The sequence below is a fragment of the Inquilinus sp. KBS0705 genome, from assembly GCA_005938025.2.
Taxonomy (GTDB): Bacteria; Bacteroidota; Bacteroidia; order Sphingobacteriales; family Sphingobacteriaceae; genus Mucilaginibacter.
Map to the genome: position 1 here is coordinate 1 of VCCI02000003.1, position 230,686 is coordinate 230,686.

The following is a 230,686-nucleotide window of genomic DNA, read 5'->3' on the forward strand; positions in this document are numbered from 1 at the left end:
TAGGCTTATTTAACCGCAAGCCCGCCAGAGCCGATGGTACTGTCCGTTAGCTAACGGTACCTGTCCGCTCACCAGCGGTACCTGTCCGCTCACCAGCGGATGGGAGAGTAGGTCGGTGCCCAATCTTAATCCGTTTAACAACGGACTAATCAGAAACCCTTCATCTAATCGATGAGGGGTTTTCTGCGTTTATAGGGCTTTTTGTCGATAGTTCATGGCAGCTCATCTGCACATCTGTAATCTATCATTTGCACATCTTAACAGGGTCACCCTGAGCCCGTCGAAGGGCGTGCGTAAAGGCCCTCCCCGCTGTGCTTCGACAAGCTCACCATGACAGCGCGAATGTTAGACTTAGGTAAATTTCAATAACAGGTGCTTATATTGGTTATACTTATTTCCATCTTTAAAAAAATAACGTACAACAATATGAGGGAGCAATTATTTGTAAGCATGGCACTGCAAGGCTGGAACACCCAGATAGCCCGCGCCGAAAAGTTTTTTAATGCCCTAAGCGATGAAGACTTTAATAAGCCTATTGCACCGGGTAAAAACAGAATAGTTTATTTATACGGGCACCTAACCGCTTATCACGATATGCTTAAAGAAACCCTAGGACTGGGCGAGCGTACCTACCCGCATTTATTTGATACATTTTTAAAAAATGCCGATAACGCAGATGCCGAAATGCCATCGATAAGTGAATTAATAGCTTACTGGGCCGATGTACACCAACAGCTAAACGCGTTATTTACAAACCTACCCCCTGCCGATTGGTTTAAAAAACACAACGCCATGACGGAGGAAGACTTTGCGAAAGACCCATCGCGCAACAGGTTGAGCGTACTGCTTAGTCGTACCAACCATGTGGCCTACCATTACGGACAATTGATATTGGCCTAAAGAGATCGCAGATCAATTATTTACCAGGCGGTAAACTATCCACTCATCGGTTTCAAACACCTTGCGGAAACTGAGAGAGGGTATGCTTTGGCGTATAGTAGTAATGTATCTGTCGTTTAACTGTGTATAGCCGGCAACGCTGTTTTTGGTGGTGGCAATTACTACATAGTCGGCGTATTTATCAGGCGTTTCCAGCGCGCTTAAAAAGTTAGACTCATAAGGAAGTATAAGCGGCTTAATATCGTGCGAGAAAGCTACTATCGGGTAGGCAATGGCATCATCAACCAATACGTGGGCGTCGCCCGGCAGGCTGCTGATATAGTTGGCCACATCCATATTGCCTACCTGGCCCTCGTCCTCGGTGCGGTTTACCAGCACATTTATAAAGTTTTGTTCTTCAGCGATGGATGAGGTGTTTAGGTAGTACCAGCCCATATATAATTGTACGGCCACCATTATACTTAGCGTAATTTTTAGCGCCTTTTGGTTTTTAATGGTTTGCGCTTTAAATATGAGGCACAAAAACGACAGAATGATAAACATTACATAGTATTGGTATGCAAGGAAAACCTTATCGTACTTAATATGCAAAAACTCGATAAAAGCAAAGGGGGTTAAAAGGGTTAAAACCTGGTATGTACTTTCGCGGAAAAGGTACACCCCTACCAATATCATAGGGCAAAACATTATTATACGCCCCGATAAGAGTAAAGATAACTCCGGTATCTTATAGTTGGTATTGGTGGTTTGTTCTTCAAAACTTATCTTATCTATCAGCACGTTCCAGGTGGCGTATGGGCTTTCGTTAAAATAGTTTAGGTCCATAGCGTGTGTAAGGTTAAGCAGCTTATAACACAATACGGCCGTTAAAGGCAAGGCAAACAATATAATATATAACGATATGGTTTTGTAAATAAGCTTACGCCGTAACGATGGACTATTAAAGCTTAAAAACAAACGGAAGATGGATTCCTGCTCGCCAAGGTTTAGGCTATGCAGGGTAATAGCCAGTATTAGCGGTAAAAAGAAAAGCGTTAACCATATAAACTTGTAATCGCAAAAAATAAGCGTTACCAAACATATACTGGCAATAGATACGTGGAAGGTGGTGTTTGACCGGTAAAACTTAATTAAATTAAGAAAGAACAGGTAAAAGAAGATAAGGATAATATAGATACTCTTACCCGAACACGCCGAATACAAAAGCCCAGGATGGAAAAGGAAGAGTACCAGCAGCAATATTACGTATACATCGTCTTTTAAACGCTTCATAAGGGCGTTGGCCATCATGTAAAATAATACTGCCGTACCAATGGCCGAGGCTAATACAGGCGCCAGCGTATTGCTAACCAATGTAAAAGGGAATATAGCGTAAAAGGGGATCATGGGGGCTGTAAGGCCCATTACTTTAAGGCGGTTGCCTATACCTTCAAAAACTATTTTAGCTTTTTCGATATAAAATAACGACTCGTGGTTGTAGTACCCCAAATCGTTTAGGTAGATGGCGCATACCAGGTAGTATATGGCCAGTATGCCGGCAAGAAACGCTAAGTAATACGATTTATTCAACATTATTTAACAACGTTTGTTTGATTGTTAACCTTACTTAAGCCATGGTTGGTCTTTTCCCAGTAAAATGGTTTTACTACTAACTGGTACAAGCCTTTGTAGGCCGATATAGAGTGCATTAGCCAGTAAATTGGGTTGGCTATGGCAAATAATATCAGCTCGTAATAACGCCTTTTAAATACGGCCATCATATTTACATATATCATCAGGATGTTGCCCACCATCAGGTTAAATATAGACATAAACAGCACCCAATCCGGAAACAAGGAGCGTATCGTCGACAGATCGAATATAATATAGGCGATAAAAAATGCCAGCAATAAGGGGTACACTAAAAAGGTAATAGGCGTTGCACCAATAAAAAAGTTAAAGCCAATAAAGCCCTTCCAGCCAATTTCCTTCCATAGGGCCACAGGGTCGCGCATGTGTACCAGGTAACTTTGCATGTAGCCTTTTATCCATCGGCTGCGCTGGCGTATCCAGTTAAAGGGTTCGTTGTTGGCCTCTTCGTAGGTGGTGGAGTTGATAATGGCTATTTTATGCCCTTTCGCATAAGCGCGAACACCTAAGTCAGCATCTTCCGTTACGTTAAAGGGATCCCACGCGCCAAGGTCAACCAGTTCGGCCAGTTTAAAGTGATTGCTGGTACCCCCCAGTGGTATAGGGATATCAAGTGTATCTAAACCCGGCAGCATATAATCAAACCAGTACGAGTATTCCAGCGTAAACATACGTGTCAAAAAGTTCTCGTTCCTGTTAAAGTAGTTTAAAGCGCTTTGCACGCAAATGTATTCTTCGGGCAATTTACTAAACAGGGTAACTACCTTTTTAAGCTGATCCGTATCGGGTATATCTTCGGCATCGTATATAGTAAGGTATTTGCCGCGGGCAAAGTGCAGGCCATAGTTACAGGCTTTTGGCTTTGTTTTAGGCATGTGAAATGGCACCACGATCACCTCAAATATGGCCGGGAAATCAAGGTTTTTTACTGCATTTAGGGTTTTGTCGTCCTCTTCTTCTATGAGTAGTTTAATGTCTAATTTTTCGCGGGGGTAATCAATAGACTGTAAGTTCCATATCAGTTTTTTTATCAGCTTATCCTCTTTATAAACGGGCAGTAATATGGTGTATATAGGCAGGTCGTCATCTACAACATGCTTTAGGTCGTCTTTGGTAACGGCCTGGTGCAGCTCAAAGCGCGAACCTACAAGCGCCAAAAACAACTTAAAGATAATGGCTATTAAAAAGAACGAGCTAATAATTACATTAATAATGATAGAGGTATTTTTAAAGCTGAGTATAAGCCCAATGCTTACCAATGCAATTAAAACGAATATAAATATCAGCTGCGGGGTGGTAAAGGTAACAATGGCCGATCTGTCCGGGTCGCGTTTTAACAGTTCAAATACGGCCGATTTTACATAAGGGTTACCCAGTAATACATTACTCATCCAGGTAATGTCCAAGTCTGATGCGATGATTATTTCTGGTTCGCGGTCGTAGGTAAACCGTATAAAATCAACAAACAGCTCATCGTCGGGGTTGGCCATTAGGGTTACTACCTTACCGTCCTCTATACGCAATGGCAAAGCCAGGTGGTCATGCGAAAACTTAAGGTCTATCTTTGCCAATACCTCCGGGTCAGACGCCTGATCGCGCGGGGCTATAATTTCATAGCCCGCATTGGTTAACGATCGTTCGTAGTTTTTACGCGATATATACCCCGATGTAAGCGCTACCTTAATGAAAGATATACCGGTTACTGCCGAATGCCTGTCAATTTCTTCGCGGTCGGCACTGGTGATAAAACCATCATTAATCAACAACTCAGGGATCGGCATCTTCATGAAAATAGTTTAGTTAAATGTAATGCACCGTGTGCCTTAATCATTAAACAACTCCTGTGATTTTTGAACCCTTGAACGTATATAAAGGAATGATAGTAATATTAATACCAGTATACCTAATAATATGTACAGGTTATAGCTATCCCAAAAACGGGTAAGCGAGCTTTTCGTATCAATATACTCCAGGTTATCGCTTGATTTATTGATGTTGAACAAGTATTTGTTGGAGTTAATATCAGATACGCAGACGTTACTTGACAGGGTAGACAACTGCTCGGTAATAGATTTTGATGCTGTTAAAAATGCTTCGGCAAGGTGTTTCCCCGTCGCCGTAAGCACCAGTGTGGCATTATTGCTTCGCCCATAAAATATTTGGGCTAAACCGTTGGATGTGGTATCGCCGAGGGAATAGACGACCGTATTATTATCGGTATTATATAGCCTGAAATTACGGTTGAATTTAATTGGCGCATCCGGAAACTCGTTTAACAATTGATCGTCTTTTGTTAACAAAGCTATCAGGTTGTTCTTTTTAAGATCTGATGGTTGCACCTCCGACGAGTACATAAACTCGGGGAAATTGTTAGCGTTAATGTTATTGTTTAACTCGTATATAATTTCGCCCATAGCACCGGCGGCATATTTAGCATACGGCTTTGATACCACAATACGGGTTGTACCACTATTAAATGCTTCAGGGTATTGGTAGAAGCTCAAATCGCTGGTGATGAACGGGTTTTTAGATTCCAGGTACGATTTATCAGCATCAATTTCGGCAAAGAAGTTGGTGAAGCTGTTAGAGCAGTTACCTCCTCTTGGATAAAACCTGAATTCGGCCTCCAGCGTATTGTACTTATGGTGCTGGTACCTGTTAATAGTAACCGATGTGTTTAATTTGCCCGAGGCGTCAAGTTTCTCGCTGCTTATCAGCAAGCCGTTCAAGTAAATGTTAAAGAAACCACGGTCGCCGGATAATAAGCTGCTGTAAATAGCAATAAAGCGTATCTCCACCTCTTTAGGGGTAAAGCTAAAATCGCTGTTTTTAAAGTTGAATGAGCTTTTTAACGCGCCTATACCGGTCATGAATGCGCTGCTGCCGCCAATTTGTTTTAACGATAGTTTTGAGCGGTTCTCATCAATGGTTTTAAAGAAGGTGTTTTGCGCCTTATTAACTAACAGGTAATCGCCAAAGGTAGAGTTAAGCACATTCATGTTACCTAAGGCAGTAATAGTTTTTTCGTAACCGGCATCGTCGCCGCCCGATACAAATAATATTTCGGTAGGGGTTGGGTCGGTAGTAACGGTTTTAACCGGCACAAAAGTACCGTTCATATCTACTATACGTGTAATGGTATCGGTAACTACACTTACAGATTTATGCAGGTAAAATATACCCTGGTTGTTTTGCGGTGTAACCTTTAATAAGGCGCGTTTATCAGCTGTAAGCGAACCCAGTTTACCCACCATAATATAATTACGCACGCTATCGGGCAAGTGGTTGTATTCAAATACATCAATTTTTTTAGATTGCGTTTTTTTCAATCTTGAGTAAGCCCATGCAACGGCCTTTAGATCGTGCAGATTGGGGTTTGCAGGATAAACAATAGCTGTTTTAGAATCGAAGCAGTTGCTAATGTTTATGCCTTTAAAAAAGTCTTTAGTGCTTTTGGTTAACGATAAGTACGAGTAGTTTTTAACCTTTATCCACATGGCCGGGTTATCCAGATCCTTACACTGGTCGTCGGTAATGGTTAAAGCTGTACGTATGGTTATCTTTAAAAAGTTATCGGATGATACATCGGCCCTTGAAATGTTGATAGCAACTTTTTGTATCGAGTCTTTACCAAGGCGGCCGCTATAAACCGGCCTGGCGCCTATCATCAAATTAAAGAAAGATTTTTCCTTTATAAGCGCTTGCGAGGCTTCAAAATAAATAACAACCTTGCTGTTATCGGCATTATACTGCGGCGTAATACGAAAGTAAAATAAGGTAGACCCGCTCATGCCTACAACAGGCTCATCATCGGGATGGCCCAACGCTTTAAATGACAGTATTGACTGTACTTGCGCTATCGAAACGGTAGTTAAAAATATAAAGGCTAATAAGGTAAAAAATCTCTTCATCAGATTATAGCTTAGTTTATTACGTAAAATTCAACTCTAAAATAGTTACCATTGTCGTCGCTGCGGTACAACAGTTCGCCACCCAGTTCGCGGGTCATTAATTTGGCGATAGAAAGGCCCAACCCTAAACGGCTTTCGATAGTGCCCGAAGCATCGTTTAAGGTTTTTAATTTATTAAACATCATATCCAGTTCTTCCTGGCCAATAGCAACACCTTCGTCTACAATTTCAAATACAAATTTTTGGCGTTGTAAACTGGTAATAACTTTAATGTTGTTGTTGGTTTGCGAAAACTTGATAGCATTTGATAGCAGGTTTTGAAAAACCTGGCCTGCAAACACCCTATCCAGCTTAACATTAAGCGGTAACTTAAGTATGTTATCAACTAAGCTTATGTTTTTCATTTGAGCGGTCTCTACCAGGCCCTTAAACACATGCATAACCTCGGCATTAATATCAAATATCTCCATGTTAAACTTCATCTCCGGCGATTCGATCTCTTTTACGTCCATCAATTTGTTTAGCATGTACTGCATCTTCTCGGCCGATTCTGAAATATAGTTCGTAAACTCTTTTTGGTCGGCGCTTAGGCGGTAATCTTCCTCCTTAACCATGTTATTGCTCATTACTATTGAGCCTATCAGGTTTTTCAGATCGTGGCCGGCAATGTTTATAAAGCTGTTCTTTTGGTCGTCCAGCTTGCGTAACTGCTCATATTGCCTGTCTATAATATTGTTTTTCTCGTTAATGTCGCGGTTTTGTTCTTTTAACTGCTCATTAGATTTTTCGATCAATATTTGCGAACGCACATCGCGGCCAATAACCTTGTAACGCGCGTTTGGTATTAAGCACGATATAAAAGCGATGATGAAGAAAAACTGACCGCCATTACTTATCACTAAGTCCAGGGTGCTTTCATTTAACGCGTTATAAAAAATAGCCAGCAGCAAAATGGCCAGCAAGGTTTGTATGATAGAGTTTATGGGCTCCCAAAAAACCTGCAGGTTAAAAAACAGCAATACAGCAGCGTATATTAAATAGTATATGTTTTGCTGCTGCAGGTTAACGATATTACATAATATAGCTGACGTTATAGAAAGCAGAAAGAAGCAGATGTGGAGCAGTGTGCGGTAGTTATACTTACGTGTTTGAAAAAGATTGTATAAACCCAATATAACCAGCACGGTAATAATGCGTACAATTAAAAATTGCAACCATATACTTTCGGCATAAATAAAATCTACGATGCTAAATATGGGGTATAAAAAAATAATAGTCCAAATGATATTATTAGTTTGGTACCATGCTTTTTTTTGTATTTCTTTTTGGTATTCCTCTTTTGAAATTTGAACAAACATTATTTGTTTCCTTAAATTATAAATAAGATCAGTTCCTTCAGTTAACCTGTTTAAGATAGTGAAAAAAATAGTTTATAAAAATACTTTCTCTGGGGTTATCAAAAACACCTGTTGCATAACACTATTATTATTTATGCAGTGTTTTATTGCAAAAAGCAATCCAACGCCACCTGATGCCCGTTCTGTTGTGTTTAACCGTGCAAAGAGCCTTGATAATGGTATAAGCATATCCTGGCTTGAACAAACATGGAATAAAGACATTTTAGGTATAAATCTCATTAAAAGCAATGATTTTGAGTTGTTAAAACAGCTTCATATTAAAAGTATAAGGCTCCCGGTAGCATTTTCTTACTTTGAGGGAGACCCGGTTTCGGTTGAGAAACTATTTACTCATATTGATGATGTTTTGAGACAATGCCATGTATACGGAATTAAGCTCATAATAGATTACCATTACGGCAAATTAAATGATAACAATTACTTAACTGAAACCCCGAAGATAATAGCCTTTTGGCTAACCTTAACCAAAAGGTATATTAAGGAGAGCCCGGATAATTTGTTTTTTGAGTTATATAACGAGCCGCCCCACATGAACCCCACAGTGTGGAAAGATGCAGCATACAATATTGTAAACGCCATTCGCAAACTGGATAAAAAAAGAACGCTGATTGTTGGGGCATCAAATTTTAACAGCATTTACGAATTAAGCCGTATGGAAAGATTGGCGGACGAAAACATTATTTACACCTTTCACTTTTACGAGCCTTTCTTTTTTACCCACCAGGGTGCCGATTGGGTGGGCGACCAGGTGGCTACTACGGGTGTGCCATTCCCTTACAATGCGCAGGCCTATCCGCCTATAAGCCCTAAAGCTAAAGGCACCTGGGGCGAAACCAATTATTACCAATACAAAACAGATGGTAACGAGCGCTCTGTTAGGGATAAATTACAGATCGTAAAAAACTGGTCGGCTAAGTATTATGTGCCCATATTGTGCGGCGAATACGGTGTATATAACAAATATGCCGATGCCGATAGCCGTTGCAGGTATATTAAGGCAGTTAGGCAAAGTTTAAAGAGTTTGGATATACCCGGTATAATGTGGGATTATAACACCAATTTTTCTATATTTAACGGCCAGCCATCAATTAATAACCTAAGCGATTGCATGAAAGATGCGATTGATTACAAGGCCGCAAAACAATTTTAGATATAAATGATTAACTTTGTATACTTATAAGTTTATATGAAATTTTTTGAAGAAAAGCGTAAGGAGGTAATGGGTCATATTGAGAAATTCATGCTCGAAAAGATGAATGAATATCTTAAGCCTATTGATACCATTTGGCAGCCATCGGATTTTTTACCGGATGCTTCAAGAGATACATTTTTTAGTGAAATTAAAGAGATGCAGGAGAGCGCGGCAGGTTTATCATACGACCTGGTAGCCGTGCTCGTAGGCGATACCATTACCGAAGAGGCTTTACCCACTTACGAGTCGTGGTTAACTATGGTTGAAGGCGTATCGCGCAGCGAAGAAGGTGGCTGGATGAAATGGACACGCCATTGGACCGCCGAAGAAAACCGCCACGGCGATCTGCTGAATAAATACTTATACCTATCCGGCCGTGTTAACATGCGCATGATGGAGGTATCGACCCAGTATCTAATTGCTGATGGCTTTGACATTGGTACCGGCCACGACCCATACCGCAACTTTATCTATACATCATTCCAGGAACTGGCTACCAATGTATCGCACCGCAGGGTGGCATCGCAGGCTAAAAAAGATGGCGATACACTGCTATCTAAAATGTGCGGCGTTATAGCCGGCGACGAGGCGCGCCACGCCAAAGCATACAAATACTTTATCGAAAAGATATTTGAGGTAGACCCCAATGAGGCTATGCTGGCTTTTGAAGATATGATGCGCAAAAAAATTGTAATGCCGGCGCATTTTTTACGCGAAATTGGTTTAAAAATAGGCCAAACATTCGGCCACTTTACTGATGCTGCTCAACGCCTGGGTATTTATACCGCTATTGACTATGTTGATATATTAAAGGAGTTGATAGAAGATTGGCATATCGAGAAAATTACCGACCTGGAAGAGAGTGGCGAAAAGGCCCGTGATTATATCATGAACCTGCCAAACCGCCTTTTACGCGTTGCCGAACGCATGCAAAACCCCGGCCTCGAGTACAAATTTAGCTGGATAAACGGGTAATAATTCCCTTACAGATATAGAAAGTCCTGGTGAGAGCCGGGACTTTTTTGTTTTATCCTTCCTGCACTAAGTCGGTGCCCAACCCTTCGCTTAGGTCATCAAACAAACTGTTTAAGATAGATTCAACGGTTATCGAATTTACATCATCCACATAATGCTCGTTACGGGTTATCCATAGCTCATCGTCTTGCACAGCTATGGTAAACAAGGCGCCATCATACAACTCGGGCTGGCTTATTTCAATACCTGCTGGAGTATTGGTAATAGTAAAGCTGATATCGCTTTGCTTTTGTTGGTGAAAAATAGGATTAAGCCTTTCTTGCAGGTGATTAAAAAGCTGGTCAATATTAACCGGCTTGTGCAGCGTGATGATCTTCATAATATCTGTATTTAATATATTTACAATTGGCTAAGGGCTATTGTTTACAAAGCATTTTTATTTGAGCCATTAAAACAGCAGCTTTGCTTAAAGCGTTTCATCATATATAAACTAATTGCAATGAAATATAAATTATTAGGCCGGTCGGGGTTAAAGGTATCAGAACTTTGCCTGGGTACCATGGGTTTTGGCACAGAAGGTGGCTGGGGCGCCGATGCTGCCACCAGCTTTGAAATAATAGACGAGTATGCCAACGCGGGCGGAAACTTCCTGGATACGGCTAATATATACAAACTGGGCACCAGCGAAAAAATAATAGGCGATTATATGGCCAACCACGATAGGGATTATTTTGTGCTGGCTACCAAGTATACGCTAAAGGATAACACCACCAACCCCAACGCAAGCGGCAACAACCGCAAAAATATGATGCGTAGCGTTGAAGAAAGTCTTAAACGCCTGAAAACCGATTTTATTGATGTGTTGTACCTGCACATTTGGGATGATATTACCCCGATAGACGAGGTAATGCGCGGGCTTGACGACTTGATCAAACAAGGCAAGGTTACTTACGCTGCCATTAGCGATACCCCGGCATGGGTTGTAGCCAAAGGCAACACCCTTGCCGAACTAATGGGCTGGAGCCAGTTTATTGCCTTGCAGGTTGAATATAGCCTGCTTGCGCGCACCCCAGAGCGAGATTTGATACCTATGGCTAAACACTTTGGTATGACAGTTACGCCATGGGCGCCGTTGGCCGGCGGCGCGCTTACCGGCAAATACCTTAAAGGCGACAAAGGCCGCATAAAGCCTGATAGCAAACGCCTTGATGAGCGTGCCGAAAAAATAACCCGGGTGATAATGGATATAGCACAAGAGTTGGGCGTATCTGAAAGCCATGTGGCGCTGCAATGGACCATGAGCAAAGGCTTTAGCTGTATACCCATAGTTGGCGCTACTAAGGTAGACCAGTTAAAAGACAACCTAAAAACAGTTGATACTACCCTAAGTGCCACGCAAATTGCCAAACTGGATGAAGTAAGCAAGTTTGAGTTAGGTTTCCCCGGCGATTTCTTTAACGAGGATGCCGTAAAAATGAATTCGTTCGGCGGCTTTTATGATAGGGTGGAGAAAAGGTGATTTCCATACCTCTTTCGCACCGTAATAAAAAGCAAATACCATTTGTAAATTAAACAATTAAGCCTATCTTTGCAGTCCCGTAAATACGGGGTAAAGTATACGTTTAATAAATTTAATTAAAAGCAAGTGAATACGTTAAGTTACAAAACTGTCTCAGCCAACAAGAAAACCGTTAGTAAAGAATGGGTTGTTGTTGATGCAAACAATGAGATTTTGGGGCGCTTGTGTACTAAGATCGCGATGATGATCAGAGGTAAACACAAGCCAGGGTTCACCCCACACGTAGACTGCGGCGATAATGTAATAGTTATTAATGCAGACAAGGTAAAACTGACAGGAAATAAATTCAGCGAAAAGCAGTATGTTTCTTATACCGGTTATCCGGGTGGTCAGCGTTTCATTTCTCCAAAAGAGTTAATGGCAAAGCATCCAGAGCGTGTGATTGAAAAAGCAGTACGTGGTATGTTACCTAAAAATCGTTTAGGTCGTGCTATTTACGGTAACCTGCATGTATATGCAGGAGCAGAGCACCCTCACGCAGCTCAAAATCCAACAACCATTTAATTTAAAAGGAGAAAAAGAAAATGCCAACAACTAACACTTCAGGCAGAAGAAAAACAGCAGTTGCCCGCATCTATTTGAGCGAAGGCAATGGCGCTATTATCGTTAACGGTAAAGATTACAAAGAATACTTCCCTACCCTACCTTTACAATACATCGTTATGCAGTCTACCGAAGTTTCGGGTTCTGCAGGTAAATTCGATGTTAAAGTAAACGTTGCCGGTGGTGGCGTAAAAGGACAGGCAGAGGCCGTTCGTTTAGCAATTGCTAAAGCTATTGTTGAACTGGATCCGGAGAAAAAACCGGCTTTGCGCGCTAAAGGTTTAATGACACGCGATGGCCGTATGGTTGAGCGTAAGAAACCAGGTCGCAAGAAAGCACGTAAGAGATTCCAATTCAGTAAACGTTAAAATTTTAGGAGGACAACAACAATGGCAAGAACAACATATCAGGATTTACTGGATGCAGGTGTACACTTTGGTCACCTTACCCGCAAATGGGATCCAAAAATGTCTCAGTACATTTTTATGGAGCGCAACGGTATCCACATTATCGATTTAAATAAAACCTTATCAAAGGTTGAAGAAGCTGCTGCAGCTATAAAACAAATTGTAAAATCAGGTCGTAAAGTATTATTCGTAGCAACAAAGAAACAAGCGAAAGATATCGTAGCTGAATATGCAAAAGGCGTAAACATGCCTTATATCACCGAGCGTTGGTTGGGTGGTATGTTAACCAACTTTGCTACCGTGCGTAAGTCTATCAAAAAGATGTCTAACATCGATAAATTGACTAAAGACGGTACTTACAGCAACCTTTCTAAAAAAGAAAGATTGATGATACAGCGCGAGCGTATCAAATTAGAGACCTTGTTAGGTGGTATTGCGGATCTTAACCGTTTACCCGCTGCATTGTTTTTAATAGACGTTAAGAAAGAGCACATCGCGGTATCTGAAGCTTTAAAGCTTAACATACCAACATTTGCAATGGTTGATACCAACTCTGATCCGTCGAACATCGATTTCCCTATCCCGGCGAATGACGATGCTACCAAATCAATTTCATTGATTACGGGTATCATCATCAAAGCTATCGAAGAAGGCTTAGATGAGCGCAAACGCGAGAAAGAAGACGAAACTGAAAAAGAAGCAGCAGCTGCTAAAGCAAAAGCTGATGCTCCTGAATTGGCAGAACGTACTGCACCAGAAGGTGGCAAAAGAAAAAGGACCGCAGAAGTAACAGCCGAAGCTGCTGAGACCGAAGCCCCTGCTGCTGATTCAACAGAAGAATAATATTTAGGCTATAAGGGTTGTAGAGGTTGTAAGTGTAAACTTTTATAACCTTTACAGCCCTTATAACTTTTACAACATTTAAAAAACAAACAAAATGTCTACAGTACAAATATCTGCATCTGATGTAAACAAACTGCGCCAGCAAACCGGTGCAGGCATGATGGATTGCAAAAAAGCTTTAACCGAAACTAACGGCGATTTTGAAGCTGCTATTGATTTTTTAAGAAAAAAAGGCGCTAAAGTTGCTGCAAGCCGCCAGGATCGCGAATCTAACGAAGGTGTTGTTATAGCACGTACTTCAGAAGATTTTAAACGTGGTGTGGTTATAGAACTAAACTGCGAAACTGATTTCGTAGCTAAAAATGCTGAGTTTGTTGCTTTTGGTAACGAAATTGCAAACGCTGCCGTTCAAGGCAAACCGGCTACTATCGAAGACCTTTACAACCTTGAAATTGACGTTGAAAATGTACGTGTTAAAATTGGTGATGCTATCATTGATAAAACAGGTAAAATAGGCGAAAAGATAGGTGTATCTAAATACGAAGTTATTGAAGGCGAAAAAGTTGTTGCTTACATACATGGTAACTACCGTTTAGGTGTGCTAGTTGGTTTAAGCAAAAGCGTTGCCGGTGCCGATGAGGCAGGTAAAGACGTAGCAATGCAAATTGCTGCCATGAACCCGGTTGCTATTGATAAAGATGGCGTTGATGCCACCGTTATTGAGCGTGAACTGGAGATTGCTAAAGAGCAAATACGTGCAGAAGGTAAACCGGAAGAAATGGTTGAAAAAATTGCTGCCGGTAAACTGAACAAATTCTACAAAGATTCTACTTTATTAAACCAGGAGTTTGTAAAAGACTCATCTAAAAACGTTAGTCAGTTTTTAGACTCGGTTGATAAAGGCCTAACTGTTACCGCATTTAAGCGGGTAGCTTTAGGAGCTTAATTATATTATCCCTCCCGATTAAATCGGGAGGGATTTTTTTTGTTCTGTCATTCCTTTATCCGCGCGTTATTGCGAGGAACGAAGCAATCTCAGAACTGAGCTAAACGATTTGCTTAACCGATTGTCCTTTGTATAAATTGCTTCGTTCCTCGCAATGACGCAATTGTTATAAATTAAGTATGATAACAGCACTTCATCATCTTCAACTTATCTCTAACGGCACCATCGCCGAAGGCAAAGCCATTTTATTGGAAGGCAGCCAAATAAAAGCTATTATTAATGATAACGCTATCCCTGCCGATGCGAGGAAAGTAGACCTTAATGGTGCTTACCTGGCACCGGGGCTTATAGATCTGCAGATATATGGCAGCGGAGGTAAACTATTTGCCGGCAAGCCCGAAGTATCAGCGCTAAAGAAAATGGAAGACGACCTGCTTGACCAGGGCACAACCGGTTTTTTTGCTACCATAGGCACTAATTCCAATGATATTGTTGAAGCAGGCATTGCGGCGGCAAAAGCGTATCGTGCTACTGCCCGGGGCAATTTTTGGGGAGTGCATTTGGAAGGCCCGTATTTAAACCCGGCCAAAAAAGGTGCCCATCCAGAAAAGTTCATTAAAAAAGCTACCCTTGCCGAAGTAAAAGGTTGGGTAGAGGAAGCGGATGGTGTAATTACCATGATAACCATAGCGCCCGAGTTGCAGGACCAGGAGGTGATAGATTACCTGCATACACAGGGCATCATTATATCATCGGGCCATAGCAATGCTACTTATGCGCAGGGAAAAGCATTTTTAAATAAACCAATACCGGCAGTTACACACCTGTTTAACGCCATGCCGCAAATGCACCATCGCGAGCCTGGTTACATACCTGCTATATTCGAAGAAAAACCCTACACCAGTATTGTTGCTGACGGCAACCATGTTGATTTTGCGATGATACGCCTGGCCAAACGCGAATTGGGTGACAAGCTTTTCCTGATAACAGATGCGGTAACTGCTGCAACCGAAGGTACATATCAGCACCGCTTGCAGGGCGATAAATATGTAATGCCTGATGGTACGCTGTCCGGGTCGAGCCTGACGATGCTTAAAGCTGTACAAAACTGTGTAGAGCATGTGGGTATAGGATTGGCAGAAGCGGTTAATATGGCATCATTGTACCCGGCCGAGTTGGCCTCGAAGACCCAAAAAGGTAAAATAGAGGCCGGTTTTGATGCCGACCTTATTGTATTTAACAGCAAATTTGAAGTGCAGGAAACTATATTGCAGGGCCAACTATTAACAAAGGCATTATAAAATTTTTACAATACCAATTATTATCTATTTTTGATAAATCTTCCTTTTGAATGAAATATAATAGAATCCTCCTAAAGCTTAGCGGCGAGTCGCTTATGGGCGAACGCCAGTACGGCATCGATAACAACCAGGTTTTACAATACGCACGCGATATAAAGGCTGTAAAAGATAAAGGAATAGAGATAGCCATTGTTGTAGGTGGAGGAAATATTTTTAGAGGATTAAGCGCTGAGAAAAGCGGGATGGAACGCGCCCAGGCCGATTATATGGGCATGTTGGCCACAGTAATTAACTGTATGGCCCTGCAAAACGCTTTAGAGAGCATTGGTGTAGAAACTCGTTTGCAATCGGCCATAAAGATGGAGCAGATATGCGAGCCATATATCCGCCGCCGTGCAATGCACCATTTAGAGGATGGTAAAATAGTAATATTTGGCGCCGGTACCGGTAACCCATACTTCACTACCGATACAGCAGCATCTTTACGTGCTATAGAGATAAAGGCCGATGTAGTATTAAAAGGTACACGTGTAGATGGTATTTATACAGCCGACCCGGAGAAAGACCCAAGTGCTACTCGTTATGATGAAATTAGCTTCCAGGAAGTGTATGATAAGGGCCTTAACGTAATGGACATGACAGCCATTACGCTTTGCCAGGAAAACTCGTTACCTATTATTGTATTTGATATGAACAAGCCCGGCAACTTTATGAAGATAGCCGAGGGCGAGGCCATTGGTACTTTGGTGAAATAAAAAAACATATAAACGAAAAGGCCCCATATGTATGGGGCCTTTTCGTTTATATGTTGTCATGCTGAACTTGTTTCAGCACCTCTCAAGCTAATTATTCAACATGCAAATTCGCTCGTCCGCGAGATGCCGAAATAAATTCGGCATTACGATGGGGACACTTACGCATCCACTGTATGCTTTTCGCCAATTTGCTGGCGCCACATAGCATAGTACAGGCCTTTTTGATCAATAAGATCGTGGTGCTTGCCCGACTCGATAATGTTACCTTTTTCCAGAACATAAATGCAATCGGCATGCATAATGGTTGATAGGCGGTGTGCTATCAGTATGGTAATATGGTCGTTCAATACAGATACATCCCGTATGGTATCGGTTATTTCTTCTTCTGTGATGGAATCTAATGAAGAAGTGGCCTCGTCAAACACTAAAATATCCGGCTTGCGTAGCAAAGCACGTGCAATAGATAAGCGTTGCTTTTCGCCACCCGATACTTTTACACCACCTTCGCCAATTACTGTGCTCAGGCCTTTATCCGCCCGTGCAAGTAAAGTTTGGCAAGCGGCACGCTGTAATACATTCATACAATCCTCGTCTGTAGCGTCCGGGCGAACGAACAGCAAATTCTCGCGGATGGTACCCGAAAACAACTGTGTATCCTGGGTTACGAAGCCTATTTTTTCGCGCAGTTCGTCAAGGTCAATTTCTTTACTTACGGTGTTGTTGTACAAAATATCACCCTGTAATGGCTGATACAAACCTACCAGCAGTTTAACCAAAGTGGTTTTACCCGAGCCGGATGGCCCAACAAACGCGATGGTTTCGCCGGTGTTAGTGATAAAACAAATGTTGTTTAATGCGTTGCGGTTAGCGGTTAGGTGCTTAAAGGTAACGTTGCTAAATTCAAGTGCGCGTACTTTTTCTAACAACACAGGTTTATCGGGCTTGGCATCAATCGGGATATTTAATATATTGTTAAAGTTATTTAACGATACCTGGGCCTCGCGCCAGCTTAATATAACATTACCTAACTCCTGCAGGGGGTTAAACAAAAAGAAAGAGTAAAACAAAAAGCTAAAATACTGCCCCGGCGATATGCTGCCTTTAAATATCAACATCAATAAAACAACCACCATAGCGCTACGCACAAAATTTACAGTAGTGCCTTGTACAAAGCTCATGCTGCGTACATATTTTACCTTTTTCAGTTCAAGGTCCAATATTTTATAGGTGGTGTTATTAAGGCGTTTTATTTCCTGCTTAGCCAGGCCAAGGCTTTTTATCAGTTCAATATTTCTTAAACTTTCGGTAGTTGAGCCGGCCAATGCGGTAGTTTCTGATACAATGCTTTTTTGTATGCGCTTTATTTTACGGCTCATGGCCATACTTACAAATGTAATAACCGGTATAGCGGCAAAGTATACCAGTGTAACCTGGTAGCTTACACTAGCCGAATAAACAATTACGAACACCATGCCTATCAAGCTTACAAATAGTATACTGATAAATGAGGTGATAAACTTTTCGCAATCTAACCGTACCTTTTGTAATATGCCGAGTGTTTCGCCGCTGCGCTGGTCTTCAAATACCTGGTAGGGTAGCTCAAGCGAGTGCTTAAGGCCATCGGCATACATTTCGGCACCCACCTTTTGGGTAATAATGTTTGTAAAATAATCCTGGAAGTTTTTTGCTATGCGCGATACCATGGCAACGCCAATAGCCATACCAACCAGTTTTAATACACCATACATGTATTCGTCGTGGCTAAGCACTTTGTATTTTTCGATAAAGTTATCTACTATACGACCGGTAATATACGGATCGAGCAGGGAGAAGCCAATGTTAGTGGCGGCCAAGAACAAAGCGAGTACAACCACCCAACGATGTTTGGAAAGATATGATAATAGTATATTCATGTGAGTGCGGCAAAAATAAAAAAAGGGAATGGCTAATAAGCTCATTCCCTTTAATTTGACAATCAGGTTAATTTTAAACTGTCATAATATCTTTTTCTTTAGCATCTGATAGCTGGTCGACTTTAATGATGTAACCGTCGGTTAACTTTTGCACCTCGGCTTCGCCAACTTTTATCTCATCTTCAGATACGCCTTCAGTTTTTAATTTTTTTATCTTCTCGTTAGCATCTTTACGGATGTTGCGGATAGCTATTTTACCTGTTTCGGCTTCAGCTTTAGCTTTTTTGGCCAATTCGCGTCGACGTTCTTCGGTTAAAGGCGGTACGTTAATGCGGATGATAACACCATCGTTTTGCGGGTTAACACCCAGGTTAGCTTCTTTAATAGCTTTTTCAATGGCGGTTAACAATGTTTTTTCCCATGGCTGTACAACAATAGTGCGTGCATCAGGGGTATTTACACTGCCCACCTGGCTTAAAGGTGTTGGCGAGCCATAGTAATCAACCATTACATCATCCAGCATAGATGGGCTGGCCTTACCTGCACGTATTTTGTTTAACTCGTTATCGGCATGGGCAATTGCTTTATCCATTAAAGCTTTTGCATCACTTACTTGTTTCTTAATGAGTTCGCTCATTGGTTATAATTTTTCACAAAAATAATAAAAAGTATCAAAGCCCGAATTTTTGTTACCTAAACGTAAGCACAACCATTTAATTGTAGCTATGTTTTAACTTATTAGCTTTTGCAGGAATAGAGCAATGGGGATATGAAAAGGGAAGTGATTCGCAATAATTGCAAATAAAAAAGCACGCTAACCTTTTTCCGAGAGCGTGTTTATCATAAAAATATAAAGCAAAACACCGTGTTTAACGGTGCTTTGCTTTATTCAAGACTACCAACGGCTACCGCCGCCGCCGCCTCTGCTATCTTTTGAGTAGCCGCCACCGCCGCCACCTCTGCTGTCTCTTGAGTAGCCACCGCCACCGCCACCGCGGTTGCCGCCACCGTAACCACCACCGCCACCGCTTCTGCGCTCGCCTGGTTTTTTGTCCTCAGCCTGGCTAACTGCAATTGAGCGACCAGCAACTTCAGATCCGTTTAAACCCGAAATTGCTTTTTGAGCTGCTTCATCGTCAGACATTTCAACAAATCCGAAACCTTTGCTTCTGCCGGACTCTCTGTCAATAATAATTTTAACGGTGGTTACTTCACCGTAAGCTTCAAAAAGCTCTTGTAAATCTGCTTCCTGTAATGAGTACGGAAGGCTTCCTACGAATATGTTCATCAAAAAATTAGTTTAGTAATGCTCAGGTTGTTGCCTGTCATTTTTTTGTTTACACCAAATATAGAATAGATATTAATGATTTGTACAATATTTCAACAACAATCTACTTTATTTTTTTAAAGTTTATCAATTTGCAGGCCGTTTTTACAAAATATCAAGTATTTGGTAGGTTTTTCCGTTCAATACAAACTCATCGCCTGATAATGTGCCGGTTAGTTTTATACCTATTGGCGATGCAGACGAAACCGCGAAATAGTTTTGCCCGTTAAGCACTAAGCTGCCGGCACTTATGGCTATATAAAAGTTGCCATTGTTGGTAATTACTACACTGCCGGTGTCGGCTTTTTTTGAATTGTTTTTAGTGCTTATTTGGTTTAGGGCTACCATTAGCTTGTTGGCTTCGTTAAGCTGGGCCAGGTTGCGGTTAGTTTCTTGCTGCGCCATTTCACGCCCGGTTTCGTATTTGTCGCCTGCGCTACTTTTGGTATCATCATTTGCCGATTGCTGTGCACCCGCAATGGCTTGTTCGGCGGCGTGCATACGGTTTTGTACATAACTTACGCATAGTGCATGCAACTCTTCTTTTATGTTATTCATTAAAATATACAGGAATGAAAAAGCGAATATGCTTAAAAGGAGGCACAATTTGCCATTAAAATAAAAGCCCCCGGCACTTGCTGCCAGGGGACTTTCAACCTAAACCTTATCACAATGTAAGTGTTTTGCACCTACACTGATATAAACGAAGTTGAAATTGATTTGGATATGTTAAACAGTTAAAAGTGACATATATATGATAATTGAAACAAAGCCCCCACATGTTGGTTAATGTGTAAACTCAATAACTAATTATATATCATGAACTTAAAACGTACTTTCGGAACCGTACTTACCGTATTAGGAATTGTTGGCTTGATTTACACAGGTGTGCAAATCATTCAGCATGCCGGCCAGACCACTACATTGGTTGTAGTGGGCGTAATTTCAATAATATTTTTCTCTACCGGCATTAGCCTGGTACGTAACACTAAAGACGAAGCTTAATTACCTCTTAAAGGTGTAATAACACCCAAACTTGAAATGCTTAAACCGGGAGCAGTAAAATCGCTGTCGGTTAGCATTTTTATACGTAAAGCAGCGCGGTTGAGTGTATCGCGTAAGGTCCCTTTATCGTGCGTTTGTCTGTATGATATGATCTGCCCGTTTAAAAACTCCCCTTTTTTGTTCAGGGTTATCTTTAATAAAGGGGCAAGGCCGCAAATGCCTAATACGCTTACACCGCTATGTGTGCAAAAGTTGCCAAGGCTATAGGCTATAAGCCTTTTGTTATAAATTTCCATTCCACGCACAACATGTGGGCCATGTCCAAAAATAAAATCGGCACCGGCATCAACGGCAGCATGGGTAAATAACCTTACATTACCACGATACTCGCCATTATAACTTTCATCGCCGGGTGGCACATGCTCAAAAGTAACCCCCTCTGCCCCACCATGAAAAGAAACAACAACAATATCACATTTAGATTTTAGATCACTGATGAGATTTTTAGCCCCTTTTATATCAACCAGCGATGCCGTTTGGCTATTTGGCGAAAAGGCGCAAAAGCCATAGCGGATACCTTTTATAGTAAATATAGCCGCAGGGTGGGTTTTTAAGCCCGCATAACTAATACCCAGGCTATCTAATATTTTAGCGGTGGATTTGCGCCCCGCCGCTGCAAAATCGTTAGTATGGTTATTACCCAAGCTTAAGGCATCAAAGCCGGCATCTTTAAATAATGCGCCATAAGCGGTGGGGATCCTAAACAAGTAAGTTTTATTTTTTGACCGCAGTTTGTAATCAATTGCGGCACCGGTATCTAATAAAACACCCTCAAGGTTGCCAAAGGCAACATCGGCATTACGTAAATAATTTAAAGCATGCTTAAAGCTATTGCGACCGCTATCGGGCGGCAATGTGTTTTTGTTTGGGTACGATGTGCCCGGCATCAGGTCGCCAACGGCTACTATGCTAAGGGTGTCACCAGCAGGGGTACTAACTTTAGTTTGAGGGGTATCCGTTTTTGACCTTCGTTGCTGCTTAATAACCACTTGCTGCTTTGGCGCGCTGTTGCATGCGGCAAGCAAAAGGTAAATACAAAGCAGGGGTAGGGCAAATTTCATCGGGCAAAAAAAATCCTCCCATGAGCATGGAAGGATCTTAAAATTAATTTAGGTTTATATTAATTAGTAGGTTCTTCTGTTGTTGATGAAGATGCCGAAAGCTCATTTTTAAATGACTCCAGCATGCGGCCTCCTTTGTAAAAGTAGCGGCTGTAGTAAGCATCATCAAGGCTGCTGATAGCAACACCACGCGATGATGCATGCGCAAACCTGTTGTTGCCTAAATAAATACCCACATGCGATATGCTACGGCTGTGTATTTTAAAGAAAACTAAGTCGCCTTCTTTCAAATCATCTTTACTAACCGGGTTTACCATGCTAAATATATCGCGTGAACTGCGACGGATAGACATGTTAAAAACATCGCTGTATAATTGTTTGGTAAAAGCAGAGCAATCAATACCTTTTTTTGAGCTTCCGCCAAAACGGTAAGGGGTGCCAATCCAATCGTAAACAAAGTGAAAAAGTTTCATGTTTGAGGTTGCCGACATTGCAACGCCCATAATTTGAGAAAGGTAATCTTTCGCCAGACTTTCCTGATCGTCAGATTCAGGTGCCGGAGTTGGAACAGTTTTTGTTTGAGCTTGTGCAGCTAAAACGCTGAAAAATAGTGCAATAGCAAAAGTAATTTTCTTCATTTAATACCTTTAGTTGTTGAGTTAGATCAACAAATGTTTATTAAAATGGACAGTGTGTCTATTGTTAGCTACAAAACTATAGATTATTTCTAAACCACCAAATTAAAGATGAAATTATTTTCATTAACATTTTGGTTAAATTTTTTAACCGCTGTTAATAAAACTATCGTTTAAAACGGAATGACCGCTAAAAAATTTCTATAAAGGGAATATATTTTCTATTGACGATTTTATCGCTTAGTGTCCAATTTTAAAATGAAGTGTGAGGCAATATGGTGCTGTAACAAATTCAAATTCTCTTCATCTTTAATAATTGGCAACCAAACAACCTGGTAATTCCTAAAAAGGAGTAGTAATTTGGCCGCGTTTCCGTCCAATTATACTACTTATTAATTGGCATTATAAAATTGTTGCATTTTGTATGTTTATTAATGCGAAAAGAATATTGCGCCCTGTGTTTTAACACCCTTATATAAAGGGTGTAATTGAGCTGGTGTCAAAATGTTATTCTGCTATAAGGTACTTATGCATTTGTGGGTTAAGTAAACAAAAAATTGCTGTAAATAAATCTTTCCAACAAATTCGTTGCAGTTTCGGTTATTTGCAGGATATAATTAGATTTGCACTTTCTCAACGATTTTGTTTTTATAAATGAGTTCAATCGAAATAACTAAAGACACCTACCTGATGTGGTATGAGTCTATGCTTTTAATGCGGAAGTTTGAAGAAAAAACTGGCCAGTTATACGGTCAGCAAAAGATCCGTGGATTTTGCCACTTATATATTGGGCAGGAAGCTGTTTTAGCCGGAGCCATGTCTGTAATAAGGCATGAGGACAGCTTAATAACCGCTTACCGCGACCACGCCCACGCATTGGCAAAGGGTACAAGCCCTAAAGCAGTAATGGCCGAAATGTATGGTAAAGCTACAGGTTGCTCAAAAGGCAAAGGCGGATCTATGCACATGTTTGATAAAGAGAACCACTTTTATGGCGGCCACGGAATTGTAGGCGGCCAGGTGCCTATGGGCGCGGGTATAGCCTTTGCCGAACAGTATAAAGGTACTGATAACGTAAACATTGCCTACATGGGCGATGGTGCAGTACGCCAGGGAGCCCTTACCGAAACTTTTAACATGGCTGCGTTATGGAAATTACCTGTAATTTTTGTTTGCGAAAACAATGGTTACGCCATGGGTACTTCGGTAGCGCGTACAACTATACAGCCCGACATTTACAAATTAGGCTTGCCTTATGGCATCCCTTCATCGCCGGTAGATGGTATGGACCCGGTAGCGGTACACAACGCTATGGATGAAGCCGTATCCCGCGCACGCCGCGGCGAAGGTCCAACCTTTTTAGAGATGCGTACCTACCGTTACAAAGGCCATTCGATGAGCGACCCGCAAAAGTACCGCACCAAAGAGGAGCTGGAAAGCTACAAATCAAAAGACCCTATTGAAGTAGTAAAACTAACTATACAAAAAGAAGGTTATGCTGACGACAAATGGTTTGAAGAAATTGATGCTAAAATAAAAGCACAGGTAGAAGAAGCAGTACAGTTTGCTGAAGAATCGCCATGGCCGGAAGCATCTGAATTATATACTGACGTATATGTTCAGGAGGATTATCCGTATATCCGCGACTAATACACTATATTTAAATATTAAAAACTATTCATCAAACAGTATATGGCTGAAGTAGTTAAAATGCCCAAAATGAGCGATACCATGACCGAAGGGGTATTGGCAAAATGGCATAAAAAAGTTGGCGACAAGGTAAAATCGGGCGATGTATTGGCCGAGATTGAAACTGATAAAGCCACTATGGATTTTGAATCGTACCAGGACGGTACCTTACTATACGTAGGTGTAGAAGAAGGTAGCGCCGTACCTGTTGATGCTGTTATAGCTGTTTTGGGTAAAGAGGGTGAAGATTACAAATCTGTTTTAGACGGTGCCGCTGCAGCTCCTGCAAAAACCGAAGAAAAGCCGGCAGCTGAAGAAGCTAAGCCTGCAGTTGCTGAAGATAAAAAACCCGCTGCTGCACCTGCTGCAAAACCTAAAGTTGATCTATCGAGCATACCGGCTGCGGTTATACGCATGCCGTTGTTAAGCGATACCATGACCGAGGGTACTATTGAAAAATGGTACTTTAAAGTTGGTGATAAAGTTAAAGCCGATGATGCTTTAGCCGATGTAGCAACCGATAAAGCTACTATGGAAGTAGTAGGCTACGAAGAAGGCACCCTGTTATACATTGGTGTTAAAGAAGGCGAAGCTGCACAAGTAAATGGTATTATTGCCATTGTAGGTAAAGAAGGTACCGATATAACCCCGTTATTGCAAGATAATGGAGGTGATGAGGAAGTAGCAGCAGAGAGTGGCAGTGGCAGTACTCAAACTGTAGCGCCTGACTCGACTGCAACATCCAACTCGACTGTTACTGCAACTGCTACATCTTCAACAGAAGACGATAGCCGTGTTAAGGCATCACCTTTGGCACGTAAGATTGCTAAAGACAAAGGCATAAACCTTAATGATGTAAAAGGATCTGCCGAAGGCGGCCGAATTATTAAAAAGGATGTTGAAGGGTTTACACCTTCGGCTAAGCCTGCTGACGCACCTGCAGCTCCTGCTCAGGAACAAGCAGCAAGCGCCGCTGCTGCCATACCTGCAAAAGTACCTGTTGTATTGCCAACCTTTACAGGCGAAGAGAAATTTACCGAGCGCAATGTTACGCAAATGCGTAAAGCCATCAGCCGCCGTTTATCCGAAAGCTTATTTACCGCACCGCACTTCTATGTGACCATGTCTATAGATATGGACCAGGCGATTGCTGCACGTGGTAAAATGAATGAGGTAGCACCGGTTAAGATATCATTTAACGATTTTGTGGTTAAAGCTGTAGCAGTTGCCCTAAAAATGCACCCTGCCATTAACTCATCTTTCCTGGGCGATAAGATACGCACCAACGAGCATGTACATATTGGTGTAGCTGTAGCAGTTGACGAAGGTTTGCTGGTACCTGTTATTAAATTTGCCGATGGAAAATCGTTAAGCCATATCTCGCAAGAGGTTAAGGAGTTTGCCGGTAAAGCAAAATCAAAAAAATTACAACCCGCCGAAATGGAAGGCTCAACCTTTACCATATCTAACTTAGGTATGTTTGGTGTAGATGAATTTACCGCAATTATTAACACACCAAATGCCTGTATATTGGCAGTAAGCGGTATACAAGCCGTGCCGGTTGTTAAAAATGGAGCCGTAGTGCCGGGCAACGTAATGAAGGTTACCCTAAGCTGCGACCACCGCGTGGTTGATGGCGCAATGGGTGCAGCATTTTTGCAAACACTAAAATCGTTACTGGAAGAGCCGGTAAGATTACTGATATAAAATTCCGATCTCGGATATCAAATCAAATAGCGATGAGTATAAACTCATCGCTATTTTTGTTTAATACCAATTGCTGCCTCCACGCGCTATAGCTCCTCGCAATGGCGGTTAATTTATTATCTTGCCATCATGCTAATTACTTTTGCTATACTTATCTTCATTTTTATTTTTTTTTCCAAAAGCAATAAAAAGCCCGCAACCAAGTGGGATACACCACAATTGAAGCAGTTGCTTACGCAGCATATTGATTTTTACAGCAACCTGAGTGACGCCGATAAAACCACATTTGAGCAAAGAGTAGAACGGTTTTTGACTGATGTGCGCATAGAAGGGGTGGGACTTGTAATTGATGATGCCGACCGTATTATGGTAGCCGCAAGCGCGGTGATACCCATTTTTGGCTTTAAAGATTGGAGCTATCGCAATGTTACCAATGTGCTTTTATACCCCGATACTTTTGATAAGGATTTTCAGTTTGAGGGTAATGAGGGCGAAGGCCGCAGTATATTAGGTATGGTAGGCAGCGGGTATATGAACGGGCAAATGATATTATCTCGCAACGCGTTGCTAAAAGGTTTTTCTAAAAACTCAGGAAAGGAAAATACCGGTATCCATGAGTTTGTGCACCTATTAGACAAAGCCGACGGTGCTACTGATGGTGTGCCCGAGGGCTTTTTACCTAATGAATTTATTGCACCCTGGATAAAAATGATGCACCACGAAATTCATAAGATAGAAGCCGGGCGATCAGATATTGATGTGTATGCCACAACCAACGAAGCAGAATTTTTGGCCGTAGCAGCCGAATGCTTTTTTGAAAAGCCCGACCAGTTCCAAACCAAACATCCACAGCTTTATGATATGCTGAGTAAGATATTTGGTCAGAACCCGGCCCGGGAGTAAATCAACTGTTATTACGTGTGCTTTAATTACTTATTCCTCGTCCTCTACTTTAGCAATAGCACCATTTTTACTTAACAGTTTGGCGCTTTCGGCCAGGCGGATAAACTCCGACCGGTAGCCTTCGGTATCATCGCCTTTGCCGGCACGGGCCGTGGCAATAGCATGGGCAAAGCTGGCTTTTTGCTTAAACTTAGAATCGCGCAGCAACATACCAACCTCTGCCACAGCCGATGCGAATTTAAAATCGGCCGATGTGCTGTTAAAATCCTTGGGCGTATCCATTACCACTGCCTGGCTCAGTTGGCTCGTAGATGATACCGGTTCTTTATACCTGAATTTAATGGTCATCATTTCGGGCGAGCCACTGGTTACCGGCTTGCTGTCGTTTTTCTGATATTTTAGCGGATCTACACTTATTATATAATCATCTTTTATGCCGGCGGGTATTATTTCGTAAAAAGCGGTAACCGTATGGCCGCTGCCCATATCGCCGGCATCTTTTTTATCGTCGTTAAAGTCTTCTTTATTTAGCAAGCGGTTTTCGTAACCCAGCAGGCGGTAAGCTTGTACCTTGGCAGGGTTAAACTCAATTTGCAGTTTCACGTCCTTTGCCACTGTAAACAGGGTGCTGCCAAATTCGCTTACCAGCGTTTTACGTGCTTCGGTAATATTATCAATGTATGCATAGTTGCCGTTACCTTTATCAGCAAGGGTTTCCATCTTACTATCTTTATAGTTGCCCATGCCGTAACCCAAAACCGATAGCGATATGCCGTTTTCGCGCTCTTTTTCAATCAGCTTTTCCATGTCATCATCGCTGCTGGCACCAACGTTAAAGTCGCCATCGGTGGTTAGTATAATGCGGTTGTTACCTTTTTTAATCAGGTTTTCGGCAGCAATTTTATAAGCCAGCTTAATACCCGCGCCGCCGGCTGTAGAGCCGCCGGCCTCTAAATTATCAATAGCATTTTTAATGGTCTCTTTTTTATCGCCACCTGTTGATGGCAGCACTACACCTGCGGCACCAGCATAAACCACCATGGCTACCTTATCCTGTGGGCGCAATTGATCTACCAGCATTTTTAAGGATGATTTTACCAGCGGCAGTTTATTAGCGCTGTACATCGATCCGGAAACATCTATTAAAAACACCAGGTTACTTGCCGGTAGCTTATCGCTGGCTATGGTTTTTGCTTTAAGCCCTATGCGTAACAGGCGGTGCTTAGGGTTCCACGGTGCCGACGAAAGCTCGGTATGGATGGCAACCGGATCGTTATTAACAGGGCCCGATAAATTATAGTTAAAGTAATTGATCATCTCTTCTATTCGTACGGCATCGGCAGGGGGTAGCTGGCCGTTATTAATAAAACGCCTTACATTGCTATATGATGCTGCATCCACATCGACCGAGAAGGTAGATATCGGCATGTTTTTAGCAGTATTAAAACCATTTTCGGTAATGCCTTTATAACTTTCGTCATTTCCCTCATCAATAGTAGCCCTCCCCCTGATAGCTATTTTTGCTGAAGAACCGGGAGTGCCAACAGTTAAACCGGCAACGCTGCCTTGTAGTGCTGAGTCATATGCACGCTGAGGCGCCATCATCATAACTGATGACACGCTACCCGTTACTTCCTTTCTTCGTTGTGTTCCATATCCCATTACTACCACCTCGTTAAGTGCACTGCGGCTTGGTGTCAGGCTAATATTTAGCTTGTCTTTTTTGCCCACCTTAACTATTTGCGTTTGGTAGCCTATAAAGCTAAACCGCAAAGTAGTTGTGCCGTCGGGTATGGTAATGCTGTACTCGCCCTTTATATTAGTTTGGGTGCCTAAACTGGTGCCCGGTATGCCTACGCTAACGCCGACTATTGGTAAATGATCGTCGGTGCCTGTTACTATACCGCTAATTTGGCGGCTGTTGTTAAGCTTAAACCCGGTTAAGCCTGCAGCCGTTAAAATGATGATGAATAAAAGCTTTCTCATAATTAGTTAGTTTTTATTGCAGGATGCGGGGAAAAGCAAATTTCCATAAGCCATTTAAAAATTTTATTTTGTGCGCTTTAATGAGTTTCTTCAGAAAACCAAATAAACCCGAGGACACCGCAGACGATATACTGGTAAATAGCTACCGCCAAAATGGCGACTTAGCTGTGCTGGGAAAACTGTATGAGCGCTATATGCCGCTGGTTTTTGGCCTGTGCCTAAAGTATCTTAAAGATGAAGAGCTTAGCCGCGATGCTGTAATGGGCATTTTTGAAGAACTGGTAGGTAAGGTAAAACAACACGAAATAAAACAATTCAGGAGTTGGTTATATGTATTGGCACGAAATTATTGCCTGATGCAATTAAGGGCCGATAAAAAATTACCGACTGTAGAACTGGACGATTTTATGGAATTCACCCCGGTTTTGCATCCTGTAGAAGATAATAGGGAAGCGGCACTACAGGCGCTGGAGCGATGTATCGAAAAACTGGTACCTGCACAGCAGCAAAGCGTAAGGTTATTTTACCTGGAAGAAAGGTGTTATAAGGATATCGCGGATACCACCGGCTTCACCATGAATGAGGTGAAAAGCTATATACAAAATGGTAAACGCAACCTTAAAATTTGTTTAGAGAAGAGTAGTGGAAAATAAACGGGCAAACATATCGCAAATACAGCAGTACCTTAATGGAGAACTGGATGCCAAAGCTATGCACCGCATGGAACGCGAGGCACAGGACGATCCGTTTTTAATGGATGCGCTGGAGGGTTATGCCGCCACTGGTGGTAACCAACAGGCTAATCTGGATATGCTATCGCAGCAATTAAACCAACGGGCTGATAAGAAAGAAAGGCGCATTATACCGTGGACCTATATATCTATTGCTGCCACGGTTTTAGGCTTTTTATTTGTGGTTGGCTTGCTGTATAAAAACAATGAACCGGTAAGCAGTAAACTGCAAGCTGCAAGGGTAGAACCATTGCAAAGCACAGACACTACTAAAGATATTACTGCGCCCATATTGGCCGATAAAGAAAAAGAGGTAGCAGCACTAAAGCCAAACGTTAGGCCATTTACCTCGCCTACTACAAAAAGCGTAAATACAGACAAAGGCATAGCCGTTCAAATACCTGCCGCAGGCGCCCCGTTAGGGCAAAACGAGATTGAGGTAGTTAAAGATAGCACTAGTGCCTTAGATGATCGCGTAATGGGCTATGTGGCTAAACAGAACACCGATAGTGCTGATATGCAACAAATGGTGGCCGTTAAAAAGCCGGTATATGTGCAGGTGTTGGCCTCCAAAGTTAAGGGCGTGCAAAAATCAGAGCCGCAAGGTAAAAGAAATGAGGGGTACTATCTTAACGGCGTAAGAATACCTACAGGGCAGTTAGAGGGCGTAGTGCTGAGCCATAACGATGGTGTGCCGCTACCAGGTGTTACGGTTAAGGTTGACGGCAGGGCAAAAGCCACCCAAACCGATGCAAATGGCAAATTTGTGTTGCCCGATGTAACCGCCAAAGATGTAGTATCGTTTGGGTATGTGGGCTACGATTCAAAAAAGCTAAGGGTAAATCCTAATGATAGCTTGCGGGTAGAAATGAATGCGTCTTCATCATCACTTAATGAGGTAGTAGTTACCAACGCAGTAAAGGCTTACCCTAAAAATGGCTGGGATGCCTTTAACGATTATATCAAAAAGAGTGGTATAGTGGCATTAGGCGATAAAACAGGCATCGTACAGGTTAAATTTACCGTCAACCCCAATGGCAACATTACCGGCGTTAAGGTAAGCCAAAGCCTAAATCAGGTAGCTGATGAAAAAGCAATTAAAATTATTCGCAACGGCCCGGCTTGGGTAGGTAGCGCCAAACCCGAGGTGATTACTGTTAATGTGGAATTTGAGAATTAAATAATCGCTAAATAAGAGAGGGCGACAGGTTTAAACCCGTCGCCTTTTTCATATCAATACACTTAGTTATTTCTTGTTCTTATCGTAGTATGCAAATACCTTTTGCAATAATGGCGAGGTGCGCGCCGATAAGTTTTGGCGGATGTTTAACTCCTCTTGGGCTATTTCTACAAATAAACCGCTGATAGCTTTTTGGGTAACATAGTCGCTTATATCCGGGTTAACTTTGGTTACCAATGGTATTTTATTATAGGCTGCGGCGGCATCGCTGTAGTATTTGGTAGCATTTACCTTGTTTAAGCTGGCTTGTACAACCGGTTTAAAGCTGGCGGCTAACTGCATGGTAGTAGTACGTTTAAAATACTGAGTAGCGGCATCCTGGCTGCCTAATAAAATGTTGGTTACATCGGTTAACGTCATTTGTTTAATGGCATTAACAAATATGGGTTTGGCTTTACCTGCAGCATCTTCGGCAGCGCGGTTAAGCGATAGTATCACATTGTCGGCAAGTTTGCCTAAACCAATACTGCGCAGCGTGCTTTCAACCTTTTGTGCCTCAGGCGGGAAAAGTATTTTTACCGCGGCATTGGAAAAAAAACCATCAACAGCCGATAGTTGATCCGAGCTTTTGCCGGTGCCTATCTGCAGGGCCTCTTTAAGGCCGTTGTTTATTTCTAAAGTTGTAGGGTTTCCGTACTGGTTTATAGTGCTTTGTGCTACCTGGTTAAGGGTGTCGCAGCCCGATAAAAGTACAAACAGCAAAGGGATAAGGATAAGGATTTTTTTCATGCGATACCTTGAGCAAAAGTACTGCCAAGATGTGCAATGCTTTTACCAGTGCCTTACCAGCATAAATACCAGCCCGGCAATTAATGCCGATATAGGTATGGTAATTACCCATGCCCAAACAAGGTTAATGGTAACGCCCCAGCGTACCGCCGATACACGCTTAGTTAAACCAACCCCAATGATAGATCCTGTAATGGTGTGTGTTGTAGAGACAGGTATGCCAAAACGTTCGGTTATAAATAAGGTTACCGCACCAGCTGTTTCGGCACTTACGCCCTCAAGCGGGGTTATTTTGGTTATTTTAGATCCCATTGTTTTAACGATCTTCCAACCGCCAGACATGGTACCCAGCGCTATAGCGGTGTAACAAGCCAAAGGTATCCAATCGGGCATTGGGGCCGTGTTGGTTATTATTTTGGCAGCAACAAGTGTTACATATAAAATACCCATTACCTTTTGTGCATCGTTGGTGCCGTGTGCAAAGCTTAATGCCGCGGCCGATACCAGTTGCAGGCGTTTAAACCAACGCTCGGCTTCAACTGGTTTGGCCTTTTTACACAGGTGTAATATAAGTATAGTAATAAAGTAAGCTATTATTAAACCAATAAATGGTGCCAGTACAATGTAGGCTATAATGGTAAGTATGTAGTGTAAATTAACCGCATCAAGACCGTGTGCACCTAATGTAAGCGCGTTGGTAATACCTGCGCCCGCAAAGCCACCTATAAGCGTGTGCGATGAGCTGGATGGTATACCAAACCACCAGGTAGTTAAATTCCAGGTGATGGCGGCGATTAGGCCGGCCAGTATAACGTGCATGGTAATAAATTCTTCGTGCACAATTTTAGCTACGGTGTTAGCTACTTTGTGGTCTTTTATAAAGAAGTACGCGGCAAAGTTAAATACAGCCGCAAGCAATACCGCCTGGAAAGGTGTAAGCACTTTGGTTGATACTACTGTAGCTATAGAGTTGGCAGCATCGTGGAAGCCATTTGTATAATCAAATATCAGCGCAAGGGCAACAACAGCAACTAAGAGGGTGGTAACCATTTAATTAATGATAAGGGTTTGCTTAGGCGTTTTTAACTAATATAGATTCCATTACATTGGCAGCATCTTCGCACATATCTGTAGCGGTTTCTAAAGCGGCTAATATCTCTTTATATTTTATTAGGCGTATAGCGTCTGTTTCGTATAAAAACAAATCGGCAACGGCACGGTCAAACACATAGTCGGCCTGGTTTTCAACGCTGTTAATACGAATGCACGAGTCGGCAATGGCGCGCACATTTCTTAAGTCTTTCAGTTCTCTTACTGCTTTTTCCAGATCGCCGCTGGCTTGCAATATCAGGTCAGATAGTTTACGTATGTGCTCGTTAAAATCGTCGATTTTGTACAGGTTCATGCGGTTTGCAGCACCGTGTATATAATCGGCAACATCGTCAATAGCTGTTGCTAAAGCGTGTATATCTTCGCGATCAAACGGGGTGATGAAGTTTTTACCAAGCTCCAGGTATATCTGGTGAGTAAGCTCGTCGCCTTTGTTTTCCAGTTTATCAATCTGCCTGAACAATTCGTCCTGCGTAGCAGGATTGGTTGAGTTTACGGCCTCTACTAAAATAGTAGCCATAGTAACTACGTTACTTGCTGCCTGCTCAAATAAAGGGAAGAATGTTTTTTTATCCTTTGGGACAAAGTACTGGAATATACTGTTTAGTGACATCGGCGTATTAAATTTTGGTAAAGGTACGCTTGCAATGTTAAGTTAATGTTAACTTTTTAAAACAGGTATATTAGGAAATGGTAAACTTTGCTTCGCTTTTTGCAGCGTAAAACCGAAAGTTGAGCCCATACCTTCGGTGCTGCGCACATTAATGGTTTGCTGGTGGGCCTCCATAATATGCTTTACAATGGCCAAGCCCAGCCCCGATCCGCCAATTTGCCTCGAGCGGCTGGTATCGGTACGGAAAAACCGTTCGAACAAACGTGGCAGGTATTTCTCTTCAATACCTACACCGTCATCAGTAACCTCTACCAGCACCTGTTCGTGCAGCGTAAATATACTTACGGATGTGTTGCCGCCTTCTTTACCATATTTAAAAGAGTTATCTATCAGATTAACCAGCACCTGCCTTATTTTTTCGCGGTCGGCATTTACATAAATACCGTCATCATACTTTTGCTTAAAGGTTAGCTTAATATTGTGCTGCCTGGCTTTCATCTCCAGCGATTCAAAAACCTCTTTTATCAGGTCGTTTATTTTAAACTTGCTGTAATTAATAGGTATCTCGCCCGATTCCAGTTTAGATATTTCGTCAAGGTCTTTGATCAGGTAACTCAGGCGGTCAACGTTTTTGGCGGCTTTATCTAAAAAGTTAGCGGCCATTTCCGGGTCTTCAAAACCATCGTCTTGCAGGGCCTCAATATAACCTTGTATAGCAAAAAGCGGGGTTTTAAACTCGTGCGATATGTTGGATAAAAAATCGCGGCGAAATTTTTCCTGCTTGCGCAACTCATCTATCTCGCTCTTTTTTTGGATGGCCCATTCTTTTACTTCCTGCTCCACATCGTTAATAGGGTCGGCGCTAACATGCTCGCCAAGTGCATCGCGCAGGTCGCGGCCAAGCTTAAGGTTATGTATAAGCTTATATATGAGTTTAATTTTTGAGTAAACGTATTTTTCTATAAGATAATAAAAAACAATATAACTGGTAACAAAGCTTACAAAAAAGGTGATAGCCATATCGTACCACTTGTGCTGAAAGTAGTAGTTTACTGCCGATAGCGTAATAGCAACAGCAGCGGCATTTATAAGAATGAGTACACGCAACTTCATAGCATAAAGTTAGCGTTTTGGCAGATATAATTTGGTAAAACCCGTAGCTAAAAAACAGCCGTATAGGTTATCTTTTTGTTAAGCCAATAAGATGATTATTATTTATCTTTTTAATACAGTAACTATATTCCAAGGCCTTGTCAGGAGGGCCTGTCCGGGCTAATTACTTTGTCACTTCTGCAGTTACAAGAACGGTGGCTTCATCGCCCATGGTAAGGCTGTTACCGCCAATACCAAAATCGGCACGTTTTATTTTAAAGCTGCCTTTAAAGGTGCTCGTATTGCCATTTGGGGTATAGCTAAAAGGCACATCTACTTGTTTGGTTTTGCCTTTTATAGTTAAGTTAAATTGCCCTACGTAATTGCTGCCCTTTTGCTTAAACCCAACCGACGACATAATGATCTTTGGGAATACAGCGGTATTAAAGTAGTCCTCGCCCCGCAGGTGTTCGTCGCGTAGGTTGTTATCAGTATTTATAGTGGTAGCGTCAACAGTAGCATCAATATTACTGGCGGCTAAATTTGCCGGGTCAAACTTAATATTGGCTTGCAGGCCGCCTAATTTGCCCCCGGTTTTTATACCCAGGTTTTTGATCTCGAATGTGATGGCCGATTTGCTTACATTACTTTCTACTTGTGCAAAAGCGGTATTTACTATTATTAATAAGGCTATTGCCAGCAAATATCTTTTCATTCCTGATATGACGTGTTTTTGTGTGGGAGGTTTAACCGCATGCGTTTATTAAAATTCTACATGTGCCCTTAACGAGAAGACGTTAACCGGTCCTCTGTCTTTATTATAAGCCGGATTGGCTATAAACTGGTAATCGGGTGTTAACCAAAGTTTGCCCTGGTAGGCGTTTATCTTGTAATATAACTCGGCAACCAATTCGGTGCTATAATTTAATTTGCCATCGCCAATAATAAAGCCGTAACCACCTGCGGCCAAATATTCCTGATGTGGTTTTGATATACCATTACCTACAAAGGCAAGGCCTAATTCATCATCCTTGCGGCTCCATGATGCGCCCTTAAGGACCGCCCCTAAACTTACCGAGCGGTCAATTTCAGTAAAGGCCCAAGTCTCGGTTTTGCCATCGTTATAGCTTGCTTTGGCAAATACGCCAAAATCCTTGCTAAGGTATTGGTCGGCGCTTATACCAAAACCATATTTGTGGCGGCCATATTGTATATCGGTATTAATATCGGGTGCGGTAGGGTTTTGTGCAATAGCATTTCGGTATATGCCCATTTTGCCATTATTGCGAAAGCCTAATACCCTAATTGTACCCTTTTGGCCGTTAAGCATAAAGCGTTTTTCATACTCCAGTGTTTGGGTGTTGGCTTTACCCAGGCGTTGATCCCAAATAGCACCGTTTGCCTGCGTAGTGGTCATGGTGAAGGCAAAACGCAGCGCCCAGGTTGGCTGACCAAGTTCGGCCATGGCGCCCATTACATAACCGCGGGTATTGGCCGGGTAGTCCCAGGCAGCATTATCCATTAAACTCCAGTTCATAAATTGCGAGCGGGCATCGTGGCTAAATTCGTTGCCGTCAAAAAAATCGGCCATGCCAAATTTACCTACTGTAACATTGAAGTAGCGTTTGCTTTTAAGCCCGGCCAATTGGTTTACGTCATCGGTAAGCGTGTCTTTGTCAGTTCCCCACTCAAAATTTTGGCTAAAGTACAGGCGGGCAATGTATATTTTAGGTTCGGCACCACCTACCCTAAAGGTTTCGCCATTGGGGAAACCGGCTATGCCCAGTGTTTTGCTAAGGCCGGCGCCGCCACTCATTTCGGGGTTAAAGTATGCCGAAGCGCCTTTCCATAAACGTGCACCGCCAAAAAAAGTAGTGGTAAGCGATGTTTGCGTTTCTGATGCTGTTGAAAGGCTGTTTGCCCCGGTATAATCGGCGCTAAACGATGGCTTGTATTGGGTAATAACCGTTTGCTGGAAATGGAAATTAAAGCGTTGGTTTTTAATGGTATCCTGTGCGTTGGCAAACTTTGCAAATAATATTAAAGTGAAAAGCGAAAGTAAAGTTTTATTCATGCTGATGGAACGATAGAATATAGGATTTTAGTTTATTAGTAATGTATTTAATTGTTAGCTTGTTATAGAACTTGTTAAGTAATAAAATAAACTTGTACTTTTATCAGCCAGCATTTACCTTATAGCAGATATTATTATGCCTATTGCCGACAAAAGTATTAAAGTTTTTAGATATGATATTAATGCTTTAAGAGCGCTTGCCATATTGGGCGTTTTGCTATTTCATTATAAAATACCACATTTTGCAGGCGGCTTTGCAGGGGTTGATGTTTTTTTTGTGATATCGGGCTATTTAATGAGCAAGATCATTATTACAGGCGTTAATAATGGATCATTTTCGGTTTTAGACTTTTACGGCAAGCGTGTAAAACGCATCATTCCTGCTTTAGTTTTCGTGATCGGTATAATTACCCTTGCGGGTTTCTTTTTTTATTTCCCGATTGATTATCAGCTTAACGAGTTAAATGCAGCTGCCAGCCTGACATTTTTATCAAACATATTATATTTTAAAACCACTAACTATTTTGCCACTGGTGCAGACGATAATATATTATTGCATACCTGGTCACTATCGGTAGAGTGGCAGTTTTATTTACTTTATCCTTTTTTGATCATCGGGTTAAATAAGCTGATCAAAAACAAAGCAGCATTTTTTGCCCTGTTTACAGCCGTTACCTTAGCCATTTTTTTAGGTGCCATCAAATACACTAAAATTGATGCTACAGGGTCGTTTTATTTGCTACCCAGCCGTAGCTGGGAGATGTTTTTTGGCGGTATAGCTTTTTTAGGCGAAGGTTACTTAAAAGAGTTTAAGTATAAAAAGCTTTTTGCCCTACTGGGTTACGCATTAATAATATTTTGCCTCATGTTTTTTAGGAGTGCCATGCCCTGGCCCGGCAAATACACTTTTGTTCCTGTTTTTGCAACAGCAGTTGTTATACTTTGCAACTATAACAACTTTACTTTTCTAAAGCACGAAAGTATACAGTTTATTGGCCGCATATCGTACTCATTGTACCTATGGCACTGGCCTTTATATGTAAGCGCACAGTATTTAGGGGTGCGTATGGGGCCGTTATCAACTACCGTATTAATATTACTTTCAACAGGTATGGCCTACGTATCTTACCATTTTGTAGAGTCAGTGCCTTTTAAAAGCAATCTACGCGTAATAAGCTGCGCGGCTGCCTGTGCGTTACTTGCTTTTTGCTTTAGTAGTTATAACCTTAATTACATAGCATTTAAACCTAAGGCGGTTGTTTTATCAGGCTACAGGCAGTTGCGCGCAGATGAACGCCGCGAGCAATATAGTACTGATGTATGCTTTATTACCAGTAAAACAGCAAGTAAATTAAATAAAAGCTGCCTTGCTATTGATGCACAAAAGCATAACGTACTACTAATTGGCGACAGCCATGCCGCCCAATATTCGGCATCGCTGCGCGAGGCTTTGGTGTCAAAAAATATTAATTTACTACAGGCCACCGCCAGTGGGTGTTATCCGTTTGTAAGGCCTAATGGTTTAACCCGCTGCAAAAGTATAATGGAGCATATTTACAAAGATTTTATTGTTAATAAACAAAACAAAGTTGACGGGGTGTTCCTGTCTGCCAATTGGATAAACACAGTAACAGGTAAAGATTCATCAGGCCTGATAAAAGACCTGAACAGTACTATCGATTACTTCGAAAAATACCACATCAAGGTAATCATCATAGGGCAAAACGAAACCTATACCATGACTTATCCCTTGTTGGCTGCCCGCGAAACACAATATAATATTAGCATAAGCCGCAAATACCTTAATCAGAATGCTGCTAAGATGGATGCATTTTTAGCTAAACATTTTAAGCCTAACTATATATCCGTTTATAACTATGGGGCAACGCCGCCTTCATCTGCAAACTATAGCCCCTACATGTCTGATAGAAATCATTTTAGCAAATACGGGGCCGATTTGACGGTTAAAAGGATATTGGCTGATACCACTACCGCTAAATTTTTAAGCTACATTAATAGTAATACGGCGGCAGCAAATTAGGCGCCTACTTCGGTATAAAACTGTTGCAGGTAGCTTTCCATAAAATTATGCCTTTGCTGTGCCAGTGCTTTGCCTGTTGCAGTGTTCATTTTATCTTTTAGCAGCAACAGCTTTTCGTAAAAATGGTTAATGGTAGGCGCGGTGGTATTTTTATACTCTTCCTTGCTCATATTTAAATTAGGCCTTAGCTCCGGATTGTATATTTCGCGGCCTTTAAAGCCACCATAAGTAAAGGCACGGGCAATACCAATTGCCCCAATAGCATCCAGGCGGTCGGCATCCTGTACTATGGCTAATTCGGGCGAGTGAAAAGTGACTTTGTCAAAACCGGCTTTGAACGACATATGCCTAATGATCTGCTGTACATGGGTAACGGTCTCTGCTGGCAGGCGTATGCTTTCTAAAAAGCGGCCAGCTGTAGCAGGGCCTATCTCTTCATCTCCATTATGGAATTTGCTGTCGGCAATGTCGTGCAGCAATGCGGCAAGTTGTACCACCAATATATCGCATGTTTCGGTTTGGGCTATGAGCTTAGCATTGGTGCAAACGCGCTGTATGTGCCACCAGTCGTGGCCGCCTTCGGCATCTTTTAGGGTTTGCTGCACAAAGGTTACGGTTTGGTTAATAATGCCGGCGTTATCCATTACTTGCTTTTTTGCAAATATATTACGCCGGCATTATAATCCGTATTTATTTTCCTTAAGCAGCTTCTTTAACGTTTATTAGTTCCATCAGTTCTGTTTCCAGTATATCGGCTATCTGGAAAAGCCGCTCCAACGTTATTTTGGTATAGCCCAGTTCAATTTTACTGTAAGCGTTTTGCGAAATGTGCAGCTTGGCTGCCAGGTACTCCTGTGTGTAGTTCAGCGTTTCGCGCTTATTACGAATGTTGTAGGCAACTTCTTTTACTTTCATATCCCAGGTCTTCATTAATATTATAACTGTATTGGCTATACTAACGAGGTTTTACAACCTGCGGATTTATAATTTTTTAGTTTTTGTGAAATTTTTTTTCGAAAATGATACGACAGGTGAAAATGCCGTAACGGAACCTACAACTTGCTGTAAGGGTTTCCGTAATTATTTGGCATCGTATTTAATCACCACTGCCGGTAACAAAGTTGCCGAATTAAGTGGCATTTGATCTAACGATACAATTGGTTTGCGGTTTTTATAGTATGCGTAGGCTGCATTTTGCACCTCTTCCAGCCCCGTAGCCGGATTACGGAAACTGATAGAAAAAGGCAAAATAAAATCGTGAAACTTCTCTTTATTAGGTATTATCCATTTTTTTGATGATTTCTTAAGTGCCTCAATAGCAGGCAGCGTAAGCAGGTAATCATCGGCGTAGTAAATCACTATTTTTTGTACGTTACCGTTTAAATCGGCAGTAAACTTAATAATTGCCATACCGGTGGCCTTTTTCTTGATGATATCGGGGCTAACGGTTAAGCTATCTTTAAAAAAGCGGTCCATAACACTACCACCACCCTGAAAAGGAAATGCCAGTGCACCTTCCTGCGCTTTACAGTAAACAGTTGATAATAAAAGTAATAACGTGATCAGCTTCTTCATTTAGTCTTCTTTTGGTTCGCGTTTGCTGCCTTCATACAGCTCATATTCAAATAAGCGGCAATCTAATTTGCCATTGTAAAACTCAATTTTGCGGGCCGCCTTTAAACCTATTTTTTTAGCCAGATCGGCGTTGCCCGTAAATACGTAGCCACGGTACCCCAAGCATTTCTTTTTAAGGTAGTCGCCCATTCGCTTATAAGTTATTTCCAGTTTGGTGTGCACGCCTAAACGTTCGCCATACTCGGGGTTAAACATTACAATGCCCGGCTCTTGTGGTACTTCTGTATCTTCAAAATCACAAACGTAAAAGTCTATTAAATGTTCTACACCGGCAGTATTTGCGTTCTTTCGCGATATATCAATGGCATCCTCAGATATATCGGTAGCTATAATTTTAAATCCTAAAGCCTTCTTGGCTTTATCTTTAAGTTTACGACGTTCTACAAAAAACACCTGTTCATCATAGCCCATAATATGCATAAAGCCATAATTCATCCGAAATAGCCCCGGGTGTTTATCGGTTGCCAGCAATGCAGCTTCTATAGCTAAAGTGCCTGAGCCACACATCGGGTTAATAAAAGTGCTGTTTCTGTCCCAATTGGTTGCCATAATGGTTGATGTAGCCAAGGCTTCAAGCATTGGGGCCTTGCCCGGTATTTTACGGTAGCTGTGCTTGGCCAGAGTTTCGCCCGATGTATCAATGTAAATGTCGGCCTTGTCATCCTGCCAATATAGGCTGATAACGGTTTTGTTAGCATCCGCACCCGAGTTGGGGCGTATGCCTTTTTGCGCTTTAATACGATCTACAATAGCATCTTTAACCTTTACATTGGCAAAAAGCGGGGTTAGTATATGCTCGTTGTTCACATTTGATGTTACCGAAAAATAGCCGGTAAAGTCAATTAGTTTTTCCCATTCTATTTGTACTAATTCGTCGTAAAGCTGCTTCGGATCCGCCGCTTCGAAGCTCTTTAGCAGGTAAAGTACCTGGCTTGCACAGCGTAAATTAAGGTTTAAGGCTATTGTATCAGTTACAGTCCCCTGTAATTCAACTCCGGTTTGAAAAACGCGTGTTGGTTTAAAGCCCAATGCTTCAACTTCCTGCTGCAGGTAAGGCGAAAGCCTTTTGTTGCAGGTAATAATGATTTTACTCTCGGTGTGGAAAACTTGCATAATAATTTTGCGAATTTATGAATTAAATACGCCCCATTTTAAATTCATACTATTAACTTTACATTTTAAACATTTTCTGCAATTATGGAAGTTAAAGGTAAAGTACATGAAGTATCGGCAACACAACAGGTTACCGAGTCGTTAAAGAAGAGAGAACTGATACTTGAATACATCGAGAACCCTCAATATCCCGAGTATTTAAAGTTTGAAGCTATACAGGATAGGTGCAATTTATTGGACAATGTTAAGGTTGGCGACGATGTTGAAGTGTTCTTTAACTTAAGGGGCCGCCCCTGGACTGATAAATCGGGCAAAAAATCTTATTTCAACTCGTTGCAGTTGTGGAAGATCAACGCTTTATCAAGCGCGGGCAGTGCTTCGGCACCAGAGTATGCAGCCCCTGCCGATATCAGCTCAAGCCCTGATGACGACGATCTGCCGTTTTAATTAGTTATCAACTTAAAATACAAAGGCCTTTCATTTATTAAATGAAAGGCCTTATTTATTATTGATTTTATTGGGGAAGGTGATACTTAATCTTCTTTAACAATGCGCTTAACGGCAATATCTGCACCTTGCTTAACCTGCAGGTAGTAAATGCCATTCATAGGCAGGTTTACTTTCTTGATAAAATCTCCTGCAACAGCCTTGTCGGTCCACAACACTTTACCATCGCTATCGCTAAGTTTTACGTCCGCATTGGCTTTAAGTGTAAGGTTAAAACTAAAGGTAGTTTTCCCGGTAGAAAATTCAGGCGTAAGGCTCAGGTCGTTTAAGGTTAATGCGGCTTTTTCAACGCCTGTAATGCTTTTTAGTTTTTCCTTCGGCGCATCAGATACCCTAAAGCTGATGTGTGTACTAATGCCATCATTGTCTGTATTTATATAGTTAAAGTTTTGGGTATTGCGGCGGTTAAACTCAAAACGATCATTTAGATCCCTTTTCATCATAATATCGCGGTTAACGTTCATCTTAAGCTGCGGTTGCATTTCAAACTTATAATCAAATGCACCGGCGGGACCATCGGTGTTGTCAGATCTTTTTATATTATAAGTAAAAGTTTTGCGGGTACTATCGTTAACATCCATTTTTGATAGCATTGGTAAATCATCGCCATCACTCATATCGCGCTCTATTACTACTTCACGCGTTTTGCCATCTCCCTTGCTTCTTTTCTTAATAACAACCTGATTATTGCCTTTGTTACCATCGATTTTAATGTAGGTGGGTGGCAGGTTATTTATCTCGGAAAGGGCATCTTTTCGCTCCTGATCTGTAAGTTTTTTTATGTCTTTACCGTTTATGGTAGTGTCGCCATTAATAATTTTTATTTCGTAACTTTTTTGATTTTGGGCCAGCACTAAAGGTGGTAAGCCTAATATGGCTATTATGCTTAACGCAAATATAAATTCGAAGCCGGGTTTTAATAATTGCTTTTTCATTGCTGTACGATTTGAGGTTTAGAGCTCAAAAATAGGAAATGGTTATTAATCAATTTGTTAAATGCTTTTATATAATTTGTTAAAATTTGTTAAAAGGCATCATTGTCCGGGTAATTAAAATAATTTTGTTTTGGATTTAACATGAAAATAAAACGCTTTGGTTTATTGATAGGATTAATGGGCTTTGCCTTGCTGGGCATTGTGGCTATGCAATTGTATTTTTTGCGCCAATCGTACCAGTTACAATCCGAACTTTTTAACAGTAATGTAAACGAAGCCTTAAACAGCGTAGTTAACAAAGTAACCAAGCAAGACGCGCTTAACTTTTTAAATGCACGTTTACAGCACGAACAAAAAAAACTTTTTAGCCAAAACCTACCCGAAAGAAAAACTGAAATAAGTATAAATGGCACCAAAACCACTATAGATGTCATTAAACTAAAAAAGACTCAAAGCAGGCGCGAGCGTAAGTTAGCCATGTTGCGCGATAGCTTAAAGCGTATGATCATGCATAAAAAGATGGATGATGAGCTGGCCGGGCTTGTACAGCAAGGTACCGTAAACCTGCGCATACGTATCGAAGAATTTACTGATGAGTTTGGCGATGTACATGGCCGCTTTATCCCCGAAATTGTTAAAACCCCTGCTCACCCGGTAAAAAAGAAGCTTTATAAGTACGATACCTTACGCTATACCTATGTAGACCCGCAGTTTGGGCCGCAAATTATATCGGTTGCTAACCTTAACCCTTTATGGGTACGCAAGCAGCAACAGTTGCAAAAGGAGAAGCAGTTTGAATTGGTGAAAAAAATGCTGGAGACAGATTCGTTAGAAAATGCACCGCAGGATAGAAAGAACCAAAGTGTGATTGCTAACCTTGCCGAAGAATACCGTAAATCAAACGAACCCCTTACCAATCGAATCAACAACTTTTGGATAGACTCATTGCTTCGTTTTGAATTACATAACAGGGGTATACTTTTGCCATATGATTACGAAGTAACCACCGCCAACAGCGATTCGCTCATATTCTCCAGTGCAATGGATACCCAGGGCAAAAAGCCCGTGTTTACCGATGCAAACACATTTCAGAAAGCTATTTTTAGTAACGAGGTTATAAATGATCCGGGTAAGATAAAAATATTCTTCCCCCAAAAAACCTCATTTATTTTAAGCAACATGACGGCCTCTATAGGTACCACCGGCGGCCTGTTGTTTGTGTTGATATTTTGCTTTGGATATACCATATTCTCTATACTAAGACAAAAGAAAGTGTCGGAAATGAAGATGGATTTCATCAACAACATGACACATGAGTTTAAAACCCCTGTATCAACCATTATGATAGCCAGCGAGGCTTTAAAGGATGATGAGATAGCACAGGATAAAACACGGGTAGCAAGGCTGGCCAATGTTATTTACGAAGAGAATGTAAGGTTGGGAAGCCATATAGAGCGGGTGTTAAATATTGCCCGTATAGAGAAAGACGACTTTAAGCTGGATAAAAAGCCGCTGGATGTTAACGAAATGATAACGGTTGTTATTGATAGCATGCAGCTTAAACTACAAAAGAACAATGCAATAACCAACCTGCATTTAGATGCTGAGAATGCCGTAGTTATTGCCGACGAGCTCCATTTTTCGAACGTATTGTATAACCTGGTTGATAACGCCATAAAATACAGCAACGGCAGCCCCGAGATAGATATTAGCACCGCTAACAAAAACGGCAATATTGTTATCAAAGTAGCCGATAAAGGTATTGGCATGAACCGCGATCAGCAGGCAAAAATATTTGAACAGTTTTACCGTATACCTACAGGCAACTTACACGATGTTAAGGGGTTTGGCCTGGGCCTAAGCTATGTAAATACGATAGTAAAAAGGCTGGAAGGCACTATTAGCGTACGGTCTGAAAAAGAAAAGGGCTCGGAGTTTGAGTTAAGATTCCCTGTTGCTTAAACCATATCATGAAAAAAATATTACTAGTTGAAGACGACCCTAACCTTGGTTTATTGCTACAGGATTACCTGCAGCTAAAAGGTAAGTTTGATGTGGTTTTATGTAAAGATGGGGAAGAAGGCCTGCGTGCTTTTACCAAAAACAGCTATGATTTACTAATATTAGATGTAATGATGCCCAAAAAAGATGGTTTTACATTGGGCAAAGATATACGTAAAATAAATGCCAATGTGCCCATTATTTTTGCGACCGCAAAAGGGATGATAGAAGATAAAACACAGGCATTTAACCTTGGTGGGGATGATTATATAACCAAGCCATTTAGAATAGAAGAATTACTGTTGCGCATTAACGCACTATTAAAGCGTGCAGACAGCCCCGAGAAAAAGGCTGATGAAAACCCTACGCAGTTTAAATTGGGTAGCTACAACTTCGACTATACATCGCAATTGATCACCCGGGGCGAGGCATTTCAAAAGCTATCCACTAAAGAAGCCGAATTGCTGCGCCTGCTTTGCTTGCGCAAAAATGAAGTGCTTACCCGCGAAGAAGCCTTGCTTAATATTTGGCACGACGATAATTACTTTAACGGACGTAGTATGGATGTTTTTTTAAGCAAGATACGTAAGTATCTGAAAGACGACTCCTCGGTAGAGATCATTAATGTGCATGGAAGGGGCTATAAGCTGCTGATCAATTAGTATTTATAATATAGGTGCAGCGTATCAGTACTATACTATAATAGATTTTCCAGATCATCCAAGTCTTTTGACCTGCCTGAGGTTTTTTTTGCTTGGATCAGATTGTTTAAATGTATTGTTCTTATTTCTAATCCATCATCCTTAAAAAAAACGGAATTATCAAAACACTCATTAAAGTTAAGGCCAAGCACACTAACCATTATATCTATAGCCACAGGAGGCCTTCCAAATGTAAAAACATCAATTGCAGTATCTGATAAAAACTTTTCTTCGCTCATGTCAAATACAGGCATTCCAAAATGTAAAAAGGCTAATTGAATTTTCTTATAATTAGCGAGTGTTCTTTCAACCCAAATATCCATATCGCCAGTAGTTCGTGGATAGCCATGCAGTATTACCGAATATCCGCCAACCAGAATATATCTTACTTTATTAATATTTAGAGCATTAATAAAATCCCTGAAATCTTCTTTAAATATATTGCCCATTAGTTATTTCTGGCTCTGCAACTAAATATAGTACGATCCATTTTGGGTGGGTTATCTTCAGGATAGTTAAATGCGATGCTGTTTAAATAATTGGCAATCTTGAGTCTTTCCTGCCATGGCAATAATTTATAGTAAGCCGCATGGTTAGATGCTTCTTTAGCGGTTTGGGCCTTAAAAGCGGTTCTGTCTAAACGATATTCGCTCATAATTCAAATATACTTCAAAAATCATAACCCTTGTAACAACTTTGTTAAAGCCTTGCGAATATTTTATAGCTAAAATTAAATAAGTTTGTTTTGTTGTTTTACTAACTGACTGACTTATATGAAATTAAAATTACTTTATGCCTGCATGACCATAACGGGCATGGCAGGAACCGCATTTGCACAAGAGACCGTTGACCAGGCGGCCGTTGCAAAAATCCGCGAAGAAGGGTTAAACCACTCCAAGGTTATGGAAACCGCTTTTTACATTACAGATGTTGCGGGCCCGCGTTTATCCGGCTCACCGGGTTTAAAACGTGCGCAGGAATGGGCTGTAAATCAATTAAAAACATGGGGTTTAGTTAACGCTAAATTAGAGCCTTGGGGCAAGTTTGGTAAAGGCTGGGAGGTTCAAAAAAATTATGCGGCTATTACCGTTCCGTATTACCATGCTATAATAGCCATCCCTAAAGCCTGGACACCGGGTACTAATGGCGCTATAAAAGGCGAAGTGGTTTTAGTAAAAGCCGATACCATTACCGATCTTGACCAGTACAAAGGGAAACTTGCAGGTAAAATTGTAATGTTTGATACTAAAACTAAAGTAGCCCAATCATTTAAAGCGGATGCATCGCGTTATACTGACGAAGAACTGCAAAAAATGGCTGATGCGAAGCCACAGCCGGCGGGAGCTCCACGCCCGGCGTTTGATCAAAATTCGCCACAGTTTGCTGCCATGCGCCGTATGAGAGCTATGCGCGCTGCTATTGGCGATTTTTTCTTAAATGAAAAAGTTGGTTTGGTATTAAGTATTGCCCGCGGTAGCGATGGAACAGTATTTACAACCAACGGAGCATCATATGCAGATACCGCCAAAGCAGTAGCGCCCGAACTGGAAACCAGCAGCGAGGACTACCTGCGCATTTTGCGCTTAGTTAAGGCAGGCCAAAAGGTTGAATTGGAAGCAGACATAAAAACCCAATTCTTTACCGATGATTTGCAAGGCTATAACGTAATTGCCGAAATACCGGGTACCGATAAAAAATTAAAAGAGCAGGTAGTAATGATAGGCGGCCACTTTGATTCGTGGCATGCGGCTACAGGCGCTACAGATAATGCAGCGGGCAGTGCTGTAATGATGGAAGCTGTGCGTATATTAAAAGCTATTGGCTTTAAACCAAAACGTACTATTCGTATTGCATTGTGGAGCTCAGAAGAGCAAGGTTTATTTGGCTCTCGTGGCTATGTTGCGGCCCATTTTGGCGACCCTAAAACTATGGAATTGAAGCCGGAGCAGGCAAAGCTTGATGCTTATTATAACCTGGATAACGGTACCGGTCAAATACGCGGTATATACTTGCAGGGCGACTCTGCGGCTGGCCCGTTATTCAAAACCTGGTTAGAACCATTTAAAGACCTTGGCGCAGCTACTGTTACTATAGGTAATACCGGCGGTACAGATCACCTTTCGTATAACGCGGTGGGTATACCGGGCTTCCAGTTTATACAGGAGCCTATTGACTACGGTACTCGTACACACCATAGTAACCAGGATACCTACGATCGCCTGATAGAAGACGATTTGAAACAAGCTGCTACCATTATAGCATCGTTTGTATATAATACATCCGAGCGTAAAGATATGGTGCCACGCAAGCCATTACCGGTTGTTACGCCTCCGGCTGCAGCGGCAAAAAATTAAAATAATGCCTTATAACAAAAAAGCGATCGGTGTAACCGATCGCTTTTTTTATGCTGTGCAGGGCCTTTTTTTAAGAAGCTATAGTATGTTTATTCCTTTTAATGCCAAAGCTCCTAACCTGTGCGGCAATGCCATTGGCATCGTAGCCACACTCGGCCCAAAGTTCGGGTTGTTCGCCATGTTCAATCACACGGTCAGGTATGCCTAAGCGTACAACGTTGTTTTTATAGCCTTTATCGGCCATAAACTCTAATATGGCGCTGCCCATGCCGCCTTCAAGGCAGCCATCTTCCACAGTTACTACTTGGTTATATTTGGTAAATACTTCGTGCAGCATATCCTCATCAAGCGGTTTTACAAAGCGCAGGTCGTAATGTGCAGGGTAAAAACCTTCGGTATTTAGGTCGGCAATGGCTTTAGTAGCTTCGTTGCCAATAGCGCCAATGGTTACAATAGCAACTTCTTCGCCATCGCATATTTTGCGGCCCTTGCCAACAGGTATAGCTTTAAAAGGGCGTTGCCAATCAACCATAACACCATTGCCACGGGGGTAGCGTATAACAAATGGGCCCATGTTTTCCTGTTGTGCAGTATACATCAGGTTGCGTAGTTCTTCTTCATTCATAGGTGCCGATACCACCATATTAGGTATGCAGCGCATGTAAGCCAAATCGTAGGCGCCATGGTGTGTCCCGCCATCGGCACCGGCAAAACCGGCCCTGTCAAGGCAAAATACAACATTTAGCTTTTGCAGGGCTACATCATGTATCACCTGGTCATAGGCCCGTTGCATAAAGCTGGAGTATATGTTACAAAAGGGTATAAGCCCCTGTGTAGCCATCCCTGCCGAGAAGGTTACCGCATGCTGCTCGGCAATGCCCACATCAAAGGCACGTGTAGGCATGGCTTTCATCATCAGGTTAAGCGAGCAACCCGAAGGCATGGCAGGCGTAACCCCCATAATTTTAGGGTTTTGTTCGGCCAGCTCAATAATGCTATGCCCAAAAACATCCTGATATTTAGGTGGTTGCGGCTTATCGTATTTGGCTTTTTTTATCTCGCCGGTTATTTTATCAAACAAACCGGGGGCGTGCCATTTGGTCTGGTCCTTTTCGGCCAGTGCGTAGCCTTTGCCCTTTACGGTAATGCAGTGTAATAGCTTTGGCCCGGGTATGTCACGCAGGTCGCGCAGCAGTTTAACCAGGTGTTTTACATCGTGCCCATCAACCGGGCCGAAGTATCTGAACTTAAGCGCCTCAAAGAAGTTGCTCCTTTTAAGTAGTGTCCCTTTTATGCTTTTTTCGAGCTTTTTAGCTATTTTAAAGGCATCAGGGCCTATTGATGATAGCTTGGCCAGTACAGTGGCAATATCGTCCCTGAAGCGGTTATATGGCCTCGAGGTGGTGATATCTGCCAGGTATTCCTTTAAAGCACCCACGTTAGGGTCTATCGACATGTTGTTGTCGTTCAGTATCACCAGCAGGTTGGAGTTTTCGATACCGGCATGGTTAAGTGCCTCAAAGGCAAGGCCCGCGCCCATAGCTCCATCGCCTATTACAGCCACGTGCTGCCTGTCGGTTTCGCCTTTGTATTGCGATGCCACAGCCATGCCCAATGCTGCTGATATAGAGGTAGATGAGTGCCCAACTCCAAAGGTGTCGTATATGCTTTCAGACCGTTTTGGGAAGCCGCTGATGCCGCCATAAACGCGGTTAGTATGAAACTCGTCGCGGCGGCCGGTTAGTATTTTATGGCCATATGCCTGGTGCCCAACATCCCATACTAATTGGTCGTAGGGGGTATTTAATACATATTGCAGGGCTACAGTAAGCTCCACAGTACCCAGGCTTGCCGCAAAGTGGCCGCCGTTTACCGATACAATATCAATGATATATTGCCTCAGGTCGTTACATACCTGTTCAAGCTCATCTTCCTTAAATTCCTTTAAATCAGAGGGATAGTTTATCCGTTTTAAAAAATCACCGGCGGGTACCTGCATCTATGTTCTCCAGACTATTTAACCTACAAAGTAAGCTAATTTATTACTAATTATGCGTATAAGTTATCAGGGTAAATACATTAAAATGATTCTTAATTAGCGTAGCATTTTGTTTATATGGCTTTGCCGACTAAAATGCGCCTTTAAAACGCATTTTGGCTATAACCTTTACACTTTCGGCTATAAATTATTCCATTTTTTTGTTGGTCTTGCGGGAAATTTTCGTTTTTTTTTCGCTGCCCCTGATGTACTAATATAGAATTTAATTGGAGTAAAAAAAATATTTGGCTACAATTATTTTACATTTAAATATTGTTTATAAACAACAATTGTAATTATTTATATTACAAATAAGCTGTATTTTTGAATTATGACCGAAGAGGCTTTCGCAATTAAACTCCCGCAATTTGAAGGACCCTTTGACCTGCTGCTGTTTTTTATAGAACGCGACGAACTGGATATACACGAAATAAAGATAGCCAGCATTACCAACGACTTTTTGGATTACATACACCAGATGACGGTGCTGAACATGGAGGTAGCCAGCGAATTTATTTTTGTTGCAGCTACCCTAATGCGCATAAAAGCCAAAATGCTTTTGCCGCGCCATAACACCGGCGAAGAAGAGAACGAACTGGATACCAAAGAAAGCTTAATACGCAAGCTGATAGAATACAAACGCTTTAAGGTGCTTTGCGATGAGTTAAGGCCTTATGAGGATGAACGTTTTAAACAGGAAAAGCGCGGCAACATTAAGGCCGACCTGGAGCAGGTTGAAAAAGTAGCCGTACCCGGCGAAGAACTTTCAGAAATTAACCTGTATAAACTGATGATGGTTTATAACCGGGTGATGCGCCAATACCTTACCCGCAGCGAAGAAGTGGTGCACACAGTAACGCAATACCCATACACCATCGAAAAACAAAAGGCGGCCATTGCCGATCTGCTGCGCATCAACAAAAAGATGGATTTTAGCAACATAGCGGGTAACTCCGAAAATAAGGTGCATTTTGTATATAATTTTTTAGCCGTATTAGAAATGCTGCAGCAGGAGCTGATAGATATAAAAATAGGCCTGGGCTATAATAATTTTTGGATATCGCCACGATAGATATTGGATTTTGTTTGGTGGTGATTTCTAAATAATTATCAGCGTAAATAAATAGTAAGAACATCTAATATCTAAAATCTAAATTCTAAAATTTACCTACCTTTACGCGCTTTATACACAACAATGAAAAGAGACAAATTAATATTTAAGCTGTTAGATGAAGAGCAGCAACGCCAGGAAGAAGGCATTGAGCTGATAGCATCAGAAAATTTTGTAAGCAAGCAGGTAATGGAAGCCGCAGGATCTGTTGCAACCAACAAATATGCCGAAGGCCTGCCGGGTAAACGCTATTATGGCGGCTGCCAAATTGTTGACGAAATTGAAACTATTGCCATTGAGCGCGCAAAGCAGCTTTTTAATGCCGAGTGGGCAAACGTGCAGCCACATAGTGGCGCGCAGGCCAATGCCGCGGTAATGCTGGCTGTTTTACAACCGGGCGATAAAATATTAGGGTTTGATCTTTCGCATGGCGGGCACTTAACACATGGTTCGCCGGTTAACTTTTCGGGTAGACTATACGAGCCGCATTTTTATGGGGTTAATAAAGAAACCGGCCTGGTTGATTACGACCAGCTGAAAGCCGTAGCTTTAAAAGAGAAACCAAAACTGATCATTTGCGGTGCTTCGGCATACTCGCGCGATTGGGATTACGCGTTCATCCGCAGCGTTGCCGATGAAGTAGGCGCGTTGGTATTGGCAGATATATCGCACCCGGCAGGTTTAATTGCCCGTGGTTTACTAACCGATCCGCTTCCGCATTGCCATATTGTTACTACCACTACCCACAAAACCTTACGCGGCCCGCGTGGCGGCCTTATTTTGTTAGGTAGAGATTTTGAGAACCCATGGGGTTTAAAAACACCAAAGGGCGAAGTAAGGATGATGTCGTCTTTATTAGACATGGCTGTGTTCCCGGGTACACAGGGTGGCCCCTTAGAGCATATTATAGCTGCTAAAGCTATTGCCTTTGGCGAAGCTTTAAGCGATAGCTACATGAAATACATATTACAGGTTAAGTTAAACGGCGCTGCAATGGCCAAGGCTTTAACCGAAAGAGGCTACAACATCATATCGGGCGGTACGGATAACCACCTGATGCTGGTTGACCTGCGCAATAAAAATATTACAGGTAAAGCAGCCGAAAACGCCTTAGTTAACGCCGATATTACGGCCAATAAAAACATGGTTCCGTATGATGACAGGTCGCCTTTTGTAACATCGGGCATCCGCCTGGGTACTGCGGCTATTACTACCCGCGGACTAAAAGAGAAGCACATGGAAACGATTGTTGAGTTAATAGACGCGGTGTTAATTGACCCCGAAAACGAAACTTCGATCAAAAAAATACGTAAAAGGGTACATAAATTGATGGAAGATTTTCCACTGTATAAGGATTAAGGGGTAAAATGGCAGGATGACCGAACAGGGAAATTTTGAAGATATCGAGAGCAGCCGCTTAGCGGCGCTGCACTCCTACGGTATTTTAGATACATTACCTGAAGAGGAATATGATGCTATAACCCGCCTGGCATCCTACATATGCCAGGTGCCTTTGGCCTTTATTACTTTTATAGATGCCGACCGGCAGTGGTTTAAATCAAAGGTAGGGCTTGATATTGATGCCGTACCCCGTAACGAATCTTTTTGCCGGTACACCCTTTCCGAAGATCACCTTGTAGAAGTACCCGATACCACCCTTAACGCCTTGTTTGCCGAATCGGAAATGGTAACGGGTGCTTTTGGTATACGCTTTTATGCCAGCGCGCCATTAATTGACCCCAGCGGGCTGGTAATAGGCACCTTGTGCGTGTTCGACCAAAAGGCCAAGCAGCTATCTGCCGAGCAGCGCGACGCCCTGCAAACCCTGGCCAGCGAAGTAATGTCGCACCTTATACTTCGCAAGCAAAAAAAAGAGCTGGAGCAAAGCCTTATTGCCCACAGGGAATTTTATAACCTTTTCGAGAGCTCGTCAGAGATACACTTTATCGCCAATAAAGAATCGAATATTGAAGTGATAAACGATTCGGTAACCCCTATTTTGGGTTATACGCCAAAACAGGCCATCGGCCGATCGTTATGGGATTTTGTAGCGGGCAAAAACCGCGAGCAATTTGTGCCGCTAATAGAGAAGGCCCTGGCATCAAACCTGCCTTTTGAGCTGGAAACAGAAACCGTTACACGCACGGGCGAAGTTAAATGGCTGAGCTGGACCGCTATATACCGGGGCGAAAAATGGTATGCCAGCGGGCGCGATATTACCTTTCAAAAACGCCTTATCATACAAACCGAACAGCTATCGTTAGTAGCCAGTAAAATAAAGAATGGCGTAGTGATAAGCGATGCTAACGACCGCGTGGTATGGACCAACAACGCGTTTGAAACCATTACAGGCTACAGTATACACGATGTTGAGGATGAGTACCTGGGTAAGGTTTTAAAAGGCCGTACTAAAGACCCGGCTGCAGAGCAGCAGCTTATAGCAGCCATTCGCAACAAGCAATCGTATGAGATTGAACTGCTGATAGACAAAAAGGATGGTACGCCCTTATGGATATCGGTAACCAACTCGGTTATATACGGTGCCGATGACGGGGTAGAAAAATACATCAGAATTATAATTGATATAAGCGCGCGTAAAAGTGCCGAGCAGGACGTAGAGATACTGTCGTTCGCGGCGCGTAAATCGCCAAGCGGTATCATGATACGCGATGCCGGCGGTGCCATTATTTGGATGAACGAGGCCATGGAGCGTATTATTGGCTATACCCTTACCGAGTTAAAGGGCCAAAGCATAGGTACCAAGTTAGTAGGGGCCGAAACCAACCTGGAAGTGTTTGAATTGGCATCAAAAGCGGTTAAAGAAAATAAACCCTACGAGGTAGAAATAAAAATTTACAAAAAGGACGGCAGCACCGCCTGGGTATTTATATCTAACAGCCCCTTGTTTGACGAGGTTGGCAGCGTTGAGCGGCAAATAGGCGTTATGGTAGATATTACCGAGCGCAAGCGGGCAGAGGAGGAACTTACCACACTATCCTTAGTGGCCAGTAAAACCACCAGCGGCGTTGTAATTAACAATAGCGCCGGTAAGGTAGAATGGGTAAACAGCGCTTTTGAGCAAATAACCGGTTTTACGCTTGAAGATGTTCAGCATAAACACTTAGGAGATTCGTTAACCGGCGAACTGACCGATATATCTATCATTCAAAAGGCCCGCGAATTATCCGAAAAGAAACAATCATTTGAGGTAGACCTGCTCATTTACCGCAAAGATGGCCAACCCTTGTGGATATCGGTGATCAATTCGGTAATTACGGATGATAGCGGAAAAGTAGATAAGTACATCGAAGTAATTATAGACATCACCGCCAAAAAGAAAGCCGAGCTGGAATTAATAGCCGCCCGCGAAGAAGCCATACAGCTTAGCCGCGCCAAGGATATGTTTATATCGGTAATGAGCCACGAGATACGCACGCCGTTAAACGCGGTGATAGGTATGTCGCATTTATTGATGGAAGATAACCCGATGGATTCTCAGAAAGAGAACCTGAATGTGCTTAAGTTTTCGGCCGAGAACCTGATGACGCTGATAAACGATGTGCTGGATTTTGCTAAAATTGAAACCGGTAACGTTGAGCTTGAAAAAGCGAACATAGATATACGCGACCTGATACACGGTATTGCCTCATCTATGAAATATAAGGCGCAGGAAAATAATATTTACCTGAAATATGATGTAGATGAGGATGTTCCGGCAATAATAGTTGGTGATAAGGCACGCCTTATGCAAATATTATTGAATTTGGTAAGTAATTCTGTTAAATTTACCAGCCAGGGCGGGGTAGATATCGACCTTAAGGTAATAGAGCAAAATAAAAACACTGTAAGGATACGTTTTGCAGTAACAGATACCGGAATTGGTATTGCCAAGAACAAATTAAACACCATATTTGAGTCGTTTAAACAAGCCGAAGCCGATACTACACGAAATTACGGCGGTACGGGCCTTGGCTTGGCCATTAGCAAACGGTTAATAGAACTGCACGACTCGCGTATAAACGTAGATAGTGTGTTGGGCAAGGGCTCTACATTTTGGTTTACTATTACCTTTGATAAATTAGATGGCCATACGGTTAATAACAATAATACAGTGGAAACAGGATTAAATATTAATGTACTTGTAGTTGACGATAACCAGATAAACAGGCTGCTTATAAATAAAGTGCTTAAAAAATGGGGCGCGACAGCTGACTTTGCCGAAAACGGTGTTGAGGCAATTGACAAGCTGGAAGCCTTTAAAAACTTTGACGTTGTTTTGATGGATATACATATGCCATTAATGGGCGGTTTAGAAGCTACCGGCGTTATACGTGGCAAAAGCGATCCATACTTTCAAAATTTACCTATTATAGCGCTTACGGCATCAATGCTAAGCAACCAAATGGGCCAGATAGAAGCTGCCGGCATGAACGATTATATCTTAAAACCCTTTGACCCCAAAACACTTTTTGATAAACTAAGCAGGTATCAAAAACAGTAAACCGCTTTGTCATTTCGACCGTAGGGAAATCCTGTTCATCATGCAAGCTCGCTACCTGTCAGTCGTATAAGATCCCTCGTCGCTGCGCTCTCTCGGGATGACAACGTTGAAAATTTTGTACAGACACACGCGGCACGCGTGCGCCAGCAATGGGGCTCGGGATGACAATTCCAAAAAAGGATGTCATTTCGACCGAAGGGAGAAATCCTGTTCATCATGCAAGCTCGCTACATGTCAATCGTATAAGATTCCTCGTCACTACGCTCGCTCGGGATGACAACGCTGGAAATTTTGTACAGACACACGCGGCACGCGTGCTCCAGCAATGGGGCTGAATAACTAACCTCTAATTAACTAAACCTTTACTCCGCATAAGCAATAGTAGCAATACTTAGCTTTAAGCCAGGTACTTTTAGTAAGGCTATACCGCAGGCCTCTAAGGTAGACCCGGTGGTTACAATATCATCTACAAGCAGTACATGCTTGTTCATTAAACTTTCGGGGTTTTTAACGGCAAACACTTCCTGCATGTTTTGGAACCTTGCAAACCGCGATTTATGCGTTTGAGTTTTGGTGGCAACCGTTCTTATCAAATTCCCTGTTTCAACCACGGCATCCAGCTCCTGGGCCAGGCCATCGGCAAAGTGCGCGCTTTGGTTATAGCCACGCTCCTTTAATCTTTTTTGATGCAGCGGTACAGGTATTATCAAATCGGCTGTGCTAAATACCGGGCTGCCTTTTAACTGCCTGCCTGCAATATTGCCCAGCAGGTCGCCAATTTGGTGCATGCCATTGTATTTAAACTGGTGCATCATGTTTTGCACCTTACCACCCTTAGTAAAATAATACAGGCTGTAAGCCCCCTCAACAGGCAGCTTGCCCCAAAACTGTTTAGCTACAATATTATCGGGCTGGGTATGAAAATTGGTGTGTGGTAAATTAAAAAGGCAATCGGTGCATAAAATATGCTCGTTGGCCATTAATGCGGTACGGCATGCCGCGCAAAGCTGCGGAAATATCAGCGAAACAAAATCGGCCAGGTAACCGCGCAATAATTTCATGCGGTTAATTTAGCAGATATTATATTTCTACAGAAACTTTATCTTTTTCTTTAATAGCCAGTTGCCCGCAGGCGGCATCAATATCTTTACCGCGGCTGCGGCGCAGGTTGGTGTTTACGCCCTGGCCGCGCAGGTAATCGGCAAAGGCTTCTACCTTATCTTCGCCGGCGTTAATATAACTGGCAAACGATATCGGGTTGTATTCAATAATATTTACTTTGCAGGGCAGGTGTTTGCAAAAACGGGCCAGTTCTATAGCATCTTCAATACCATCGTTTACGCCGTCAAAAATAATATACTCGTAAGTAACCGGGTTTTTGGTTTTGGCGTAATAGTACTTTAAAGCATCGGCCAACGATTTTAACGAGTTTTGCTCGTTTATGGGCATTATCTCGTTGCGCTTTACATCATTTGCCGCGTGTAACGATAATGCAAGGTTAAATTTAACCTGGTCGTCGCCCAGTTTACGTATCATTTTGGCTATGCCCGCGGTAGATACCGTAATACGCTTAGCCGCCATATTTAACCCATCGGGCGAGGTTATCTTCTCTATAGATTTTAAAACATTGGCATAATTAAGCAAAGGTTCGCCCATGCCCATGTACACAATGTTTGATAATGGTATGCCGTAATGCTGTTTAGCTTGCTGGTCTATCAGTACTACCTGGTCGTAAATTTCGTCGGGGTTAAGGTTACGTTTACGCTCCATATAGCCGGTAGCGCAAAATTTGCAGGTAAGGCTGCAACCCACTTGCGATGATACGCAAGCGGTCATTCTATCGTTAGTAGGTATTAATACACCCTCAATTAAATGAGTATCGTGTAATATAAAGGAATTTTTTATAGTTTTATCAGCACTAACCTGTGAAGAATTTATTTTAACGTTATTGATGACGAAGTTCTCATCGAGTTTAGTGCGTAGTTCTTTTGAAATATTGCTCATGTCCTCAAAAGATAAGCATGATTTTTTCCATAGCCACTCATAAACCTGCTTAGCTCTGAAGGCCTTTTCTTCCATACGGATAAAGTGCTCCTGTAAAGCTTCGAGGCTTAAGCTACGGATATCAATTTTAACTTTTTTGGTATTCACAATGCAAAAGTACTTAAATTTAAAAATTCTGTTCTTATTTTAAAGTCATTCTTTTATAACATTAAAAACAATAACTTAAGGTTAATTGTAATTAAGGTTGTAGAAGTTGGTTTAATTTATTTTTCGCGAGATACTAAGTTATAATGAATGAAAAGTTTTAAAGCCGATTACGTATACCCTGTTAGTGCCGATCCAATTAAGAACGGAATTGTTACAGTAGATGATTTGGGTAAGATCATCTCCATATCAGATAAACCAACTGCCGAAAACCAAAACCTTGCCATACAACAAGTACAGGGCGTTATATGCCCCGGCTTTATAAACACCCACTGCCATACCGAGCTTTCGCACCTTAAAGACAAGATAAAGCCCGGCACCGGGCTGGTAAGTTTTATAAAAGAAGTATTGGCCCTGCGCCAAACCGATAAAAGCCAGATCATCGACGGTATTGAAAAAGCCGACCAGGAAATGTACAATAACGGTATTGTTGCTGTTGGCGATATTTCAAACACCAATGCCAGCATTTCCGTTAAGGCTAAAAGCGAGCTTTACTACCATACTTTTGTGGAGGTACTTGGCTTTTTACCCGAAAAAGCCGAAGAAGTATTTAACAACGCTGTAGCTTTAGCACAAGAGTTTAAGCCGCAGCCAAGCTCGATAACCGCGCATGCACCATACTCAGTATCAAAAGAACTTTTTAAGCTGATAAAACGCCACGCCGATAGCGGCAATAACCTGCTTAGCATACATAACCAGGAGTGCGAGGACGAGAATAAGTTTTACCGCTATAAACTGGGCAGCTTTATTGATATGTACCAGCACATGGGCATCAACATAGATTATTTCAGGCCGCAGGCACGTAACTCACTGCAGTCGATGGTGCCTTTATTAACCAACCGCCAAAAAATACTGCTGGTACATAATACCTGTACTAATCTAAAAGATATTTACTTCATTAAACGGTTCGACCGTAAGATAAACTGGTGCTTTTGCCCCAATGCCAATTTATACATCGAAAAAAGGCTACCCAAGGTAGAGCTATTTGTAAACCAGGGACTAAACATTACACTGGGTACCGATAGCCTGGCATCAAACAGTAAGCTTTGTATTTTGAGCGAGATGCGCACGCTGCAACAGCATTTTGCATCGTTAAGTTTGGATACTTTGCTGCAATGGGGTACACAAAACGGTGCTGAATTTTTTGGTATTGACGATACAAAAGGCACTATCGAAGTTGGCAAAACCCCCGGCTTAAACTTAATTACAGGTTTAGACGGCCAGCGCATAACCCCCGAAACAAAAGTTAAAAAGCTGATCTAACATTCAGGTTTGATTAGGTTGATTGCGTTGGATTAAGTTATTTTGTATCCAATTAATAAGTTATGCGGCAATTTAACCTATAACTACTCACTAAGTAATGAAACATTTGGATATTATAGTAAAGGGAAAGGTGCAGGGCGTATCGTTTAGGGCAGGTGCAAAAGCCGTTGCCGACCAGTTAGGCGTAAAGGGCTTTGTAAAGAACGAGCCAAACGGCGATGTATTTATAGCCGCCGAAGCTGACGATATGATGATGGAAATGTTTTTAGAATGGTGCCACGAAGGTGCTGAGCACGCCATTGTAGATGCCGTTGAAACGCATGATGGCGAATTAAAAAACTATCGTAATTTTGAGATAGTTAAAAAGAGTTTATAAATCTGTATTAGCCCCCATTAATTGTCAACTGCTAAAAAATTTGCCGGCCAAACCGCTATATATGGTTTAAGTACCATTGCTGGTAGGGTGCTTACTTTTTTCCTTACGCCAATATACACCCGTACCTATCCCGCCAAAATTTATGGGATATTTGGCAACCTGTATGCCTATGCATCAATGCTTAATGCGCTATTGGCATTTGGTATGGAAACAACCTTTTTCCGTTACCTTAATAAACGGCCCGATGATAAGCAGTTGGTTTATAATAATGCATTCGGGGCCATTTTGGGGGTGTCTGTAATATTTTTTCTGGCCACTTTTCCATTTGCTAATCTTATTACTACCTGGATAAGGATAGATGCATCTACCCCATTGCCGGACTATGTTTTATACATCAAATTTTTTATAGGCACACTTATAGTTGATGCCTTATGCGTAATACCATTTGCCAAACTACGCGCCGATGGGAGGCCCGGGCGTTATGGGCTGCTTAAGTTTTTAAACGTTATTATATTTGTAGGGCTTAACCTAACTTTTATATATGTTTTACCTTTTATAATAAAGCATAATTTGCCGGGCGCAGCATGGTTAAGTACCTGGTTCCATAAAGGCTGGGTTGGCTATGTGTTTTTATCAAACTTTATTGCCAGCGCATCTACTTTTATATTGCTATTGCCCGAATTTTTAAAACTGAGGCCAACTTTTAGCAAAGCGTTATTTGTAGAAATGCTGATGTATAGCTGGCCGGTTTTAATAGCCAATTTTTCGTACCTTATAAATGAGAACCTGGATAAAATATTACTGGGTAAACTGGTGCTTAAGGATAGCTCTACACAGGTAGGTATTTACCTGGCCTGTTCTAAAATATCTGTCTTCCTCAGCATATTTGTTAACGCCTTTAGGCTTGGGGCCGAACCTTTCTTTTTTAGCCATGCTAAAAACAAAAATGCCACCCAAACCTACGCCCGTATTATGGACTATTTTATAATTGCGGTGTGTATGATATTTGTGGCCCTTGTGGCCAATATCGAATTGCTTAAGTATTTTATTAAAGGCAGGGATGCAGCGCAAACCAACCTTTATTGGTCGGGTATAGGGGTAATACCTATACTATTGTTCGGGTATGTAAGCCTGGGTATTTACATGAATTTATCTGTTTGGTATAAACTTACCGATCAGACCAAATACGGCCTGTACATTTCGGGCGTTGGTGCCTTACTTACCATTGTATTAAATTTTATTTTTATTCCATATTTCGGCTTTATCGCATCGGCATGGATTTCGTTAACCGCTTATGCCAGCATGATGCTATTATCGTACTTATGGGGGCAAAAAAACTACCCTATACCATATAATATAAAAAAGAACCTGGCCTATATCATTACCTCGGCTGTGCTCGTTTATATATCATTCACGGTGTTCAATCGTAATATATTTATAGGTAATGGTCTGTTGTTATTATTTGCAGCCGGGGCATTCTACTTCGAACGAAAAGAACTAAAAGCTATATTTAGCAGATGAACATTAAAATTATAAACAGATCGGGCAACGCACTGCCGGCTTACGAAACCTTGCATGCCGCCGGGATGGATCTGCGTGCCGATTTGCAGGCGCCTGTGTTGTTAAAACCGCTTGAACGCACACTTATACCCACAGGCTTGTTTATTGAACTGCCCGAGGGCTACGAGGCACAGATACGCCCGCGCAGCGGCCTGGCATTTAAGCATGGTATAGGCATAGTAAACTCGCCCGGCACCATTGATGCCGATTACCGGGGCGAAATAAAGGTGCTGCTGGTTAACCTGTCTAACGTTGATTTTGAAATAAACACTGGCGACAGGATTGCTCAAATGGTAGTTGCCAGGCACGAGCAGGTAAACTGGCTGGAGGTTGAGGTGTTAAACGAAACATCGCGCGGGGCGGGCGGTTATGGCCACACAGGCGTAGGATAGGTATGAAAAAAGCAGGGGCAATTACAGCATTGGCATCGTTATTAATTTTGGTATTTGCCCAAAATGGCAACGCGCAAAAAAACAGTGCCATTATAATTGCGGGTAAGCCCCTAAGCTATGATGATAGTACAAAGGTGCGGGAGCTGTTTTTTTCGGCCCTGCGCGAAAAAACCATCGAGAATTATAAGCTATCTGCCGAGTTATTTAAAGGCGTTTTGCAAATAGACCCTGCTAACGATGCCACCATGTTTGAGCTGGCCAACCTGCAAAAAATTCAAAACGATGTTGATGGTGCCCGCGTACTTTTAGAACGGGCAGTTACCGTAAACCCCAATAATGAGTGGTACTGGATAGCCCTGGCCGATAGTTACGAAAAAACAAACGACCTGGGTAAATTGGAGTATGTTTTTAACGAGCTTATCAGGATAAATCCCGACAAGCCCGATTACTATTTTGATAAGGCCAATGCTTTATCTATCCAAAAAAGATACGACGAAGCCTTAAAGCTATATGATAAGGTAGAACAAATTACCGGCCCTACAGACGACCTGTTAGCCAACCGCCAAAAAGTGTACCTGCGCCAGGGCAATGTTGATAAAGCCGCTGCTGCCTTGGAGCAGCTAATTGCAGCTAACCCTACACAAATACGCAACTACCTGCTGTTAACCGAATTGTATAATTCAAACGGATTAAATGATAAAGCCATAGCCGTGCTGGATAAGGCCAAAAAGATAGATCCTAAAAATGGCATGCTGCATTTGGCCCTGGCCGATATATACCGGGAGAAAAAGAACTACGAAGCCAGCTTTAACGAATTGGAGATAGCTTTTGCCAACCCCGATGTTGATGTTGAACAAAAGTTAAGGATAGTACTGGGTTACGTGCCAAAATTCCCCGACCCGGATGCTAAGGCAAGCGCGTTGGAATTAAGCAAGGTTTTGATAGATACCCATCCGGATAATGATAAGGCTTATGCCATGTATGGCGATATGCTGCTGCAAAACGAAAAATATAAAGAAGCTACCGCTGCCTACCGCAAATCGGTTGAGCTTAACGGGCAGGCATATAATGTACAGGAACAATTGGTGCGCTTAGATTTAGGCAATAACGATTTTGACACCGCCATAAAAGATGGCGAAAACTCGCTGTCGTTTTTCCCTAACCAGGCCACCATGAACTATTTGGTAGGCGTATCGTGGCAACAAAAAAAGGATTATAATAAAGCCATAGGCTACCTTAAAAATACTTTATCGTTAGAAACTTCGGATAGCGATCTGTTGGGCCAATGTTATTCGGCTTTAGGCGATTGTTATCACTCGGTAAATGATAATAAAAACTCGGATGCGGCTTATGATAAGGCGCTTACCTATACCCCTGATAATGCATTCACGCTGAACAATTATGCGTACTATTTGTCGTTAAGGAATGAGCAATTAGACAAAGCCGCCCAAATGTCAAAGCGTAGTAACGATTTGCAGGCCAATACGGCATCGTTTGAAGATACCTACGCCTGGATATTATTTAAACAGAAAAACTACCAGGAGGCTAAACTTTGGATAGAAAAATCGCTCTTACATGATAAAGGCAACAGCCCGGTAAAAACAGAACACTACGGTGATATTTTATTTTTATTGGGTAATACAGATGCCGCCCTGCAAAACTGGAACAAAGCCAAAACACAGGGAGGTGCATCGCCGGTATTAGAAAGAAAGATAAATGAAAAGAAATACGTTGAATAAAATAGCAGTGATATGCTGCATGGCAATTTTAACATTATCGGCCTGTAAATCAAAAAAGCTGGTGGTAGTAAACCGGCCAACGGTAGATTCGGCAGCAGCTATAAAAGCAAATGATGTGCGCAGCCGTATAGCTGCTATACGGTCAAAACAGGTAACATTCAATACCTTTTCGGGCAAAGCCAAAACCAAACTGGCCTTTAACGGCAACGATAATGATGTTACCCTAAACATCCGCGTTAGCCGCGATCAAAAAATATGGATATCGGTTACTGCAATTGCCGGTATTGAGGTAGCAAGAGCCCTGATAACCCCCGATAGTATACTGGTGCGTAACAATTTCCAGGGTGTGTATTTAAAAAAGCCGTTCAGCTATGTATATACCTATGCCAGCAAGCAGGTAAATTTTAAAACATTGCAATCGCTATTGGTAGGTAATGCCATTCCCGAACTGGTTAACGAGAACGCCACCTATAAGCCCGAAGGCACAAACACAGCCGTAACCGGTACCCTGCAAGATCTGATCTATAAGCTGCTTTTGGGCCCCGATATGAAGGTTACCCAAACTAACTTATCTAACCAGGCGGCGGCACAATCGTTACAGGTAACCAATAAAGTATTTATACAGGCCGATAATAGGGTAATACCATCGCAAATTGATATCGCATCTACAGCTTCGGGCAGAAAAATACAGGTAAACTTGCGTTATACAACAGCCGAATTTGACAAGCCGCTCGAATATCCTTTCAGTATTCCAAAAAGTTACGAAGCTGCTAATTAAAAAATTATATTTTTGGTGAATGAAATTTTTTAGAGCCGCCCTCTTTTTTATTTGTGTATTAGCTACAACCGGCGCGTTTGCGCAAAGCAGTGCCGAACTTAAACGCAGGCGCGACAGGCTATCTGACGAACTCGAGCAACTTAACCGCGAATACCAGGAAACAGCCAGCAATAAAAAGGTATCGTTAAAACAGCTGAATATTTTAAAGGCGCAGATAAATTTACGCGAAGAAAAGATAGTGAATATCAATTCGGAAGTAAGAAATTTAGATAATCAAATCTCTGAGAGCAATAATACCGTACATAGCCTACAAGGCCAGTTAGACCAGCTTAAAAAAGATTATGCCGGCATGGTGCTTTTTGCATACCGTAATAAAAGCGGGTACAACAAGCTGATGTTTATTTTTGCCTCAAAAGACTTTAACCAGGCATATAAGCGTTTGAAATATTTGCAGCAATTTGGGGCCTACCGCGAGCGGCAGGCAGGCTACATACAAGGTACCCAAAAAGAGCTGCATGTTAAGATAAACGAACTGGATAAGGATAAGAAGCAAAAGAACAATTTGCTTACCGAGCAGGAGAAAGAAAAGGATGCCCTTGGCAAAGCCAAGAATAGCCAAGTAAAGGTAATTACCGAGCTATCAAAACACCAGGGCGAACTTAGACAGCAGCAAAGGGCCATGCAAAAGTTAATTGCGCAGGCCAAAAGGCAAATAGATATTGCCATTAGGAAAGAAATTGAAGAAGCAAGGCGCGAGGCCGAAGAAAAAGCAAGGGCCGAAGCCCGTGCAGCGGCGGCAAAAGCCAAGGCAGAGAACCGCGAGGTTGCTGCCCCAACAAAAAAAGTGATAAGCAAATCGTCTACCACCAGCGAGATATTGAACGCTACGCCAGAGGCAGCCAAATTATCAAACGACTTTTTGGGTAACCGTGGCCGTTTACCATGGCCCGTAGCAAATGGCCAGTTGGTACATGGGTTTGGTACTTATACTGATAGCGAGGGTATACGTAACGATAATAACGGTTACGAGATACGCACCAGCAGTGGCGCGGCAATAAGGGCGGTATTTGATGGCGAAGTAATTAAAGTGATGGATGTAGCCGGCGCTTACATGGTAATTATAAGGCATGGCGAGTATTTAACGGCTTATAATAACTTGCGGACTGTAAGTGTGGCTAAGGGACAAAAGGTGAGCACTAAGCAAACTATTGGTAGTGTTGCCACCGACCCAAGCAGCGGAGAGGCCGAAGTATTGTTTTCGTTATATAAAGGGACTACTGCTGTTAACCCTAAGTTGTGGTTAGCAGATAATTAGTTTTAAACTATAGCGTTGTATTTGTTTATATTTGTAACCTTAATAGAGAAGAAAAGATGTTAAGTGCAGTTTTTTTATTTTTAAATATTGGTACCGGCGAAATGGTACTGATTCTTTTTGCGGCTTTAATGCTATTTGGAGGCAATAAATTGCCCGAGCTTGCACGTGGCCTTGGTAAAGGCATACGCGATTTTAAGGATGCATCTGAAGATGTTAAACGCGAGATAAACAACCAGATAAACAACTACGAAGAAAAAAAGGTTGAAACTAAGGTTGAAGAAGTTAAAGAAGAAAACACTTACGAGCCTATTGCCGGTACATTACCTGCATTTGAGGGCCACAGTGCTACCGATGCTATTGAGGAAACTGAATTGAAAAACCCCGAAGCACCGGAAACTTACAACGAAGAGCCTACCGAGTTAAAACACCCGGTAACAGGCCATGCCAACACGACACCTGAGGCGGTAAAACCCGAGGAACCGGTTAAAAAGACCATTGAAGAAGAATATAAATAACACAAAAATATTAACATACATAAAACTTAAAAATCATGGGTGGATTAGGCGCACCAGAAATCATTCTGATCATCGTTGCAATATTAATTATGTTCGGCGGTAAAAAAATTCCTGAACTAATGAAAGGTTTAGGAAAAGGCGTTAAAGAATTTAAAGACGCACAAAACGGCGAAAGCTCTACTACAAACACTACAACATCTACCGAAGATAAAGCGAAAGTTTAATCTTAGGGGCTTATTTGCAGCTGTTAGCTGTTTAAACTTATAACTTATCTGTTGAAATATTTATGCTTCAACAGATAAGTTTTTTATTTTAGGCCCATGTCTAACACTTATTCCTCTTATAATGATGTTAAGAGAGGGTTGCAAAGCGGCAAAATTACTGCCGGGAGCCTTGTAAAGGGTTATTTGCAGCAAATAAAAAATAATACCGGCTTAAATGTATTTAACGAGGTATTTGAGCAGGAAGCCATTGATGCCGCTGCAACTGTTGATGCACGCATAAGCGCCGGTACAGCCGGTAAGCTGGCCGGTATGGTTTTAGCCATTAAGGATAACATATGCTACAAAGGGCATAAGGTAACTGCATCATCAAAAATTCTTGAAAATTTTACTTCTATCTATTCCTCAACCATAGTTGAAAGGCTGTTGGCCGAGGATGCCATTATTATAGGCCGCTGCAATTGCGATGAATTTGCAATGGGTGCCGCTAACGAGAACTCGTACTTTGGCCCCGTAAAAAACTACGCTGATGAAACCCGTGTATCGGGTGGCTCGTCGGGTGGCTCGGCAGTTGCGGTGCAGGCCGGTATGTGCCATGCGGCTATCGGTACCGATACCGGCGGCTCGGTGAGGCAACCTGCTGCCTTTTGCGGTTTGGTTGGCATGAAGCCCACGTATGGCCGTATATCAAGGCATGGTATCATCTCCTACGCTTCGTCGTTTGACCAGGTGGGTACCTTAACCAATAGCGTTGAGGATGCCGAGCTTCTTTTGCAAATTATGGCCGGCCCGGATGAGTTTGACAGTACCCTATCGCATCAACCCGTGCCACAGTTTAGCGAAACGGTAAAGCCGGCAGGCAAAAAAAATATCGCTTATATACAAGAAGCCATATCAAGCCCGGGTGTAGATACCGACGTAAAAAACACGCTCATCAACTATATAGAAAAACTAAGGGCCGACGGGCATACCGTTAAGCCTATATCGTTTGAATTGCTTGATTATCTGGTGCCATCATACTATATATTGGCTATGGCCGAGGCATCGTCAAACCTGGCCCGTTACGATGGAGTGCATTATGGCTACCGCAGCCCCAATGCTACCGACCTGGAATCAACCTACAAACTGTCACGGTCCGAAGGGTTTGGCAAAGAAGTAAAGCGACGTATTATGTTAGGCACATTTGTACTAAGCGCGGGTTACTACGATGCTTATTATGCAAAAGCTCAAAAAGTGCGCAGGCTTATCCAAAACAAAACCAACGATATACTAAAGGATTTTGATTTTATACTTACCCCGACAGCTCCCGAGCCGGCATTTTCGATAGGGAAGAAAGAAAAAGACCCGGTGGTTACTTACCTGCATGATATTTTTACGGTACAGGCATCACTGGCCGGCATGCCCGCCATATCGTTACCGGCAGGCAATAATAGCAAGGGCTTACCGTTAGGTTTACAATTATTAGCCAAAAGTTTTGCTGAGGAGGAACTGTTAAATTTTTCCAAATATTTCTTGAAGCTATAGAAATTTTATATATTAGTAAATATTGTTCGTTTATTAATTACTGAATTTGGCCGCCGCATGAAGCAACTATTTACTTTCATTATTTGCATATTATTGGTGCAGGTAGTTAAAGCAGATCTTTTAAACCCTAATTTACCCGCTGTTACCAGGGCAGATACCAACCTGTTGGTAAACATAGCACCCCCGGTGGTTTCTCCTTTTCAAAATGTTATTTACAAACGCCGGTTAGACTCGATACAAAAAGAGGTGCAGCTGGATTACAACGAATACGTACAAAGCTACATTGATAACTATACCGCCCGCCGCGACGAGATGGGCCGCATGCTTGGCCTTACCCGTTATTATTTCCCTATTTACGAAAAGGCTTTTCGGGATGTGGGCATACCCGACGAGATAAAATACCTTTCAATTGTCGAGTCGGCATTAAACCCCAATGCGATGTCGAGGGTAGGTGCCGCCGGGCCATGGCAGTTTATGAGCGAAACAGCCAAAATATACGGCTTAAAGATGAATGAGTATGTAGATGAGCGCCGAGACCCTGTACAGGCAAGCTACGCCGCCGCCGCTTATTTAAAAGATGCTTACCAGCAATTTGGTGATTGGCTGCTGGCCATTGCATCGTACAATTGCGGTAAAAGTAATGTAGAGCACGCGCTCGAAAAAACCGGCACACATGATTACTGGAGCATACGCGAGCTTTTACCACCCGAAACACGCGGCTACGTACCTGCATTTATCGCGGTAAATTATGTAATGAAGTTTCATAACAGGCATAACATACTGGCGCAAAACGGGGACCTGGCCATTGCGACAGATACCATGCAGGTAAACAAGTTTGTGCCCTTAAGCCGTATAGCTACAGCCTTGGGCATGAGCTTTAAGGATCTTTGTGTTTTAAACCCGGCGTACAGGCAACAAATAGTAAACGGATCTGCCGCGGCACCGCGCATGATCATCATCCCGCAGATTGATAAGCAAAGGGAAGCTGTATTACGTGCCGCCATTGATAATTTGAATGCGCCTATACAGGCAATGGGACCAATACATTATGTACCCCTGCCGCAACCTGTCGAGCTGGCCTTTCCATCTAAACCGGTATACGCACAGGCGAATAGCGCCGCTGGGCAACCTGTTGTAACTGGGCCTGCGCCTGCTTACTACACTACCCAAAAAGGCGATACATTAAGCGATATAGCCGGTAAATACGGTATAAAAATTGCCGATCTGCTACAATGGAATAAAGAATTAGGCAGCAATACTACCCTGAGTTTAATGCCCGGTTTATCGGTTAAATTAGGCAAAGGATAATAAAGAATTTTAATGCCTGGTTTTGATGAATTTGAGAACCGGGCTTTTTTATTAGAAAGTTCAAAGAAAGTAATTGTAATTTTGGGGGCTTGAATTTGAGAAGATGAATAAACCCAATCGTAAACAAGACGCCCTAAATTACCACTCAAAAGGACGCCCCGGAAAAATACAGGTAGTGCCAACCAAGCCTACCAATTCGCAACGAGACCTTACCTTAGCTTATTCGCCCGGCGTTGCCGAGCCATGCCTGCGTATTGCCGAAAATGTTGATGATGTATATAAATATACTGCAAAGGGCAACCTGGTTGCGGTTATAAGTAACGGTACAGCGGTGCTTGGCCTGGGTAATATTGGCCCGGAGGCCAGCAAACCCGTAATGGAGGGTAAGGGTTTATTGTTTAAGATATACGCAGATATTGATGTATTTGACCTGGAGGTAAATGCTAAAACGGTTGATGAGTTTGTAAACATTGTAAAGGCCCTTGAGCCAACATTTGGCGGGGTAAACCTGGAAGATATATCGGCACCAACCTGCTTTGAAATAGAGCGCAGGCTAAAAGCCGAAATGAAGATACCTGTAATGCACGATGACCAGCACGGTACGGCCATTATATCGGGTGCGGCATTGATGAATGCCTGCGAGATACAAGGCAAAAAGCTGGATAAAATAAAACTGGTAGTGAATGGGGCGGGTGCCGCGGCTGTCTCTTGCTCAAAAATGTATCTATCGCTGGGTGTGAAAAAAGAAAACCTGGTGATGTTTGACATCAACGGTGTTTTAAACGCCGACCGTACCGATCTGGACGATATACGCATGGAGTTTGCCACCGATAGAAAGGATGTTAAAACCCTTGCTGATGCCATGAAAGGTGCCGATGTATTTGTTGGCCTGTCGGCAGGTAACGTGGTTACGCCGGCTATGCTGGTAAGTATGGCTAAAAACCCGGTAGTGTTTGCCATGGCCAACCCCGAGCCCGAAATATCGTACGATTTGGCTATTGCAGCCCGTAAAGATATCATTATGGCCACCGGCCGGTCCGATTTCCCTAACCAGGTAAATAACGTATTGGGTTTCCCGTATATTTTTCGTGGCGCGCTTGATGTTAGGGCAACCGCTATAAATGAGGAAATGAAAATTGCCGCGGTTAAAGCAATAGCCGAAATGGCTAAAAAACCGGTGCCCGAGGCCGTTAACCTGGCTTATGGTATTACCGGCCTAAAATTTGGCCGCGATTACATCATTCCCAAACCAATGGACCAGCGGTTAATTACCGAGGTTTCGTCGGCAGTGGCTAAGGCAGCCATCGAATCGGGCGTTGCGCGTAAAACAATAACCGACTGGGATGCTTATAGCGATGAATTACTGTCGCGCCTGGGCAACGATAATAAGCTGCTGCGCGATATCACCAACAAGGCCAAACAAGCACCTAAGCGCGTAGTATTTGCCGAGGCAGATACCTATAAAATATTAAGGGCCGCCCAAATAGTTAAAGACGAAGGGATAGCCATACCTATACTGCTGGGTAATGCCGCCAGGATAAAAGAAATAATGCTGGAGAATGAGCTTGACCTGGGCGATGTTGAAATAATTGATACACGTATTGAGACCGAACGCTCAAAAGAATTTGCCCAATATTTATTTAATAAACGCCAGAGAAGAGGGGTTACTTTATTTGAGGCCAAAAAATTCCTGATAGATCGTAACTACTATGGTGCCTGCATGGTACAGTTTGGCGATGCCGATGCGCTGATATCCGGACTCACTAAAAACTATGTGGATACAATTAAACCCGCCCTGCAAATTATTGGTACCGAAGAAGGCGTGAACCGTGTGGCAGGTATGTACATGATGATAACCCAAAAAGGCCCGGTGTTTTTTGGCGATACTACGGTTAACGTTAACCCTACTGTGCAGGAACTGGTGGATATTACTGTGCTGATGGAACGATCTGTAGCGCGCTTTAATATTAAGCCAAGGGTAGCGGTATTATCTTACTCAAACTTTGGATCTAACGAAGGCGAGGTACCAGAAAAAACAAGAGAGACGGTGAAAATGCTGCACGAAAAATACCCTGATATGGTTGTTGACGGAGAGATGCAGGCCAACTTTGCCTTAAACTCCGAATTGCTGGCAGATAACTTCGAGTTCTCGACCCTAAACGGTAAACCGGCTAATACGCTGATATTCCCTAACCTTGAATCGGGTAACATAGCTTACAAACTATTACAGGAAATTGGCGGTGCCGAAGCGGTTGGTCCAATTTTATTAGGTTTGAAAAAACCGGTGCACGTGCTGCAATTAGGCAGCTCGGTACGCGAGATAGTGAACATGGTTACCATAGCCGTGGTAGATGCCCAGGCAAAAGCCTTAGCGGCAGAAAACGCAAACATTAAAAGCAAAAAAGGTAAATAATTTATGTACGATTATATTGATGGCAAATTAGCTTTTAAAAGCCCTGCCCACGTTGTTATTGATGCCGCGGGAGTTGGTTACCATATCAATATATCGCTAAATACCTACTCGGCCATTGGTGATGCTGAGCGTTGCAAATTGTATACCTGGCTGCATGTAAAAGAAGATGCGCATACCCTTTACGGTTTTGCCGATACCGGCGAGCGCAGGTTATTTTTACACCTGGTATCCATATCGGGTATAGGCCCAAATACCGGCCGCATGATGCTATCGTCTATAACCCCTGCCGAGATACAGGCGGCAATTGTGCAGGGCAATGTATCGCTTATACAACGTATAAAAGGTATAGGCCCAAAATCAGCACAGCGCATTATACTGGAACTGCAGGATAAGCTGCGAAAAGAAGGGCCCGATACGCTTACGATTGTACCGGTAATAAAGACTGTAAAAGACGAAGCGTTATCGGCGTTAGTGATGCTTGGCTTTGCAAAAAATGTGGCCGAGAAGGTGCTGGAGCAGGAAATAAATAAAAATACAGGCGTATTAACTGTAGAACAATTAATTAAATATGCGCTAAAAAGCTTATAATTACCCTATATAACTTATTAAGCCCTTGGTTAAAAAAATTACTTGTAAACTATTTATAGGTACGTATTTTTTTGCTGCTTTATGCAGTATAGGGACAGCCATTGCCCAACAAACCCCTGTACAACAACAGCCGGTTATACAGCGACCAAGCCCTCAGCCACAGCAAGGGGTACCACAACAGCAGCAGCCACAACAACAACAACCGGGGCAACAACCGCAAGGCCAGCAACAACCCGGGCAAATTGGGCAGCAGCAACCAAATCAGCAGCAGGGCCAACAACAAACCACCGCGCGCGATACTACCCCGCCGTTTAAACCCGGCCCGGTAGACCTTAAACAAGCCACAGGCATAAAATTGCGCGAAGGTATATTTTTACCCGACCCGCCAAATTTGGTGCGTACTATAGAGTACGATGCCGAAACAAACCGCTACATATTGTACGAACGTGTGGGTAACCTGTTATACCGCGCCCCGCGATACTTAACTTTTGCCGAATACCTGCAATTGCAGCAACGTGGCGTAAGGCGCGAGTATTTTAAACAACTGGCCGATAACTATGCCTACGAGTCGCAGCAGCCGGGCTTTATACCGCAAATAAAGGTAAGGAGCAAAACGTTTGAGCAGATATTTGGCAGCTCTAATATCAATATCCGGCCGCAGGGCTCGGCAGAGGTGATACTTGCAGGGCAGGTCAATAAAAACCAAAACCCGCTTTTTAACACCCGCCAGCGTAACCAGTTCAACTTTAATTTTGACCAGCGTATACAGCTTAACGTTACCGGCGAAATTGGCGATAAATTAAAAATAAGTACCAACTATAACACCGAGGCCCAGTTTCAATTCGAGAACCAGATAAAGCTGGATTATACCGGCCACCCTGACGAGATCATTCAAAAAATTGAGGCAGGTACGGTAAGCTTGCCATTAAATACCACGCTGATAACCGGTAGCCAGGCCTTATTCGGTATAAAAACCAAGCTTAAATTTGGCAAACTGGATATCACCAGTATATTATCGCAACAGCGTTCGCAATCAAAAAGTATTACCATTACCAATGGGTCGCAGCAAGGTAACATAGCCCTTACCCCGGCTGATTATGAGGCGAACAAGCACTATTTCCTGTCGCAGTATTTCAGAAATAATTACAATAAGGCGCTGGCAAATATCCCTATCATCAGCTCTAACATCAACATCACCAAAATAGAGGTTTGGACAACTAACCGTACTAACGTTACTACCGATTCGCGCGATATATTGGCCTTTATAGATCTGGGCGAAAACAGGCCGTATAATACGGCATTGGTACGCCCCGGCACCAGCGGTTTGCCGGCGGGTTTCAGCGGCCCCGGTTTTCCGCAGCAATCAAATAGTTTATTAAGCGGCTTGCCTGTAAATGCCCGTATTACCAATTCTAATGATGTGGCCAACTATTTTAGGTCGACAGGCGCTACCGACAACTATGCCAAGCTTACCTATGCCCGCAAGCTAACAGATAAAGAGTTTACCTTAAACCCAAGGTTGGGTTATATATCGCTTAATTACCCCTTAAATAATGATGAAGTGCTGGCCGTTGCTTACCAATACTCGTACAATGGTGTCCAGTACCAGGTGGGTGAGTTTTCCAGCGATGTGGCGGTTGATCCTAACACACCGAAGGTATTGTTCACCAAGTTGCTGAAGAATGAGTTACTGAAAACCAACCTTCCAACGTGGGACCTGATGATGAAGAATATTTATTCGTTAGGTGCGTTCCAGATAAGCCCCAACAGTTTTAAGCTTAACATTGCCCGTTTGGATGATAAATCCGGAATAGAAAAAACCATAATGGATGAAGGGCAAAACACAAAGAGTAAGCGCTGGCTGCAAATTACCGGGGTTGATAACCTTGACCAGCAAAACGCCAAGCAGCCCGATGGTTATTTCGACTTTTTAGAAGGCATCACTATCGATTCGCAAAACGGGCGCATCATGTTCCCTGTGTTGGAACCCTTTGGATCCGACCTGGCTAAACAGTTTACCGCCGGCGAGGCCGACCTGGTGAACAGGTATGTTTACCAACCATTGTACGACTCGACAAAGACCATTGCCCAGCAATTCTTCCCCAAGCTTAACCGCTACACTATTAAGGGTACCTATACCTCTACCGGGGGCAGCGAGTACCAGTTGAATGCTGTAAACATTCCGCAGGGGTCAGTTGTGGTTACCGCCGGTACAGTAAAACTAAATGAAGGGACAGATTATACCATTGATTACAGCGCGGGCCGTATCAGGGTGTTAAACCAGGCATTGTTATCATCGGGGCAACCTATAAATGTAAAATTAGAGAATAACGAACTGTTTGGGGTGCAGCAAAAATCGCTATACGGGTCCAGGTTTGATTACCATGTAAGCGATAAGTTTTTGTTAGGGGGTACTATTATGCACCTTACCGAGCAGCCCATCACCCAAAACGAAATTGTTGGCGAGGAATCGATATCTAACACTATTTGGGGTTTTGATGCCAACTATAGCACACAATCGCGCTTTTTAACTCGTTTGGTTGATAAGATACCTTTTATACAAACCAAGGCACCATCTACCATTAACTTTAGCGGCGAATTTGCCAAACTAATGCCGGGGGCACCGGGGGCGTTAAACTTTGCAGGCTCAAAAAACGGCACCTCGTACCTGGATGATTTTGAGAATAGCCGTTCGGTTATCGATATCAAAAGTTCTATAGCCTGGCAAATATCGGGTACGCCGCAAATGTTCCCTGAGGCGCAATTATTTAACGATCTTAGCTACGGCTACAACAGGGCAAGGCTGGCGTTTTATAATATCGACCCTATATTTTATACCAACTCGGGCAATATACCTATATCCCGTACCGAGCTGTCTAACCACTATGTAAGGCAGGTTATTGAGCAGGAGGTGTTCCCGTTCAAGCAATCAACTACCGGGCAGCCACTAAGTCTTTCTACGCTTAATATGGCGTTTTACCCAACCGTGCGCGGGCCGTATAACTATACCACTACAGGTATTAACGCCGATGGTACCTTACAAAACCCTAAAAACAGGTGGGGCGGTATGTTCCGTAAGCTGGAAACTAACGACTTCGAATCGTTAAACGTAGGTTACATTGAATTTTGGATGCTCGATCCGTTTATTTACAAGCCAGCGTCGCAAGGTGGCGACCTGTATTTTAATTTAGGCAGCGTATCTGAAGATATTTTAAAAGACGGTCGGAAAAGCTTAGAGAACGGCCTGCCTATTGATGCCGCCACTGCCAACAATGTTGATGAAACCGTGTGGGGTAGGGTATCAAAACTACAGCCGGTTATCAATGCCTTTGATAATAACCCGGCTTCGCGTAAGTTACAGGATATTGGTTTGGACGGTATAAGCGATGCCGACGAGCAAACCAAATTTGCCCCCGTTGTGCAACAGGTTAAAGCCAAATTAAACCCGCAGGCTGCTACCGCTTTTGCCAATGACCCATCATCAGATGATTACCAGTACTACCAGGGCCCTACGCTTGACCAGGCACGTGCCGGTATATTAGACCGTTACAGCAAGTATAACGGTACAGAGGGTAACTCCAAAACTGCCGAGCAATCGCAGGCGGAACTGGGGCTGCAAACATCAGCTGCAACATCATTGCCGGATGGCGAGGATATTAACCGCGATAATAACATGAGCCAAACCGATGAGTACTTTCAATATAGAGTATCCATCCGCCCGCAGGATATGCTGGTTGGCCAAAACTTTATCAGTGATAAGGTAACCTCGAACGTGAAGCTGCCCGACGGCACCACACAGGCGGTAACCTGGTACCAGTTTAGGATACCTATTAACGAGTACCAGTCTAAAACAGGCAACATCCAGGATTTTAAGGCTATCAGGTTCATGCGGATGTTTATGACCAATTTTGCCGATACATCTATCCTGCGTTTTGCTACCCTGCAATTGGTACGCGGCGAGTGGAGGACCTTTAACGCCGAAAATAATCCAGTTAACATTATTGCCGACCCTGCCATTGCCAACCCTGTAATTGATAATTCATCCTTAGATGTGCAAGCTGTGAATATTGAAGAGAATGGTAACCGCACGCCTATACCTTATGTAGTGCCGCCGGGTATTAACCGCCAGCGTAATTACAACAACCTGCAAACCGATACCAAGCTGAACGAGCAATCGCTATCGTTAAACGTAACCAGCCTGCGCGATGGTTACTCAAGGGCGGCATTCCGCACCTTCTTTAACGATCTGCGGTCGTATAAGCGCATACAGATGTTTATACACGCCGAGGGTACCCAGCTAAAAGATAACGACCTGCATGCCTTTGTACGCTTAGGGGTAGATTACCAGGATAACTACTACGAATACGAAGTGCCCCTGGCAGTAACACAAGCCGGTACCCGCGACCCCGGCGCCATTTGGCCTGCCAGCAACGAACTTAACCTGCAGCTGGATATATTGACCAGCGCCAAGCTGGCCCGTAACAATGCCAAGCTAAATGGCTTGCCATGGCCATTTACCGTACCCTTTACCTATACCGATGGTGCCAATAAAGTAACCATAAAGGGCCAGCCCGACCTGAGCAGATTACGCACAATAATGCTGGGTGTGCGCAACCCTTACAAGCCAACCGGATTAAACGACGACGGCCTTGATAAAACAGGGACAGTTTGGTTTGATGAACTGCGCCTTACTGATTTTGACCAGCGCGGCGGCTGGGCTGCTACAGCAAGGGTTGATGCTACATTGGCCGATTTTGCTAACATCACGGTATCGGGTAGTAAAAGTACCGTGGGCTTTGGTACGCTTGACTCGAGGGTGAGCGACCGTAACCGCAGCGACGATCAGATATATGATGTATCGGGTAGTTTGGAGTTAGGTAAGTTTTTCCCGGCAAAAAGCGGGATACGCATACCTGCGTATCTTAACGTTTCGTCGCAGGTAAGCACCCCGCAGTACGACCCTGCATCGCCGGATGTGGAGCTTAAAAAAACGCTGGCTGCCGCGCCAACCAACAAAGCGCGCGACTCCATTAAAAATGTATCGGTAGATTATACGGTGCGCAAAAGCATCAACTTTACTAATGTGCATAAAGAGCGTACCAACACATCGGCACCGGTGCATGTATGGGATATAGAGAACTTTAACGCTACCTATGCCTACACCGAGTACACCCACCACGATTTTATTGTTGAGAACGATTTTGCCAAAACTTACCGCGTAGCGCTGGCCTATAACTATACTAACCAGCCTAAATACTACTCGCCGCTTGAAAAAGTGATCAAAAGCAATATGCTGGCACTTGCACGCGATTTCAACTTTAGCATACTGCCATCAAGGTTAGGCTTTAGCATCAGTTTTGACAGGTATTATTCAGAAAATACCTTACGTAACAACGACCCTAACAACTTTATACCTATACCAACCAGCTTTAACAAAAACTTTAATATTACCCGCGTATACGGCATAGGCTGGAACCTATCAAAATCGTTAACTATGGATATTGATGCTACCAACCTGTCGGTAGTGGATGAGCCGGCGGGCCGCATAAATGGTTTAAAGCGCGATACCTTGTGGGAGAATTTAAAAAAGCTGGGCCGTACTACTAACTATAACCACACCATCAATTTTAATTATACTACGCCTATTAACAAGATACCAGGGCTTGACTGGACCAGCATGACGGCGCGTTACAGCACCAACTTTAACTGGCAAACCCAACCCGAATTTGCCATTAATGACCCGACTTATGATGTAGGTAACAGCATACAAAACTCGCGCAGCATACAGCTTAACCCTACGCTGAATTTTATAAGCCTGTACAACAAATTTGCCGGCCTGCGCAAAAGCGGCGCTGATGATACAAAAAATGGGGCCGGTAAATTTTTGATGGGTATACTAACCGGTATTAAAAGCATAACCGGTACTTACACCCGCACCGAAGGAACGTTTTTACCGGGCTATTTGCCGCAGTCAAACTTCCTGGGGCAGGATCTGACCTATAACGCGCCGGGCATTGGTTTCTTGCTGGGCAGCCAGGCCGATTTGCGGAGCCGGGCAGTAGCCAATGGCTGGATATCTAAAGATACCCTGCAAAACCAGTTGTATGTAAAATCGTTTAATGAGGATATTAACCTGCGCAGTATCATTGAGCCGGTATCTGACCTAAGGATAGAGCTGATAGCCTTTAGAACGCAGGACCGTAACTATCAAACCAACTTTAAATACCTGGCATCAACCAATAGTATAGAAAATTTAAGCCCGGTAACATCGGGTACTTACAGTGTGTCGTTCCTGTCGCTTGCTACGGCGTTCTCAAAAACAGGGGGCATCAACAATACATCGGCTGTGTTCCAAAAGTTTTTAGATAACCGCGCCATTATATCGCAAAAACTGGGGCAAGCCAATCCAAATTCAGGGGGTGCAGGCACTACCCAAGGTTACGCCGATGGTTATGGCCCTAACTCGCAAAACGTTTTGGTGCCGGCATTTTTGGCGGCATATTCGGGCAAAAGCGCCGGCTCGGCAAGTCTTAACCAGTTTCCTAAAACACCAATACCCAACTGGCAAATAAGTTATGGCGGTTTAAGCAAGCTGCCGTTTTTTAACGAGATGTTTCAATCGCTTGATATTAAGCACGGCTATCGGTCGTCGTACAATATAAACAGCTATACCACGCTGCTGCAATACCAGGAAGCTAACGGCCAGGTAGTGACCCGCGACGCGAATAACGACTTTTTGCCTTTTTACCAGTTTTCGCAAATAACCATATTTGAGCAGTTTGTACCTCTGTTTGGTGCCGACGTACGTTTTAAAAATGATATGACCGCCAATTTTGAATACCGCAGAACACGGTCGTTAAGTTTAAGCCTGCTGAACAGCCAGTTGGCACAGCAAAACGAAAACATTTTGGTATTTGGCTTTGGCTACCGGCCTAAAAACTTCAGGATGCCATTTGGCCTGTTTGGGCGCGGCAACCGTACCGATAACGATGTGAACTTTAAACTTGATGTGGCCTTACGCGATAACAAAACCCTTATATACCGCGCCGATGTGGAAGCGGCCGAAATATCATCGGGCGCGCAAAACATCACGCTAAGGCCATCTATTGATTATGTTATCAACCAGCGGTTCAACTTAAGCCTGTTTTACGATTCGAACATTACGCGCCCTTATACTTCGCAAACCTTTAATACTGCCTTTACCAATTTTGGTATCAACTTAAAGCTGTTGTTGCAGTAGGCTAATTTTTAGTCTGTAATTTCTTGCGTTCCTTAGCGGCTTTTTCCTGTTGTTTCTTTAAGTCTTTGGCGGCTTTCTCCTGTTGCTTTTTTAGCTCTTTAGCAGCTTCCTCTTTTCGTTCCTGGTCCTTTTTCTTCTGTTTCTCCAGGTTCTTTTTATCCTTTTCCAGTACCTCTTTAACAGGAGGCTGCTTACCATCGCCAACGCCCGCGCACTTTTTTATACCGCCAAGTAAGGTAAGCCAGGCCGTTTTAAAAAACGGGTAGTTATAAGGGCGTGTATATATCACATTGGCAACGCGTGCGGGCTTGCCGCCATCGTCGGGGTTATCGTGTTTAATAATAAAGGTGTTAGCTAATGCCGATATCAGGCCACGTTTTTTATATTGTTCGCCAATATCAGTTTTAAGTACCTCTATATTCAAATCGTTATACAACAGGTTAACTGTACCGGTGGCTACTTTTTTGTTGGCGTGTATATCAAAATCGAGGCTTTTTACGTTGCCCGATTTAAGCCGCACCGACGACATGCCCATAGTAGCCTTGTTTAGTGCCGCAAAGTCCATCGGGCCTAAATGGCCTTTATAGCTGTAATGATAGTCGGGGTCGTTAAGGCGAAAGGCAAACTGCACGTTAAACTTGCCCTGCCCCATAAAATAGCTGGTTAATGCCACCTTAAGGGTGTTGTCTTTTATCAGGCTATCGGTAATGTTAGTAATGTTTAAAAAATTACCCCCGGTATTATTAAATGTGATGGTGCCCACCTTGCCCAGGCTTTTACTGTATTGGCTGTAAGCGATATCAATACCTTTTAAAGTAAGCGTATCGATATTTAGCCCGGCCTTTAAATTTTTAAGGCCGTACTGCGGGAAGGTAACTACCCTGTCGTTAAACTTTGGGCCCACCTTATAGTTACTGAACAGGCCCAGTTTAGCAGCGGTTATGGTTACGCGCGAACTATTGATGGTATGATACTGATGGTAACTGTTAAAATCGAAGTTATTTATTCGGATAGTGGGGACATGCACACTAAACCTGTCGCTTTTGCTTTTGTCAAAAAATGCCTGGAAGGGTAGTGTCGGGATAATATCCACCCCGGTTATATCGATGGTTTTTGTGTGGGATGAGAACCTTACCGACTTTACCTTATACATGTAAGTACCGGCTGCGGTGCGGCTGCTGTAGTTATTAAGTTCGGTTACAATATCTGTACAATAAAACAACCTGGAATTATCTGCCTGCGTAGCAGAATCTATCAGCAAACCGGTAGCTGTAAAGTTTATCTTTTTGATTTGAGTGAGTGCCGGGGGGAAGCCTTGCGCATAGTTGGTATAATTTAAGTGCGCATCTGTAAGGTAAACACCGCCTACACTGATAGAGCGGATACTTTTGGATATTTTTTGATAGAGCGTCTTGTCGTTTTTTGGCAGGGTGTCCTTGCCGCCGTGTTCGTGCCAGCTTAAGTCGATATTAGGCTCGTTAAGGGTAATGATGCCGATATTTACTTTTTTGCGAAAGTAAAATTCAAAGGGGTGAATAGCCGATACCACTAAACGCTTTACCGTTATATTGTATAGGTTATTGGGTGCGGTACCCTGCTTCTTTTTCTGTAGATAAACGCCGCTGTCCATCTTTAAAGCTACGTTGTACAAAACCACCTTGCCCTGCAACAGCGATAAATCGGCATCGCTAAAGTTAATGCTGTACAGGCTGTCGCTGCCGGTTGCTACGGCCTCTTTTAGTTTTTTAGACAGGTAAGGTTCGGCCATATAGCTTAGCACTATTGCCGGTATCACTATGAGTACAATAAATACGGCCAAAACAATAAGCAATACCCTTTGCCACCTGTGTTTAAATAATTTTTTTATATCGGCCATATTAATAGTTATAAATTATAAAGCGGTTAAAGCAACAAAAGCGCAGAACAACTGGTTATGTCAACGCTATTAGTTACCGGCTTTTTGTTGTTGTTCGGCTGCTGCCTTATCTGCCTTTTCCTTTTCTTCGGCGGCTTTTTTCTCGGCTTTTTCCCTTTTACGTTCCTCGCGGCGCTTTTTCCTGTCTTCTTTGTATTGTTTAAACTTGTCTAACAGGTTAGTTACTTTATTTACCGCGTTAGTTACCTTGCTCTCGGTTTTTCTGTCGAAACCTACGCTGGGTTTTAAGCCATCAAGCAGTCCCTTATATAAAAAGCTAAAGAACGAGGTCTTAGTGTCGCGTGCCACATCAATAGGCCCCGGGCGAAACACACCTTTGCTGTTTGGGTTATCATCCTCGATGATGAGCGTATTGGCAAGGGTGGATATAAAGCCTTGTTTTTGCAACTCTACCTTGCCCGAATCTTTGCGGAGCAATTCTATATTCAGGTTTTTATAGTAAAATTCCAGTTGGCCTTTGCCTTTGTAATTATTGGCGTTTACGTTAAAATGCAGCCTGTCAATATCCGCCGATTTTACGTGCACCAGTGCCAGCGGCTTCACCAGTTTATCCAGTTTGCGGCCGTCAAATTTGCCCAGGGTGCCGTTGTAGTTAAAGGCGCCATCCTTTGCATTAAGGTTAAATTTAAAATTTACGTTAAGGTTGCCCGCATCCATAAAGCGGGTATCAATATGTGCCAGCATAAAAGGGTTTGTTTTTTTAGCAGCGGCATCGTTGGTTACATTTAATATATAACCATTGGTATGTTTAAAGGCAATCTCGCCGGTAAAGCCCGTGGTGGCATCGGCCTCTAAATACTTAATATCGGTGTTTTTAATGTTAAGCCGCTTTAACTTCATATCAAGCGCCACCTTTTGTAATTCCTGGTGCGGGTCTTTACCTATCTTCGATCTTTTTACCCCTTTATATTTGTTATTGCTATATATCTCTACACTGGCATTAGCAATATCCATGGTACCGGCATAAAGTTTTTGGTCGCGTAAAAAGCGTTGCAGGTCTATATTATTTATAGCAATCTGTTTAAATTTTAACGTGTATATCTCACCGGGTTCGCCGCTTACCTTATAAAACTGCGTTTTGTTATACCGTGGCAGATAGCTAACGCCATCCAGTACAATGTTGCGTTTGGCTGTCGAAAAATATATTTGCTTTAGCGCCACCTTGTACATTTTATTTGGCGTTATAACCGCGTAATCCTTCACCCGCACCTCAACCCCTTTTGTGTAATAAAACCGGCTGCTATCGTTACCTGACAGGGAATCGATAAATACATCAGATATATTAAGGTTAACGTGTTTTAAACTATTGGTTTTAACCACTTTGTTGCTGCGGTTTATATAATTAAGGCTGATGTCGTTCAGCGCTATCGAGTCTATACGCAACTGCTTAAATGTTTTCTTGATGATCTCGTAAGGGCTTTTAGGCTTACCCACCTTAACAGTATCGTTAAAAGCATAGCGCTTATTTACTATGGTAAGGCTGGGTTTATCTATCGATATATTGTTAATGTTCAATATCTTTTCCTGGTAGGCTTTGCGTGCGCCCAGGTTTTTTATGGATAACTTTTTTACTCCTAACGTGAATAAATTGTCAGGCGCTTTTTTGTTAGCTACCATTTTTAGGTAGATGTTGGTATCGGGCACCAGTTTAAAATCGCTTAAGGTTACATCGCCCGATGTTAAGTTAAGGTCAAAGTCCGAGTACTCGATATGATATAAGCTATCGGTAGTTTTTAGTACCAGCGCTTTTAGCTGGGCCTGCAAATAGGGCTTCCAGTGGTCCTGCGCAATGTATTTTTGATAGGCGTAGTAACCGGTACCGCCAAGTGCAAGCAATACAGCTAATAAAATAAAGGGCCATTTGCGTACTGATTTTTTTTCGGCGGGCTGGTTTTCTAAATCGTCCATTGCATAAAATGTTGAGGTATAACAATAAAACTTTGATTTTGTTGCCGCTGACAAACTGTCACTCGATATATAAAAATTATGTATTTTTGCAGCTCAACTATTATATATACGATGGATTTGCTTATTCCGGATAAGGTGCATGACGAAAGCAGGCAAGGCGAGGCTTTACTATTAGAGCCTATTGGTAAAAATGATGGCCGTAAGCTATATATTGAAAGCTATGGCTGTGCTATGAATTTTAGCGACAGTGAAATAGTGGCTTCGATATTGGCAGAGCAGGGCTTTGAAACTACATCAGATTTTAATAATGCCGATGTAGTGTTTATTAACACCTGCTCGATACGCGAGAATGCCGAGGTGCGTGTGCGTAACCGGTTAAAAGAATTTGCCGGCGCTAAATTTAAAAACCCCGGTATGGTGGTTGGCGTGCTGGGCTGTATGGCCGAGCGTTTAAAAGCCAAATTTTTAGAAGAAGAAAAACTGGTAGATGTAGTTGTAGGCCCCGATGCCTACCGCGACCTGCCTAATCTAATAGACCAGGTAGATAGTGGCCAGCGTGCCGTAAACGTTTTATTAAGCCGCGAAGAAACCTACGCCGATATTAGCCCCGTGCGTTTAAATAGCAATGGCATTAACGCCTTTGTATCTATTATGCGCGGCTGCGATAATATGTGTTCGTTTTGCGTGGTACCGTTTACACGTGGCCGCGAGCGCAGCCGCGATGCACAGTCGATAGTTGACGAGTGTACCGACCTGTTTAATAAAGGCTACCGCGAGGTTACTTTATTGGGCCAAAACGTAGACTCGTACAGGTGGAGTGCACCTGTAGCAGAAGGCAGTGGGCAGTTGGCTGTTGGCGATGAAGTTAAAATGGTAAACTTTGCCAACCTTTTAGAGATGGTAGCATTGGTTAGCCCTGATCTGCGTGTGCGTTTTTCAACATCGCACCCTAAAGATATTACCGACGAGGTTTTGTATACCATTGCAAAATACGATAACATTTGTAACTATATACACCTGCCGGTACAAAGCGGGAACAGCCGTATACTGGATATAATGAACCGCACATACGACCGCGAGTGGTATATGAACCGGATTGATGCCATACGCCGTATAATACCCGAGTGTGCCATATCTACTGACGTGATCACTGGTTTTTGTACCGAGACCGAGGAGGAGCACCAGGAGACCGTAAGCATGATGGATTATGTGAAGTACGATTTTGCTTACATGTTTAAATACAGCGAAAGGCCGGGTACTTTAGCCGCCAAACGCTATGCGGATGATATACCTGAAGAGGTTAAGCAAAGCCGCCTGGCACAAATTGTGGCCAAGCAGCAGCAGTATTCGTTTTACCGCATGCAGGCACGCATAGGCCGGGTAGAGAAGGTGCTGATAGAAGGCTACTCAAAAAAATCTGACAAGGATTATTGCGGCCGCAGCGACCAGAATGCCATGGTAATATTCCCGGTAAGCGAAAATTATAAACCCGGCCAGTATGTAAACGTACTGGTTGAAAGAACAACATCGGCAACGCTGATAGGGAAGATAGTTGAATAGAAGCAAGAATTAAGAATCAAGAGACAGGACCAGAAAATTGCATGAGACATAACTTTAAGAACTTAAAAGTGTGGCAGAAAGCAATGGATCTTACAGATATGACATTTGAATTTTGCAAGAATTTGCCTGTAAACGAACGTTATAACCTGATTGATCAAATCAACAGATGTTCGTGTTCGGTTCCTTCTAATATTGCCGAGGGATCGGGTAAAAATACAAATAAGCATTTTGCAGAGTTTTTATCAATTGCTATATCTTCATCATTTGAACTGGAAACACAATTATTAATATGTGAGCGTAGGAAGTACGGGTCTATAGAGAAATTAAGGGATTGTTTGGAAAAGGTGTCCGAAGTGCAAAGAATGATTTTTGCATTTAGAGAACACGTTTTAAAAGCCGAAACATCTCTTGATTCTTGACTCTTATCTCTTGACTCTTTTTTAAATATGGAAGTACAAGAAATAAAACAACGCTTTGGCATCATTGGTAATTCGCCATTGTTAAACAGAGCTATAAATATTGCCAACCAGGTGGCACCTACCGATATATCGGTACTGATAACCGGCGAGAGTGGTAGCGGTAAAGAGGTGTTTTCACACATTATCCATCAAATGAGCCCGCGCAAGCATGGGCCTTTTATAGCGGTAAACTGCGGTGCCATACCCGAGGGCACTATTGATTCGGAACTATTCGGCCACGAAAAGGGAGCCTATACCGGTGCCGTTGGCGAACGTAAAGGATATTTTGAGACCGTTAATGGTGGTACCATATTTTTAGATGAAATTGCCGAGATGCCCCTGGGCACACAGGCACGCTTGCTGCGCGTGCTGGAGTCGGGGCAGTACATCAGGGTTGGTTCGTCAAAGGTCGAGAAAACAAACGTGCGTGTAATAGCGGCTACTAATGTTGATGTTTACGACGCTGTGAAAGCCGGCCGTTTCCGCGAGGACCTGTACTATCGTTTAAATACCGTACCGTTGCGTATACCACCCCTGCGCGACAGGAAAGAAGATATTTTCCTGCTGTTCCGCAAGTTTACATCAGATTTTACCGATAAATACCGCACACCGCCCATTCAACTGGATGACGAAGCGCAGCAGGTATTAATAAATTATACATGGCCGGGTAATGTGCGTCAATTGAAAAATATGGCCGAGCAACTGGCTGTTTTAGAGCGCGACAGGGTTATAACAGCAGCAACCCTGCTTACCTATATACCGCATGAGGCCGGTCGCAGCAATTTGCCCATGCGTTTGGATAATCAGCCTAAAGAGGATTTTTCTGAACGGGATATATTGTACAAAGTGCTGTTTGATATGAAGCGCGATATGGTTGAATTGAAAAAGCTGGTAGCCGATATTATTGAGCATGGTGGTGTAAGTACAAGTTATCCAAACCACTCGCAGGCTATAACGCAGCTATACCGCGATATTGAATTACCGGTTAGCAATAACGAGGCACAATTTACCCTGCAGCAACCCGTTAACAATAACATTGGCGGCAATAGCAATAGCAATAACAACAATACCGATTATAATATAACGCACGAGGCCGAAGAGGTGGAAGAATCGCTGTCGCTGATAGATAAAGAATCGGACCTGATACGGAAGGCGCTAAAAAAGCATAAGGGCAAACGTAAACTGGCCGCAAACGAACTCGGTATTTCAGAAAGAACCTTGTATCGTAAAATAAAGGAGCTAAATTTATAAGCTAAAGATGAGAAGAAGGGACTTTTTAAGTTTGGTTACAGCAGGCACGGGTGGGGCGCTTTTAAGCTCGTGCTCTTATAAACTATCGCAAAGTGGTGCTTCTACCGTAGGGTTAAAAACAATAAATGTGCAGTATTTCGAAAATAACGCGCAGTTAGTGGTAGCCACTCTAAGCCAGTCGTTTACTGAGGCGCTAAAAAATCGTATACGCAGCCAAACAAGTTTAAGTATAGTGCGGGGCGAAGCTGATGCAATTATGGGCGGCAGCATTACCGGTTATACTATAGCCCCGGTATCAATTGAAGCTACCAATCCCAATCAGCCACCTATAGCCGGAGCCAGCCGTTTAACCATTACGGTAAACGTAAAATATACTAACGATAAGGATAAAAAGCTTAGTTTTGATGAGTCGTTTTCAAAATACGCAAACTTTACCGGCGATATAAACGCGCGCGAGCAGGCGTTGATACAAGACATTACTAAGCAATTAACAGACGATATTTTTAACAGAGCGTTTGCCAGTTGGTAAGCAATAACGTATTTTAACCGGGTGGATCAATACTTAGATAACAGGCATAAAGAGATTTTGTGGAATTTGCTGGCAACCCCTGCAGATACGGGCCAGTTGTATGTTCAAAACCTGGAAAGGCTGGTTAACGATTATCCGCAAAGCGGTATTTTGCAGGTGATGCTGGCACGCGCCGGTAACGAGCAGCATATAGGTAAGGCGGCAACCTATTTTAACCCGCGCATACTGCACAAACTGCTGCACAACCCCGAAGACCTGAAAGAAGTTGCCGCGAGTGATATAATAGCGCTAACCGATGATAAACCATATAGTGGTTATTTAAACGCCGCACCTGTTACCGAAAGTGTAACTACAACTATAGAGGAAGAAGAACCAGCAGTTGCTGAAATTATAGAGGCTCCTGTTGAGCATGAAGCAAGCCCTGTTACCGAAACTGAGGATGTGTTGACTGAGGAACAAGAGGCACCTGAAATTGAAGAGGAAACTATTGCAGCACAGGAGTTGGTTACTGATACTGAAGAAGAAGCTACCCTAATCGAAGAACCTATAGCAGACGATGCTGAGGAACAAATAGCAATCGAAGAACCGGAAACAACAACAGAAAATAACGAGTTACCACAGGCGGAAGACACAACACCGGAGCCCGATGAGGAACATAAAGAAGTATTAGCCGACTACGGATATATACCGCACCTGCCACAAGATAGGTTCGACGAAGAGGAAGAACCAATTACAGCGGATGAAGATGCCGGTATAGAGCCGCTTATTGCAGCTGATGAGGCAACAACGGAGCCTGAACAGTTCATTATACCCGAGCCTGATGCCGGGCAGCAGGATACGCAATCCTTTAGCCATATAATTGCAGCGGATAACTACGATAAAGAAGAGGAACATTTTAGGCAGGATATTGAAGACGATATTTACGACGAAATTGTAAGCATTGAAGATATAGGCTTTGAAGCCATAGCCTACGAAACCGGCCATCCAACATTTTCGATACCGGATGCGGAAGTAGTTGAGGACGAGCAACAGGTGTCGCCTATAGTTGAGCATAACGAAGACGATTACGCCTCGTTTGATCAAAAGCTAAACGAACTGCGTAATGCCGAGGCACCTGCACAGGAAGCCGACACTTACCAGGCCGCCGCCATAGAGCAACCCACAGCGCCTGTAGATGAGCCGGCTGCGCAGCCAGTACAAGCCTTTGTTGGCGAAAGCAGCCATGTATCGCGCTATAACGACGATAAGATGCCTTACAGCTTTATGTGGTGGTTAGATAAAACGCGCAAAGAGCACGCCGATAGCTTTAGGCCCTACGCTACAGAAGCACCTGCAAGCACTACGCCCCCGCCCAAAGAAAAGGCAGATACACAGCAGGCATCTGCCCCATTAACAAATAAGCCGGCAGATGAGCTACAGCAGCAGTATTACGAAAATATTTTTAGCCTAACATCAGTAAGTGGTATTGAAAGGGATGCCGAAACGCCCGAAGTAGATTTTGACCATAACAAAAAAGAGGATGTTATTATTGAGCGGTTTATACACACCGACCCGCAAATAAGACCTTTAGCTGCTGATAAACTGGATAACGAAAATAAGGCTAAAAGAAGCTCGGAAGACCAGGACGAACTGGTTACAGAAACACTGGCCCGCATATATACCGATCAAATGCTATATCATAAAGCCATAGCTACTTATAAAAAATTGATATTGAAATTTCCGGAAAAAAAGCTTTACTTTGCAGCCCAGATTGAACAGTTAGAAAAGAAAACCAATTGATATAATAAGAAATGTATTTACTTTTAATCATCATCACCATCATTATATGTGCTCTGTTAGGGCTTATCGTATTAATTCAAAACCCTAAGGGCGGTGGTTTAGCATCAAATTTTTCGGGCTCGTCGCAACTAATGGGCGTGCAAAAAACAGGCGACTTTTTAGAAAAAGGTACCTGGGTATTAGCCATCAGCATTATGGTTTTATCGTTAGCAATTAACGTATCTGTTAAAGGCGGCGCGCAAAAATCTGATGACCCGGCAACTACCGAGCTGATCAAAAAAGTATCTAAACCATCAACCACTGCTCCTGCTGCGGCACCATTAAACCTGCCAACAGCACCGGCACCTGCTCCTAAAAAATAACATTATATAAGGTATAGAAAAAAGGCTTTGGAATTTCCAAAGCCTTTTTTGCTTAAATAGCATACTGACACGATGACACCCGCAGGTTAAATTAATATTTATAACCTATTACCCTACAGACAAAAGGGTGACAATTATACAGTAAATATGCCAATGAACGCAGTATTGACCTGCTTGGCATAATTGATGTGAAAACCATAAGCGAAAACTAAAATTATAAAATCAAAATAGTATTACTATGTCATTAAACATTAAACCCCTTGCGGATAGAGTGGTAGTAGAAGCTGCTGCTGCTGAAACAAAAACTGCTTCTGGTATTTACATCCCCGAAACAGCACAAGAAAAACCACAAAAAGGAACCATTGTAGCTGTTGGCCCGGGTAGGTATGCTGATGCATCAGGCTCGCTTATACCAATGGCCAGCAAAGTTGGTGACGAAGTATTATACGGTAAATATGCCGGTACCGAGATCAACCTTGATGGTAAAGAGTATTTGATCATGCGCGAATCTGATCTGTACGCGGTTATTTAATTTAATCCCCCGAATTTTGAATGACTGAATTATAGAACTCAGTTGTAAACAATAATTCAATAAATCAATAATTCAATAAATAAAAATACTATGTCAAAACAAGTTAAATACAATGTTGAGGCACGCGACGCTTTAAAGCGCGGTGTTGATATTTTAGCTAATGCAGTTAAAGTAACATTAGGCCCAAAAGGTCGTCACGTAATTATCGATAAAAAGTTTGGTTCGCCGGCTGTTACTAAAGATGGTGTAACTGTAGCTAAAGAAATTGAACTGAAAGACCCAATTGAAAACATGGGTGCACAAATGGTTAAAGAAGTTGCCTCAAAAACTGCTGATATTGCAGGTGATGGTACTACTACTGCTACCGTTTTAGCGCAAGCCATTGTTACTGCAGGTATTAAAAACGTTGCAGCCGGTGCAAACCCAATGGATTTAAAACGCGGTATTGATAAAGCAGTTGCCGAAGTTGTTAAAAACCTTAAAGCACAATCGCAAACAGTTGGCGAAGACAATAACAAAATTAAACAAGTAGCTTCTATATCTGCAAATAACGACGAGGTTATCGGTTCGTTAATCGCCGAAGCTATGGGTAAAGTTGGTACATCAGGCGTTATTACTGTTGAAGAAGCAAAAGGTACCGAAACTGAAGTTAAAACTGTAGAAGGTATGCAGTTTGACCGTGGTTACCTGTCGCCATACTTTGTTACCAACTCTGATAAAATGGAAGTGGAATTAGAAAACCCTTACATTTTGATCTACGACAAAAAAATATCTTCAATGAAGGAATTGCTTCCTATTTTGGAGAAACAAGTACAAACAGGCAAACCTTTATTAATTATTGCCGAGGATTTGGACGGCGAAGCATTAGCTACATTGGTAGTTAACAAAATTCGCGGTTCGTTAAAAGTTGCTGCTGTTAAGGCACCGGGCTTTGGCGATCGTCGTAAAGCAATGTTAGAGGATATCGCTGTTTTAACAGGTGGTACTGTAATATCTGAAGAAAGAGGTTACAAATTAGAAAGCGCTGACCTATCTATGTTAGGCCAGGCCGAAAAAATATCTGTTGATAAAGACAACACAACCATTGTAAATGGTAACGGTGATACCGAGCTGATAAAAGGCCGTGTTGGCGAAATACGCGCGCAGATAGAAACTACTACATCTGATTACGATAAAGAAAAACTGCAAGAGCGTTTAGCTAAATTAAGCGGCGGTGTTGCAGTATTGTACATTGGTGCAGCATCTGAAGTAGAGATGAAAGAGAAAAAAGACCGTGTTGACGATGCTTTACATGCAACCCGTGCGGCTGTTGAAGAAGGTATTGTTGCAGGTGGTGGCGTAGCCTTCATCCGTGCGGTAGCTGCCCTGGCAGACCTTAAAGGTGCTAACGAAGATGAGAATACTGGTATCCAGATCATCCGTCGTGCTATCGAAGAGCCTCTTCGTCAAATTTGCGATAACGCAGGTATCGAAGGATCTATCGTAGTGCAAAAAGTTAAAGAAGGCACTGCCGACTTTGGTTACAATGCACGTACCGACAAATACGAAAACTTAATTGGTGCCGGTGTTATCGACCCAACTAAAGTAGGCCGTGTAGCTTTAGAGAACGCAGCTTCTATCGCAGCCATGTTGTTAACAACAGAGTGTGTATTAGCTGACGAGCCTGAAGATGAAAAAGGCGGTATGCCACCAATGGGCGGCGGTGGCATGGGCGGTATGATGTAATAACATTGTATTAGCTTAGCTAATTATATAAAACCCCTGTCTATTTTTATAGACAGGGGTTTGTTGTTATTAGGCATGCTGTATGCGTTTTTTATACCATATGCTTATTTGGTATATAGCTATTGTTAAGCTCTTTAAGCTATTTTAAGCGTTAATGTTATTTTTTTGTAACATAATTACTATTTGAGGCATTAGGCACAGCATTTGAATACTTGCCCCTATGAAACAGATAGTAAATAAAAGGAAGCATATACACAGCCGCATAGTTGAATGGGTGCTGTTTAAAGGCCCCGAACTATTTGTAACCCTTTATAGTTAATAAAAAATCCTAATTTTGGCTCCCGTAATGGAGCTTAAAGAATTTTATCAGCAATTTCATCTTTGGTTAGTACATAAGGGGCCAAGTTATGCCGCCGGGCTGATCATCTTATTTGCCGGTATCTGGTTTATTAAGTTTTTAAGATCGCGGCTGCGCGACAGGCTTTTGCAAAGGCAGGTACACTCGTCATTACAACCCTTCTTTTTAAGTTTAACCATTACCAGCTTATACGTACTGCTCATTATTTTTGTGATGAATATAATAGGCTTCGAGCTTACCATATTCACTACCATTATAGGTGCGTTTAGCGTTGCGGCAGGTCTGGCACTTTCAGGTACGTTTCAAAACTTTGCGGGTGGTGTACTTATACTGCTGCTAAAGCCTTTTGAAATTGACGACAGCATAATTGCCCAGGGGCAGGATGGTAAGGTAACATCAATACAAATATTTTACACCGTATTAATTACCGCCGATAACAAAACCGTTATTATACCAAACGGCAAGTTGTTTAACGAAGTAATAGTAAATGTAACCCGCGAAGGCAAGCGCCGCCTTGATTTTGAAGTAAAGGTAGCCTACGCCAACGATCTGGATAAAATGAAGGGTATTATTAATACCGCCATAAACACAACCCCGGGTATATTAACAGACCCCGCCCCGCGTGTGGGTATCATCTCGATGGAGATAGACTCCATCAGGTTAACGGTAAATGTATGGGTTGAGCCTGCCAACTTTTTAACCGCCAAAATAGCCCTGCAAGAAAATATTTATACGAATTTTGGCGCCAACGGCGTTAATTTCCCTAAAGCGGGATAGTTTATCCCTACCCGTACTATATTTATAAAACCTCTGTTTTATTGTAATACTATCAGTAGTTTTGACCCATGCAGCGCGAACAGATTTCGGTTTTTGATATGTTTAAGATAGGCATTGGCCCGTCAAGCTCGCATACGCTTGGGCCGTGGCGTGCCGCGCAACAATTTGTGCAATTATTAGGCGACAGGGAAGTGTTGCCGCTGGTTGTACAAGTAAAAATATTGCTATATGGCTCGCTGGCAAAAACAGGCAGGGGCCATGGTACCGATATTGCCATACTGCTTGGCCTTAGCGGCGATAACCCGGTAACTTTTGAGGTAGATAAAATAACCGATAAAATAGCCCATATAACCAACAGCCGCCAGCTAACGTTGGGTGGTACCACGCCAATAGCATTTGATGTAGCCAACGACCTGCTATTTTTATTTGCCGAAAGCCTGCCTTACCACCCCAACGCGGTAACCTTTCAGGCGTTTTTGAGTAATGAAACTGCCGTATCGGCCACTTATTATAGCATAGGAGGCGGCTTTGTAGTAATGGATGGCGCGCAAAGCCAGCAAAAGGCCGAGGTTGACCTGCCCTTCCCGATAGATACTGCCGGCGACCTGCTGCACTGGTGCTTAAAAACCGGGCTCAAAATATCAGAAGTGGTGATGGAGAATGAGCTGGCCTGGCGCAGCGAAAAGGAAACCCACGATGGTGTATTAAACATATTTAAGGTGATGCAGGAGTGCATGTACCGTGGTTGCCACACCGGTGGCAGCCTGCCGGGCGGGCTAAATGTTGGCCGCCGCGCATCGGCATTAAACAAAAGACTGGTGGGTGGGCATACTTACAGCAATTATGCAGGTTGGGTGCAGGTAATGCGCCAAACAGGCAATACCTTCCAGAATATATTGGATTGGGTAAGCTGCTTTGCACTGGCCGTTAACGAGGAGAATGCCTCGTTTGGCCGCGTAGTAACCGCGCCAACCAACGGTGCGGCGGGAGTTATACCTGCCGTGCTGCAGTATTTTATTGCTTTTTGCGATGGTTTTAGCGATCAAAAGATCATCCAGTTTTTGCTGACCGCATCAGAGGTGGGTAGCATATTTAAAAAAGGTGCTACCATATCAGCCGCTATGGGCGGCTGCCAGGCCGAAATTGGCGTATCATCGGCAATGGCAGCGGCCGCGCTTACCGAATGTTTGGGCGGCAGTCAACGGCAAGTACTCATGGCCGCCGAAATTGCTATGGAACATCACTTAGGCCTAACCTGCGACCCAATAGGCGGCCTGGTACAAGTGCCGTGTATCGAACGGAATACCATGGGCGCCATAAAGGCTATAACCGCCAGCCAACTGGCGCTGCAAAGCAACCCCGACAAAGCCAAGGTAAGCCTTGATGCCGTAGTAAAAACTATGTGGCAAACCGCGCTGGATATGAACTCTAAATACAAAGAAACATCAGATGGCGGCCTGGCCATCAATATTCCTATTAGTTTGCCTGAGTGTTAAATATCAACTTTCTAAAGTCTTATATTAAGCGTTAGAAGTATTGCCGCCAACACTTAATACGTATCTTGTACGTAAGCATCTAAAACAGCAAAACTTTTTAAGCGGTAACCAAAAAAGTACGCTTTTTACAAATATTCCTCTGGGTATCCTGGTCATAGGGGTGTTGCAATCGCTGCATACCGGCATGCCTTTATTTTTCATTGTGTGGGTTGTATAGGTTGTAATAGCTTTAAGGCAAAGCTTAAGCGGTATTAGCAAGTAATACATATAAACCAAACTATTGGTATAGCAAGGTAAATTAAGCACATGCCAAAGCACATAAAATGTTAATAAACTATAAGGGGCTTTTGGGGTGGGGCTGGTTGTACCAGGCTCAAATACGAATGGCGCAAAAGTGCAGATAAGAGTACTGCTTGTTTACCAGCAGGTATGCCGGCCGTACATAACGTGGCTTTAACGAAGAAAACGCACCAAATACAATTATCAGTAATAATATAAGTGGCACCAATTCTGCAACTTCAGGTAAAAAAGAGCGTTTTTCGTTAGTTGTTACCTTGTCGGTGCGTTTTGTATGGGGTAAAGTGCTTTTGTTGTCAGACGGTTTTCCCTGCTTTAAATTTAAAATGTAGGCGGGTGTATTACGGTCGGCAGTATAATGCGGCAGGTAAAAAATGTGCAACACCGTCATAAACGTATATGCCGATACTAATACCAGCATAAGATATTGGTTCCTGAAGTTGTTGTTAATAGTTATCACCTTGCTTAAATACTTGACTAACAAATCTATAAAAAAAACTGTGTCATTCAAAAATTTGAAAAAATGTTTAAGCTGCTTTTTTATAAGGTGCTGTAAATATTGTATTTAACAGTGCAATTGGTTAAATTCACCTCATCATGAGCCTTAACCACCGCCGCACCTTTATCAAACAAGCCACCGCGCTTGCCGGGGCTTTTAGCGCCGCCAGTTTATTTAATTATGCCCACGCCGAAGAATTTGGCAAGGCACTAAAAAACAAAGCCCATTTAAGCCCTCAGCAACTGGCTGCCGATGAAGATTTTTGGGCGGTGATACAGCGCGGTTATACGGTTAGCCCAACAATTATCAATTTAAATAATGGCGGGGTATCGCCGGCACCAATTGTAGCGCAACAGGCGCTCGACAGGTATAACACGCTGGCGAATGAGGGGCCGTCGTATTTTATGTGGCGCATACTTGACCAGGGCCGCGAACCCCTGCGCGAAAAGCTGGCTAACCTGGCCGGTTGCCTGCCGGATGAAATTGCCATTAACCGCAACTCCACCGAAGCTTTAAACACGGTTATTTACGGCCTTGACCTAAAAGCCGGCGACGAGGTAATAGGCACCAAACAGGATTACCCAAATATGATACAGGCCTGGAAACAGCGGGCCAGCCGCGAGGGGATAGTTTATAAGCAAATAAACTTTAACCTGCCTATAGAGAATGACGAAGAAATAGTAAAAGGCTATGCCAATGCCATTACGCCAAAAACAAAGAGTATTCACATAACGCATATTGTAAACTGGATAGGGCAAATAATGCCGGTACGCAAAATATGCGATATGGCCCATGCCAAAGGTATAGAGGTATTTGTAGATGGCGCACACTCTTTTGGTTTGCTTGATTATAAGATACCCGACCTGCATTGCGATTACTTTGGTACCAGCCTGCATAAATTCCTGTCTGCACCAATAGGCAGCGGCATGTTGTGGATTAAAAAGGAAAAAATTGCCAAAGTATGGCCGCTTACGTGTAACCCAACCCCGCAGGGTACTGATATACGCAAGTTTGAAACATTGGGTACCCGCAGCTTTGCCATAGAACAAGCAATTGGAGAATCTATTAACTTCCATATGGCTATAGGGCCAAAACGCAAGGAGGAGCGCATACGCTACCTTAAAAATTACTGGGCCAAAAAAGCACAGGCTATACCTAAGGTAAAAATACTTACATCGTTAAAGGACGAGTATTCCTGCGCTATTTGCGGCGTAGCGGTTGACGGCCTAACCCCGCAAGACCTGGACACCGCCCTGTGGAACTATAAGATACACACTGTAGGTATTGTATGGGAAAACATTAGCTGCGTACGCATTACCCCGCATGTATACACCACCCTGTACGATCTGGACAAACTGGTGCACGCCCTTACCGAAATTGCCGGCAAAAAGGTATAGCAAATTGTTTATGGCTTAAATTCTTTAGCTACCGCTGCCGATATCTTTTTTACCCACCAACCATACATTTTTGCTGATGGGTGCAGCTTATCGGTAGTTACAGCTTCCGGGTCATCGGCGGCTCCGCGGCTTAGGCCGGTAATATCTATGTAGCTTACCCCTGCGGCGGTACTAATGCTTTTGTTGATGGCATTATATTGGTCAATTTCTGCGGCTATTCTTTCGGGGTTGCGGCCATTGGCAAAAGGGGTAACACCCCAGTCGGGGATGGAGAGCACAAAAACGTGTTTGGGGTTACCTTTTGCAAATTTAACAGCTGTAGTTAGTAACCGGGTAAACTCGGTTTGGTAAACATCCTGGCTTTTGTTTTGAAACTGGTTGTTAACCCCAATAAGCAAGGTTACAAAATCAAACGTTTGGGTAGTATTGCTTTGGGCAATGCGTTTTATCAGTTCATCTGTACGGTAGCCGTTTTGCGCGATGAGCACAGGCGTAGCTACATTTATTTTTTTACTTCTTAACTTGTCTGCGAGTTGGTAGGGGAATGTTTGCAAAGTAGCCACCCCACGGCCAACGGTATACGAGTCGCCAAGGGCAAGGTAGCTCACCGAATCTGTTTGGGCATAGCCATAGGCACACTGTAAAAGAAAGCTAATAATAACGACGGTTAAGCCTTTCATAATGTTTATCTTATTTAGGCTTTACCACTTTTAACAGCTCATTTACCCACATGCTGTACATTTTACCCGAGGCGTGCAATCCATCACCGGCGATCAGTTCGATATCGGTTGTTGCCAGGCGGGATGAGGGGGTAATATCTACATAAGTAACGCCTGCCTTTTCGGTTTCCTGTTTGTTGATGGCATTAAACTGGTCTATTTCTTTACTTATTTGTGCCCTGTCGCGTCCCCCGGCAAAAGGGGTTAAGCCCCAGTCGGGTATAGACAGTACAAAAACCCCTGCCTTGCCACCTTTAGCATGGCTAATGGCGGTATTTAATAAGTCAATAAATTCCTGCCGGTAGTCGTCGGTGCTGTAGCCGCGGTATTGGTTGTTAACGCCTATCAATAAGGTTACTATATCGTACTTTCGGCTGCCCAGGTCGCGGTCTTTAATAGCGCCGATCAAGTCCCCGGTGGTCCATCCGGTAACGGCGATGATATCCGGCGGATTAGTAGCTTTACCTGCTGCATTCAGCCTGGCCGATAACTGGTACGGAAAAGACTGTTCCTGAGGCTCCGATTCGCCAATGGTGTACGAGTCGCCTAAGGCCAGGTAGGTTAGTGCATTTGGGTTATTTGCCACAGGTTTACAGGTATTAAATATGCCTATCGAAAACAGTATCGTTACTAAAAACTTCATCCCAATATCTCGATACCAAAAAGTACGGAAATATGGTGTTTAAGGATTTGTTTCACTTCTTCTATATCCACTTTGCGGCTCAACTCCTGCTCCATAGATGTTACCGCTTTATCGTCAATGCCGCAGGGTACAATGTTTTTAAAATAATCCAGATCGGGGTTTACGTTAAAAGCCAGCCCATGCATGGTAACCCAGCGGCTGCAACGCACGCCCATGGCGCAAATTTTACGTGCACGTTCGTTATCAGCATCAAACCAAACACCGGTATAGCCGGGGTAGCGGCCCGCGGTTAAGCCATAATGGGCCAGGGTAAGTATAACAGCCTCTTCCAGCGTGCGCAGGTACAGGTGTATATCGGTAAAAAAGTTATCCAGGTCAAGTATAGGGTAGCTCACTATTTGGCCCGGCCCGTGGTAGGTAATGTCGCCGCCGCGGTTAATGGCATAGTAAACAGCTTTCTTTTGTTTAAGCCCTTCCTCGTCTAATAGTAAATGCTCGGCCTTGCCGCTTTTGCCTAAAGTGTACACATGCGGGTGCTCACAAAAAACAAGGTAATTGGGGGTAAGTGTTTCTTCGGGTTCGACCTCGCCGGCGGTAACTACCTGCTGGCGGTTGCGTATCTCGGTCTTCAGCTTTACGGTATCGGCAAAAAGCGCTTCTTGCTTATCCCAGGCTTCTTTATAATCTATCAGCCCCCAATCCTGTAAAATAACCTGTTTGTTTTTCATTCGCTTATCCCTTCACGTAACCTACCATGTAATCGTGGTATTGCATATAGCCTACCTGGTAATCTATCTTAACATCGCCTTTTTGCAGGCTGGCATCTACCACACCATGTCCCTCAAAATTAAAAGGCTTTAAGGCAATATTATCCGCAAACGATACCTCCTTTTGGCCGTGGCATTTATAAACCGCCTCTTTAGCGCACCAGCAAACGTATAGCTGGTTTATTTTATCCTTATCGGTAATAAAAGCCATTTCGCCGTCGCTCATAAACTTATGGGCAATGCGTTCAACCTTGTCCTTCACCTGTTCAATATCAATACCTACCGGGCTGCTTTTGCTTATCATAACGGCAGCATAATCAAACGAGTGGCTAAGCGATATATGGTAGGGCAGGCTAACCAGGTAGGGCTTGCCGTGGGCATCAACCTTGCAGCCAATATATTCGTCGGTAAGCAGCATTTTGCGTAGCAGCACCCGTGTGCCCAGCCAGTGTAAATAGCGTTTGCCCTTGCTTAGCTGTTTGGTAAAAGCCTTCTCGGCATCGTCTAACTGTAGTTTTTTGTATAGCTCGTCCGCACTTTCTTCAATACGCCACAATGCAAATTCTGTGTCGTCATCAATCTGTTGTCGGTAAGCTATGGCCATGCTGGTAAAATTGCAAAAAGGTTAACAAACTTGTATCACCAAAATATAATAATTCAAAACTGCTTTTGCGTTGTAACACTGGGGTATAAACCTACGTCATAGTAGTAATAAACAACCGCGTTATCATGAAAAAGATATATATAGCCGTAGCCATTTTAATATGCTTTGCCATAACCGAAAGCTGCCGCAAGCAACAGGTAGAAACCAAAAGCATTGAGCAGGGATATTTATTAGAGTAAACAACTGCATAACAGCACAATATAAGGCTTAAGCCTACGCCCAAAATGTTGGGTAATTGTGCAGAACTTGTATTGCCGCGTACACTAAATAATGATAATTTAGCCGCTCCCAAAAACGGCATATGATATTATCAGATAAACGTATCCTCGAAGAGATAGAAAAAGGGCATATAATTATTGAACCTTTTAAGCGCGAATGCCTGGGAACCAACTCGTACGATGTGCATTTGGGCAAACACCTGGCCACCTATAAAGACCGCGTTTTAGACGCCAAACTACATAACGAAATTATTGGTTTTGAGATACCTAAAGATGGCTTTATACTACAGCCTAATACACTTTACCTGGGTGTAACCTTAGAGTATACCGAAACCCACAAGCATGTGCCTTTTTTAGAAGGGAAATCGAGCACGGGGCGATTGGGTATTGATATACATGCCACCGCAGGTAAAGGCGATGTGGGCTTTTGCAACACCTGGACGCTGGAAATATCCTGCGCGCAACCTGTAAAAATATACGCCGGTATGCCTATTGGGCAATTGATATATTTTGCGGTAGAAGGGGAGATAGAAACCCTTTACAATACCAAAAGCAACGCCAAATACAACAACCCTACCACCCGCCCGGTTGAAAGTATGATGTGGAAAAACAAGTTTTAACATTTTAGGGTTATATATTTGATGCGCAGATAATTAATGTTATCAAATTGCGTATATCTGTATATATAACTATGTTTTTTAAACGGATATTTTTTGGCTTGATAATAGCGGCCTGCGCAGCGACTGCCTTTGGCTTTACGGCCTATGAGGATGTTATTGAAAAAATTACGCGGCAGTTAACCAACTGGGCTACCCAAAAGCCTGTTGAAAAGGTGTATTTACAGCTTGATAAACCCTACTATGCCGCGGGCGATGATATATGGTTTAAAGCCTATGTTACACATGGCAGCAACAACCAACTGGCACCCGATAGCGGCGTTTTAAATGTTGAACTGATAGATGCTAAGGATGCTATTAAACAACGCTTAAAACTGGCAGTAAAAAACGGGGTAGCAAATGGCGATTTTGCCCTGCCGGATACCCTGCAACAAGGCAATTACCGCATACGGGCCTATACCAATTACATGCGTAATGCCGGCAGCGAATACTTTTTTGATAAAACATTAAGCATTATAAACGCCATACGGGGCAATGGTGCCATAGCTAATAATGTTGCCGGCGCGGCAAATGCGGTTAGCGCTGCTCAAAAGGCCGATGTGCAGTTTTTCCCTGAAGGGGGTAGCCTGGTGAATGGCGTGCCTACCAAAATAGCTTTTAAGGCCGTAGCCCCCAACGGGCTTGGGTTGGATTTTACCGGTATTGTTACTGATAGTAAAGGCCTGCAGGTAGCCAGTTTTGCCAGTACGCATTTGGGTATGGGTGTGTTTAACTTTACACCTGTAACCGGCAATACCTATCAAGCCCGTATTACCCTGCCTGATGGCAGCAGCAGCACTGTTGTCTTACCCAATGCCAGCGATAAAGGCTATGTTTTAAACATAAGCACCGATGCCCAAAATATACTGGTAAAAATAGCTGCCGACAGGCTAACTACCAACGAGGACGCCAACAGGCAAGTGGTGCTGGTGGCCCAAAGCGGCGGCAAGATATACTACACTGCCAAAACTAAATTAGGTACGGTAAGTATACCCAAGGCCAAATTCCCGGCTGGTATTATGCAGTTTACCTTGTTTACAGCAGGCGGCAAGCCACTGAACGAACGGTTGGTATTTGCCCGCGATGCGGATGTGCTGAACTTGACCATAACAACCGATCAGCAAACCTATGCGCCGCGCCAAAGGGTTAAGATAGGGCTTGATGCCAAAAGCAATAATGGCAGCGCGGTTGCAGGCAACTTTTCGGTAGCGGTAATTGACGAGACGAAAGTGCCGGTTAACGAGGCAAACGAAAACAACATATTAGCAGGCCTGCTGCTTAGCAGCGACATTAAAGGTTATATTGAGCAGCCTGCCTACTACTTTAATAATGCAAGCGATAAAACCCGCGCCGACCTGGATGTGCTGATGCTGACACAAGGTTATCACCGCTTTGAATGGCGCGATGTACTGAATGATAAGATAGCCGCCGATGCCTACGAGCCCGAAAACGCTTTAACGGTAATGGGCACCGTAAGCACCCCATCAGGTAAACCGGTACCAAACGGCAAGGTTAAGCTTATCAATTTTGATGATATCAACTACTCGTACGAGACGGTGACAGATGCCGACGGTAAGTTTGCATTTGGCAATCTTAGCTTTGCCGATAGTGTGCGCTTTATTGTGCAGGCTACCAACGCTAAAAACAAACGGGATGTGGTCATCAACCTTGATTCGATAGCACCGGCTAATACTGCGGCCAATAAAAACCGGGCCGACTTTGAGATAACTACCGCTGATGCCCCTGCGGAGTACGCGCAAAGCAGCAAGGCACTTTACAGCGAGCAGTTACGATACGGCGTAGGCAACCATGTATTATCCTTACGCGAAGTGATCATCCGCGAGAAGAAGCAGGCGCTTAAATACTCATCTAACCTTAACGGCGCCGGTAATGCCGACCAGGTGCTGCTGGCCCGCGACTTGCGCAACATGGCCTGTATATACCTGAGCGATTGTTTGCAGGGTAGGTTGGTTGGTGTAATATTCAGAAATGGTGTGCCGTACTCCACCCGCTCGTTTAGGCCGATGCAGGTAATTATAGATGGGGTGTATGTAGAAAGCAGCTATTTAAACAACATCAATTTTTACGATGTACAGGCTATTGAGGTATTGCGGGGCATAGGCACCGCTGCCATATACGGGGGCAGGGCATCAAATGGTGTTATAATTGTGACCACTAAACGCGGCGGCGAAAACGAATATGATGGCCCGATAACCGGCCGTGGCATAAAAGCCTATTACCCCAAAGGGTATTTAAAAGCGCGCGCCTTTTATTCGCCGCAGTACGATAAAAGCGGCGTAAATAAACAACTGGCCGACCTGCGTACCACCATTTACTGGAACCCTAACGTAATTACCCGCGACGATGGCAAAGCCAGCTTTGAATATTTTAACGCCGGCAGCCCCGGCACCTACCGCGTAGTGGTTGAAGGTATCGACGCTAACGGCAACCCCGGTCGCAAGGTGTTTAGGTATCAGGTGAGGTAGTTTTTAAGTCGAAAGTCTTTAGTTTTAAGTCTTAACTCGGGAGTTGGTCTGAGTACTTTCTCATCGCCCAATCCACCACGTCATTGCGCGGAGCGATAGCGACAAAGCAATCTCCAGACTATGCTGGCAAAGACGCGGATAGAAAGGGACTAATCACCTACTTAGCCAAATAAAACTTCTCCCAAAAATCTTCTGATTTAAAGATAGCGCTACGGTCGTTGCCGCTGTTGTCGCCGCCACGAGCCATACCGCCGCCGCCACGGCCGCCTCTGCCACCACCGCCCATTCCGCCCCGGCCACCGCCCATACCACCGCCACCCATTCCTCCACGACCTCCACGGCCACCGCCGCCGCCCTGCATATCGCCGCCGCCATCGGCGTTCATGGTGGGTTTTTGTATGCCGTTTATTTTAAAGTTAAAGGCCCATTCGCTTTTTGAAGGATTATCAGCATGAAAGAATTTTAAGGGGATAGCCGCTTCGCACACCAGGTTTCCATCAGCATCATAATTAACAGCCGCCTTAAAGCCATAGGTGTTTGATGTGGTGATCATATCATATTCAATATCTTTAAAGCCTTCTACCTTAATGCTGCGCAGGTTGGTAATACGCTCGCGCATCAACTCGTCACGGTCCTCCTTGGTTACCTCGCCATTATCGCCCTGTTTTGGTGGCGTAAACTCCGGTGTGGTACCCGGGTAGCGCAGGGGGAAGGTCATTTTAAAGGTCTCTTTCTTTTTGCCCTTGGTATCGATGCTTAGGGTAATGCCCGCATTTAAAATGCGCATCTGTTCCGACCGGTCGTTAACACGTATAACGGCATACAGGTTATCGCCATCATTGGCCAGGGTGTAGTTCAGTTTTTTCTCTTCGTTATGGTAGCGCAGGCTGTCGCCCCAATCGTTTAAGTTGCCGTCTATCACCACATTTGGCGGTGGCGGCAGTAAGTTTTGGCTGGTTTTGGTATTTGTGCCTTAATAGTGGCGGTAATAAAGCAAATTAAAACAAGTGACAGAATGGTTGGTTTCATAGCTGTTGGGGTATAAATAGCATGGGTAAATTGTAAAAAGGTCAATTTTGTTCACATCATCAACATCATTTTAACACATTTATTACTGTTTTTGAGTAAATTTGCTGATACACTATGCCAACAGAAATACAGGAACAAACCTTCTCTCTTGAAGAAGTGCTGGCGGGCCTTAAAGAGATGCACCGCCTTATTTTGTGGAACGATGATCATAATACGTTCGAACATGTGATACACTGCATGATGAAGTACCTGGATTATACCGAATCGCAAGCCGAGAAAATTGCCTGGAAAGTACATAACGAAGGTAAATGCGCCGTACTGGAAGGCTCGTTCACCGAGATGGAAGTATACCGCAAAATACTACAGCAGGAAGGCCTTACCGTTAGTGTAGATTAACCTTATTTATTACCTTCTACCAATGGAGAAAAATAAGTTCTTGCTGGCAGGTATTGCCATGGGCGTTGCCATTGGTGCCGCAACCGGCCACCTGGCCATTGGCATTGCTGTTGGGATTGCCTTAGGCCTGGCCATATCTAAACGGGCCGGGAAGGATGGCGGTAGTGCATAAAATTTGGCTTAAGCCTTATCCTCAATGTTTAAATTTATAATTTACGCTCTCACTCTTACTATATTCTATCGTTTTTTCGGCAAATTTTAATGTTCTAAACTTATCAAGGGGTTATTGCGCCGGGGTGTTTTACCTGCTTAATACCGTGTTATATAGCCAACAACTTTTTGTATATTAGTTGTACCTATTAATTATTGCTGATGACCCCTTTTTGCAGGGCGCTGCCGTCAATTTGGCTCAGCGCAATTTTACTGTCTGTTACTCGTATTTACGCGCAGCCCGCAGATAAACCATCCCGGTTTCCGGTTAACTCCGTTTCCTACGCATTTTTTAGCTTTAGGTATCCCCTCATCCCCGCTTCCCAAACGGATAGTGGCTTTATCATATTTGAGCAACACCACGATAGATTTTTTGGTAGAGAATTCACTACTCAATTACCTAAGCCATCATGAAAAGATTATTACTTGTCTTATTTTTAGCAGTCCCGTTTATTTGTTTAGCCGATATAAAAACCGACACTTTAAGCAAGCTGCCCGAAGCAGGGTATTTGTTAAAAAATGACTGGAAATTTCATGCCGGCGACGATGCCGGGTGGGCAGTGTCGACGCTTAAAGATAACAACTGGCAAGCCATTGACCCTACAAAGCTGATACGAAACCTGCCACAGGTTAGCGACGCGCAAATATGCTGGTTAAGGCTAAGATTTCACATTGGTGATGAATTAAAAAATAAAAACGTCGCCCTTGCTATTAAACAGATAGGCGCATCAGAAATTTACCTGAACGGAAAATTGCTTATTAAATATGGTAAGGTAAGTGCAAATTACAAAGACGAGGAAACCTACGATCCCCGCATTCAGCCCCTAACCGTTCAATTGGGCGGTAATTCGGAGCAGGTTTTAGCTGTGCGGTATTCATTTAATAAACAGAATTGGTATGCAGCATATGGCCGATCGGTGCTATCTGTCACCTTAAGTAAGCCCGAGAATGCATGGGATGTTTATGACACACGGTTAAACCGGTATTCGCACCGTTCCTTTGTATTCGGTGTATTCATTATATTAAGCATCCTGCATTTTGCTATATATTTTGCCTATAAAAGCCGTAAGCTTAACCTTTACCTGGCAGGTTTTACATTTTTGCAGGCACTTACTTTTTTAGACGGCCTTACCCCCTCGTGGCGCAGCAATCAAAGTTACGAGTTTTACCGCACCATATTTTATCTGGCTGCCCCTGCCACATTTGTGTATCTGTTGTTTATGGTATATGACCTTTTCCATCTGCCTAAAAACATCTGGATAAAACTGCTCGGATTATTGGCTTTACCAATTACCTGTTGTCAGCTTTTTGCCAGCTTTGGCGATTTTGCCCAAAGCCCGTATGCCATAATTATTTACCTGGAAACTATACGTATAGCAATAAGGGCGTTGAAACAACGCCAAAGTGGCGCTTTGTTGCTTTTAATAGGCCAGATAACCGCGTTGTGTTTTTTCTGCGCTTTTAATTTCTACAAATATTTTTCTCCTGATTTATCCTACAATATCCGCCTGTTATTGGTAGATATGGCGTTTTTGCCACCTGCAGTTGTAATGTCTGTTTTGCTGGCCCGCGAGTTTGCCGACAATAACATTGCTGGAGTTACAGTTAAAGCAGGTAGAAGAACTTTCGCAAAAAAGCCTTGCGCAGGAACAGGAGAAGCAACAAATATTAGCAATGCAAAACGAATTACTTGAGCGGCAGGTAAACGATCGTACGGCTGAATTGAATCAATCCTTAACTAACTTAAAAGCCACCCAAACCCAGCTTATCCAATCCGAAAAAATGGCATCGCTGGGCGAACTTACAGCCGGTATAGCACACGAGATACAAAACCCGCTAAACTTTGTTAATAACTTCTCGGAAGTAAATACCGAGCTTATAGACGAGATGTATGCCGAAATTGAAAAAGGCGATTATGAAGAAGTAAAAGCTATTGCGGGTGATATCAAAGAAAATCAGCGGAAAATAAGTCAGCACGGCAAACGAGCCGATTTTATTGTAAAAGGGATGCTGCAACACAGCCGCAGCAGCACCGGCGAACGGCAGTTAACCAGCATTAACACCCTGGCAGATGAGTTTTTAAAGCTGAGCTACCACGGCCTGCGGGCAAAAGATAAAAGCTTTAATGCCGAACTGTATGGCAATTTTGATGCCGACCTGCCTCAAATAAATATCGTTCAACAAGATATTGGGCGGGTGTTGCTCAACCTGTTCAATAACGCATTTTATGCGGTTAGCGAGCGGAAAAAGACAGCAGGACCGGATTATAAGCCCGAGGTTACTGTATCAACATCAACCGAAGGCAGCCAGGTAATTATTAAAGTAAAAGATAATGGGATAGGTATACCTGATGCCATTAAAGAGAAAATAATGCAGCCGTTTTTTACTACTAAACCTACCGGCGAAGGTACAGGCCTGGGCTTGTCTTTAAGTTATGATATTGTGGTGAAAGGGCATGGTGGCAGTATCGATATAAATAGTAAAGAAGGTGAAGGTTCGATATTCATTATTAAAATACCCGTTAATTAAATCGAATGTCGGTAATTGTTTTTAAGGACGAACAAGTACCTGCCTAATGATAGGTGTAATGAAACAGCGAAGTTGAACACAGTGAACGGTCCAGCACCAAGTGAGGATGGGCTCGTTTTAGGCATGACAATTATGGATGCCTATAAAATGTATAAAACTTGAATGATATCAGAAAAGTTGGATGATTAGTGTATATTTTACACAACTATGGGCCACTATATAGTACAAAAAAATTACTGTGAAGGAAATGTATAAAACTTGTAAAAGATTTATTTTTTAATATAAAGAAATTAATTTAATTAAAACGACTTTTTTCTTATGTGCCACAACTAAGGAGAGTTAAAAGCGAAATTGGCTTAACTATTGGTCTTGCAGGCCAAAATATAAAGTATGGGTACGCATTACGGACAAACAGTTGAATATATAGTAAGGAAAAATGGTTACAGTATTACCGATTTAGCCGAGGGTTTAGGTGTTAACAGACGAACCATTTATAATTACTTTCAGAACAATTACCTGAAGTATGATATAATTCATAAAATTGGAATGTTGGTGCGACATGATTTTTCAAGGGAATTCCCCGGAATTTTCACCAGTGACCAATTTGAACCAAATATCCTTAGCAAAAAAAATCAGGATTATGCTTCCAACACAGCAGCTGACGATGAATACTGGAAAGACAAGTATATTCAGCTGCTGGAGCAATACAATCACCTAATAACTTCTATAGTGCCTATGGAACGAAAAAATCAGATAGAAAATTCTTCGGCATTTATCTTAAAACAATCAGCCTAAAGTGTTATCTCGGTATTGCATTAAATAAGGAAAGTCAATTATATATATGATGAAAAACAGCTAAATTATTTTATTTCTAAGCAATGTTTTTTACTTTCGGTCATCGGTCGCAGTTCTGAAAGTTTAAATGTTTATAAATTTACACTATAGTTTGCTGGTGACAGATAACCAAATAAACGGTTTACGTAAAATACGTTTTTAAAGGCATAAGATCTTCATGATAACCCTTATTAAGGTAAGTCTTTCATCAATTCAGGCTTTATGAGTCCAGATCAGTTTAAGGAATTATATATTTCGTTATTTAATCAAACTGAAACACCTATTTGTGTCGTTAAGGCTGACGCACCGCAATTTACCGTGATTGCTGTAAATAACTCGTTTAAAGCCAGTACATCCACCGATATAACCGGTATGATAGGAAAAGGGGTATTCGACATCTACAGGCCTTACGACGAACAAAGCACTAAGCAATTTGATTTAATAAAGAATGCGCTTGGTAATTGCTTGCAGGAAAAGCGACCCGTTCGGCTACCTGTACTTCACTTCGATGTTATCAATGATGGTTTGGAAGCAACCCAAAGAACATATTGGCAATTCGAGTTAAATCCCGTTTTGGACGGCAGTAATATTGTGGAGTATATAATGTGTGTAACCAGGAATGTAACCGAACAGGAAAATAATAAAAACCTGATAGCACAAGCCGGCCAAAGAGAAGAAGCGCTTCTTATACAGTTAAAGACTGTAAACGAAGAACTTGAATTTGCTAATGCGAAACTAAAGCAGACTGTAACGGAACTTAGCACATCAAAAGATGAACTTCATCAATTAAATAATCAACTGGAAGATCGCGTTTATACCAGAACGCAACAATTGGCTGCCAGTGAAGCTAAATTTAAGTCAATTCTAAATTTCATCCCTCAAATCGCCTGGACGAGTTCGGTAGACGGCAATGTGACGTTTTATAATAACCGCTGGTACGAATACACTGGGTTAAACTTTGAGCAAACGAAATCGTGGGGGTGGAAAGAAGTTATTCACCCCGATGATATTGAATATAATTTATCCGCGTATGCTGCTATATTAAAAAATGATATTGCCGGTGAATTTGAGATACGCGAAAAACGCCATGATGGTGTGTACAAATGGCACCTTGTACGAATAGAGCCTTTGAGAAATGCAGAAGGGAAAATAGAGTTGTGGATAGGAACTGCGACAGATATACAGGAATTAAAAGATGAACAACAAAAGAAGGACGATTTTATTAGCATTGCAAGCCACGAATTAAAAACCCCTTTAACTGCATTAAGCGCCACGCTACAATACCTGAATCAAAAAAAAGATAATTCGCTACATACTTCTACTACCAAGCTTATTTCTCAAGCCAACAAAAGTATGGTTAAGGTAGAGACGCTAATAACTCGCCTTTTGAACGCCAGCCAAATAAACTCAAAAGGTCTGAAGCTCAATAAAACATGGTTCAGCCTTTTGGAATGCGTTCAGGAAAATATTGCCGACCTTGCTGCAATATATAAACGTCAGATCATTATTAATGGCCAGGATGTTACTATTTACGCCGATGAATTCCAAATTGGACAAGTAGTAGTCAACCTTATTTCAAATGCTATTAAATATTCTCCTGCTATCTCAGAAGTTCTGGTAGATGTAAGCACCGAGGAAACAAAAGTAAAGTTATCAGTAACCGACTACGGTACAGGAATTAGTGAAGATCAACAACCACTATTATTTGACCGATATTTCAGGGGCCACGGCAACGAAGTGCAATATTCCGGCATCGGGCTTGGATTATATATCTGCTCGAAGGTAATAGCGGAACATGAAGGAAATATTGGAGTTAACAGCCAACTAGGCAAAGGCAGTACTTTTTGGTTTACTTTGCCTTTATAACAAAAGATTCAATCATTTGAAACCTTGCCACTTTTAAGAATTGGTTTTTGCCATGTTTTATTGTTTAGTTTTCGATGGCGAGATACATTATCACCTTGGGAACTGCCGCTGATATAAAATATAAATACTATTGGGAGTGCAGTTCGCACCAAACTTATCAGGAGTTTGAATGTTCTTAATAATAACTAAAGGGCGGGGTTGTTCTTTAGTCAATAGTTAATTCTTCGGAAAATCAGATTCCGAAGAATTTTTTGTTAATACCAGCAACAAATATAGTGCAGGTTTAACTTATAGTACCGCAACTATTCTCCTATCCCACTCTTTCCAACTAATCTAAACCAAAGCTAATTATTGACGGCTTTTACTAATCCCTTTAAATATAAAAGGCATCCGTATAATACAGATGCCTTTTAATAACAATATTAGTGCAGTTTAATTTTCCTGTACCATTAAAAAGTACTGGCAAAGCGCGCCGGCTGCAAAGCCAGACATATTGCCACCGAGAATTACTGTGCCCGGCGCATAATCTCTTTTGTAGATATTCATTGAAGCAAGCTTGGGGTCACCAGTTCCTATCTGGCCACCAACTTTTGTAAAGCTTTGTAACCAACTGGGTAATGTAGTTGCACGTGGGTCGTATGCTATATAAACGGTAGCGGCCCTGTTTATATTGAAAGATACATAAGAATTCAGCTTACTGGCTTTCTCATCATTAGCCGTCTTTATCAATAATGCATTAGCCAAATAACTTGGTATATCCTTAATTTGATAAGTCCTATCGGTATAGTAAGTACTGCCTGTTGCCAGTGCAGTTGTTTGCGGTTTTGCGATAGAGTATCCTGTAAGCCCTGAAACTAAAGCTACCGCAGGAGATGGTTCTGTAACTGGTACCACTACCGGTACCGTTGGTACATTTGTTACCGTATCTGAAGAAGCATTAGTATGCAATGTTTCGAAAGTTTCGCCTACTAATTTGTTAATCCATTTTATATATGGCGTAGCCCATTTTGCTATGCCGTAATGTTGCTCACCCCCATTTTTATAAGGTTCGTCAAATAACTCATAAACTAACACCGCTTTAACCGTAGGGTTTGCTTTACATTTAGTTATAAAGTTTGTTAAGAAGGTGTTTTGGTCAGCCTCCAGGGTGGCTAAATTGCTGGCTCTAAAATTAGTTTCAGTGATCCATATGGGTTTACCCGGAAATAAGGTGTTCAATTTGATGGTGATATCGCTGATCTTAAGCGATGTGGATCTTGCAATAGCAGCCTCCATATCAGAATACCAGTGGTAAGCAAGGATATCATACTTCAACCCATAGCTTTCGCAAAACTTTATGAAACCCCAATGTAACCAACCGGCAGATATCATCGTTTGCGCATCAGGGTCATTCGCGTGTATCCCTTCACTCATACCGGTCAGATAAGCCGCGGTAACGCGTAGTTTTTTTTGATCGTAATCTTCTGTAATACGGCCATCTTTTCCGGATAAGATCGATCTTACATCAAGGTCGTTACCCAGGTCGTAATAGTTAAACACCGCGGCGTATTTAGCAGCAAAATTCGCTCCTATAGTTTTACCTTTTGTGTATGCGGCATCCTCAGTATCACCGTAGTCAAGGGTTCTGGGGGTCAGCATCGGAAGCAGGGTAACGTTGCCTGCCGCAGCTGCATCTAAAAGTGGTTGCAAAACTTTTGGAACCGTACAAGTGCCGTCGCTGGTAGACAATACATTAATACGGTAAATACCCATTCCCATTTTTTTGATCATATCAATTTGCGCCGCGGCTGGGGTACCCAAATAAGCGAGGTCGCCAAGTGGATGACCGTTTACGCCCAATACAAATGAAGATGATGAGTTTGAACCGGGAATGGAGGTGGATTCCAAAGCAGAAGCAGAAAGCGTTGCTAAGTTACCTGACGCAGCTTTGGGTTCAACAAACGAGTCTTTTTTACAAGATCCAAGTGCGATAGTTATGGCACACACGAGTGCCAATAAACTTTTTGAATAGTTTTTAATCATTAGGGGTATTTTAATTAATCAATAGTTATGGGTTTGTACGGAATGATTAACTAAAAGGTTTATTATTTATGAAAATTTGATAAAAAAATATCGTTATGAATGAGTTTATGCTCGTTTAACGATATATTTCGTAAGAAAAATCATTATTTAAAGAATAAGTGATGTATTTTTTCAATAGTTCAGATATTATTAAAAAAAAGCACGCGCTTCGGAGTTTAACTATGATTGCCGGCTGAAAAAACTATAGCATCTCTATGGAGATTGATGGAATGAAAGCGTAAAAAATTTACGTTTTAAAGGACAACTTGGTGCTTAACCTTGTTAGGTACAGCTTGTAGGTGTTACTTGGCATCAGGCTTGTGATTTTCAAGTTGATATATTGGATTATAAAGCAGCAGTCCTTATTGTTGATATTTTTTAGTTTCATGAATTACATCAAACCTTTACTTAAGACACTGTTTTTCCTGGCGTTGTTGCATACCAGTATGGCGTCGGCTCAAACTATAAGTATAAATTTTCAACCGAGTGGCACATCAACCCCAAGCGGTTATAAGGCAGATGTAGGATTGCCTTATGATGCCACACGCAAATACGGATGGGTGGATCCCTCTACAAAACAGCCGATAGACCTACAGGATAATATGCGGCTACGCAGTGGTTCCGGAGATGTTAAGCAATTGTCGTTAGTGCAAATGCAAGCTACAACCAGTTCTCAGGTGCCGGGAACTTGGGAGTATGCGGTAACAAACGGCCGTTACCGGGTTACGGTAAGTTCTGGCGACGTGGGATATTACGATAGCAATAACCAGATCAATGTGGAAGGATTGCCCACCATCTCAGATTTCACCCCCAGTTCAACAACAAAATACCGGACAGCCACAGCAGTAGTGCAGGTTACCGATGGTAAACTTACAATTGATGCTACGGGCGGGGTAAACACCAAAATGAATTATTTAACCTTTACACCGGCCACAAGCGTAACAGATACCGAAAGCCCCACTGTAAGTGCCCGGTTAACGGGTACGCAAACTTCAGCCGGTGTTTACAGCAACCAGGTTAAGATTTATGTTACTGCAAAAGATAATGGCGCAGCGGGGCTGGCATCATTGCAGTATTCGGTAAACGGTGGATCGTACATTAATTATAAATCGCCTTTAACTATTAATATAGCAGGCACCTATACGCTAAAAGTAAAAGCAATAGACGGAAATAAGAATGAAAAGACCAGCACATCTAGTTTTAAAGTAACAACACCAAAGGTTACCGGTGTGTACATGTCCTTAAAAAATATGGACCTTATTCCTGCCAATGATGTGTTGGTGTTTTCATTAATACAAACCCCCTGGCGGCGTACAAGTCCCACCACAACTCCGTACAATGCTAATCATGATAAAGTAAAGCTTAGAGTATACAACAAGGGGACGGGCAAATTAAACATTACTAATTTAAAGCTCTCTAATACTGTATCGTGGAAGATAGCATCAGTTAACAGTGATACAGCCGTTAGGTTACCGTTTTCGGTAAATTCAAAAGCTTACAGCGATGTGGTTGTGCAGTACACGGCCAAAGATGTTGGCACCAGGGTAAAAGTACTTAATGATACGCTTACCATCACAAGCAACGATAGTATAGCCCCAATAAAAAAAGTAAACCTGCATGGTATATGGCAGTTAGCGGGCGAAAGCACAAATGAGCCCTATGCGCAGCAAATAATCAGTGCTTTTGGCTATACAACCAACACCGGATACGGGCACGACGATGGAGACAATAATGGAACCGCCCGGGTGGCCGGTTCCAGCGAAGTAAACGCGTCGTACTTTGTACAGGCAGATAAAAGTAAACCGGTTACTGTCTATCAAATGGCAGCTTATCACAGTTGCTGCTCGGCGGTAGAATCTGTAAAATATTTTGCTAAAGGTTCGTCGTCAACAACCAATTTGTTTACACATAACAACCTCGATGGACAATCCGTAATACCAAGGCTTGCTAACTCAAGCACGTCCCCTGCTCAGGGAACATTTAATTTTTCCGGATCTTTTGGATTTAAGATCGGTTCGTCCTCTTCCGACAGAACCCAGAATAGTAATGGGCTCATTGGGATAAGGGTTTTGAAAGTGATAGATGCCGAAGGTAATATTGTCCCCAATGCCTACATTTTTGATTGCGATTATTTAGGTACTGAATATACAAATTACGATTATCAGGATAATGTTTACTACATCGATAATATTAAACCAGAGTCCGGTTCGGCCCACTATTCCGATCTGGCCTGCACCACATCATCCGATGTCAAGTTTGCAAGTACTTTAACAGGCAGCACTACATCTGTCAACCTTGCCCTTAAAAATACCGGTAAGCAATACAGTGACGGGACGAGTGATTCTGAAATTAAGCTGGCCAGCGTAGAGGTAGTTGGCCCTAATGCTTCAGAGTTTTCGGTTGGCGCTTTGCAAACTTCAACGCTTGCTGTTCAAGGCACCACGCAAATAACGGCTAAGTTTAAGCCGGCCAGTGTAGGTATAAAAAATGCGGCTATCCTTGTACATTACAACAGCGCATCGTCACCGCTTCGTATCCCGTTGTATGGCAATGCCAATAATAGCACTTCTACAGTAAGTGTGGTAAAACGAATAAAAGGGGGGGCAGATGCTAATGTGACTATTGATAATAAAGTTTTCGAAACGGATAAAAGCTATCGGAGTGGTTCAATTAAACTGGATATGCAGGTGGTTAAATCAGACGTTGCCGCAACCGATGATGACCAGCTGTATCAAACCTACCTGTCTGCAGCTACCGACTTGGCAGAAACAAAGTATGCGATACCTATAACGAACGGGAGTTACTTGGTACGCATGCACTTTGTAGAAAATTATTGGACAACCCCCGGTGCAAGGGTTTTTAGCATATTTATGGAAGAAAAGCAGGTGCTTTCTAACTTTGACATTTACAATGAAGTAGGTTACCGGCAAGCTTTGGTGAAAGACTTTAAAGTGACCATAAGTGATGGCGTAATGAGTGTAAGATTCGTCCCAACGGCAAACAGGGTTGCAATTGCGGGATTAGAAATATATAAAGTCAATAGTACACAAGCTGCTGTGGCCATGGCTGTTGCTCAGCAACCTTTGATAGAAGAACCAAAACCGATTGCCGCTTTAACTGTGTACCCAAATCCTAGTTTGGGGACTTACTTTAATATTAATGCCCGCAGTTTGCCTGGTAATCAGAAGGCTGTATTAAACGTTATTAATTCCTGGGGACGACTGGTACAAACCCAAGCAGTGTTAATTGATGGGGATGGAAATCTTACCATGCAGGTTTCTATGGGCAAAACCTTAGAACGGGGAGTATATATTATTCAACTTGTCTCAGAATCAAAAACTTTATTCTCAAAGTTACTTGTCGAGTAAACAATAACTTATCAATTAGGCAATTGTTAAAATGCGTAGTAAGTCGTCCATTTTATTCCGCATGCACCTGATTTTATTTGTCGTTCCCTTTTGCCTGCGTTTACTTTAGTTAAATGTGTATCTGACCAATTAACACCCAATCCGGGGCTTTGCCTGTAAATCCTTTATGGTTTGTATTGTGTTTTTTGATACGTTCATCTAACTTAGATGTTGATCCAACATAGTATTTATTTAAGGATGAAGAGTAAGGGATGTAAGCAAAAAACATGTAATGAAAAAAGGCATCCAATTGGATGCCTTTTTGTGGGAGTTACTGGGTTCGAACCCTAACTTGTATATCGTTGATTGTTAAAATCTTACAAAGAGCCCCTGCGAGCAGGTAGTCGTTTAGGTATTGCCATATTGACTATTCCTAGTAAAGGTAATAAACCGGTAGTAAATAACAAATTTCAAATGTAAAAATATTTAAATGTATCCAAAGTGTATTAAGTGGCCATCCTGCTAAATTAATTTGTAATAAAGTAAGATAAAAACATCGGTACTACCGAAAAGCTTGTCATTTTGTATGAAATCTTCTGGCCAAATTTGCACTATAATCATCAAATCATGGCAACAGAAATTATAACAAAAGAAGATCTCAACGAATTCAGAGAACTGCTATTAAACGACTTTAAAGCAATTCTTCAGGGCAAGCCTACTGCCGAAAATACTAAATGGCTCAAAAGTTATCAGGTTAAGAATATGCTGAAGATATCTCCGGGCACGCTTCAGAATCTTCGAATTAACGGGACTATTAATTACACAAAAATTGGCGGGATCCTATATTATAAGCACGAAGACATTCAACGTTTACTTGAGGGCAAAAACAAAAGATAGTAAATCGAGGATCGCAATCAACTGCTTTGGCAACGTGATTTTACCGCCGAAACAGTTTAACGCTGATTATCAGCAAATATAAATCTGGCGATTATCCTATATTATCGTCCCGGCCTATTTGGCTTCTGCTCATTAGCTGCAATAGCTTCGGTCAATTCAACTATATCTTTACACCAATCAGGGATTCGTTGCTCCTTAAAAACGATTTTGCCGTTTTTAAGAGTTAATAAAAGCTGTGGCTGTGTCTGAATTGCCGGATTGTTATTGAAGCCTGAAAGAAGCATTATCTGATCAAAATGATTCACTATTTTAAGCAGACTTTGAGGGCCCTGCTCAAAATTAATCTTGATACTGGCCGCATCTACGAAGTGTCCCTTTTGTTTTACACGCAAAGCTACACGGTCCATTGAAGCTGCTATATTTGGCAGGAAGAGGTAGATCAGCCGGGTTTCGTATCCTGCACTTTTAAACAATTCAGCACTCTCTGATAAAAAATCATTTCGCAGATTTGTCTCTACCGTCAGATGTAGGCCCGTACCTAGTGCCTTACTTTTAAAATTGAGGTATACCCTGTTTACCGCTGATTCGAGTGCATCCTCCGCAATGTCAGGGAATTGCTTCTCAATTTTAAATTTTTCAATATCCGGATCGAAAATTAACGTACCAGGCCGAGAAAAAAAAGTAGAAAAAGTGCTCTTACCAGCACCATTCGGACCCGCCACTACAGTAAAAACCGGCATGCGTTATCGCTTTTTTACTATATGTTCCTTGCCGGTTTCCAAGTCATATGCTACAGTTTCCTGTGAACCATCTTTGTACCGGTGGACAAATGTATTTGGCAATCCTGCAGGATAAGAAATATACAATCCATTATCCAGTGCCTTATTCACTAGTTGTTGTGCAGGAAGCTCTAAATATTCAGAGAATTGAGAAGCGTTCAATTCAAAAACATCAGGATGACTTAGGTCATCCATTAGCTTATAAAGTTCGCTGGCTTTATTAATGCCTAATTTAAGTGTTTCCCATTCTTCTAATCGAAGGAAAACGCCGCGTGGACGTTGTCCATTATCAAGTATTACTTCCATAGGAGCGCTTTAGATAATAATCAAATATAATCATATTTAACAAATGTAATGCCTAAGGGTTAACAGGTTCTTGGTAGATTAAGCCGGTTAACTGCTTTTACCCTGATTGAATTTACCTGCATAAACTGATTCGAAAGATTGTTTTAAGAATTCTAATGCTTTCTTTTGCTCCCTCACTTTTCCGACACGTATCGCGTCAACTAAGGCCAGCATATCATAAAGCTTTTCATCAGCCAGTGCTGCTTTCACTTGGTTAGGGTAAAGCGGGGTTATGGCCTGGCCTTTTACCTTTTCTTCAGGACTTGCCCAAACGTAATGATCTTCTGCAATGAAGGAATCTTTGAGAATAGGCGCACTATGTGCGGTGGGCATTCCTCTTACAACAGCGCCAGGTTCGGCAGGAAAAACAAACTTCAAGCCATGCTCAATAAAGTTATATAAAGCTGTTTTAAAAACGACCCGCTTATCAGGGCTGATCAGTTTGGCGATCATGGACCGGTTTAAAGACTCACTGATCTCGGAATTACTAATAAACAAACTTGCGGCGAGGTCTTTATTTAGCCAATCCCTATTGGATGCGATGATTTTCAGAAGCACCACCAGATCATGTGGCCTCATACCATTATGTGCTTTCATATACAAATTTATCATTTATTCTTCAATTCGCAAATCGCGAATTGTACCAATATTTTAATTAGCCTGCATTATCTTCTGTTCGTTCTTGCCTTTCTTTGACGGTGCCTGTTTCTGCCATGGATGGCTTCATCATCAATATCATCGGCTATCTCTATACCTGGGTCGCTTTGTAAATCAGTACCAGTGTAACTATTGCTATCAGTATCAATATAACTATCGCTCTTATTATCTTTAGAGCTACCTGCTGCTTGGTTACTGTCTTCTCTAAATCGGTTATCCGTTGTGCGATTATCTGCTGGTTGTCTTTCATTTCGCGAAGATACTTCGCGCTGGCTGTCGCGTTCAACTGCATTTGCTCTAATATTTGAATGAGCATTGCCTGGTTGTCTTCCTGCTGCGGTTTGTCCTTCAACTGATTTTCCGGCTGTAGTGAGTTCGCCGTACCTTGCTTTTGTAAGATCGTTTGCACGGCTAATCGCCTTGCGGTCTCTGTCTTGCTCATAGTCGATAAATTTGGTTAGCTCCGCCCATTTAAACCGGTTTCCTAATGCCTGGCCCTTTATCTTAAAATCATTAATAAAATAGGTTATGCCACTTATCCTGCCTGTACTGGCCTGGTTAAAAAGAAGATAAATCCCTGCTTGCTCACAAAGTTTAATGAATTCCTGAAGGGATTGATACTTTTGATGTATGATCGGCTCCAGCATGGCTTGTAAAAGGCTTTTATCTGAAGGAATACCAGTACGCACGGCCTTTTCGATTTCGTTCTTGGTCAGAGAGCGCTGGGTTGCGCGGTTACGCGGTTCCATTGTTCTTTCGCGAAAAAGTTCCGCTGTTAGCTCATTACTATGTTCGCCGGCTCTAAGGTTATGTTGATGCTTTGATCGGATGTTATCTTGTGCTAATGGTATGAGGTTATATTGTTCTTCCAGCTTCCTTAACACCGATAAACTTTTCCGGTAATTATTCCTGTCGGATACCACACTACCATCGTAACGGATACGGTTTACTAATAAATGCACATGTGGATGGCCGGCATCATGGTGCCGGACAATCAGGTATTGGTTATCATCATAACCCATGGATTTCATATAGTCGAAAGCAATATCCAATAACTTAGAGTTGGTTAGATTCCATGGCTTTTCGTCGTTTGAGAAATTGAGGCTGGTGTGCCAGACGTATTTCCCGAGTGCAGGTCGCAATTGCCTGATCAATTCAACCTCCTTATTAATGATGCCTGGCGAAAGAGAGGAAAAGCTGGTGGCTAAAACCTCAGCACGTTGTTTGATATCCGGGTGGTGCAGTTTTTTTAAATTGTAACCTAATGCACCCGAGAAGTTTGAACCAAATTTTTCAACTGCGATCATCTAACAAATGTTTAACAATTGCCTGCTGCTGCACTGAGAGCTCGTTTAAAACACGGAGTAAACCTACAGCGAGCTTTCCTGCATTGACTTGCTTTGTGAGTTGGTTTAGATTTACACCTATTCGATTAAGTTCAGCATATAGCTGGACGGTGATCTTTGGTGTCAATGCTTTCGGGTAGTTTCCAGAGAATAGACGCTTCCTGACCAGTACGGAAACATGCTGGCTGCACATGATGCTAAATTGTTCCAGTTGCTTATGCTCGCCTTCGGTTAGACGGATAACCATTACTTTCGATAATTTTTGTTCTTTTTCTTTTTTTGGCCGGGCCATCTTTCTTCTTTTGTAAGAAGCAAAACTGGGGCTTAGCAAAATGCTTATTTGACAAGTATTTCGGTAGTACAGAAACATAATTATGCGGCCGAGGTAAACCTGCTGGCAATTAAATCTTGTTTTTATATGTCTGCGGAACAAAGTGAGGTAGCAATTTGAGCACCGCGCACCCGAAGGCAAGTCGTTTTGGTATTACCAAAACATAACTTGCTTTACTTACTTTATTTGACTTTACTTTAAACTACATTGACAAAGCGTCGACCTGGTTTGAAACTCCTGCCAATTCGAAATTCTTTAAAGCTTTATTGTAACGGGTTTCATTGTTTTCAATGGTCGTTACCTTCCCGCCGGTGTGCTGCATCGCATAGGCCAGCCAAATTGTGGAATGTCCTGTTGAAGTACCAATTTCCAAAGCCGATTTGAAATTGTTTTCAGTAACTAATCTATACAATGCTTCACCATCAGTATATGGAATATTCCAATTCTGCCAGCGATTCCGCTGTAGTTCTAAAAACTGCTTTACTGGATTTTTTAAGGTCGTCATTGACATTGAATTATATACAATGCAAACTTACGACCCGGCAATCTGCCGTTGTTAGGACAAATGTGATAGTTTTCGGTACTTATGTTACCGGTTTTTATAGATTGGTGTATGCAATCGTGAAATCAATGGAATTAAAGATGCTATTAACATTTCAATAACTGAAAATCAAATCCATTGGTTATTTCTAAATTCCAGCGGGGAAAAACCCGTGTTTTTTTTGAAGTATCGTGCAAATAGCTACTGGCTTTGAAATTTAGCAGTTCAGTTATTTCAGAAATTGTCTTGTCTGAAAATTGTAGTAATTGTTTGGCCTCTAAAATAACCCGTTCTTTAATCACGTCACTCGCCGTTTTATTACAGATAGCTTTTACGGTACTATTCAAAAAGTGAGTTGTTATATTAAGTTTATCTGCATACGCAGTTATAGTCGAATGTTTGAAGAAATTTTGCTCAACCAGGTGTTTGAATTTTTTATAAACGACGATTTGATGTTTGATATTCCGGTCGATACTGGCTCCGGAAAATAGCTTTTGAATTTTTTTTAACAATATGAATAAAAGCGCCGGTATTAACTCGGGTGATTTTTCTATCATCAACAGATCTACCAAAGGTTGAAGAATAGCGGAGGCCTCGTCGTTTAACTTCAGATATGGATTTATTTACAAGTTGTCCAGATAGGATAATTCAAAAAGAATATCTTTATTTTGGAAAAGCTGGAGGAAAAAACTTTCGGTGAACATAATGCAATAGCCTTCCACACCTTCCCACTCTTCAAACAAGTGAAGCTGTCCCGGAGAAATAAAAAATAAGCTGTAAGGATCAATTTTATATTCTTTATAATCGATGGTCTGCTTACTGTTACCCTTCGTTATCCAAAGAATTTCATAAAAATCGTGCTTGTGCGGGAACTCTACATTTTCAGGGGTTACCATTTTTTCAAATCTATCCACATTAAACGCGATTGATTTTGTCGGTTCATTCAAAAGGTCACCAATAGAAATAGCTTTTATCATATTATAAATTACGTCAGTTGCGATTAGAGGGATCCGCGTGTTATTTCCTGCAGAATAAAAAAGTCCATCTTTATGAAAATATAATTTATTTTTTTTGACAATATAAACATGAATTTTACAAGGCTAAGATTTTTATATGAAACATAATTTTCGTTCGAAACTATTTTTTGTGCCAGGCATCCTCATGCTTGTTTTACTTATATCTGTTCCATCGAAGGCTCAACAAATGATTCAGATTGATAAATCCAACCTCGGGCGCAAATTTGAAGGTATAGGAGCACTAAGCGCCGGAGGATCATCGCGTTTGCTAATTGATTACCCCGAGCCATACAGATCACTTATACTGGATTATTTATTCAAACCAAAATTCGGAGCGTCATTACAGCAGTTAAAAGTCGAGATCGGTGGAGATATAAATTCTACATGCGGAACCGAGCCCAGCTATCAACATAATAAAGGTGAGCTAAATTTTAATGCAGGTTACGAATGGTGGCTGATGAAAGAGGCTAAAAAGCGTAACTCCAGGATTTATCTTGATGCCTTGGAATGGGGGGCGCCATATTGGATTGGAAATGGAAATTTTTATTCGCAGGATAACGCGGATTATATTGCAAAGTACATCTTAGGGGCAAAAAAAATACATGGCCTTGACATCGATTATGTAGGAATTTGGAATGAAACGCCCTATAATACAGATTGGATCAAAACCTTGCATAGTACGCTGAAACTAAATAAAATAGCAACGAGCATAGTAGGCGCGGAGGAAATACGCGCCTGGAATATCGTTGCCGAAATGAACAAGGATGCCGAACTATTTAAAGCGATAGATGTAATCGGAGTTCATTACCCCCGTGGTCAGGGTGACGGCCTCACGGACACTAAGATTGCGTCCGATGAGGGCGCAAAAAATAACTTGTACGTAACGAAAGAAGCAGTGTCGTTAAAGAAGCCGCTGTGGGCCAGTGAAGACGGCCCGTGGAGGGGTGACTGGAGAGGGGCGAAAGGACTGATCAAATCATACATCAGAAATTATATTGATGTCAAAGTTACAAAGACGATCATCTGGAGTTTGATTACATCTTATTATGATAATATAACCATTTCAAATTCTGGCTTGATGAAAGCGAACCAGCCTTGGAGCGGGCACTTTGATGTTCAACCTGCCATATGGGCAACTGCGCACCTAACCCAGTTTGCGGAGCCCGGTTGGCATTACCTGGAAGGTCAGGGTAATGGTTATTTGAGCGGAAAAGGGAGTTACGCAGCACTTACGTCTCCTGACAATAAAGAATTGAGCATCATCCTGGAAACCGTGGATGCTTTACAACCTCAGAAAGTTAAATTTAAATTGGATTCTGAATTCAATAACAGGATATTTTATTTATGGAAAACTGATTCGTTAAGTCAATTTGTTAAGTTATTGCCTTCAAGAATAAAAAACGCCGAGTTATCCCTGACACTTGATGAGGGCGCTATTTACAGTTTAACAACGACTACAGGCCAGCAAAAAGGTGTTGTAGGAAAGTCAGGCATTCCGAAATCTGCTGGCTTTCGACTGCCTTATCGGGAATCGTATGAATCATATGGACAAAATTCATTGCCTAAATTCAGTTCTGATATCTCCGGGGCTTTTGAAATCGCTGGAGGTAATAAAAATAAATATCTCAAGCAGAAAGTGTTAAAAAAAGGAATTGAATGGACTTCAAGCCTCAACACTGAACCTTTTACAATGATCGGCGATACTGCTTTAACAGATTATTCAATTAAACTCGATGTGCGATTGAATAAGAACAATCAATCGGTATACCTTATCGGCCGAATCCCAAAGGTTGTCCAAAATGACATTCAGCTTCCCGGTTATTGGCTTAAATTTTCTACTGACGGTACTTATAGGTTAGGGAAATCAGGAACGCCTGTATCAGCGGGACATTTTGATCTTCAAAATGATTATATAAAAAATCAACGCTTTTTCATCGACGATACCGCTAATGATATTGTCTTGAACGGGAGTGAAATCCACAGGCTGCCGGATTCTGTTAAAGCTATTTTTGATGGCCTTACCAAGGTACTAGCCGACCCGGCAAATAGCGACATCATACTGATACTTTACAAAAACGGTTCATTTTCAATAACTAAAGAAAATATTTTAGCTTCAGGAAAAATTGATTTTCCCATTAAATCATGGCATTCGGCTAAACTGTTATTTAAGGGAAATACAATAAACGCTTTTTGGGATAATGTGCACCTTTTCAATATCAACGATTCCAGTTTTACAAATGGATATTGCGGTTGGGGCAGCGGATGGCATGAAGCAGAATTTGATAATCTCGTTATTGAATAATAAATCTCATATCAATGGATTTTGAATTAGCGGATTATCAAAATCAATTTTTTGACGATATTCCTTGGGAGAAAGACCCATTGTCCGGGTGAAAAGCCTGGAAAAGTAATAAGGGTCACTAATGCCCACGAGCTGAGCAATCTCATTTACTCTATGGCGCGAGAACTGAAGTAACTGGCAGGCTTTTTGGATCTTTAAATGATTAAAGTATTCTATAGGGGATAAGCCTGTAATTTTAGTGAAAGAACTGCAAAAATGCGCTGTTGACAAATTTGCTACTGCTGCTATTTCTTTAAGGCTCACTGAGCGTTCAATGTTATCTTTTAAAAAACGGATGACCTTATCGAAGTTTTCCTCTTTATTTGGGTTAAGGCCTGTCTCCTGACTATCCGAAAACAGAAAAAGCTTCAGCAAGTGATTTAAGTTTATACTCGTAAAAAACATATTTTCCAGGCTATAACCAAGTTGTAAGCTTGCATATATACTTTTAAATATTCCGATCATTTCGTCCTTACTATACATTTTATTGTTTCCAATAACCATTTTCCTGTACAATACTTCTGTAATGAAATTTGCACCCGCACCTTTTAAATGGAGCCAATAAATAGTCCATGGGCTATCAGCGTCCGCAAAATAAAGGTGCATCTTTCCTGCCGGAACGATAAGATATTCAAATGGGCAAATCTTGAATTTTTTACTGTCAATAACTGCTTCGCCAGACCCTTCGGTGCAATAAATTAAAATATTCTCTTCAGTCCCTGCTTTTCGTTCTCTGTAGTGAAAAGCCGCTTTTGGATAATAACCAATCCAGGTTGTATATAAATTGTTTACATAGGGGTGTTTTTCACATTGTTCCAAAACTTTATTGGGAAGCGCGATAGCTTCCTGACCGTCAAACCCTTCTTTTTTCTTCATTGCAGTTTTTCTTCTTTATTAAGAATAGGCAAACTAGTAATCTCTAATTAAATCATATCCTTTTGATTAGCTGTATGCCTTTAAGTTAAATATAAAGGAAACAAAAAAGATTATTTATTAAACAATTAACGAAAAATTGTCCATTTCTTTAGAAAAATAGTCAATCTTTATTTTTTCCGCATATCTCACCTTTAGAAAACCAAAGCACAACCTTTTTTTAATTATCTGAGTCTGAGAATTAAGCTTCGTTTTTATATTTTATATGAAAGCGAAATAAATTACGAAGTGATATACCAGGATTGAAGATGCTTAGGGTTTTACCAAATTATGTAACTAATTAAACTAACCTAAATAATTAAATATGAACAATTCTTCGACTTCAAAAAAAAGCACTAGAAATCATAGCAGGGGGGAGCGATCATCCTTCATGCTACTGGTTTTATTCTGCTTGTTTTTGGGTTTTTACCCTGGCAAGGTAAGCGCCCAAACCAATTCAAAAAATGTTTCGGGCCGTGTGACCGATTCAAAAGGCCAGCCCCTTGCAGGTGTCTCCGTTTCTTTAAAATCTACTGTTAATGGTACAGTAACTGATGTTAAAGGTAATTTCAGCCTGAGTGTTCCGACCGGGTCCGCTACATTGGTTTTCACCTATGTAGGATTTGCTACACTGGAAGAGCAAGTTAGCGGACGTGATCGTATCAACGTAACCTTATCCGAAAATAACTCACAGTTAAATGAGGTGGTTGTCGTAGGCTATGGAACGAAGCAAAAGGCATCGGTTACGGGTGCAATTTCTCAGGTTGATAACAAAGTCTTTGAAAGCAGGCCATTGACAAATACTTTAAATGCCTTACAGGGTGCTTTGCCAGGTTTAACGGTGGTAAGGGGTAGCGGGAAACCGGGCAGGGAAGCTTACGATTTTCAGGTCAGAGGGTTTTCTTCGGTTAATGGAAACAAGCCTCTGGTACTGATAGACGGTGTGGCGAGCAGCAATTTTACGTCATTAAATGGTGAATCCAACGACCTTGGTGGTTTAAATCCTAACGACATCGCCAGTGTGACGGTATTAAAAGATGCTTCCGCGGCAATTTATGGCGCGCGGGCCGCTGACGGGGTAGTACTGATTACGACAAAGAAAGGGCTGAAAGGCAAACCGGTAATTAATTATACAGGCAACTTCGGTATAAAACAGGCCGATTACCTAAAAAAAATGACTACGACACTGCAGTTAGCAGAAATGGAAAATGAAGCCCTCACCAATGTTGGATTGACCGGGATCTCTGACGACGTGTTTGCTAAAATTAGGGCGAACGCAGAGCCTGATCCTAACGGTGGATGGCTTCCTTACCTGCAGAGTTATCCTGGCTTTTATCAAACAAATGACTGGAACAAAATCCTATATGGCACCGCGACACAGCAAAACCATAACCTTAGTATATCAGGGGGAGGGGAAAACAATAATTATCTGTTCTCTGCCGGCTATGCCAGAGACAATGGGATATTCAAATATGGGAAGGACAATTCGAACCGTTATAATTTGCGAATGAACTATGATTTTAAAATTTCTGACAGAATTCATATTGAAACGCGGAATAGCTATGAAAATGTGATCACTAATGACCCCAGCCAGCTGGACGGCACGCCAAGTAGCGTTGCAAGAAACGTAAGATGGCGATGGAACTTTCTTCCGATCTTTAATCCTCAGGGACAATATTATACCTACCAGGGCTATGATAATCCGATACAAGAGTTATTAGAAGGTGGTGAACGGACAAGCAATCTGAACAAATTTTCATTCAATGCGAAAGCTGATATCAAGATCATTGACGGTTTGACACTTACAGGACAAGCCGGGGTAAACAATTCCAATTACAATGACAATGCCTATTATACAACCTTTAACAGATATAATTATGCGGGCGATGTGGAAAGCATTTTTAATCCGCTGAACTCAGCTTATTATACCAACAATAAAAATCTTTACCAGTCTTATTCAGGCTATCTGCAATATGACAAGGCATTGGGCAAAGATCATAAGATAGGGTTACTGGTAGGAACGTCATTTGAAAAAAACAGGGATTATGGCACTACGGTTAACGGATCAAATTTTACTGGCAATGAATTATTTACCCTAAACCTTGCTGATCAGACTAATGCTGCTTATACACATTTAAATGGCTTCGATACGGATTGGGCGCTTGCTTCGTATTTTAGCCGTTTAAGTTACTCATTCAGAAATAAGTTCTTTTTAGACGCCACAACCCGTATTGACGGAAGTTCAAAATTTTCCAGTGATAAACGCTGGAGTGCTGTATTCCCAGCCATTTCAGCAGCGTACAATTTATCGGAGGAAAACTTCATCAAAAAATTAGGGGTCATTGACAACTTCAAATTTAGGGCGTCGTGGGGAAAAACCGGTAACCAGGATATAAGCACATTTGGGAACTATGACTATATTCCTTTAGTTAACATTGGCGGACAATACCCGCTCGGATCGCCTAATGCAGGTGCTCAGGGCGCGATATCCAGCATTTCGTCGCCAAATCGTACCTGGGAAACTATTGAAACCACGAATTTAGGTTTGGATCTAGGGTTTTTGAGGAATCGCTTAACAGCCAGTATCGATATTTATCGAAAAGAAAACAAGAATATGTTAGTGAATGCACAGGTTCCTGCTACATTAGGCGGTACGCCGCCGAGCCAGAACCTCGGACATTTGGTTACGAAGGGGTTTGATTTATCATTAGGCTGGCGTGATCAGATCGGAAACTTTAAATATAGCATCACCGCTATTGTAAGTGACAGCAAAAATAAACTTGTTGAGCTAAAAGGTAATGATGTTTTATCACAAGGCTTAAATTATGCTCACCAGGGTGCTTCACTTTACAGCTATTATGGTTACGAGGCTACCGGAATTATTCAGAACGCTCAGCAGCTTGAAAATTATAAAAAACTGGGCAATGTGCCTGCTAATCTCGGTGTTGGTGATATGATGTTCAAAGATATCGATGGTGACGGTTCGTTAACTCCATATGGCGACCCGGTAAAAAAATCAAAAGGTGATCTTGTTAACCTTGGAAGTTTGTTGCCCCGGTATACCTATTCTTCGAATATCAATTTGGCCTTCAAGAATTTTGATCTTTCTGTTCTCATACAGGGTGTAGGAAAGCAAGTTGTCATTCGAAACGGAGACTTCAGCATTCCATTAAGCCATGTTTGGTTCCAGCCTCTTCAATATTTTTATGGTAAGGAATGGACGCCCCAAAATACGAATGCAAAATATCCCAGGTTAATCGGTGGTGGAGTTGGTTTCGACAATTTGGTAAATTATAACTGGCAAACATCTTCTTTACTCGTGAATAACCTTGCCTACCTGCGCTTTAAGGTAATTACGCTTGGTTACAATTTACCGGAGTCTTTAACGAAAAAGCTAAAAATTGCCGGTGCGCGAATTTATATAAGCGGGGAAAATCTATTTACAATTTCCAAAGGAACATGGGATAATTCATTTGATCCGGAAGAAGGTTATTCACGTCAGGATGATCGGACATATCCTTTCACTTCTGTAAAATCAATTGGATTAAACATTAAATTTTAACATAATGAAAAATATTTTAAAACTACTTATAGCAACGGTTTTAATAACCAGTTGTAAAAAGGGATTGGAACTTATTCCCAAAGACACGATATCTGACGCAACCTTTTATAAGACAGCTGCTGATTTCAAGCTGGGTGCAAATAACCTGTACAATTCTCTTCCGGGGTTTGACTTCAATGACACACAATCAGATTTGGCCTTTAACACCGTGAATGATGTAAGCGACGGCAATTATTTACCTACGGCAGATAACCCTGACTGGACAAGCGCTTATGTATACATACGTGCAGCGAACAATTTAATCGCAAAAGGTAAGAGTTCGACTGATGCCGGTATAAATAATTATATAGCAGAAGCAAAATTCTTCAGGGCATTTAATTACTGGCAATTGTTTAAATTATACGGTGGCGTACCCCTGATTGATCAGTCACTGGATGTAAGCGACGAGAAACTATACACTCCCCGTTCATCACGCCAGGAAACAGCAGACTTTATTATTAAAGACCTTACAGAGGCTGCGGCCAACCTTCCGCTGAAAAGCGCATTGGGTGGTGCGGACGCCGGGAGAATAGCAAAAGGAACTGCTGATGCACTGCGTGCACGTGTTGCCTTGTTCGAGGGTACTTGGGAAAAGTATCACAATTTACCCGATATGTCGAAATACCTGAACATTGCAATAGAAGCGGCTAACAGTGTGATAAATTCCAATGAATATGAACTTTATAAAGGTAAAGGGGCTGACAGCTACCGCTACTTATTTATCGAAGCAGGAGATGACTCTAAGGAAAGCATTCTTGACAGGCGGTATGAAATAAACGTAGCGGGTCAATCGTACCCTTATCTGATCGACAGAATTTGTTACCTGCCTACTAAAAAACTAGCTGACATGTACCTGTGCAAAGATGGTCTGCCAATTAACAATTCGCCGCTGTTTCAAGGATACAATACAATAAAGTCTGAATTTGAAAATAGAGACCCTCGCATGACTATGACGATGATTGTTCCCGGTACCGCGACACTCAGACCATTCCATCCCACAGTCCCGGTTGTCAACTATCCCACCAATCCGCAAAGAAACGGGAACACCGGTTATATCACTTATAAATACCTGTCTGAAGACAGCTATGGAAACAATGTCGGTGAAACCAACAACAGCCACGGTTTTGATGATCACCTGATACGCTACGCAGAGGTATTGCTCATCAAAGCAGAGGCCTTGTTCGAAAAAAATAATGCTATCTCCGACGGCGATTTGAACACAACGATAAATGTTATACGTAACCGTGTAGGGATGCCACCGATCAGTAATGCATTTGTGAGCGGTAACAGTTTGGATATGCGATCGGAAATCCGCCGTGAGCGTTCGATCGAATTAGCCTTGGAAGGATTCAGATACGATGATTTAAGAAGATGGAAGACAGCGGAAACAGAATTGCCTAAAGAGATAAAAGGTATTAAGATAAAAGGATCAGAGTGGCAAAGCATCGCTCCGTACAACGGGGCAGATTATCAGTCAAGGACGGATGCGAATGGCTTTCTTATTGCACAACCGGCAGCTGATAGGACTTTTGATCCTAATAAACATTATTTACAGCCATTACCAACGAGGGAGATTGCGTTGTATAATGGTCAGTTACAACAGAACCCGGGTTGGTAATTGGTTAATAGTTGGTTAATTTGGGAGTAAGGCTGTAGTGCCAGGCTACAGCCTTTTTAATATTTAATAACATTATTGGTTTGGTTTATAAAACCGCGCCATTTCTTTTAATATTTTAATTTTTCCTTTGTATGAGATTTGGAATTCTTTCCTGCCTGCTGATTTTAGCTTCGTTCATTTGTTCTGCCCAGCCAAATAATGATAACCGATTGCCTTTACCCTCCCAAACACAGCTGGAATGGCAAAACGGTGAATTAACAATGTTTGTACACTTTGGTCCTGCCACCTGGCAGGACAAGGAATATGACGACCTTTCTACTCCGTTAAAAAGAATTAACCCAGTTAAATTGAATACCGACCAGTGGGCTCAGGTAGCTAAATCATATGGGGCGAAAATCATCATATTCGTCGCAAAACATACAGGTGGGTTTTGTTGGTGGCAGACCAATACATCGAATTATTCGGTAAAGGAAGCCGGGTGGCGCGATGGCAGGGGTGATGTAATGAAAGACCTGGAAGCATCCTGCGAAAAGTACGGGTTAAAATTGGGTGTTTATCTGAGTCCGGAAGACAGATATCTAAATATTGGAATGGGAGGCAAAGCACGGAACCCGGCTGAACAATCAAAATATGAAAAAATCTACAGAGAACAGTTAACAGAGCTGTTAACCAGATATGGCTCGATCAAAGAAGTGTGGGTGGATGGAAGCCTGGTTTTTAATGTTGGTGACCTTATAAAGAAATTTGCGCCAAAAGCGGTCATTCTTCAAAGTTCGGCTGCCACTATAAGATGGGTAGGCAATGAATTGGGATATGCCCCTTATCCTGCATGGAATGCTGTCAAGGAAGCTGACGCAAAATCCGGCAATAGTACAGCCAGCAATAGTGACCCTGATGGTGATACATGGTTACCCATAGAAGTTGATGTCAGCCTCCGCAGGCCTAATTGGTTTTGGAAATCGTTTAATGAAAAGGCGATTCTTCCGTTAAATGAATTAATGAAATCGTATTACCTGTCAGTTGGCAGGGGAACAGTGTTTTTAATAAATACAAGCCCTGATACAACAGGTCTGATCCCGGCGCCAGATGTCGCCCGTTTGTCGGAATTTGGAAATGAGATTAAACACAGGTTTGGCAAACCGATAGCTGAAACATGTGGAAGAGGTAAACTAATATCACTGAAACTTCCGTCATTTACGAAGTTAGACCACGTCATAGTGTCAGAAGACATCGCGTTAGGCGAGCGTGTCAGGTCTTTTGTCGCCGAGGCGCATACTAAAAACGGAAAATGGGAAAATTTATTTACAGGATCATCAATAGGTCACAAACTGATCATTCAATTTCCCGAGATTACAGCTGATGTAATACGATTTAGGTTTACAGGATATAAAAAATTACCGGTGATCAAATCTTTATCCGTGTTTTATAATCAAGCCCCTAAAGTAGAAATTCCACTTATAAAGGATAACTGGAATGTTAAAAATGCGGGAGAGTGGCCGGTTACAACTGCAAAAAATGGGCTCATGGAATTTACCGTGGATGTGACCAAATATTGTAAGGACGCACAGCCTTATGAAATTGCCTTTGTTATGAAAAGCAGTAATACAAAACAAGCACAATTTGCATATGATTGGGCGCAAACAGGATTATGGACAGATAATCTGAATAAGGAGGATCGGCTAGCTGTTATCGGGTCACATCTGATTTTTGATGGTGTTGAAGCTGATCAATATTTAATTCACCAAGATAAATTTCCCGACCGCGTTCATTTTAATCTTACCGGCATCGCTCCGAAATTATTGGTGAATGTAAAATTGCGGATACCACAAAAATTTTCATCTGGTTCGGTACAGGCTTTTATCCTGAAAAAATAGTTGTCGCTTATCGCAGTGGTGAATGGCTTTCTGATTAAAATGAACACTGAAGCACAAAATAAAAGTGCTTCAGTGTTCATTTTTAAAGTTAGGATGTTGGCAAGCTCGGCCCCCGTAAACTAAATTAGGCCTGTAATACTTAACAAGCCCCCGGTAAATGGAAACCTTTTCATTAAATTACCATCGACACCTATTCTTGCAGAGGTTACAAAAAGAATATTCTCGTTTGCGCCTTCAAAGGCACACTTTGTAACATTCCAGGCAGGTAGAGGAATTTCCCTTATTATCAGGCCGTCATCGTTAAAACATCTTAAACGATTGCCACCGAATTCTCCAACCCAAAGATTTCCAATCTTGTCTGTTATTAAACCATCCGGAGACGAATTTAAACCTGCCCAATCTATCAGTAATCGTGTATCTGACACGTTACCGCCTTCATCAAGCACACTACGGTACACACCTTTGCGGATCATAGTATTGCCGGAAGTTTCGACCGTATAAAGGATTTTGTTATCGGGACTGATAGCAGGGCCATTAGCAACGACATATCCTTCCAGCACTACTTTACGCGTCATATCGGTATTATAATAATAATACTTTCCAAGATTATGGCGATTGTCCATATCCATCGTGCAAGCCCATACCCCTCCGTTTTTATCAAGACATCCGTCATTAAATCTTACAGAAACACCGTCCTGATCGATACAGTCGATCCTTTCAGCAATTATCTCGTTGTTTTCCAAAAGGGTTAACTTATGCAGGCCCGATTTGTAGCCAGCCAGCATTGATTCTTCCTTCGTAAAAATTACAAATCCTACAAACTCGCCGGTATTCCAAAAATTGAACGTTTTTGTATCGGGTTTCCAACTATAAATCTTTTTCCCTAATATATCCACCCAAAAGAGGGTTTGCATTTTGTAATTCCAAACAGGACCTTCACCTAAAGCAGACTTGGTATCCAGTAAAAAATCAATATTCATGATCCTTTTAAAATTAGGATATAATCTTAGCCTTGGTTAACTCGCCATTAACAAGCCTCAGGATATTTCCAGGGTTGTCATTTCTCAATTCCAAAGGAAGCAAATCGTCCGGAAAATTCTGAAAAGCTACCGGCCTGACAAAACGCAGTATAGCCGCAGAACCCACAGATGTAAATTTACTATCAGAGCTTGAAGGGAAAGGGCCGCCATGTTGCATGGCGTGACAAACCTCAACCCCTGTTGGATAGCCGCCAAAAACGATCCTGCCTGCTTTTTCCGTTACAGCGTCAATAATTGATCGCACGGATGTGTTGTTATCGGCTGCAGATGCATGAATGGTCGCAGTAAGCTGTCCATCCAACGAATCAATTACTTTCAGCAATTGGTTTATATCTTTATTTAAAACGACTAAGGTTGAAGGCCCAAATATTTCCGATTGCAATTGTTCACAAGTTAAAAAACTTTCTGCATCGACGCTGAATGCAATTGGCTTTGCTTGGTTATTGTTTTCATATTTTTCTAATGGTACGGTGCCTAACACTTTTACAGACTCAATTGAAGAAATCGAAGAAATGTTAGCTATGAAATTTTTAAAAATGCCTTTATTCAACATCGTGGCACCATTGGTTTTCCGCAACAAGCATTCGAACTCCAACAGAAATTTTTGTCCGGAAGCATCATCTATTAGCAAAACAAGTCCGGGATTAGTACAAAACTGCCCGGCGCCAAGTGATACAGACGCTATCAATTGTGTAGCTATATCTTTATAATCCTCTTTGAGCGCACCAGGCAATAAAACAACAGGATTTACAGAACTCATTTCGGCATAAACAGGAATTGGAGTTTTGCGTTCGGATGCCACCTTAATGAGAATATTTCCGGCATTGCGTGAACCTGTAAAACCAACAGCTTTGATAACTTGACTCGTAATCAGTTTTTGAGAATCTTCATTTGATAGATAAAGTGCTGAAAATACCCCTTCCGGCAGTCCGCACTTTATTGCTGCTTTTACAATTGCAAGCGAAACTAATGCATGGGTACCTGGGTGAGAGGGGTGTGCTTTGACAATAACCGGGCAACCGGCCGCTAATGCCGATGCAGTGTCCCCACCGGCCGTTGAAAACGCGAGAGGGAAGTTGCTTGCTCCAAACACTGCCACGGGACCAATCGGAACTAAAGTTCTCCGGATATCAGGCTTTGCGATAGGCGCACGATGCTTATCTTCAGTGTCTATCCTCACATCTTTCCAGGAAACCTCCATTAGCAAATTCGCAAAGAATCGAAGTTGCTGACATGTCCGGTGACGCTCAGAAATAATTCGTGATTCCGAAAGACCGGATTCTGCAATAGCTCGTTCAATTAATTCGGAGCCGGTAGTCATTATTTCTTCAGCGATACTAATTAAAAATGAAGACTTTTTTTCGCCGCTTAAATTCCGAAATGTATCAAATGCACCTCCGGCCAAAGATAACGCGTGTTCCATTTCTTCCGAGGTCGCGAAGTGGAACTTTCCAGGTAATTCGGAGTTGTCTGTAGGGTTTACAGCCCGAAAAAATGTTTCGCTATTTGCAGATCTTTCGTAACCGATAAAATTTGCCCCTTTTATGCTCTCGAGTATATGGTTTTGTTTCATGTTAGTTGTATTTGATTACTGCAGGCATGCGATAAAATTTTTGAACATTTATAGTTAGTTACTTAACCAACTGGGCGGAATTTCGGTGGGAGATGAGCCATTTATACTATACCTGAGTTTAAGTTTGTAACCCCCGCCACCTTCAATAAAATCGAGTGAGATCTTATGATGCCCTTTCCTTAAAGCAACCTGACCGCTCTGTTCCTTTTCGGAATGCAGTCCGTCGTTGTTGACGGTTTCACGGCCTGCAATTAGAAGTACCCCCCCGTCATCGCACGTCAAGTAAAAAGTATAAATTCCGTCAACAGGAACCTCGATATTTCCCTTATATTTTAATCCAAAAGAGGGAGCTGATACGGATGCAGGAATATCGACCCGGTCTGCTTTAAAGGAACTATCCGGGAACGTTTTTGGGATTTCGGCTGTTTTCTTAAAGTTTCCTTTATAATAGGCAACAGTAAGCCCTTGGTCTTTTGACGTGGGATCAATTGGATTAGCCAAGTCTTGCTGCTGATACTTAATATTATAAATATCACCAATTCGACCCTTGGGCGTAAAGGCTGCAACCTTTATTAATTGAGTATGATTTACAATGTAGGTTGTTAGCTCGGGCGAAGCATTTGTTGGTGTGGAACCATCAGTGGTAAATCTTACAGGAAATTTTTTTAATGGGCGATCAAAATTCAGCGTGTCGGTGGTGATAAACACCCGGTCGTTTAAAAGCCCCTGAATATCCGGAAGCCTGTAATGTATATTCATCAGGTCTAGCCTGTCATATTGGTTATTGAGCCGGCTGCGATAAGATAGATATCCATCAGGACTGTTTGTCCATAACCGCTCAGCCAACGCAGTCATTCTTGGCATATACATATATTCCGCCCTTTTCTCGCTGGGGATGTACTCTGTCCAGATGTTAGCCTGAGCGCCAATAATATAACCTGATTGTTCTTTATTCAAACCAGGGGGCACCGGATTGAAGTGATAAACATTATAAATTGAGCTGTTATCCGGAAGGTAATCAAAATATAATGGGTTACCTGGTGTCATAATTACCTTATTTCCGTTTTTGGCCGCTTTTACAGGAGCCTCCGGCACCCATGTACGCCAATACATCAATATAGCTGTAGGGCTGATTCCGCCCTCAATAATTTCATCCCATCCGATTATTTTTTTACCGTGCTGATTAAAAAAACGTTCCATGTGATTGATGAAATAATTTTGCAATGCAGGAAGACTCTTAATTTCCTCTTTTGACATGAGGATCTTGCAGCTTTCGCACTGCGCCCAACTGGCGCGGTCGACTTCATCACCGCCAATATGAATGTAAGACGAGGGAAATATGTCCATAACTTCTTTAAATACATTTTCTACAAATTCAATAGTTTTTTGATTGCAGGGGCAAATAGGCTGACTAAAATCCTTTCCCCATTTATTCGTGCTTCCATCGCAGCTGAGGAACGGGTATGCAGATATAGCAGCCATCATATGTCCGGGCATATCAATTTCCGGAATGATTTCTATGTGCTTAGCAGCTGCATATGCTACCAGCTCTTTTAATTGCTGTTGGGTGTAATAGCCTCCATAGAGCGTTTTCCCGTCTTTTTTGATAATGTGCTGGCTGTTTATTTCGAAGTCAGGATTTTCCTTTGCCCGGTCCATACAGATAGAATCCTGATTATTGAACCCTCTCCAGGCACCTTGCTCTGTAAGCTTTGGATATTTCTTTATTTCAATGCGCCAGCCCTGGTCATCGGTTAAATGCAAATGAAACTTATTCATTTTATAGAGGGCCATTACATCGATAAATTTCCGGAGGTATTCTATCGAAAAAAAGTGTCGCGATACATCCAAATGCATGCCGCGCCATGAGTAAGCAGGATAATCAATAATATCAAGGGCTGGCAAGGACAACTTCAACGGATGCTGTTTTCCCGTTTCAATCGACGCAGGCAGGAGTTGTCTCATCGTTTCTACCGCACTGAAAGCGCCGCTGGCACTTTTCGCCGAGATAAGTATCCGCCGGGCATTGATGCTCAATTTGTAACCTTCATTCTGTTTTACCGTAGCATCATATTTAAATATGATGCCCCCTGTATTTTGATTATGGGTTATTTTCAGTGTTTTGCCTAAAGCCGGCGTAAACAGTTTCTTAAGTTCATTGGCCTCATTAGAAAAAGTTTCACTTACCGGTATAACAATTGGCGTTTTAGAATCAACAATAAATTTTCCATTCCCTTTTACTAAACTCACAGGGTATGGGATAATTGGTAAAGTGGAATCTGGCTGCGCGAACAGGTTATTTAATGGTGCTAAAAAAATGAAAAGTGCACTGACAATTTTTAGTAATCGTTGTTCCATGTTTTTGATTTAAAAGGAATATTATTCCTTTTTAAGTAAAAGTTTTGTTTATTACCAGTGCACTATGGTTCCGTCATTTATCTGCGCGGCCTGTATGACACTTAGAGGCTCCTGTTTATAGGGATATTTAGCGGCAAGTTTCTCATTTATTTCTATTCCCAGACCTGGTCGCTCGGGAAGACTGACATATCCGTTATCAGTTGCAGGCTGTCCTTCCACCACATCATAGAACCAGGGTACTGCATCCATTTTTTCCTGAATAATAAAATTAGGGATTGCAAAATCGAAATGTATCGCTGCTACACCGGCGATAGGCCCCAAGGGATTGTGAGGGGCAATTCCTACTCCAGCCACGGCTGAAGCAGAAGCAATATGCAATGCATCAGTAAAGCCACCACAATGACACAGGTCAGGCTGGGCAACGTCAATTGCCCTCGCTGTAAGATAAGGTTCAAACTCCGAAAGTGATATCAACCTCTCGCCGGTGGCCAAAGGGCAATTAATTTTTTCCTTAATGTTTTTCAGGGCAATGACTTCACCAGGCTGAATAACTTCTTCCACAAAGAATGGTTGAAATGGCTCAAGAACTTTAATGAATTGCAATGCCGCACTGGCTGAACCCGGTCTTCCATGGAAATCAACCATAATGTCAACATCTTCTCCAACGGCCTCTCTCAATGTCTGCATCATTTTTTCAACATGCTTAATTTGTTTTATTGACGCCGTGTAGTTAACGTACGGGATAAAAACGACTTTAAGCGCGTCATATCCGCGTTCCATTACCTTCAATGATCTTTCAACGACGTCGCCCGTATCCAGGCTTGAATAAACGGCGCCTGCCTCGCCCAAGCCTAAATGGGTGTATAACCTTACCTTTTCCCTTGTTTTTCCGCCAAGCAATTGCCAAACCGGCACGTTAAGCCATTTACCCTTTATATCCCAAAGTGCTATTTCTATTCCGCTGATAGCAGTTTTACCGATTACGCCGAGTTTCCAGAAACTGTGCTTAAGCATGATTTCCAGTAAACGCGTGATATTTCTAGGGTCTTCGCCAATGAGTAGCGGTTTTAGATCTTCAATGGTACCTACCACCCCCCGGGTTTTCCATTCCAGGGTTGATTCCCCCCAGCCATATAAACCAGGTTCTGAGGTTTCCACTTTAACAAAGATCCAATTACGCATTTCTGCATTAACTACGTGGATTTTTATGTCTGTTATTTTCATAAGTATTTAGATCTAGCTAATCGTACTTAACCGTTTAGATTTCGTTTTCATCGTTACCAGGCTTGAAAAGCATTTTTTCTATTTGTTCTAATGTTTTACCCATCGTTTCAGGAACATAGAACCATATGAAGATAAATCCGCAGATATTGAATATACCGAATATTACAAAGTTCACTACCGCACTAACTTTTAATAAATAAGGTGAAATCAATACCACAATGAAACAGGAGAGCCACAAAACTGCTGACGCCATCGACAGGGCTTTGCCGCGGATATGGTTAGGGAATATTTCAGACAAAACCACCCATGTTACCGGAGCAAGTGTAAAAGCGTAAGTTCCTATAAAACCCATTACGAAAATCACTACAAGAGTGCCGTTAACCGTAGTAGAATTAAAAGATAATGCCAAACAAAAAAGGAAGAACGCCATTAAAAGGGTGCCTATCAGCAATAATTTTTTACGACCGATCCGATCAATTAGTAGGATGGCGAATACAGTGGAAACAAAAAAAACAATACTCACAAAAACAGCATTCAGTAAGCCGTCTTTAATGTCAAGATTTGCCTTTTGAAAAATAACCTGAAGGTAAGCAGTAATGTTGTTTGAGCCGCAGAATTGCTGCAAAATCGCCAATCCAAATCCTATTGCCAATACCGGCAACATTGATTTGCCAAACAGGTCAATATAACGGGCTTTTCTTTGCGGAGCTTCTGTATTTATATTTATGCCTTTTACTTCAATTGCGACATAAATGTCATCCCCTATTTTTCGTAAAACCTTTATAGCCTCTTTTTGAAGCCCCTTTTTCAAAAGCCATCTCGGGCTCTCAGGCACGAATATCAATAAGATCAAAAATATTGCGGAGGGAACAAGGGCAAACCCAAACATATATTTCCAGCTATCTGCATTTTGAGGGTCGCCAAAATAATAAGATATAAATGTAGCGAGCAGAATGCCAAATATGATCATCAATTGGTTAATTGACACTAATGTGCCCCGGATCTGCGCAGGTGATGTTTCTGCTATGTACATCGGAGAAAGGACCGAAGCTGCCCCGACCGCAACTCCCTGTAAAAATCTCCAAATTGCCAGTTCGGATGCGCTATTTGACATGACAATCCCGATGGTTGTTATGATAAAGAATATTGCTGTGGTGACCAGAGCTTTTTTCCTACCAAGCTTTTCGGTCATAAAGGATATAAAAAAAGCTCCGAACATGCATCCCAGCTCGAAAATAGCTACCACCCAGCCTAATTCAAAACCGTAAAGATAAAACTGCTTTTGTATGAAGGGAATGACACCAGTTATGATACCCAAATCAAAACCAAACAGAAGGCCACCCATTGCGGCAACCAAAGTAATAAAGGTGAGATAAACTGTATTATGTTGTCCTGTTTGTTCGACTGTATTGGCATTTTTGATCATTTTTTCAAGTCTTAGTGAAAATGCTTGCTATCATGTTTTGTTAGGAAACCACTAATCTGTTTATTAAAGGCTTGCCCATCACGGCAGATTCAATATGAAATATATCATTAACTTTTGTTTTAAAGTTATCTGTATAACTTAGAACCGAGGTGCCTAAAAAGTGTATATGCAAATCTCCCGGTTGTCTGAATAAATTATATTTAAAATGATGATGCTGAATATTTAATAGGTTATGACTCATGTTATCTTCGCCGGTAGAAAAAGCCTTTTCCCAAACTATCTCATTGTTTCGAATTATTTTACTTTGTCCCATGATGTTTGACGGAAGGTCTGTCAATAGTATTTCAGGTCCATAGGAACAGTAACGCAGTTTAGAATGGGCCAGGTTGAGATAATTCTGCTTTTCCATCTGATGGTCTGAAAATTCATTTCCTAAAACAAATCCGATTCTTTTGGGAATTCCTTTATTGTTTATAATGTAAACTGCGCCAATCTCGGGTTCTTCTCCACCGTCCAGTGCAAATTCGGGCATCGGCAAATCTTTGCCTGGAAGTGAAACGGTTAATCCGTTACCTTTGAAAAACCATTCCGGCTGCTCGCCTGGACGACCGTCAATTAACTTTCCATTTTGAAGACCGGCCTGGAACATCTTAAGTGAATCACTTATGGTGTTGTTTGTATCATCTTCGGGTCCCTGGTGCATTTTGTTCCGGGAATCAGCGCTTCCCATATGCGTTAAGCCGGTTCCGGTTATCCAAGTGTGATATGGATCTTTGTGATCAACAGGCAGCAGAATTTTTCCTTCCATATCTAACCAGTCATAATCCACTGACACATCAGAAAGCAGTGTTTCTACTGAAGAGATAATATCGGAATGATGTGCTTCAGCATAATCAAAGAGATCATAAACCGAAGTGATTTTTTCAAGTACCCTGATGTTTTTTCCTTCGACTTTTCCTGTCTTTTTATTGCCGTCAACATCTAAAAATTGTATCAATCTCATATTTAATATGCTAAGAGTCCATCATAATAGCTGATCGTCCGCCGTCTATTAAAAAGGTTTGACCACCGGCAAAAGCCGCGTAGTCGCTTGCCAAAAACACAAACCACCCGCCAATTTCGTCAGTAGTGCCAAGGCGCTTTAATGGGTAAGCAGCCTCTGTATTCTTACGGGCCTCCTGCGGATCAGAAAATCCATTGAACCATTCTTCAGCTAACCTGGTGTCAATGAAACCGGGTGCAACACCCACTGTCCGGATAGCCGGGCTCCATTCGACTGTTAAAGTTTGAACGAGTGCCCTCAATCCGGATTTCGCGATATTATACGGGAAGGAGCCCGCAGTAGTGTTAAATGCATGACAAGAGGTGTTAATTATAATGACGCCATCCGGGGACTTTTCCAAGAAAGGCTTAGAAAGCCTGGCTATGTTCCAATGGGACTCCAAATTAAGATTCATATTATATAGCCAGTCTTCATGACTGCAATCCTCAGCGCCTTTATATATGTTGGTTCCTGCATTAGATGCAACAATATCAATACCACCGAAATGGTTCGCAGAAGCATTTACAAATTCCTTTAGATCTTCCATATTTGTGACATCTGTTTTGACATAAAATGGTTGTTTTCCGGAATGTTTGAAAACTTCCTGAATGAAATTTTGAACGCCAATATTTTCTTTCGCCTCTAGTGAACATCCGGCAATATTAGCGTTCGCCCTGGCAAACATGCTTGCTATTCCTATTCCAATTCCAGATGAGACGCCAGTGATAAGTACGGTTTTATTTGATAAATCTATATTAAAGGGCATATTAATGGTAATGATTATAGTTCGGTTTGGAGTACAGTGGTTATTTGTACCGTGTAAATGTCATTTAAATTATTTATTGAAAAATTGACTTTTTTTTGGAATGAATGGACGATTTTTCTGTTACTATTCAATCATGATCTTGTTTTTTTGTTAGGCAAATAAATTTCATACTACCTGATTACGGATTTTTGTTCGCTGAAGTATCAGAGATTCCAAGTAGGTTCTCATAAAAAAGGGTTTAAAAGGGGTTGGGTTAACCAGGGAGCAAGGTCAAGTTTGAGTTAATGGGAATGAAATAAAAAGCCTGAGGATCTATTACACCTATTTTTAGTATGCATTCTATTTTGCTCTTTAGCAATTGGCGAACAAAAGATTGTCGGATGATTCTAAAGCTTATTTAAGTATGGCTTGATTTTTTGTAACATAGTTACAGTTATCTTCACTAAGATTATCATGTATTGAATTCGACGAAAAAGAAATTATAGGAAATTCACAGGGCGGCGATAGCGCTCGTATGGCACCATTTAAAAATGTAGAATAAGATCAAGGGTTTTTTAATGCCTTATGTATTGCTCTAATTGCCGCGAAATTTTCATTGAAAATGACTTCAATAGCCTCTGAGTTTTCTGAGTATATAAGCGAAATACCTTAACATTGACTTGCAAAAAATCTTTTGATAGCCGGTATCGAGTCATGTAGCATAACTTTAGGCATCAAACAAACAAAATGCTCGTGACTATTGGTCTTTCGTATAAGCTTTAAGCACTTGTTTTGCCTGGCCAATTCCGTCGATACCTAACTCCACCACATCCCCTGGCTTCAAATATAACGGAGGTTTCATCCCAAGGCCAACACCCGCGGGCGTTCCGGTTGAGATAACATCGCCCGGAAGTAAAGTCATAAACTGACTGATGTACGCTATTAAATTTGGGATGTTGAATATCAGGTTGGAGGTGGTGCCATCCTGAACTGATTTACCGTTTAAAGTTAACCACAGGCGCAGGTTGTGCACATCTTCGATTTCATCCGTTGTTGCCAAAAAAGGCCCCATCGGCGCAAAGGTATTGCAGCCTTTGCCTTTATCCCAAGTTCCGTTTCGTTCCAGTTGAAACTCCCTCTCGGATACATCATTATGCAGGCAATACCCGGCCACATACCCCATAGCATCACACTCCTCAATATAAGATGCTTTTTTTCCTATTACTACCGCCAATTCAACTTCCCAATCCGTTTTCACTGAATTTTTAGGGATGATTATATCATCATTTGGCCCAGCCAGCGCGGTGGTTGACTTGAAGAATAAGATTGGCTCTTTAGGCAAAGGCGCATTGGTTTCTTCGGCATGGTCCTTGTAATTAAGACCGATACAAACGATTTTGGAGGGCCGTGCGATCGGGCTACCCAGACGGTCCTTATCGGATACTTTGGTAAGCTTACCATGGTTTGAGCTTATAAACTCCTGCAGCCTTCTTAGTCCGTCGTTCTCAAAAAAGACTTCGTTGTAATCCTCGAAAAAAGCAGATGTATCATATTTTATATTATTAATAATAACACCGGTTTTTTCTTTACCAGCCGTCCCGTATCGTATTAGTTTCATATTTGTGAGTGGTTGATCAGTTAAGTTTGAGCGGTTAGATGATCTATTTGCGTAGTTAAAATTTCGAACTTTCCATCACCAACTAACCATTCTTTATTTACTTTATTAGTTGTTTAGTTTAATGAAGCCGCCGTCAATATGGTAATCGCAGCCAGTGATGAAGCCTGCCTCATCGCTGCACAAGTAAAGCGCAAGCGCTGCAACCTCTTCGGGTTTGCCCATGCGCCCAATAGGCTGGCTTTTTGATAATTTCTCAAATATCTCATCCTCACGGCCTGGGTAGTTTTTTGAAATAAAGCCATCAACGAACGGTGTATGCACACGTGCCGGGGAAATAGTATTGCAGCGGATATTGTCCGCAAGATAATCGCGCGCTACTGAAAGACTCATGGCTATAATTGCTCCTTTACTCATAGAGTAGGCAAATCTGTCGGTGATACCTACCGTAGCCGCAATGGATGCCATATTAAGTATTACCCCGCCGCCATTGGTCTTCATCGAAGGAACGGCCGCATATAAAGCGTTGTAGGCGCCTTTAACATTCACGTTAAATATGCGGTCAAGATCGGCTTCCGTTGTGCCTTCAAGGCTACCGACGTGCGCTATGCCTGCATTGTTTACCAGTATATCAATTTTACCTATCTGATTAAATACGTTAAGTATTTGATCTTGTTTACTTATATCGACGGTATAGCTGAGGGCAATATTTCCGCCTTTTTTTATTTCATCAATTGTTTCCTTGGCAGCATCGGCATTTAATTCTATAATGTGTACTATGGCGCCTTGCTGAGCAAACAACAACGATATGGCCTTGCCAATTCCGCTGCCGCCGCCTGTTATTACCGCTTGCTTATTTTTTAAACTAAACATATATTTTGAATTTAGCTAATAGCAAAAAGTTAACCTATAGGTGTACCTAACCGGTTGTAAATAAAACTATGTTGACGTCCGATGCTACTTCGGCCGTGGTATTTTACATCGCTGCCAGTTGTTACACATAAATAACGCTAAATTTCCTAACCCTTCGCGGTATCCGGCTGTAAAGCAATCGGCGAAATACCTCCTTTTTTTGCTGCCCCGGCAAATTTCAAATGTTCATAATGGTCGAGCTCAGACTGGATTACTTTGCTCGGTATTGAAATTTTCAGGATAACGGTATTTAACAGTTTGTATATGTTCGCAATACAATACGAGTTCGCCATTATTTTTAAATACTTCATATGCAGCCCGGTATAGACCCATATGTTTATACTTTGGGTGTTTATCTAAGTCTGTTTTAATAGTATAAATGGTATCTCCGATAAATACGGGTTTGATAAATCGGAGCTTGTCGTAACCATAACTGAAAGCATTTATACAATTAGTTGCAACCAAACCTAGACCCGCACTAAATACAAATGCACCGGCCACTAGCCTTTTCCCAAAAATGCCTTCGTTTTTCGCAAACACATCGTCTGCTACATAGGGATGCATGTCTAATACGAGTGTGTTAAATTGCATGCTTTCGCCTTCGCTAATCGTACGGCGAATGGATCTGATACTGGTGTTCATAACAATATCTTCATAAAACCAGTTTTCTGCGTTCCATACAGGGATTTCATTATGTTTTGTTGAATCTGGGTTTGGGTTCATTGCTTTATTGTTTGACGGGTTATATTATTTTAAAAATTATTATCCTGTTAGCCTATACTGCTTAATTTTACAGCGCCTTTTGCATCTGAAATATAAGCGGCTTCAACACAGGCCATTGTATGAATACAATCTTCTACCGAGTTATCAGGATGGGTTATTGTTCCTTCTTTGGCCTTCATCATTTCGGCGATAGAGCCAATAAATGCATGTGGGAACCAACTGCCTTCAATCTCTACCGCTTTCCAATTCGACGCCTTTCCGTTTTCGATAATAACATATTCAAACTTATCTGGTACGCCAGCCGGATAATTCATCAATGTGCCCATTTTTATTTTGATTGCACCCTTTGTGCCTTCAAATTTGATATAGGATTGTTGATTATCTAATCCAAACTGATGGCAATGGTTGGTGAGAATATTGGCGCGAACCATATCGCCATAATCCATGATAATGTTACTGCGTACAGTGGCTAATTCCCGCATCTGAGGATGTTTGACGGTTTTAGCATATATGCCTGAAGGGTTGCCTAAAAAAGAGCGCACCACATCTATATAATGAATACTGTGATAAGGTATTTCCACACGTGGAGCTTTATATAGAAAATCCCATAAATGCCAGGGTGTAAATACATTTACATTTATTTCTATATCACATAAATCGCCTATTGTTCCATTTTTAATCATATCTCTGGCTGCAATAATAAACGGTGCGTATCTTAATTGAAAGTTCACTCCGGCGAGCATATTCTTTTCCCTGGTAAGCTGAAGAATTTTTTTAGCTTGTTTATAGTTTTCGCCTATAGGTTTTTGCATCAGCACCGTGGCATTCGCGGGTAATTTTTGCAACATTTTTATGATGGCATTTCCGGGCAGTGCAATATCAAATATTACATCCGAAGGAGCCGAATCTATCATTTGTGTCACACTTTCGTACACTTTAGATATGGAAAATCTGAGGGCTGTATTTTTCGCCTTCGCCGTGTCGATGTCATATATACCAATTACTTCAAATTCTGCAATTTTATAAGCCGGAAGATGCGCATCATTAACAATTCCACCTGCGCCAATGATTATTATTTGCTGTTTAGTTTTTGGCATTGAGCCCCGTTGTTGTAAAGTCATCTGTTTTTTAGGTTTAAAAATTAAGGCGCATAACACAATGCTATCACAGAGTGCCTAAATAATTGCCATAGGTTAGTACTGACACGGCTACAATGAGCAATGTTATTGCAAATGCCAACATCCCTTTTGTTTGACTTTTAACACCTATCCATTCCCTGAATACAAGGCCGATCACACTACTAAATAGTACCAGCATGATCATATGAATAGCCCAGCTACTGAATTTATAAGTCCCCATTCTATTATGACCAAGGCCATAGAAAAAAAATTGGCCATACCATAATAAACCAGTAATTGATGCCATAACATAATTCAATGTTAATCTTGAGGGACTCTTCCTTTTTTCTGATTTTATAAATTCTTTAAAAGTTTTTTGTTTGATATGTAGATAAATGCAGTAAATAAATGTTGACAGAAAAGCACCTGCATTTGCAAAAATATAAATGACGTTATCTTGAAATTGCCCTGAACCATATTTTACAGCAACATCAGCAATAGGTTGCCCTTGATCAAGTGCAAAGCCATACACTGCTGAAAGAACACCTGCCAATAAACACAACGGTAAACCTTTAGTAAAAGAAAAAGAAGATGTTGAATTTTTGTTGTTTTCTAAATCCTTCTCTTTAAATCGACCGGCGAAACCACAAATGGCAATGCCGAACGCACCTATTACTACTCCGGCAACTATCCACCCTGACCCTGTATTGTTTAATATAGACTCCAATTCACCATGCACTAATGGCGGCAGCAGCGTACCTAGAACACAAGAAATGCCTACTGAAATGGCATAAGTCAATGAAAACCCAACATAGCGAATTGCCAGGCCAAAAGCAGTTCCGCCTATGCCGTAAGCAGCTCCCAACAAAAATGATTTATACATAGCTGCCTTAGGCGCCTCAATTAATACTTCCTTTAGATGCGGTACTGTAATCCAGGCGACGATTATAGGTAATATCAGCCAGCAAACCGCTGCCTGCGCTAACCAATAGGTTTGCCAAGACCATGACCTGGTATTCTTTTGCGGTGTATAACAAAGCGACGCGCTGGAAGCTCCTATAGCATGAAATGATATTCCGGCAATTACGCTCATAATCCTTTATGGTGTTAATTTATAAAAGGAAGCTGCATTATTGTACAGCACTTGCACTTGATCATCCGCGGTCAATTCTTCTGAAAATATTTCCCTGTAAGTCAGCCAGGCTTTTTCATAAGGGCCGGCCAATAAGGCGACGGGCCAGTCGCCACCACAAAAACAACGATTTGTCCCAAACAACTTTAGTACCTGCATGATATAAGGTTTCAAATCATCTTTTGTCCAGTTTTTGCCATTACCGGCAGTTACGCTAAGCCCCGAAATTTTCGCATACAAATTGGGATGTTCTGACGCAATGGTCATTTGGCGTTCCCATTCAACATGCTTTTCTTTCCTTGCAATGGGGGGCTGGTTCAAATGATCAAAAACCATTTTCAGGTTGGGCAATTTTTCCGCTACTGTAATTGCGGTTTTTATATGTTCTATATTGATTCCAACTATATCATAAGTAAGCTGATGTTCAGCCAATATTTCTAAACTTTCAATCACATTTGTTTGCAATAGCCATTTAGGGTTTGGCTCATTATGGATGAGATGGCGACAACCTTTCAGATAATGATTACCACAAAATCTTTCTGTTAACGCTTTTTCTGTTGCTTTCGGGTTTTGCAAAGGCAACCAGCTTACAACGCCCTTTATCCATTCTGTTTCTGCAGCCACCTGCATCATTAAATCCGTATCCTCAAAATTATTGGCAGCTTGTACCAATACTCCATCTGTTACACCTGCCTTTTCAATTTGCGGCGTTAATTGTTCAATTAAATAGGTTTTATTTAAAATGCTTGTGTCCCCTTTCAACCAGGTATATTCAGCCTTTTCCAGATTCCACATATGTATATGTGTATCTATAATACGGTTTGTCATAAAGAAAATGTTCTTTTGTTATAAATTGAATTCTCTATTGATTGATGCAGAATCTTCGCCTAATCCCGGCGCGCCTTTCGTGGATGTTAATAATTGCCCATCTACTCTTATCGGGCACCGGGTTGTTTTCATATAATGATTACCTATGGTAATCATCTGTTCCATTTCAAGAACTTTGTACCCTTCCTGCTTCATTAAAGTATCATAGTCAAAAACTTCTGCACACCATATGTCTGCGGGCTCTAATATAGCTAACCATTGATGAGCGTTTTTAGTCATTAAATGATTCTGTAGGATGGTTTTTATTTCATCTCTTTTGTTAAACCAATCAGCGGGGTTTGTGTAATCTTGCAAGGGGGCACATTGCAACAATGTTCCAATCGTCAAGATATTCCCCATCGCCAAAGCCAAATAGCCTTCATTGGTTTTGTAAACACCATAAGGCGCCGCAATGTAAGCGTGAGCATTATTTACCATACTTCGCTGCGGCAGCTGATGGCCATCATTGTAGAAGCAGGTAAGCACTTCAAACTGGAAATCCAATAGACTTTCCATCATGCTTATTTCTATCAACGCACCTTCATTTGAGGTAAGGCGAGCAAAAATAGCAGCTAATATTCCTTGTGCCAAATGAGTGCCGGTTAGTATATCAGCGACTGCAACCCCCATAGGTGTTGGGTCGTCGTTCCTGTTGCCGCTTAAATAGGTGATACCAGAGACCGCCTGAAGCAGTAAATCCTGCCCCGGCTTATCTTTCCAATCACCGGTATCGCCATAACCGCTGATAGAAGCGTAAATAATTTGAGGATTGAGTTTTTTTACCTCTTCATATGAAAGGCCGATACGTTCCATCACACCCGGACGGAAATTATGCATCATAACATCGGATTTCGCAACAAGCTTTTTTATTTTATTTAAATCGTCTGCATTTTTCAAATCAGCTTCGTAACTTTCTTTGTTACGATTAATGGCATGAAAAATGGTAGATTCTCCCTTGACCATGATATCGCTTACATAAAGCTCCCGGCAAATATCACCAGTTACCGGGCGCTCTATTTTAATAACTCTTGCTCCCATATCGGCCAGCCGCAGGCTAGCCGAAGGGCCGGATAAAAACTGACTAAAATCCAGTATCAATATATCTTCCAGAAGTTTCATTAACTTTTTTTTGCTAGTGATCTTTTTATTGCATTGGTATGTTCACCGAGTCTTGGCGCGGATTTATCCGATAAAAAATATTGTCCGTTAAAACGAATTGGACAACGGGTTGTCTTTATTTCTTTATCACCGGCCATAATTACCTGTTCCATATTCAAGCACTGATAGGTTGATGATTTTAGCAGCTGATTCCAATTTAAAACGGGCATTACCCATAAATCATGGGCCTGCATTTTTTGTAATAAAACATCCGTACTATAAGTTGCGAAATATTGTTCAAGTGTTGACTTTATTTCATCTCTTTTTTTAAATGACTCGTTTTCTTCGAATTTTCTCAAAGGCTCGTACTGAATAACGGCATTTAATTTTTTTATTGGCATCATAGCAACTGCGATATACCCATCGAATGTCTTATAAAGTCCATACGGTGCGCTTAATAAAGGATGACCATTGTTGATTTCAGATCGTTGGTGCGGCTGCCTGGTTTCAAAATAAGTTGTAAAGAATTCAAACTGAAAGTCTAATAAAGTTTCCAGTAAACTCAATTCCAAAAAAGCGCCCTTTCCTGTTTTTTGACGGCGAATAAGCGCCGCAAGTATGCCTTGTACGGCTTGGTTTCCACATAAATAATCGCTCATCGCCAACCCGAACGGAATAGGATTGTCATGTTTATTCCCAGAGGAATAAGCCAGTCCAGATATTACTTGTGCCAGCAGATCTTGTCCGGGCTTTTGTTTCCAGGGGCCCTTTGTGCCGTACCCGGAAATTTCTGCATAAATTATACGCGGATTTATTTTCTGGACATTGATATAGTCTAAACCCAATGCCTCCATTACGCCAGGGCGAAAGTTGTGCGTAATTACATCGGCTTTTTTAATGAGTTGTTTAATAAACTCAATATCATCAGCTTTTTTCAAATCGGCAGTAAAGCTTTCTTTGTTTCGGTTAATGGTATGGAATAGTAAAGAACTTTCGTCTACCCATAAATTGCTTATAGAAAATTGACGCCCGGCATCACCTTTTTCCGGCCGTTCAATTTTGATAATCCTTGCGCCCATATCTGCAAGTCGTAACCCCGCACAAGGGCCCGACAAATATTGGCTGAACTCTAAAACCGTAATTCCTTTCAGTGGTAAATTCATATAGCAATTCAGCTTTTTAGATTCTGTCTACTTTCCCTATACAATTTGTTTATTTCTTCCAATACCTTTTCAGGCCTTACTTTGTGCAGTAAAAATTGTTGCACGGGGATGCCTGCGTAATCCTGAAAATGGAGGTATCCATTATATCTTGGTCTTTGGTAAGCATTGTCTAATGTATCCAGGGTATTTGAAAAAAAGTTATTGCAAAGGCTGTTGGCCATTGGGTCATTCCAGGCAGAACGATGACCCGGCTGCCCGCCATGCTGCACATACAGCGCAGACTGAATTTTTTCGGAAACTACCCAAGCTGTAAAATTGGTGGCCAATTCCTTATTTTGTGTCGTAGCAGACACCGCCAATCCTGTTCCGCCTAAAGTGCTTCTTAGCCGGCGGTTGCCCTCTAATTTCACAAGGTTGCCATAGGTAAGAGGGGAGGAGGCATACCCTTGACGCGAATAGTTGGAATAACCATAAGCAAAAGGACAGTACGAATAGTCATCCGTAGAAGACATCAGCTCTGCAACATTGACAGGATTATAGCTATACATTTTTACATCAACCAGGCTCCATAATTCTTTCATGCTATCTAGTGCCATCATACCGGTCTCCTTATCAATCACTTCATGCTCGTTCAAAAAAGGTTCGGCGCCATGTACTAAACAAAACATATAAAAATTCATTAGCAAATCAATAGGGATACCTGGAACAGCGACTCGTTTTTTTTGGGCCAAGCTCAACAATTCCCGCCAGGTATCAGGAACAGCTATATCATCACGCAATAGTAAATCTGCCCGATAACTTGCAACAGGTGTAGCCGCATCAATGGCCAATGCCCACTGATGACCGCCATAATGATAGCTTAAGTGAGAATTACCCACTGAATTATCCAATTGGTTTTTTAAATACTCTTTTGATAAATATTCTTCCAGTGGCAGCACACATTTTGTTGCCGAAGCGCAACCAATCCAGGGATGATCAATTATGAGTAAATCATATTGTGTGGTTAATTTTTCAATAGGAAAATCGGCAAACTCCTGAAGGGTGCGTTTTTTCCAATTTATCGTCACTTGAGGGTTTAATTCAGAGAATCGTTGCGAAGCGGCTAATAATGGTGTGATGCCTCTGCTGTGCCCCCAAGTTATACCATTTAAAACAATCTCACTCATCTTTTATCTTAGTTCATTTTTTTCTACAAGTAAAATATGCTCACATGTCATTACCAGTTCCTTACTCTGATTGAAAACTTCTATTAATTCTGTCACCCGGCCAAACTGCGGTTTTTTGTAATCCTTTTTTTCTTTAATGGTATTTTTTACTGTAATGGTATCTCCAATGAAAACGGGTTTTAGAAAACGCAAGCGTTCGTAGCCATAAGTCATCGCCATTGGATTAATGGCATTTGCGGTCATCCCTACAGCTATACTGAAAATGAGTGTGCCATGAGCTATACGCCGTTTAAATGACTGCGACTTACACCATTCCGCATCCATGTGATGAGGAAAAAAATCACCGGTCTGTCCCGCATGGATTACAATGTCCGTTTCTGTAATCGTGCGGCCTGTGGTTTGCCGAAGGATGTTTAACTCATAATCTTCAAAAAATATTTTTGCAAACATATTATGTTGATAACAAATTAATCATGATGGAACATTTCTTCCATATCAGCCCACCATTCTCCGTTTTTGCGGGTAGATAATGGCTCCTGACAAGGCATACAGATTTCCCACCATTTCAGGGTTACGGGATCAGCCGCCATTTTATCCATATCTGCTTTAAAGTCATTTCCAGTATATTCAAAATAGCTGAAGAGCAAACCGTCTTTGTGATATATAGTGTAATTCCGGATATGACATTGGGTGATTACTTTTAAAACTTCTGGCCATACCGCAGCATGTAATTGTTTATATTTTTCAAAATTTTCAGGCTTTAACTTTATAACAGAACCATATCGTTTTATCTGTGTCATACTTTATAAAAGGGAATTTCGATTCGCGATTCTCAAAACTAAGGTGAATAGCGGTTGCTTATATGTTCAATTAAATCCTTTTTATACACTTTTTATTCCTATCATTAACAAAACAATGGAGCGGTGAATGACACACCACATCTGTATTTATGAATACTGGCTACTAATCGACTATAATGAAAGGGGAATTAATTATCGATGCTCCTATTATCGATCAAAGGAGGATCTGGATAAAAAAAGTAGAAAAGGCTTATTTAGATCACCCTTTTCACTTTCATCATTTATGCGAGCTAACCTGGATAGAGAAAGGTTATGGCAACCTTATCCTGGGCGATTATGTAGGCTCATTTACTGAAGGGGAATTATTCCTGGAAAATGCGCAATTGCCTCACCTTTTTAAATGTGACGCAGCTTTTTATGATGTGGAACAGAATTTATGCACAAAAGCAACCGCCATATATTTCCCTCATACACTTATTCCAAAAATCACCGATGATACCGAGTGTATTTTACTTTACCAAAACACTTTGGATAAGGCAGAAAGAGGGCTTCGGTTTTATGGACAAACTAAAGAAAAGGCAATTCAACTGATTAAAAAATTATGCGGCACAAACGGGCTGGAACAGTTGGGATACTTTTTACAAATTATCGCCCTTATTAATCGAAGCAAGGAGTTTGAATGTCTTGCAAGTGTTGGTTATAAAAACAGCAATAATGAACAAGATATGGACCGTTTTAACAAGGTATACCAATTCTTGCTACTCAATTTTAACCGCGATATTATGGTAAGCGAAGTTGCTGCTATCTGCCATATGACCCCTAACTCTTTTTGTAGATATTTTAAAACCAAAACGCAAAAAACTTTTACCCGGTTTTTGACTGAACTCAGGGTTGGGCATGCATGCAAATTGCTGCAAAACAACAACGCCTCAGTGTTGAGTGTCTGTTATGAATCAGGCTTTAACAGCCCGGTTAATTTTTTCAAGTTTTTTAAACTTATTACTAATAAAACTCCTAGGGCATACCGCGATTCATGCGTGTCTTAATAGCAATTATTGATAAAACTCTTAAAGCCGGTCATGCATAGTTTTCTACTAGCGAGCTAACAAACTACCATTTCCCATATCCGTAAATCCGTTTGCAAAGCGAGGCTTTTTATTCAACAACAATCTGAAGGACATCTCGCAAATCGAATTTATGAATTTAGTGCCAAACAGGGCAGGAAATATATCGAATTATTTTTTGTGCATCAGGGAAATTGTTGTTTTACCGAGCCGCAAGCTTTTTATCTCCCCAATTACAATAATACAAGGCTCAAGCAATCAAACCACTTTTCACTCGAATATATGCAATTTAAAATGACGAAGCTATTAGCTTTTCCTTCAATGCCAGCATGTCATGACTTATCTTTTTCTCCAATACCTTTGCATAAATCTGGGTTGTTGCAATTTTTGTATGTCCGAGTATTTTACTAACTGTTTCGATTGGAACTCCGTTCGAAAGCGTGACTGTTGTGGCGAATGTATGCCTGGCTAAATGAAAAGAAATTGTCTTGCTTATATTACACAAATCAGCAATCTCTTTTAAATAACTATTGACTTTTTGATTTGAAAGTACTGGAAACGCTTTGCCAGCATTGATTGCGCGAACGTTATTTCGATATTGCGCTAAAATTTCAACGGCTTTCGGCAACAATGGTGTAGTTACAGGCGTATCGGTTTTTTGACGGTTGGTCTTTATCCATAATTCGCCGTCATCGCCAATAACAATATTAAGAGATGTAAGGTTAATCAAATCAATATAAGCAAGTCCTGTGTAGCAGCTAAATACAAATAGATCTCTGACAAGATTTAATCGGTCGACTTTGAAATCTTTCCTTTCTATCGCTGATAATTCCGCTTGTGACAAGCAATCACGACTCACCTTCTGTGTTTTAATTGAATATCTCGCAAACGGATTTTTCTCGACCCACTCCAATTTAACTGCAAGGCCAATCATTTTTTTAATCCTAACCATGTGTTTAACGACACCATTGTTTTGTATCGGCTTTTGATGATCTGCTGGTTTATGATTGAATAAGAATGTTTCGAAATCATTAATGAACCGAAAATTTAATTCGTGAAGAAAGATATCGTCCTTCTTGTATTTCTGCTGAAGAAATTTGACTAAGTACCGCTGTGTTACGAAATAATGCTTAAGCGTTATAGCTTTTATCGTAGCTAATGCCGTTTCGTTGTGGTACTGAAAAAGATCAGAAAGTTTATAGACGGAAATTTCGGTATTGAAATAATTATCCTTTACCGCTTCTGCTGTTATGTACAGGCCTTTTAAGAGCATCTGCTGATAGATATTCCCCAAGGTGCGACGAAGGTTCTCTAAATAAGAGAAAATTGCTCTGGCCTCTTCTTTGCTTCCTTTTGGCAGCCCTTTGCGGTTATCCCAGGTTTTTGAATCGATGCTTTGCTTAACGGCGAAAAAACACTTTTTGCTGTTTACGGTAATACATGCGTAGATTGGCGATTTTCCATCCTTTTCTTTATCGGAACGTACTGTAAAATGGATACCAAATGACTGTGTTGTTTTCATGAACTTAATTATTAGTAATACAATAAACTAAATATGCCCTGTTTTGGGTATTATTTAGGTATTCAAAACGGCATTAAAAAATGCAAAAAACAGTCGGTTTTAAGCTAATTTTAAATGTCGTAAGTAGCTGTAATACAATTAAATAAGCCACTTTCGAATACCTCAAAGGTAAAAACTAAAAACAGGTAGTCGAATAGGTATCCTAAACTTTGAAATTCTTTGGTTTGATTTGGGAGGGCTAAAAACATAAAAGCCTGTAAATCATACGATTTACAGGCTTTTGGAGAACTTTGAATTCCCTTTTGGTGGGAGTTACTGTCCCCGAACCCTATAAAGTTTTAAGCTGATTGACAGCATGTTACTAAATACTCAATTTCGCTGGTACTCACTTTGGTACTCGATCTGAATGACATTCAAATATAATAAATTGTTAAGGAAAAGCCATCTATTAAATAATAAACTGGTTATTTACCTGAGCACAAACATTGCTTAATGAACTATATCAATGTCTACAGTATAGGCGTTTGAGATGACAATTTTAAGACCGTGTTTTCTTATCTAAATGATAAATACGTTTAAGCGCTCTTTCAACTTCTCCTTTATTACGTTTGTTTTCCTTCATGTTCAAGAAAAAATCAAGCACTAAATCAGTTTCTCTACTAGGAAACAGATGATTGGCGTAATTGTCGTCAAATAAATTTAGTATTCGAATATCAATTCTTATTCCGCAAATCAAGTAACTTGCAAGCTGGTTTTTAGCCATTCCCCACCCACAATGACCAAACCAAGCTTTTTGTCGATCTGGCCGTGTGTTCGTCAAATGTTTCGGTTTAATGGCATCATAAGAGAATACAGTATCTAATGGACATCTGAAAAAGAAAATAGTCGATTTTCCAAAATCTATAATTGAAGTAGGATTTGTAATCCCAAGATCATCTATTGGCAAAGTATGGGATGCGAACCATGCTGCTACTTTTAAATTGTCTGTAAGATCAAGTCCTACACTTGGAAGTCCATAATGCTGAGCAAAACCCAATGCTATTGGCGTAAAGTGTGCTGAGTTTTTGATTTTATATTCGTCAATTTTATATTCTTTATACTGACTCTCGTTTAATAAAGACTTTAAATCGACACCAATATCATTTAGTAACATTGCTGTTTGGCTATGCCATAACGCATACATAAAGTACTCGTCAAATTTAGCGCGAAGGAAACTCGGATGGAACGACGGTTCTTTAGGGGTGTTTTCCCCAAACAAAAACATATTTTCATCCTCCTCCCTATGTAACGAATAAACTGTGGTCTGTCCTCGTAATAATACTTGGTAACCAGGCTCATCGTGTTTTAACTTGGTATATAAAGCATCTATTTGAGCAAATTCATTTGCTTCAAAAATGGGAATTTTTCTAAATGGAACTCGGACATAATCCACAACTTTAAATCGATCGTATGTTTTATAATATGGTAGTTTATTGCTGCTGCCATATACGGCTGAATTTTGTGCAGTGATTACTCGGCCATATTGTTCATCGAGCCAAAGCGCCCTATCATCAAATTTCGCAACAGGGTCAATTGTACCCGAAGCACTCCGTTCGTTCATTATAGGATAGATGTTGTAAAATGCCGGATATTCGATCCTTGGGTCATCATAGGTAATCTTTTCCATTAAATATGCAATTTTATATTTAAGCTTTGGCCAACGTATGTTAATATGAACGACGAGAAAGCGGTAGAGGCTTTTGAATTAATAAATAAGTTTTCGGGATGACTTTGTCCACTTTCCGACATAAGCCCGGCCGTTAGATTGTTAAAAATATCGAATTGTGCCGTCAGTTCTGTATGTAACTGAGAAAACGCGCTAATAGTTATATCTACAAATAACTCCGGTGCAATTATTTGAAATTGATAATTTTCAGCATTTAGCTTAATCGTTATTTTTCTTTTGGCCTGCTCTAAATATTCGATATAAATATTAAAAAGAGTACCATCAATGTCTGAAAGATAAATGTCGCGAAGTTGAGATTCTATGATGATGCCTTGAGCAAGCTTGTACAATAATTCAGCATAACGAGAACCTACCAATTGCTTGTAAAGCCTTTCATTATCACAAGGTAGCCAAATTGCGCTAATTGACTCTGGCGTTTTATTTAAGATAGCGACCATTTGACTACTATTATTAATAAAATCACTAGTAGTGATTCTACTATTGAAGTGCCTTGAAAAGGCTTTCAACATTTCAATATCATCAATAATCATAATGAAAAAGGTTATAACCAAAGTACGTGAGACTTTAACCGATTTGCAAATATCTATTTTGCTAAATTATTATATACTAATCCCTGAAAAAGTTATCCCCTTCATCTCAGTATGGGCGGATATATGCTCGACATACTCGCTTGATGACGTAAGTTGCAATTATCAATTTAAACATTAGATTTGATTGTTAAACTTAAGCCATTACTTTTTGTCTATGAAAATTTATAAAGTTATCCAAACACCCGGCCTCTCTATAAAAAATGGACGAAAACCTATACCATTAAGATTGAAATACTTTTCCGAAAGTCTTGGAATAGATACTTCCTGTAATTTAGCTACCGCGATATGAAAAAGGTCGCGTATTTATTAGGAGCAGGAGCCAGTCAGGCTGTTGTGTCTCATATCAATCCGGATAATGGACTGATGACTACCGATATTCGTAACGTTATTCAAAAACAATATTCGAGCGCGCCTTTCGATACCAATATTTGGAATGAAATTCTTACAGAAGAATATGATTTAGAGCAGATAATATCGGTGATGGAATATCAGTATCAATATGCATCATCTACTACTCTAAGACGTTATTATAGAGATGCGATTGTTAAACTTTCTAAGAAAATATCTGCAAATCCTCCAAAATCTAACCTTTATTCTATTCTAATTGATATGCATTTAAATCTGCAAAACAGTTTAGATGAGGAGTTACTTTGCATAATCAGCTTGAACTACGAAGATATTTTAGAAAAGACGATAGATAAACATTTTAAAATACAGGTAGATTATGGAATTAATAAGCTGCCAACAGCAAATGGAATTCAAATATTTAAATTACATGGCTCTTTCAATTGGGAAAACGTTCGACCTATAAAGGTAGCAACTAATATGACTAGCTTGCGGTCGGAGAATACGCTTTGGATTCCTCCCGGTGTTGATAAAAGGAAGGAGAATTACCCTTTTAATCTTTTATGGGGAAAGGCAAACGAAGCCATTATGAACTGTGATGTTATCCGGGTAGTGGGTTGCTCTTTAAGCAGAAACGATTGGGGACTAATTCCAATGTTGTATACAATTCAAAAATTTCATAGTACCGGTCACAAGTTTGCGATCGAAATTATCGACTTCCCTGAGATCGCTGAAAAAATCAAAACGAATTACAAATACCTCGATATAACTTCGATAGATGATATACCTGAATTTTTTGACTTTTACAAAAAGCAATTTCCGTCAGCTTCAGATGATGCCATAAAAACGGAAATCGTAAATTCGCTAAATAATCCTTTACAAAGCTGGTTAGAGGCAAAGATAGAATATCTTATAAAAAGATCTAAGGACATCAACACCCCTAAAAAACTGGTTTACGATTTTTATTATAAAACCGCCTAATGAAGAAGAATAATTTAACTTGGACTGTAAGGGATCTGCAAGAAAAAATAGATCAAATAGAGTTTCCTGAATATCAGCGGGAGCCTTCTGTCTGGAACTTAGATCGTAAACAAAAGTTGATAGATTCTATGCTCAGAGGGTTTGATATATCCAATATCTATCTAAATAAGCGAAACGATGCAGTCTACGAATGTATCGATGGTAGACAACGGATTAACGCCATTCTATCTTTCTTAGGGCTAAATGACGATAAAGAGTCCAATGAACGCAGTGCAAATCGAATGGATAACAACTTCAAGTTTGTAAGTTCGGACGAATTGCTGGGTACGCAAGGTTTACAAGCTTGGAATAACAAACGATTTGAAGATTTTAAAGGCGACGATGAGCTTGCTGATCCTATACTCAATTATCAATTTAACGTTGTAGAAATCTCTTTAGATGACGAAGATAAGGATGAATTGCTAAACCTCATGTTTTTGCGCCTACAACTCGGCGCGCATCTTAATGCAGGAGAAAAGTTGAAAGCTATGCGCGGTGACATGCGCGATTTGATTTTCGGAGAGTTAGGACCTTACGCTTACTTCAGCGAAATTTTACAAATCCCGAATCGCCGATTTGCCATGGAATTAACAGCCTCGCAAATCGCTTTAAATTTTTATTCAAAAGCAAAAAATGATGAATTTCATAGGGCTAGATTCGCTGATTTACAAGATTTTTTTAAAGAGCGTTCCAAATTTACAGATCCTGACCTGGTCTTAGCTATAAAGCTAAAAGAACGTCTTAACGAAATCTATCAATATCTGAATAATCAAAATGTTGAGTTAAGAAACAGAGCAATGGGAATTTCTGTTTTCTTTTTCATGAATGAACTAATCGAATCAAATATGGCAGGTCAAATAATTGAATTCATAAATTTCTTAAAATTGTTTATGGAAACACTAAAAGAGCAAGTCAAAAAAGGTATTGATATAGATCCAAATTATCGAGATCTGCTACGTTTCCAAAATTACATTTCCCAGGCAGCCGTTGAAAAGTATGCGATAGAGAACCGACACAAATTTTTGGAGGATTATTATGAGTACTATCTTTTAAATAACGAAATCAAGACCACTGGAAGCAATTGATTGGTTATTGAGTAGGTGAGAGTTTTGAATTAATGGTGGATGTTTCCTTCATTCAACCTTAAATTGCGGAGCCCCAGTCATTTTCATTATACTTTAAGACTATATTAATCTTAAAGTATAATGAAATAACTCTTGGAAAAAGTCATCTCTAATGTCCGGCTCTTCCAATATTTTAATTATATCATAGAATTTTTCAACTAGTCGGTCGTTTTGAATTCTCTTTTGAAGCTCTGTAGTATAAACCGCAGAAAGAAAAAAATTCTTACACTTGTTACTTTCCTGCAGTGAGTGCTGAAAAGATTTTGTCGCTGCGCCGTATCGTTCAAGAGCGCCAGCAGGATCTATACCACCCTTAATTTCTACTACCGCCAAAAGTTCTTCACCCTTTTCAGTCTCTATAGAAAAAGAGATATCGGGTTCAGAAGAAAATCGCATTATTACGCCGCCGGCGAGTCTGGAAATTTTTGGCAAAGTGTCAGCTAACATAATGTCATCCGACACTGGATCTATAATCAATGATTTTTCTTTTAACCATTCGTAAACCAAAGATCTGACCCTTTCCTCTGCGATAGTACCCACCTTATTCCTCATTACTCCGTCAAGCGTTATCCCTAAGGTTGCAATAATTGTTCTTTTACCATTTTCCAAAGTCCAGTCTGTGGCGCCTTTGATAATCGAACATATAAAGGTGTTGTATACGCGCGCCATTTTTAAAGCTTTCTCCGGAGCAATTACCGCACGATTTTTGCCGGTTTCTAAGCTTTCTATTGACCCAATATATTCTTTAGCTGCTTTTATCGATAAACCTGTTAAGCCTCTATAGTAAAGGCTTGTAATCGGCTTTTCCTTTAATGTGTCGGGGTGACAGAAAACCAGTTTGGGATCATACATTTTTTCTAAAGTCACATATTCCCATGTTTCTTTATCAATCATCAAATTTGAAAATGGCTCCCAGGTCAACGAAATTTCCAAGTCTTTTAAAATGTCAAAGGCCTTTAAATCTGTCCTTTTTTGTAGAGACGTAACAATGAGCAAAGACTTTACTTTCCTCAAATTATCTGAATAGCTATCCATTAATTAATTTTTGTTCCAAACATACACACATTTTCTTATTTCATTTCGTCCGTGAATTCCCATCTGTTGACTACTATTTCCCTTCCCTCTTTCTAGTAACCAAATTACCTCAGTAGTTAAACCGGCTTCCCTAGCAAAATCCGATAAAATCAAATCAACAGGAATTTCACTTCCATTATACTGAACATTATCATTTACCATGATAACTTTACCACCCTTTTTCAGGGTACGGGATAATTCATTTATAACGAAATTCATTTCAAAAAAATAATTGCTTATCATCACTGGAATATTAGTGTTGTTAAGTGAATCTCTACTTGAATTTAAATTTGCTAGAATTTCATTTAATGCTGGATGGGTCCTATGAATTTCAGCAATTCTTTCAAATTCCTTGAGTTTGTTTTTACTCTTATATATTAACTCTAATTCGGAGAACTTACTTTTATTTTCAACGGTTGCTGAAAGTAAAGTTTGTCTTAGGTCTTTAATAGTCTCATTATCAACTCCAGTGAAAGCTAATTCCAATGCGTACGTCCGGGTATAATCGTAACGATTACAGTATGGGGGAGACGTTATAACGAGGTTTACAGAATTGGAGTTAATATCCTGCAATTTATTAAGACAACTTCCAGCAATCAACTGAAACTTATTCTTGTTTTTAAGTTTAGGTTGGTAATCAATATCATCTTTAATTTGTTCTAACTTTTCGAAAAGTTTTTCTCTAAAACCAAAAATAGTTCCCTTTGAAAATTTCGATTTAAGTATTCTTGACGATCGAAAATCCCACCTTAAATATTGGCCATCCTTCCGAGTAAATGAAACATCTTCTAATATCGAAATTGCTACCAAAGACAATAAAGATTTAAGATCATCACTAAGGGATTGATCAAATAAAAATCTTCGAAAATTGGCAATACTCACTTCTGTTTCATCCGAGAATGCACCTTTTGTAATTGTCAAATGCTTGAAAAAAAAACTGCGATCTACCGAGCTGTCGGAAAAATTAACGTTTGTCAACAGTCCAATCAGAGATTCAATATCTGCCTTATTAAGTTTTTTACTTGCTATTCGAGCATTAATTGCCAGTATCGCGTGAGGCAATAATTCAATTCCAATCGCGTCAAATCCTGCATCATTACTTGTTGTTAATGTTGTTCCGATACCTGAAAAAGGGTCTAAAACCACTTGCTTTTCGTTTGGCCTTCCAAATAGGCTCAATACATGCTTTACGAAATTGGTGGAAAATCCTTCTTTATATTTGAACCATCTATAGAAAGGCTCTGCCTTATTAGCTTGAAACGATATCAGCGATCTATTCAGAGTCGTATTCACTTGTAACTTCCCTTTGTAAGCGTGGGTTAACTCATCACATTTACTCAACGATTTTTGATGTATGATTTTAAGATCGGCCTCTAAAATATCTTCTGTTGAATATAACATTATAATCTATTTTTATTATCGTTCTAATTTGAACAAAATTAACCAAAATCCTTCCCAATTTTGTATCGAGTTACTAACAGAATTAGCTAAGCAACTATTTAATCAAAGGCAAGATAGGATAATAATTTCCTTATACGATATCTGCATATCCTCGTTTATTGTGGTTTTAATTACTTAACCCGATTAATTAACATACTTAGCTATTACTGCGCTTAAACAACCGGCAGCAGCAAGCAGGAAAACTGTCAAGGGCGGTGCTGCCTGTAAAAGAAATTAATCTGCACCGTTTATATACCCTTTACGGTTTTCTTGCGATGCTAATTTTGTGATTGCGGTGTAATTTTTATAGGATTGGCATTTGAGAGATATCGTATCCTGTTGTAAGTAACAGCGAACATCAGGTTGCCGTGCGGCAAGGAGGCTGTCGGTGTAATGAAGCCCGGAGCGATAGGGCGTGGTGTATGAAACCGTCTGCCTCCTTGACTGGCTTATTCTTTAATGTTTTTAATTACCTCATTGTAAATTTGTTCAGACGTCTTATAAATCAAACACACTTTATCGGATAACTCTTTAACCAATTTTTGATCGGGGGTAAAATCATCCTTGTACCGTGCAGCTGAATAAGCAGTTTGTAACAGTTCAAAAAGTTGCCCATCTTCAGTCGAGCCGAGATCAAAAACTTCTCTAAGGTCATCCGTAAAAATTAAACTTATACGAAGCATTCTCGCCAGGTTGTGAATAGCGATCCGATAATCAAGATTTACACGAATAATAGCACTTAATGCACTTTCAACTGCCTGATGCATCAGAAAGACCGAAAGACCATAATTTCCCTCATCAATACTGTTTAACGCAGCATCCAGAAAGTTCTTTCCCTGACTACCCCACCGCGCCCAGTTTGCTTCAGCCCTAACTCTAATGACCTCGTTGCCGATATGACGTAAAGCCGGTATCACCAATTCTGCTGAACGATAAGCAATATTAATCCTGCTTAATGCATTAATAAAAAATCGGTTTCCTTCATTTATCGTCCGCAAAAAAGCGTCAGACTTATGCACAATGGCGCAAACATTTATCAAATATTTGCAATTCGTTTCGATCTTATTTACGATCTCATGCTCGGGTGTCTTATCGCCTTCATCGATGATAATGAGCAGGTAAAAAGTAGCAGGAGAAGGATGCGTGCCTAAATAAACAATCAGTTGAACGGACGCAATTTGCGCACAAATGATTTTGACCAGTTCGCTTAAACCATGCTTTTCTGCACTAGTTAGGAGGTTATTAAAAGTGCAGTCCTGTTTGATTAAGGCGATGCCCGCCTTAGTTCCCTGAGAAATTTCCGGCAAGTCTTCTGCTTTATCCGCCTTATTTTTTAGTGTTGGCGTAATTTCCCTCTGCCTGATGATCCATACAGCCTCATAAAGCCTTTGCATGTTCTCATAGAAATAAATAATGTCGCTTACATCTAATGATTCGTCTACGGCATCTTTTGACAAACCTGTTTCCAGCCACTCATATAAAAATTCACGGTACTCCTCGATAGAATACGCCCTAAAGAAATTACTGATGGCGAGATACGGATTAAAGCATTCTAGTGAGGATAAGTATATAGGATAATGGAGCCATGCCCTTTCTTCCTCCTGCAATTGCTCATGAAAGTTGATATGAATAGCGTTAGCAAGGCTTACAGCTTTTTTCGTCTGGCTTAAGATATAAACAGCCTCCAAGAGTCGGGCGTTTAGCTGGTGTGTGTATAATAAGCTGGCCGGACTGTCATTGTGATTTTTAAAATACCCTTCTTCAATGACGTACTTACGCCATTCCACTAATCTTTCCAAGTGCCCCGGCAGCCAATCAGCGGAAAAGAAGTCACTGATAACGGTTAAAGGGTCATTGACCTCTTCCTCGTTAAGATATCTTGGATAAAAGGTTTGTCTGCAGAATTGCCTTGGTCTCATCACTATTTAATTTTAACCGGCCTGTATTAACCGGCAAAACAAAATAATAGCAAAACATCACCGTACCGAACCATGGCAATTTGTATTTTACAATAAAGCCGTTGTTTTGTACATTTACAATTATTGATACATTTACGCCATGGCAGAGACTTTACACATTGGAAGAAAGATTAGCAAAATCCGTGAATTACGCGGAATGAAGCAAGAAGCTTTAGCAGCAGAACTTGGTATAAGTCAACAAGCTATTTCCAAGATTGAACAAAGCGCCGATGTGGAAGATGTTGCTCTAAATAAAATTGCAACTGCATTGGGAATTACTAGTGAAGCTATAAGGAACTTTACCGAGGAATCCATTTTTAATTACTTTAACACCTTCAATGATAACAGTGGTGCAGGTGCTTGGAGCACAAATAGCACTTTCAACTTCAACCCTATAGACAAATTAGTAGAGGTATTTGAAGAAAATAAAAAGCTTTACGAACAGCTATTAGCGAGTGAACGAGAGAAAATTGAGATATTAAAGTATATAAAATAATCCGAAGCCCCTTAAGGGGCTTTGTTGTTTATGGTTCAGACTAGTATTGTTCAAGTATTAGAAATGCTTTGGCATTTCTAAGTTTCTACATTTTTAGAAATGTTCATTTCTAGAAATGTAGAAATCAAGTTTTCTATATCTCCGCATAAGAAGCTAAAGCAGGTGATTGCATTTGCTGGAAACAGAACCAGGCATGACCATTAAGCTACAGATTGAATTTTCGTTTAATTATGGGAGCTATATTAGTTGAAGCGCTTAAACGCTGTAATATTTCTGTGTGTTGTGTATCTGAAATCTCTCCTTTTATTCTTTCTGGCTCATTAGTTAGTATCGTTCTTAACCAATCAACATTAACCGGAGTGATATTTGTGCAATTCATGTGACTATCATATTCCAAAAAATCAAAGTCTGCACAAGGAATTATTACATGATTGTTTCTTGGAGAAGGGTTGGTATTAATGGACACGCAAGCCATCGCTGTATTATCTACCGACGTTGTTATTAATACCATCATCTTATCGTATCCCAAATTAAATTCAGGAATGTTAATAATAACGATCGATTTTGGACTTAATGCCCTGCCAGCATAGTCTGTTCTAAACTCTTGTGGAAATAAATCTCCTAAGCAGGTAGCCATGAAGATAAATTGGCGGTTTCATAATGTTCTTTTATGAAACCTAACATATTTTGATCCGCGCCCTCCTGTATAGCAATACTCTCAATATTCATGTATTGCAGACCACTATCAAAAGCCTCGTGGTAAGCATTATCGTGCGACTTTTCCATTAAAGATTGGAAATCTAATGCAATATTCTCTTCTATGGCATGACTAAGGCATTCTACATCGCTTTCTGATAGATAATCTAAATCGGGAGATGTTAAAGGGTGTATTTTTTTATTGCTTACTAATTGAAATGATTCGCCATATATTAGATTATTTTCTAATATATCATAACTATTTGATGGAACAGGACCATATTTCAAAGCGGCAAATCTATCGTCTGTAATTAGTCTTCCATAAAGCGAAAGATGCCTTTTTTCAGCAAAATATAAAATTTTCAGTGTGGCGTACTTGTCCGCTACACCATTGTTTGCTATTTTATTAGCAATAAATAGCAACGCATTAAGTGACTTTAAAACATCAAACTTATAGGTTATCATACGTGCAAAGTTACTAACAATTTTAGTAAAAGGAGAATTTTAAGGGGCCGCAAAGGTAACATTTTACACAATACTAACAAATTGTTGTTAATAAACAAGCACTTAGCATGCAAATTGTTTTAAACATGTTAACATAGTCTGCTTAAAATCACAATGGCTTGTTGAAGTTAATCATATTGTCCTCCTTAAAAAAGACAGTCTGAATCTATCCTATAATCGTTTGCTAACACAGTCTTTGACCCTTTCTTTTCTTCAGCTTGCGTTTGAATTCATTTAATGCACCTTGATCCATATCACCAGCATGGAGATCAGTGCCGAGCAAACTCCCGATAAGATCGCTATCAGGTAAAGCCTGATAATCCACCTGCTGCCTACCTGATTGTTTGCTTTGTATATCTGTTCCGCGCTGTCCACTATCCTTTGTATCTGAAAAGCCAGATTGGTTGCGGCGCTGTTCATCATTTCCAGCCTTCTGCTGGTACTTTCTATTTTCGTTTCCGATCTTATCCTGTAATTTTCCAGCGCCCTGCTGTACATCCTTTCTATTTCCGGCAGTAACTTTTGAATCTGCGTCAGTTCCGGCTGCTGCTCCTCTTGTGGCTGATTGCCCGGCTCTTGTTGACTGCTGCTCTCTTGTCCTAACATTTGCCTGGTGTATTGCTGTGCGATCTCTTTCTTGTTCATAACTGATAATATTTTTAATGGCCAACCATTTATAGGCATTACCTAAATGGGCACCTTTGAACTGCATACCCTGATACCCATAAGATATGCCGCTTACAAAGCTGGTACTGGCCTGGTTAAACAATACGTTAATACCCTGCGCTTCTAACTGCTGAATGAACTGTTCGGCATCCGGCTTCTGATTTAGCACGTTTTTAATAACAACCTGTAGCTTCATTTTAACGGATGGTTCATCGGTCCGCTTCATCATTTCAAGTTCGTTCTTGGTCATTGCCCTTTCCTGCGCCTGACGGCTGGAAATAACCTCCGTTAACCCATGTTGCTTTTCCAGCTTTCTCAGCACCTGTTCGCTTCGTTGGTAGTCTTTGCTATCGGTTACCACATTGCCATCGTAGCCGATGCGGTTGACGAGTATATGCAGGTGCGGATGGTCCGCATCAAAGTGCCGGAAGATGGCGTACTGATGCTGGTCAAATCCCATGTTGTTCAAATATTCATTTGCAATAATGTTCATTTGTTCATCGCCCAGGTTCTCGCTTGGCGGAAAGTTTAGCGAGGTATGGTAAAAATATTTTTGCAGGTTTGGTCTTAACATTCTGACCAAAGCCACTTCCTGCATGATAGAATCCTCTTTGCCCGATGTAAAAGTCATATCTAGAATTTTAGCAACGCCCTTATCGACCTTTTGCAGGTTGTATCTCAGTGCGCCCCTGAATCCTTTTCCTTTTACCTGATCCGCTGTCATTTTAATAAGCAGTTAAGTATGTCCTTTTGCGTGTTCATCAATGCCGTCAGGATCGTTAGGTAAGCCGGTGAAAGTTTACCTCCATGAACCTGCCTAACCGCCTGGTTCAGGTTTACGCCGATCCTGTGCAACTCACGGTAAAGCGACGCATTAACGGGTGACAGTTTGATGGCAGGGAACCTGCCGGTAAAAGCTTTCTGCCTGATCCAATTAGCCGGTGTCATTGCTGATGCCTCGGCATAGTTGCAAACAATGTCGTTCTCTTCTTTTGTCAGCCGGATATTGACCTGTATGATCCTTTTATCCTCTTCCTGTAAAGCCGGTCTTCCCATGATCTTTGATTTTAAACGAAGTGCAAAATCATGCTTACCTCCGAAGGAGCAAGCCGTTTAAGCGTAGCGAAAACATGGCTTGCTCCTGAAGGCTGAACACATATCTATTTACTGAAACTGATCCGTTTGCTTTTAACTTCCCCCTTCAAGACTTTCATAATATCCTCGTAATTGTAATACAGGATGCCGCCGATCTTGGTGAACGGAATAGTGCCGTTATCCCTGAGCGTTTGCAGGGTATTGTTGGAAATCCTGAGCAGGTTCTTGACCTGGTAACTCTTTAAAAACTTCCTTGGTTCTTCAGTTGAACCACCGCTTATCAGCGCCTTCATTTGACCGAGCAGTCGTTCTCCGAACTCCTGCAAGTCTTCCTTCGTGATGATTTCTGCTGCCATAATTATTGATTTTCTAATGCTAAAATTCAAACCTAATTCGTTATCAGTTGTCCCACAAGTACAACTTAATGTTGTACCCTTCACGCAAAGTTGTACCCTTGAGTTGAATAAAATTCGCAACCTGTACATAACTTAGGTGTTTTTTTGTCCATATAATTTTATTAAATCAAGAGTCGTTTAAGCACAAATGTGCCGACTTGATCTAAATAAAATTCACACCTCATGTACGAGGTAGGTGTTTTTATACAAAAATGAGTTAAGGAAATTGGAAATTACTCCGAGCTAATCCGAGTCGGACCGATAGTAGCGACTTATTTTACAATGTTAAGATAATCATGAAATCGTTTCCTTGATTTTATAATTGCCGGTATTGACATATATCTACTTTAGCATTTACTCCATATAGTTGAAAATTCATAAAATAATTAGTGACAAACTTGCGTCGAGACTTCTGATAAATTTTGCCCGAGAATTACGTTGTTCTTGTCATATAGCGTATACAATCCTTTCTAAGTAAATCCTGAATATTTATTTAATAATATTTACAGCACAAATAATATTTAAATATTAAATTGCTTCAACCTTTCCTTACCACATATGAAACCGAAATTACCTTTTTTTGCTGGTATAGTGTTTATCCTTCTGTTCACCAAGCAAAGCTTCGCACAAGGCGGTCTGGTGTCAGTAAATAATTTTACAGGCACGGCGATCGTCAACATTCCACTGTATAATTTAAACAGGGGAACACTTAGCTTCCCGGTCAATGCGGTATACAGCGGAAGCGGCGTAAAAGTAAAAGATGTGGAAGGCTCTCTGGGCATGGGCTGGCAACTTGTGGCAGGCGGTGCAGTTACCCGAATACTACGGGGCTTCCCAGATGACCGAAAACCGTTTACCGGATCTACTGAGACAGACAAAATAGGGTGGCTATATAATACGAGAGGTGCCAGTATTAACTCATTTACCATTACGAACGACAGTCAGTATAATTCCGGTACGTCCTGCACTAAAGAAGCAGCCGATCTGAGTTATATTAACACCAATATGGGCGGGTTAGGCGATAACGAGCCTGATATTTTTAATGTTAATGCCCCCGGTCTTAATTGCCAGCTGGTAATAGATAAAGACCATAATTTTAAAACGACCACCTACCAGGATATAAAGATTGCCTATACGACAAATACTACAGCATCATCTCAATTATATGGAAGTATTACCGGCTTTACCATTACTAACGATAAGGGGATCACTTATGAATTTAAACAGGGACAGACACAGACGCGAATAGCGACAAGTTCGTCGCCGGCAACTATATTATTTTCCAAATCGGATTATAATTACTATAAAACATCCACACAGTTTTATAATTCCTGGTTACTGACTAAGATGACTGACAGGAAAAACAATGAGATCAACATTAGCTATACAACAGTTCCTACCGATGTCGTATCTGTAACACCGGTGGCCTATTACATTGGCAATACCAAAACAACCCAATACACTATAAAAGATACTTATAAGCAGCAAATGCTGGCGTCAGTCACTGACCAGACGGAGGACGCTTTGTATACTAGAGCCACTTTCACTTTTACTACAAATACTTCTACGGGTTATTCCCAGATCACCTCTATTACCAACAGTAACGGTGTCAATGTTAATTTCAATTACGAATTACGTTATTTCCTAGAAAGCGACGGAACAACCAAATACTACCGCAATTTTTTAGAAAGCATTAACAATGATAATTCATCTATCAGCCCATTAAACCTGCATTTTAAATACTCTGGGAGTACAGGAACCGGGACCGATCTAAAAACCACATTGCCCGATTCCACATCAAAGAATATAGACTATTGGGGCTATTGCATGGTGACCTCAACAGCGCCTACATCCTTAGTACCAACAACCTATATCAACCCCACTTCGACTTACGAAAGGTATAAATTTACAAACCCCGGTTCATTGATATACTATCCGTATTCCATAGCAGGTGTAGACCGGAGTACAAATGAAACTTCGGTTGATTATGGTTCGTTAACAAAAATATATTATGATGGCGACGGATCTTTAACGACAACCGGGTATACACAGCTGGAATATGAATCAAACGACTATATAGATTCCATAGCTAATACTTTGGTTAAAGGAGGCGGCATACGCATAAAAAATATCACCGATTATGACGGGGTAAACAGTGCTAATAATATAGTACGCAACTATACTTATACTTCAGGAGGTGTTTCATCCGGAAAGCCGATCTCACTGCCCGTATTTGCTTTTACTTCTCCAACTACCTATAACCCCAGCGCACCAACTACCTGGGCAAACGAGACCATACGCTCGGAACTCGACCTTTCCGGTGAAGACCATAGCATTATTTACAGCAAGGTTAGGGTAACGATGACGGGCGCAGGATATAGCGAATATGAATATACAACCCCGGGCAACGCCTGGAACAGAACAGCAGTGCCAGACTGGACACCTTTGAAAACGTATATGGGCAGGGCGACCTGTACCGCCTATTATGACCCGGCAACGCTTGCCTACGCCTATCCCTTTGCGCCTGAGATAGATTATAGCTTTGAAAGAGGTTTGTTAACAAGGGTTAGCCATTATGATGTTTCGGGTCAGTTGAAGGGTAAAACCGAGTATACCTATCAGCGTGTTGGAACACCCGGAAAAATTTATGGACTGGAAGCCGAAGTAAATGGCAGCTATGTTACTTCTTATACCAAATACCCCGTTTTTATTGGTGCAGGTAATCAGGTAACGCAAGAAGTTGCCACCGTATATAATTCCGCCAGCCCATATAATGCGCTATCCACCACAACAAACTACACTTACGGAAGTGCTAAACACGAATACCCCACCAAAATAAAAACAACCAACAGCGATGGATCAATACTATTTACCAATTACCGTTATCTGAAAGATTATGTATGCCCTGCCGATATGTCGGCAGCCGATGCCAGTACTAAAGCTATAAAAACGCTGCAAGATGGCAATGTGAACATGCCTGTGGAAGAGTATAAAGTAAAATACCGAAGCCCGGATTCGGCCTTTGTTTCGGCCAGTATTACCGAGTTTGATGTTTTTGCCAATACGTACTCTCCTGACCTTACTTTACCAGAACGAATCTCTGTGATGAACAATACCGACGGCTACAGCAGCTTTTCGCCTTCGTATGTGTCGGGTACGGGCACATTTACAAAAGACAGCCATTATTATATTAAAAGCCGGATGTACGGATATAACATTTGGGGGCAATTGTTAACCACTTATGATAATAGCAGACGCACGGCCTCAAACTTGTATGAGGTGAAAAGTGAAATGCCCATAGCCAGCATAGCCAACGCGAGATATGACGAGGTTGCTTATGCCAATTATGAGGGTGCCAATCCTTATTCATTTAGCTATACAACAGGTAACCGAACTACGCTTAGCCGTACTGGGACGTATGGGTTATCTATCACTTCAGCCTCTGTTTCCAGTATAACGCTTAAGAAGAATGCTTACGCCCAGGCAGCGATATTTTCGATATGGATAAAATCTACGGGAAGCGGGTCACTCACTGTTACCGCAACTAATTCTACCGGATTGTATTCCGTTAATAGCGTTATTAACTATGCTAATACAGGTGGCGTATATAAATATTACGAAACAACATTGCCCACAACAGCCAGTATGACGGCGCCCTTCACCGTAAAGTTTCAAAGTAGCACCTCTTTAGTGGTCGATGATATATTGTTTTATCCTGACATAGCAGAGGTTAAAACGTACTCAAACGATACGGATAAGATGATACGGCTTACGGAGACAGACACCAACGGTATGACTATCTTTTACGAATATGACGGATATAACCGCCTGGTTTTGCTGAAGGATATGGACGGCAATATCCGGTACAGGAAAAAATATGTAAAAGCAGCACTATAAACCTATCCAATAACCTAATCAAACGAAAGATATATGAACGTTAAGTTCTCTTTAGTAACACTGATCGCAGGTATGTTGATGAGTGTTTATACAAATGCACAAACCAGGGCATACGTCCAGGAAGATATATTGCTTAAACCCTATACAGATCCTTCGGTAATAGACACGCTTCCTGTCAGCGGTAAAAGCACCACCATTATGTATATGGATGGCTTAGGCCGGGCATTGCAAAGAGTAGCGGTAAAGGCAAGCCCCTCGCAAAATGACATGATACAGCCTTATGCCTACGATAACCTGGGCAGGCAAACTACCGGTTACCTGCCTTACACCTATAACGGCGGAGGTAACTATCAATCCACCGCTATCAGTACGCAACAGCCTGCTTTTTATGCCAACGGCAGCGGTGATAAAGTGGCAGATGATGCTAAGCCTTATAATCAGCAACTGTTTGAGAACAGCCCGCTACAACGGGTGTTATCCATTGGCAATGTAGGCACTGGCTTCCAACCTATCAGCGGCGACCATTATAAAACCGTCAGCTACCGGACGAACAGTTCAAGCGACGCGGATATTATCCTTTGGAAACCTGACGGCACCCGCACAACCATATATGCCGACTATTCCCTTTCAGTTATGGAAGGCACAGATGAAGGAGGTGCCAAGACCTTGACCTATACAGATAAATTGGGGCAACTGGTATTAAAGAGGCAACTGGTTACCGCCAGCCCCGTAGCTTACCTTGATACCTATTATATTTATAACGAGGGTGGGCAACTGATCTATATTGTGCCCCCACAAGCCACCGCCTTAATTATCGCCAACAACTATGGCAACTTTGGTAATACTGCTGTTAGCAATTTAATATTCCAATTCGGCTATGATTACCGCGGCAGGCTTACCACCAAAAAAGTGCCGGGTGCCGATGCAATGAATGTTATTTACGACCCGCTGGAACGGCCTGTATTGATGCAGAATGCTAAACTAAAGGCAACCAATCAATGGAATTACATCAAGTACGACAGCAAGGGGCGTGCTATTGCGCAGGGCTTGTATACCAATACCACCTACACTACACAGGCAACTATGCAGGCCTATGTTGACGGGCTGGATTATTCCACCTATTGGTTTGAGACCAGAACATCCAGCTCTGGCGCTGGTTACTACAGCAATAACGTATTCCCCAATATCAACATATACGGACTGGCCTATAGCTATTACGATAACTACGACCTTAACCAGGACGGCACCGATGATTACAGCTACATTACGCAAAGCATATCAGGTGAAGGGACGGCGGTAACATTTAACCGTGGCATGCCTACCATCAACAGGAAGCGCACCGTGGGCCAGGGTTTGGCCGATATGTGGCTGATCAGTATTGTTTTTTATGACAAGTATGGCCACGCCATACAACAGCAAAGTAATAACCACTTATACAGTACCGTAAGCGATATTAAAACGATCTCGTATAAGTTTAGCGGTGTGCCCATACAAAGCAAAACCACTAAAGTGGTAGGCACATTTACATCCAATACCACAACCGTACTCATCACATTCAGCTACGACCACCGCGATAGGGTTACCCTGTTGCAGCAAAAGTATAATGGACAGTCGACCTTTAAACTTGCCGGATATACTTATAACGAATTAGGGCAATTGATAGATAAGCAACTGCACACGCCATTTGGGGGCAGTACATGGCTGCAATCGATAGATTATAGGTACACCATTCGGGGGCAGCTCAGTTCAATCAATAACAGCAAGCTAATTGCCGATGCTAATAATGACGACACGAATGATGTGTTCGGTATTAACTTACTGTATAACGAAACGGATAGCAACCTGGGTAATACCGCCGAATATACCGGCATGTTATCAGGCTCTAAATGGATGACGGTAGACGGATCGGGAACGAAGGGCTACGAGCGCAGCTATAAATATAGCTACGACCAAATGAACCGCTACACGGCGGCCAATTATGCCGAACGCAGCACAACAGGTACAGGAGCTTTTAACATCAATGTTAATGGGTTTACCGAGTATAACCTCACTTATAATGAGAATGGCAACCTGCTTACTTTAAGGCGCGATTCATCTATGCAGGGTGGTACGTATAGCAATACCGATTACCTGGGCTACACTTACGATACCAACAACCCTAACCAGCTAAGTAAAGTAACAGATGGTACCACACCGCAGTTCGTCAACTCAGGCTTCCGTAATTTAACAGGTACCACAACAGGGACGTATACCTATGACAGTAGCGGCAATACCACAGGAGACCCTTACAAGGGATTAAGTATAACCTACAACTATCTGAATAAAACGGATAAGATAACATCTACACAGGATGCCGGCAAATACGTTTATTACGCCTACGACGGCGGGGGTACGCTTTTACGCAAGCAGATTTATAGTGCTGGCACTATACAAAGCACAACTGATTATATAGATGGATTTGTATATTCAGGTGCCGGAAACAATACCGCGCATACTATGGGCTACTTTGCCACTCCGGAGGGACGGGTACGCAACAATGCCGGGACATTTATTAATGAGTATGTAATTACCGACCAGCAAGGCAACGCAAGGGTGACGTTTGATAATGGCGGCACAGGTGCCACCGCAAGGGTAATACAGGAAAACAGTTATTACCCCAGTGGACTTATCATGCCAAACAGTACGGTTAGCACACCAACGGTTCCCAACAAAAAGCTCTACAACGACGAAAGCGAATGGCAAAACGACCTGGGCAACAGCCTGCCCGATTATTATCAAACTTTTTATAGGAATTATGATGCTACAATTGGTAGATTTATAGCCGTTGACCCAATGGCGGAGCAGACAGGCGAGCTGTCGCCCTACCAGTATGGCAACAATAACCCAGTGATGTTGAATGACCCAATGGGAGATTATGTTGTCATCCCAAATGCAGTCAGCACTAACGGGGTTAACTTTTTAACAGTAGCTACTACCAATCTTACACAGTTCCGGAATATGTTTAAGCGGGATAGCGAAGCCGAGTTAGGGTCATTAACAATTGATATGCAAAATGAAATTATTGACTATAATGGTCATGGTGGTCCATACATTCTACTTAGTATGAATGAACTTGAAGATGCAGTATATGCTAAGGCCAAGTATGGATCGGATGCTCTAAGGTTTGGTCCGGGATATATTAAAATAGAATATCAAACGGGCTCAAATGTAGGTATGGACCCTACAATTACTTGGCATTCTCAAACCATTAAGGTTGGGCAGGGAGCCAGTGAGGGGGGACAGTATAAAACTATTGATAATTCTTGGGATGCTTTTACACATTATTACAGCGGCAATGGTCAGCCTGTTAGGCTTGGTCCAAATACAGTAGCAGCGTTACTGAATAGCAAGCAGTTTAAAGCTAGTTATAGGAACATTAAGTCAGGCCATGTGAACACAACAAACGGACGTTTCAACGTCAATCTGACAGACGCTATATTTCATGTCGGGCGAACAAACGTTACTTGGTCAATAAGCAACGAAGGCCACAAGTATACAGTTGTTTTCAATTTATTCGTTGATGATGGATTTTGGGATCCTGACTTTATTGATGAGCGATATCTTAAAGGGCCTAAATTTGTTCCTGATGGAAAAGGTCCAAATCTGGAAAGAGGAGGAACTCCATACGATTATATTCCATCAACAGTAATTTTTAAATTTGAAAGGCCTTAATATGAAAAAGTTAATCTTAATTATTATTTCTGCAGTTCTAAGCCTTTTAGTGTGTTTTTTTTATTTAGATTATCAATTATATTATTATGGGCGAAATGACCTCAAATCTTACCATTCCCTTCCGTTTAATATTACTCCTATTTTCTTAAATGACTTTGAAGGCGGATTCTATTTGGCAGACGAGGATGGATTGAGTATAATTAGTAAAGGTGAAAATAATTGGATATCTGGCGAGCATCTGACGATAAACAAATTGATCGGATATGGATTTTCTAAAGACCAAATGGTTGTTAAAGTAAAAGATTCAAGAAATGATTTTAAATATGTAGAAATTAGAAAAGGGTCAGGTTCAAATCAGGCTCTGAGCTTTAGAATCATTAATACTCCACCTTTGATATCTGGAAAATTTAAATTCATTGAGCTGGATGCCAACTACATTTCCAACTTCTACATCGTCAGAAATTATATTGAATTGTTTATTATATTTTTTACTGGGTTCATATTATATATTTTATTTAAAAGAAAAGCATTAAATAAAAACAACCAATGACATTATAAAGTTGGCGAGTAGGTACCTTAAGGATTTACTTCTAAGTACGCTAGACAACTTCGAAACACCATTGCAGCCTTTTTTCCATCGTGCTCAATTCCTGTTATTTTACCATTCCTTTCGTAATGAAATAACTGCCGCTCAGCCAGCCGGGCAATGAAGACCTGTTGTGACCTGGCATCAGCAAAACATTGCTGTACCGCCGTGAATATATGCTCTCGCTGTTCCCTATTCCATTGTGCATAACTAATAGATGTACCCTTGCCATGCGTGGGAAAGCTTTTGCTTATTTCGGGATAGTGCTGTTTATGATAGTGCTGAAATGACTGCTTCAGTTCAAACAATTGCGCCTTAGAAAGCCCAAAAGATTTGCCAGTGCGAAAGTGCAAAGCAGATACGGCGAAGTGGCAATCGCAACCCATTTTATTGCGGTTTGCTATCGCATAAAATGCTCGAGGGAAAAGTCCTCTCGGTGGCTTACAGCGGATTATTTGACGAAACCGAAGTTGCAATATTTCATATTTCCAGAGGGTATCTTTTACAACAAGGTTACGGATAAGTGTCGAACCGCTAGAATTAATTCCCTGTTTGCGTATTTTCGTTGTTTTCAGGAAGTTATTACAAATAAAAAAAGAGATGCTGCGGATATTACTCTCGACTGCATCTCTTTTGCTCCTTTGGTAGCCGAAAGGGGATCGAACTCATTACAACTTGCAAATATTTTAACTATTTAGTGCTAACCCAATTTATTTCGAAGCATGGCCATATCATCGCTTACTTTCTTCTCCAGCACTCGGGCGTAGATTTGTGTTGTTGCAATTTTTGTATGTCCTAACATCTTGCTAACGGTTTCAATAGGAACCCCATTAGAAAGCGTTATGGTGGTCGCAAATGTATGACGAGCAATATGGAAGGTTAAATTCTTTTTAATGCCGCAGACGTCAGCTATTTCCTTTAGGTAGCTATTTACTTTTTGATTGCTGATGATGGGGAATACAGTGCCCTTCACTTTTGCCCTGACATTGTTTTTGTAATTTTTCAAAATCTCCTGTGCCTGTCCGAGCAATGGCGTATTTACAGGAATAGATGTTTTCTGTCGAAAAGTTTTGATCCATAGTTCAGCATCGATGCCTTTTACAATATGTTCCGGTTTTAAGTTCATCACATCCACGTAGGATAAGCCTGTATAACAACAAAACACAAACATATCTCTCACCATTGCGAGGCGCTCTATGTCAAAAGTTTTCTTCTCAATGGAGTCTAACTCCCATTCATTGAGAAAATCCTTTTCAACCTTTTTCTTTTTCATTTTAAAACCTTTAAAAGGATCCTTATCCAGCCAGCTGAGGCTTATTGCAAGATTTACCATTTTTTTAAGCCGGACAAGGTGCTTCAGCACTCCGTTGGTATCCATTGGTTTCTGATGATCGGCTGGTTTGTGATTGTATAAGAAAATTTCGAAGTCAGCAATGAATTTGTAATTGAGGAGAGAAAGAGCAATATCCTCCTTCTTGAATTTTAACTTGTAGAATTTGATAAGGTAACGCTGTGTTACATAATAATGCCTCATCGTACCAATACTTAATAAGGCCATTGCCTGTTCGTTGTGAAAAGCTACCAATTTGGAAAACATGATAGGGCTATCCTCTTGGACGTTCCCGAGAAAAGCATCTTTTAAAGATTCGCATGTAATACGGTTCCCATTTAATTCCAAATCCCGGTAATGACTTTTGATGGTCATCCGGACTTCGTCCAGGTATTCATTGATCGCGCGTCCTTGTTTGGTGTCTTTCCGGCCATATCCCTTGACCCGATCCCAATGTTCCGCATCAGCCTGGAAGTTTTTGAGTGACATATAGCTTTTCTGCCCGTCGACCACAATACCTAAAAAGACCGGCGCAAAGCCGTCTCTCATCCTTTCCGTCCTGATTTTGAAATGGACGTTGAATCTGTTTGTTGCTTTCATAATTAATCTGTTTTAATAGATTTTTAAATGGTTTGATATTTTGGTACTCCCAACCTTTGGAAATACCATGGCAAACAGGCTCAAAACAGGTCATTTTTAATTAAATTTTTCAGGATTAAAAAGCTGAAAAACAATTAATTACGACGTTTTTGAGTACCACAAATGTAGCAATCACATTTTGGTACTCACTTTGGTACCGGAAACATTAAGAAAGTATGCGTCAAATTGAGTGATCTGAAAACAAAAAACCCCGTAAATCATATAATTTACAGGGTTTTGGGAATTAAAGTATCCCTTTTTGTGGGAGTTACTGGGTTCGAACCAGTGACCCTCTGCTTGTAAGGCAGATGCTCTGAACCAGCTGAGCTAAACTCCCTTTGTTTTGGGACTGCAAATATAGAATTTGCAACCGTTACCTCAAAAAATAATTTAATTTATTTATAAGTAGTTAATATGCAGTTTGTTGCAATGCGTTCACATGGCAATATTGTGGCCGGGGCGGGGGTCTTCGGGTAAAATTTCCATCTCGGGGCAGTCAATATAATCGGCATACCACTGTATGGCACCAACAACATCAAGGGCGTCATCGGCGGTAATGTTAATAGTTTCGAAGGCATACAGCTTATTATGGGCATAGCCATATAGCTGAATTTCAGACTCATTGGCGCTAAAACGCTCTTCACTAAGGCAAAACACGCGTATTTTTAAGCTGGTGTCTCTCGAGTGTATCACGTCCCGGCAGGGGTCATGTGGGTCTGTAGCCAATAAATAAACATTGTAGTCCATACTATTGTAACATTGGTGATATAATTAGCATCCAATAACTATATCATAACTAAATACCACCTATTGTGTTTTTGTTATTTTATATAATTATGTACAACGGGAATTTTTTACCCGTTTGCTGTGTACATATTTCTACAACGTAAATAGTTTTAAACAAGCAATATGCCTTTTTAAAGCTATTAGGACCTGTTTTATATAAAGGCACTGCATTTGTAATATAATTAATGCCCTTCCCAAAGGGAGTTTTTCATAGGTAGATGTAGGGCCGAAATACTGCGAGAGTCTTTCGGCCTTTTTTGTGCCTTATGGTTTACTCTTATTAGCTATACCCACTCCTATTTGCTATAAACTACAGTTTTTTAAATCCGTGTTAAAAAGCCGTACGTAAGTGCTTAAACAAAACATTGTAATAAAACACTTTACGCAAATTTTTCTCAACTATGAAAACAGAAATTAATCAAATTACAGGCGGGGCAAATATGGCCAGAAGGTCCTTTTTGCGCTATGCCGGTGCCAGTGCCGCTACCGTGGCTGTACTGGGCGCAGCATCTTGCAAAAAAGATAAAGTAGTTATAGTAGACGGTACTGTAGACCTTGGTAAAGGCGATATAGGTATATTAAACTATGCATATGCGCTTGAGCAGTTAGAAGCCGCCTTTTACCTTGCAGTGGTTGCTAACCCATACAGCGGTATCACTGCTATGGAAACCACCTATTTAACAGACATTCGTGACCACGAGGTATTGCACCGCGACTTTTTTAAGGCAGCTTTAGGCAGCAATGCCATACCTAAATTAGAGTTTGATTTAAGCAGTGTAGACTTAAGCAACCGTACACAGGTATTAGCGACCGCTAAATTATTGGAAGATACAGGCGTTAAGGCCTACGACGGTGCAGGTTACTTAATCGAAAGTGCAGATTATCTTACCATTGCCGGTAAAATTGTATCGGTTGAGGCAAGGCACGCAGCATTAATTGCTAACCTGATAACCCCCGGAAGCTTTGTTGCAAGCGACAATGTGGATGCTAACGGCTTAAATGCTTCTTTATCAATTGCAGAAGTACTTACAGCGGCATCGCCGTTCTTCAAGACAAAGATATCTGCACGTAGTTTTAATTACATACCATAATCACACATCGCCATGAATTTATTTAATATATTAGACGAAATAGAAAAAGTTGATCCGGAAGTATACGAGCGTTTAGACGAGCGTCGTTCGGTAATCAAAAATATAGCAAGCTTTGGTTCAAAAGTGGCCGTTGCAGCTATGCCATTTGCTTTAGGTACAATGTTTAAAAAAGCATATGGCCAAAGCACTTCATCAATTGTTAGCGTGTTGAATTTCGCTTTAACATTGGAGTATCTTGAAGCTGAATACTATAATCAGGGTACAGCAAAAGGTGTTATACCAAGCGCACAGCAATCGTACATTGCACACATCACTGCCGATGAGAACAAACACGTTACGTTTCTTAAAACTGTTATCTCATCATTAGGTTCTACACCGGTTTCTAAACCAAACATAGATCTTTCGGGTGGTAATGGCAGCGGAAATGGTCCGTTTAAAACAGCCCTTACAGATTTCCCTACATTTTTAGCAGTAGCGCAAGCATTTGAAGATACAGGTGTACGTGCCTACAAAGGCCAGGCGCCAAACCTATTGGGTAATAAAGTAGTTTTAACTGCTGCACTATCTATCCATGCTGTTGAGGCACGCCATGCTTCGGCTATCCGTAAACTACGCCACGATTTAGGCCATAGTACTACTACCAGGCCTTACATTGTAAGCTCGGCATCATTAGGTAACGATACCGGTATAGCAGCTGTAAACGGCAACTATGCAGGCGAAGAAAACGTTACGCAGGGTGGTGTTAATTTATCATCATTGGCTGCAACAAGCGTGGTTACCGCCGCGTTTGACGAGCCATTAGCAAAACAAGCGGTATTAGATCTTTTAGTAGGTTCATTCCTGGTTGGATAATTAGTACACCCATAATTAATAAAAAAAAGCGGCACCCAAAAGGTGCCGCTTTTTTTATTTAAGGCGTCTTAAAAGATGTTATTGCCTTGGGCGATGCTGCGGCTGTTGCTGCTGACGGGCTTGCTCTTGCTGTTGTTGACGAGCCTGCTGTTGCTGCTGACGTTGTTGTTCAGCCTGTTGCTGACGAGCCTCTTGCTGCTGCTGGCGGGCTTGCTCTTGTTGTTGTTGACGAGCTTGCTGCTGACGTTGTTGTTCAGCCTGTTGCTGACGAGCCTCTTGCTGCTGCTGGCGGGCTTGCTCTTGTTGCTGTTGACGAGCCTGCTGTTGTTGTACAGCCTGCTGCTGACGGGCTTGCTCTTGTTGTTGCTGACGGCCTTGATCTTGCTGACGAGCCTGTTGCTGACGCCCCTGTTGTTCCTGGCGTTGCACAGCATTTTGATCTGTTTGCCTGCTTTGCTCTATAGCCTGCTGGTGTTGTTGCCGGCGCTGATCAACAGTTTGCTGGTTTTGTTGTGTTCGCTCGTCGCGGGCTTGCTGCCTTTGCAGGTCGCGGGTTTGTTGCTGTTGCTTGTTAGCATCGTTTATAATAGCCGGCCTGTTGTTGCGATCGGCAGGTGTTGGCCTGTTATTATTATTATTGGGCCTTGTTGCCGCCCTGCTATCATCAACAGGTTTAGCCTGGGTATTACGGTTGTCGTTATTTACGCGCACCACCCTGTTGTCGGGGTTGCTTTTACGTGCTTCCTCGGCCAGTTTGTTGGCATTGGCGCGGTTGTACGATGCGCCCTTGCTACGGTCAATTATGCCTATGCGCTCGTTAGGGTTTTGCCTTTTGTATGCAGCGCCATCAATCACCCTTGATGGGCGTGCATCATCTGTACGCCTAACAGCTGGCCTATAAATATTAACCGTGTTATTGTTGTTCACCCTGGTTTCTGACGGGCGGTTTACATTATTTATATTATAAACACGTACCGGGCGTCGGGTGTAACGTTGTATATCATCGCGGCGCGGGCCTGCATAATAAGTGCGGTTATTATACACATAAGTGTTATGTATATAAGTAGTGTTGTTTATAATATAATGTACCCGGTTGTATGGTGCATAGTAATTATAAATATCGGGCGATGTTAAATAGTTTTGCGGTGCAAATACCCAGTAATTATCGGGTATATCGTAACCACCGTTACCTATGTTTACATTAATGCTGATGCCCGGCGATAATGGTGCCCAGCCGTAGTAACCGCCGCCATTGCGCCAGCTAACCCATGCAGGTGCCCACTCGCTTCCGGGTATCCATTCCCAACCGTAGTAATTATCAAAACGCCACCTGCCATAATGGAAAGTTGCCCATCCCCATGGATAGTCGGACACCCATGTATTACCGTAGTCGGTTAATACCCAGTGGCCGCGTGTAGCATAGGGCCTAAAGTCTTCTTCCACGTCCGGCACCCATACGTTGCCGTACTCAGGGTCGCTTACCCAGGTGCCATAAGGCTGTAGTTCGTCATAAAACTCCTGCTCAGATATATATTCGCCTTGCTGCTGCGCTTTACTTTTATTTGGTGCAGTAAGTATGAGTAAGAAAGCTAATAAGCTTATTCCCCATATTTTATTTAATATTCTCATAATCCTGTTATAAATTGAGGTTCTGTGTATATTGACATATTTTATTGGCAAACGTTTAACCATATATAGGTTTATAATGCCAGGTAACCAAACAATTACAAGGCCGTTTTATTATTATCGTACGTGTTTGCCTATTTTGAATAATTTTGACGCTTAATACATCAACTATATGAGTACAGTAAATATCCCCCGCCTTGACCTAAACACCTACATTAATGGTACTGCCGATGAGCGAAAGGCTTTTTCGGAAAGTATTGGAAAAGCCTTTAACGAAACCGGTTTTGTTACCATTACCAACCACGGGTTAAGCAAACAACTGATAGACAATTTATACCAACAAGTAAAGGCGCTTTTTGCTTTACCCGATGGTGTAAAAATGAAATACGAGATACCCGGGCTTGCAGGCCAGCGTGGCTACACCAGCAAAAACAAAGAAACTGCCAAGGGCTTTAAAGTGCCCGATCTGAAAGAGTTTTGGCAAATTGGCCAAACCGTTAGCGACGACTCGCCCCAAAAAGAACTATACCCCGATAATATTGTGGTAGACGAGTTGCCCGAATTTAATACAACCACTTTAGAGGTTTATAAAAAGCTGGAATGGGCAGGTATACATTTGCTGCACGCTATAGCTGTTTACTTGAACCTGCCCGAAAACTATTTTGATGATAAGGTGCAAAACGGGAATTCGATACTGCGCACGCTGCATTACTTCCCGATTGAAGACCCTGATGCGCTGCCTGATGATGCTGTACGCGCCGGTGCCCATGAGGATATTAACCTGATCACGTTATTAATAGGTGCCAGTGCCGATGGTTTGGAATTACTTACCCGCGAAAATAAATGGTTTCCCGTAAAAGCTTACGGCGAAGACCTGGTAGTTAACGTAGGCGATATGCTGCAGCGGTTAACTAATAATAAGCTAAAATCTACAACGCATAGAGTGGTTAACCCACCGCGCGAACAAATGAAATTTTCAAGGTTCTCGGTGCCGTTCTTTCTGCATCCAAAAGCCGATATGGACCTAACCAGCTTGTCATCAACAATTGATGCAGCCCACCCTAAGGTTTATGAAGACATTACCGCAGGCGAATACCTGGATGAACGTTTGAGAGAAATAGGATTGAAGAAATAACAATAAAGCCGGCTCATCGCCGGCTTTATTGTTTGTTTTTATTCCAGTACTACCTTTTCGTGCTGATAGGGTATCTCTACATTGGCAAAGCCTTTTTCTTTTAATTTTTCGGCAAAGTGCTGCTGCACATCGTACTCGCCATGCACAAGGAATAGCTTTTTAACCAACTTAGGGTCCTGGCACGATACAAAATGCAGCAAGTCTTCATAATCACCATGGGCGCTCATGCTTTTTATCGATTCTACGTCGGCATTTACCAGGTACGGTTCGCCAAAAATATGCACTTCCTTTTCGCCGCGGGCAAGGCGGCCGCCAAGCGAATTTGGTTCGGCATAACCTACCATCAGGATGGTGTTTTTTTGGTTGCCAATGTTATTTTTAATGTGATGCTTTACGCGCCCTGCCTCGGCCATGCCAGATGAAGATATAATAACACAAGGCCTTACATCATCGTTAAGGGCTATCGACTCTTGTGTAGTTTGTATAAATTTTAAACCCTTAAAGCCAAACGGATCAGCATCAATTTTTAAAACTTCTTTTACATCCTTATTATAAACCTCGGGATGGTCCTTTACCACTTGCGTTGCTCTTTCAGATAGCGGGCTATCTACATAAAAAGGCACATCGGGCAATACGCCCCTTAACTCTAATGCATTAAGTGCATATAGCAACTCCTGCGTGCGGCCAACACTAAAGGCCGGAATGATAACCTTGCCCTTTTTTACCTCGCAGGTATTTTTTATCACTTCCAGTAAAGCATCCTCAATAGGGCCAATATCTTTATGCAGGCTATCGCCATAGGTCGATTCTAATAAAATGTAATCGGCCTGGGGGAAGGTTTGCGGGCTTTTAAGCAACAGGTCGCCATAGCGGCCAACATCACCGCTAAAAGTAATTTTTGTCTCTCTGGCGTCTTCTAATACGGTTATATGCATAGCTGCGCTGCCTAATACGTGCCCGGCATCGGTAAACATAAATTTAATACGCGGCGTTATGGCATATTCCTGGTGATAGTCTACAATTTTAAACTGGCGCAGTGCGGCAATGGCATCATCTTCGGTATATAAAGCCTCCAGCAGTGGCTGGCCTTTTTTAGCCCGGTGTTTGTTGCTATACTCTACATCCTGCATTTGTATTTTGGCCGAATCCATCATCAGTATCTTAGCCAGGTCCATAGTGGGGGCCGTGCAAAATATCGGTCCTTCAAAACCTTCGGCTACCAGGCGGGGTATCAATCCGCAATGGTCGATATGCGCGTGCGAGAGTATCATGTAATCGAGCTTTTTGGGGTTAAAGCCAAAGTGCTCGTTCATATCTTCGGTTTGCTCGCCCAGGCCCTGAAACATGCCACAATCTAATAGTACGCTTGTCCCGTCCTGTAAGCGAATAAGGTGTTTGCTGCCGGTTACATTACGGGCGGCACCATGAAAGGTTATTTCCATTTATAATTTAGTTGTGATTGAAAACCAAATATGGTGTTAAAAGTTTATTTAAAATAAAACTAAACTTTTAGTTGTTAATTTGTTTTATACTTTATAACTTAGCATTAACCAATTACTAATCATTGTACTTAAATGGAAATTAAAGAGTTAACCCGTGCCGAAGAGCAAATAATGCAGGTGCTGTGGCAGTTGCAAAAGGGGTTTGTTAAGGATGTACTGGATGTATTGCCCGAACCTAAACCGGCATATAACACAGTATCAACTATTATCAGGATTTTGGAGACCAAGGGATTTGTTGGCCACACCGCTTATGGCAAAAGCCACGAATATCACCCGGTAATTAGTAAAGAGCAGTATAAAACATTTGCTGCCGACAAACTTCTGACTGGCTACTTTGATAACTCGGTAAACAGGATGCTTTCGTTTTTTGTGAAGAAAGAAAAAATTAACCTGAAAGAGGCCGATGAGATTATGAAACTGATTGAAAAACTAAAAGACAAATAGTTATGAACTGGTGGCATTATTTATTGCTGGTAAATATTTACCTGACGCTGTTTTACGGCTTTTATGCTTTGTTGCTGCGCCGCGAAACGTTTTTTCAGCTTAACCGTGTGTATTTGGTAGGCGCGGCGTTACTGTCGTTTTTTATACCGCTTATACAAAGCCAGTGGGTGCAGGGCCTGTTTATAACTAAGCAGGTGCAATTTGCTGTATACAATAGCGGCGCGGTTACCATAGCGGCATACGCGCCAATAAAAGATGCACCCTATACCATGGGCGAATTGTTTACCATATTATATATAACAGGTGCTGCTGTATTAACGGTTAAACTGGCCTGGCAATTAATTTTGCTGAATAAAGTGATCAATAAACCTGCGCCATCGGCGGCTTATTCGTTTTTTAAGAAGATAAAGCTGGGTAACGATGTTGCCGACCGCGATGTAATTATGAAACACGAGCAGGTGCACGCCCAGCAATGGCATAGTGCCGATGTGCTTATTATTGAAGCGGTAATGATAGTTAACTGGTTTAACCCTATTGTTTACTTGTACCGCTTTGCTATTAAGCATATACACGAATTTATAGCCGACAGGCAGGCACTGGCCACAGGTGCCAACAAAGCCGACTACGCCTTACTACTGCTTAGCCAAACTTTTGAGGCCCCGGCACACCGTTTAGTTAATCCTTTTTATAACCATAGCTTATTAAAACAACGTATTATGATGTTACAGAAAAATAAATCGCAGCGCATAAAGCTGGCTAAGTATGGCCTGTCGGCGCCATTGTTTATATTGATGCTGGTACTGTCATCAGCTACCATTAACAATAGCAAGGCTATCACGACTATTAATTACAAGGCGGGGCAAATATTTCAAAAACCGGTAACTGATATGTCGTTAAACGAGGTTACGGTGACAAGCATAACTAAACACGCCACGGCAAAACCGGCGAAGCCAAACAACGCAGATATAACGATGTTAAAATCCGAGGATCAGCAAACGGCTACTGCAAATAAAGACACCGTGCCTGTAGTAAAAAGTAAGGTATATACTGCGGTTCAAAACTTACCATCTTTTCCGGGCGGGCAAAGCGCTTTTAGCGAATACTTGTCAAAAGCAGTAAAATACCCTAAAGCAGCGCGCGAAAACAATATACAGGGTAGAGTAATAGCCACCTTTATTGTCGAGAAAAACGGCTCGTTATCAAATATTAGCATTGTACGCAGCGTAAGCCCTGATATTGATAAGGAAGCACTGCGGATATTAGCCGCATCGCCAAAATGGATACCCGGTAAACAAAATGGCTCACCGGTACGCACACAGTACAGCGTGCCTATTAACTTTTCCTTAGTAGCAGATGGCCCCGACGAAAAACTGGGCGACGCTCAACAACAAAATAACAGCCAGGTTTTTATGGCTGTGGAGCAGCAGCCAACTTTCCCTGGCGGACAAATCGCCTTTGAAAAATATATAGCAAAAAATATAAAGTACCCGACCAAGGCGCGTGAAAGCAAAACAGAAGGCAGGGTAATTATAACCTTTGTGGTAGAAAAGGATGGATCGTTAAGTGATTTTAAAGTTGTACGCGGCTTAGGCAATGGCACCGATGAAGAAGCATTGAGGGTATTGCAGCAATCGCCTAACTGGAAACCGGGTGTACAAAATGGCCGCCTGGTAAGGGTGCAATATACTATACCAATTAACTTTAGCCTTACCGGTAAACCAGCCGACACACGGATGGGTAGTATACCTGCCGAAAGCGAAAGTGCAGTGGATAAAATAGCCATAGCTCCATCAAAAGAAATAACGCTGATGGTAGGGTCAGATGGATCAAACTACACCCATAAACCAACAACTCCCGATGCCTTGGTTATAATTGATGGTAAAGAGCGCACTTATGCAGCACTAAAGTCTATTGATCCGCAAAGTATTAAAAGTGTGAGCATATTAAAAGACGCGAGCGCAAAGGCTTTATATGGCACTAAAGGCAATAATGGCGTCATTTTAGTAACAACAAAGGCCGCAAAATTATAATAGTCAGATCAGTAGTTAATTAGCCGGAATTATTTAGCTTTATGTATTCAATTACATAACTAAGTAAAACCGGCTTTTTTATGAACTTAAAACTTATCACACAGCTTTCCATTTTTGGGTTGATCATGGCCTTTGGTACCATATCGCTTATCCCGCAAAATGTCGAACCCGCCTTTTGGCTTTTCATTTTTATTTTTTGTGCTATTGTCATAGCAAGGGTTTGCCCCGGCAAGTATTTTTTACATGGGTTTTTGTTAAGCCTGCTTAACAGCGTTTGGATAACCACCATACATATGTGGTTTTATCCCAGCTATGCGGCTCATCACCCGGATGTTGCAGCCATGAGTAACAATATGGGGGCATATTTAAGCACACACCCAAGGGTGGCTATGCTGGTAATGGCGCCCGTGTTTGGAGTAGTGTTCGGGCTATTGCAGGGTACATTTGCCTTTATAGCATCAAAAATAATTACTAAAAAGGCTGTTTAGCTTTTTGATGCAGCAACCTCGGCTTGTTGCTGTTCGCGCAGGTTACGCATAATTTTGGTAAAGCCACGGTGTTTATGGTCGTCATCAAATAACAGGAACACTAAACCGCTGCCCCAAAAGCGGGAGCCATCTTTACGCATGTGGTAGCGCTCGTCAATAGCACGGCCCTCATTAATAGCGGTTTGCAATTCTTTTGCGGGTATGCCATTGGCCCTGTCTTCGGGTGTAAAAAGTATTTCGGCGCTTGCGCCAATTACCTCTGTTTCTTTATGGCCCAACACATGCTCGGCGCCCAGATTCCAACTATTTATAGTGCCATTTTTATCAGTAGTAAACACGGCGTAATCTTCCAGGCTTTCCAGTACCTGCCTAAAAAAGTCTTCGCTCATCCTAAAATAACTATCGTCAAAAATATCCTGACCGGTAATAGACGGGTTGCTGGTAGCGTAATCTACCTCAATAGTTACTCCATCTACACCACAAGCCATTTGCATGGGTTCGCGGGTTATTTTATAAAAGGTTTCAAAACCGTCAGGCAGCGTATTTAAGTCGGGTTTCTCTCTTACCGGCCTAAGTGTAATGCCGGTGCCGGGCTGGTTGGTACTGGCCAATACATAAGTGTATCCCTTTTCTATCAGGTCGCCAAGTAATTGTGGGGTAAAGGGTATATTCATGCCTGGGGTTAATTAAAAAGGCCCCGATAAGACATCGGAGCCTTTAATGCTTTAAGCGGAAATTTAAACCGCCGTTGGTTTGCGTATAATGCCTAATATAAATGCTATAACAGCAATAACTAATAGTACATGTATTAAACTGCCTGCAGCAGTAAAGAACACCCCAATAGCCCAACCTATAATAAGTATAACGGCTATGATGTAAAGTAGTGAATTCATGGTAGATAGATTTTTTTTTGATTTATGTTTTTCTACCCTTATAATATTAAAGTACTCATAAATGTTTTAAAAATTTCTTAAAAAGAAAAACCCCTCTGTGGATTGTACCAAAGAGGGGTTGCATATTGTATTGTTTCTACCGTTATAGCTTAAGCCATTTTTTACGAACGGCCAGTTGTTGGGCTGTAGCGTTGCCTGCATCGGTAATGCTGTATTTTACCGTAGGATTTCTTAATAAAGTTACCGGCAAGGTAAAGGCCATGCCATCCCGGTTTACAATAACGCTTATTTTGTCGCCTACCTTTTTGCCGTTTAAAATATTGGCAACATCGGTAACCGGTGTGCCATCAACAGATACCAGTTCATCGCCAACGTTTATACCATCAATCCAGGCCGGGCTACCACGTAAAACCATGGTTACGTACACTTTATTGTTATTTTGCCTTGTTGATATGCCTAACGAGGGGTCGTTTTTATCGGCCAGCGCATCAACCAGTTTATAACCGGCATAGCCAAGGTATTTATTATAATCAACAGGGGCTAAGCCATTAATGTATTTGGCATAAAATTCGTCAAGATTTTTACCCGCGAATTTTTCAAAACCCTGTTTAAACTCAGCATCTGTATAGCCGCGTTTTTTACCTTTATAGTAAGTATCGTACATGTATTTCATTACATCATCAAGCGATTGCTTGCCGCCGGTGGCGTTAATTATCTCCAGATCGAGCAGCATGCCTAAAACAGCGCCTTTATCATAATAAGAAATACCTGTGTTATACGAATTTTCGTTAGGGCGGTACGATTTTATCCATGCGTCAAAACTCGACTCTGATAACGGCTGCACTTTGGCGCCCGGCTGATTCTCTACGGTGTTAACGTCGCTAACCGCATTTGTCAAATAGGTTTCGGGCGATGATATATCCGCAAGTCGCAGTATTTTATACTGGTAGTAGGCAGTAAAGCCTTCGGCTATCCAAAGGTTGGTGGTATAGTTTTCGTTATCATAATCAAAGGGGCCTAAGGCAATAGGGCGCAGGCGCTTTACATTCCAAAGGTGAAAATGCTCATGCGCAACCAAACTTAAAAAGCCCTGGTAGGCACCTTCATTTTTGTACGAATCCCTTGAAGCGCCTAATACTGTAGAGCTTAAATGCTCTAAACCACCGCCGTTACGTTGTTTGTTGTGTACAATAAAAGTGTAGTGCTTGTTAGGGTTTTCGGCAAATACAGCGGTTTCGGCCTCAACAACCTTAGCCATATCTACTTTAAGGCGTTCTTTATCGTAATTACCGCCGCCATACATACACACCTCGTATTTAACGCCAGCCGCGTCAAAAGTGAAAATATCCTGGGTGCCAATTTCTAACGGCGAATCGTACAGGATATCAAAGTTTGGCGAGGTGCGGGTAAAAGTGTCGCCGTTAACCATCTCTAAACTGGTAGATACCTTAGACCATTCGCCGTAAGGCTTAATATGGATGGTTGAGGGTTGGGCAAGCATACCTTTTGGGTACAAAAATATCCCTGTGGTTGACAGGAATGCATGCGATGCATCAATAAAGCTGGTACGTACCGATAGTTCGAAGGCATAAACCTTGTATTTAACTGTAACCGTATTTACGCCTGTAGTGTTAATGTGCCAGGTGTTTTTATTTAATTTGGGGGCAGCAACGGCCTTGCCGTTGGCAGTTGCGGTTAAGGTTTCGATATTTTTTGCAAACTCCCTTACCAGGTACGAGCCCGGTGCCCAAACCGGCATTTTAAGATCAAGCGAAGGTTGGTTTAACCCGCTTATGGTCATTTCTACATCAGCATAATGTGCCTGTGCTTCGGGGAAGGTAACCGTATAAGATATTTTAGCAAGGCCGGCTGCGCTGCCTGTAGTAATATTCATAAAAAACAGAGTTAGATAAACCAGTGCAGTTAGTTGAATTTTTTTCATGTGGCAAGATATAAAATTTATGTTTTTTTAAAAACCGGCCAAAATACTTGCGATGTAAAATGGTTGATACATGCAATCAAATTGAGGATTAAGCGGTTAGTTTTGCAGCCTTGCTGTAAACAGCTAAAAACGCTTAGCCTTTTTTTGATGTTTGCGGCATATTTTAAAAGTAGTTAAACATTTTATATTTACATGCTTAAACCAAACCAATACACCACGATAAGCTGATATGAAGACAAAATATATTATTTACACCTTGCTTACGTTGCTTGTCGCGTTTTTAATTTATAATAAGTTTTTTAGTGAGCGTGCCAAAGAACGGGACGCTGCTTTAGCCAGCTCAGGTAAAGGCGGCGGTGCCGGTAAAGATGCTAAAGGCGGCAAGGGCGGTAAAGGGGGCAAACCTGTTAGTGTTAATATAATGATTGTTAAGGATACCGCGGTAAGCAACCAGATAGACATAACCGGTACTATTGATGCTAATGAAAAGGTAAACCTGGTAAGCCAAACCGCGGGTAATATTACCGGTATATATTTTACAGAGGGCACCCGTGTAAAAAAAGGACAGCTGCTGGTAAAGGTTTACAACCAGGATCTGCAGGCATCGTTACAACAAATACAGGCGCAAATGATACTGGCCCGCGATATTGAGAACCGCAATAAAATATTGCTGCAAAAAGAAGCCGTGAGCAAAGAAGAATACGAAACTTCGCTATCATCATTAAACTCGTTAAAAGCACAGGCCGATGTTGTACGTGCGCAAATGGCCCGTACCGAAATACGCGCCCCATTTTCTGGCACTATTGGTTTAAGAAGTGTTAGCCCGGGCGGCTACCTGTCGCCATCTACACCTATTGCTACGCTGGTTAATATCGACCCTGCAAAGCTTACCTTTTCGGTACCTGAGCGGTATTTACCTATTATTGGTAAAGGCAGCAAGGTTACTTTTAATGTAGAAAGCTCCCGCAATACCTTTTCGGCTACGGTGTATGCCATAGAGCCCGCGCTGGATGCTACCTCACGTACAATAACCGTGCGTGCGGAGGCACCTAATCACGACAATTTGCTTACAGCAGGTTCTTTTGCCAAAATAAATTTAACGCTCGACCAAATACCTAAAACCATAATGGTGCCCACTCAAAGTGTAATACCCGACTTAAAAAGCAGCAAGGTATGGTTGTATAAAAACGGCGTAGCGGTAAGTAAGGACGTAAAAACCGACCTGCGTACCGACACCAAGATACAGGTTGTTGAAGGCCTGAAAGCCGGGGATAGCGTTGTTATATCGGGCTTGATACAAATTCGCCCTAAGTCTCCATTAAAGATCCTTAAAGTTATTCAGTAACCCCGTATGAGTTTATCCTCAGTAAGTATAAAACGACCCGTGCTTGCAACAGTAATGTCTGTTGTAATCGTGGTATTTGGTGTAATTGGGTACAAATTTTTAGGTGTACGCGATTTCCCATCTGTCGATCCGCCAATTATTTCGGTATCTACCAGCTATTCGGGTGCCAACTCAGATGTTATTGAATCGCAGATAACCGAGCCGCTTGAAAAAGCCATAAACGGTGTACCGGGTATCCGTAATATATCGTCGACCAGCTCGGTAGGTTCAAGCAACATCACCGTAGAGTTTGACCTGGATGCCGACCTTGAAACTGCCGCCAACGACGTGCGCGATAAGGTGAGCCAGGCCCAGCGCCAGTTGCCGCAGGATATTAATGCCCCGCCGGTAGTAACCAAAGCCGATGCCAGCGCCGACCAGATCATCACTTTAACAGTAAGCAGTAATACACGTAACATAACCCAGGTAGATGATTACGCCGAGAACGTATTGTTAGAGGGCCTGCAAACTATACCGGGTGTAAGTACCATTAACGTACAGGGCCAGCGCCAGTATGCCATGCGCTTATGGATAGACCCCACCAAGCTATCGGCCTTGGGCTTAACCGCCACCGATATTGGCGCGGCATTAACCCGCGAGAACGTAGAGTTGCCTGCGGGTAAAATTGAAGGTAACAATACCGAGATAACCATACGTGCCCTGGGAAAGCTAACAAACGAGAAAGATTTTAACAACCTTATTATCCGTGCGGATAGTAACCGGGTAATAAGGCTGAGTGATATTGGCTACGCGGTATTAGGTTCGGCAAACGAAGAAACATCGTTGAAAGAATCGGGCGTGCCCATGGTGGGCCTGGCCGTAGTGCCGCAGCCCGGCGCCAATTACATACAAATAGCCCAGGATTTTTATAAAAGGCTTGATCAGATAAAAAAAGATCTGCCGCCCGATATTACCGTGAAGGTGGCGCTTGATAACACCAGGTTCATCAACAACTCTATCAGCGAGGTAAAAGAAACGTTGCTGATATCGTTTATACTGGTGGTAATCATTATTTACCTTTTCTTCCGCGATTGGTTAATCGCTTTCCGCCCGCTGATAGATATCCCGGTATCGCTCATAGGCGCGTTCTTTATCATGTATATCTTCGGCTTCTCCATCAACATATTAACCCTGCTTGCCATTGTGTTGGCCACCGGTTTGGTGGTTGATGATGGTATAGTAGTAACCGAGAATATTTATAAAAAGGTAGAGGAGGGGATGGCCATCCGCGAAGCGGCTTTTAAAGGCTCGGCCGAGATATTTTTCGCGGTGGTCTCTACATCTGTAACATTGGCGGCTGTGTTTTTACCTATTGTGTTTTTACAGGGCTTTACTGGCAGGTTGTTCCGCGAGTTTGCGGTCGTCGTCGCCGGGGCGGTGTTAATATCGGCTTTTGTGTCGCTATCGTTAACACCAATGCTTAACGTAAAGCTAATACGCAAGAACCAAAAGAAATCTAAATTTTACGAAAAGACGGAGCCTTTCTTTCAAAACATGACCAGTTCGTATACCGAAACACTGGTTAACTTTATGAAAAAGAAATGGGTATCGTTTGTGATATTGGGTGCTTCGTTGATCATCACCTGGATACTCATTGTAATAACTCCGTCTGAGCTGGCGCCACTGGATGACCGCAGCTTGTTACGCTACTCGGTAACCGGATCGGAAGGTGCTACTTACGAGTATATGACCAGGTACATGGATAAGGTTGCCGACCTGGTGGCCGATTCTATCCCCGAAGCTAATATTAATCTCGAAATTGTTTCGCCATCGTTTGGTGGCGGCGGTTCGGCAAACTCGGGCTTTGGCCGTATTGGTTTGGTACCGCCTGGGGAGCGTACCCGAACCCAGCAGCAACTGGCCGACTGGATGAATAAAAAATTAAGCCAAATGCCCGATGCACGTGCCATTGTGGTGCAGGAGCAAACCATTAGTGGTGGAGGTAGCGGCGCGCGTACATCGTTACCGGTGCAGTTTGTTATACAAAACCAAAACTTTGAGAAGATACGCAAGGTGCTGCCCGATTTTTTTGCCGAAGTAGCAAAAAGCCCGGTTTTTCAGGGAACGGACGTTAACCTTAAATTTACCAAGCCCGAACTAAGGGTAGTTACCGACCGCGACCGTGCCCGCGATTTGGGTGTAGCCGTTGAGGATATTGCCCAAACCTTGCAGCTTTATTACAGTGCAGGCCGATTGGATTACTTCTTGATAAACGGTAAGCAATACCAGGTAATAGCCCAGGTAGACCGCGCCAACCGCGACCAGCCGCTCGACCTTAAATCAGTATATGTGCGCAGTAGCAAGGGCACGCTGGTACAGTTAGATAACGTTGTTAAAGTTACCGAAAGCGCCAGTCCGCCGTCTATTTATCACTTTAACAGGTATAAATCGGCAACTATACAGGCAGGGCTTGCGCCGGGCCAAACCGTAGGCGATGGTATTGCCGAAATGAACCGCATAGCAAAAAGCATGTTAGATGATACCTTTAGCACAGCCCTTAGCGGCCCATCGCGCGATTATGCCGAAGGTTCATCAAATATTGTGTTTGCGTTTGGCTTTGCGCTATTGCTGATATACCTGGTGCTTGCCGCCCAGTTTGAAAGCTTTGTAGACCCGCTGATAGTAATGCTAACCGTGCCGCTGGCCATAGCAGGTGCCTTTATATCACTTTGGCTGTTCGACCAAACGCTTAATATATTTAGCGAGATAGGTATTATTACGCTGGTAGGTTTGGTAACCAAAAACGGTATTTTAATAGTAGAGTTTGCCAACCAGCGCATGGAGCATGGCGTTAGTAAGTACGAGGCCGTGGTTGAGGCGGCTACATCGCGCTTGCGCCCAATATTAATGACCAGTTTGGCTGTTGTGTTAGGTTCGGTACCTATTGCGTTTGCGTTGGGTGCGGGTGCTACAAGCCGTATATCGTTAGGTATTGTAATTATTGGCGGTATGCTGTTTTCGTTGGTGTTAACCTTATACGTTATACCAACCATGTACCTGGTGATGGCCTCAAAAACCCGCCGCGACCCGGATGCAGAAATAATAGACGAGCCTAAGCCAAAAGAAATTAAACTGATAGAAAAACTTTAAGCAATATGAATATCAAAAAAATAATTTGCTTGATTTTTTGCTTTTCAGCATTTGCCGCAGGGTTAAGGGCGCAAAATGCCCCTTTGCTTACGTTGAAGGATGCGATTGATACAGCGCTGAAGAATAACTATAACATACAGCTGTCGCAAAATAATTCAACCATATCAAAAAATAATGTAACGCTGGGTAACGCGGGTATTTTACCGGTAGTAACCGGCGATGCTACATCATCCAACAGTATACAAACCACCAAGCAAACCCGTACCGATGGTACGGTAAATAACATTAGTAATGCCCATAACTCTAACCTTAACTATGGCGTTAACCTTAACTGGACCATTTTTGACGGTTTTGCCATGTTTGCCAATTACGACCAGCTAAAACAACTGGATAAGTTAGGCGCTGTACGCTTGCAGGATACCATACAAAGTACCGTTGCCAACGTTATAAACACCTACTACAACCTGGTTAGCCAAACCGAACAGATTAAGGCCTTGCAAGGCGCTATCGCGATATCGCGCACGCAGCTGCGCTATGCTAACGATAAATTTGAAGTTGGCCGGGTATCAAAACTGGAGGTTTACAACGCACAGGTGAATTTAAATACTGATACCGCTACCCTGGTAACCCAGTTGCAGCAATACAGGCAAACCAAAATACAGCTAAACCAATTATTGGTTCGCAACCTGCAAACCGATTTTGCAGTAACCGATACCATTATAGTAGACGAAAAACTGCTGCTTGGCGATATTATTGCCAGGGCCCAAACCCAAAATGCCAATATACTGGCCGCGCAAATAAATAAACAGCTGGCTAATATCAACCTAAAGCAGGTAAAGGCAACCCGCTACCCGGTGGTGGGGCTAACATCGGGGTATACGTTTACCAATAACCGCACACCGGCTGGTTTTACGTTAAGGCAAAATGCACATGGCTTTAACTACGGGCTGGTAGCATCTATCAATATTTTTGATGGCTTTAACCAATGGCGCCGCGAGCGCAATGCCAAATTGCAGATAGATAACGCCGAACTAAACGATAAACAAACCCGTTTAGATGTAGAGGCACAGATAAGCAATTTTTATGTAGTTTACCTTTCGGGCCTTGATCTGATAAAGCTGGGGCAGTCAAACATCGAGCTGGCGCGTAAGAATTTAGATATCTCCTTAGAGAAATACAGGCTGGGTAACATCACCCCATTAGAGATCCGCGAAGCGCAAAGGAATTATTTGGATGCGGCTTCCCGATTTTTTTCGGCGCAATACCAGGCTAAAATGGCCGAGGTTACGTTAAAACAAATAACCAACAGTATAAATATTCAATAAAATATTTAATATTGCCATAAAAGATTAATTTTGAACACTATGTCTGTTCGCTATAACACTTGCCTGCTCATTGATGACAATTACATTGACAACTTTGTTACGCGCAAAATTTTAGAGAACGGCCACTTTGCCCAAACAATTATTGTTAAACAATCGCCGCACGAAGCATTAGATGCCCTGCGTGACGGCTCGATTAAGCCCGACGTGATTTTTTTAGACATTCGTATGCCACAAATGAGCGGCTTTGAGTTTTTAGATGAATTTGAGCACATCGATATGGGAAAAGAGGTAAAGATATTTATGCTATCCTCATCGCTCGACCCTGCCGATATGCGCCGATCATCTGACAATAAGTACATTGCTCAGTTTGTGCATAAACCGCTAACCCACGAAGCGCTTGAGGAACTTGGTACATGATATTAGTAGCAGATAGCGGATCATCAAAAACAGATTGGCTGCTTTCAACACCTGGTGAGCAGCCCCGGGCCTTTAAATCTTCCGGATTAAACCCATACTTTTTAACAGAAAAAGAAATTGCCAAAATACTGCACGATCAGGTGCCCGATATGCTGGCCCTGGCTAACCAGGTAGATGAGATATACTTTTTTGGCGCGGGCTGCTCCAGTCCCGACAGGCACGAGATCATCTCTAACGCGCTAAGCACCTATTTTACAAAATCGTACATCAGTGTTGATAGCGACCTGCTGGCATCGGCATACGCCACCTGCGGGCACGAGAAAGGCTTTTGCTGCATATTAGGTACTGGCTCAAACATATCGTTTTTTGATGGCGAAGATATACACGACGGCCAGCACGGCCTTGGCTATGTACTGGGCGATGAGGGTGCAGGCACCATTATAGGTAAAACGCTGGTAACCGACTTTTTATATGGAAAAATGCCTGCGGATATCAATGCCAAATTTGACAAAGCCTACCATCTTAATAAGCAAACGGTTATAGAACATGTATACCAGGCACCTGCGGCCAACACCTACCTGGCATCGTTCTCGCGCTTTATAAGCGAGATCAGGGAGACTGAGTACGCGCAAAACCTGCTCAGAAACATCTTCCAGGAGTTTGTAGATACCAACGTAAAATCGTACCCTACCTACGGTAAATTCAAATGCCACTTTGTAGGCTCGATAGCTTTTGTTTTTGCCGACGAGCTTAAAGCCGTTTGTAAAGAGAACGGGGTTCATGTAGGCAAGATCATCCGCCAGCCCATTAATGATCTGCTGGAGTTTATTATTAAGCGGAACGCATAGGGCTAAATGTTAGATATTATGCCGTTTTTGGTTTGTCTCCAACAACATTCAGGACAGGTAACAAATAGATTGTTTGAATGCATGGCGGCTTGTTGATGACAACACCATAGTTGTTCGCAAGACTTTTTAATTCCCTCCTCGGGGAGGGGTGCGGTTAGAAATGAGCGTAAAGGCAGGGAGGGGTTTATATAAACAATGGTTATAATTGGCTTGAACGCCTGTTAACCCCTACCTCCTCCTTCCCCAGGGAAGGAATCGCACATTTCCGGCACTATTTAACCTTCCGAACACCTATGATGACAATATCAACAAGGGCAGAACAAGTTCAGGATGACTTAGCGTCTTTGCGACTTAGCGCCAGAATTTAACTTTTTAAAGCGCATCACCAATAAAAAGCCTATTCCAATAATGGCCAATATACTCCCCAGTTTTGCCAGGTAATCGCCATATTGGGCGTAAAAGGTAACATCGCTGTTTAGGTTTATATCTTGCTTTAGGGCTGTTTTAACCCACCATTTGCTTTGCTGTACGATGTCGCCGCGCTGGTTAATAAAGGCAGATATACCCGTGTTGGCACTGCGGCATACCCAGCGGCGGCTTTCTATAGCGCGCAGCTTGGCATAATCAAGGTGCTGGTCTTTACCCGATGTGTTTTCCCACCAACCGTCGTTAGTAATTATGGCAATAAACTGCGCGCCATCATTGGTAGATTTGGCTACCCACGCCCCCCATATAGAATCGAAACAAATAACAGGCGCCGCGCCTATACCGCTTTGCGAATAAAACACGCTTGGTTTAACTTGTTTGGTGTACATGCCCGTTGCCCCGCCTAAATGCGCGAAAACAGGTTTTAAAAAGAAAAGCGCATTGGCAAAGGGTAAAGCCTCTGCACCAGGTACTAAATGCGATTTATGGTAAAACTGCACTTTAGAGGAGTTTTCGATATTGATAGCCGAACTGTAATTGTCTATAAAACGCCCATCACCTGTAGGGCTGGCAGTTTGGTTGCTTAGCTTATCATACAAATGGTAGCTTTCGCCGCCGGTTAACACATTGCCGTTTTTATATTTATTGATGAATTGCCGTACCTGTAAATAGTAGTTATTGGTATAAACATGTTCTTCATCCATTGCGCCGACAATGGCTGTTTCGGGCCATATAAAATACTCGGTATTGGGCTGGCCCAGCGAATCTGACAACTGTGTTAAGGTTTTTATCTGCTCGTAAACGGGGATGGTACCTTCTTTTTCATAAGGATCGATATTGGGCTGTGCTACTACTATGTTTGAGGGATTAACCTGTTCCTGGTAACTATAGTAACGATACAGCGAGAAGCCAAGCGGTAACACCAATACCAGCGAAAGGGCCATAACCAGCTTTTTACGCAGCGCTTTTGCCTGCGCTTCGTGCAAGCCTATGTAAAGTAAAAACACCAGTATGTTTACCGCCCAAACCCAAATGGTACCGCCATATACGCCCGTGTATTCGTACCATTGTACCCATTGGTGGGTAGTGGCAAAGCCGTTGCCCAGGGTCATCCAAGGGAAGTTAAGGTCCCAGTTTTGATGCAGGTATTCGTAGCCTATCCAAAAGCAAACCAGGCCAATTAGGCTTATACCGCGGTTGCTTAACAGCCTTAACCGGTAATACAGCAAACAGGCCGTAGCCATTAGCAATGGCCCCAGCGCATAAGGTATCAATGATACAGGCAGGGCTATTACCGGTCCGATTATCTTTAAGGAGTTATATACCCAGTAAACACATAATGTGTTCCAAATAAAAAAGCCTAAAAAGGTGGTATTAAATATTTGCTTACCCTTTTTTGCCGAAGCTGAATTAATGATGTTTTCTATAGCCAGCAGCATAGGCACCAGCCCAACAAACAGCAAAATAGTGGTATACGGCGTTGGCGGCCATGCCGTAAACAGCAGCAAGCCCGAGAATATGGATAAGAGTATGTTTTTTTTCATTTGCCTCACCTAAATCCTCTCCAAACGAGAGGACTTTAATATTTTAATTAATGTTATCCGCCACGTCATTGCGAGGAGCGGTAGCGACAAAGCAATCTCAGAACTGTGCATATGCGCCCTGTATGACAGCCATGTCTATCGGGAGATTGCTACTCCGTTAGCCAACGGATCGCAATGACGCTTTGTTATTCGCTACGTCACCGCAACAGCACATATCACTTTTTCATCATTCCTTTATTAAACTCTCCTGTTTTGCCTTTAGGTATAGTTAGCGATCTCCATTGGTCGCCGCTTATCATTTTACCTATAAAAACTATTTGCCCAACGTGGTAGGCGTAATGTGCTACCTGGCGCTCAATGGCATCCATAATGCTATGCCGCTCGTTGCGGATAAACACATCCTGTTGCCAATTAACGTTGTTAACCGTATCAAGCGCTGCAAAAAGGCTATCCCATCCCTCGTTCCACTTGCTTAATAATTCTTCGCGGCTGTTAATGTCATTCTCAAATTCAGCATCGCGCTGCCGCCATTCTTTTTCGCCATCGCTGGTTAAAAAGTCTGTCCATCGCGATAGCATATTGCCCCATAAATGCTTCACTATAATGGCAATGCTGTTGCTTTCATCGTTATAGCACCAAAATAAGGCATCATCGTTTACCTGGGCAAAGGTCTTTTCGCCAAGTGAGCGGTAATATGCAAATTGCTTTTTTACGCTTTGTAGATAGTCATCTATATCTGCCATATCAACAATTTTATCCTGCCGCGCCCGCTATGCACAGCACAAATTCACCTTTTAGCGGATGAGTTTCAAAATAGGCCTTTACTTCAGTAACGGTGCCACGTACCGTTTCTTCGAACATTTTTGTCAGCTCGCGTGATACGGATATTTGCCTGTCGGCACCCCAATAGGTGGCCATTTCATCAAGCGTTTTTAATAAACGGTGCGGCGATTCGTAAAGTATAATGGTACGCTCTTCAGTAGCCAGTTTTTTATAGCGTGTTTGGCGGCCTTTTTTAAGCGGCAAAAAACCTTCAAAGCAAAACTTATCGGTAGGAAAGCCCGAGTTAACCAGTGCTGGCACAAAGGCCGTAGCGCCGGGCAGGCACTCTACCGCAATGTTAAACTTTAAAGCCTCGCGCACCAAAAAAAAGCCGGGGTCGGATATAGCCGGGGTGCCGGCATCAGATATCAGCGCTACGTTTTGGCCCATCAGTAAAAACTTGATGATCTCGTTACTGCTTTGGTGCTCGTTATGTTGGTGGTGTGCAAACACCTTGTTTTGTATATCAAAATGCTTCAGCATAGGCGCGCTGGTACGCGTATCTTCGGCCAGTATCAGGTCGGCCTCCTTTAAAACGCGTATGGCCCTAAAGGTCATATCCTCCAGGTTGCCTATGGGTGTGGGTACTAAGTATAGTTTACCTATTGTGCTCATGGTTTATGGTGGAGGTAGCGGTTGCAGTGGCAGGATAATATTCGCGTTTAAAAAAAACCGCTTCTGCTACTTAAAACTGCTACTTAAAAAATATCTTTGTCGTTTAAAATAATATCAATGCTGCAAGTTAGTTATATCCGCGATAACAGGGAACAGGTTTTAGAACGTTTGGCTGTAAAAAATTTTAAACAGCCCGAATTGGTCGACGAGATCATCAAATTAGACGAGAACAGGCGTCAAACACAAAACCAGTTGGATAATGTTTCATCGCAGGCTAACAGTGCCGCCAAACAAATAGGCGAGCTAATGCGCACAGGTAAAAAAGATGAGGCCGAAGCCATTAAAGCCAATACCGGCAAATGGAAAGAAGAAGGTAAAGCCTTTGGAGAGCAATTAGCCACTATAGAGCAAGAACTGCAGGATAAATTGGTGCTGTTGCCCAACCTGCCGCACTCGTCTGTACCCAAAGGATTAACCCCCGAAGATAACGAGGTGGTGCTTGAAAATGGCGCTATACCCCAACTGCCTGCCAATGCCTTACCGCATTGGGAACTGGCAGCTAAATACAATTTGATAGATTTTGAACTGGGTGTTAAAATAACCGGGGCAGGTTTCCCGGTTTATAAAAATAAAGGTGCCAAGCTGCAACGCGCCCTCATTAACTTTTTTATTGACGAGGCCGAAAAGGCGGGCTACAGCGAAGTAAGCGTGCCGCTGATGGTGAACGAGGCATCGGGTTTTGGCACCAGTCAGCTGCCCGATAAAGAGGGCCAGATGTATTTTGTAGGGATTGATAACCTGTACCTGATACCAACCGCCGAGGTGCCTATTACCAATATGTACCGCGATGTGATATTAAAGGCTGATGAGCTACCGGTGAAGAATTGCGGACATACCCCATGTTTTCGCCGTGAGGCGGGCTCATACGGCGCCCATGTGCGCGGACTGAACCGCTTGCACCAGTTTGACAAGGTGGAGATAGTACAGGTGGCGCATCCGGATAGATCGTACGAGGTGCTGGAAGATATGAGCACCCATGTGCAGGGCTTATTACAAAAGTTGGGCTTGCCTTACCGCGTGCTGCGCCTTTGCGGCGGCGATATGGGTTTTGGTAGCGCCCTAACCTACGATATGGAAACCTGGAGCGCGGCACAGCAGCGCTGGCTGGAGGTATCGTCGGTATCTAACTTTGAGACCTTCCAGGCAAATAGGCTGAAACTACGTTTCCGTAACGCCGAGGGCAAGACGCAACTGGCGCATACCCTAAATGGCAGTGCCCTTGCCCTGCCAAGGATAGTAGCCACATTGCTGGAGAACAACCAAACCGACAAAGGCATTAAAGTGCCGGAGGTATTGGTGCCATACACCAAATTTGAGTGGATAGATTAAACCCCGGAAATTAAAAAACATGATCCGCATATTGTTTATATGCGGATTTTTTTTATCTTAGTTAGGCGAGGCGAACGAAAAAAAACGAAAAATAAAGAATCGCCCACAGCAGGACGAGCAAAAGAGTGGAATTTTTTAGCTTAGGGGTGGAATATGAAATCTCACCTGTTGTCTTTTCTATAATCCTTTATTGATGGCCTGGTAAACTACGTCCTGGATGCGTGGGCGTATGTTTAAACTACCCAATTTACTGCTTGCAGTAGGGTGTACCCTGTTTGACAGGAATATGTAAACCAGGTTGTACTTAGGGTCGACCCATACACATGTACCCGTAAAACCGGTATGCCCGTAGGCCATGTTTGATGCCAGCTTCGATGGGTAATTATGCTCAGGGATAGGGTCCCAGCGGTCAAAACCTATACCCCTGCGGCTAACCTCCGATTGTTTAGATGTCCATAGGTCAACTGTCTCAGGCTTAATGTATTGTACGCCGCCGTAAGTGCCCCGGTTAAGCATCATTTGGTATAGTATTGCCACATCATTAGCGCTGGCAAACAAGCCTGCGTGGCCCGCTACACCGCCCATCAGGGCTGCGGTAGGGTCGTGTACATAGCCTATTAAAAGGGAATGGCGGTCTGTTTTATCATCTTCTGTAGGGATGATCTGGTTAGGGCTAAAGCGGTATAAAGGCAAAAAGCCTGCTGTTTGCATCCCAAGCGGGTTATAAAACTTTTGCTGTACGTAGGTATTAAGTGGCGTGGCGGTAAGGGTTTCTACTATCTGCTGCATAAATAGCAGGCTTACATCACTATACACGTACTGGCCACGGGTTTTAACCGGCGAACGCAGCATATCCGGGAACATCACATCGTTAAAATAACCCTTCCTTAAATAATAACCTTCGTTTACCTTGGTGGTATATAAGGCAGATGAATCTGTGCTGTGGTCGGTTGGTTTAACCTTGTCAAAGGTTTGAATATCAGGGATAAGGCCGGCCTGGTGTTCTAAAACCTCGCGTACAGTCAGGCTGTTTTTATTGGTGTTGCGGGCCATAGGTATATAGGTACCTATAGTCGAATCGAGGTTCAGCTTGCCCTGGTCGTACAATTGCATAGCCTCCATGGTAGTGGCCGATATTTTGGTCATAGATGCCAGGTCGAAAATGTCGTTCAGCTTGTCCAGTTGGGCATTATCATACTGATGGTAGCCGTATGCCTTGTTAAAGATCACCTTACCATCTTTGGCAACCAATACCACACAGCCCGGGGTAGCACGGTTGGCAATGGCTTCACGTGCTATGGCGTCAATCTCGGTAAGGTTATCGGCGTTTATACCGGCATCTTCGGGTACCGAGTATTGTAAACGTATCTTGTTTGTGAGGAAACCACTACCTGTATGGTACTTTGCCGAGATGTTTTTGGTAAGCCTTTGTGTAACAGGCACTCCGCCAAAAATGGCTTGGGAATTATAAAATGCCGATACCACAGACTGCCGCTCGCTCCAAACTATAGGTACGGTAACATCGTTTAACCGGGCAAGTGCCTGGCTGGAGCCTACCAGCGAAATTATGACGTTTTTAAGCTTTTGATTATTGTTAATAAAGCCAAATATCTGCGGATTGTTTAAATCAGCATCGGTTAGGTGGATAATAAGTGTGTTATAAAACTTAGTATCCATGGTTAGGTTATCCAGCGTTTTTGGGCCTAAATAGTCGTTACCATTAACAGATAATACCTGGGTGTATTTGTTTAGCAAACTATCAAAACCCGCAGCATAAGTGCCTGCAAAATGTATGCTGGCTACCTTTATGGCATCAAGATGTTGTAAGGGGATAAGCTGTTTTTCGTTATTTAACAATATGGTTGATTGAGCTACCAGGTTTTGTTCATCCACATAAGCTTTACCCAAAAAAGGAGGGTTTTGCGCACAAGCCGAATTAAACAGAACGAAACCTAACAATACTAATAAACAGGCCCCGCCCTTATTTTTTCTCATAAACCTTAACACCATTTATATACGTTTTTATTACTTTAACATTAGGTAACTCGTTGCCTTTGGCTTTCATGATATCTTTATCCAATATCACAAAATCGGCATATTTACCAACTTCAATACTGCCTTTTTCCTTTTCTTCAAAGTTGGCTTTGGCTGCCCAAATGGTCATGCCCTTTAAAGCTTCGGTACGGTTAAGCGCGTTTTCCATCTGGAAACCACCAGTAGGCGATCCTTTAAGGTCTTTGCGCTCAACTGCTGCATAAAACGTATACATGGGGTTAATGTTTTCAACCGGGAAATCGGTACCTAAAGGTATCCAGCCATTTTGCTGCATAAAGGCCTTATAAGCATAAGCCGATTTTAAGCGCTGTGCGCCTAAGCGCTTTGCCGCCCAAACCATATCAGAGGTAGCATGTGTAGGTTGCACCGATGGTATAATGCTATACTCGCCAAACATTTTAACATCTTCCGGCGCAACAATTTGCGAATGCTCTATCCGCCAGCGTCTATCGTTTTTGCCCTTTAAAACAGCGGCGTAAGCTTTCAATATCACCCTGTTAGCCGAGTCGCCGATAGCATGGGTACACATTTGGAAGCCTTTTTCGTATATTTTTTTAGCTACTTCATCGTAATGCGCTTTAGGGCTTAGCAAAAAGCCGTTCCAATTCTTTTGGTCGGAGTATGGCTTTAACAAACATGCCCCACGCGAGCCCAGGGCACCATCAGCATAAACCTTAAAAGCGCGTACGTTTAAGCCCGGTGTTTTGTATGCGCCGCGTTTAAACAGGTAATCGTAGTTTTCCTGCTTATCGGCCAGCATCAGGTACATGCGCATCTTCAGGTCGCCTTTATGTTGTAGTTGTGCAATTACGTTAATTAGCGTATAAGGCAGGCCGCAATCGTCAACAGTGGTTAAGCCTACGGCTAAACAATTTTTTTGTGCCGATAATAGCGCGCTTTGTACAACCTGCTCGGTTGGCTCGGGTATTTTACGGGTAACTATGCCCACCGCGTTATCAACTAATATACCGGTTAGTTTACCGTTAACAGTTTCTATAGTGCCACCTATAATGGTTTGACCAGGCTTTATGCCTGCAATATTTAAAGCAGCCTGGTTGGCAATGGCAGCGTGCCCGTCAATACGGCTTAGCAGCACCGGGCGCACGGGGAACAACGAATCCAATTTGGCTTTAGAGGGGAACTGCTTGTTTACCCATATGTTTTGATCCCAGCCGTGGCCGGTTATCCATCCCTCTGTATTTTTGCCTGCATAGTTGCTCACGCTATCTACAATAGCATCCCAGCTTTTACTGCCGGTAAGGTCAACCTCCTGCAGGCCCAGGCCGTATTCAAAAAAATGCGCGTGTGCATCAATAAAACCTGGATAAACCGCTTTACCGCCTGCGTCAACCACTTCTTTAGCCAAATATTTCTGTTCTAATGTATCGGCTTTGCCCACAGCTATAATTTTACCGTTACTTACCACAAAGGCATCAGCAGTGGTAAAGGTGCTATCAACCGTGTAAACTACCGCGTTTTTTACAAACAGATCGGCGTTATATTCTTTTTGTTTACAGGCTACAATAAGTAAAAGCAGCGCGGGCCAAAGTTTCTTCATTTTATTGATTTGAACAGGTGGATGTAAATATTAATAATGTAAATAGTATATACAACTTTGTAAAGGTAAAGTTATGCTATCAAATATTTAATTTAGCATCGAAATAGGAGGGATTTTTTTTAATGCCAGATATTATACAGCTTTTACCGGATGCCGTTGCTAACCAGATAGCCGCCGGCGAAGTAGTACAGCGCCCGGCTTCGGCCGTAAAGGAGTTGATAGAGAACGCGATAGATGCAGGCGCCGATAAGATACAGTTAATACTAAAAGATGCTGGCAAAGGATTGATACAGGTGATAGACAACGGTTGCGGCATGAGCCTTACCGACGCCCGTATGTGCTTTGAGCGCCATGCTACATCAAAAATACGCAAGGCCGAAGATCTTTTTGCCATACGCACTATGGGTTTTAGGGGCGAGGCCATGGCATCTATAGCAGCAATTGCACAGGTGGAATTAAAAACGCGCCGTCACGATGACGAATTAGGTACCTGTATTGTTATAGAAGGATCGGAAGTGATAAGCCAGGAAGCCTGCTCTGCTAAGACGGGGACAAGCATATCTATTAAAAACCTTTTTTATAATACACCTGCCCGCCGTAACTTTTTAAAAAGCAACCCGGTGGAAATGCGCCATATTATTGACGAATTTCAGCGTGTGGCACTGGCTAACCCGCAGGTTTTTTTAACCATGCACCATGATGGGCAGGAAGTTTATCACTTGCCGGCTGCAGCGCTAAAACAGCGTATAGTGCATTTATTGGGTAATAACTACAACCAGCGCCTGGTACCTGTAGAAGAGGATACCACCATTATTAATTTGCGGGGCTTTGTAGGCAAGCCGGAGTTTGCCCGTAAAACCCGTGGCGAGCAGTTCTTTTTTGTAAATAACCGTTTTATAAAGGACGCTTATTTAAACCATGCTGTGCTAACGGCTTTTCAGGAGTTATTGCCCGATGAAACTTACCCGCTGTATGTGCTTTTTATAGACATCGATCCTTCAAAAATTGATATCAACGTACATCCCACTAAAACAGAAATAAAGTACCAGGACGAGAAGGCTATTTACGCTATTATCCGCTCGGCGGTAAAACGCTCGTTGGGTAAGTACAATATTACCCCAACGCTTGATTTTGACCAGGAGAACAGCATAGGGCACCTTATAACCCCAAAACCTTTTGAAGATATTATACAACCATCCATTGCCTTTAACCCTGATTTTAACCCTTTTGCGGCCGAAAAGAAGATAGAGCGAGAGATTCCCTTTTTGAGAAACACCAACGATCATTATAGCGCCATACCGCGTAACTGGGACACTTTATACGAGATAGGTAAAAAAGAGGAGACCCTGCAGCACGAGATGCATGCCGAAAAGAGTATCCCTATTGATGAGCAGGATATCAGTAAAACCAGCGAAAAGCAATTCTTTCAGGTACATAACAGGTTCATCCTATCGCAGATAAAATCGGGCTTTATGCTTATTAATCAGCAAGCCGCGCACGAGCGTATTTTGTACGAACGTTTTTTACAGCAATTACAAAACCATTCCGGAGTGAGCCAGCAAAGCTTATTTCCGCAATCGGTTACACTAAACAGCAGCGATTTTGAGTTATTGAAAGAGTTATTACCTGATATTAGGGCATTAGGCTTTGACATACGCGAGTTTGGTAAAAACACAGTGGTGGTTGAAGGTATACCGGCTGATATTACCAACGCTAACGAGCACCAGTTATTAGAACAATTATTAGAAGGCTTTAAAAACAACCTTGCTATATTAAAGTTAGATAAGCGCGACAACCTTGCCCGCTCGCTTGCCCGTAACGCAGCGCTTAAAGCGGGGGTAAAATTATCTATGGAAGAAATGAACCAATTGGTTGACCAGCTTTTTGCCTGCCAAATGCCAAACCTTGCGCTAAATGGCAAGCCTGTAATTAGTACCTTTACATTGAACGAACTGGCCGAGCGATTTGAAAAATAACCTTAACTTATAACAATTACCTGATATAAACATGCAATCACCGTTTGCTAATATTCCACCGGTTGTAAAAAACCTGTTAATTATAAATGTTATCTTTTTTATTGCAACCTATGCATTGGGTCAATTTATTGATCTGAAAAGTATTTTAGCAGCCTATTATCCATTTTCACCATCATTCAGGCCATGGCAAATACTTACTTACATGTTTATGCATGCGGGTTTCCAGCATATATTCTTTAATATGTTTGCCCTGTACATGTTCGGCCCTATGCTGGAATATACTTTAGGTTCAAAAAAATTCTTTAACTATTATTTTATCACCGGTATTGGCGGTTATGTTCTTTACATGGCGGTACAAGCCATACAAATACATGCTATAACAGGTGGATTCACTATACCGCACCCCGAGTTAGAGGCTTCGTATTTTCAGTATGGGAGCCAGGAAAATGCGCAGGCTTTATATGCCTATTTTAATTTTCCAATGTTAGGCGCATCAGGTGCAGTATTTGGTATACTGGCAGGCTTTGGCATGTTGTTTCCAAATTTAGAAATGATGATATTGTTTATACCTGTACCCATTAAAGCTAAGTATGTGGTCATCGGTTATATCGCTATCGAATTATTCTCCGGTATCGGGCAGTTTGCCGGCGATTCGGTAGCACATTTTGCTCACCTTGGCGGGGCATTATTTGGCTTTATTTTGTTAAAAATTTGGGGTACAAAAAGGCCTAACAATTTCTATTAATACTGGTTTACTAATCATATATATTACTGTTTTTTATGAGCACCCTTTGGCAAGATATTCAATACAAGCTGTTAAAGTCGGGCAATAAGTTAACCTTGCTCATAGGTATTAACGTTATTGTTTTCCTGGTTATAAATATATTAGCTGTTGTTGAGCAGCTTTTTAGCGGTTTCGGCAATAGTGTAATACTCAATTTTACTAACGAATACCTGCTTTTACCGGCATCGTTACCTAAATTGCTTTATCGTTTTTGGACACCTCTTACCTATATGTTTATGCATGCAGGTATCTTTCACATCCTGTTTAATATGCTTTGGCTGTATTGGATGGGGCAAATATTTGAGGAGTATCTTGGTAACAAACGCACTATAGGTTTATATCTATTTGGTGGCCTTGCCGGTGGTATATTATTTATAATTTGTTATAACATTATACCTGCCTTTACCAGCGTTAATGCCGCACAAGGAGCGGTGGTGGTAGGGGCTTCGGCAAGTGTTATGGCTATTGTATTTGCCACCGCCACATTACTGCCTGATTATACCGTATCATTAATGTTTATAGGGCCCGTAAAATTAAAGTGGATAGCTTTATTTTATGTAGTGATAGATTTTTTGGGTATAGCAGGTGCTAACGCAGGCGGAGAAATTGCCCACCTTGGCGGCGCTTTATTTGGCTTTATGTACATTAAACAAATGCAGCGCGGCAACGATTGGATATTGGGTATAAGCAAATTATTTACACCCAAGCCAAAAATGAAGGTGGTTAATAACACAGGTAGCGCAGTTAAAACGCCCACAAAACCACGGCAAGAAGATATTGACCGTATTTTAGATAAGATATCAAGTAAAGGTTATGACAGCCTGAGCAAGCAGGAGAAAGAAACACTATTCAGAGCAAGCAACAATAATGAAGGCTAAAAAGCGGGAGTTGCCTTTTTTTGACAAGCTTTTTTTATGGCTTAACGTAATGTTATGCCTTGCATTGCTGTTAAGCTACTTAGCACCTAACACGGACCCCAGAACATTTTGGCCAATTGCTTTTTTTGGCCTTGCCTACCCGCCGTTACTACTGGCTAATGTGCTCATGATGGTTTACTGGATCATCCGTAAAAGTTATTTATCGTTTGTATCGGTAATATGCATATTAGTTGGCTACAAGGTTTTAACAAATAACATCGGTTTCAGGCTGCCGGCAAGCAATGTAAAATCAACCAGCCCACGGGCGGTGCGTTTAATGACTTATAACGTGCATAATTTTAAGCATTATGGCTCAAAAAATGATGTATCGACCAAGCGGGAGATATTGGCGCTGATCACAGAGCAAAAGCCAGATATAATAGGCATACAGGAGTTTTATACCCGCAAAAAAGGCGAGTATGATATGATAGACTCCATCAAAAAAATAATGGGGGCCAAATATTATTATTTCGAGCCTTTTAGTTCTTCAAGCTCCGAATCTATAGGGATGGCCATATTTTCAAAATTCCCTATAAAAAACCATGGCCTTATTATGCTTACGTTTAAGGGAAGTACTAACCAGTGCCTGTATGTTGATGTAGAAAATAATGATGTTAAGTTTAGGATGTACAGCGTACACCTGCAATCCATTAACTTTCAACCGCAGGATTACGAGTATTTGGGTACACTCTCAAAACAAGGGAAAACTAATATGGGGGCTACCAAGCGCCTGGGTAGTAAATTAAAAAGCGCTTTTTTAAAGCGCAGCGACCAGGTAGTGATCATAAAGGATCATGCTAAGACCTGTACTACACCGTATATCATATCAGGCGACTTTAATGATACGCCGGCATCATTCTCGGTAAACCAAATGGCCAAAGGGCTTAAAAACGCGTTTTGCGAAAAGGGATCGGGATTGGGCCGTACCTATAACGGCGATTTCCCGAACTACCAGATAGATTATGTGATGGTTAGTCCGGGTTTTAATGTGGCCGATTACCAGATCATTGAGAAAAAATTGTCAGACCACTATCCTTTACGCACCGACCTGGTATTAAAATAACATCAGCTAAATTAAACTCCACGCCTAAAATTGTAAGTTTGCGCTTATGGAACAAAAATTATTTGTTTACAACACTTTAACACGTAAGAAAGAAGAGTTTATACCGCTTAACGAAGGCCATGTTGGCATGTACGTTTGCGGCCCCACTGTATACAGCGATGTTCATTTAGGCAACTGCCGTACGTTTATATCATTCGATCTTATTTTTCGCTACCTGCTGCACCTGGGCTATAAGGTGCGTTATGTGCGAAATATTACTGATGCCGGCCACCTGGAGGGCGATAGTGATGAGGGCGAGGACAAAGTATCTAAAAAGGCTAAGATAGCACAGTTAGAGCCTATGGAGATCGTTCAAAAGTACACGGTTGATTTTCATGAGGTGATGAAAATATTTAATGCGCTGCCACCAAGTATTGAGCCTACTGCAACCGGGCACATTATTGAGCAGATTGAATTGGTTAAAGAGATATTAGCTAAAGGATATGCTTATGAAGAGAACGGATCAATATACTTTGATGTTGAAAAATACAACCAAACCCAGGATTACGGCATACTAAACGGCCGTAAGCTGGAGGATATGCTGAATAACACCCGAAGTTTAGGTGGCCAGCACGAAAAACATGGCAAGCTTGATTTTGCACTTTGGATAAAGGCTAAACCCGAGCATTTAATGAAATGGCCTTCGCCCTGGGGCGTGGGTTTCCCGGGATGGCATCTTGAATGTTCGGCCATGAGCAGTAAATACTTAGGTCACCAGTTTGATATACATGGCGGTGGGATAGACCTGATGCCTACACATCATACCAACGAGATAGCGCAAAGCGTAGCCTGCTGCGGTAAAAATCCCGCAAATTATTGGCTGCATACTAACATGCTTACCACCAACGGGCAAAAAATGTCAAAATCGTTGGGGAATAGCTTTTTGCCGCACGAATTGTTTTTAGGCACACACCCCTTGCTTAAAAAGGGCTATAGCCCCATGACGGTGCGATTCTTTTTTATGCAGGCCAGCTACCGCAGCACGGTTGATTTTAGTAACGAAGCGATTGAGGCAGCAGAAATTTTTTATAAAAGGCTTGCTGAGGCTGCAAAAAAATTGGTCACGCTTGAACAAAACGCGTTAATAGCTGTTGATGCGGAGGCTGATGCTACGATAAACGAGTTTTGTGATGACTGCTATCATGGCATGAATGACAATTTTAACTCGCCGAAAACGTTAGAAGCACTAAGTAATTTATCTAAATGGATAAATACATTTGCAACTGGAACACGTAATTCGGGAGAAATAGCTGCTAATACATTTGAACGGATGAAGAAAACTTACAATGATTTCTTTTTCGATGTTTTAGGGTTAAAGCAGGATGATAATGAGAATGCCGATACAGATGAGCTGTTGAGCCTGATTGTTAAGCTGCGTAACGAAGCTAAAGCAAACAAGGATTACGCAACATCAGATAAGATACGTGAAGGCCTTAAGCAAATAGGTTTTCAATTAAACGATAACAAACAAGGTACTACCGACTGGATAAAAATATAAAGCAACGTTAGCAAAGGCAGCTAACATCATGCTTAAATTAGTTATAATTGCCTTACTAAATCTATTACCACACTTATGAGAAAATTAATATTAGCGGCTACCATTTTATCAGGTTTAAGCTTTAATGCATTAGCACAAACTGCTCCTACACCTGTTACTGTGCAAAAGGTTGTTACAGCCGAACAAGACTTTAACAAACTGGTTGAGCGCAAGGGTATTAAACAAGGTTTTTTGAGTGTGGCAGATGTTGAAGGCATAGTATTTAAACCTAATCCTGTTAAAATAACTGAGTTTTACAGCACTATAGATAAGCAACCCGGAAAATTGAGCTGGGAGCCTAAATTTGCGCGTATATCTGCCAATGGCGATCTTGGCTTTACTGCCGGCCCATATGTTTATCAAAACGGTAAAACCGAGGATGATAAGCTATATGGCGATTACGTATCCGTATGGCGTTTAGATGCCGATGGCAAATTTAAGCTGTTGATAGATTTAGGCATACAACACCCTGAGGCTGAACAAGCTGCTATTGTTGACTTTAAGGAGCCCGATCTTTCAAAGCAAAAGGCGGCAAGTAAAGATCCTTTTAACGGTAAAAACGTAATATTAGCTACTGACAAAACCCTCAATCACTCGTTAGAAATATCGGCCCTGGCGGCATATAAGGAGTTTTTGAGCCCCGAAGGCCGTTATTACTTCCCTGGCTTTCAGCCAATGACAGGGCCGGATAAGATATTGAAGTTTTTGGATAATGAGGGTATCAGTATCAGTGCCGAAACGTTAAACGCGGGCCGGTCTACCAGTAACGACCTGGCTTACAGTTATGGCCGTGCACGTATAAAAAAGGGCAATATTGTTAATAATTACAACTACGTTAGGATATGGGAAGTGGATGCTACACACAAGTGGAACATGCTGCTTGAAATATTTTCGACTGTAGAAAATTAAGCTACAGGCTTTGCGCACTTAGCTATAAATTTTTCCATTTCTTTGTTGGTTACAGCGGGATTTTTCCACTTTTTTCGCTATCGGGCACTTACTAATATAAAATTTATTTTGAATAAAACAAGTTTTACTTTTAGTCCGATAGAATTGGTGCGGACGGATGCGTCCGAAAAGGCGAAATAATTTTCAGGTGTTTGTTTGCTGCTAACCTTTAGAACAAGGTTTCAATAATATCATTTGCAGTAAGGCCTTCGGCCTCGGCGTGGTAGCTGCGCACAATGCGGTGGCTTAGTATGGGCTTAGCCACTGCCTGCACATCCTCAATATCCGGCGAGTACTTTCCGTTTAATACAGCGTGGCATTTGGCGCCCAGTATCAAAAACTGCGATGCACGCGGCCCGGCGCCCCAGTTTAATAGACGCTTTACCTGAGGTGTGGCAAACTCGCTGTTGGGGCGGGTTTTTGATACCAGCTTTACAGCGTATTCAAGCACATTATCGGTTACGGGTATATTGCGTACCAATTGCTGGAAATAAATGATCTGTGCGGCGTTTAATTGCTTATTAACGCTAACCTTATTGGTGCTGGTAGTGTTTTTAACCACTTGCAGCTCCTCGGCAAATGTTGGATAGTCTAAAGCTACGTTAAACATAAAACGGTCTAACTGGGCTTCGGGCAGGGGGTAGGTGCCTTCCTGCTCAATAGGGTTTTGTGTGGCCAGTACAAAAAACGGCTGTGAAAGCTTGTGGGTAACACCGGCCGCGGTAACGGCTTTTTCTTGCATAGCCTCTAAAAGGGCGGCCTGCGTTTTTGGCGGCGTACGGTTTATCTCGTCGGCCAAAATAATATTTGAAAAAACCGGGCCGGGGATGAATTTAAAGTTCCGGTCCTCGCCCAAAATCTCCGACCCTATAATGTCAGAAGGCATCAGGTCGGGGGTAAACTGGATGCGCTTAAAGTCGAGGTCTAAAACCTGCGATATGGTTTGCACCAGCAATGTTTTTGCCAGGCCGGGTACCCCTACCAACAGGCAATGCCCATTGCTAAAGATAGATATCAATACATACTTAATAACCTCGTCCTGGCCTATAATAACCTTGCCAATTTCTGTACGAATTTGCTGATAAGCATTTTTCAATGCATCGGCAGCCTCTACATCCGAGCGGTATTGCATATAAAATTATGGTTTTGCTTGTGCGGTAACCGGTGTGTTATCCCATCCTTGTACCGATGGACATACCTGGAACTCCGGATCAATTTTTATAAAAGTTTCTTTCCTGCGTTTATCAAACCAGGTAGCTATAGTGCGGTTGAGCTTTTCGGCGTTAGCATCTTCTTTCAACTTGGCAAAATCCTGATCAAGATTAGCCTTGTGCGCATCTGTAACAGATTTTAAGAACAATATCTTATAGCTTTTTTTACCTGTTTGCGCATCAGTGAAAAGCTGTGGTTTTGATATGGTTCCCACTTTCATGGTATCGGTTATCAGCGCTATTTGCGGGTCAAGCTTATCGGTAGGGATGTAGGTTGAACGGGTTTGCACATTCTCCGCATTTAACAGCATACCACCGTTAAACTTGGTGTCTTTATCATCCGAATAAAATGCCGCCGCGCTCGAAAAATCGAACTTCTTAATGGTCATCATAGCATTATAAACGCTATCGGCAGTTACTTTTGCCCTGTCTAAACTGGCTTGTGTAGTAGCCGGTATAATTAGTATATGGCGTACATGCACCTGCTCGCCGCGGCGCTCTATCACCTGTAAAAAGTGAAAGCCATATTCTGTTTCAAAAACCGGCGATATTTCGCCTGCTTTTAATTTAAACGCGTTAGCTGCAAATTCCTTTACGTAAGTTGTACGGTCGGCAAAACCCAGGTCGCCACCTTCAAGTGCCGATTGCGTATCTTGCGAATAAACCCTGGCCAGGGTAGCAAACTCTTCGCCCTTTTTTACCCTTGTGCGCAGGTCTTCGGCCTTTTGCTTGTAGTATTCTTTTTCTTCGCGGTTAAGCTTTGGCGAAAACACGATCTCGCCCACTTCTATCTCTTTATTGTATGACGGAAGGCTATCCTTGCTTATAGATTCGAAGTATTTTTTAACATCCTGCGGGGTGGTATTTACCTTTTCGGTAATTTTTGCCTGCATACGCTGGGCAATAAGGCTTTCTTTAATATCGGGGCGCAACTCATCTTTGTATTGGATAACCGAGCGGCCTAAAAACTGCTCCAGTCTTTCCTGCCCGCCTGCGCGTTGTATAAACGAGCGCATCCTTCGGTCAACTTCGCTATCCACATCTTCGTCTTTTACCTGCACGCTATCAATTACGGCTTGTTGAGCAAGTAATTTTTGTGTAAGCTGCCTTTGTAGTATCAGGCATTTTACGCTTGGGTTTGGCTGCTGGCCGCTTACCAGGTATTGCGCGTATTGTAATTCGATGTCTGATTGTAAAACTATACTGTTACCAACAACAGCTGCTATTTTATCAAGTGTGCGTGTTTGTGCCTTAGCTATGGTAAAAACTAAAAGGATATTTAAAATGGACAGTCCGATTTTTCTCATGAATATGTTGTACTAATACTACGGTTATCAAGCCGTTAAAAATGCAAATTTCGGTAAAATTTATTAATAATAATGTATAATTAAGCCGATGTACGAATATGCCTATAAAGCATCAATAGGATTAGGTACTTTTGGTTAAAAAATGTTAAATATTGTATATGAAGGTTGATAACCCCAATGCATACCGTTTTATATTAGAGGATGAGATTTACTTACTCGAAAAAGATAAAGTAAGCCGGCCCCAACCTGTACCGCAACCAGTTGCCCCAACCCCGGTAATTGAAATAAAAACGCCCGATGTAGTATTTAATTATATGGGTAAAAACAATAAAGCCTTTTTAATACTGGTAAACTACAGCGGAGAGCAATTTATACCTGCCGCGCATTTAACCGCGCTTGAAAACATACTTAAAGGCAAGCAATTGGGCCTTGATGATGTAGCTATATTTAACCTGAACAATTATGCCGATACGGGCATTGACCAGCTTACCCAATATTTTAAACCCGCTAAACTATTGGTATTGGGGCAAAACGCTATGCCAAACGGTATAAGCACCCTTACGCTAAACCAGCCCACACAAATAGGGGGTATTGCGGCGCTATATAGCTTTGGCTTTGATGACATGATGGATAATGTGGCCAATAAAAAGGCTTTTTGGGAACAGATGAAAAAACTTTAACATGAAGCAGTTAGTATTTGCTACCAATAACCAACACAAACTGCAAGAGGTACTGGCCAAAATAACCGGCGATATTAAACTGCTTAGCCTTGATAATATAAACTGCCATGATGATATTGCCGAAACCGGATTGACCTTTAACGAGAATGCATCCTTAAAAAGCCATTACATCTACCAAAAATATCAGCTTAATTGTTTTGGCGATGATAGCGGCCTGGAGATTGATGCGCTGAATAACGAGCCGGGTATTTATTCGGCAAGGTATGCGGGTAAGCATGGCAACCATGAGGCTAATATGGATAAAGTACTTGCGCAGTTAAATGGCGTTACTAACCGTAAGGCCCGTTTCCGTACGGTGATATCGTTAATATGGGACGGCGAGGAACATTTTTTTGATGGCGTAGTAAAGGGCACCATCCGTACCGAACGATGCGGAACAGCAGGGTTTGGCTATGACCCTATATTTGAGCCCGAGGGCTATAACATTACCTTTGCCGAAATGAGCCTGGAAGAGAAAAATAAGATAAGCCACCGCGGCAGGGCTGTAGAGCAGTTGATCGATTTTCTAAACACCCAATAGTATTTAGGGCTTAGTGGCTTTTACAGCCGCGCTATCTTGCTTTGTATTGGCGGGTGGCGCAGTGGTGTCCTGCTTAACTTTAATGGCAGGAGCGGCCTTATTTAGCGTAGTATCGCTGCCTGCTTTTATGGGCTGGCTGTTTATAAGCGAATCGGGCGTGGGGGATTTTGACACCTTGGGTACAAGGGCCTTACCGTTTGCAGGCTTTTTAGCCGCAGGTGCTGCCTTTGCAGGCGCCGGGTTATTTTTACGGTTATAGGATGGAATGATAGATTCTTTAGAAACTGGCCTTTCCTTTGGTTTCCACAAAAATCCTTTTAGTATTTTATCGTCCTCGGTATATTTATCTAATGGGCCATAACGTTGCTCGGGCTTTACGTATGATTTGATGGTGCTGGCCTTGTTGTCTTTAAAAGTGATGGCAATGCGTGTACTTAACGATCGCTGCATACCATCTACCTTTTTTAAGCTATCGCGAGAGAAGTAAATACTTTCGGCATTGCCGGCAATGTACATGCGGTCCAGCTTATCATCTTTAAAATAACCCTTCATTTTTTTGCCGCTCATTTGGTTAAAATGCGTCGAGTCGGCATTTTCGATATTGACAATAAAAGCCGAAGGGAAAATATTCATGTTGTTCAGCTTCTTGTTCTTCATTTGCAGGGTAATAGTATCGCCTGATATTTGCGAACCTTGGGCCCATATAATAGGCTGTATAAAACAATGCAGTGTAGAGTCGCTGTAACTGTAAAACATCGAATCGGCCTTGGCCTGCAGGTCCGATTTAAACAGCTTGGCATGGTGATATGCCTTTACTATCCTTATCCGCGCCGTATCGCTTAAAACAACAGGCGGCGTAAAAAATATTGGGTCTTTATCCTCTTCGCGCACGTCCGGTGCTTTTTTAACTGCCCCCGGTTTTGCATTAGCTACGGCAGACTCAACTTTAGGCGCACCAAAAAAATCGGGGTGATAGTAGTTGGTATCGGCAAGCACACGCGGGTGCTTTAAAACCAGCATTTTGGCGGCCTTTTTAGCTTCGGCTTTTTCGGCTGCGGTAAGTGGTTTTACTTTAATGGTAGTATCCCTAATACCGGCCAGCCGTTGTTTTTCCTGCATTATCTTCAGGTTTTTAAACGTCAATATCTGTGTTTCCAGCGTATCTGCCGAAATATATATCGAATCGCGTTTTACTTTTTCGGGCGCCTTTACAGCCAAAGTGGTATCAGCAGGTACGGGCTTCTCTTTTGGGTTTATGGGGATGGTGTTTGCAGGGGCTGTAATTTTGGCTACTGTAGTTTGCTTAACCGCTTTACTGTTATCCGCCTTTTTAGCGGTGGCTTTGGCTACAGGCACCGTATCTTTTTTAAGGGTGTCCTTTTCTTCGGTAACAATAATTACATAGGGGTCTTGCGTTACAATCGTTTTTTCGTCAGCTTTATAATAAGTAGCCAGGTCGCCCTTAAGTGTAATATTTTGTTCCCTGTCATGAAAAGTAACCCGTTTTACGGCACGGCCATAGCCATTTAGTTTATCGTAAAATAAACTATCGCCCTTTAAGGTTTTTGTGCCCTGCTTGTACAGGTTTTTTTTACCAAAAAATGCCTGCTCGGTTACGGTATTATACAGGCCGTTTTCGGTATACAAGGTGTCTTTTTTATCCTTGGTATCGTAAATATTGGTTGGCCCGTAAAAATAGGCTATACGTGTACCGCTATTGTAGCGCAGGGTATCGGTTTTAATTAACGCATCGGGGGTAACAAGCACCACATTGTATCTAAAGTAGGCATCGCGCGAAAAGGCGAAGTAATAGCCATTTTTGCTGGTTAGGGTATTGTCTTTATTTACCAGCTTACCACCGCCGGTGTAAGTGCCTATGCGTGTAGCTGTGTTATAGGTAAGGTAATTGGTGGTTAAGGTTGCATCCTTATCAATCATCCTTACATTATCGGTAAGTATAGCAACTTTAGTGTTGCCATTGTAATTAAGCTTATCCGAATAAATGTTTAGCGTATCGCCCTGTGTTATGTTTACATGGCCAAAAGCATCAAAGGCATTGTTTTGGGCATACAGATAAGCACTATCCGACCGCATGATCGAATAATCTTGCTGAAATACACCTTTGTAAACTTTTATTACGTCCTTTCCATTAATTTTGATGGCTTCGCTGCTTTGCGACTGAATAAGGTTTACTACAGATTTTTTTTGCCCAAAAGCAGCAACGGTAATCGTTAGTAAAAAAAGACTTAAGACGTATTTTATCACAATGGCAAAATTAGTTTTTTGCAGGGGTTTTAAATTAATAATTTTGATGTATGCTTCCTGTTAAAAGTTTCACTGATTTTGTTGAGCAAAATAACCTTTTTACACCTGCCGATAAAATACTGGCAGCTGTAAGCGGGGGCATGGATTCCGTCCTGATGGCGCATTTACTAAAAGCCGCAGGCTATGAATTTGGCATTGCCCATTGTAACTTTATGCTGCGGGGCGATGAAGCCTTAGCCGACCAGGAGTTTACCCGTAAACTGGCGCTGCAGTTAGGCGTAAGCTTCCATACCATTGATTTTGATACCAGCCAATATGCTGCCGATAATAAAATATCCATTCAAATGGCGGCACGCTACTTGCGTTATCAATGGTTCGGTCAAATCAGTCAGCATTTAGGATACCAGGTTATTTCCCTTGCTCATCATCAGAACGATACGATCGAAACAATATTGTTAAACCTTACACGCGGTACAGGCATAGCCGGCCTGCATGGTATTTTGCCAAAAAATGGCAACCTGGTTAGGCCACTGATGTTTTTAACCCGCGATGAGATAAAGGCGATTATTGAACAGGAAAATTTGGCCTTTGTGGAGGATGCGTCCAACTCGTCGACCAAATATGCCCGTAATAAAATTCGGCACCAGGTTATACCTGTACTAAAAGAATTAAACCCATCGCTTGAAAGCACTATTGAAAGCAACCTGCAGCATTTTAGGGAGTTGGAGCAATTGCTGAACGACAGGGTAGCCGTTTTAAAGGATGACATGCTGGTACCACACAAAAAAGATGTGCATATATCCATAGCCGCTATAGCGCAATTATCGCCAAAGCGGTTGTTACTGTCGGAGTTATTGCAACCGTATGGTTTTATAGCCACCGTGGTTGATGACCTTATATCAGCCTTACAAAAGCACCCGGGCCGGGTATTTGAAAGCCCCGCGTTTACTTTGATTGTTGACAGAACCGAACTGATTATTACCCCGAAGACTAATGATAAGGAAGACAGTGTGGTAATTGAGGCAAATGCCCATAGTATAGATTACAAGCACTACAAGTTAACCTTACTGCATGATGATAGCGCGCTGGTGATAAAAGATAACCCAATGGCGGTATCAGTTAATACAGATAAGCTTATTTACCCATTAACGCTGCGCAACTGGCAGCAAGGCGACCAGTTTTATCCGCTTGGGATGAAAACACGCCAAAAGCTGAGCGATTTTTTTACCCATCAAAAGGTGCCGCTGCACAAAAAGAGTGATGTACCTATTTTGGTAAATGGTAATAACGATATTATTTGGATAGGCGGCTACCGGCCCGATGAAAGGTACAAAGTGGACAGTAAAACTAAAAAAGTTACTATATTCGAATTATATAATTATGAGCGATAAACCGGTTTTTATAGAAAAGCAATACCTGGGCAGGGAGTTTATACCTATCACCATTCGTTTGGTTTTAGCTATGTTTTGCTTTGCTGCCTACTTTTTTACCGATGAGCGCGAGCGTAACGGCGACCTGCTGGCCGTAGTTGGTTTTGCCATTATCACGGTATCTATTATACTGGGGTTTTTCCTTCATTTTCGTACGCAGGTAAAAAATAAAAGCATCATACTGGATGGGCTGTGGACCACCCGCCTGGTTAAGATAGATCTTAACAGCATTGTTAAGGTAGAAAAAGGGTCGTACAGCCGATATTTGTTTAACAACCCGGTATATAACCTGCATACCAAAGGTACCATCCGTTTTTTTACGGCAGGTAACGATGCCATTCATTTAACTGATAGAGACGGGTTGGTATACATCATTGGATCGCAGCATGCCAACGAGTTTTTACGGGCGATCAAAGAAGAAATGAAACAAGCGTAAAGCTTATTACAAAAACTTAGTGTGTTTGATAGCTGGCCAGATCGGTATACAGGTTACGGAACGAACTGCGTATACCAAAGGTGATCACGCTGGTTTTCTGATGAAACTGGATGTTCTTTTCGTCGCGGTAGATGCCGCCAAGCTCAAGCCGAAGGTTATACTTGGGGTTTAACAAATATGCCACCTTGCCTTGCAAATAAACCATGCTGGTGCTTAAACCCTGGCCTATATGGTTATCGTTTTGGGTTACCGGCTCGCGGTACGACAAGAAGATATCCTTACCATAATTCAGGTCGTTTACATCTAAACCATATTTACCATAATCCAACTCACCCGAAAGATCAAAGCGTTTATACGAGTAGCTTAGCAGGCCCGCTGCTTCCCTAAAGTTGGCGCCCCAGGGGTGTGCCAAAGGTTCGCTATTAGCCGAGTAGTTTAATATTGAGGCGCGCTCCGAGTACATGTACGGGCGGGCGTTATTGGTTTCGGCAAGGTAGTTAAGGCCTTTTACGCCGAACAGGTTGGCACCCCTAAAACCAATTTGGTAAGCAAATTTATTATTTACATAACCGGGGGTCGAGAAAAATTTACTTGCGGTAAATTCATCTAATGCAAACTGCCCGTAGGCTGTTACGCCATCGGTGATTTTATACTTGGTGTTTAGGCCAATAAGCGCGTTATCCGGCGAACCGTTTGCTGCCTCAACGGGTCTTAAAAATATAACCGGGTTAATGTAGCTAAAATCAAAGCCATGGGTGTGGCCTGCATTATCGGTATTAGCCCATATGATCGAGTCGAAGAAACCAATAGACAGGCGGTTGTTCACGCTCCAGTCCAGGTAATGAAAGACACCCCATTTACGGCGATTGATTAGCAGATCGCTGGTTAGGGCAGGGTCGGCAAAGTTGGCCCACATGGCCATGTATCTTACATTACCCAATGTTGCTGTCAACTTAAAAAATGGGTACGGCGAGGCATAATCGCTTAACAGTAACGAACGGTAGCCATCCCCAATAAAGGTTTTATCGCGGCCGGCAGTAATGTTCAAATACTTTACAGGCGTGTACGACGCTATAGCCGTTACATAGCGCCAATCGAAATCGTTTTTATTATTGTTAAATACACCAGCGTAGGCCTGCCCCGGCACAATACCAACCTGCCTTATGTAGGTGGCCAAATAATTAGGCACCGAGCCACGGTTTAAGTAGCCGCTTACATTGTAGTAAAACTTGCTGCCGGCGGTGCCGCCTAATTGCAGACCTATGGAGTTAAGGTAAGTGGTTTTCTTTGTTGAAAAGTCGCGGCCTATGTTAAAGTCAGGTAGCAGGTCGGCATAAAAAGTTGAAGTTGGCTTTTTTATATCGATCAAATGCTCGTTAAAAAGCTTACGATATATCAACCCGTTGTTGCTGCTATTACTGCCATAATTCATCAACGAATCGTAATGAAAATGCAACAGCGAATCGTCGGCAAAAAATGGCTTTAACGAACTATGAAAGCGGGTTTTTGTTGAATAAACATCAGCATCCAATTTTTGGTAAAACTGGTACGAATAAGGTTGATACACAACTTGCGCACGAGCCGCTATTGCAGTAACCAGTAATATTAAAATGCTGGTGAAAAGTTTCTTCATATATATGCCTATATGAATAATTAACAGTAATTATTCAAAATAGTTAGGGGTGGTATATCCACCTTTTTTTAAGTGCTCATCTTTCTTGGCCAGGTGCAAGTCTGATTGTACCATATCTGTAACCAGCATTTGCAGGTCGTATTTTGGTTCCCAACCCAATTTTTTCTTAGCTTTTGATGGGTCGCCTATTAACAGGTCAACCTCGGTAGGCCTAAAATATTTAGGATCTACCTTAACTACCGTTTGCCCAAATTTTAACGAGTCGGTATTTAGGCCTAATTGATCGGCTTTTTGCTGGTCAATGTCAATTATCACGCCCTTTTCATTCTCGTCCTTGCCACTAAACTCAACCTCGATACCTAATTCGGCAAAGGCCATTTTAATAAATTCCCTTACGGTGGTAGTTACGCCTGTAGCAATTACATAATCTTCGGGTACATCCTGCTGAAGCATTAGCCACATAGCAACAATATAATCTTTAGCGTGGCCCCAGTCGCGCTGTGCCGATAGGTTACCTATGTATATGCAATCCTGTAAGCCCAAGCCAATTTTAGCTACAGCACGGGTTATTTTACGGGTAACAAAAGTTTCGCCACGTATAGGGCTCTCGTGGTTAAATAATATACCATTGCAGGCATACATGCCGTATGCTTCGCGATAATTAACTATTATCCAATAGCCATATAACTTAGCTACTGCATAAGGCGAACGCGGGTAAAAAGGTGTTTCTTCACTTTGCGGTACTGCCTGTACCAAGCCGTATAACTCTGATGTTGATGCCTGGTAAATACGGGTTTTGTGGGCAAGGCCTAATAAACGTACTGCTTCTAACACACGCAATACACCTATACCGTCGGCATTGGCGGTATATTCGGGTGTATCAAAGCTAACTTTAACGTGGCTTTGCGCGCCTAAATTATATATCTCATCAGGCTGAATTTCCTGAATAAGACGAATAAGATTTGTTGAATCTGAAAGATCGCCGTAATGCAGCTTGAACTTAACACCGGTTTCATGCGGATCATGATAAAGATGGTCTATCCTATCGGTATTAAAAGAGGACGACCGGCGTTTAACGCCATGTACCTCGTAACCCTTTTTTAGTAAAAACTCAGCTAAATATGCGCCATCCTGGCCGGTAATTCCTGTTATTAAAGCTACTTTCATTAATAAATATCAGTGTTTTATAAGCTACAATATTACCAATATTTATTGTAAAAGCTTATATGGGTAATATACAAGTAGGGTTAATATTAAATGCCGGCAACGGTATCTTCCAGCTCGCGGTACCATTCTTCGCCATATTTACGAATAAGCGGACCTTTTAAAAATTCATGCACACGCACTTTAAGTTCGTCGCCAAAAGTACATGCCGGGCTGCAAATGCTCCAGCGGTCGTAGTTTAAAACATCAAATTCCGGGTAAGGGGTAATACGTATGGGGTATAAATGGCACGATATAGGTTTTTGCCAGCTTATGGCGCCTTGCTCGTAAGCTTTTTCAATAGCACATTTAGTAATGCCATTTTCCCATATTACATAAGCACACTCTTTATTCACGTCTACACAGGGTGTGGTGTAATCGCCTTCAAAATCGGTAACATAAGTGCCTACCTCTTCAATAGTGGCTATGCCTTTGGCCGTCATATAGGGTTTTACCTTGGGATATATCTCGTCTAATATTTCCAGCTCATCATAATTTAACGGTGCGCCCGAGTCGCCCTCTAAACAGCAGGCGCCTTTGCATTTGTTTAAATTACATACAAAGTTTTCTTTTACCACATCTTCATGCAGCAACACATTCCCTACTTCGATCATATTTTACTTTTTAACAGGGTTTAGCGGATATTTTAGCCCGCTTGCCTGCGATAGGTCCATTACCAGGCTGCCCACAATCAATTCTACATGTGCCTTTACCGGTATGCGGTTCTTATCGTCAGTTATCCACAAATATAGCATACTGTTTTTTCTGAATATGCGCCCGGGGATAATTGTTGGATTAAATTTTAAACAGTTAAACGTGCCAAGGCTACATTTTACCTGCTCTTTACCTAAATAGGTAATAGTCAGCGAGTGTATGCCATCCTCTAAAAAGTAACGCATATCCAGCTTTTGGCCTATTTTTAACTGCGATACATCAATATTACGGGCAAAATAATAAGCCGACAAGAAATCAAAAACATTCCCTTTAAACGGGAATTTACCTTTGTCAGCCGTTATTACATTGTTCTCGTGGTCAAAGGTAACTTTGTCGCTATGGCGGTACTTAGCTTCCTGGCGGTTCTCCGAATAGTAATAGGGCAGCAGCGTTTGCGGATTGATAAATGTTTCGTACTGGTTGCGCACCTTAAATAAAAAATTAAAGGTGCCGGCAGTTTTAGCATCGGCTGCTATGTGCAATGCAGGTTTGTCTTCAAACCTTTTCGGGGTATTTTCTACCTTAATTACCGCCTCAGCAGCGGTAAATATGCCGTATCGTAACTTATAGGTTATTTGCTCGCCCGCCTGAAAAGCAACTTTGTTTGTTTTGGTAACCTCCTGGCTAAATGCTTTGGCAAAGCCTGTAAGCATTATAAGGGCTATATAATATTTCTTCATTTATGATGTATAGACGCAAGAACCGTACAACGGTTTAATCTTTACGTTTATAGATAGGTACTGTAGAGCATGGTTCGCCAAACATCAGGCTTTTTGCAACGGGTGTAAGCTTCTTTGTTAACTCTACATAAGCCGATACCGGAACGGGTATATCACCGCAGCCTTTTAACACTACTCGCTGGTCGCGGTATTGCTCTACATCAAGCCTGGCTATTTCTTTTACAAACAAAACGGTTTCTAATACATCAGCATCGCCAAAAACAACCTGGCTGGCATAGGGTGCCAAACGGTTGGCCAGCAGCATGTAGGCCCATGCAGGCACTATAGCATCGGCGGTACAGGTTACGGCAACATTTTTGCCCTGGTACTGGCTCCAGTCGTGTTCTTTTACAAACTCCCTAAAATCCTTTTCACGCAGCATCAGGCCATGAAACAAATTATCTTTTATATCATAAACCACGCGCTCGCCTTGCGGGTAAAATTGGGCAGGGTCTAAAGTAACCAACCCGCTTTGCGCAACCTTATTGATAATGTTTTCTTGTATTTCCATTGCTTACAGAATAAAAAAATCCGGCAACAGCTATAACGCCATTGCCGGATGCAAAATTACTTTAAATTTATCTTATAAGAACTTAGCGCGGTTATCTTTTACATTCGCCTTATCTTTCAGCGCATCAAGCACCTCGTTTTGCGAACGTTGCAGTATAGCCTGGCCCATTTGTTGTTTCTCTCTAACAGCATTGGTTAATTGTGCAGGGTTTGTAAAGCCTTCTAATACGGTTACAAACACACCGTTTTGGCCCTCGATAGGTTTTGACAGTTTATTTGGCTGCGAACCAAACACTGTACCCACTACCTTATACTCGGCTGCTGCACCCGGAATTACAGGGTTAGCAAACACTATATTTTGCAAAGGCACTACAGTTGAACCGGCTTTTTGAGCAACCTGGTCAATTGAAGAAGCACCGTTTAGCGCCGATTGTAATCTTGCGCTAAGTTGTTTTGCCTTAACACGAATTTTAACCATTGGCTCTAATTGTTTTTTAATAACATCTAAAGGTAATATGCCCTCAGGTTTTATTTGCGTTAAGTGGGCTACCACATACTGGTCGCCTGCGGCAAATACCTGGTCAGAGAAATCACCTTTTTCTGCCTTAAACGCCCATTTAACTATATCGCGTGCATTATCAAGGCCCGGCAGGCTTGCTGCTGTGCCATTTACATCATCAGCAGTTTTAACAGGTAAACCTGCGCTTTTAGCTTTTGCATCAAAGTTATCGGCAGATAACGAGCCTAAGAAACTTTGTGCCTTGCTGTATATAGCCGATTGTGTTTTGCTGCTTGGCGCTAATGGTTTATCAACCACGGCTACCTTAACTACTTTTGATGAACCTTTTTGATCTTCAATTTCTATTAAGTGTACACCGTATTGGGTTGTAATTACTTTAACATCGCCTTTTTTACCGTTAAATACGGCATCTTCAAACGCAGGGATCATAGCGCCACGACCAAATGTTGGCAACTCGCCACCTTTTTGGGCCGATCCATCAATTGAAAACTTGCGGGCAAGGTCGGCAAATGATGCGCCGCCTTGTATTAGTTTTTTAAGCGAGTCTGCTTTTGCAACAGCTTTATCAACACCGCCTTCGGTAGCAGGGTTAATTAAAATATGCCTTGCTCTAACAGAATCAGGGCCTACTCTTGCATCAATAAGCTTAGCTATTTTGTAGCTGCCACCTGCAAGGTAAGGGCCATAAACAAAACCTTTATCGGCACCAAACATTACCGAATCCAGCTTTGGATCAAGCTGGCCTTTATGCTGATAAACCAACGGTGCTTTTGTTTCAGAGTTTATCTGTACAAATAACGAATCGTTAGGTGTGGCTTTAAAATCAGCCAATAGTTTATCTACCTGTGCCTTTACACTTAAAGAGTCTTCTTTTGATGGTGCGGCGTTAAAGCTGATGTATTCAAAGCTTCTTAATTCCTGGGTGTTTTTAAACTCGGGCTTATGATCGTTGTAGTATTCGCTGTAATCGTCATCAGTAAGCTTAATTTTGCTATCAGGTATTGATGCATAATCAAGCGTGGTATATTTAAAGCTGGCTAATTTATTTTTAGCAAGGTAATCGTCCTGGGCATCAAGCGAGTTTACATACAAACCATTGCTTACCAAGGCCATGTATTTTTGTTGCTTTTTAGCTTCGATAAGTTGCTTTACAAAATCAGTCCAAGCAGCTAATTGTGCAGGGTCTGCCTTTGGTGTTTGCAGGTACTGTAAAAACTGGTTAAGCTTATTTTTATCAAACTGTCCGGTTTGCTGGTCAACAAACTGGCGTTGTATCTGCGGGTCGGGGTTGTTACCGCTTATCATAGCCTGGCTTTCTGCCTCGCCTACCACAATGCCTACTCTGTCTACCTCTTTATTTAACAACAATTGCGTTAATAAAGTATTCCAGGTGGTTTCCTGCAGATAATTGTTTATCTGTGGGGTTAAGCTTTGCCCCGATTGTTGTTTAAACTGCTGTGTGCTTTGCTCTAAACGCTGGCTAAAATCGCGGTAGGCTATTGCCTGGCCGTTAACTTCGCCTATATCGTTTACGTTTCCTTTAAAAAAAGAGCTTCCCGACTTTATTACCTCACCGGCAATAAAGGCAACAAGCGCCAATCCAATAACTCCTGCGAGAATTTTTCCCATTCGCTCCCGCAAATAACTCATGATACCCATACAACTATATATATTTTATATTTCTCAAAAAGAGGCGCAAGATACAATTTTTACTAAAATTCTATAACACAAAAATTTGCGTAATATTTTTAGCCCTATTGTGTCAAATCTCCGTTAACATGAATGACCGCTGTGGCATTTTGAAATATAGGATGCTGTAGCTTGTCATCGCTAACTACGCTGGTGCCCGTAACTACGTCGCCGCCAACTTTTGTCATCACTACTTTTTTGTTGGAGTATACTTGCTTTTTAAACTGGTTCCATATCAACTCATCAGATTTTAGTACAGATCCTTCTGGATTAGTAGCTACAACATTGTGATGAAACTCTATCAGGGTATCGCGGCGGATGCCGGTATCGGCAATTATGGTACCTGCTATTTGCATCTTCTCGTTATAAAAAACAACTTTTACACCCTTTGGCATAAGCGAGTATGCGGGTGTAGTTTTATAATCGAGCATTAAAGGGGTAGTAATATGAAACTTTACCTTAGCCGAATCGCTAAAAATAACGTCGAGCCCTGTAGTGCGGTCAACCGGTTTGGTAGCATCGGCAGCGGCAATCGCCTTAACCTTATTAAGGTCGTTTTCGCAGGCGGTTAAGAGGAATATGCCTGCGCAAGCTGCCGGTATATAAAGTTTTAAATAGCTAAACCGACCCAACATCGCACAAATGGTTAATCAAACTTGTATTTTAAGAACCACCTGTCGTTTATAGTGAACGCCAGGCGTATGTTAACATAATTTTCTTTAACCAGGCCGTTAGCTATGGTACCGCGCTTGCCAATTTCGGCGCCTACGTTAATTTTATAGAAGCTGGTATTGTTTGGGCGCAATGGTAAGCCCAAGCCAAAGGTAGCCGCGTATTTTTTAATATTGGTGCTGTTAATGTTGATGTAGCTTTGGTCGTAAATAAAGCCTAAGCGGTAATCAACCGAAGCCCAGTAGTTTGATAGGGAGTTGATATTAGGGGTAAATTGGCCACCCACATTTAAGGTTTTACTATCCTGCAAACCCTGTTTTACACCGGCTATACTTAAGTACGACCATTGGCCCATTGAATAATCGGCACCTATTAAAAATTTGCCATCGTATTGGTAAGATATACCAAAACGATTGATCTGAGGAAGCTGAACCTTGCCAGAGGCGTTTTGCACGTTTAGAATACTATCGGTGGGTATTTGTTCGGCACCATTCGAATCTTTAAAATAGCTGCTTACAATATAGGTGTTTTGAGTATTTAGCTTTGTATTTGCCGATGCCGAATAACCAAATGTTAAATGCTTACGGTTCGAAAAATCAACCGAGTACTGTATACCGTAATCGTAGTTAAAACCGCGTATGGCGTTATTTTCTTCGATACGGGAGTTTAAAAAGCCGGAAAGATCGGGCATTTCGGTAGACTGTGTTTGCTTTAAGTTACCAAATATATAAGATGCATTGGCCCCGATTAATAGGTGCTTACCAATGCCAAAACCGTAGCCCAGGTAAAATTTTGTTAAACCGCCATCGCCTGCGTAAATGTAATTTACCGCGCTTGTATCTGATGGCAGGCCGGTGCCGTAGCCCGAACTTAAGGTTTGTTTGTAGCTGTAGCCTAACTCGCTGTAAGGCATTAAACCAAAGCTAAGCGCCGATTTTTTTGTAACCGGTATAGCAATAGCAATGTGACTAAGCCTAAAGTTTGAATTGCTTTGGCTGGTTTGGCCCGCTTTGTTTAATGTGCTAAAATTGCTCGCTAAACCAACATCAAAAACGGTTAGGTTTATCATACCATATGATGCCGGGTTAATTGGGTTAATGGTATTGAAACTATTTATACGGTTGGTAGCAACGCCAATACCACCCATGCTTAGGTTTTGTGGTAAAAGCATTGGGTTAATATCGCCTAAGCCATAGCGCGAGTATGGAGAACTGGTGGTTGCGGTAGATTGCGCCTTTGCACCAATGGTAGCTGCAGTAAGTAAAAAAAGTACTATGAACCTAAAATATCTAATCATTATGCTGTTGTATAGCTGCGTTTAATCCTTTAAGAACCAGGTAAGGCTCAATTTTAATATAGGGGGCAAAGATGCTATTTTTCAATAGAGTATCAAAAAAAATACTATCGCCCCCGCTTAGTATAATATTGTACTCCTGTTGGTTTTTTATATAATTTGTTATGAACCCTTGCAGCTCATATTTTATCCCGTTTTGCACACCCGACCGTATGGCCGTGGTGGTATCGTTACCGTAGCCGGCTTCAAAATTTTCATCGGCTGCTATTAAAGGCAAGGCCGCTGTGAAATGATTAACCGCTTTATAACGCATATTTAACCCCGGTGATATACTGCCGCCAAAATAATTTGCGCCGGCATCTACAAAATCGTAGGTGATGCAGGTACCCCCGCTTATCACTACATTGTTTTTACCGGGATATAAATGATTTGCGCCTATTATTGCCGCCAGGCGATCAGTACCAAGCGTTAGGGGTGTTTTATAATGATTATTTATTCCTGCTGTAATACTGCTGTTAAAGTGTATTACTTTAAATTTTTGCAGCAGTGTCGTTTGCCAGGCTTGTTGTTCTGTTTTTACTGATGATATAATTACCCTGTTGATGGTGTAAGCGTTTAAAAAACCATTTACATCGTTAGTATCCGGCTGCTGGTATTGCTCCACTTTTAGCAGATCATCATTCTCAAAAACGGCGATCTTGGTTAAGGTGTTGCCAATATCAATAACCAGGTTTGTCATCAGGCTTTAGCCAGCGATAATATCGATTCGAATATGGCTAAACCATCTTCATTGCCTACCAGGCTTTCTGATGCGCGCTCCGGATGGGGCATAAAGCCAAATACGTTGCGTTCGGCATTGCAAACGCCTGCAATATTTTCTGCCGAACCGTTAGGGTTGCTTTCGTCGGTAATGTTACCTGCCTCATCGCAATAGCGGAACAATATCTGGTCGTTATCATTTAATTGCTTCAACACGTCGGCATCGGCAAAATAATTACCCTCGCCATGGGCAACAGGTATTTTTAACGCGCGCTCAGGGTCTATTTGTTGGGTAACCAGCGAATTTGAGGTTTGCGGTTTTAAGTAAATGTTGCGGCAAATAAACTTGCGGTTTTTATTGTGCAATAAAGCGCCAGGTAATAGGCCTGCTTCGGTTAATATTTGAAAACCATTGCAAATACCTAATACTTTACCCCCCTTTGCTGCAAACTGAATTACCTCTTGCATAATGGGCGAGAAGCGGGCAATAGCGCCCGAGCGCAAATAATCGCCAAAAGAAAAGCCGCCCGGCAAAACAATAAACTCTGCACCCTGCAAATCATGGTCTTTATGCCATAACCTAACTACTTGCTGCCCCATTACTTTTTCAAGTACGTGGATGATATCTTCATCGCAATTGGAGCCCGGAAATATTACTACGCCAAATTTCATGCTACAAAACTAACATAACCGCTGAAATTTGAACGAATGTAAAAGTTAAAAAGTGTTAAACTGGAAGTATATTATGCTGATAAGCAGTAATAAATACAAACTTTCGTAAAACCATTTTACGTTGGCGTTTACAAAGTAGTACGAAAAAAACACCGCTGCAGGCACAGCGCATAGTAAAAAATGGTTTAAGCTAAAGTCGGTTTTTACATAAAAGGATAAGCCGCCAACCAAAAATATCAAGAACAATAGCTGGAACGATTTGCGTACCTGCACATAGCTTTTAAAGTAATTTTGCTGCAGCTTAACAAAGTACAGTACCAAAATTGCTATTACCGGTATAAGCACCAGGTAGTTTAAATAATTGATATTGATACGGTTTGGAAACTTGGTGCCCAATGGTGCCCATATATGGTAAAATGCGCTTAAGCGGTTATTGAGGTAATAAAACACCGCGAAGAAAAAGAATAAGGTAAAATAGCCTAACACACCAGATACCCACTCGCGCCAGTTAAAGGGTTTAAATATGACCAATGCCAGCCATATGCCTAAAAATAAGTAAACAAAAGGCAGGTATATCAACGAGCCTATGGCCACTATTATACCCAGATCATAAGCGGTTGATTTGGCATCGTCGCTTTTGTAAAAGCTGAATAATTTAAACAGCATCCATATCACTAAAAAGTTGCATATCAATGGCGCGCTCAATACCATAAAAGGCGGAAACAGCGCCGATAGCGTTACATACATTAAAGCTGGTAAAAATGTAGGCTTACCCAACAGGTTGTAGT

Annotated in this window: 190 protein-coding genes, 1 tRNA gene and 4 pseudogenes (1 of these 195 cut by a window edge); 93 read left to right on the forward strand and 102 right to left on the reverse strand. The window is 41.9% G+C overall.

The annotated features are described in order from the left end of the window. Positions 1 to 426 precede the first annotated feature (426 nt). Positions 427 to 900 (forward strand): DinB family protein, encoded by a 474-nt coding sequence (locus FFF34_014285; GenBank protein ID TSD63736.1) that lies wholly within the window; start codon positions 427 to 429, stop codon positions 898 to 900. 12 nt (positions 901 to 912) lie between these two features. Here the strand turns inward: FFF34_014285 and FFF34_014290 are convergent, their stop codons facing one another. The 4 genes from FFF34_014290 to FFF34_014305 are packed head-to-tail and all read right to left on the reverse strand — an operon-like array spanning position 913 to position 7,798. Further along, a complete protein-coding gene (locus FFF34_014290; GenBank protein ID TSD63737.1) occupies positions 913 to 2,472 on the reverse strand; it encodes a hypothetical protein in 1,560 nt (519 codons plus the stop codon). Next, on the reverse strand, positions 2,472 to 4,316 hold the full coding sequence (locus FFF34_014295; GenBank protein TSD63738.1) for a glycosyltransferase: 1,845 nt from the start codon (positions 4,314 to 4,316) through the stop codon (positions 2,472 to 2,474). Before FFF34_014295 ends, FFF34_014290 begins: the two co-directional genes overlap by 1 nt. A 36-nt stretch (positions 4,317 to 4,352) precedes the next feature. Then, positions 4,353 to 6,440, reverse strand: coding sequence for a cellulose biosynthesis cyclic di-GMP-binding regulatory protein BcsB (locus tag FFF34_014300; GenBank protein ID TSD63739.1), 2,088 nt, complete (start codon positions 6,438 to 6,440; stop codon positions 4,353 to 4,355). Positions 6,441 to 6,451: 11 nt separating this feature from the next. After that, the gene (locus FFF34_014305) at positions 6,452 to 7,798 is read right to left on the reverse strand and encodes a HAMP domain-containing histidine kinase (protein TSD63740.1); all 1,347 of its coding nucleotides are present in this window, start codon (positions 7,796 to 7,798) and stop codon (positions 6,452 to 6,454) included. Between the two features lie 133 nt (positions 7,799 to 7,931). On the opposite strand from FFF34_014305, the gene FFF34_014310 reads away from it, so the two are divergent. Further along, positions 7,932 to 9,008, forward strand: a complete 1,077-nt coding sequence (locus FFF34_014310) for a glycoside hydrolase family 5 protein (GenBank protein ID TSD63741.1) — start codon at positions 7,932 to 7,934, stop codon at positions 9,006 to 9,008. Positions 9,009 to 9,044: 36 nt separating this feature from the next. After that, on the forward strand, positions 9,045 to 10,025 hold the full coding sequence (locus FFF34_014315) for an acyl-ACP desaturase (protein TSD63742.1): 981 nt from the start codon (positions 9,045 to 9,047) through the stop codon (positions 10,023 to 10,025). Between the two features lie 52 nt (positions 10,026 to 10,077). Here the strand turns inward: FFF34_014315 and FFF34_014320 are convergent, their stop codons facing one another. Then, on the reverse strand, positions 10,078 to 10,404 hold the full coding sequence (locus FFF34_014320) for a hypothetical protein (GenBank protein TSD63743.1): 327 nt from the start codon (positions 10,402 to 10,404) through the stop codon (positions 10,078 to 10,080). 120 nt (positions 10,405 to 10,524) lie between these two features. Between FFF34_014320 and FFF34_014325 the strand changes: the two genes are divergently transcribed. The 7 genes from FFF34_014325 (at position 10,525) to FFF34_014355 (ending at position 16,399) form a co-directional block, all read left to right on the forward strand. After that, positions 10,525 to 11,544 (forward strand): aldo/keto reductase, encoded by a 1,020-nt coding sequence (locus FFF34_014325; protein TSD63744.1) that lies wholly within the window; start codon positions 10,525 to 10,527, stop codon positions 11,542 to 11,544. 126 nt (positions 11,545 to 11,670) lie between these two features. Then, a complete protein-coding gene (gene rplM, locus FFF34_014330) occupies positions 11,671 to 12,108 on the forward strand; it encodes a 50S ribosomal protein L13 (GenBank protein TSD63745.1) in 438 nt (145 codons plus the stop codon). A gap of 20 nt (positions 12,109 to 12,128) precedes the next feature. Further along, a complete protein-coding gene (rpsI, locus tag FFF34_014335) occupies positions 12,129 to 12,515 on the forward strand; it encodes a 30S ribosomal protein S9 (protein ID TSD63746.1) in 387 nt (128 codons plus the stop codon). Positions 12,516 to 12,536: 21 nt separating this feature from the next. Further along, on the forward strand, positions 12,537 to 13,397 hold the full coding sequence (gene rpsB / locus FFF34_014340) for a 30S ribosomal protein S2 (GenBank protein TSD63747.1): 861 nt from the start codon (positions 12,537 to 12,539) through the stop codon (positions 13,395 to 13,397). A 94-nt stretch (positions 13,398 to 13,491) separates the two neighbouring features. Next, a complete protein-coding gene (locus tag FFF34_014345; protein TSD63748.1) occupies positions 13,492 to 14,343 on the forward strand; it encodes an elongation factor Ts in 852 nt (283 codons plus the stop codon). A gap of 179 nt (positions 14,344 to 14,522) precedes the next feature. Beyond that, positions 14,523 to 15,644 (forward strand): N-acetylglucosamine-6-phosphate deacetylase, encoded by a 1,122-nt coding sequence (gene nagA, locus FFF34_014350; protein TSD63749.1) that lies wholly within the window; start codon positions 14,523 to 14,525, stop codon positions 15,642 to 15,644. 50 nt (positions 15,645 to 15,694) lie between these two features. Further along, complete coding sequence (locus FFF34_014355; GenBank protein TSD63750.1) at positions 15,695 to 16,399, forward strand: UMP kinase; 705 nt, start codon at positions 15,695 to 15,697, stop codon at positions 16,397 to 16,399. A 158-nt stretch (positions 16,400 to 16,557) separates the two neighbouring features. Here the strand turns inward: FFF34_014355 and FFF34_014360 are convergent, their stop codons facing one another. The 4 genes from FFF34_014360 to FFF34_014375 form a co-directional block, all read right to left on the reverse strand. Next, positions 16,558 to 18,312 (reverse strand): ABC transporter ATP-binding protein, encoded by a 1,755-nt coding sequence (locus FFF34_014360; protein ID TSD63751.1) that lies wholly within the window; start codon positions 18,310 to 18,312, stop codon positions 16,558 to 16,560. Positions 18,313 to 18,385: 73 nt separating this feature from the next. Further along, positions 18,386 to 18,949: a ribosome recycling factor gene (locus FFF34_014365; GenBank protein ID TSD63752.1), complete on the reverse strand. Its 564-nt coding sequence runs from the start codon at positions 18,947 to 18,949 to the stop codon at positions 18,386 to 18,388. 258 nt (positions 18,950 to 19,207) lie between these two features. Continuing rightward, a complete protein-coding gene (locus tag FFF34_014370) occupies positions 19,208 to 19,600 on the reverse strand; it encodes an RNA-binding protein (GenBank protein ID TSD63753.1) in 393 nt (130 codons plus the stop codon). A gap of 144 nt (positions 19,601 to 19,744) precedes the next feature. Beyond that, a complete protein-coding gene (locus FFF34_014375; GenBank protein ID TSD63754.1) occupies positions 19,745 to 20,197 on the reverse strand; it encodes a 3-oxoacyl-ACP synthase in 453 nt (150 codons plus the stop codon). Positions 20,198 to 20,458: 261 nt separating this feature from the next. Here FFF34_014375 and FFF34_014380 point away from each other — a divergent pair, with 261 nt between their 5' ends. Further along, positions 20,459 to 20,644, forward strand: a complete 186-nt coding sequence (locus FFF34_014380; protein ID TSD63755.1) for a hypothetical protein — start codon at positions 20,459 to 20,461, stop codon at positions 20,642 to 20,644. On the opposite strand, the gene FFF34_014385 is transcribed toward FFF34_014380, so the two are convergent. Together FFF34_014385 and FFF34_014390 are read right to left on the reverse strand one after the other, a co-directional pair. Next, on the reverse strand, positions 20,641 to 21,765 hold the full coding sequence (locus FFF34_014385; protein ID TSD63756.1) for a CapA family protein: 1,125 nt from the start codon (positions 21,763 to 21,765) through the stop codon (positions 20,641 to 20,643). The genes FFF34_014380 and FFF34_014385 overlap by 4 nt on opposite strands. 59 nt (positions 21,766 to 21,824) lie before the next feature. Next, on the reverse strand, positions 21,825 to 22,403 hold the full coding sequence (locus FFF34_014390) for a glycoside hydrolase (GenBank protein TSD63757.1): 579 nt from the start codon (positions 22,401 to 22,403) through the stop codon (positions 21,825 to 21,827). 651 nt (positions 22,404 to 23,054) lie between these two features. Here FFF34_014390 and pdhA point away from each other — a divergent pair. From pdhA to FFF34_014405, 3 genes are all read left to right on the forward strand, one after another. Continuing rightward, positions 23,055 to 24,050 carry a pyruvate dehydrogenase (acetyl-transferring) E1 component subunit alpha gene (gene pdhA / locus FFF34_014395; GenBank protein ID TSD63758.1) on the forward strand — a complete coding sequence of 332 codons (996 nt, stop codon included), beginning with the start codon at positions 23,055 to 23,057 and terminating at the stop codon, positions 24,048 to 24,050. 42 nt (positions 24,051 to 24,092) lie between these two features. Continuing rightward, positions 24,093 to 25,796, forward strand: a complete 1,704-nt coding sequence (locus FFF34_014400; protein TSD63759.1) for a pyruvate dehydrogenase — start codon at positions 24,093 to 24,095, stop codon at positions 25,794 to 25,796. Positions 25,797 to 25,925: 129 nt separating this feature from the next. Then, on the forward strand, positions 25,926 to 26,699 hold the full coding sequence (locus tag FFF34_014405; protein ID TSD63760.1) for a zinc-dependent peptidase: 774 nt from the start codon (positions 25,926 to 25,928) through the stop codon (positions 26,697 to 26,699). Positions 26,700 to 26,729: 30 nt separating this feature from the next. Here FFF34_014405 and FFF34_014410 read toward each other — a convergent pair whose 3' ends face one another. Beyond that, positions 26,730 to 28,685, reverse strand: a complete 1,956-nt coding sequence (locus tag FFF34_014410; protein ID TSD63761.1) for a DUF3520 domain-containing protein — start codon at positions 28,683 to 28,685, stop codon at positions 26,730 to 26,732. Between the two features lie 80 nt (positions 28,686 to 28,765). Between FFF34_014410 and FFF34_014415 the strand changes: the two genes are divergently transcribed. Both FFF34_014415 and FFF34_014420 read left to right on the forward strand, forming a co-directional pair. Then, positions 28,766 to 29,338, forward strand: a complete 573-nt coding sequence (locus FFF34_014415; GenBank protein ID TSD63762.1) for a sigma-70 family RNA polymerase sigma factor — start codon at positions 28,766 to 28,768, stop codon at positions 29,336 to 29,338. Further along, positions 29,328 to 30,596 (forward strand): hypothetical protein, encoded by a 1,269-nt coding sequence (locus FFF34_014420; protein TSD63763.1) that lies wholly within the window; start codon positions 29,328 to 29,330, stop codon positions 30,594 to 30,596. Before FFF34_014415 ends, FFF34_014420 begins: the two co-directional genes overlap by 11 nt. Before the next feature lie 66 nt (positions 30,597 to 30,662). Here FFF34_014420 and FFF34_014425 read toward each other — a convergent pair whose 3' ends face one another. From FFF34_014425 to FFF34_014450, 6 genes are all read right to left on the reverse strand, one after another. Continuing rightward, positions 30,663 to 31,385 (reverse strand): DUF4197 family protein, encoded by a 723-nt coding sequence (locus FFF34_014425; GenBank protein ID TSD63764.1) that lies wholly within the window; start codon positions 31,383 to 31,385, stop codon positions 30,663 to 30,665. Positions 31,386 to 31,427: 42 nt separating this feature from the next. Next, positions 31,428 to 32,435: an inorganic phosphate transporter gene (locus tag FFF34_014430; protein ID TSD63765.1), complete on the reverse strand. Its 1,008-nt coding sequence runs from the start codon at positions 32,433 to 32,435 to the stop codon at positions 31,428 to 31,430. A gap of 22 nt (positions 32,436 to 32,457) precedes the next feature. Continuing rightward, positions 32,458 to 33,108, reverse strand: a complete 651-nt coding sequence (locus tag FFF34_014435) for a DUF47 family protein (protein TSD63766.1) — start codon at positions 33,106 to 33,108, stop codon at positions 32,458 to 32,460. 48 nt (positions 33,109 to 33,156) lie between these two features. Then, positions 33,157 to 34,221 (reverse strand): sensor histidine kinase, encoded by a 1,065-nt coding sequence (locus FFF34_014440; GenBank protein ID TSD63767.1) that lies wholly within the window; start codon positions 34,219 to 34,221, stop codon positions 33,157 to 33,159. Between the two features lie 163 nt (positions 34,222 to 34,384). Then, the gene (locus tag FFF34_014445) at positions 34,385 to 34,915 is read right to left on the reverse strand and encodes a YceI family protein (GenBank protein TSD63768.1); all 531 of its coding nucleotides are present in this window, start codon (positions 34,913 to 34,915) and stop codon (positions 34,385 to 34,387) included. 48 nt (positions 34,916 to 34,963) lie between these two features. Further along, positions 34,964 to 36,274 (reverse strand): carbohydrate porin, encoded by a 1,311-nt coding sequence (locus tag FFF34_014450; protein ID TSD63769.1) that lies wholly within the window; start codon positions 36,272 to 36,274, stop codon positions 34,964 to 34,966. A gap of 136 nt (positions 36,275 to 36,410) precedes the next feature. Here FFF34_014450 and FFF34_014455 point away from each other — a divergent pair, with 136 nt between their 5' ends. Beyond that, the gene (locus FFF34_014455; GenBank protein TSD63770.1) at positions 36,411 to 38,315 is read left to right on the forward strand and encodes an acyltransferase; all 1,905 of its coding nucleotides are present in this window, start codon (positions 36,411 to 36,413) and stop codon (positions 38,313 to 38,315) included. On the opposite strand, the gene FFF34_014460 is transcribed toward FFF34_014455, so the two are convergent. The 4 genes from FFF34_014460 to FFF34_014475 form a co-directional block, all read right to left on the reverse strand. Next, a complete protein-coding gene (locus tag FFF34_014460; GenBank protein TSD63771.1) occupies positions 38,312 to 38,959 on the reverse strand; it encodes an HD domain-containing protein in 648 nt (215 codons plus the stop codon). The genes FFF34_014455 and FFF34_014460 overlap by 4 nt on opposite strands. Before the next feature lie 55 nt (positions 38,960 to 39,014). Next, a complete protein-coding gene (locus FFF34_014465; protein ID TSD63772.1) occupies positions 39,015 to 39,245 on the reverse strand; it encodes a helix-turn-helix transcriptional regulator in 231 nt (76 codons plus the stop codon). Positions 39,246 to 39,395: 150 nt separating this feature from the next. Next, positions 39,396 to 39,890, reverse strand: a complete 495-nt coding sequence (locus FFF34_014470) for a hypothetical protein (protein TSD63773.1) — start codon at positions 39,888 to 39,890, stop codon at positions 39,396 to 39,398. Beyond that, positions 39,891 to 41,063, reverse strand: a complete 1,173-nt coding sequence (locus FFF34_014475) for a class I SAM-dependent RNA methyltransferase (protein TSD63774.1) — start codon at positions 41,061 to 41,063, stop codon at positions 39,891 to 39,893. A gap of 84 nt (positions 41,064 to 41,147) precedes the next feature. On the opposite strand from FFF34_014475, the gene FFF34_014480 reads away from it, so the two are divergent. Beyond that, positions 41,148 to 41,510 carry a DUF3127 domain-containing protein gene (locus FFF34_014480; GenBank protein ID TSD63775.1) on the forward strand — a complete coding sequence of 121 codons (363 nt, stop codon included), beginning with the start codon at positions 41,148 to 41,150 and terminating at the stop codon, positions 41,508 to 41,510. An 86-nt stretch (positions 41,511 to 41,596) separates the two neighbouring features. Here FFF34_014480 and FFF34_014485 read toward each other — a convergent pair whose 3' ends face one another. Continuing rightward, positions 41,597 to 42,505 carry a T9SS type A sorting domain-containing protein gene (locus FFF34_014485; GenBank protein TSD63776.1) on the reverse strand — a complete coding sequence of 303 codons (909 nt, stop codon included), beginning with the start codon at positions 42,503 to 42,505 and terminating at the stop codon, positions 41,597 to 41,599. Between the two features lie 141 nt (positions 42,506 to 42,646). Here FFF34_014485 and FFF34_014490 point away from each other — a divergent pair, with 141 nt between their 5' ends. Further along, positions 42,647 to 44,467, forward strand: coding sequence for a HAMP domain-containing histidine kinase (locus tag FFF34_014490; protein ID TSD63777.1), 1,821 nt, complete (start codon positions 42,647 to 42,649; stop codon positions 44,465 to 44,467). An 8-nt stretch (positions 44,468 to 44,475) separates the two neighbouring features. After that, positions 44,476 to 45,168 (forward strand): response regulator transcription factor, encoded by a 693-nt coding sequence (locus FFF34_014495; protein ID TSD63778.1) that lies wholly within the window; start codon positions 44,476 to 44,478, stop codon positions 45,166 to 45,168. A gap of 35 nt (positions 45,169 to 45,203) precedes the next feature. Here the strand turns inward: FFF34_014495 and FFF34_014500 are convergent, their stop codons facing one another. Together FFF34_014500 and FFF34_014505 are read right to left on the reverse strand one after the other, a co-directional pair. Continuing rightward, positions 45,204 to 45,656 carry a hypothetical protein gene (locus FFF34_014500; GenBank protein ID TSD63779.1) on the reverse strand — a complete coding sequence of 151 codons (453 nt, stop codon included), beginning with the start codon at positions 45,654 to 45,656 and terminating at the stop codon, positions 45,204 to 45,206. Beyond that, entirely contained in the window at positions 45,656 to 45,862 is a 207-nt protein-coding gene (locus tag FFF34_014505) for a hypothetical protein (GenBank protein ID TSD63780.1), read from the reverse strand. Before FFF34_014505 ends, FFF34_014500 begins: the two co-directional genes overlap by 1 nt. A gap of 118 nt (positions 45,863 to 45,980) precedes the next feature. On the opposite strand from FFF34_014505, the gene FFF34_014510 reads away from it, so the two are divergent. Next, positions 45,981 to 47,561, forward strand: coding sequence for a M20/M25/M40 family metallo-hydrolase (locus tag FFF34_014510; protein ID TSD63781.1), 1,581 nt, complete (start codon positions 45,981 to 45,983; stop codon positions 47,559 to 47,561). 70 nt (positions 47,562 to 47,631) lie between these two features. Here FFF34_014510 and FFF34_014515 read toward each other — a convergent pair whose 3' ends face one another. Further along, entirely contained in the window at positions 47,632 to 49,560 is a 1,929-nt protein-coding gene (locus FFF34_014515) for a 1-deoxy-D-xylulose-5-phosphate synthase (protein TSD63782.1), read from the reverse strand. 370 nt (positions 49,561 to 49,930) lie between these two features. On the opposite strand from FFF34_014515, the gene FFF34_014520 reads away from it, so the two are divergent. The 3 genes from FFF34_014520 (at position 49,931) to FFF34_014530 (ending at position 55,211) form a co-directional block, all read left to right on the forward strand. Next, positions 49,931 to 50,671, forward strand: coding sequence for a chromosome segregation protein ScpA (locus FFF34_014520; GenBank protein TSD63783.1), 741 nt, complete (start codon positions 49,931 to 49,933; stop codon positions 50,669 to 50,671). Between the two features lie 123 nt (positions 50,672 to 50,794). Then, on the forward strand, positions 50,795 to 52,069 hold the full coding sequence (locus FFF34_014525) for a serine hydroxymethyltransferase (protein ID TSD63784.1): 1,275 nt from the start codon (positions 50,795 to 50,797) through the stop codon (positions 52,067 to 52,069). Positions 52,070 to 52,085: 16 nt separating this feature from the next. Beyond that, positions 52,086 to 55,211, forward strand: coding sequence for a PAS domain S-box protein (locus tag FFF34_014530; protein ID TSD63785.1), 3,126 nt, complete (start codon positions 52,086 to 52,088; stop codon positions 55,209 to 55,211). Positions 55,212 to 55,573: 362 nt separating this feature from the next. Here FFF34_014530 and FFF34_014535 read toward each other — a convergent pair whose 3' ends face one another. Both FFF34_014535 and rlmN read right to left on the reverse strand, forming a co-directional pair. Beyond that, positions 55,574 to 56,272 carry a ComF family protein gene (locus FFF34_014535; protein TSD63786.1) on the reverse strand — a complete coding sequence of 233 codons (699 nt, stop codon included), beginning with the start codon at positions 56,270 to 56,272 and terminating at the stop codon, positions 55,574 to 55,576. Between the two features lie 19 nt (positions 56,273 to 56,291). Further along, positions 56,292 to 57,362, reverse strand: a complete 1,071-nt coding sequence (rlmN, locus tag FFF34_014540; protein ID TSD63787.1) for a 23S rRNA (adenine(2503)-C(2))-methyltransferase RlmN — start codon at positions 57,360 to 57,362, stop codon at positions 56,292 to 56,294. Positions 57,363 to 57,509: 147 nt separating this feature from the next. Between rlmN and FFF34_014545 the strand changes: the two genes are divergently transcribed. From FFF34_014545 to sprA, 14 genes are all read left to right on the forward strand, one after another. Then, entirely contained in the window at positions 57,510 to 58,682 is a 1,173-nt protein-coding gene (locus tag FFF34_014545; protein TSD63788.1) for an amidohydrolase family protein, read from the forward strand. A 97-nt stretch (positions 58,683 to 58,779) separates the two neighbouring features. Beyond that, on the forward strand, positions 58,780 to 59,058 hold the full coding sequence (locus FFF34_014550) for an acylphosphatase (GenBank protein ID TSD63789.1): 279 nt from the start codon (positions 58,780 to 58,782) through the stop codon (positions 59,056 to 59,058). 21 nt (positions 59,059 to 59,079) lie between these two features. After that, on the forward strand, positions 59,080 to 60,579 hold the full coding sequence (locus FFF34_014555; protein TSD63790.1) for an oligosaccharide flippase family protein: 1,500 nt from the start codon (positions 59,080 to 59,082) through the stop codon (positions 60,577 to 60,579). Further along, positions 60,576 to 61,010 (forward strand): dUTP diphosphatase, encoded by a 435-nt coding sequence (locus FFF34_014560; protein TSD63791.1) that lies wholly within the window; start codon positions 60,576 to 60,578, stop codon positions 61,008 to 61,010. The genes FFF34_014555 and FFF34_014560 overlap by 4 nt, the downstream gene beginning before the upstream one ends. Positions 61,011 to 61,012: 2 nt before the next feature. Then, entirely contained in the window at positions 61,013 to 62,749 is a 1,737-nt protein-coding gene (locus tag FFF34_014565; GenBank protein ID TSD63792.1) for a tetratricopeptide repeat protein, read from the forward strand. After that, positions 62,727 to 63,527, forward strand: coding sequence for a DUF4292 domain-containing protein (locus FFF34_014570; protein TSD63793.1), 801 nt, complete (start codon positions 62,727 to 62,729; stop codon positions 63,525 to 63,527). Before FFF34_014565 ends, FFF34_014570 begins: the two co-directional genes overlap by 23 nt. A 19-nt stretch (positions 63,528 to 63,546) precedes the next feature. Beyond that, a complete protein-coding gene (locus tag FFF34_014575; protein ID TSD63794.1) occupies positions 63,547 to 64,842 on the forward strand; it encodes a peptidoglycan DD-metalloendopeptidase family protein in 1,296 nt (431 codons plus the stop codon). A 56-nt stretch (positions 64,843 to 64,898) separates the two neighbouring features. Then, positions 64,899 to 65,357, forward strand: a complete 459-nt coding sequence (locus FFF34_014580; protein TSD63795.1) for a hypothetical protein — start codon at positions 64,899 to 64,901, stop codon at positions 65,355 to 65,357. Between the two features lie 35 nt (positions 65,358 to 65,392). Continuing rightward, positions 65,393 to 65,581, forward strand: coding sequence for a twin-arginine translocase TatA/TatE family subunit (tatA, locus tag FFF34_014585; protein ID TSD63796.1), 189 nt, complete (start codon positions 65,393 to 65,395; stop codon positions 65,579 to 65,581). Positions 65,582 to 65,677: 96 nt separating this feature from the next. Further along, entirely contained in the window at positions 65,678 to 67,102 is a 1,425-nt protein-coding gene (gatA, locus tag FFF34_014590; GenBank protein ID TSD63797.1) for an Asp-tRNA(Asn)/Glu-tRNA(Gln) amidotransferase subunit GatA, read from the forward strand. A gap of 57 nt (positions 67,103 to 67,159) precedes the next feature. After that, positions 67,160 to 68,410: a LysM peptidoglycan-binding domain-containing protein gene (locus tag FFF34_014595; protein TSD63798.1), complete on the forward strand. Its 1,251-nt coding sequence runs from the start codon at positions 67,160 to 67,162 to the stop codon at positions 68,408 to 68,410. 103 nt (positions 68,411 to 68,513) lie between these two features. After that, positions 68,514 to 70,823 carry an NADP-dependent malic enzyme gene (locus FFF34_014600; GenBank protein TSD63799.1) on the forward strand — a complete coding sequence of 770 codons (2,310 nt, stop codon included), beginning with the start codon at positions 68,514 to 68,516 and terminating at the stop codon, positions 70,821 to 70,823. A 3-nt stretch (positions 70,824 to 70,826) separates the two neighbouring features. After that, positions 70,827 to 71,411 (forward strand): Holliday junction branch migration protein RuvA, encoded by a 585-nt coding sequence (gene ruvA, locus FFF34_014605; protein TSD63800.1) that lies wholly within the window; start codon positions 70,827 to 70,829, stop codon positions 71,409 to 71,411. 241 nt (positions 71,412 to 71,652) lie between these two features. Continuing rightward, positions 71,653 to 78,651, forward strand: a complete 6,999-nt coding sequence (sprA, locus tag FFF34_014610; GenBank protein ID TSD64173.1) for a cell surface protein SprA — start codon at positions 71,653 to 71,655, stop codon at positions 78,649 to 78,651. Between the two features lies 1 nt (position 78,652). On the opposite strand, the gene FFF34_014615 is transcribed toward sprA, so the two are convergent. Together FFF34_014615 and FFF34_014620 are read right to left on the reverse strand one after the other, a co-directional pair. Next, positions 78,653 to 80,527 (reverse strand): hypothetical protein, encoded by a 1,875-nt coding sequence (locus FFF34_014615; protein ID TSD63801.1) that lies wholly within the window; start codon positions 80,525 to 80,527, stop codon positions 78,653 to 78,655. A 69-nt stretch (positions 80,528 to 80,596) separates the two neighbouring features. Beyond that, positions 80,597 to 82,495 (reverse strand): hypothetical protein, encoded by a 1,899-nt coding sequence (locus FFF34_014620; protein TSD63802.1) that lies wholly within the window; start codon positions 82,493 to 82,495, stop codon positions 80,597 to 80,599. 111 nt (positions 82,496 to 82,606) lie between these two features. On the opposite strand from FFF34_014620, the gene miaB reads away from it, so the two are divergent. The 10 genes from miaB to FFF34_014670 all read left to right on the forward strand — a co-directional run bounded on the left by miaB (position 82,607) and on the right by FFF34_014670 (position 93,322). Further along, positions 82,607 to 84,055: a tRNA (N6-isopentenyl adenosine(37)-C2)-methylthiotransferase MiaB gene (gene miaB, locus FFF34_014625; protein TSD63803.1), complete on the forward strand. Its 1,449-nt coding sequence runs from the start codon at positions 82,607 to 82,609 to the stop codon at positions 84,053 to 84,055. Positions 84,056 to 84,096: 41 nt separating this feature from the next. Further along, a complete protein-coding gene (locus FFF34_014630; protein TSD63804.1) occupies positions 84,097 to 84,474 on the forward strand; it encodes a four helix bundle protein in 378 nt (125 codons plus the stop codon). Positions 84,475 to 84,501: 27 nt separating this feature from the next. After that, positions 84,502 to 85,764 (forward strand): sigma-54-dependent Fis family transcriptional regulator, encoded by a 1,263-nt coding sequence (locus FFF34_014635; GenBank protein ID TSD63805.1) that lies wholly within the window; start codon positions 84,502 to 84,504, stop codon positions 85,762 to 85,764. 7 nt (positions 85,765 to 85,771) lie between these two features. Then, complete coding sequence (locus FFF34_014640; protein TSD63806.1) at positions 85,772 to 86,293, forward strand: hypothetical protein; 522 nt, start codon at positions 85,772 to 85,774, stop codon at positions 86,291 to 86,293. A gap of 21 nt (positions 86,294 to 86,314) precedes the next feature. Further along, a complete protein-coding gene (locus FFF34_014645; GenBank protein ID TSD63807.1) occupies positions 86,315 to 88,072 on the forward strand; it encodes a hypothetical protein in 1,758 nt (585 codons plus the stop codon). Between the two features lie 11 nt (positions 88,073 to 88,083). Continuing rightward, on the forward strand, positions 88,084 to 88,434 hold the full coding sequence (gene secG, locus FFF34_014650) for a preprotein translocase subunit SecG (protein TSD63808.1): 351 nt from the start codon (positions 88,084 to 88,086) through the stop codon (positions 88,432 to 88,434). Positions 88,435 to 88,672: 238 nt separating this feature from the next. Continuing rightward, complete coding sequence (locus FFF34_014655) at positions 88,673 to 88,966, forward strand: co-chaperone GroES (GenBank protein ID TSD63809.1); 294 nt, start codon at positions 88,673 to 88,675, stop codon at positions 88,964 to 88,966. Positions 88,967 to 89,056: 90 nt separating this feature from the next. Further along, on the forward strand, positions 89,057 to 90,691 hold the full coding sequence (gene groL / locus FFF34_014660) for a chaperonin GroEL (protein TSD63810.1): 1,635 nt from the start codon (positions 89,057 to 89,059) through the stop codon (positions 90,689 to 90,691). A gap of 346 nt (positions 90,692 to 91,037) precedes the next feature. After that, the gene (locus FFF34_014665; protein TSD63811.1) at positions 91,038 to 91,826 is read left to right on the forward strand and encodes a mechanosensitive ion channel family protein; all 789 of its coding nucleotides are present in this window, start codon (positions 91,038 to 91,040) and stop codon (positions 91,824 to 91,826) included. Positions 91,827 to 91,894: 68 nt separating this feature from the next. Then, positions 91,895 to 93,322: an L-serine ammonia-lyase gene (locus FFF34_014670; protein TSD63812.1), complete on the forward strand. Its 1,428-nt coding sequence runs from the start codon at positions 91,895 to 91,897 to the stop codon at positions 93,320 to 93,322. A 373-nt stretch (positions 93,323 to 93,695) separates the two neighbouring features. On the opposite strand, the gene FFF34_014675 is transcribed toward FFF34_014670, so the two are convergent. Then, a complete protein-coding gene (locus FFF34_014675) occupies positions 93,696 to 94,079 on the reverse strand; it encodes a hypothetical protein (GenBank protein TSD63813.1) in 384 nt (127 codons plus the stop codon). A gap of 137 nt (positions 94,080 to 94,216) precedes the next feature. Between FFF34_014675 and FFF34_014680 the strand changes: the two genes are divergently transcribed. Continuing rightward, a complete protein-coding gene (locus FFF34_014680; protein ID TSD63814.1) occupies positions 94,217 to 95,515 on the forward strand; it encodes an aminotransferase class V-fold PLP-dependent enzyme in 1,299 nt (432 codons plus the stop codon). A gap of 8 nt (positions 95,516 to 95,523) precedes the next feature. Here FFF34_014680 and FFF34_014685 read toward each other — a convergent pair whose 3' ends face one another. The 4 genes from FFF34_014685 to FFF34_014700 are packed head-to-tail and all read right to left on the reverse strand — an operon-like array spanning position 95,524 to position 98,248. Beyond that, positions 95,524 to 96,195, reverse strand: coding sequence for an SGNH/GDSL hydrolase family protein (locus tag FFF34_014685; GenBank protein TSD63815.1), 672 nt, complete (start codon positions 96,193 to 96,195; stop codon positions 95,524 to 95,526). A gap of 10 nt (positions 96,196 to 96,205) precedes the next feature. Next, positions 96,206 to 96,877, reverse strand: coding sequence for an SGNH/GDSL hydrolase family protein (locus FFF34_014690; GenBank protein ID TSD63816.1), 672 nt, complete (start codon positions 96,875 to 96,877; stop codon positions 96,206 to 96,208). Further along, positions 96,874 to 97,605: a lipoyl(octanoyl) transferase LipB gene (gene lipB / locus FFF34_014695; GenBank protein TSD63817.1), complete on the reverse strand. Its 732-nt coding sequence runs from the start codon at positions 97,603 to 97,605 to the stop codon at positions 96,874 to 96,876. The genes FFF34_014690 and lipB overlap by 4 nt, the downstream gene beginning before the upstream one ends. A gap of 4 nt (positions 97,606 to 97,609) precedes the next feature. After that, positions 97,610 to 98,248 (reverse strand): 4'-phosphopantetheinyl transferase superfamily protein, encoded by a 639-nt coding sequence (locus tag FFF34_014700; GenBank protein TSD63818.1) that lies wholly within the window; start codon positions 98,246 to 98,248, stop codon positions 97,610 to 97,612. Positions 98,249 to 98,609: 361 nt separating this feature from the next. On the opposite strand from FFF34_014700, the gene FFF34_014705 reads away from it, so the two are divergent. The 8 genes and pseudogenes from FFF34_014705 (at position 98,610) to FFF34_014740 (ending at position 108,532) form a co-directional block, all read left to right on the forward strand. After that, complete coding sequence (locus FFF34_014705) at positions 98,610 to 99,146, forward strand: dCTP deaminase (protein ID TSD63819.1); 537 nt, start codon at positions 98,610 to 98,612, stop codon at positions 99,144 to 99,146. A gap of 71 nt (positions 99,147 to 99,217) precedes the next feature. Beyond that, the gene (locus FFF34_014710; GenBank protein TSD63820.1) at positions 99,218 to 101,668 is read left to right on the forward strand and encodes a TonB-dependent receptor; all 2,451 of its coding nucleotides are present in this window, start codon (positions 99,218 to 99,220) and stop codon (positions 101,666 to 101,668) included. Positions 101,669 to 101,916: 248 nt separating this feature from the next. Continuing rightward, positions 101,917 to 102,024, forward strand: a pseudogene (locus FFF34_014715) (DUF2497 domain-containing protein). Between the two features lie 787 nt (positions 102,025 to 102,811). Further along, positions 102,812 to 103,093 carry an ATP-dependent Clp protease adaptor ClpS gene (locus FFF34_014720; GenBank protein TSD63821.1) on the forward strand — a complete coding sequence of 94 codons (282 nt, stop codon included), beginning with the start codon at positions 102,812 to 102,814 and terminating at the stop codon, positions 103,091 to 103,093. 620 nt (positions 103,094 to 103,713) lie between these two features. Continuing rightward, a complete protein-coding gene (locus FFF34_014725; protein TSD63822.1) occupies positions 103,714 to 104,997 on the forward strand; it encodes a hypothetical protein in 1,284 nt (427 codons plus the stop codon). Further along, on the forward strand, positions 104,978 to 105,832 hold the full coding sequence (locus FFF34_014730; protein ID TSD63823.1) for a GHKL domain-containing protein: 855 nt from the start codon (positions 104,978 to 104,980) through the stop codon (positions 105,830 to 105,832). Before FFF34_014725 ends, FFF34_014730 begins: the two co-directional genes overlap by 20 nt. Before the next feature lie 390 nt (positions 105,833 to 106,222). Continuing rightward, positions 106,223 to 106,543, forward strand: a pseudogene (locus FFF34_014735) (hypothetical protein). Positions 106,544 to 106,888: 345 nt separating this feature from the next. After that, positions 106,889 to 108,532: a PAS domain S-box protein gene (locus FFF34_014740; protein ID TSD63824.1), complete on the forward strand. Its 1,644-nt coding sequence runs from the start codon at positions 106,889 to 106,891 to the stop codon at positions 108,530 to 108,532. Positions 108,533 to 108,964: 432 nt separating this feature from the next. Here FFF34_014740 and FFF34_014745 read toward each other — a convergent pair whose 3' ends face one another. Further along, positions 108,965 to 110,554, reverse strand: coding sequence for a hypothetical protein (locus tag FFF34_014745; GenBank protein TSD63825.1), 1,590 nt, complete (start codon positions 110,552 to 110,554; stop codon positions 108,965 to 108,967). A gap of 425 nt (positions 110,555 to 110,979) precedes the next feature. Between FFF34_014745 and FFF34_014750 the strand changes: the two genes are divergently transcribed. Next, positions 110,980 to 113,961 (forward strand): T9SS type A sorting domain-containing protein, encoded by a 2,982-nt coding sequence (locus tag FFF34_014750; GenBank protein ID TSD63826.1) that lies wholly within the window; start codon positions 110,980 to 110,982, stop codon positions 113,959 to 113,961. 26 nt (positions 113,962 to 113,987) lie between these two features. Here FFF34_014750 and FFF34_014755 read toward each other — a convergent pair. Further along, positions 113,988 to 114,229: pseudogene (locus FFF34_014755) on the reverse strand (GIY-YIG nuclease family protein). Between the two features lie 338 nt (positions 114,230 to 114,567). Between FFF34_014755 and FFF34_014760 the strand changes: the two are divergent. Further along, positions 114,568 to 114,837, forward strand: a complete 270-nt coding sequence (locus tag FFF34_014760) for a helix-turn-helix domain-containing protein (GenBank protein ID TSD63827.1) — start codon at positions 114,568 to 114,570, stop codon at positions 114,835 to 114,837. Positions 114,838 to 114,938: 101 nt separating this feature from the next. Here the strand turns inward: FFF34_014760 and FFF34_014765 are convergent, their stop codons facing one another. From FFF34_014765 to FFF34_014800, 8 genes are all read right to left on the reverse strand, one after another. Then, positions 114,939 to 115,577, reverse strand: a complete 639-nt coding sequence (locus FFF34_014765; GenBank protein ID TSD63828.1) for a hypothetical protein — start codon at positions 115,575 to 115,577, stop codon at positions 114,939 to 114,941. A 3-nt stretch (positions 115,578 to 115,580) separates the two neighbouring features. Then, positions 115,581 to 115,922: a hypothetical protein gene (locus FFF34_014770; GenBank protein TSD63829.1), complete on the reverse strand. Its 342-nt coding sequence runs from the start codon at positions 115,920 to 115,922 to the stop codon at positions 115,581 to 115,583. An 87-nt stretch (positions 115,923 to 116,009) separates the two neighbouring features. Next, on the reverse strand, positions 116,010 to 116,558 hold the full coding sequence (locus FFF34_014775; protein ID TSD63830.1) for a hypothetical protein: 549 nt from the start codon (positions 116,556 to 116,558) through the stop codon (positions 116,010 to 116,012). 68 nt (positions 116,559 to 116,626) lie between these two features. Beyond that, positions 116,627 to 117,925: a relaxase/mobilization nuclease gene (locus FFF34_014780; protein ID TSD63831.1), complete on the reverse strand. Its 1,299-nt coding sequence runs from the start codon at positions 117,923 to 117,925 to the stop codon at positions 116,627 to 116,629. Continuing rightward, complete coding sequence (locus tag FFF34_014785) at positions 117,912 to 118,334, reverse strand: MobC family plasmid mobilization relaxosome protein (GenBank protein TSD63832.1); 423 nt, start codon at positions 118,332 to 118,334, stop codon at positions 117,912 to 117,914. Before FFF34_014785 ends, FFF34_014780 begins: the two co-directional genes overlap by 14 nt. A 163-nt stretch (positions 118,335 to 118,497) precedes the next feature. Then, positions 118,498 to 118,806 (reverse strand): hypothetical protein, encoded by a 309-nt coding sequence (locus FFF34_014790; protein TSD63833.1) that lies wholly within the window; start codon positions 118,804 to 118,806, stop codon positions 118,498 to 118,500. Between the two features lie 137 nt (positions 118,807 to 118,943). Then, positions 118,944 to 119,393 (reverse strand): hypothetical protein, encoded by a 450-nt coding sequence (locus FFF34_014795; GenBank protein TSD63834.1) that lies wholly within the window; start codon positions 119,391 to 119,393, stop codon positions 118,944 to 118,946. A gap of 66 nt (positions 119,394 to 119,459) precedes the next feature. Beyond that, positions 119,460 to 119,813, reverse strand: a complete 354-nt coding sequence (locus FFF34_014800) for a hypothetical protein (protein TSD63835.1) — start codon at positions 119,811 to 119,813, stop codon at positions 119,460 to 119,462. A 136-nt stretch (positions 119,814 to 119,949) separates the two neighbouring features. Here FFF34_014800 and FFF34_014805 point away from each other — a divergent pair, with 136 nt between their 5' ends. After that, a complete protein-coding gene (locus FFF34_014805; protein TSD63836.1) occupies positions 119,950 to 122,154 on the forward strand; it encodes a hypothetical protein in 2,205 nt (734 codons plus the stop codon). 6 nt (positions 122,155 to 122,160) lie between these two features. On the opposite strand, the gene FFF34_014810 is transcribed toward FFF34_014805, so the two are convergent. Next, entirely contained in the window at positions 122,161 to 123,069 is a 909-nt protein-coding gene (locus tag FFF34_014810; GenBank protein ID TSD63837.1) for an AraC family transcriptional regulator, read from the reverse strand. A 361-nt stretch (positions 123,070 to 123,430) separates the two neighbouring features. Here FFF34_014810 and FFF34_014815 point away from each other — a divergent pair, with 361 nt between their 5' ends. The 3 genes from FFF34_014815 to FFF34_014825 all read left to right on the forward strand — a co-directional run bounded on the left by FFF34_014815 (position 123,431) and on the right by FFF34_014825 (position 130,198). Further along, on the forward strand, positions 123,431 to 126,667 hold the full coding sequence (locus tag FFF34_014815) for a TonB-dependent receptor (protein ID TSD63838.1): 3,237 nt from the start codon (positions 123,431 to 123,433) through the stop codon (positions 126,665 to 126,667). A 4-nt stretch (positions 126,668 to 126,671) separates the two neighbouring features. Further along, complete coding sequence (locus FFF34_014820) at positions 126,672 to 128,324, forward strand: RagB/SusD family nutrient uptake outer membrane protein (GenBank protein ID TSD63839.1); 1,653 nt, start codon at positions 126,672 to 126,674, stop codon at positions 128,322 to 128,324. A gap of 131 nt (positions 128,325 to 128,455) precedes the next feature. Continuing rightward, positions 128,456 to 130,198 carry an alpha-L-fucosidase gene (locus FFF34_014825; GenBank protein ID TSD63840.1) on the forward strand — a complete coding sequence of 581 codons (1,743 nt, stop codon included), beginning with the start codon at positions 128,456 to 128,458 and terminating at the stop codon, positions 130,196 to 130,198. 119 nt (positions 130,199 to 130,317) lie between these two features. Here the strand turns inward: FFF34_014825 and FFF34_014830 are convergent, their stop codons facing one another. The 18 genes from FFF34_014830 to FFF34_014915 form a co-directional block, all read right to left on the reverse strand. Then, positions 130,318 to 131,178, reverse strand: coding sequence for an SMP-30/gluconolactonase/LRE family protein (locus tag FFF34_014830; GenBank protein TSD63841.1), 861 nt, complete (start codon positions 131,176 to 131,178; stop codon positions 130,318 to 130,320). 13 nt (positions 131,179 to 131,191) lie between these two features. Further along, positions 131,192 to 132,811 (reverse strand): aldehyde dehydrogenase (NADP(+)), encoded by a 1,620-nt coding sequence (locus tag FFF34_014835; GenBank protein TSD63842.1) that lies wholly within the window; start codon positions 132,809 to 132,811, stop codon positions 131,192 to 131,194. Between the two features lie 54 nt (positions 132,812 to 132,865). Then, positions 132,866 to 135,169: a family 20 glycosylhydrolase gene (locus FFF34_014840; GenBank protein ID TSD63843.1), complete on the reverse strand. Its 2,304-nt coding sequence runs from the start codon at positions 135,167 to 135,169 to the stop codon at positions 132,866 to 132,868. Positions 135,170 to 135,220: 51 nt separating this feature from the next. Next, a complete protein-coding gene (locus tag FFF34_014845) occupies positions 135,221 to 136,393 on the reverse strand; it encodes a D-galactonate dehydratase (protein TSD63844.1) in 1,173 nt (390 codons plus the stop codon). A 34-nt stretch (positions 136,394 to 136,427) separates the two neighbouring features. Then, positions 136,428 to 137,819, reverse strand: coding sequence for a sugar porter family MFS transporter (locus FFF34_014850; GenBank protein ID TSD63845.1), 1,392 nt, complete (start codon positions 137,817 to 137,819; stop codon positions 136,428 to 136,430). 40 nt (positions 137,820 to 137,859) lie between these two features. Beyond that, positions 137,860 to 138,822, reverse strand: coding sequence for an FAH family protein (locus FFF34_014855; protein ID TSD63846.1), 963 nt, complete (start codon positions 138,820 to 138,822; stop codon positions 137,860 to 137,862). Positions 138,823 to 138,832: 10 nt separating this feature from the next. Further along, positions 138,833 to 139,627 carry an SDR family oxidoreductase gene (locus FFF34_014860; GenBank protein TSD63847.1) on the reverse strand — a complete coding sequence of 265 codons (795 nt, stop codon included), beginning with the start codon at positions 139,625 to 139,627 and terminating at the stop codon, positions 138,833 to 138,835. 736 nt (positions 139,628 to 140,363) lie between these two features. Continuing rightward, positions 140,364 to 141,224, reverse strand: coding sequence for a fumarylacetoacetate hydrolase family protein (locus FFF34_014865; protein ID TSD63848.1), 861 nt, complete (start codon positions 141,222 to 141,224; stop codon positions 140,364 to 140,366). A 105-nt stretch (positions 141,225 to 141,329) separates the two neighbouring features. Then, the gene (locus FFF34_014870) at positions 141,330 to 142,094 is read right to left on the reverse strand and encodes an SDR family oxidoreductase (GenBank protein TSD63849.1); all 765 of its coding nucleotides are present in this window, start codon (positions 142,092 to 142,094) and stop codon (positions 141,330 to 141,332) included. Between the two features lie 240 nt (positions 142,095 to 142,334). Then, on the reverse strand, positions 142,335 to 142,856 hold the full coding sequence (locus FFF34_014875) for a MaoC family dehydratase (GenBank protein ID TSD63850.1): 522 nt from the start codon (positions 142,854 to 142,856) through the stop codon (positions 142,335 to 142,337). Between the two features lie 47 nt (positions 142,857 to 142,903). Next, positions 142,904 to 143,977 carry a Gfo/Idh/MocA family oxidoreductase gene (locus tag FFF34_014880; GenBank protein ID TSD63851.1) on the reverse strand — a complete coding sequence of 358 codons (1,074 nt, stop codon included), beginning with the start codon at positions 143,975 to 143,977 and terminating at the stop codon, positions 142,904 to 142,906. Between the two features lie 43 nt (positions 143,978 to 144,020). After that, entirely contained in the window at positions 144,021 to 145,067 is a 1,047-nt protein-coding gene (locus FFF34_014885) for a rhamnose:proton symporter (GenBank protein TSD63852.1), read from the reverse strand. Positions 145,068 to 145,073: 6 nt separating this feature from the next. Continuing rightward, entirely contained in the window at positions 145,074 to 145,934 is an 861-nt protein-coding gene (locus tag FFF34_014890) for an amidohydrolase family protein (protein TSD63853.1), read from the reverse strand. A gap of 18 nt (positions 145,935 to 145,952) precedes the next feature. Continuing rightward, on the reverse strand, positions 145,953 to 147,092 hold the full coding sequence (locus tag FFF34_014895; protein TSD63854.1) for a CoA transferase: 1,140 nt from the start codon (positions 147,090 to 147,092) through the stop codon (positions 145,953 to 145,955). Beyond that, complete coding sequence (locus FFF34_014900) at positions 147,092 to 148,234, reverse strand: CoA transferase (GenBank protein TSD63855.1); 1,143 nt, start codon at positions 148,232 to 148,234, stop codon at positions 147,092 to 147,094. Before FFF34_014900 ends, FFF34_014895 begins: the two co-directional genes overlap by 1 nt. 8 nt (positions 148,235 to 148,242) lie before the next feature. After that, positions 148,243 to 149,400, reverse strand: a complete 1,158-nt coding sequence (locus FFF34_014905) for an extracellular solute-binding protein (protein TSD63856.1) — start codon at positions 149,398 to 149,400, stop codon at positions 148,243 to 148,245. Between the two features lie 3 nt (positions 149,401 to 149,403). Next, positions 149,404 to 149,850, reverse strand: a complete 447-nt coding sequence (locus FFF34_014910) for a dehydratase (GenBank protein TSD63857.1) — start codon at positions 149,848 to 149,850, stop codon at positions 149,404 to 149,406. A gap of 17 nt (positions 149,851 to 149,867) precedes the next feature. Next, positions 149,868 to 150,191 (reverse strand): L-rhamnose mutarotase, encoded by a 324-nt coding sequence (locus FFF34_014915; protein TSD64174.1) that lies wholly within the window; start codon positions 150,189 to 150,191, stop codon positions 149,868 to 149,870. 185 nt (positions 150,192 to 150,376) lie between these two features. Between FFF34_014915 and FFF34_014920 the strand changes: the two genes are divergently transcribed. Next, a complete protein-coding gene (locus FFF34_014920; GenBank protein TSD63858.1) occupies positions 150,377 to 151,246 on the forward strand; it encodes a helix-turn-helix domain-containing protein in 870 nt (289 codons plus the stop codon). A gap of 307 nt (positions 151,247 to 151,553) precedes the next feature. On the opposite strand, the gene FFF34_014925 is transcribed toward FFF34_014920, so the two are convergent. From FFF34_014925 to FFF34_014935, 3 genes are all read right to left on the reverse strand, one after another. After that, a complete protein-coding gene (locus FFF34_014925) occupies positions 151,554 to 152,786 on the reverse strand; it encodes a site-specific integrase (GenBank protein TSD63859.1) in 1,233 nt (410 codons plus the stop codon). Positions 152,787 to 153,324: 538 nt separating this feature from the next. Then, positions 153,325 to 154,452: an FRG domain-containing protein gene (locus FFF34_014930; protein ID TSD63860.1), complete on the reverse strand. Its 1,128-nt coding sequence runs from the start codon at positions 154,450 to 154,452 to the stop codon at positions 153,325 to 153,327. Then, positions 154,452 to 155,042, reverse strand: coding sequence for a hypothetical protein (locus FFF34_014935; GenBank protein TSD63861.1), 591 nt, complete (start codon positions 155,040 to 155,042; stop codon positions 154,452 to 154,454). The genes FFF34_014930 and FFF34_014935 overlap by 1 nt, the downstream gene beginning before the upstream one ends. Before the next feature lie 345 nt (positions 155,043 to 155,387). Between FFF34_014935 and FFF34_014940 the strand changes: the two genes are divergently transcribed. Further along, positions 155,388 to 156,428 carry a hypothetical protein gene (locus tag FFF34_014940; GenBank protein ID TSD63862.1) on the forward strand — a complete coding sequence of 347 codons (1,041 nt, stop codon included), beginning with the start codon at positions 155,388 to 155,390 and terminating at the stop codon, positions 156,426 to 156,428. Then, positions 156,428 to 157,552: a DUF262 domain-containing protein gene (locus FFF34_014945; GenBank protein TSD63863.1), complete on the forward strand. Its 1,125-nt coding sequence runs from the start codon at positions 156,428 to 156,430 to the stop codon at positions 157,550 to 157,552. Before FFF34_014940 ends, FFF34_014945 begins: the two co-directional genes overlap by 1 nt. Before the next feature lie 99 nt (positions 157,553 to 157,651). Here FFF34_014945 and FFF34_014950 read toward each other — a convergent pair whose 3' ends face one another. The 3 genes from FFF34_014950 to FFF34_014960 form a co-directional block, all read right to left on the reverse strand. Then, positions 157,652 to 158,626 (reverse strand): XcyI family restriction endonuclease, encoded by a 975-nt coding sequence (locus tag FFF34_014950; GenBank protein TSD63864.1) that lies wholly within the window; start codon positions 158,624 to 158,626, stop codon positions 157,652 to 157,654. 3 nt (positions 158,627 to 158,629) lie between these two features. Next, entirely contained in the window at positions 158,630 to 160,066 is a 1,437-nt protein-coding gene (locus tag FFF34_014955; protein TSD63865.1) for a hypothetical protein, read from the reverse strand. A gap of 488 nt (positions 160,067 to 160,554) precedes the next feature. After that, positions 160,555 to 162,024, reverse strand: a complete 1,470-nt coding sequence (locus FFF34_014960; GenBank protein ID TSD63866.1) for a HEPN domain-containing protein — start codon at positions 162,022 to 162,024, stop codon at positions 160,555 to 160,557. Positions 162,025 to 162,163: 139 nt separating this feature from the next. Between FFF34_014960 and FFF34_014965 the strand changes: the two genes are divergently transcribed. Further along, positions 162,164 to 162,559 (forward strand): helix-turn-helix transcriptional regulator, encoded by a 396-nt coding sequence (locus tag FFF34_014965; GenBank protein TSD63867.1) that lies wholly within the window; start codon positions 162,164 to 162,166, stop codon positions 162,557 to 162,559. 205 nt (positions 162,560 to 162,764) lie between these two features. Here the strand turns inward: FFF34_014965 and FFF34_014970 are convergent, their stop codons facing one another. The 5 genes from FFF34_014970 to FFF34_014990 form a co-directional block, all read right to left on the reverse strand. After that, positions 162,765 to 163,196, reverse strand: a complete 432-nt coding sequence (locus FFF34_014970; protein ID TSD63868.1) for a hypothetical protein — start codon at positions 163,194 to 163,196, stop codon at positions 162,765 to 162,767. Beyond that, complete coding sequence (locus FFF34_014975; protein TSD63869.1) at positions 163,181 to 163,720, reverse strand: DUF4065 domain-containing protein; 540 nt, start codon at positions 163,718 to 163,720, stop codon at positions 163,181 to 163,183. The genes FFF34_014970 and FFF34_014975 overlap by 16 nt, the downstream gene beginning before the upstream one ends. Positions 163,721 to 163,943: 223 nt before the next feature. After that, on the reverse strand, positions 163,944 to 165,149 hold the full coding sequence (locus FFF34_014980; GenBank protein TSD63870.1) for a relaxase/mobilization nuclease: 1,206 nt from the start codon (positions 165,147 to 165,149) through the stop codon (positions 163,944 to 163,946). Beyond that, positions 165,146 to 165,481, reverse strand: coding sequence for a MobC family plasmid mobilization relaxosome protein (locus tag FFF34_014985; GenBank protein TSD63871.1), 336 nt, complete (start codon positions 165,479 to 165,481; stop codon positions 165,146 to 165,148). Before FFF34_014985 ends, FFF34_014980 begins: the two co-directional genes overlap by 4 nt. 104 nt (positions 165,482 to 165,585) lie before the next feature. Then, positions 165,586 to 165,876, reverse strand: a complete 291-nt coding sequence (locus tag FFF34_014990; protein ID TSD63872.1) for a helix-turn-helix domain-containing protein — start codon at positions 165,874 to 165,876, stop codon at positions 165,586 to 165,588. Between the two features lie 597 nt (positions 165,877 to 166,473). Between FFF34_014990 and FFF34_014995 the strand changes: the two genes are divergently transcribed. The 3 genes from FFF34_014995 to FFF34_015005 are packed head-to-tail and all read left to right on the forward strand — an operon-like array spanning position 166,474 to position 174,073. Continuing rightward, entirely contained in the window at positions 166,474 to 169,812 is a 3,339-nt protein-coding gene (locus tag FFF34_014995) for a hypothetical protein (protein TSD63873.1), read from the forward strand. 33 nt (positions 169,813 to 169,845) lie between these two features. After that, complete coding sequence (locus FFF34_015000) at positions 169,846 to 173,523, forward strand: hypothetical protein (protein ID TSD63874.1); 3,678 nt, start codon at positions 169,846 to 169,848, stop codon at positions 173,521 to 173,523. A 1-nt stretch (position 173,524) separates the two neighbouring features. Then, positions 173,525 to 174,073 (forward strand): hypothetical protein, encoded by a 549-nt coding sequence (locus tag FFF34_015005; GenBank protein ID TSD63875.1) that lies wholly within the window; start codon positions 173,525 to 173,527, stop codon positions 174,071 to 174,073. Positions 174,074 to 174,099: 26 nt separating this feature from the next. Here the strand turns inward: FFF34_015005 and FFF34_015010 are convergent, their stop codons facing one another. The 4 genes from FFF34_015010 to FFF34_015025 form a co-directional block, all read right to left on the reverse strand. After that, positions 174,100 to 174,495 carry a hypothetical protein gene (locus FFF34_015010; protein TSD63876.1) on the reverse strand — a complete coding sequence of 132 codons (396 nt, stop codon included), beginning with the start codon at positions 174,493 to 174,495 and terminating at the stop codon, positions 174,100 to 174,102. Between the two features lie 314 nt (positions 174,496 to 174,809). Beyond that, positions 174,810 to 176,039 carry a site-specific integrase gene (locus FFF34_015015; protein ID TSD63877.1) on the reverse strand — a complete coding sequence of 410 codons (1,230 nt, stop codon included), beginning with the start codon at positions 176,037 to 176,039 and terminating at the stop codon, positions 174,810 to 174,812. A 298-nt stretch (positions 176,040 to 176,337) separates the two neighbouring features. After that, a tRNA-Val gene (locus FFF34_015020) sits at positions 176,338 to 176,415 on the reverse strand. A 98-nt stretch (positions 176,416 to 176,513) separates the two neighbouring features. Next, positions 176,514 to 176,825 (reverse strand): hypothetical protein, encoded by a 312-nt coding sequence (locus FFF34_015025; protein TSD63878.1) that lies wholly within the window; start codon positions 176,823 to 176,825, stop codon positions 176,514 to 176,516. A gap of 440 nt (positions 176,826 to 177,265) precedes the next feature. Between FFF34_015025 and FFF34_015030 the strand changes: the two genes are divergently transcribed. From FFF34_015030 to FFF34_015045, 4 genes and pseudogenes are all read left to right on the forward strand, one after another. Beyond that, a complete protein-coding gene (locus FFF34_015030) occupies positions 177,266 to 177,955 on the forward strand; it encodes a ferritin-like domain-containing protein (protein TSD63879.1) in 690 nt (229 codons plus the stop codon). Positions 177,956 to 177,967: 12 nt separating this feature from the next. Continuing rightward, a complete protein-coding gene (locus tag FFF34_015035) occupies positions 177,968 to 178,807 on the forward strand; it encodes a ferritin-like domain-containing protein (protein TSD63880.1) in 840 nt (279 codons plus the stop codon). 93 nt (positions 178,808 to 178,900) lie between these two features. Continuing rightward, a pseudogene (locus FFF34_015040) lies at positions 178,901 to 179,233 on the forward strand (hypothetical protein). Between the two features lie 1,372 nt (positions 179,234 to 180,605). Continuing rightward, complete coding sequence (locus tag FFF34_015045) at positions 180,606 to 181,568, forward strand: isopenicillin N synthase family oxygenase (protein ID TSD63881.1); 963 nt, start codon at positions 180,606 to 180,608, stop codon at positions 181,566 to 181,568. A 38-nt stretch (positions 181,569 to 181,606) separates the two neighbouring features. On the opposite strand, the gene FFF34_015050 is transcribed toward FFF34_015045, so the two are convergent. Beyond that, a complete protein-coding gene (locus FFF34_015050) occupies positions 181,607 to 183,010 on the reverse strand; it encodes an MBL fold metallo-hydrolase (GenBank protein TSD63882.1) in 1,404 nt (467 codons plus the stop codon). A gap of 132 nt (positions 183,011 to 183,142) precedes the next feature. Between FFF34_015050 and FFF34_015055 the strand changes: the two genes are divergently transcribed. From FFF34_015055 to FFF34_015065, 3 genes are all read left to right on the forward strand, one after another. Further along, positions 183,143 to 183,514, forward strand: coding sequence for a BlaI/MecI/CopY family transcriptional regulator (locus tag FFF34_015055; protein ID TSD63883.1), 372 nt, complete (start codon positions 183,143 to 183,145; stop codon positions 183,512 to 183,514). 2 nt (positions 183,515 to 183,516) lie between these two features. After that, entirely contained in the window at positions 183,517 to 185,544 is a 2,028-nt protein-coding gene (locus tag FFF34_015060) for a TonB family protein (protein ID TSD63884.1), read from the forward strand. Between the two features lie 80 nt (positions 185,545 to 185,624). After that, on the forward strand, positions 185,625 to 186,032 hold the full coding sequence (locus FFF34_015065) for a hypothetical protein (protein ID TSD63885.1): 408 nt from the start codon (positions 185,625 to 185,627) through the stop codon (positions 186,030 to 186,032). Here the strand turns inward: FFF34_015065 and FFF34_015070 are convergent. From FFF34_015070 to FFF34_015080, 3 genes are all read right to left on the reverse strand, one after another. Continuing rightward, entirely contained in the window at positions 186,029 to 186,706 is a 678-nt protein-coding gene (locus tag FFF34_015070; GenBank protein ID TSD63886.1) for a PAS domain S-box protein, read from the reverse strand. The genes FFF34_015065 and FFF34_015070 overlap by 4 nt on opposite strands. A gap of 63 nt (positions 186,707 to 186,769) precedes the next feature. Beyond that, positions 186,770 to 186,925, reverse strand: a complete 156-nt coding sequence (locus tag FFF34_015075; protein ID TSD63887.1) for a lmo0937 family membrane protein — start codon at positions 186,923 to 186,925, stop codon at positions 186,770 to 186,772. A gap of 142 nt (positions 186,926 to 187,067) precedes the next feature. Further along, on the reverse strand, positions 187,068 to 188,819 hold the full coding sequence (locus tag FFF34_015080; GenBank protein TSD64175.1) for a M61 family metallopeptidase: 1,752 nt from the start codon (positions 188,817 to 188,819) through the stop codon (positions 187,068 to 187,070). Positions 188,820 to 189,096: 277 nt separating this feature from the next. Here FFF34_015080 and FFF34_015085 point away from each other — a divergent pair, with 277 nt between their 5' ends. From FFF34_015085 to FFF34_015105, 5 genes are read left to right on the forward strand one after another with little or no spacing between them, the layout of a single operon-like run. Continuing rightward, positions 189,097 to 190,212 (forward strand): efflux RND transporter periplasmic adaptor subunit, encoded by a 1,116-nt coding sequence (locus FFF34_015085; GenBank protein TSD63888.1) that lies wholly within the window; start codon positions 189,097 to 189,099, stop codon positions 190,210 to 190,212. 6 nt (positions 190,213 to 190,218) lie between these two features. Continuing rightward, positions 190,219 to 193,341 carry an efflux RND transporter permease subunit gene (locus FFF34_015090; protein ID TSD63889.1) on the forward strand — a complete coding sequence of 1,041 codons (3,123 nt, stop codon included), beginning with the start codon at positions 190,219 to 190,221 and terminating at the stop codon, positions 193,339 to 193,341. A 5-nt stretch (positions 193,342 to 193,346) separates the two neighbouring features. After that, a complete protein-coding gene (locus FFF34_015095) occupies positions 193,347 to 194,666 on the forward strand; it encodes a TolC family protein (GenBank protein TSD63890.1) in 1,320 nt (439 codons plus the stop codon). 39 nt (positions 194,667 to 194,705) lie between these two features. Next, positions 194,706 to 195,083, forward strand: a complete 378-nt coding sequence (locus FFF34_015100; protein TSD63891.1) for a response regulator — start codon at positions 194,706 to 194,708, stop codon at positions 195,081 to 195,083. Beyond that, the gene (locus FFF34_015105; GenBank protein ID TSD63892.1) at positions 195,080 to 195,931 is read left to right on the forward strand and encodes an N-acetylglucosamine kinase; all 852 of its coding nucleotides are present in this window, start codon (positions 195,080 to 195,082) and stop codon (positions 195,929 to 195,931) included. The genes FFF34_015100 and FFF34_015105 overlap by 4 nt, the downstream gene beginning before the upstream one ends. A 335-nt stretch (positions 195,932 to 196,266) precedes the next feature. Here the strand turns inward: FFF34_015105 and lnt are convergent, their stop codons facing one another. The 3 genes from lnt to rsmI all read right to left on the reverse strand — a co-directional run bounded on the left by lnt (position 196,267) and on the right by rsmI (position 199,338). Continuing rightward, positions 196,267 to 197,901: an apolipoprotein N-acyltransferase gene (gene lnt / locus FFF34_015110; GenBank protein TSD63893.1), complete on the reverse strand. Its 1,635-nt coding sequence runs from the start codon at positions 197,899 to 197,901 to the stop codon at positions 196,267 to 196,269. 215 nt (positions 197,902 to 198,116) lie between these two features. Beyond that, a complete protein-coding gene (locus FFF34_015115; protein TSD63894.1) occupies positions 198,117 to 198,644 on the reverse strand; it encodes a DUF1572 domain-containing protein in 528 nt (175 codons plus the stop codon). A gap of 10 nt (positions 198,645 to 198,654) precedes the next feature. After that, a complete protein-coding gene (gene rsmI, locus FFF34_015120) occupies positions 198,655 to 199,338 on the reverse strand; it encodes a 16S rRNA (cytidine(1402)-2'-O)-methyltransferase (protein TSD63895.1) in 684 nt (227 codons plus the stop codon). A gap of 117 nt (positions 199,339 to 199,455) precedes the next feature. Here rsmI and serS point away from each other — a divergent pair, with 117 nt between their 5' ends. Beyond that, the gene (gene serS / locus FFF34_015125; protein ID TSD63896.1) at positions 199,456 to 200,727 is read left to right on the forward strand and encodes a serine--tRNA ligase; all 1,272 of its coding nucleotides are present in this window, start codon (positions 199,456 to 199,458) and stop codon (positions 200,725 to 200,727) included. 177 nt (positions 200,728 to 200,904) lie between these two features. Here serS and FFF34_015130 read toward each other — a convergent pair whose 3' ends face one another. Next, positions 200,905 to 202,722, reverse strand: a complete 1,818-nt coding sequence (locus FFF34_015130) for a serine hydrolase (GenBank protein TSD63897.1) — start codon at positions 202,720 to 202,722, stop codon at positions 200,905 to 200,907. Then, positions 202,709 to 204,340, reverse strand: a complete 1,632-nt coding sequence (locus FFF34_015135) for an amidohydrolase (protein ID TSD63898.1) — start codon at positions 204,338 to 204,340, stop codon at positions 202,709 to 202,711. Before FFF34_015135 ends, FFF34_015130 begins: the two co-directional genes overlap by 14 nt. Positions 204,341 to 204,462: 122 nt before the next feature. Between FFF34_015135 and mutL the strand changes: the two genes are divergently transcribed. The 6 genes from mutL to FFF34_015165 all read left to right on the forward strand — a co-directional run bounded on the left by mutL (position 204,463) and on the right by FFF34_015165 (position 211,565). Further along, positions 204,463 to 206,316 carry a DNA mismatch repair endonuclease MutL gene (gene mutL, locus FFF34_015140; GenBank protein TSD63899.1) on the forward strand — a complete coding sequence of 618 codons (1,854 nt, stop codon included), beginning with the start codon at positions 204,463 to 204,465 and terminating at the stop codon, positions 206,314 to 206,316. A 31-nt stretch (positions 206,317 to 206,347) separates the two neighbouring features. Then, entirely contained in the window at positions 206,348 to 207,061 is a 714-nt protein-coding gene (locus tag FFF34_015145; protein TSD63900.1) for a rhomboid family intramembrane serine protease, read from the forward strand. A gap of 35 nt (positions 207,062 to 207,096) precedes the next feature. Then, positions 207,097 to 207,978: a rhomboid family intramembrane serine protease gene (locus FFF34_015150; protein ID TSD63901.1), complete on the forward strand. Its 882-nt coding sequence runs from the start codon at positions 207,097 to 207,099 to the stop codon at positions 207,976 to 207,978. Next, on the forward strand, positions 207,968 to 209,080 hold the full coding sequence (locus tag FFF34_015155) for an endonuclease/exonuclease/phosphatase family protein (protein ID TSD63902.1): 1,113 nt from the start codon (positions 207,968 to 207,970) through the stop codon (positions 209,078 to 209,080). The genes FFF34_015150 and FFF34_015155 overlap by 11 nt, the downstream gene beginning before the upstream one ends. A 46-nt stretch (positions 209,081 to 209,126) precedes the next feature. Then, positions 209,127 to 210,617 (forward strand): cysteine--tRNA ligase, encoded by a 1,491-nt coding sequence (locus tag FFF34_015160; GenBank protein TSD63903.1) that lies wholly within the window; start codon positions 209,127 to 209,129, stop codon positions 210,615 to 210,617. Positions 210,618 to 210,692: 75 nt separating this feature from the next. Next, complete coding sequence (locus FFF34_015165; protein ID TSD63904.1) at positions 210,693 to 211,565, forward strand: nuclear transport factor 2 family protein; 873 nt, start codon at positions 210,693 to 210,695, stop codon at positions 211,563 to 211,565. Positions 211,566 to 211,773: 208 nt separating this feature from the next. Here FFF34_015165 and FFF34_015170 read toward each other — a convergent pair whose 3' ends face one another. Further along, positions 211,774 to 212,736 (reverse strand): MoxR family ATPase, encoded by a 963-nt coding sequence (locus tag FFF34_015170; GenBank protein TSD63905.1) that lies wholly within the window; start codon positions 212,734 to 212,736, stop codon positions 211,774 to 211,776. Between the two features lie 6 nt (positions 212,737 to 212,742). Next, the gene (locus FFF34_015175) at positions 212,743 to 214,122 is read right to left on the reverse strand and encodes a peptidylprolyl isomerase (protein TSD63906.1); all 1,380 of its coding nucleotides are present in this window, start codon (positions 214,120 to 214,122) and stop codon (positions 212,743 to 212,745) included. 158 nt (positions 214,123 to 214,280) lie between these two features. Between FFF34_015175 and FFF34_015180 the strand changes: the two genes are divergently transcribed. Then, entirely contained in the window at positions 214,281 to 214,802 is a 522-nt protein-coding gene (locus FFF34_015180) for a hypothetical protein (protein ID TSD63907.1), read from the forward strand. A gap of 1 nt (position 214,803) precedes the next feature. After that, positions 214,804 to 215,382, forward strand: a complete 579-nt coding sequence (locus FFF34_015185) for a non-canonical purine NTP diphosphatase (GenBank protein TSD63908.1) — start codon at positions 214,804 to 214,806, stop codon at positions 215,380 to 215,382. A gap of 3 nt (positions 215,383 to 215,385) precedes the next feature. Here the strand turns inward: FFF34_015185 and FFF34_015190 are convergent, their stop codons facing one another. Continuing rightward, a complete protein-coding gene (locus FFF34_015190; GenBank protein TSD63909.1) occupies positions 215,386 to 217,695 on the reverse strand; it encodes a hypothetical protein in 2,310 nt (769 codons plus the stop codon). A gap of 2 nt (positions 217,696 to 217,697) precedes the next feature. On the opposite strand from FFF34_015190, the gene tilS reads away from it, so the two are divergent. Next, positions 217,698 to 219,038, forward strand: coding sequence for a tRNA lysidine(34) synthetase TilS (gene tilS, locus FFF34_015195; protein TSD63910.1), 1,341 nt, complete (start codon positions 217,698 to 217,700; stop codon positions 219,036 to 219,038). Continuing rightward, positions 219,028 to 219,513, forward strand: coding sequence for a hypothetical protein (locus FFF34_015200; protein TSD63911.1), 486 nt, complete (start codon positions 219,028 to 219,030; stop codon positions 219,511 to 219,513). The genes tilS and FFF34_015200 overlap by 11 nt, the downstream gene beginning before the upstream one ends. A gap of 16 nt (positions 219,514 to 219,529) precedes the next feature. Here the strand turns inward: FFF34_015200 and FFF34_015205 are convergent, their stop codons facing one another. The 11 genes from FFF34_015205 to FFF34_015255 all read right to left on the reverse strand — a co-directional run. Next, entirely contained in the window at positions 219,530 to 221,146 is a 1,617-nt protein-coding gene (locus FFF34_015205; protein TSD63912.1) for a gliding motility protein RemB, read from the reverse strand. A gap of 30 nt (positions 221,147 to 221,176) precedes the next feature. Continuing rightward, positions 221,177 to 222,313, reverse strand: coding sequence for a GDP-mannose 4,6-dehydratase (gene gmd / locus FFF34_015210; protein TSD63913.1), 1,137 nt, complete (start codon positions 222,311 to 222,313; stop codon positions 221,177 to 221,179). An 86-nt stretch (positions 222,314 to 222,399) separates the two neighbouring features. Further along, a complete protein-coding gene (locus FFF34_015215) occupies positions 222,400 to 222,963 on the reverse strand; it encodes a DUF3109 family protein (protein ID TSD63914.1) in 564 nt (187 codons plus the stop codon). A 3-nt stretch (positions 222,964 to 222,966) separates the two neighbouring features. Further along, positions 222,967 to 223,743 (reverse strand): DUF3108 domain-containing protein, encoded by a 777-nt coding sequence (locus FFF34_015220; protein ID TSD63915.1) that lies wholly within the window; start codon positions 223,741 to 223,743, stop codon positions 222,967 to 222,969. 34 nt (positions 223,744 to 223,777) lie between these two features. Next, positions 223,778 to 224,293 (reverse strand): DUF2480 family protein, encoded by a 516-nt coding sequence (locus tag FFF34_015225; protein ID TSD63916.1) that lies wholly within the window; start codon positions 224,291 to 224,293, stop codon positions 223,778 to 223,780. Between the two features lie 72 nt (positions 224,294 to 224,365). Then, positions 224,366 to 226,471 carry a peptidylprolyl isomerase gene (locus FFF34_015230; GenBank protein TSD63917.1) on the reverse strand — a complete coding sequence of 702 codons (2,106 nt, stop codon included), beginning with the start codon at positions 226,469 to 226,471 and terminating at the stop codon, positions 224,366 to 224,368. 95 nt (positions 226,472 to 226,566) lie between these two features. Then, positions 226,567 to 227,136, reverse strand: coding sequence for a hypothetical protein (locus FFF34_015235; GenBank protein ID TSD63918.1), 570 nt, complete (start codon positions 227,134 to 227,136; stop codon positions 226,567 to 226,569). Positions 227,137 to 227,147: 11 nt separating this feature from the next. Next, the gene (locus tag FFF34_015240) at positions 227,148 to 228,470 is read right to left on the reverse strand and encodes a hypothetical protein (GenBank protein ID TSD63919.1); all 1,323 of its coding nucleotides are present in this window, start codon (positions 228,468 to 228,470) and stop codon (positions 227,148 to 227,150) included. Next, positions 228,463 to 229,206, reverse strand: a complete 744-nt coding sequence (locus FFF34_015245) for a type III pantothenate kinase (GenBank protein ID TSD63920.1) — start codon at positions 229,204 to 229,206, stop codon at positions 228,463 to 228,465. The genes FFF34_015240 and FFF34_015245 overlap by 8 nt, the downstream gene beginning before the upstream one ends. Continuing rightward, entirely contained in the window at positions 229,206 to 229,898 is a 693-nt protein-coding gene (purQ, locus tag FFF34_015250) for a phosphoribosylformylglycinamidine synthase subunit PurQ (GenBank protein TSD63921.1), read from the reverse strand. Before purQ ends, FFF34_015245 begins: the two co-directional genes overlap by 1 nt. 45 nt (positions 229,899 to 229,943) lie before the next feature. Continuing rightward, positions 229,944 to 230,686 carry the 3' portion of a beta-carotene 15,15'-monooxygenase gene (locus FFF34_015255; protein TSD63922.1) on the reverse strand. 244 nt of this gene lie beyond the right edge of the window, so 743 of the gene's 987 nt are visible here — the last part of the coding sequence; its start codon lies beyond the right edge, outside the window — the gene reads right to left on this strand; the stop codon is at positions 229,944 to 229,946.

Excerpts from the sequence above, each read along its gene's own strand:
- FFF34_014285 (TSD63736.1), top strand. The coding sequence starts at position 427 with ATGAGGGAGCAATTATTTGTAAGCATGGCACTGCAAGGCTGGAACACC.
- FFF34_014290 (TSD63737.1), bottom strand. The coding sequence starts at position 2,472 with ATGTTGAATAAATCGTATTACTTAGCGTTTCTTGCCGGCATACTGGCC.
- FFF34_014295 (TSD63738.1), bottom strand. The coding sequence starts at position 4,316 with ATGAAGATGCCGATCCCTGAGTTGTTGATTAATGATGGTTTTATCACC.
- FFF34_014300 (TSD63739.1), bottom strand. The coding sequence starts at position 6,440 with ATGAAGAGATTTTTTACCTTATTAGCCTTTATATTTTTAACTACCGTT.
- FFF34_014305 (TSD63740.1), bottom strand. The coding sequence starts at position 7,798 with ATGTTTGTTCAAATTTCAAAAGAGGAATACCAAAAAGAAATACAAAAA.
- FFF34_014310 (TSD63741.1), top strand. The coding sequence starts at position 7,932 with ATGCAGTGTTTTATTGCAAAAAGCAATCCAACGCCACCTGATGCCCGT.
- FFF34_014315 (TSD63742.1), top strand. The coding sequence starts at position 9,045 with ATGAAATTTTTTGAAGAAAAGCGTAAGGAGGTAATGGGTCATATTGAG.
- FFF34_014320 (TSD63743.1), bottom strand. The coding sequence starts at position 10,404 with ATGAAGATCATCACGCTGCACAAGCCGGTTAATATTGACCAGCTTTTT.
- FFF34_014325 (TSD63744.1), top strand. The coding sequence starts at position 10,525 with ATGAAATATAAATTATTAGGCCGGTCGGGGTTAAAGGTATCAGAACTT.
- rpsI (TSD63746.1), top strand. The coding sequence starts at position 12,129 with ATGCCAACAACTAACACTTCAGGCAGAAGAAAAACAGCAGTTGCCCGC.
- rpsB (TSD63747.1), top strand. The coding sequence starts at position 12,537 with ATGGCAAGAACAACATATCAGGATTTACTGGATGCAGGTGTACACTTT.
- FFF34_014345 (TSD63748.1), top strand. The coding sequence starts at position 13,492 with ATGTCTACAGTACAAATATCTGCATCTGATGTAAACAAACTGCGCCAG.
- nagA (TSD63749.1), top strand. The coding sequence starts at position 14,523 with ATGATAACAGCACTTCATCATCTTCAACTTATCTCTAACGGCACCATC.
- FFF34_014355 (TSD63750.1), top strand. The coding sequence starts at position 15,695 with ATGAAATATAATAGAATCCTCCTAAAGCTTAGCGGCGAGTCGCTTATG.
- FFF34_014360 (TSD63751.1), bottom strand. The coding sequence starts at position 18,312 with ATGAATATACTATTATCATATCTTTCCAAACATCGTTGGGTGGTTGTA.
- FFF34_014365 (TSD63752.1), bottom strand. The coding sequence starts at position 18,949 with ATGAGCGAACTCATTAAGAAACAAGTAAGTGATGCAAAAGCTTTAATG.
- FFF34_014370 (TSD63753.1), bottom strand. The coding sequence starts at position 19,600 with ATGAACATATTCGTAGGAAGCCTTCCGTACTCATTACAGGAAGCAGAT.
- FFF34_014375 (TSD63754.1), bottom strand. The coding sequence starts at position 20,197 with ATGAATAACATAAAAGAAGAGTTGCATGCACTATGCGTAAGTTATGTA.
- FFF34_014380 (TSD63755.1), top strand. The coding sequence starts at position 20,459 with ATGAACTTAAAACGTACTTTCGGAACCGTACTTACCGTATTAGGAATT.
- FFF34_014385 (TSD63756.1), bottom strand. The coding sequence starts at position 21,765 with ATGAAATTTGCCCTACCCCTGCTTTGTATTTACCTTTTGCTTGCCGCA.
- FFF34_014390 (TSD63757.1), bottom strand. The coding sequence starts at position 22,403 with ATGAAGAAAATTACTTTTGCTATTGCACTATTTTTCAGCGTTTTAGCT.
- pdhA (TSD63758.1), top strand. The coding sequence starts at position 23,055 with ATGAGTTCAATCGAAATAACTAAAGACACCTACCTGATGTGGTATGAG.
- FFF34_014400 (TSD63759.1), top strand. The coding sequence starts at position 24,093 with ATGGCTGAAGTAGTTAAAATGCCCAAAATGAGCGATACCATGACCGAA.
- FFF34_014405 (TSD63760.1), top strand. The coding sequence starts at position 25,926 with ATGCTAATTACTTTTGCTATACTTATCTTCATTTTTATTTTTTTTTCC.
- FFF34_014410 (TSD63761.1), bottom strand. The coding sequence starts at position 28,685 with ATGAGAAAGCTTTTATTCATCATCATTTTAACGGCTGCAGGCTTAACC.
- FFF34_014415 (TSD63762.1), top strand. The coding sequence starts at position 28,766 with ATGAGTTTCTTCAGAAAACCAAATAAACCCGAGGACACCGCAGACGAT.
- FFF34_014425 (TSD63764.1), bottom strand. The coding sequence starts at position 31,385 with ATGAAAAAAATCCTTATCCTTATCCCTTTGCTGTTTGTACTTTTATCG.
- FFF34_014430 (TSD63765.1), bottom strand. The coding sequence starts at position 32,435 with ATGGTTACCACCCTCTTAGTTGCTGTTGTTGCCCTTGCGCTGATATTT.
- FFF34_014435 (TSD63766.1), bottom strand. The coding sequence starts at position 33,108 with ATGTCACTAAACAGTATATTCCAGTACTTTGTCCCAAAGGATAAAAAA.
- FFF34_014440 (TSD63767.1), bottom strand. The coding sequence starts at position 34,221 with ATGAAGTTGCGTGTACTCATTCTTATAAATGCCGCTGCTGTTGCTATT.
- FFF34_014445 (TSD63768.1), bottom strand. The coding sequence starts at position 34,915 with ATGAAAAGATATTTGCTGGCAATAGCCTTATTAATAATAGTAAATACC.
- FFF34_014450 (TSD63769.1), bottom strand. The coding sequence starts at position 36,274 with ATGAATAAAACTTTACTTTCGCTTTTCACTTTAATATTATTTGCAAAG.
- FFF34_014455 (TSD63770.1), top strand. The coding sequence starts at position 36,411 with ATGCCTATTGCCGACAAAAGTATTAAAGTTTTTAGATATGATATTAAT.
- FFF34_014460 (TSD63771.1), bottom strand. The coding sequence starts at position 38,959 with ATGGATAACGCCGGCATTATTAACCAAACCGTAACCTTTGTGCAGCAA.
- FFF34_014465 (TSD63772.1), bottom strand. The coding sequence starts at position 39,245 with ATGAAGACCTGGGATATGAAAGTAAAAGAAGTTGCCTACAACATTCGT.
- FFF34_014470 (TSD63773.1), bottom strand. The coding sequence starts at position 39,890 with ATGAAGAAGCTGATCACGTTATTACTTTTATTATCAACTGTTTACTGT.
- FFF34_014475 (TSD63774.1), bottom strand. The coding sequence starts at position 41,063 with ATGCAAGTTTTCCACACCGAGAGTAAAATCATTATTACCTGCAACAAA.
- FFF34_014480 (TSD63775.1), top strand. The coding sequence starts at position 41,148 with ATGGAAGTTAAAGGTAAAGTACATGAAGTATCGGCAACACAACAGGTT.
- FFF34_014485 (TSD63776.1), bottom strand. The coding sequence starts at position 42,505 with ATGAAAAAGCAATTATTAAAACCCGGCTTCGAATTTATATTTGCGTTA.
- FFF34_014490 (TSD63777.1), top strand. The coding sequence starts at position 42,647 with ATGAAAATAAAACGCTTTGGTTTATTGATAGGATTAATGGGCTTTGCC.
- FFF34_014495 (TSD63778.1), top strand. The coding sequence starts at position 44,476 with ATGAAAAAAATATTACTAGTTGAAGACGACCCTAACCTTGGTTTATTG.
- FFF34_014500 (TSD63779.1), bottom strand. The coding sequence starts at position 45,656 with ATGGGCAATATATTTAAAGAAGATTTCAGGGATTTTATTAATGCTCTA.
- FFF34_014505 (TSD63780.1), bottom strand. The coding sequence starts at position 45,862 with ATGAGCGAATATCGTTTAGACAGAACCGCTTTTAAGGCCCAAACCGCT.
- FFF34_014510 (TSD63781.1), top strand. The coding sequence starts at position 45,981 with ATGAAATTAAAATTACTTTATGCCTGCATGACCATAACGGGCATGGCA.
- FFF34_014515 (TSD63782.1), bottom strand. The coding sequence starts at position 49,560 with ATGCAGGTACCCGCCGGTGATTTTTTAAAACGGATAAACTATCCCTCT.
- FFF34_014520 (TSD63783.1), top strand. The coding sequence starts at position 49,931 with ATGACCGAAGAGGCTTTCGCAATTAAACTCCCGCAATTTGAAGGACCC.
- FFF34_014525 (TSD63784.1), top strand. The coding sequence starts at position 50,795 with ATGAAAAGAGACAAATTAATATTTAAGCTGTTAGATGAAGAGCAGCAA.
- FFF34_014530 (TSD63785.1), top strand. The coding sequence starts at position 52,086 with ATGACCGAACAGGGAAATTTTGAAGATATCGAGAGCAGCCGCTTAGCG.
- FFF34_014535 (TSD63786.1), bottom strand. The coding sequence starts at position 56,272 with ATGAAATTATTGCGCGGTTACCTGGCCGATTTTGTTTCGCTGATATTT.
- FFF34_014545 (TSD63788.1), top strand. The coding sequence starts at position 57,510 with ATGAAAAGTTTTAAAGCCGATTACGTATACCCTGTTAGTGCCGATCCA.
- FFF34_014550 (TSD63789.1), top strand. The coding sequence starts at position 58,780 with ATGAAACATTTGGATATTATAGTAAAGGGAAAGGTGCAGGGCGTATCG.
- FFF34_014560 (TSD63791.1), top strand. The coding sequence starts at position 60,576 with ATGAACATTAAAATTATAAACAGATCGGGCAACGCACTGCCGGCTTAC.
- FFF34_014565 (TSD63792.1), top strand. The coding sequence starts at position 61,013 with ATGAAAAAAGCAGGGGCAATTACAGCATTGGCATCGTTATTAATTTTG.
- FFF34_014570 (TSD63793.1), top strand. The coding sequence starts at position 62,727 with ATGAAAAGAAATACGTTGAATAAAATAGCAGTGATATGCTGCATGGCA.
- FFF34_014575 (TSD63794.1), top strand. The coding sequence starts at position 63,547 with ATGAAATTTTTTAGAGCCGCCCTCTTTTTTATTTGTGTATTAGCTACA.
- FFF34_014580 (TSD63795.1), top strand. The coding sequence starts at position 64,899 with ATGTTAAGTGCAGTTTTTTTATTTTTAAATATTGGTACCGGCGAAATG.
- tatA (TSD63796.1), top strand. The coding sequence starts at position 65,393 with ATGGGTGGATTAGGCGCACCAGAAATCATTCTGATCATCGTTGCAATA.
- gatA (TSD63797.1), top strand. The coding sequence starts at position 65,678 with ATGTCTAACACTTATTCCTCTTATAATGATGTTAAGAGAGGGTTGCAA.
- FFF34_014595 (TSD63798.1), top strand. The coding sequence starts at position 67,160 with ATGAAGCAACTATTTACTTTCATTATTTGCATATTATTGGTGCAGGTA.
- FFF34_014600 (TSD63799.1), top strand. The coding sequence starts at position 68,514 with ATGAATAAACCCAATCGTAAACAAGACGCCCTAAATTACCACTCAAAA.
- ruvA (TSD63800.1), top strand. The coding sequence starts at position 70,827 with ATGTACGATTATATTGATGGCAAATTAGCTTTTAAAAGCCCTGCCCAC.
- FFF34_014615 (TSD63801.1), bottom strand. The coding sequence starts at position 80,527 with ATGGCCGATATAAAAAAATTATTTAAACACAGGTGGCAAAGGGTATTG.
- FFF34_014620 (TSD63802.1), bottom strand. The coding sequence starts at position 82,495 with ATGGACGATTTAGAAAACCAGCCCGCCGAAAAAAAATCAGTACGCAAA.
- miaB (TSD63803.1), top strand. The coding sequence starts at position 82,607 with ATGGATTTGCTTATTCCGGATAAGGTGCATGACGAAAGCAGGCAAGGC.
- FFF34_014630 (TSD63804.1), top strand. The coding sequence starts at position 84,097 with ATGAGACATAACTTTAAGAACTTAAAAGTGTGGCAGAAAGCAATGGAT.
- FFF34_014635 (TSD63805.1), top strand. The coding sequence starts at position 84,502 with ATGGAAGTACAAGAAATAAAACAACGCTTTGGCATCATTGGTAATTCG.
- FFF34_014640 (TSD63806.1), top strand. The coding sequence starts at position 85,772 with ATGAGAAGAAGGGACTTTTTAAGTTTGGTTACAGCAGGCACGGGTGGG.
- secG (TSD63808.1), top strand. The coding sequence starts at position 88,084 with ATGTATTTACTTTTAATCATCATCACCATCATTATATGTGCTCTGTTA.
- FFF34_014655 (TSD63809.1), top strand. The coding sequence starts at position 88,673 with ATGTCATTAAACATTAAACCCCTTGCGGATAGAGTGGTAGTAGAAGCT.
- groL (TSD63810.1), top strand. The coding sequence starts at position 89,057 with ATGTCAAAACAAGTTAAATACAATGTTGAGGCACGCGACGCTTTAAAG.
- FFF34_014665 (TSD63811.1), top strand. The coding sequence starts at position 91,038 with ATGGAGCTTAAAGAATTTTATCAGCAATTTCATCTTTGGTTAGTACAT.
- FFF34_014670 (TSD63812.1), top strand. The coding sequence starts at position 91,895 with ATGCAGCGCGAACAGATTTCGGTTTTTGATATGTTTAAGATAGGCATT.
- FFF34_014680 (TSD63814.1), top strand. The coding sequence starts at position 94,217 with ATGAGCCTTAACCACCGCCGCACCTTTATCAAACAAGCCACCGCGCTT.
- FFF34_014685 (TSD63815.1), bottom strand. The coding sequence starts at position 96,195 with ATGAAAGGCTTAACCGTCGTTATTATTAGCTTTCTTTTACAGTGTGCC.
- FFF34_014690 (TSD63816.1), bottom strand. The coding sequence starts at position 96,877 with ATGAAGTTTTTAGTAACGATACTGTTTTCGATAGGCATATTTAATACC.
- lipB (TSD63817.1), bottom strand. The coding sequence starts at position 97,605 with ATGAAAAACAAACAGGTTATTTTACAGGATTGGGGGCTGATAGATTAT.
- FFF34_014700 (TSD63818.1), bottom strand. The coding sequence starts at position 98,248 with ATGGCCATAGCTTACCGACAACAGATTGATGACGACACAGAATTTGCA.
- FFF34_014705 (TSD63819.1), top strand. The coding sequence starts at position 98,610 with ATGATATTATCAGATAAACGTATCCTCGAAGAGATAGAAAAAGGGCAT.
- FFF34_014710 (TSD63820.1), top strand. The coding sequence starts at position 99,218 with ATGTTTTTTAAACGGATATTTTTTGGCTTGATAATAGCGGCCTGCGCA.
- FFF34_014720 (TSD63821.1), top strand. The coding sequence starts at position 102,812 with ATGCCAACAGAAATACAGGAACAAACCTTCTCTCTTGAAGAAGTGCTG.
- FFF34_014725 (TSD63822.1), top strand. The coding sequence starts at position 103,714 with ATGAAAAGATTATTACTTGTCTTATTTTTAGCAGTCCCGTTTATTTGT.
- FFF34_014730 (TSD63823.1), top strand. The coding sequence starts at position 104,978 with ATGCAAAACGAATTACTTGAGCGGCAGGTAAACGATCGTACGGCTGAA.
- FFF34_014740 (TSD63824.1), top strand. The coding sequence starts at position 106,889 with ATGAGTCCAGATCAGTTTAAGGAATTATATATTTCGTTATTTAATCAA.
- FFF34_014745 (TSD63825.1), bottom strand. The coding sequence starts at position 110,554 with ATGATTAAAAACTATTCAAAAAGTTTATTGGCACTCGTGTGTGCCATA.
- FFF34_014750 (TSD63826.1), top strand. The coding sequence starts at position 110,980 with ATGAATTACATCAAACCTTTACTTAAGACACTGTTTTTCCTGGCGTTG.
- FFF34_014760 (TSD63827.1), top strand. The coding sequence starts at position 114,568 with ATGGCAACAGAAATTATAACAAAAGAAGATCTCAACGAATTCAGAGAA.
- FFF34_014765 (TSD63828.1), bottom strand. The coding sequence starts at position 115,577 with ATGCCGGTTTTTACTGTAGTGGCGGGTCCGAATGGTGCTGGTAAGAGC.
- FFF34_014770 (TSD63829.1), bottom strand. The coding sequence starts at position 115,922 with ATGGAAGTAATACTTGATAATGGACAACGTCCACGCGGCGTTTTCCTT.
- FFF34_014775 (TSD63830.1), bottom strand. The coding sequence starts at position 116,558 with ATGAAAGCACATAATGGTATGAGGCCACATGATCTGGTGGTGCTTCTG.
- FFF34_014780 (TSD63831.1), bottom strand. The coding sequence starts at position 117,925 with ATGATCGCAGTTGAAAAATTTGGTTCAAACTTCTCGGGTGCATTAGGT.
- FFF34_014785 (TSD63832.1), bottom strand. The coding sequence starts at position 118,334 with ATGTTTCTGTACTACCGAAATACTTGTCAAATAAGCATTTTGCTAAGC.
- FFF34_014790 (TSD63833.1), bottom strand. The coding sequence starts at position 118,806 with ATGTCAATGACGACCTTAAAAAATCCAGTAAAGCAGTTTTTAGAACTA.
- FFF34_014795 (TSD63834.1), bottom strand. The coding sequence starts at position 119,393 with ATGATAGAAAAATCACCCGAGTTAATACCGGCGCTTTTATTCATATTG.
- FFF34_014800 (TSD63835.1), bottom strand. The coding sequence starts at position 119,813 with ATGATAAAAGCTATTTCTATTGGTGACCTTTTGAATGAACCGACAAAA.
- FFF34_014805 (TSD63836.1), top strand. The coding sequence starts at position 119,950 with ATGAAACATAATTTTCGTTCGAAACTATTTTTTGTGCCAGGCATCCTC.
- FFF34_014810 (TSD63837.1), bottom strand. The coding sequence starts at position 123,069 with ATGAAGAAAAAAGAAGGGTTTGACGGTCAGGAAGCTATCGCGCTTCCC.
- FFF34_014815 (TSD63838.1), top strand. The coding sequence starts at position 123,431 with ATGAACAATTCTTCGACTTCAAAAAAAAGCACTAGAAATCATAGCAGG.
- FFF34_014820 (TSD63839.1), top strand. The coding sequence starts at position 126,672 with ATGAAAAATATTTTAAAACTACTTATAGCAACGGTTTTAATAACCAGT.
- FFF34_014825 (TSD63840.1), top strand. The coding sequence starts at position 128,456 with ATGAGATTTGGAATTCTTTCCTGCCTGCTGATTTTAGCTTCGTTCATT.
- FFF34_014830 (TSD63841.1), bottom strand. The coding sequence starts at position 131,178 with ATGAATATTGATTTTTTACTGGATACCAAGTCTGCTTTAGGTGAAGGT.
- FFF34_014835 (TSD63842.1), bottom strand. The coding sequence starts at position 132,811 with ATGAAACAAAACCATATACTCGAGAGCATAAAAGGGGCAAATTTTATC.
- FFF34_014840 (TSD63843.1), bottom strand. The coding sequence starts at position 135,169 with ATGGAACAACGATTACTAAAAATTGTCAGTGCACTTTTCATTTTTTTA.
- FFF34_014845 (TSD63844.1), bottom strand. The coding sequence starts at position 136,393 with ATGAAAATAACAGACATAAAAATCCACGTAGTTAATGCAGAAATGCGT.
- FFF34_014850 (TSD63845.1), bottom strand. The coding sequence starts at position 137,819 with ATGATCAAAAATGCCAATACAGTCGAACAAACAGGACAACATAATACA.
- FFF34_014855 (TSD63846.1), bottom strand. The coding sequence starts at position 138,822 with ATGAGATTGATACAATTTTTAGATGTTGACGGCAATAAAAAGACAGGA.
- FFF34_014860 (TSD63847.1), bottom strand. The coding sequence starts at position 139,627 with ATGCCCTTTAATATAGATTTATCAAATAAAACCGTACTTATCACTGGC.
- FFF34_014865 (TSD63848.1), bottom strand. The coding sequence starts at position 141,224 with ATGAAACTAATACGATACGGGACGGCTGGTAAAGAAAAAACCGGTGTT.
- FFF34_014870 (TSD63849.1), bottom strand. The coding sequence starts at position 142,094 with ATGTTTAGTTTAAAAAATAAGCAAGCGGTAATAACAGGCGGCGGCAGC.
- FFF34_014875 (TSD63850.1), bottom strand. The coding sequence starts at position 142,856 with ATGAACCCAAACCCAGATTCAACAAAACATAATGAAATCCCTGTATGG.
- FFF34_014880 (TSD63851.1), bottom strand. The coding sequence starts at position 143,977 with ATGACTTTACAACAACGGGGCTCAATGCCAAAAACTAAACAGCAAATA.
- FFF34_014885 (TSD63852.1), bottom strand. The coding sequence starts at position 145,067 with ATGAGCGTAATTGCCGGAATATCATTTCATGCTATAGGAGCTTCCAGC.
- FFF34_014890 (TSD63853.1), bottom strand. The coding sequence starts at position 145,934 with ATGACAAACCGTATTATAGATACACATATACATATGTGGAATCTGGAA.
- FFF34_014895 (TSD63854.1), bottom strand. The coding sequence starts at position 147,092 with ATGAAACTTCTGGAAGATATATTGATACTGGATTTTAGTCAGTTTTTA.
- FFF34_014900 (TSD63855.1), bottom strand. The coding sequence starts at position 148,234 with ATGAATTTACCACTGAAAGGAATTACGGTTTTAGAGTTCAGCCAATAT.
- FFF34_014905 (TSD63856.1), bottom strand. The coding sequence starts at position 149,400 with ATGAGTGAGATTGTTTTAAATGGTATAACTTGGGGGCACAGCAGAGGC.
- FFF34_014910 (TSD63857.1), bottom strand. The coding sequence starts at position 149,850 with ATGTTTGCAAAAATATTTTTTGAAGATTATGAGTTAAACATCCTTCGG.
- FFF34_014920 (TSD63858.1), top strand. The coding sequence starts at position 150,377 with ATGAAAGGGGAATTAATTATCGATGCTCCTATTATCGATCAAAGGAGG.
- FFF34_014925 (TSD63859.1), bottom strand. The coding sequence starts at position 152,786 with ATGAAAACAACACAGTCATTTGGTATCCATTTTACAGTACGTTCCGAT.
- FFF34_014930 (TSD63860.1), bottom strand. The coding sequence starts at position 154,452 with ATGGAAAAGATTACCTATGATGACCCAAGGATCGAATATCCGGCATTT.
- FFF34_014935 (TSD63861.1), bottom strand. The coding sequence starts at position 155,042 with ATGATTATTGATGATATTGAAATGTTGAAAGCCTTTTCAAGGCACTTC.
- FFF34_014940 (TSD63862.1), top strand. The coding sequence starts at position 155,388 with ATGAAAAAGGTCGCGTATTTATTAGGAGCAGGAGCCAGTCAGGCTGTT.
- FFF34_014945 (TSD63863.1), top strand. The coding sequence starts at position 156,428 with ATGAAGAAGAATAATTTAACTTGGACTGTAAGGGATCTGCAAGAAAAA.
- FFF34_014950 (TSD63864.1), bottom strand. The coding sequence starts at position 158,626 with ATGGATAGCTATTCAGATAATTTGAGGAAAGTAAAGTCTTTGCTCATT.
- FFF34_014955 (TSD63865.1), bottom strand. The coding sequence starts at position 160,066 with ATGTTATATTCAACAGAAGATATTTTAGAGGCCGATCTTAAAATCATA.
- FFF34_014960 (TSD63866.1), bottom strand. The coding sequence starts at position 162,024 with ATGAGACCAAGGCAATTCTGCAGACAAACCTTTTATCCAAGATATCTT.
- FFF34_014965 (TSD63867.1), top strand. The coding sequence starts at position 162,164 with ATGGCAGAGACTTTACACATTGGAAGAAAGATTAGCAAAATCCGTGAA.
- FFF34_014970 (TSD63868.1), bottom strand. The coding sequence starts at position 163,196 with ATGGCTACCTGCTTAGGAGATTTATTTCCACAAGAGTTTAGAACAGAC.
- FFF34_014975 (TSD63869.1), bottom strand. The coding sequence starts at position 163,720 with ATGATAACCTATAAGTTTGATGTTTTAAAGTCACTTAATGCGTTGCTA.
- FFF34_014980 (TSD63870.1), bottom strand. The coding sequence starts at position 165,149 with ATGACAGCGGATCAGGTAAAAGGAAAAGGATTCAGGGGCGCACTGAGA.
- FFF34_014985 (TSD63871.1), bottom strand. The coding sequence starts at position 165,481 with ATGGGAAGACCGGCTTTACAGGAAGAGGATAAAAGGATCATACAGGTC.
- FFF34_014990 (TSD63872.1), bottom strand. The coding sequence starts at position 165,876 with ATGGCAGCAGAAATCATCACGAAGGAAGACTTGCAGGAGTTCGGAGAA.
- FFF34_014995 (TSD63873.1), top strand. The coding sequence starts at position 166,474 with ATGAAACCGAAATTACCTTTTTTTGCTGGTATAGTGTTTATCCTTCTG.
- FFF34_015000 (TSD63874.1), top strand. The coding sequence starts at position 169,846 with ATGAACGTTAAGTTCTCTTTAGTAACACTGATCGCAGGTATGTTGATG.
- FFF34_015005 (TSD63875.1), top strand. The coding sequence starts at position 173,525 with ATGAAAAAGTTAATCTTAATTATTATTTCTGCAGTTCTAAGCCTTTTA.
- FFF34_015010 (TSD63876.1), bottom strand. The coding sequence starts at position 174,495 with ATGGGTTGCGATTGCCACTTCGCCGTATCTGCTTTGCACTTTCGCACT.
- FFF34_015015 (TSD63877.1), bottom strand. The coding sequence starts at position 176,039 with ATGAAAGCAACAAACAGATTCAACGTCCATTTCAAAATCAGGACGGAA.
- FFF34_015025 (TSD63878.1), bottom strand. The coding sequence starts at position 176,825 with ATGGACTACAATGTTTATTTATTGGCTACAGACCCACATGACCCCTGC.
- FFF34_015030 (TSD63879.1), top strand. The coding sequence starts at position 177,266 with ATGAAAACAGAAATTAATCAAATTACAGGCGGGGCAAATATGGCCAGA.
- FFF34_015035 (TSD63880.1), top strand. The coding sequence starts at position 177,968 with ATGAATTTATTTAATATATTAGACGAAATAGAAAAAGTTGATCCGGAA.
- FFF34_015045 (TSD63881.1), top strand. The coding sequence starts at position 180,606 with ATGAGTACAGTAAATATCCCCCGCCTTGACCTAAACACCTACATTAAT.
- FFF34_015050 (TSD63882.1), bottom strand. The coding sequence starts at position 183,010 with ATGGAAATAACCTTTCATGGTGCCGCCCGTAATGTAACCGGCAGCAAA.
- FFF34_015055 (TSD63883.1), top strand. The coding sequence starts at position 183,143 with ATGGAAATTAAAGAGTTAACCCGTGCCGAAGAGCAAATAATGCAGGTG.
- FFF34_015060 (TSD63884.1), top strand. The coding sequence starts at position 183,517 with ATGAACTGGTGGCATTATTTATTGCTGGTAAATATTTACCTGACGCTG.
- FFF34_015065 (TSD63885.1), top strand. The coding sequence starts at position 185,625 with ATGAACTTAAAACTTATCACACAGCTTTCCATTTTTGGGTTGATCATG.
- FFF34_015070 (TSD63886.1), bottom strand. The coding sequence starts at position 186,706 with ATGAATATACCCTTTACCCCACAATTACTTGGCGACCTGATAGAAAAG.
- FFF34_015075 (TSD63887.1), bottom strand. The coding sequence starts at position 186,925 with ATGAATTCACTACTTTACATCATAGCCGTTATACTTATTATAGGTTGG.
- FFF34_015080 (TSD64175.1), bottom strand. The coding sequence starts at position 188,819 with ATGAATATTACTACAGGCAGCGCAGCCGGCCTTGCTAAAATATCTTAT.
- FFF34_015085 (TSD63888.1), top strand. The coding sequence starts at position 189,097 with ATGAAGACAAAATATATTATTTACACCTTGCTTACGTTGCTTGTCGCG.
- FFF34_015090 (TSD63889.1), top strand. The coding sequence starts at position 190,219 with ATGAGTTTATCCTCAGTAAGTATAAAACGACCCGTGCTTGCAACAGTA.
- FFF34_015095 (TSD63890.1), top strand. The coding sequence starts at position 193,347 with ATGAATATCAAAAAAATAATTTGCTTGATTTTTTGCTTTTCAGCATTT.
- FFF34_015100 (TSD63891.1), top strand. The coding sequence starts at position 194,706 with ATGTCTGTTCGCTATAACACTTGCCTGCTCATTGATGACAATTACATT.
- FFF34_015105 (TSD63892.1), top strand. The coding sequence starts at position 195,080 with ATGATATTAGTAGCAGATAGCGGATCATCAAAAACAGATTGGCTGCTT.
- lnt (TSD63893.1), bottom strand. The coding sequence starts at position 197,901 with ATGAAAAAAAACATACTCTTATCCATATTCTCGGGCTTGCTGCTGTTT.
- FFF34_015115 (TSD63894.1), bottom strand. The coding sequence starts at position 198,644 with ATGGCAGATATAGATGACTATCTACAAAGCGTAAAAAAGCAATTTGCA.
- rsmI (TSD63895.1), bottom strand. The coding sequence starts at position 199,338 with ATGAGCACAATAGGTAAACTATACTTAGTACCCACACCCATAGGCAAC.
- serS (TSD63896.1), top strand. The coding sequence starts at position 199,456 with ATGCTGCAAGTTAGTTATATCCGCGATAACAGGGAACAGGTTTTAGAA.
- FFF34_015130 (TSD63897.1), bottom strand. The coding sequence starts at position 202,722 with ATGAGAAAAAATAAGGGCGGGGCCTGTTTATTAGTATTGTTAGGTTTC.
- FFF34_015135 (TSD63898.1), bottom strand. The coding sequence starts at position 204,340 with ATGAAGAAACTTTGGCCCGCGCTGCTTTTACTTATTGTAGCCTGTAAA.
- mutL (TSD63899.1), top strand. The coding sequence starts at position 204,463 with ATGCCAGATATTATACAGCTTTTACCGGATGCCGTTGCTAACCAGATA.
- FFF34_015145 (TSD63900.1), top strand. The coding sequence starts at position 206,348 with ATGCAATCACCGTTTGCTAATATTCCACCGGTTGTAAAAAACCTGTTA.
- FFF34_015150 (TSD63901.1), top strand. The coding sequence starts at position 207,097 with ATGAGCACCCTTTGGCAAGATATTCAATACAAGCTGTTAAAGTCGGGC.
- FFF34_015155 (TSD63902.1), top strand. The coding sequence starts at position 207,968 with ATGAAGGCTAAAAAGCGGGAGTTGCCTTTTTTTGACAAGCTTTTTTTA.
- FFF34_015160 (TSD63903.1), top strand. The coding sequence starts at position 209,127 with ATGGAACAAAAATTATTTGTTTACAACACTTTAACACGTAAGAAAGAA.
- FFF34_015165 (TSD63904.1), top strand. The coding sequence starts at position 210,693 with ATGAGAAAATTAATATTAGCGGCTACCATTTTATCAGGTTTAAGCTTT.
- FFF34_015170 (TSD63905.1), bottom strand. The coding sequence starts at position 212,736 with ATGCAATACCGCTCGGATGTAGAGGCTGCCGATGCATTGAAAAATGCT.
- FFF34_015175 (TSD63906.1), bottom strand. The coding sequence starts at position 214,122 with ATGAGAAAAATCGGACTGTCCATTTTAAATATCCTTTTAGTTTTTACC.
- FFF34_015180 (TSD63907.1), top strand. The coding sequence starts at position 214,281 with ATGAAGGTTGATAACCCCAATGCATACCGTTTTATATTAGAGGATGAG.
- FFF34_015185 (TSD63908.1), top strand. The coding sequence starts at position 214,804 with ATGAAGCAGTTAGTATTTGCTACCAATAACCAACACAAACTGCAAGAG.
- tilS (TSD63910.1), top strand. The coding sequence starts at position 217,698 with ATGCTTCCTGTTAAAAGTTTCACTGATTTTGTTGAGCAAAATAACCTT.
- FFF34_015200 (TSD63911.1), top strand. The coding sequence starts at position 219,028 with ATGAGCGATAAACCGGTTTTTATAGAAAAGCAATACCTGGGCAGGGAG.
- FFF34_015205 (TSD63912.1), bottom strand. The coding sequence starts at position 221,146 with ATGAAGAAACTTTTCACCAGCATTTTAATATTACTGGTTACTGCAATA.
- gmd (TSD63913.1), bottom strand. The coding sequence starts at position 222,313 with ATGAAAGTAGCTTTAATAACAGGAATTACCGGCCAGGATGGCGCATAT.
- FFF34_015215 (TSD63914.1), bottom strand. The coding sequence starts at position 222,963 with ATGATCGAAGTAGGGAATGTGTTGCTGCATGAAGATGTGGTAAAAGAA.
- FFF34_015220 (TSD63915.1), bottom strand. The coding sequence starts at position 223,743 with ATGAAGAAATATTATATAGCCCTTATAATGCTTACAGGCTTTGCCAAA.
- FFF34_015225 (TSD63916.1), bottom strand. The coding sequence starts at position 224,293 with ATGGAAATACAAGAAAACATTATCAATAAGGTTGCGCAAAGCGGGTTG.
- FFF34_015230 (TSD63917.1), bottom strand. The coding sequence starts at position 226,471 with ATGGGTATCATGAGTTATTTGCGGGAGCGAATGGGAAAAATTCTCGCA.
- FFF34_015235 (TSD63918.1), bottom strand. The coding sequence starts at position 227,136 with ATGTTGGGTCGGTTTAGCTATTTAAAACTTTATATACCGGCAGCTTGC.
- FFF34_015240 (TSD63919.1), bottom strand. The coding sequence starts at position 228,470 with ATGATTAGATATTTTAGGTTCATAGTACTTTTTTTACTTACTGCAGCT.
- FFF34_015245 (TSD63920.1), bottom strand. The coding sequence starts at position 229,206 with ATGACAAACCTGGTTATTGATATTGGCAACACCTTAACCAAGATCGCC.
- purQ (TSD63921.1), bottom strand. The coding sequence starts at position 229,898 with ATGAAATTTGGCGTAGTAATATTTCCGGGCTCCAATTGCGATGAAGAT.